Annotated in this window: 214 protein-coding genes, 3 tRNA genes and 1 pseudogene (2 of these 218 running past the window's edge); 74 read left to right on the plus strand and 144 right to left on the minus strand. The window is 65.9% G+C overall.

Annotation, left to right across the window (positions count from 1 at the left end):
- The 3 genes in view from MUB46_RS03580 to MUB46_RS03590 are tightly spaced (at most 51 nt apart) and all read right to left on the minus strand, a layout consistent with a single transcriptional unit that may run on beyond the window.
- Window positions 1-375: the 5' end (the start) of an ABC transporter ATP-binding protein gene (locus tag MUB46_RS03580; protein ID WP_261614508.1), read on the minus strand. The gene continues 741 nt to the left of window position 1, outside the view; only the first 375 of its 1116 coding nucleotides appear in the window; the start codon lies at window positions 373-375; the stop codon falls past the left edge of the window.
- Window positions 372-1421 (minus strand): ABC transporter substrate-binding protein, encoded by a 1050-nt coding sequence (locus MUB46_RS03585; protein WP_261614509.1) that lies wholly within the window; start codon window positions 1419-1421, stop codon window positions 372-374. Before MUB46_RS03585 ends, MUB46_RS03580 begins: the two co-directional genes overlap by 4 nt.
- A 51-nt stretch (window positions 1422-1472) precedes the next feature.
- A complete protein-coding gene (locus tag MUB46_RS03590) occupies window positions 1473-2144 on the minus strand; it encodes a cysteine hydrolase family protein (protein WP_261614510.1) in 672 nt (223 codons plus the stop codon).
- A 131-nt stretch (window positions 2145-2275) separates the two neighbouring features.
- Here MUB46_RS03590 and MUB46_RS03595 point away from each other — a divergent pair, with 131 nt between their 5' ends.
- A complete protein-coding gene (locus MUB46_RS03595) occupies window positions 2276-3199 on the plus strand; it encodes a LysR substrate-binding domain-containing protein (protein WP_261614511.1) in 924 nt (307 codons plus the stop codon).
- Between the two features lie 19 nt (window positions 3200-3218).
- Here MUB46_RS03595 and MUB46_RS03600 read toward each other — a convergent pair whose 3' ends face one another.
- The 4 genes from MUB46_RS03600 to MUB46_RS03615 all read right to left on the minus strand — a co-directional run bounded on the left by MUB46_RS03600 (window position 3219) and on the right by MUB46_RS03615 (window position 7460).
- A complete protein-coding gene (locus tag MUB46_RS03600) occupies window positions 3219-3572 on the minus strand; it encodes an ArsC family reductase (protein WP_261614512.1) in 354 nt (117 codons plus the stop codon).
- A gap of 42 nt (window positions 3573-3614) precedes the next feature.
- Complete coding sequence (gene guaA / locus MUB46_RS03605) at window positions 3615-5174, minus strand: glutamine-hydrolyzing GMP synthase (protein ID WP_482194180.1); 1560 nt, start codon at window positions 5172-5174, stop codon at window positions 3615-3617.
- A 442-nt stretch (window positions 5175-5616) separates the two neighbouring features.
- Window positions 5617-6924 carry an RsmB/NOP family class I SAM-dependent RNA methyltransferase gene (locus MUB46_RS03610; protein WP_261614514.1) on the minus strand — a complete coding sequence of 436 codons (1308 nt, stop codon included), beginning with the start codon at window positions 6922-6924 and terminating at the stop codon, window positions 5617-5619.
- Window positions 6921-7460: an MAPEG family protein gene (locus MUB46_RS03615; RefSeq protein ID WP_261614515.1), complete on the minus strand. Its 540-nt coding sequence runs from the start codon at window positions 7458-7460 to the stop codon at window positions 6921-6923. The genes MUB46_RS03610 and MUB46_RS03615 overlap by 4 nt, the downstream gene beginning before the upstream one ends.
- A gap of 80 nt (window positions 7461-7540) precedes the next feature.
- Here MUB46_RS03615 and MUB46_RS03620 point away from each other — a divergent pair, with 80 nt between their 5' ends.
- Window positions 7541-8419, plus strand: a complete 879-nt coding sequence (locus tag MUB46_RS03620; protein ID WP_261614516.1) for an alpha/beta fold hydrolase — start codon at window positions 7541-7543, stop codon at window positions 8417-8419.
- A 67-nt stretch (window positions 8420-8486) separates the two neighbouring features.
- On the opposite strand, the gene guaB is transcribed toward MUB46_RS03620, so the two are convergent.
- The 7 genes from guaB to MUB46_RS03655 form a co-directional block, all read right to left on the minus strand.
- Window positions 8487-9995 carry an IMP dehydrogenase gene (guaB, locus tag MUB46_RS03625; protein WP_261614517.1) on the minus strand — a complete coding sequence of 503 codons (1509 nt, stop codon included), beginning with the start codon at window positions 9993-9995 and terminating at the stop codon, window positions 8487-8489.
- Window positions 9996-10155: 160 nt separating this feature from the next.
- Window positions 10156-10917: an ABC transporter permease gene (locus MUB46_RS03630; RefSeq protein WP_261614518.1), complete on the minus strand. Its 762-nt coding sequence runs from the start codon at window positions 10915-10917 to the stop codon at window positions 10156-10158.
- Entirely contained in the window at window positions 10914-11840 is a 927-nt protein-coding gene (locus tag MUB46_RS03635; protein WP_261614519.1) for an ABC transporter ATP-binding protein, read from the minus strand. Before MUB46_RS03635 ends, MUB46_RS03630 begins: the two co-directional genes overlap by 4 nt.
- Before the next feature lie 139 nt (window positions 11841-11979).
- Window positions 11980-12804 carry a methyltransferase domain-containing protein gene (locus MUB46_RS03640; protein ID WP_261614520.1) on the minus strand — a complete coding sequence of 275 codons (825 nt, stop codon included), beginning with the start codon at window positions 12802-12804 and terminating at the stop codon, window positions 11980-11982.
- A 24-nt stretch (window positions 12805-12828) separates the two neighbouring features.
- Window positions 12829-13350 carry a glycine cleavage system transcriptional repressor gene (locus tag MUB46_RS03645; RefSeq protein WP_261614521.1) on the minus strand — a complete coding sequence of 174 codons (522 nt, stop codon included), beginning with the start codon at window positions 13348-13350 and terminating at the stop codon, window positions 12829-12831.
- Window positions 13351-13407: 57 nt separating this feature from the next.
- Window positions 13408-14325 (minus strand): pirin family protein, encoded by a 918-nt coding sequence (locus MUB46_RS03650; protein ID WP_261614522.1) that lies wholly within the window; start codon window positions 14323-14325, stop codon window positions 13408-13410.
- Window positions 14326-14462: 137 nt separating this feature from the next.
- Window positions 14463-14744: a hypothetical protein gene (locus MUB46_RS03655; RefSeq protein WP_261614523.1), complete on the minus strand. Its 282-nt coding sequence runs from the start codon at window positions 14742-14744 to the stop codon at window positions 14463-14465.
- A gap of 223 nt (window positions 14745-14967) precedes the next feature.
- Here MUB46_RS03655 and MUB46_RS03660 point away from each other — a divergent pair, with 223 nt between their 5' ends.
- On the plus strand, window positions 14968-15414 hold the full coding sequence (locus tag MUB46_RS03660; RefSeq protein WP_261614524.1) for a hypothetical protein: 447 nt from the start codon (window positions 14968-14970) through the stop codon (window positions 15412-15414).
- A 214-nt stretch (window positions 15415-15628) separates the two neighbouring features.
- The gene (locus MUB46_RS03665; protein ID WP_261614525.1) at window positions 15629-17053 is read left to right on the plus strand and encodes a DHA2 family efflux MFS transporter permease subunit; all 1425 of its coding nucleotides are present in this window, start codon (window positions 15629-15631) and stop codon (window positions 17051-17053) included.
- Window positions 17054-17122: 69 nt separating this feature from the next.
- Here MUB46_RS03665 and MUB46_RS03670 read toward each other — a convergent pair whose 3' ends face one another.
- From MUB46_RS03670 to MUB46_RS03690, 5 genes and pseudogenes are all read right to left on the minus strand, one after another.
- Window positions 17123-17428, minus strand: coding sequence for a YdhR family protein (locus MUB46_RS03670; protein ID WP_261614526.1), 306 nt, complete (start codon window positions 17426-17428; stop codon window positions 17123-17125).
- 126 nt (window positions 17429-17554) lie between these two features.
- Window positions 17555-17746: a hypothetical protein gene (locus MUB46_RS03675; RefSeq protein ID WP_261614527.1), complete on the minus strand. Its 192-nt coding sequence runs from the start codon at window positions 17744-17746 to the stop codon at window positions 17555-17557.
- 18 nt (window positions 17747-17764) lie between these two features.
- Window positions 17765-17950: a hypothetical protein gene (locus MUB46_RS03680; protein ID WP_261614528.1), complete on the minus strand. Its 186-nt coding sequence runs from the start codon at window positions 17948-17950 to the stop codon at window positions 17765-17767.
- A gap of 10 nt (window positions 17951-17960) precedes the next feature.
- Window positions 17961-18695, minus strand: a complete 735-nt coding sequence (locus MUB46_RS03685; RefSeq protein WP_261614529.1) for an RlmE family RNA methyltransferase — start codon at window positions 18693-18695, stop codon at window positions 17961-17963.
- Window positions 18692-19813 (minus strand): annotated as a pseudogene (locus tag MUB46_RS03690) (Ppx/GppA phosphatase family protein); the annotation flags it as partial. The pseudogene MUB46_RS03690 and the gene MUB46_RS03685, both read right to left, overlap by 4 nt.
- Window positions 19814-20127: 314 nt before the next feature.
- Here MUB46_RS03690 and MUB46_RS03695 point away from each other — a divergent pair.
- A complete protein-coding gene (locus MUB46_RS03695; protein WP_261614531.1) occupies window positions 20128-20430 on the plus strand; it encodes a hypothetical protein in 303 nt (100 codons plus the stop codon).
- A 13-nt stretch (window positions 20431-20443) separates the two neighbouring features.
- On the opposite strand, the gene MUB46_RS03700 is transcribed toward MUB46_RS03695, so the two are convergent.
- Window positions 20444-21310: an MBL fold metallo-hydrolase gene (locus MUB46_RS03700; RefSeq protein ID WP_261614532.1), complete on the minus strand. Its 867-nt coding sequence runs from the start codon at window positions 21308-21310 to the stop codon at window positions 20444-20446.
- 247 nt (window positions 21311-21557) lie between these two features.
- On the opposite strand from MUB46_RS03700, the gene MUB46_RS03705 reads away from it, so the two are divergent.
- The 7 genes from MUB46_RS03705 (at window position 21558) to MUB46_RS03735 (ending at window position 29400) form a co-directional block, all read left to right on the plus strand.
- Window positions 21558-21631 (plus strand) — tRNA-Gln (locus tag MUB46_RS03705).
- A 106-nt stretch (window positions 21632-21737) separates the two neighbouring features.
- Window positions 21738-21814 (plus strand) — tRNA-Ile (locus MUB46_RS03710).
- 1206 nt (window positions 21815-23020) lie between these two features.
- Window positions 23021-24049, plus strand: coding sequence for a UDP-glucuronic acid decarboxylase family protein (locus MUB46_RS03715; RefSeq protein WP_261614533.1), 1029 nt, complete (start codon window positions 23021-23023; stop codon window positions 24047-24049).
- Window positions 24046-25032 (plus strand): UDP-glucose 4-epimerase GalE, encoded by a 987-nt coding sequence (gene galE / locus MUB46_RS03720; protein WP_261614534.1) that lies wholly within the window; start codon window positions 24046-24048, stop codon window positions 25030-25032. Before MUB46_RS03715 ends, galE begins: the two co-directional genes overlap by 4 nt.
- A complete protein-coding gene (locus MUB46_RS03725) occupies window positions 25029-26882 on the plus strand; it encodes a glycosyltransferase family 2 protein (RefSeq protein WP_261614535.1) in 1854 nt (617 codons plus the stop codon). Before galE ends, MUB46_RS03725 begins: the two co-directional genes overlap by 4 nt.
- 105 nt (window positions 26883-26987) lie before the next feature.
- The gene (locus tag MUB46_RS03730) at window positions 26988-28418 is read left to right on the plus strand and encodes a UDP-glucose dehydrogenase family protein (protein WP_261614536.1); all 1431 of its coding nucleotides are present in this window, start codon (window positions 26988-26990) and stop codon (window positions 28416-28418) included.
- Window positions 28419-28479: 61 nt separating this feature from the next.
- On the plus strand, window positions 28480-29400 hold the full coding sequence (locus tag MUB46_RS03735; protein WP_261614537.1) for a glycoside hydrolase family 26 protein: 921 nt from the start codon (window positions 28480-28482) through the stop codon (window positions 29398-29400).
- Between the two features lie 79 nt (window positions 29401-29479).
- Here the strand turns inward: MUB46_RS03735 and MUB46_RS03740 are convergent, their stop codons facing one another.
- The 3 genes from MUB46_RS03740 to MUB46_RS03750 form a co-directional block, all read right to left on the minus strand.
- Window positions 29480-30394, minus strand: coding sequence for a glycoside hydrolase family 26 protein (locus tag MUB46_RS03740; protein WP_261614538.1), 915 nt, complete (start codon window positions 30392-30394; stop codon window positions 29480-29482).
- A gap of 275 nt (window positions 30395-30669) precedes the next feature.
- Window positions 30670-31677: a glycoside hydrolase family 26 protein gene (locus MUB46_RS03745; RefSeq protein WP_261614539.1), complete on the minus strand. Its 1008-nt coding sequence runs from the start codon at window positions 31675-31677 to the stop codon at window positions 30670-30672.
- 487 nt (window positions 31678-32164) lie between these two features.
- Entirely contained in the window at window positions 32165-33547 is a 1383-nt protein-coding gene (locus tag MUB46_RS03750; protein WP_261614540.1) for a porin, read from the minus strand.
- A gap of 418 nt (window positions 33548-33965) precedes the next feature.
- Here MUB46_RS03750 and MUB46_RS03755 point away from each other — a divergent pair, with 418 nt between their 5' ends.
- On the plus strand, window positions 33966-34736 hold the full coding sequence (locus MUB46_RS03755) for a 2-keto-4-pentenoate hydratase (RefSeq protein ID WP_261614541.1): 771 nt from the start codon (window positions 33966-33968) through the stop codon (window positions 34734-34736).
- Between the two features lie 21 nt (window positions 34737-34757).
- On the opposite strand, the gene MUB46_RS03760 is transcribed toward MUB46_RS03755, so the two are convergent.
- A complete protein-coding gene (locus MUB46_RS03760; RefSeq protein WP_261614542.1) occupies window positions 34758-35411 on the minus strand; it encodes a flavin reductase family protein in 654 nt (217 codons plus the stop codon).
- A 369-nt stretch (window positions 35412-35780) separates the two neighbouring features.
- Between MUB46_RS03760 and MUB46_RS03765 the strand changes: the two genes are divergently transcribed.
- Both MUB46_RS03765 and MUB46_RS03770 read left to right on the plus strand, forming a co-directional pair.
- Window positions 35781-36872: an efflux RND transporter periplasmic adaptor subunit gene (locus MUB46_RS03765; RefSeq protein WP_261614543.1), complete on the plus strand. Its 1092-nt coding sequence runs from the start codon at window positions 35781-35783 to the stop codon at window positions 36870-36872.
- Window positions 36873-36882: 10 nt separating this feature from the next.
- Window positions 36883-39987, plus strand: coding sequence for an efflux RND transporter permease subunit (locus MUB46_RS03770; RefSeq protein WP_261614544.1), 3105 nt, complete (start codon window positions 36883-36885; stop codon window positions 39985-39987).
- Window positions 39988-40049: 62 nt separating this feature from the next.
- Here MUB46_RS03770 and MUB46_RS03775 read toward each other — a convergent pair whose 3' ends face one another.
- The 5 genes from MUB46_RS03775 to MUB46_RS03795 all read right to left on the minus strand — a co-directional run bounded on the left by MUB46_RS03775 (window position 40050) and on the right by MUB46_RS03795 (window position 45444).
- Window positions 40050-41024, minus strand: a complete 975-nt coding sequence (locus tag MUB46_RS03775; protein WP_261614545.1) for an ABC transporter ATP-binding protein — start codon at window positions 41022-41024, stop codon at window positions 40050-40052.
- A complete protein-coding gene (locus tag MUB46_RS03780) occupies window positions 41021-42022 on the minus strand; it encodes an ABC transporter ATP-binding protein (protein WP_261614546.1) in 1002 nt (333 codons plus the stop codon). Before MUB46_RS03780 ends, MUB46_RS03775 begins: the two co-directional genes overlap by 4 nt.
- Window positions 42019-42873: an ABC transporter permease gene (locus MUB46_RS03785; RefSeq protein ID WP_261614547.1), complete on the minus strand. Its 855-nt coding sequence runs from the start codon at window positions 42871-42873 to the stop codon at window positions 42019-42021. Before MUB46_RS03785 ends, MUB46_RS03780 begins: the two co-directional genes overlap by 4 nt.
- Window positions 42866-43819 (minus strand): ABC transporter permease, encoded by a 954-nt coding sequence (locus MUB46_RS03790; RefSeq protein WP_261614548.1) that lies wholly within the window; start codon window positions 43817-43819, stop codon window positions 42866-42868. The genes MUB46_RS03785 and MUB46_RS03790 overlap by 8 nt, the downstream gene beginning before the upstream one ends.
- Before the next feature lie 143 nt (window positions 43820-43962).
- Complete coding sequence (locus MUB46_RS03795) at window positions 43963-45444, minus strand: ABC transporter substrate-binding protein (RefSeq protein WP_261614549.1); 1482 nt, start codon at window positions 45442-45444, stop codon at window positions 43963-43965.
- Between the two features lie 292 nt (window positions 45445-45736).
- Between MUB46_RS03795 and MUB46_RS03800 the strand changes: the two genes are divergently transcribed.
- Window positions 45737-45946: a cold-shock protein gene (locus MUB46_RS03800; protein ID WP_261614550.1), complete on the plus strand. Its 210-nt coding sequence runs from the start codon at window positions 45737-45739 to the stop codon at window positions 45944-45946.
- 78 nt (window positions 45947-46024) lie between these two features.
- Here MUB46_RS03800 and MUB46_RS03805 read toward each other — a convergent pair whose 3' ends face one another.
- A complete protein-coding gene (locus MUB46_RS03805) occupies window positions 46025-46261 on the minus strand; it encodes a hypothetical protein (RefSeq protein ID WP_261614551.1) in 237 nt (78 codons plus the stop codon).
- 64 nt (window positions 46262-46325) lie between these two features.
- Entirely contained in the window at window positions 46326-47600 is a 1275-nt protein-coding gene (locus MUB46_RS03810) for an acetylornithine deacetylase/succinyl-diaminopimelate desuccinylase family protein (RefSeq protein ID WP_261614552.1), read from the minus strand.
- A 150-nt stretch (window positions 47601-47750) separates the two neighbouring features.
- On the opposite strand from MUB46_RS03810, the gene MUB46_RS03815 reads away from it, so the two are divergent.
- Entirely contained in the window at window positions 47751-48554 is an 804-nt protein-coding gene (locus tag MUB46_RS03815; protein ID WP_261614553.1) for a DUF1194 domain-containing protein, read from the plus strand.
- Window positions 48555-48585: 31 nt separating this feature from the next.
- On the opposite strand, the gene MUB46_RS03820 is transcribed toward MUB46_RS03815, so the two are convergent.
- Entirely contained in the window at window positions 48586-49314 is a 729-nt protein-coding gene (locus MUB46_RS03820) for a GntR family transcriptional regulator (protein ID WP_261614554.1), read from the minus strand.
- A gap of 276 nt (window positions 49315-49590) precedes the next feature.
- Between MUB46_RS03820 and MUB46_RS03825 the strand changes: the two genes are divergently transcribed.
- The 3 genes from MUB46_RS03825 (at window position 49591) to MUB46_RS03835 (ending at window position 51945) form a co-directional block, all read left to right on the plus strand.
- Window positions 49591-50484 (plus strand): DMT family transporter, encoded by an 894-nt coding sequence (locus MUB46_RS03825; RefSeq protein ID WP_261614555.1) that lies wholly within the window; start codon window positions 49591-49593, stop codon window positions 50482-50484.
- 97 nt (window positions 50485-50581) lie between these two features.
- Window positions 50582-51547: a 2-hydroxyacid dehydrogenase gene (locus MUB46_RS03830; RefSeq protein ID WP_261614556.1), complete on the plus strand. Its 966-nt coding sequence runs from the start codon at window positions 50582-50584 to the stop codon at window positions 51545-51547.
- A gap of 11 nt (window positions 51548-51558) precedes the next feature.
- Window positions 51559-51945, plus strand: coding sequence for an AprI/Inh family metalloprotease inhibitor (locus tag MUB46_RS03835; protein ID WP_261614557.1), 387 nt, complete (start codon window positions 51559-51561; stop codon window positions 51943-51945).
- 52 nt (window positions 51946-51997) lie between these two features.
- On the opposite strand, the gene MUB46_RS03840 is transcribed toward MUB46_RS03835, so the two are convergent.
- The 4 genes from MUB46_RS03840 to MUB46_RS03855 form a co-directional block, all read right to left on the minus strand.
- The gene (locus MUB46_RS03840; protein ID WP_261614558.1) at window positions 51998-52594 is read right to left on the minus strand and encodes a dihydrofolate reductase family protein; all 597 of its coding nucleotides are present in this window, start codon (window positions 52592-52594) and stop codon (window positions 51998-52000) included.
- Between the two features lie 24 nt (window positions 52595-52618).
- The gene (locus MUB46_RS03845; protein ID WP_261614559.1) at window positions 52619-52924 is read right to left on the minus strand and encodes a monooxygenase; all 306 of its coding nucleotides are present in this window, start codon (window positions 52922-52924) and stop codon (window positions 52619-52621) included.
- Between the two features lie 78 nt (window positions 52925-53002).
- Window positions 53003-53980, minus strand: coding sequence for a D-erythronate dehydrogenase (gene denD, locus MUB46_RS03850; RefSeq protein WP_261614560.1), 978 nt, complete (start codon window positions 53978-53980; stop codon window positions 53003-53005).
- A 10-nt stretch (window positions 53981-53990) separates the two neighbouring features.
- Window positions 53991-54746 carry an SDR family oxidoreductase gene (locus MUB46_RS03855; RefSeq protein WP_261614561.1) on the minus strand — a complete coding sequence of 252 codons (756 nt, stop codon included), beginning with the start codon at window positions 54744-54746 and terminating at the stop codon, window positions 53991-53993.
- A gap of 121 nt (window positions 54747-54867) precedes the next feature.
- Here MUB46_RS03855 and MUB46_RS03860 point away from each other — a divergent pair, with 121 nt between their 5' ends.
- On the plus strand, window positions 54868-55530 hold the full coding sequence (locus tag MUB46_RS03860) for a cation efflux transmembrane domain-containing protein (RefSeq protein ID WP_261614562.1): 663 nt from the start codon (window positions 54868-54870) through the stop codon (window positions 55528-55530).
- Here the strand turns inward: MUB46_RS03860 and MUB46_RS03865 are convergent.
- Together MUB46_RS03865 and MUB46_RS03870 are read right to left on the minus strand one after the other, a co-directional pair.
- Window positions 55527-56237: a GNAT family N-acetyltransferase gene (locus tag MUB46_RS03865; RefSeq protein ID WP_261614563.1), complete on the minus strand. Its 711-nt coding sequence runs from the start codon at window positions 56235-56237 to the stop codon at window positions 55527-55529. The genes MUB46_RS03860 and MUB46_RS03865 overlap by 4 nt on opposite strands.
- Window positions 56238-56239: 2 nt before the next feature.
- Window positions 56240-57076 (minus strand): nitroreductase family protein, encoded by an 837-nt coding sequence (locus MUB46_RS03870; RefSeq protein WP_261614564.1) that lies wholly within the window; start codon window positions 57074-57076, stop codon window positions 56240-56242.
- A 412-nt stretch (window positions 57077-57488) separates the two neighbouring features.
- On the opposite strand from MUB46_RS03870, the gene ftsH reads away from it, so the two are divergent.
- Both ftsH and MUB46_RS03880 read left to right on the plus strand, forming a co-directional pair.
- Window positions 57489-59372 carry an ATP-dependent zinc metalloprotease FtsH gene (ftsH, locus tag MUB46_RS03875; RefSeq protein WP_261614565.1) on the plus strand — a complete coding sequence of 628 codons (1884 nt, stop codon included), beginning with the start codon at window positions 57489-57491 and terminating at the stop codon, window positions 59370-59372.
- A 125-nt stretch (window positions 59373-59497) separates the two neighbouring features.
- Entirely contained in the window at window positions 59498-60577 is a 1080-nt protein-coding gene (locus MUB46_RS03880; RefSeq protein ID WP_261614566.1) for an AbrB family transcriptional regulator, read from the plus strand.
- 57 nt (window positions 60578-60634) lie between these two features.
- Here the strand turns inward: MUB46_RS03880 and MUB46_RS03885 are convergent, their stop codons facing one another.
- The 3 genes from MUB46_RS03885 to MUB46_RS03895 are packed head-to-tail and all read right to left on the minus strand — an operon-like array spanning window position 60635 to window position 64275.
- Window positions 60635-62086 (minus strand): coiled-coil domain-containing protein, encoded by a 1452-nt coding sequence (locus tag MUB46_RS03885; protein ID WP_261614567.1) that lies wholly within the window; start codon window positions 62084-62086, stop codon window positions 60635-60637.
- A gap of 12 nt (window positions 62087-62098) precedes the next feature.
- Window positions 62099-63037 carry a DUF6384 family protein gene (locus tag MUB46_RS03890; protein WP_261614568.1) on the minus strand — a complete coding sequence of 313 codons (939 nt, stop codon included), beginning with the start codon at window positions 63035-63037 and terminating at the stop codon, window positions 62099-62101.
- 56 nt (window positions 63038-63093) lie between these two features.
- A complete protein-coding gene (locus MUB46_RS03895) occupies window positions 63094-64275 on the minus strand; it encodes a cell surface protein (RefSeq protein ID WP_261614569.1) in 1182 nt (393 codons plus the stop codon).
- A 149-nt stretch (window positions 64276-64424) separates the two neighbouring features.
- Here MUB46_RS03895 and MUB46_RS03900 point away from each other — a divergent pair, with 149 nt between their 5' ends.
- Window positions 64425-66338: a potassium/proton antiporter gene (locus MUB46_RS03900; RefSeq protein ID WP_261614570.1), complete on the plus strand. Its 1914-nt coding sequence runs from the start codon at window positions 64425-64427 to the stop codon at window positions 66336-66338.
- Window positions 66339-66463: 125 nt separating this feature from the next.
- Window positions 66464-66781 carry a c-type cytochrome gene (locus MUB46_RS03905; RefSeq protein WP_261614571.1) on the plus strand — a complete coding sequence of 106 codons (318 nt, stop codon included), beginning with the start codon at window positions 66464-66466 and terminating at the stop codon, window positions 66779-66781.
- A 21-nt stretch (window positions 66782-66802) separates the two neighbouring features.
- On the opposite strand, the gene MUB46_RS03910 is transcribed toward MUB46_RS03905, so the two are convergent.
- On the minus strand, window positions 66803-67540 hold the full coding sequence (locus MUB46_RS03910; RefSeq protein ID WP_261614572.1) for a cytochrome c biogenesis CcdA family protein: 738 nt from the start codon (window positions 67538-67540) through the stop codon (window positions 66803-66805).
- A gap of 143 nt (window positions 67541-67683) precedes the next feature.
- Here MUB46_RS03910 and MUB46_RS03915 point away from each other — a divergent pair, with 143 nt between their 5' ends.
- The 3 genes from MUB46_RS03915 to MUB46_RS03925 all read left to right on the plus strand — a co-directional run bounded on the left by MUB46_RS03915 (window position 67684) and on the right by MUB46_RS03925 (window position 68966).
- The gene (locus MUB46_RS03915; RefSeq protein ID WP_261614573.1) at window positions 67684-68055 is read left to right on the plus strand and encodes a thioredoxin family protein; all 372 of its coding nucleotides are present in this window, start codon (window positions 67684-67686) and stop codon (window positions 68053-68055) included.
- 30 nt (window positions 68056-68085) lie between these two features.
- Entirely contained in the window at window positions 68086-68442 is a 357-nt protein-coding gene (locus tag MUB46_RS03920) for an ArsR/SmtB family transcription factor (RefSeq protein WP_261614574.1), read from the plus strand.
- Between the two features lie 140 nt (window positions 68443-68582).
- Window positions 68583-68966 (plus strand): c-type cytochrome, encoded by a 384-nt coding sequence (locus MUB46_RS03925; RefSeq protein ID WP_315902702.1) that lies wholly within the window; start codon window positions 68583-68585, stop codon window positions 68964-68966.
- Between the two features lie 72 nt (window positions 68967-69038).
- On the opposite strand, the gene MUB46_RS03930 is transcribed toward MUB46_RS03925, so the two are convergent.
- A complete protein-coding gene (locus MUB46_RS03930) occupies window positions 69039-69401 on the minus strand; it encodes a hypothetical protein (RefSeq protein ID WP_261614575.1) in 363 nt (120 codons plus the stop codon).
- Window positions 69402-69623: 222 nt separating this feature from the next.
- Between MUB46_RS03930 and MUB46_RS03935 the strand changes: the two genes are divergently transcribed.
- The 3 genes from MUB46_RS03935 to MUB46_RS03945 are packed head-to-tail and all read left to right on the plus strand — an operon-like array spanning window position 69624 to window position 74590.
- A complete protein-coding gene (locus MUB46_RS03935) occupies window positions 69624-70187 on the plus strand; it encodes a PadR family transcriptional regulator (protein ID WP_261614576.1) in 564 nt (187 codons plus the stop codon).
- 18 nt (window positions 70188-70205) lie between these two features.
- Window positions 70206-71345, plus strand: a complete 1140-nt coding sequence (locus MUB46_RS03940) for an efflux RND transporter periplasmic adaptor subunit (protein ID WP_261614577.1) — start codon at window positions 70206-70208, stop codon at window positions 71343-71345.
- Complete coding sequence (locus MUB46_RS03945; RefSeq protein WP_261614578.1) at window positions 71342-74590, plus strand: efflux RND transporter permease subunit; 3249 nt, start codon at window positions 71342-71344, stop codon at window positions 74588-74590. The genes MUB46_RS03940 and MUB46_RS03945 overlap by 4 nt, the downstream gene beginning before the upstream one ends.
- A 6-nt stretch (window positions 74591-74596) precedes the next feature.
- On the opposite strand, the gene pssA is transcribed toward MUB46_RS03945, so the two are convergent.
- The 4 genes from pssA to MUB46_RS03965 form a co-directional block, all read right to left on the minus strand.
- Entirely contained in the window at window positions 74597-75442 is an 846-nt protein-coding gene (pssA, locus tag MUB46_RS03950; RefSeq protein WP_261614579.1) for a CDP-diacylglycerol--serine O-phosphatidyltransferase, read from the minus strand.
- Window positions 75443-75491: 49 nt separating this feature from the next.
- On the minus strand, window positions 75492-76217 hold the full coding sequence (locus tag MUB46_RS03955; protein ID WP_261614580.1) for a phosphatidylserine decarboxylase: 726 nt from the start codon (window positions 76215-76217) through the stop codon (window positions 75492-75494).
- The gene (locus tag MUB46_RS03960; protein WP_425256213.1) at window positions 76214-78160 is read right to left on the minus strand and encodes an ABCB family ABC transporter ATP-binding protein/permease; all 1947 of its coding nucleotides are present in this window, start codon (window positions 78158-78160) and stop codon (window positions 76214-76216) included. Before MUB46_RS03960 ends, MUB46_RS03955 begins: the two co-directional genes overlap by 4 nt.
- A 71-nt stretch (window positions 78161-78231) precedes the next feature.
- A complete protein-coding gene (locus MUB46_RS03965; RefSeq protein ID WP_261614581.1) occupies window positions 78232-79749 on the minus strand; it encodes a LysM peptidoglycan-binding domain-containing protein in 1518 nt (505 codons plus the stop codon).
- 196 nt (window positions 79750-79945) lie between these two features.
- Between MUB46_RS03965 and MUB46_RS03970 the strand changes: the two genes are divergently transcribed.
- A complete protein-coding gene (locus MUB46_RS03970; protein ID WP_261614582.1) occupies window positions 79946-80548 on the plus strand; it encodes an LOG family protein in 603 nt (200 codons plus the stop codon).
- A 400-nt stretch (window positions 80549-80948) separates the two neighbouring features.
- Here MUB46_RS03970 and MUB46_RS03975 read toward each other — a convergent pair whose 3' ends face one another.
- The 7 genes from MUB46_RS03975 to cysS all read right to left on the minus strand — a co-directional run bounded on the left by MUB46_RS03975 (window position 80949) and on the right by cysS (window position 86930).
- Window positions 80949-81650, minus strand: a complete 702-nt coding sequence (locus MUB46_RS03975) for a glutaredoxin family protein (RefSeq protein ID WP_261614583.1) — start codon at window positions 81648-81650, stop codon at window positions 80949-80951.
- A 25-nt stretch (window positions 81651-81675) separates the two neighbouring features.
- A complete protein-coding gene (locus MUB46_RS03980) occupies window positions 81676-82122 on the minus strand; it encodes a biotin/lipoyl attachment domain-containing protein (protein WP_261614584.1) in 447 nt (148 codons plus the stop codon).
- A gap of 4 nt (window positions 82123-82126) precedes the next feature.
- The gene (locus tag MUB46_RS03985; protein WP_261614585.1) at window positions 82127-82522 is read right to left on the minus strand and encodes a cbb3-type cytochrome c oxidase subunit I; all 396 of its coding nucleotides are present in this window, start codon (window positions 82520-82522) and stop codon (window positions 82127-82129) included.
- 602 nt (window positions 82523-83124) lie between these two features.
- Window positions 83125-84750 (minus strand): citramalate synthase, encoded by a 1626-nt coding sequence (cimA, locus tag MUB46_RS03990; RefSeq protein ID WP_261614586.1) that lies wholly within the window; start codon window positions 84748-84750, stop codon window positions 83125-83127.
- Complete coding sequence (locus MUB46_RS03995; RefSeq protein WP_261614587.1) at window positions 84747-85286, minus strand: GFA family protein; 540 nt, start codon at window positions 85284-85286, stop codon at window positions 84747-84749. The genes cimA and MUB46_RS03995 overlap by 4 nt, the downstream gene beginning before the upstream one ends.
- A 40-nt stretch (window positions 85287-85326) precedes the next feature.
- On the minus strand, window positions 85327-85488 hold the full coding sequence (locus MUB46_RS04000) for a hypothetical protein (protein ID WP_261614588.1): 162 nt from the start codon (window positions 85486-85488) through the stop codon (window positions 85327-85329).
- Window positions 85485-86930 (minus strand): cysteine--tRNA ligase, encoded by a 1446-nt coding sequence (cysS, locus tag MUB46_RS04005; protein WP_261614589.1) that lies wholly within the window; start codon window positions 86928-86930, stop codon window positions 85485-85487. The genes MUB46_RS04000 and cysS overlap by 4 nt, the downstream gene beginning before the upstream one ends.
- A gap of 793 nt (window positions 86931-87723) precedes the next feature.
- Between cysS and MUB46_RS04010 the strand changes: the two genes are divergently transcribed.
- On the plus strand, window positions 87724-87876 hold the full coding sequence (locus MUB46_RS04010; protein ID WP_261614590.1) for a hypothetical protein: 153 nt from the start codon (window positions 87724-87726) through the stop codon (window positions 87874-87876).
- Here MUB46_RS04010 and MUB46_RS04015 read toward each other — a convergent pair.
- From MUB46_RS04015 to MUB46_RS04050, 8 genes are all read right to left on the minus strand, one after another.
- A complete protein-coding gene (locus MUB46_RS04015; protein ID WP_261614591.1) occupies window positions 87841-88494 on the minus strand; it encodes an HAD family hydrolase in 654 nt (217 codons plus the stop codon). The genes MUB46_RS04010 and MUB46_RS04015 overlap by 36 nt on opposite strands.
- Before the next feature lie 169 nt (window positions 88495-88663).
- Window positions 88664-89191, minus strand: a complete 528-nt coding sequence (locus tag MUB46_RS04020; RefSeq protein WP_261614592.1) for a CreA family protein — start codon at window positions 89189-89191, stop codon at window positions 88664-88666.
- 123 nt (window positions 89192-89314) lie between these two features.
- Window positions 89315-89512: a DUF2783 domain-containing protein gene (locus tag MUB46_RS04025; protein WP_261614593.1), complete on the minus strand. Its 198-nt coding sequence runs from the start codon at window positions 89510-89512 to the stop codon at window positions 89315-89317.
- Window positions 89505-91118 (minus strand): FAD-dependent oxidoreductase, encoded by a 1614-nt coding sequence (locus tag MUB46_RS04030; RefSeq protein WP_261614594.1) that lies wholly within the window; start codon window positions 91116-91118, stop codon window positions 89505-89507. Before MUB46_RS04030 ends, MUB46_RS04025 begins: the two co-directional genes overlap by 8 nt.
- Before the next feature lie 58 nt (window positions 91119-91176).
- Entirely contained in the window at window positions 91177-92127 is a 951-nt protein-coding gene (locus MUB46_RS04035) for an MBL fold metallo-hydrolase (protein WP_261614595.1), read from the minus strand.
- 22 nt (window positions 92128-92149) lie between these two features.
- Window positions 92150-92614 (minus strand): DoxX family protein, encoded by a 465-nt coding sequence (locus MUB46_RS04040; protein ID WP_261614596.1) that lies wholly within the window; start codon window positions 92612-92614, stop codon window positions 92150-92152.
- An 81-nt stretch (window positions 92615-92695) separates the two neighbouring features.
- A complete protein-coding gene (locus MUB46_RS04045; RefSeq protein ID WP_261614597.1) occupies window positions 92696-93721 on the minus strand; it encodes a fumarylacetoacetate hydrolase family protein in 1026 nt (341 codons plus the stop codon).
- 134 nt (window positions 93722-93855) lie between these two features.
- On the minus strand, window positions 93856-95028 hold the full coding sequence (locus MUB46_RS04050) for a homogentisate 1,2-dioxygenase (protein ID WP_261614598.1): 1173 nt from the start codon (window positions 95026-95028) through the stop codon (window positions 93856-93858).
- Between the two features lie 100 nt (window positions 95029-95128).
- Here MUB46_RS04050 and MUB46_RS04055 point away from each other — a divergent pair, with 100 nt between their 5' ends.
- The 3 genes from MUB46_RS04055 to MUB46_RS04065 all read left to right on the plus strand — a co-directional run bounded on the left by MUB46_RS04055 (window position 95129) and on the right by MUB46_RS04065 (window position 97631).
- A complete protein-coding gene (locus MUB46_RS04055) occupies window positions 95129-95674 on the plus strand; it encodes a MarR family winged helix-turn-helix transcriptional regulator (protein ID WP_261614599.1) in 546 nt (181 codons plus the stop codon).
- Entirely contained in the window at window positions 95671-96306 is a 636-nt protein-coding gene (gene maiA, locus MUB46_RS04060) for a maleylacetoacetate isomerase (protein WP_261614600.1), read from the plus strand. Before MUB46_RS04055 ends, maiA begins: the two co-directional genes overlap by 4 nt.
- Before the next feature lie 152 nt (window positions 96307-96458).
- Complete coding sequence (locus MUB46_RS04065; protein WP_261614601.1) at window positions 96459-97631, plus strand: DUF2865 domain-containing protein; 1173 nt, start codon at window positions 96459-96461, stop codon at window positions 97629-97631.
- On the opposite strand, the gene gltX is transcribed toward MUB46_RS04065, so the two are convergent.
- The 6 genes from gltX to MUB46_RS04095 form a co-directional block, all read right to left on the minus strand.
- Entirely contained in the window at window positions 97603-98943 is a 1341-nt protein-coding gene (gene gltX / locus MUB46_RS04070; protein ID WP_261614602.1) for a glutamate--tRNA ligase, read from the minus strand. The genes MUB46_RS04065 and gltX overlap by 29 nt on opposite strands.
- A gap of 17 nt (window positions 98944-98960) precedes the next feature.
- Complete coding sequence (locus MUB46_RS04075; protein WP_261614603.1) at window positions 98961-100628, minus strand: NAD+ synthase; 1668 nt, start codon at window positions 100626-100628, stop codon at window positions 98961-98963.
- A 64-nt stretch (window positions 100629-100692) separates the two neighbouring features.
- Window positions 100693-101283, minus strand: a complete 591-nt coding sequence (locus MUB46_RS04080; protein ID WP_261614604.1) for an NUDIX domain-containing protein — start codon at window positions 101281-101283, stop codon at window positions 100693-100695.
- A 77-nt stretch (window positions 101284-101360) separates the two neighbouring features.
- Window positions 101361-102155 carry a DODA-type extradiol aromatic ring-opening family dioxygenase gene (locus MUB46_RS04085; RefSeq protein WP_261614605.1) on the minus strand — a complete coding sequence of 265 codons (795 nt, stop codon included), beginning with the start codon at window positions 102153-102155 and terminating at the stop codon, window positions 101361-101363.
- A 153-nt stretch (window positions 102156-102308) separates the two neighbouring features.
- Window positions 102309-102728 (minus strand): GFA family protein, encoded by a 420-nt coding sequence (locus tag MUB46_RS04090; protein ID WP_261614606.1) that lies wholly within the window; start codon window positions 102726-102728, stop codon window positions 102309-102311.
- Between the two features lie 3 nt (window positions 102729-102731).
- On the minus strand, window positions 102732-104126 hold the full coding sequence (locus tag MUB46_RS04095; RefSeq protein WP_261614607.1) for a class II 3-deoxy-7-phosphoheptulonate synthase: 1395 nt from the start codon (window positions 104124-104126) through the stop codon (window positions 102732-102734).
- A 152-nt stretch (window positions 104127-104278) separates the two neighbouring features.
- On the opposite strand from MUB46_RS04095, the gene MUB46_RS04100 reads away from it, so the two are divergent.
- The 3 genes from MUB46_RS04100 to MUB46_RS04110 are packed head-to-tail and all read left to right on the plus strand — an operon-like array spanning window position 104279 to window position 107588.
- Window positions 104279-104998: a VIT1/CCC1 transporter family protein gene (locus tag MUB46_RS04100; protein ID WP_261614608.1), complete on the plus strand. Its 720-nt coding sequence runs from the start codon at window positions 104279-104281 to the stop codon at window positions 104996-104998.
- Window positions 104999-105047: 49 nt separating this feature from the next.
- Entirely contained in the window at window positions 105048-106343 is a 1296-nt protein-coding gene (locus MUB46_RS04105; protein WP_261614609.1) for an MFS transporter, read from the plus strand.
- Window positions 106344-106394: 51 nt separating this feature from the next.
- Window positions 106395-107588, plus strand: coding sequence for a carboxylate-amine ligase (locus MUB46_RS04110; RefSeq protein WP_261614610.1), 1194 nt, complete (start codon window positions 106395-106397; stop codon window positions 107586-107588).
- A gap of 29 nt (window positions 107589-107617) precedes the next feature.
- Here MUB46_RS04110 and MUB46_RS04115 read toward each other — a convergent pair whose 3' ends face one another.
- The gene (locus MUB46_RS04115) at window positions 107618-109240 is read right to left on the minus strand and encodes a DUF1254 domain-containing protein (RefSeq protein WP_261614611.1); all 1623 of its coding nucleotides are present in this window, start codon (window positions 109238-109240) and stop codon (window positions 107618-107620) included.
- 256 nt (window positions 109241-109496) lie between these two features.
- Here MUB46_RS04115 and MUB46_RS04120 point away from each other — a divergent pair, with 256 nt between their 5' ends.
- Window positions 109497-110741, plus strand: a complete 1245-nt coding sequence (locus tag MUB46_RS04120; protein WP_261614612.1) for an MFS transporter — start codon at window positions 109497-109499, stop codon at window positions 110739-110741.
- 70 nt (window positions 110742-110811) lie between these two features.
- Here MUB46_RS04120 and gor read toward each other — a convergent pair whose 3' ends face one another.
- Window positions 110812-112200: a glutathione-disulfide reductase gene (gene gor, locus MUB46_RS04125; RefSeq protein WP_261614613.1), complete on the minus strand. Its 1389-nt coding sequence runs from the start codon at window positions 112198-112200 to the stop codon at window positions 110812-110814.
- Window positions 112201-112222: 22 nt separating this feature from the next.
- On the minus strand, window positions 112223-112924 hold the full coding sequence (gene rpiA, locus MUB46_RS04130) for a ribose-5-phosphate isomerase RpiA (RefSeq protein ID WP_261614995.1): 702 nt from the start codon (window positions 112922-112924) through the stop codon (window positions 112223-112225).
- A gap of 362 nt (window positions 112925-113286) precedes the next feature.
- Here rpiA and MUB46_RS04135 point away from each other — a divergent pair, with 362 nt between their 5' ends.
- Window positions 113287-114618: a glycerophosphodiester phosphodiesterase family protein gene (locus MUB46_RS04135; protein WP_261614614.1), complete on the plus strand. Its 1332-nt coding sequence runs from the start codon at window positions 113287-113289 to the stop codon at window positions 114616-114618.
- A gap of 67 nt (window positions 114619-114685) precedes the next feature.
- On the opposite strand, the gene MUB46_RS04140 is transcribed toward MUB46_RS04135, so the two are convergent.
- The 5 genes from MUB46_RS04140 to MUB46_RS04160 form a co-directional block, all read right to left on the minus strand.
- Window positions 114686-116134 carry an NAD-dependent succinate-semialdehyde dehydrogenase gene (locus MUB46_RS04140; RefSeq protein WP_261614615.1) on the minus strand — a complete coding sequence of 483 codons (1449 nt, stop codon included), beginning with the start codon at window positions 116132-116134 and terminating at the stop codon, window positions 114686-114688.
- A 195-nt stretch (window positions 116135-116329) separates the two neighbouring features.
- Window positions 116330-116878 (minus strand): response regulator, encoded by a 549-nt coding sequence (locus MUB46_RS04145; protein WP_261614616.1) that lies wholly within the window; start codon window positions 116876-116878, stop codon window positions 116330-116332.
- Window positions 116879-116940: 62 nt separating this feature from the next.
- A complete protein-coding gene (locus MUB46_RS04150) occupies window positions 116941-118002 on the minus strand; it encodes a DUF2336 domain-containing protein (protein WP_261614617.1) in 1062 nt (353 codons plus the stop codon).
- A 109-nt stretch (window positions 118003-118111) separates the two neighbouring features.
- Entirely contained in the window at window positions 118112-119188 is a 1077-nt protein-coding gene (locus MUB46_RS04155; protein ID WP_261614618.1) for a DUF2336 domain-containing protein, read from the minus strand.
- Between the two features lie 387 nt (window positions 119189-119575).
- The gene (locus tag MUB46_RS04160) at window positions 119576-121123 is read right to left on the minus strand and encodes a hypothetical protein (protein WP_261614619.1); all 1548 of its coding nucleotides are present in this window, start codon (window positions 121121-121123) and stop codon (window positions 119576-119578) included.
- Between the two features lie 144 nt (window positions 121124-121267).
- Between MUB46_RS04160 and gph the strand changes: the two genes are divergently transcribed.
- From gph to MUB46_RS04175, 3 genes are all read left to right on the plus strand, one after another.
- Window positions 121268-121948 (plus strand): phosphoglycolate phosphatase, encoded by a 681-nt coding sequence (gph, locus tag MUB46_RS04165; RefSeq protein ID WP_261614620.1) that lies wholly within the window; start codon window positions 121268-121270, stop codon window positions 121946-121948.
- Between the two features lie 62 nt (window positions 121949-122010).
- Window positions 122011-122086: transfer RNA gene (locus tag MUB46_RS04170), tRNA-Val, on the plus strand.
- A 423-nt stretch (window positions 122087-122509) separates the two neighbouring features.
- A complete protein-coding gene (locus MUB46_RS04175) occupies window positions 122510-123976 on the plus strand; it encodes a hypothetical protein (RefSeq protein ID WP_261614621.1) in 1467 nt (488 codons plus the stop codon).
- A gap of 99 nt (window positions 123977-124075) precedes the next feature.
- On the opposite strand, the gene MUB46_RS04180 is transcribed toward MUB46_RS04175, so the two are convergent.
- Both MUB46_RS04180 and rfbC read right to left on the minus strand, forming a co-directional pair.
- Window positions 124076-124894: a P-loop NTPase family protein gene (locus MUB46_RS04180; protein WP_261614622.1), complete on the minus strand. Its 819-nt coding sequence runs from the start codon at window positions 124892-124894 to the stop codon at window positions 124076-124078.
- A 100-nt stretch (window positions 124895-124994) separates the two neighbouring features.
- Window positions 124995-126755, minus strand: a complete 1761-nt coding sequence (rfbC, locus tag MUB46_RS04185; RefSeq protein WP_261614623.1) for a dTDP-4-dehydrorhamnose 3,5-epimerase — start codon at window positions 126753-126755, stop codon at window positions 124995-124997.
- An 825-nt stretch (window positions 126756-127580) separates the two neighbouring features.
- On the opposite strand from rfbC, the gene MUB46_RS04190 reads away from it, so the two are divergent.
- The 5 genes from MUB46_RS04190 (at window position 127581) to MUB46_RS04210 (ending at window position 132329) form a co-directional block, all read left to right on the plus strand.
- Entirely contained in the window at window positions 127581-127817 is a 237-nt protein-coding gene (locus tag MUB46_RS04190) for a DUF6894 family protein (RefSeq protein WP_261614624.1), read from the plus strand.
- A 409-nt stretch (window positions 127818-128226) separates the two neighbouring features.
- Window positions 128227-128991 carry a response regulator transcription factor gene (locus MUB46_RS04195; protein ID WP_261614625.1) on the plus strand — a complete coding sequence of 255 codons (765 nt, stop codon included), beginning with the start codon at window positions 128227-128229 and terminating at the stop codon, window positions 128989-128991.
- 830 nt (window positions 128992-129821) lie between these two features.
- Entirely contained in the window at window positions 129822-130790 is a 969-nt protein-coding gene (locus tag MUB46_RS04200) for a trypsin-like serine peptidase (RefSeq protein ID WP_261614626.1), read from the plus strand.
- Between the two features lie 512 nt (window positions 130791-131302).
- Window positions 131303-131581, plus strand: a complete 279-nt coding sequence (locus MUB46_RS04205) for a DUF6894 family protein (protein ID WP_261614627.1) — start codon at window positions 131303-131305, stop codon at window positions 131579-131581.
- A gap of 322 nt (window positions 131582-131903) precedes the next feature.
- Window positions 131904-132329, plus strand: coding sequence for an acyltransferase (locus MUB46_RS04210; RefSeq protein WP_261614628.1), 426 nt, complete (start codon window positions 131904-131906; stop codon window positions 132327-132329).
- An 18-nt stretch (window positions 132330-132347) separates the two neighbouring features.
- Here the strand turns inward: MUB46_RS04210 and MUB46_RS04215 are convergent, their stop codons facing one another.
- Window positions 132348-133127 (minus strand): CpsD/CapB family tyrosine-protein kinase, encoded by a 780-nt coding sequence (locus MUB46_RS04215; protein WP_261614629.1) that lies wholly within the window; start codon window positions 133125-133127, stop codon window positions 132348-132350.
- Between the two features lie 22 nt (window positions 133128-133149).
- Window positions 133150-134724, minus strand: a complete 1575-nt coding sequence (locus MUB46_RS04220; protein ID WP_261614630.1) for a GumC family protein — start codon at window positions 134722-134724, stop codon at window positions 133150-133152.
- A 347-nt stretch (window positions 134725-135071) separates the two neighbouring features.
- Here MUB46_RS04220 and MUB46_RS04225 point away from each other — a divergent pair, with 347 nt between their 5' ends.
- The gene (locus MUB46_RS04225; RefSeq protein ID WP_261614631.1) at window positions 135072-136412 is read left to right on the plus strand and encodes an SLBB domain-containing protein; all 1341 of its coding nucleotides are present in this window, start codon (window positions 135072-135074) and stop codon (window positions 136410-136412) included.
- A gap of 286 nt (window positions 136413-136698) precedes the next feature.
- On the opposite strand, the gene MUB46_RS04230 is transcribed toward MUB46_RS04225, so the two are convergent.
- The gene (locus tag MUB46_RS04230; RefSeq protein ID WP_261614996.1) at window positions 136699-137376 is read right to left on the minus strand and encodes a sugar transferase; all 678 of its coding nucleotides are present in this window, start codon (window positions 137374-137376) and stop codon (window positions 136699-136701) included.
- Between the two features lie 577 nt (window positions 137377-137953).
- On the opposite strand from MUB46_RS04230, the gene MUB46_RS04235 reads away from it, so the two are divergent.
- Entirely contained in the window at window positions 137954-139522 is a 1569-nt protein-coding gene (locus tag MUB46_RS04235; RefSeq protein ID WP_261614632.1) for an O-antigen translocase, read from the plus strand.
- 68 nt (window positions 139523-139590) lie between these two features.
- Here MUB46_RS04235 and MUB46_RS04240 read toward each other — a convergent pair whose 3' ends face one another.
- The 3 genes from MUB46_RS04240 to MUB46_RS04250 all read right to left on the minus strand — a co-directional run bounded on the left by MUB46_RS04240 (window position 139591) and on the right by MUB46_RS04250 (window position 143733).
- Window positions 139591-140856: a glycosyltransferase family 4 protein gene (locus MUB46_RS04240; RefSeq protein WP_261614633.1), complete on the minus strand. Its 1266-nt coding sequence runs from the start codon at window positions 140854-140856 to the stop codon at window positions 139591-139593.
- The gene (locus tag MUB46_RS04245; protein ID WP_261614634.1) at window positions 140853-142046 is read right to left on the minus strand and encodes a glycosyltransferase; all 1194 of its coding nucleotides are present in this window, start codon (window positions 142044-142046) and stop codon (window positions 140853-140855) included. The genes MUB46_RS04240 and MUB46_RS04245 overlap by 4 nt, the downstream gene beginning before the upstream one ends.
- A 679-nt stretch (window positions 142047-142725) precedes the next feature.
- Window positions 142726-143733, minus strand: a complete 1008-nt coding sequence (locus tag MUB46_RS04250) for a right-handed parallel beta-helix repeat-containing protein (protein ID WP_261614635.1) — start codon at window positions 143731-143733, stop codon at window positions 142726-142728.
- A 328-nt stretch (window positions 143734-144061) separates the two neighbouring features.
- Here MUB46_RS04250 and MUB46_RS04255 point away from each other — a divergent pair, with 328 nt between their 5' ends.
- Both MUB46_RS04255 and MUB46_RS04260 read left to right on the plus strand, forming a co-directional pair.
- Window positions 144062-145504 carry an O-antigen ligase family protein gene (locus MUB46_RS04255; protein ID WP_261614636.1) on the plus strand — a complete coding sequence of 481 codons (1443 nt, stop codon included), beginning with the start codon at window positions 144062-144064 and terminating at the stop codon, window positions 145502-145504.
- Window positions 145505-145528: 24 nt separating this feature from the next.
- Complete coding sequence (locus MUB46_RS04260) at window positions 145529-146734, plus strand: glycosyltransferase family 4 protein (RefSeq protein ID WP_261614637.1); 1206 nt, start codon at window positions 145529-145531, stop codon at window positions 146732-146734.
- Here MUB46_RS04260 and MUB46_RS04265 read toward each other — a convergent pair.
- A complete protein-coding gene (locus MUB46_RS04265) occupies window positions 146723-147682 on the minus strand; it encodes a glycosyltransferase family 2 protein (protein ID WP_261614638.1) in 960 nt (319 codons plus the stop codon). The two genes, MUB46_RS04260 and MUB46_RS04265, sit on opposite strands and share 12 nt — an antisense overlap.
- Window positions 147683-147684: 2 nt before the next feature.
- Window positions 147685-148647, minus strand: a complete 963-nt coding sequence (locus tag MUB46_RS04270) for a glycosyltransferase family 2 protein (protein ID WP_261614997.1) — start codon at window positions 148645-148647, stop codon at window positions 147685-147687.
- A gap of 205 nt (window positions 148648-148852) precedes the next feature.
- On the opposite strand from MUB46_RS04270, the gene wecB reads away from it, so the two are divergent.
- Entirely contained in the window at window positions 148853-150190 is a 1338-nt protein-coding gene (wecB, locus tag MUB46_RS04275) for a non-hydrolyzing UDP-N-acetylglucosamine 2-epimerase (RefSeq protein ID WP_341850243.1), read from the plus strand.
- 211 nt (window positions 150191-150401) lie between these two features.
- Here wecB and wecC read toward each other — a convergent pair whose 3' ends face one another.
- A complete protein-coding gene (gene wecC / locus MUB46_RS04280; protein ID WP_261614639.1) occupies window positions 150402-151661 on the minus strand; it encodes a UDP-N-acetyl-D-mannosamine dehydrogenase in 1260 nt (419 codons plus the stop codon).
- Window positions 151654-153726, minus strand: a complete 2073-nt coding sequence (locus tag MUB46_RS04285; protein ID WP_261614640.1) for a WecB/TagA/CpsF family glycosyltransferase — start codon at window positions 153724-153726, stop codon at window positions 151654-151656. Before MUB46_RS04285 ends, wecC begins: the two co-directional genes overlap by 8 nt.
- Window positions 153727-154493: 767 nt before the next feature.
- Here MUB46_RS04285 and MUB46_RS04290 point away from each other — a divergent pair.
- The 5 genes from MUB46_RS04290 to MUB46_RS04310 are packed head-to-tail and all read left to right on the plus strand — an operon-like array spanning window position 154494 to window position 159384.
- Window positions 154494-155024 (plus strand): acyltransferase, encoded by a 531-nt coding sequence (locus tag MUB46_RS04290; RefSeq protein ID WP_261614641.1) that lies wholly within the window; start codon window positions 154494-154496, stop codon window positions 155022-155024.
- Complete coding sequence (locus MUB46_RS04295; protein WP_261614642.1) at window positions 155024-156052, plus strand: Gfo/Idh/MocA family protein; 1029 nt, start codon at window positions 155024-155026, stop codon at window positions 156050-156052. Before MUB46_RS04290 ends, MUB46_RS04295 begins: the two co-directional genes overlap by 1 nt.
- Window positions 156049-157164, plus strand: a complete 1116-nt coding sequence (locus MUB46_RS04300; RefSeq protein WP_261614643.1) for a DegT/DnrJ/EryC1/StrS family aminotransferase — start codon at window positions 156049-156051, stop codon at window positions 157162-157164. The genes MUB46_RS04295 and MUB46_RS04300 overlap by 4 nt, the downstream gene beginning before the upstream one ends.
- Before the next feature lie 37 nt (window positions 157165-157201).
- Entirely contained in the window at window positions 157202-158179 is a 978-nt protein-coding gene (locus tag MUB46_RS04305; protein ID WP_261614999.1) for an SDR family NAD(P)-dependent oxidoreductase, read from the plus strand.
- Entirely contained in the window at window positions 158176-159384 is a 1209-nt protein-coding gene (locus MUB46_RS04310; protein ID WP_261614644.1) for a DegT/DnrJ/EryC1/StrS family aminotransferase, read from the plus strand. The genes MUB46_RS04305 and MUB46_RS04310 overlap by 4 nt, the downstream gene beginning before the upstream one ends.
- A 143-nt stretch (window positions 159385-159527) precedes the next feature.
- Here the strand turns inward: MUB46_RS04310 and MUB46_RS04315 are convergent, their stop codons facing one another.
- From MUB46_RS04315 to otsB, 7 genes are all read right to left on the minus strand, one after another.
- Window positions 159528-160265 carry a Hint domain-containing protein gene (locus MUB46_RS04315; RefSeq protein WP_261614645.1) on the minus strand — a complete coding sequence of 246 codons (738 nt, stop codon included), beginning with the start codon at window positions 160263-160265 and terminating at the stop codon, window positions 159528-159530.
- 933 nt (window positions 160266-161198) lie between these two features.
- A complete protein-coding gene (locus MUB46_RS04320) occupies window positions 161199-162221 on the minus strand; it encodes an acyltransferase family protein (RefSeq protein ID WP_261614646.1) in 1023 nt (340 codons plus the stop codon).
- A gap of 199 nt (window positions 162222-162420) precedes the next feature.
- The gene (locus MUB46_RS04325; RefSeq protein WP_261614647.1) at window positions 162421-162555 is read right to left on the minus strand and encodes a hypothetical protein; all 135 of its coding nucleotides are present in this window, start codon (window positions 162553-162555) and stop codon (window positions 162421-162423) included.
- Between the two features lie 87 nt (window positions 162556-162642).
- Window positions 162643-164079: an aldehyde dehydrogenase family protein gene (locus MUB46_RS04330; protein ID WP_261614648.1), complete on the minus strand. Its 1437-nt coding sequence runs from the start codon at window positions 164077-164079 to the stop codon at window positions 162643-162645.
- A gap of 125 nt (window positions 164080-164204) precedes the next feature.
- On the minus strand, window positions 164205-165608 hold the full coding sequence (gene otsA, locus MUB46_RS04335; protein ID WP_261614649.1) for an alpha,alpha-trehalose-phosphate synthase (UDP-forming): 1404 nt from the start codon (window positions 165606-165608) through the stop codon (window positions 164205-164207).
- Entirely contained in the window at window positions 165605-167395 is a 1791-nt protein-coding gene (locus MUB46_RS04340) for a glycoside hydrolase family 15 protein (RefSeq protein WP_261614650.1), read from the minus strand. Before MUB46_RS04340 ends, otsA begins: the two co-directional genes overlap by 4 nt.
- Window positions 167392-168156, minus strand: coding sequence for a trehalose-phosphatase (gene otsB, locus MUB46_RS04345; RefSeq protein ID WP_261614651.1), 765 nt, complete (start codon window positions 168154-168156; stop codon window positions 167392-167394). Before otsB ends, MUB46_RS04340 begins: the two co-directional genes overlap by 4 nt.
- 290 nt (window positions 168157-168446) lie before the next feature.
- On the opposite strand from otsB, the gene MUB46_RS04350 reads away from it, so the two are divergent.
- Entirely contained in the window at window positions 168447-169019 is a 573-nt protein-coding gene (locus MUB46_RS04350) for a L,D-transpeptidase (protein ID WP_425256214.1), read from the plus strand.
- A 185-nt stretch (window positions 169020-169204) separates the two neighbouring features.
- Window positions 169205-169603 (plus strand): cytochrome c family protein, encoded by a 399-nt coding sequence (locus tag MUB46_RS04355; RefSeq protein WP_261614653.1) that lies wholly within the window; start codon window positions 169205-169207, stop codon window positions 169601-169603.
- Window positions 169604-169606: 3 nt separating this feature from the next.
- Here the strand turns inward: MUB46_RS04355 and MUB46_RS04360 are convergent, their stop codons facing one another.
- Window positions 169607-169987, minus strand: coding sequence for a gamma-butyrobetaine hydroxylase family protein (locus tag MUB46_RS04360; protein ID WP_261614654.1), 381 nt, complete (start codon window positions 169985-169987; stop codon window positions 169607-169609).
- 95 nt (window positions 169988-170082) lie between these two features.
- Between MUB46_RS04360 and MUB46_RS04365 the strand changes: the two genes are divergently transcribed.
- Entirely contained in the window at window positions 170083-170376 is a 294-nt protein-coding gene (locus MUB46_RS04365) for a DUF3144 domain-containing protein (RefSeq protein ID WP_261614655.1), read from the plus strand.
- Window positions 170377-170406: 30 nt separating this feature from the next.
- On the opposite strand, the gene MUB46_RS04370 is transcribed toward MUB46_RS04365, so the two are convergent.
- Together MUB46_RS04370 and MUB46_RS04375 are read right to left on the minus strand one after the other, a co-directional pair.
- Complete coding sequence (locus MUB46_RS04370) at window positions 170407-171066, minus strand: DUF3306 domain-containing protein (RefSeq protein ID WP_261614656.1); 660 nt, start codon at window positions 171064-171066, stop codon at window positions 170407-170409.
- Entirely contained in the window at window positions 171059-171616 is a 558-nt protein-coding gene (locus tag MUB46_RS04375) for a DUF3305 domain-containing protein (protein WP_261614657.1), read from the minus strand. The genes MUB46_RS04370 and MUB46_RS04375 overlap by 8 nt, the downstream gene beginning before the upstream one ends.
- 146 nt (window positions 171617-171762) lie before the next feature.
- Between MUB46_RS04375 and MUB46_RS04380 the strand changes: the two genes are divergently transcribed.
- A complete protein-coding gene (locus MUB46_RS04380) occupies window positions 171763-173811 on the plus strand; it encodes a 4Fe-4S binding protein (protein WP_261614658.1) in 2049 nt (682 codons plus the stop codon).
- A gap of 12 nt (window positions 173812-173823) precedes the next feature.
- Here MUB46_RS04380 and MUB46_RS04385 read toward each other — a convergent pair whose 3' ends face one another.
- The 13 genes from MUB46_RS04385 to MUB46_RS04445 all read right to left on the minus strand — a co-directional run bounded on the left by MUB46_RS04385 (window position 173824) and on the right by MUB46_RS04445 (window position 184647).
- Window positions 173824-174111: a hypothetical protein gene (locus MUB46_RS04385; RefSeq protein WP_261614659.1), complete on the minus strand. Its 288-nt coding sequence runs from the start codon at window positions 174109-174111 to the stop codon at window positions 173824-173826.
- Between the two features lies 1 nt (window position 174112).
- Window positions 174113-175138: a DUF6352 family protein gene (locus MUB46_RS04390; protein WP_261614660.1), complete on the minus strand. Its 1026-nt coding sequence runs from the start codon at window positions 175136-175138 to the stop codon at window positions 174113-174115.
- Window positions 175135-175890, minus strand: coding sequence for a biotin/lipoate--protein ligase family protein (locus MUB46_RS04395; RefSeq protein ID WP_261614661.1), 756 nt, complete (start codon window positions 175888-175890; stop codon window positions 175135-175137). Before MUB46_RS04395 ends, MUB46_RS04390 begins: the two co-directional genes overlap by 4 nt.
- A gap of 10 nt (window positions 175891-175900) precedes the next feature.
- Window positions 175901-176092 (minus strand): DUF6494 family protein, encoded by a 192-nt coding sequence (locus MUB46_RS04400; protein WP_261614662.1) that lies wholly within the window; start codon window positions 176090-176092, stop codon window positions 175901-175903.
- Between the two features lie 11 nt (window positions 176093-176103).
- Window positions 176104-176970, minus strand: coding sequence for a S1C family serine protease (locus MUB46_RS04405; protein ID WP_261614663.1), 867 nt, complete (start codon window positions 176968-176970; stop codon window positions 176104-176106).
- An 83-nt stretch (window positions 176971-177053) separates the two neighbouring features.
- The gene (locus tag MUB46_RS04410) at window positions 177054-177179 is read right to left on the minus strand and encodes a hypothetical protein (RefSeq protein ID WP_261614664.1); all 126 of its coding nucleotides are present in this window, start codon (window positions 177177-177179) and stop codon (window positions 177054-177056) included.
- 28 nt (window positions 177180-177207) lie between these two features.
- Complete coding sequence (locus MUB46_RS04415) at window positions 177208-178554, minus strand: c-type cytochrome (protein ID WP_261614665.1); 1347 nt, start codon at window positions 178552-178554, stop codon at window positions 177208-177210.
- Window positions 178555-178575: 21 nt separating this feature from the next.
- Window positions 178576-179712 carry a formate dehydrogenase subunit gamma gene (locus MUB46_RS04420; RefSeq protein WP_261614666.1) on the minus strand — a complete coding sequence of 379 codons (1137 nt, stop codon included), beginning with the start codon at window positions 179710-179712 and terminating at the stop codon, window positions 178576-178578.
- A 14-nt stretch (window positions 179713-179726) separates the two neighbouring features.
- Window positions 179727-179921 carry a hypothetical protein gene (locus tag MUB46_RS04425; protein ID WP_261614667.1) on the minus strand — a complete coding sequence of 65 codons (195 nt, stop codon included), beginning with the start codon at window positions 179919-179921 and terminating at the stop codon, window positions 179727-179729.
- A 184-nt stretch (window positions 179922-180105) separates the two neighbouring features.
- On the minus strand, window positions 180106-180702 hold the full coding sequence (gene fdh3B / locus MUB46_RS04430; RefSeq protein ID WP_261614668.1) for a formate dehydrogenase FDH3 subunit beta: 597 nt from the start codon (window positions 180700-180702) through the stop codon (window positions 180106-180108).
- 16 nt (window positions 180703-180718) lie between these two features.
- A complete protein-coding gene (locus MUB46_RS04435) occupies window positions 180719-183610 on the minus strand; it encodes a formate dehydrogenase subunit alpha (RefSeq protein ID WP_261614669.1) in 2892 nt (963 codons plus the stop codon).
- 80 nt (window positions 183611-183690) lie between these two features.
- Window positions 183691-183891, minus strand: coding sequence for a twin-arginine translocation signal domain-containing protein (locus MUB46_RS04440; RefSeq protein ID WP_261614670.1), 201 nt, complete (start codon window positions 183889-183891; stop codon window positions 183691-183693).
- 138 nt (window positions 183892-184029) lie between these two features.
- On the minus strand, window positions 184030-184647 hold the full coding sequence (locus MUB46_RS04445) for a TorD/DmsD family molecular chaperone (RefSeq protein WP_261614671.1): 618 nt from the start codon (window positions 184645-184647) through the stop codon (window positions 184030-184032).
- Between the two features lie 306 nt (window positions 184648-184953).
- Here MUB46_RS04445 and moaA point away from each other — a divergent pair, with 306 nt between their 5' ends.
- The 3 genes from moaA to MUB46_RS04460 all read left to right on the plus strand — a co-directional run bounded on the left by moaA (window position 184954) and on the right by MUB46_RS04460 (window position 188352).
- Entirely contained in the window at window positions 184954-185982 is a 1029-nt protein-coding gene (gene moaA, locus MUB46_RS04450; protein ID WP_261614672.1) for a GTP 3',8-cyclase MoaA, read from the plus strand.
- A gap of 151 nt (window positions 185983-186133) precedes the next feature.
- Entirely contained in the window at window positions 186134-187126 is a 993-nt protein-coding gene (locus MUB46_RS04455) for a DMT family transporter (RefSeq protein ID WP_261614673.1), read from the plus strand.
- On the plus strand, window positions 187123-188352 hold the full coding sequence (locus tag MUB46_RS04460; protein WP_261614674.1) for a multidrug effflux MFS transporter: 1230 nt from the start codon (window positions 187123-187125) through the stop codon (window positions 188350-188352). Before MUB46_RS04455 ends, MUB46_RS04460 begins: the two co-directional genes overlap by 4 nt.
- A gap of 28 nt (window positions 188353-188380) precedes the next feature.
- Here MUB46_RS04460 and MUB46_RS04465 read toward each other — a convergent pair whose 3' ends face one another.
- The 4 genes from MUB46_RS04465 to MUB46_RS04480 all read right to left on the minus strand — a co-directional run bounded on the left by MUB46_RS04465 (window position 188381) and on the right by MUB46_RS04480 (window position 190956).
- A complete protein-coding gene (locus tag MUB46_RS04465; RefSeq protein WP_261614675.1) occupies window positions 188381-188998 on the minus strand; it encodes a uracil-DNA glycosylase family protein in 618 nt (205 codons plus the stop codon).
- Between the two features lie 17 nt (window positions 188999-189015).
- A complete protein-coding gene (locus tag MUB46_RS04470) occupies window positions 189016-189762 on the minus strand; it encodes an MBL fold metallo-hydrolase (protein ID WP_261614676.1) in 747 nt (248 codons plus the stop codon).
- Window positions 189759-190370, minus strand: a complete 612-nt coding sequence (locus tag MUB46_RS04475; RefSeq protein WP_261614677.1) for a glutathione S-transferase family protein — start codon at window positions 190368-190370, stop codon at window positions 189759-189761. The genes MUB46_RS04470 and MUB46_RS04475 overlap by 4 nt, the downstream gene beginning before the upstream one ends.
- A 70-nt stretch (window positions 190371-190440) precedes the next feature.
- Entirely contained in the window at window positions 190441-190956 is a 516-nt protein-coding gene (locus MUB46_RS04480; RefSeq protein WP_261614678.1) for a thermonuclease family protein, read from the minus strand.
- Window positions 190957-191078: 122 nt separating this feature from the next.
- Between MUB46_RS04480 and MUB46_RS04485 the strand changes: the two genes are divergently transcribed.
- The 4 genes from MUB46_RS04485 (at window position 191079) to MUB46_RS04500 (ending at window position 195651) form a co-directional block, all read left to right on the plus strand.
- Window positions 191079-192608 (plus strand): sensor histidine kinase, encoded by a 1530-nt coding sequence (locus MUB46_RS04485; protein ID WP_261614679.1) that lies wholly within the window; start codon window positions 191079-191081, stop codon window positions 192606-192608.
- Between the two features lie 94 nt (window positions 192609-192702).
- Window positions 192703-193413, plus strand: a complete 711-nt coding sequence (locus MUB46_RS04490) for a retropepsin-like aspartic protease family protein (protein WP_261614680.1) — start codon at window positions 192703-192705, stop codon at window positions 193411-193413.
- A gap of 158 nt (window positions 193414-193571) precedes the next feature.
- On the plus strand, window positions 193572-194081 hold the full coding sequence (locus MUB46_RS04495; RefSeq protein WP_261614681.1) for a retropepsin-like aspartic protease family protein: 510 nt from the start codon (window positions 193572-193574) through the stop codon (window positions 194079-194081).
- 70 nt (window positions 194082-194151) lie between these two features.
- Window positions 194152-195651 (plus strand): phosphomannomutase/phosphoglucomutase, encoded by a 1500-nt coding sequence (locus tag MUB46_RS04500; protein ID WP_261614682.1) that lies wholly within the window; start codon window positions 194152-194154, stop codon window positions 195649-195651.
- Between the two features lie 72 nt (window positions 195652-195723).
- Here MUB46_RS04500 and MUB46_RS04505 read toward each other — a convergent pair whose 3' ends face one another.
- Complete coding sequence (locus tag MUB46_RS04505; RefSeq protein WP_261614683.1) at window positions 195724-196188, minus strand: PAS domain-containing protein; 465 nt, start codon at window positions 196186-196188, stop codon at window positions 195724-195726.
- Window positions 196189-196336: 148 nt separating this feature from the next.
- Between MUB46_RS04505 and MUB46_RS04510 the strand changes: the two genes are divergently transcribed.
- Together MUB46_RS04510 and MUB46_RS04515 are read left to right on the plus strand one after the other, a co-directional pair.
- Window positions 196337-197377, plus strand: coding sequence for a helix-turn-helix domain-containing protein (locus MUB46_RS04510; RefSeq protein WP_261614684.1), 1041 nt, complete (start codon window positions 196337-196339; stop codon window positions 197375-197377).
- Between the two features lie 317 nt (window positions 197378-197694).
- On the plus strand, window positions 197695-198156 hold the full coding sequence (locus tag MUB46_RS04515; protein WP_261614685.1) for a MerR family transcriptional regulator: 462 nt from the start codon (window positions 197695-197697) through the stop codon (window positions 198154-198156).
- A 122-nt stretch (window positions 198157-198278) separates the two neighbouring features.
- On the opposite strand, the gene MUB46_RS04520 is transcribed toward MUB46_RS04515, so the two are convergent.
- The 24 genes from MUB46_RS04520 to MUB46_RS04635 all read right to left on the minus strand — a co-directional run bounded on the left by MUB46_RS04520 (window position 198279) and on the right by MUB46_RS04635 (window position 221764).
- Window positions 198279-199079, minus strand: coding sequence for a sulfite exporter TauE/SafE family protein (locus MUB46_RS04520; protein WP_261615000.1), 801 nt, complete (start codon window positions 199077-199079; stop codon window positions 198279-198281).
- Between the two features lie 55 nt (window positions 199080-199134).
- Window positions 199135-200127: a tRNA dihydrouridine(20/20a) synthase DusA gene (gene dusA / locus MUB46_RS04525; RefSeq protein ID WP_261614686.1), complete on the minus strand. Its 993-nt coding sequence runs from the start codon at window positions 200125-200127 to the stop codon at window positions 199135-199137.
- A gap of 218 nt (window positions 200128-200345) precedes the next feature.
- On the minus strand, window positions 200346-201488 hold the full coding sequence (locus MUB46_RS04530; RefSeq protein WP_261614687.1) for a mandelate racemase/muconate lactonizing enzyme family protein: 1143 nt from the start codon (window positions 201486-201488) through the stop codon (window positions 200346-200348).
- Complete coding sequence (locus MUB46_RS04535; protein WP_261614688.1) at window positions 201485-202231, minus strand: GntR family transcriptional regulator; 747 nt, start codon at window positions 202229-202231, stop codon at window positions 201485-201487. The genes MUB46_RS04530 and MUB46_RS04535 overlap by 4 nt, the downstream gene beginning before the upstream one ends.
- Before the next feature lie 181 nt (window positions 202232-202412).
- Complete coding sequence (locus MUB46_RS04540) at window positions 202413-203564, minus strand: UxaA family hydrolase (protein WP_261614689.1); 1152 nt, start codon at window positions 203562-203564, stop codon at window positions 202413-202415.
- A complete protein-coding gene (locus tag MUB46_RS04545) occupies window positions 203561-203824 on the minus strand; it encodes a UxaA family hydrolase (RefSeq protein WP_261614690.1) in 264 nt (87 codons plus the stop codon). Before MUB46_RS04545 ends, MUB46_RS04540 begins: the two co-directional genes overlap by 4 nt.
- The gene (locus MUB46_RS04550) at window positions 203824-205260 is read right to left on the minus strand and encodes an NAD-dependent succinate-semialdehyde dehydrogenase (protein ID WP_261614691.1); all 1437 of its coding nucleotides are present in this window, start codon (window positions 205258-205260) and stop codon (window positions 203824-203826) included. The genes MUB46_RS04545 and MUB46_RS04550 overlap by 1 nt, the downstream gene beginning before the upstream one ends.
- A gap of 22 nt (window positions 205261-205282) precedes the next feature.
- Window positions 205283-206572 (minus strand): TRAP transporter large permease, encoded by a 1290-nt coding sequence (locus tag MUB46_RS04555; protein WP_261614692.1) that lies wholly within the window; start codon window positions 206570-206572, stop codon window positions 205283-205285.
- Complete coding sequence (locus MUB46_RS04560) at window positions 206569-207075, minus strand: TRAP transporter small permease (protein ID WP_261614693.1); 507 nt, start codon at window positions 207073-207075, stop codon at window positions 206569-206571. The genes MUB46_RS04555 and MUB46_RS04560 overlap by 4 nt, the downstream gene beginning before the upstream one ends.
- A gap of 72 nt (window positions 207076-207147) precedes the next feature.
- The gene (locus MUB46_RS04565; protein WP_261614694.1) at window positions 207148-208212 is read right to left on the minus strand and encodes a TRAP transporter substrate-binding protein; all 1065 of its coding nucleotides are present in this window, start codon (window positions 208210-208212) and stop codon (window positions 207148-207150) included.
- A 100-nt stretch (window positions 208213-208312) separates the two neighbouring features.
- Window positions 208313-209953 (minus strand): GMC family oxidoreductase, encoded by a 1641-nt coding sequence (locus tag MUB46_RS04570; RefSeq protein WP_261614695.1) that lies wholly within the window; start codon window positions 209951-209953, stop codon window positions 208313-208315.
- 181 nt (window positions 209954-210134) lie between these two features.
- Entirely contained in the window at window positions 210135-210839 is a 705-nt protein-coding gene (locus MUB46_RS04575; protein ID WP_261614696.1) for an ABC transporter ATP-binding protein, read from the minus strand.
- Window positions 210840-210863: 24 nt separating this feature from the next.
- A complete protein-coding gene (locus MUB46_RS04580) occupies window positions 210864-211592 on the minus strand; it encodes an ABC transporter ATP-binding protein (protein WP_261614697.1) in 729 nt (242 codons plus the stop codon).
- Window positions 211576-212553 (minus strand): branched-chain amino acid ABC transporter permease, encoded by a 978-nt coding sequence (locus MUB46_RS04585; protein WP_261614698.1) that lies wholly within the window; start codon window positions 212551-212553, stop codon window positions 211576-211578. The genes MUB46_RS04580 and MUB46_RS04585 overlap by 17 nt, the downstream gene beginning before the upstream one ends.
- A gap of 2 nt (window positions 212554-212555) precedes the next feature.
- A complete protein-coding gene (locus MUB46_RS04590) occupies window positions 212556-213407 on the minus strand; it encodes a branched-chain amino acid ABC transporter permease (RefSeq protein WP_261614699.1) in 852 nt (283 codons plus the stop codon).
- Between the two features lie 100 nt (window positions 213408-213507).
- A complete protein-coding gene (locus tag MUB46_RS04595) occupies window positions 213508-214815 on the minus strand; it encodes an ABC transporter substrate-binding protein (RefSeq protein ID WP_261614700.1) in 1308 nt (435 codons plus the stop codon).
- A gap of 128 nt (window positions 214816-214943) precedes the next feature.
- Window positions 214944-215360: a Rid family hydrolase gene (locus tag MUB46_RS04600; protein WP_261614701.1), complete on the minus strand. Its 417-nt coding sequence runs from the start codon at window positions 215358-215360 to the stop codon at window positions 214944-214946.
- Between the two features lie 5 nt (window positions 215361-215365).
- A complete protein-coding gene (locus tag MUB46_RS04605; protein ID WP_261614702.1) occupies window positions 215366-216553 on the minus strand; it encodes a malate dehydrogenase in 1188 nt (395 codons plus the stop codon).
- Window positions 216553-217182: a BMC domain-containing protein gene (locus MUB46_RS04610; protein WP_261614703.1), complete on the minus strand. Its 630-nt coding sequence runs from the start codon at window positions 217180-217182 to the stop codon at window positions 216553-216555. Before MUB46_RS04610 ends, MUB46_RS04605 begins: the two co-directional genes overlap by 1 nt.
- A 10-nt stretch (window positions 217183-217192) precedes the next feature.
- Window positions 217193-218572, minus strand: coding sequence for an aldehyde dehydrogenase family protein (locus tag MUB46_RS04615; protein WP_261614704.1), 1380 nt, complete (start codon window positions 218570-218572; stop codon window positions 217193-217195).
- Window positions 218565-219800: an NAD/NADP octopine/nopaline dehydrogenase family protein gene (locus MUB46_RS04620; RefSeq protein ID WP_261614705.1), complete on the minus strand. Its 1236-nt coding sequence runs from the start codon at window positions 219798-219800 to the stop codon at window positions 218565-218567. The genes MUB46_RS04615 and MUB46_RS04620 overlap by 8 nt, the downstream gene beginning before the upstream one ends.
- 46 nt (window positions 219801-219846) lie before the next feature.
- Complete coding sequence (locus MUB46_RS04625; RefSeq protein ID WP_261614706.1) at window positions 219847-220155, minus strand: BMC domain-containing protein; 309 nt, start codon at window positions 220153-220155, stop codon at window positions 219847-219849.
- 1 nt (window position 220156) lies between these two features.
- Window positions 220157-220465, minus strand: coding sequence for a EutN/CcmL family microcompartment protein (locus MUB46_RS04630; protein WP_261614707.1), 309 nt, complete (start codon window positions 220463-220465; stop codon window positions 220157-220159).
- 3 nt (window positions 220466-220468) lie between these two features.
- On the minus strand, window positions 220469-221764 hold the full coding sequence (locus MUB46_RS04635; protein ID WP_261614708.1) for a glutamine synthetase family protein: 1296 nt from the start codon (window positions 221762-221764) through the stop codon (window positions 220469-220471).
- Window positions 221765-221869: 105 nt separating this feature from the next.
- Here MUB46_RS04635 and MUB46_RS04640 point away from each other — a divergent pair, with 105 nt between their 5' ends.
- Window positions 221870-223009 (plus strand): FAD-dependent oxidoreductase, encoded by a 1140-nt coding sequence (locus tag MUB46_RS04640; protein WP_261614709.1) that lies wholly within the window; start codon window positions 221870-221872, stop codon window positions 223007-223009.
- Between the two features lie 228 nt (window positions 223010-223237).
- Here the strand turns inward: MUB46_RS04640 and MUB46_RS04645 are convergent, their stop codons facing one another.
- Genes MUB46_RS04645 through MUB46_RS04655 form a run of 3 tightly spaced genes read right to left on the minus strand, consistent with a single transcriptional unit; the run spans window position 223238 to window position 226277 of the window.
- On the minus strand, window positions 223238-224659 hold the full coding sequence (locus tag MUB46_RS04645; protein ID WP_261614710.1) for an FMN-binding glutamate synthase family protein: 1422 nt from the start codon (window positions 224657-224659) through the stop codon (window positions 223238-223240).
- On the minus strand, window positions 224644-225336 hold the full coding sequence (locus MUB46_RS04650; RefSeq protein WP_261614711.1) for a GltB/FmdC/FwdC-like GXGXG domain-containing protein: 693 nt from the start codon (window positions 225334-225336) through the stop codon (window positions 224644-224646). Before MUB46_RS04650 ends, MUB46_RS04645 begins: the two co-directional genes overlap by 16 nt.
- Window positions 225333-226277 carry a class II glutamine amidotransferase domain-containing protein gene (locus MUB46_RS04655; protein ID WP_261614712.1) on the minus strand — a complete coding sequence of 315 codons (945 nt, stop codon included), beginning with the start codon at window positions 226275-226277 and terminating at the stop codon, window positions 225333-225335. The genes MUB46_RS04650 and MUB46_RS04655 overlap by 4 nt, the downstream gene beginning before the upstream one ends.
- A gap of 163 nt (window positions 226278-226440) precedes the next feature.
- Between MUB46_RS04655 and MUB46_RS04660 the strand changes: the two genes are divergently transcribed.
- A complete protein-coding gene (locus tag MUB46_RS04660; protein ID WP_261614713.1) occupies window positions 226441-227112 on the plus strand; it encodes a GntR family transcriptional regulator in 672 nt (223 codons plus the stop codon).
- Window positions 227113-227133: 21 nt separating this feature from the next.
- Here MUB46_RS04660 and MUB46_RS04665 read toward each other — a convergent pair whose 3' ends face one another.
- A protein-coding gene (locus MUB46_RS04665; RefSeq protein ID WP_261614714.1) for a class I SAM-dependent methyltransferase crosses the window boundary here: on the minus strand, window positions 227134-227545 show its 3' portion. 374 nt of this gene lie beyond the right edge of the window; the window shows 412 of its 786 coding nt (coding positions 375-786); its start codon lies beyond the right edge, outside the window; it ends in the stop codon at window positions 227134-227136.

Raw genomic sequence — 227545 nt, forward strand, 5'->3', positions numbered from 1 at the left:
GACGATTTCCGCCTTGGGAAGCTTTTTTAGGGTCAGGCCGTAGGCGACGTTGGCCTCGACCGTCATGTGCGGGAACAGTGCGTAGCTCTGGAAGACGGTGTTGACCGGGCGGCGATAGGGCGGACGCTCGTTCATCCGCGCGCCGTCGACGGTGATCGTGCCGCTGTCGACGGCCTCGAAGCCGCTGATCATGCGCAGCGTGGTCGTCTTGCCGCAGCCGCTCGAGCCGAGCAGCGTCAGGAATTCGCCTGCCCGGATGTCGAGAGAGACATCGGAGACGGCAACGAACGACTCGAACGACTTGCTGACACGATCGAGCCTGACGGCGCCGCCCCGGGGGGCGGCGCCTTCATTCTTGGAAAATGCTGGGGTCATTGGCGCGCGGCTTTGACCTCGTTCCAGACTTCCAGATAGCGGCCACGGCGGGGAATGTCCTGCCAGAACTCGATGCGCTCCAGAAGGTCCGGCCCCTCGTCCATGTAGAGCTGTTCCCAGACGGCTTCGTCCATGAACTCGCGGGATTCCGGGTTGGTCACGGTGTAGCCCGTGGCCTCGGCGATCTGGCCCTGCGTCTTCGGCGCTATCAGGTGGTCGATGAAGGCGTGCGCCTCGGCGGCGCAATCGCTGCCTTTCACGACGAAGTTGGAGTCGAGCCAGCCGACCGGGTTCTCCGGCACGAACTCGCGCACGTTCACGCCCTGCTCGCGCAGCGCCTGGGTGATGTAGTTCCAGGAATTGCTGGCCACGATCTCGCCGCTCGCGAAGAGCTCGATCGCCTCGCCGGCCTGGCTCCAATAGGTGCGCACCAGCGATTTCTGCTCGATCATCTTCTTCTTGACCTCTTCGAGCTGCTCGTCCGTCAGGGTCCAGAGATTGTCGTAGCCGAGATAGCTGGCGACGTCGGCAATGGTGGTCACGTCTTCCCACATGCCGATGCGGCCGGCGTATTCGGGATCGAAGAGAATGCCGAAATCCTCGCCCTCGGGGATCACATCGGCGTTCACGGTCACCGGCGTGGTGCCCCAGAAGGTCGGCACGCCATAGAGCTCGCCGTCCTTGTGGATGAATTCCAGATCGCGGAAGCCCGCGAAGATCTGCTCGATATGCGGCAATTGTGCGACGTCGAGCGGCTCGACGAAGCCGGCGCCGATGGCGCGCTCGGCCAGGGAGCTGACGATGGTGACGACGTCATAGTCCCCGCCCCCCGCAGCCAGCTTGGCCATGTACTCGTCGTTGGAGCCGACATAGGTGCGCTTGACGGTAATGCCGGTCTCTTCCTCGAACGGCTTGACCCAGGCGTCGTCGACATAGCCTTCCCAGGTCAGCATGCCGATTTCGGTGCATTGGGCGAAGGCGCCACCGGTGGTGGCCAGGGTGATGCCGAGAAGTACGGCGGAAGTGGTCAGCAGACGTGTTTTCATTGGCGATCTCCGCTTTTTGTTAGGGGTTCTTATGGGTCTTGGGGAGCGGGCTCAGCCGCCGAGCTGGGCGTACAGGCTGTCGACGGTCTCGGCGGTATAGTGCATCGCGTGGGGCTCGGAGAACGTCCAGCCACGGTATGGCTGGCCTGCCATCGCCTTGACCGCCTCGTCGGCGAGAAGGATCTGCCCGCCGTAGAGCCAGTTCGCCATGTCCAGCATCGCCACCTTGTGGGCGAACGTGTTGAACGATCCGCAGGCGTCCAGAACCAGCGTCACCCGGTAGTCGCGCCAGATCGCGTCCCAGACCGTCGTCTCCAAGCACGCCTCGGTCCAGCAGCCCAGGACGATCAGGTGCTCCGCGTCCACCTGGCTCAGCAGCAGGTCCAGCTTGGTGCCATAGAAGGCCGAGAAACGCTGCTTGTCGAAGACGACGTCTCCGGGCTGCGGGCGCACTTCGTCGCAGATGCCGACCTCGGGGCTGTCGCTGCGGCTGGCGAGCGGCCGGCCCTCGGCATCGCGGGGCTCGTGCTTCTGGGCGTCGTGGCCCGCGGGATCGAGGGCATGGCGGCTGTAGATCACCGGAATGCCGGCGGCGCGGGCGGCCTCGATGGTCTTCGCAGCATTGGCGAGGATCGACTCGTATCCAGCCACCTGCCAGACGCCACCGGCGGCGTTCTCGCCCTGTAGATCCACCGCCACGAGGGCGCTTCGGTTTGCTTTCATTTCGTCGGGAAATCCCATCTTCGTTCGCTGAAACGCTCGGACTTGACTCGCGGCCGGAGGCTTGCATGTCGCCATGGTGATGAAAACTTGAAAAAACCTCATAGATTCATTAGTCAGCGGTTATGAGTCTGGTGAACGACCTTCCCCCGCTGCAGTGGCTGGTGGCGTTCCAGCGGGTGGCCGAGCACCTCAGCTTCACGCGGGCGGCGGCCGAGCTGAACGTGACGCAACCGGCGATGAGCCATAAGATCCGCCAGCTCGAGGCGCATCTGGGGGTGAAGCTGTTCCTGCGCGCCGGCCGGGGCATCGCCCTGAGCCGGGAAGGCGAGATCTTCCTCAGCGCGGTCGAGGACGGGCTGGTGCGGATCGCCGGCGCGTCGACGATGCTGAGCCAGCCGATGCCGCACGTGACGATCCGGACGGACGCGGAGTTCGCCAGCTTCTGGCTGCTGCCGATTATCGCCCAGTTCAACGCGCGGCATCCGCGCATCGTCACCTCGATCGTCTCCGACCAGGGCGGGACGGTGCCCGATCCATCCAGTCCCGACCTGGACATCACCTTCGGCGACGGCAACTGGCCCGGCGCGACAAGCCACCGGCTGTTCTACGAGGAAGTTTTCCCCGTCTGCAGCCCGTCCTATCTCGAGGGGTGCGGCCGGATCGGGAGCCTCGAGGCCCTCGCCCGGCAGACCCTGCTGGGCTGGCACACGTCCCGCTGGGATTTCATGGATTGGGGGGAATGGTTCGAACGCCGGGGCGCGCGCCATATCGATTCAGCCTCACGGCTGATCTTCGACAACTACCACGTCGCGATGCAGGCCGCCGTCAACGGCCAGGGCATCGCCCTGGCCTGGCGCTACTGCCTCGGGGATTTGCTGGAAAAGAAGCTTCTCGTCAGGCCCGTGCCCGACACGGTGATCACGCCGCGGGGCCAGTTCCTCATCGAGTCGCAGACGTCCGAGATCCCGCAGGTGCTGCAACGGCTGATGCAATGGATCATCGACAAGTCGCGCGACACACTGGACGAGCAGCAAAGGATGCTCGACAGGCACTGACGCGGGCGGCGGAGATCCCTTATCCGGCGTCGAACAGGGCGGCGTAGCGCTCGGGCTTGAAGCCGATCTCGACCGTTTCGCCGGCCTCCAGCACAGGGCGCTTGATCATCGAGGGCTGATCGAGCATCAGCGCGACGGCCCTGGCCTCGTCCAGCCCGGCCTTGGCGTCGTCGGGCAGCTTGCGGAAAGTGGTGCCGGCCTTGTTCAGGACCTTTTCCCAGCCGGCCGCCGCGCACCAGCGCCGCAGCGCCTCGGGCGTGACGCCCTCCTTCTTGTAGTCGTGAAAGGCATAGGCGACGCCGTGGCCATCAAGCCAGGCGAAGGCCTTCTTCATCGTGTCGCAGTTGCGGATGCCGTAGATCGTCACGGACATGAATTGCTCCGGTGGTTTCAACGCGGGCCCGCTGTACGCCCCCTACTCCCACTCGATCGTCCCGGGCGGCTTGGACGTCACGTCGTAGACGACGCGGTTGATGCCCTTGACCTCGTTGATGATGCGCGTCGCCGTGGCGGCCAGGAAGTCCATGTCGTAGTGGTAGAAGTCCGCCGTCATCCCGTCGACGGAGGTGACGGCCCTGAGCGCGCAGACGGAGTCGTAGGTGCGCCCGTCGCCCATGACGCCGACGGTCTGGACCGGCAACAGCACGGCAAAGGCCTGCCAGATGGCGTCGTAGAGGCCGGCCTTGCGGATCTCATCGAGATAAATCGCGTCGGCCTTCCTGAGGATCTCCAGCTTCTCGCGGCTGATGCCGCCGGGGCAGCGGATCGCCAGACCGGGGCCCGGGAACGGATGGCGGCCGACAAAGGCCTCCGGCAGGCCGAGCTCCCGGCCGAGCGCCCTCACCTCGTCCTTGAACAGTTCCCGCAGCGGCTCGACGAGCTTGAGGTTCATCCGCTCGGGCAGGCCGCCGACGTTGTGGTGCGACTTGATGGTGACCGAGGGGCCGCCCGTGAAGGAAACCGACTCGATCACGTCGGGATAGAGCGTGCCCTGCGCCAGGAAGGCCGCGCCGCCGATCTTCTCGGCCTCGGCCTCGAAGACATCGATGAACAGGGAGCCGATGATCTTGCGCTTCCGCTCGGGGTCGGTGACGCCCTCGAGCGCGGAAATGAAGGTCTCGGACGCGTCGACATCGACCAGCGGGATGTTGTAGTGGCCGCGGAACATGTCGACGACGTCCCTGGCCTCGTTCATGCGCATGAGGCCGTGATCGACCAGAATGCAGGTGAGCTGGTCGCCGATCGCCTCGTGGATGAGCACGGCGGCGACGGCGGAATCGACGCCGCCCGACAGGGCGCAGATCACCTTCTCGGAGCCGACCTGTTCGCGAATGCGCGCGATCGCCTCGTCGCGGAACGCGGCCATGGTCCAGTCCGGCCGGCAGCCGCAGATGTCGACGACGAAATGCCTCAGCAGCTTCGCCCCGTCCGGGGTGTGGTAGACCTCGGGGTGGAACATGGTGGTGTAGATGCGCCGGGCCTCGTCGGTGGCGACGGCGAACGGGGCGTTCGGCGACGTCGCGCGCACGGCGAAGCCCTCGGGCAGCCGGGTCACGCGGTCCCCGTGGCTCATCCAGACCTGATGGCGCTCGCCGACCGACCAGATGCCTTCGTAGAGGGCGGAGGGCTCGTGAATTTCGACGAAGGCGCGGCCGAATTCGGCGGCGTGGCCGCCCTCGACCGTTCCCCCGAGCTGCTGGGCCGTCGTCTGCTGGCCGTAGCAGATGCCGAGAACGGGCAGGCCCGCCTCGAACACGGCCATCGGCGCGGACGGCGCGTTCTCGTCGAGCACGGAGGCCGGTCCGCCGGACAGGATCACGCCCTTGGGCCGAAGCCGCGTGAAGGCTTCTTCCGCTTTCTGGAAGGGGTGGATTTCGCAGTAGACGCCGGCCTCGCGGACCCGGCGCGCGATGAGCTGGGTGACCTGGCTGCCGAAGTCGACGATGAGTACGCGATCGTGGGTGGGTTCCGTCATAGCGAGCATTTATGCGCAAGCACGAGTCGAGTCCAGTCGGTCCGGCGCGAGAATTGACACGCATGCGCGCGACGGCCGCCCATCGCGGCGGATTGATTTGCACCCGCCGTCTCTCTTATTAAGGTGCCCCAAATGATGTTTCCGGAGGAGGTTCAAGTGCGTATCGTCAGGACTGGTTTGCGGATATCCGCTGTCGCGGCAATCCTGGTGGCCTCCGGTCTCACCGCCGCCTGCACTACTGATTCGAGCTACGGCGTCCATCCGTACAGTTCCTGGCAGGGCCCGGAACTCGGTCAGGGATGCAACAGGTGGCCCGCCCCCTCGCAGTGCTGAGCGGCATATTCGCGAGTCGTTTTCGACGCTTAGGTCGAAACGCTGACAAACCGGTTCGGGCGTTGCCCGAATCGGGTCTGCTCGAATTGGAGCGGGCGGCGCGCGCCGCTCACCGCCGTTCGAGCACCGAGACGTAGAACCCGTCGGTACCGGTGCGCAGCGGGGTGAGCTGCAGGCCGTGTCTAGTCGCAAGCGCGGGGTCGGCCAGGCGCGCCTTGGTCTCGTCGGGCAGCAGCGTGGCCGCCACGAAAACCGCGGGTTCGAGCGGCGCGAAGGCCGGTTCGGCGGCGACGAACGCGGCGACCCGGGCGTCGTTCTCCTGCGGCAGCACCGAACAGGTGACGTAGACGAGCCGCCCGCCGGGCTTCACCAGCGGCGCGGCCAAGGCCAGGACGGCATCCTGGTCGGCCGTGCGGTCCTCCAGCGCCTTCTCGCTCACCCGCCACTTGGCGTCGGGCCGTCGGCGCCATGTGCCCGTACCGGTGCAGGGCGCGTCGACCAGCACGACGTCCATCTTGCCGGCAAGATCCGCAAGCGCGTCCGACTTCCCGGCCTCGCGCACCTGAACGTTGCGGGCGCCAGCGCGCTGCAGGCGCTCGTGAATGCCGGCGAGCCGGTGCCGGTCGCCGTCCCAGGCATAGATCTGGCCCTTGTTCCCGGTAAGGGCGGCCAGCGCCAGCGTCTTGCCGCCGGCCCCGGCGCAGACGTCGGCGACCTGCTGGCCGGGCGCCGCACCGGTGAGGTAGGCGGCGAGCTGCGAGCCTTCGTCCTGGACCTCGAACCGGCCCTTGCGAAAGGCGGCCTCGGACTGGACATTCGGCGACCGACCCGGCCCGGTCCCGGGCTGCAGACGGATGCCGATCGGTGACAACGGCGTTTCGGCCGGCTCGAAGCGCGACAGGTCCTTCATCACCTTGTCACGGGTCGATTTCAGCGTGTTGGTGCGCAGATCCACGGGCGCGCGGATGGCGAGCGCCGCGCCCTCCTCCGCCGCCTGGCCGTCGAACGCCGCCGCGAAAGCCGGATCGAGCCATTCGGGATAGTCGCCCTTCACCCAGTCCGGCGCATCATCGAGGCTTCCGGTCCTCAGCGCGATCTTCTCGGCATCGGTCAGGGGTTCGGGCGAATGCCGGTCGGCGGCGAAGGCGACGTCGAGCCGATCTATCCCGACGCCCCAGCACTGCGCATAGGCCCCGATCGCCAGCGCGCGCGGCGTATCGGCGCCCATCCGCCAGGCGATCGACGCGCGGTTGCGCAGGGCGTCGAAGACGAGATTGCCGATCGCGGACCGGTCGCCCGACCCGGCGAACCGATGCGAGACGGCCCAGGCCGTGAGCGCCGCGGACGCCGGGCGGTGATTGGTCTCGATGTCGGCGAGGACCTCGATCGCCGCGGCAACGATACCACCGTGCTTCATGACAACATCTCTCCAAGCACGATGAGCAGGGCATGGACGGCGAGCGCCGCCACCACCAGCATCCCAAGCGCGAACACCCGCATGCGCACGGCCACGTTCTGTCCTTTCGTGTGGGCGATGAAGTGGACGACGCGCAGGCCGACGAAGGCCCACGCGAGGACGACATCGAGCATCGTCACCCGGTTGATGGCCACCAGCATCAGCACCAGCGCGTAGAACAGCACCGGCAACTCGAACTGGCTGCGTACACTGTTGGTGACGCGCGCGAGATGCGGCGGCTCGCCTTCGACGAGGTCGTATTGCGACGCGCGCACCTGCTTCGCCTTGACCGCCGAAACACGGCCGCGGACCATCACGAAATAGACCGCGAATGTCAGCGCCATCTGGGCGAGCGCGGCCAGAAGGATCAACGCGGTGTTGAGCGGCATGGCGGAGTCCGGTTCCTGTTTTTTCAGTCCCGTCGTTCCGACGACGGCGTCGGCCGAGAGACCTCTGCGGTCGTCCTGACCACGTTCGCGCGTCGCGGTCAATCGCATCCGGCATCGCCAACACGGCAACTTGACGGCACCGCGGCGAAAACGGTGTCATGCGGCCCCGCATCCACAGGAGAGCCGCCATGGGGCGCATCACGACAATCGACGGCGTCACGCTCCATGTCGAGGACACGGGACAGGGCGACCCTATCGTGTTCGTGCACGAATTCGCCGGCGATCACCGGAGCTGGGCGCCGCAGGTGCGCTACTTTTCGCGCCGCTACCGCTGCATCGCCTATTCGGCGCGGGGCTACCTGCCGTCCGACGTGCCGGAGGACGTGTCTGCCTACAGTCAGCGGCGCGTCGTCGATGACATCCGCGACGTTCTGGACGGGCTGAGGATCGACAAGGCCCATGTGGTCGGCCTGTCGATGGGCGGCATCGCGACGCTGCATTTCGGCCTGACCTATCCGGCCCGCGCGCTGTCGCTCGTCGCCGCCGGCGCGGGGGCCGGGTCCGAGCCGGACTATCACGCCCGCTTCAAGCGGGAGGCCCTTCTGACCGCCGACCTGATCGAGGAAAAGGGGATGCAGGCCTTCGCCGCGGTCTACGGCGCGGCGGCAACGCGCCAGACGCTGGCTGATAAGGATCCGCGCGGGTTCGAGGAGTTCTCCCGCCAGCTCGCGGAACATTCGGCGAAGGGATCGGCGAATACGATGCGCGGCTATCAGGCGACGCGCCCCTCGCTCTACGATTTCGAGACGCAGTTCGCAGCCCTCGACGTGCCCACCCTCCTCGTCGTCGGCGACGAGGACGATCACTGCGTCAAGCCGAGCCTGTTCCTGAAGCGGATCATGCCGACGGCCGGGCTCGCGGTGCTGCCCAAGACCGGGCACGCGGTCAACCTGGAAGAGCAGGCATGGTTCAACGCGATCGTCGCCGACTTCCTGGCGCAGGTCGAGCATGGCCGCTGGCCGGTGCGCGACCCAAGCACCGCGGGCGAACTGATGCGGGTCCGATAGGCGGCAGCTCCCGAACCTGCGACGTTCCCCCCGCCCTCTTCGGGCAGGGGATCGTGCCAGCGGTTGCCTACATCCCGCCCGGATAGTTCGGGCTCTCCCGCGTGATCGTCACGTCGTGGGCGTGGCTCTCGCGCAGCGCCGACGGGGAGATGCGGATGAACTGGGCGCGCCGGTGGAAGTCGATGATCGACTTGGAGCCGGTGTAGCCCATTGCGGCGCGCAAGCCGCCGACAAGCTGGTGCAGGACGCTGGCGAGCGGGCCGCGGTAGGGAACCTGGCCCTCGACGCCCTCTGGAACCAGCTTCAGCGTGTCCTTCACCTCCTGCTGGAAGTAGCGGTCGGCGGAGCCGCGCGCCATCGCGCCGACGGAGCCCATGCCGCGATACGCCTTGTAGGAGCGGCCCTGGTACAGGAACACCTCTCCGGGGCTTTCGTCGGTGCCGGCGAAGAGGGAGCCGACCATGCAGCATTCGGCACCCGCGGCGATGGCCTTGGCGAGATCGCCGGAATACTTGATGCCGCCGTCGGCGATGACCGGGATGTCGGCCTTGCGGGCGACTTCCACCGACTCGAGGATGGCCGAAAGCTGCGGCACGCCGACGCCGGCGACGATCCGCGTGGTGCAGATCGAGCCCGGGCCGATGCCGACCTTGATGGCGTCCGCGCCGGCGTCGATCAGCGCCTGGGTGCCCTCGGCGGTGGCGACGTTGCCGGCGACCACCTGCACCGCGTTGGACAGACGCTTGATGCGGCTGACCATGTCGAGCACGCGCTGGGAATGGCCGTGGGCGGTGTCGACAACAACGACGTCGACGCCCGCATCGATCAGCATTTCCGAGCGAGCGTAGCCGTCGTCGCCCACCGTGGTGGCGGCGGCGACGCGCAGACGGCCCTGCTCGTCCTTCACCGCGTTCGGATGCAGGCGGGCCTTCTCGATGTCCTTCACCGTGATCAGGCCGACGCAGCGATAGTCCTCGTCGACGACCAGCAACTTCTCGATGCGATGCTGGTGCAGGAGCTTCTTGGCTTCCTCCTGATTGACGGTGTCGCGCACCGTGACCAGATTTTCCTTGGTCATCAGTTCGGAGACCGGCTGGTCGGGATTGGTGGCGAAGCGGACGTCGCGGTTGGTCAGGATGCCGACCAGACGGGTCTGCTCGCCGTTGGCGTTACGCTCAACGACGGGAATGCCGGATATGCCGTGGCGGCTCATCGTGTCGAGCGCCTGGGACAACGTTTCCTGCGGGGTGACCGTGACCGGGTTCACCACCATGCCGGACTCGAACTTCTTGACCTGACGGACCTCCTCGGCCTGCAGATCGGGATCGAGGTTCCTGTGGATGACGCCGATGCCGCCGGCCTGGGCCATGGCGATGGCGAGGCGGGACTCGGTGACCGTGTCCATCGCCGAGGACACGATCGGGATGTTGAGGGAGATCGACTTGGTCAGCCGCGTCGAGGTGTCGACCTCGCCCGGCATCACCTCGGAATGAGCGGGTTTCAGCAGAACATCGTCAAAGGTGAGCGCGATCGGCCCTAACGCCGAATCGAGGGTCAGGGCTTTCGGATCGGTCATCGCCAACTCCCGGATATGCGAATACGCCGCCGATGGGCATTTCAGGCCCCAACCAGCGACTCGCGGTCTAAGGAAAAAGATTGGCGCGGGTCATTAGCACGACGATGACGGCAGGGGAAGCGGGGATGGACATCCCGAGTCCCCCTCCCGCGCCGCACCTTCACGTCTTCAGGCGGTATCCCGTCCTGAAGATCCAGGCCACGAGCCCCAGGCAAATCGCCAGGAACCCCAGCGTCATCGCCAGGCTGACGCCGATGCCGACGTCGGAATGTTCGTAGAAGCTCCAGCGGAAACCCGAGACCAGATAGACGACCGGGTTGGCCAGCGACACCTGCTGCCAGAACGGCGGCAGCATGTTGATCGAGTAGAAGCTGCCGCCAAGGAACGTCAGCGGCGTGATGATCAGCAGCGGCACGATCTGAAGCTGCTCGAAACTGCCTGACAAGATGCCGATGATGAAGCCGAACAGCGAAAAGGTGAACGCTGTCATGATCATGAACGCGAGCATCCACATCGGGTGCTCGATGCGCAGCGGCACGAACAGGGTGGATGTCGCCAGGATGATCAGTCCGAGGATCATCGATTTGGTCGCCGACGCGCCGACATAGCCGATGACGATCTCGAAATAGGAGACCGGCGCCGACATCACCTCGTAGATCGTGCCGACGAACTTCGGGAAATAGATGCCGAACGCCGCGTTGGTGATCGACTGGGTCAGCAACGACAGCATGATCAGGCCCGGCACGATGAACGCGCCGTAGCTGATGCCGTCGATCTCGCTGATGCGCGTGCCGATGGCCGCGCCGAAGACCACGAAATAGAGGGACGTCGAGACGACCGGGGCGACGACGCTCTGCCAGAGCGTGCGCCAGGTGCGGTGCATCTCGTAGGCGTAGATCGCACGGACGGCCAGGAGGTTCATCGCGAGTCGCTCACTAGGTTGACGAAAATCTCTTCCAGTGAGCTCTGCTCGGTGTGCAGGTCACGGAAACGGATATTGGCGGCGGACAGATCGGTCAGCAATGCCGTGATGCCGGTTCGCTCGCCCTGCGTGTCGTAGGTGTAGGTCAACTCGGTGCCGTCGCCGGACAATTCGAGGGCATACGTGCCGAGCCCCTCCGGAACCGCGTCGAGCGGCTCGTGCAGATGCAGGGTCAGCGCCTTCCGGCCGAGCTTGCGCATCAGCTCGTTCTTGTCCTCGACCAGGATCAGCTCGCCGTTGTTGATGACGCCGATGCGGTCGGCCATCTCCTCGGCTTCCTCGATGTAATGCGTCGTCAGGATCACGGTGACGCCGTCGTCGCGCAGGCCGCGAACCAGATCCCACATGTCCCGGCGCAGCTCGACGTCGACGCCGGCCGTCGGCTCGTCGAGGAACAGGATGCGCGGCTCGTGCGCGAGCGCCTTGGCGATCATCAGCCGTCGCTTCATGCCGCCGGACAGGGTGACGATCTTCTGGTCCTTCTTATCCCAGAGCGAGAGCTGCTTCAGCAGCTTCTCGACAAGGGTGTGATCCTTTCGCTTCCCGAACAGCCCGCGGCTGAGATTGACGGTCGCCCACACCGTCTCGAAGGCGTCGGTAGTCAGTTCCTGCGGCACAAGGCCGATCAGCGAGCGGGCGGCACGATAATCGCGGACGATATCATGGCCGCCGGCGGTGACGGTTCCGTCGCTGGCCGTGACCAGACCGCAGACGATCGAAATCAATGTCGTCTTGCCGGCGCCGTTGGGGCCCAGCAGAGCGAAGATCTCTCCGGAGACGATATCCAGATCGATCGCTTTCAGCGCCTGGAAGCCAGACGCATAGGTCTTGGACAGGTTCGAGATGGAAACGATCGGCTGCATGGCGCCTCTACGTGTCGAGACCCGGACCGGTCCGGGGCAACGGGGGCACATCCATACCGGATTCCCGCACCGGTCGCACAGCCGGTCGCGCAAAGGTGATCGGTCGAGCCGCACTCAGCCGGCGGAAACCGCCCCGCGGCTAGTGCTTCCTGGCGACGAAGCGCCCTCCCCCGAGCGCGCCGGCGGCGATCTGCTCCACGAAGAACTCGTAGTTGCGGATATAGGTGTCGAAGCGCTCGCGGCCGAAACGGGCGACGGTCTCCTGTTCGAGCGACCGGAACATCTCCAGCCGTTCCTTCAGGATCTCACGCCATTCGTCGGAAACGTTCTCGGCCCGAACCGCGACGAATCCGGCGGCCTCCAGCATCGCGCCGTAGTCGCCGAAGCCGATCAGGCGCGGCGCCGCGAAAGTCTCTGCGATGGTCTTGCGGGCCTCGTCGCTCAGCTTCTCCGTGGCGATCCAGTCGGTGAACCCGAAGACGCCTTCCGGCTTGAGTATGTGAAGGCAGCCGGCGAAGACCGCTTCCTTGTCGGCAACGTGCAGAAACGACTCCTGGCTGATCGCCCTGTCGAAACTGCCCTCGTCGAAGTCGAGTTGCGCCGCATCGCCGACCTGGAAGCTCACCTTGTCGTCGAGACCGACCAACTCGGTCAGGCGCGTTGCACCGTCCACGCGCGACTCGTTGATGTCGACGCCGAGCACGGTCGCGCCATAGCGATAGGCGAGATAGCGGCTGGTACCGCCGAGGCCGGAACAGATGTCGAGCACCCGCATGCCGGGCTCGATCCCCATGACCTTGACCAGGGCATCGGTGGCGGGAAGCCCGCCATAGTGGTCCTGATCGTATCGGGACAGGTCCTCGGGGCGCATATCGGCGCGACCGATACCCTCGGCTTCGAGTTTGCGGAGGATCTCCGCTTCGTTGATCGGATGCTCGTCATAAAACGTCTTGAGACTGATCACTGGCCCCTCCCCCAATGCCGATCCCTAGTCGGCATCCTTCAATACAATATCGACCATGACGTCCTGCGCGATATCCTCGAGGTCCTCCCGCAGCCGGTCGGTGCTGAGTTTTTCGGGGATGAGAATCCGCGCCTTGGCCTGAAACAGCGCTTCGCCCGACATGGAGCCGGTAAAGACATGGGTCTCCAGTTCGTCGATGCTGGCGCCGTGCCTGGCCAGCGCCGCCGAAATATCGCGGACGATACCGGGATGATCGCCGCCGGTCAGCTCCAGGAGCGCGGCGTGGCCCGCCGGTGCCACGGTGCCGTCGGATCGCTTCGCGGTAACGCTGATGCCCCGTTCGCCGAGCACGGCAAGCGCGGCTTCCAGTCCCGCCACCGAGCCCTCGGGAACCTCGACCAGCACGATGCCGGCGAATTCGCCGCCGAGACGCGCCATGGAACTGTCGATCCAGTTTCCGCCGTGGGCCGCCACCGCTTCCGACAGGATCTGCACCAGACCGGGCCGATCCGCGGCAATGATACTCAACACCAGTCCGACCGGCATCGCGTTCCTCCCCACTCAACGGTCTCCAGCGATTCTTAACACAGTGACGGGGACTGACTAGCGTTCCGGCAGCGGGATGAACTCCGTTTCCTCCGGAACCTGCTTGAAACGGCCCGTCTTCCAGTCCTCCTTCGCCTCCTCGATGCGTTCCTTGCGGGAGGACACGAAGTTCCACCAGATGTAGCGCGGGCCTTCCATCGCCGTGCCCCCGAGGAACATCAGATGCGCCGGCCCGACCGCCGTTACCGTAATGCGGTCGCCGGGACGGAATATCAGCAGGCGCGGTCCCTCGAAGCGCTCGCCCGCGACCTCGACGGTGCCGGTCACCACGTAGATGCCGCGCTCCTCGTGATCGGGATCGAGTGGCGCGCTCGCGCCATCGTCGAGCATCACCTCGGCGTAGAGCCAATCCGACAGCATGCCGACCGGCGAGGTCCGGCCGAAGGCCCTGCCCGCGATCACGCGCGCCCGGACGCCACCGTCTTCCACGACGGGTAGACTGGCGTCATCGAAATGCTGAAAGGATGGATCGGTCTCCTCATGCGCCTCGGGAAGCGCGATCCAGCTCTGGATGCCGAACATGCCGCCACCCGCCGCGCGCGTCTCGACCGGCGTGCGCTCGGAATGGACAATGCCGCGCCCGGCGGTCATCAGGTTCATCGCCCCGGGCGTGATCTCCAGCGCGTTGCCTTCGCTGTCGCGATGCATGACGCGGCCGTCGAACAGATAGGTGACCGTGGCCAGGCCGATATGGGGGTGCGGCCGCACATCCATGCCCTGACCGGCCAGGAACTGCGCCGGGCCCATCTGGTCGAAGAAGATGAACGGACCGACCATCTGCCGCCGGCCGTGTGGCAAGGCGCGCCGGACATTGAAGCCGCCGATGTCACGGACGCGCGGGACGATCACCAGATCGAGGGCATCGCAGGATCGCGGATCTCCGAGCACAGGATCCTTGTCGGGCAACCAGCTCATCGTCTTCTCCCGGTTTTGCGGCGGACGCTCTGGCCCGCCCGACCCGGTATATGGCGCAGCTGGCCGCCGTCTCCAGAATTCCAGGCCTCCAGAATTCCCGGCCTCGAGAATTCCGGGTCTCCGGGATTACCGGCCGATCAGTCGATCCGTTCGACCTTGGCGGCCTGATCGGGGACGAGCTTCACGCGGTAGGTGGCGTTGTCGCAGGTTACGATCCAGGCCTCTTCGCCGGGCGTGGAGGCGGACTGGTCGCGTTCCGCCTTGTGCGGATCGACGCAATCGTAGCCTTGCGCGCGAAGCTGCGTTGCGACGATCAGGGCGGCTTCGGAGTCGTCGCCGGACTGGGCGACCGCGGGCGCGAAAACCGACAGCGACGCGGCGACCGCCGTCAGCGCGAATATGGGAAAATATCTCGTCATGGAACGCTCCTGATGCGCCTGTACGCACTCCACACGCGGCCACGAAGGCCGAAGCAGGGTCGATCCTATACCAGATAATCCGGGTACCGTTACCACGGTGGCAAGGTCGCCCGTGAAACCTTGCGTGGCGCGCGACGCTCCCGATTGGAGAAAGCAAGTTCCTGCGCCAATGGAAATTAGTACGTTGGCTGCGATCCATATTCTGATTCTAAGGAGATTTTTTATGGCGAGACGGCGTGGACTTGGCGTAGCAGCCGCGATTGCGGTCCTGATGACCGGTTTGCTGGCCGGTGTTCCCGGGGCGAATGCGGGATCCGGCAAGATCAAGATGGAGATCGTGAAGGCTGCCTTCATCGTCGGCGCGTCCGGCGGGAAGGGCACGCTCATTTTCGACGGAAAGTCCTATCCCCTCTCGATCGGGGGGATCAGCGCGGGCTGGCAGCTCGCACTGTCGAAGGCAATGCTGGAAGGCAACGTGCGCAACATCAACCGCCCGGAGGATATCGAGGGCGTGTTCTCGGCGGCCGGTGCCGGGCTCGCGGTTGCGGCCGGCGGCAAGGCGGCGGTGATGGTCAACGCCAACGGCACCACCATCGAAGTGATCGGCACGCAGATGGGCGTGGACTTTTCGATCAATCTCGAAGGGCTGAACATCAGGATCAAGCGCTGATCTAGGCTCGACCAACGGCAGGCCAAACCGGGGACGAGCCGCGAAGGCGCGGCCTTCCCCGGCCTCGCTGTCGGCGGCAACCGCCGAAGACGTTTCGCGCGGACAGGCGCGGGGGGGGGGGGGCGACGGGCACGCCGCTATGCGGCCCGCGCAGGGCCGGTCCCGACGGCCGGCCTCGCCAGTGCCGGCGCGCTCTGGTACCTCTCATCGCCTCATGCAAAACCGTACCATCGTCCTTCTCGTCGTTGCCTGCGCCCTGTTCATGGAGAACCTCGATGCGACGGTTCTCTCCACGGCCCTGCCAGCGATAGCCCTCGATTTCGGCGAGGATCCGATTCAGCTCAAGGTGGCGCTGACCTCCTATCTGATCAGCCTCGCGGTGTTCATTCCGGCAAGTGGCTGGTTCGCCGACACGTTCGGGGCGCGTATCGTCTTCCGCATGGCGATCGTCGTGTTCACGCTGGGGTCGATCGCCTGCGGGCTGTCCTCGTCGATTACCGAGATCGTCATCGCGCGCGTCGTGCAAGGAATGGGCGGAGCGATGATGGTGCCGGTCGGCCGGCTCGTGATCATGCGCACGATCCCGAAATCCGAGCTGATTGGCTACATGGCCTGGCTGACGGTACCGGCGCTGACGGGACCATTGCTCGGCCCGCCGCTGGGCGGGTTCATCACCACCTATCTGACGTGGCGCTGGATCTTTTGGGTGAACGTGCCGATCGGTCTGATCGGCCTTGTCTTCGCGACCCTGTACATCCCCGACGTGCGCGGCGAGACGCGCACCAGGTTCGACACGCTCGGGTTCGTGCTGTCGGGCGTCGGGCTGGCGCTGGTCGTCTCGGGCGGCACCAACCTCGGCCTGCAGGTGCTGCCGGCGGCGGCAATCTGGTCGATGCTGGGAATCGGATCGGCGCTGCTGATCGCCTACTATTTCCACGCCCGGCGGGCGTCGGCGCCGATCCTCGATCTTGGCCTGTTCACGATCCCGACCTACCGGATCGCCGTGCTCGGCGGCGGGCTGTTCCGCGTCGGCGTCGGGGCGACGCCGTTCCTGATCCCGCTGCTCCTGCAGGTTATCTACGGGCTGTCGCCATTCCAGTCGGGTCTGACGACGTTTGCCGCGGCGATCGGGGCGATCGCCATGAAGTTCGTGGCGCCGCCGGTGCTGCGCCGCCTCGGGTTCCGCACCATCCTCATCGTCAACGGGATCATCTGCGCGATCTTCATCGGCCTGCCGGCCACCTTCACCCTGTCGACGCCGGTCCTGATCTTCACGCTGGTCCTGCTGATCGGCGGGTTTTTCCGTTCGCTGCAGTTCACAAGTGCCAACAGCCTGGCCATCGCCGATATCGAGCCGAACCGCATGAGCCGGGCGACCTCGATGACGAGCGTCGTGCAGCAGCTTTCGCTCTCGGTCGGCATTTCCGTGGCGGCGATCTCGCTGGAGCTGTCGCGCGTGAGCCGCGGCGGTGGGGCGCTCGCGATTACCGACTTCACCGCTGCTTTCGTGGTCGTGGGCCTGGCGACGGCGGCCTCGGTGATCCTGTTCCTGATGTTGCCGAAGGATGCCGGCCGGGAAGTTTCCGGTCACCGCCGGGACCTGGCGCCGGACGCCGTGACGGCGGCAAGAGAGCGTTAGGTCGGCGCAAACGCGCAAGGGCGCTCGATCCGAACGGACGCGGTGATCCTTTCGCCCTTTTCGCGTCGCCTACACGGCGTCCCGAAGCGGCATGATCACCTTCAGCACCTCGACACGCGGCTCGCCGATCGTCTGATAGGCGGTGCCGATGCTCGCCCGGAGTTCGGATTGACGGTATTCGTCGAAGGCCTCCGGGGACTCCCACAGATAAACCCCGCCAAACTCGCCCGACACCGCATCCTGGACGTAATATTTCTGTATCAGCCCGGAAAGCGCCCGGAACTCGTCGGCCCTATCCTTGGCGACCGCGGTTACCTCATCCAGATTCAGGGGCGATTTGAACTTCACGAACACGATCAGTTTCGGATGATCCATTTTATAATCTCCCGTTCCACGTCCTGACAGAAAACGCTCAGGGCTTCCGATTGCCGATCCCCCGACCTGATACCGCCGGGGCCGCCGCGGACCATAGAGCCGCGCCTATAGGCCAGCCCCTCCCGGCTACGGCATCATCGCGAAGAAGCCGGTGGTCGCGCCGAGGAAGGCCCCGATCAGCGCGCCGAGCCACCAGCGCCGCCGCCATGTCACATGCCAGAGTACCGCGCCGGCCACCGCACCGCCCAGCAGCCAGGGCAGGCCGAAGACCAGGACTACGAGCGCGAACTGCATTCCGCCTGGTTCAACTTCGGACACGGTTCGATCCGTCCTGTTTCAAATCAAGCGCAGCCAGGCATACCAGATCGCCGTTCCGGCGATCGCGCCCAATACGACGCCAAGCCACCAGTGCCGGCCCACGAAGAGAAACCAGCCCGTGCCGCCGACGACCGCTCCGACGACGAAGCCCGGGGCGAGGATCGCGATCAGGATATCGAGGAAGCTGATGCCGGCATCCGTCACAGGCCGCCCCTCACCTCGCGTCGCCGGGACCAGCGTCGTCGCCAGGACCGGCATCGCCGCCGCGAAAGCCCATCGCCAGCACATAGAGTTCGGCGGAATCGGCCCGGCTCGCCGGCGGCTTGACGTGACGGACCTTGTCGAAATCCCGCTTCAGGTCGTTCAGCAGCTGAGCCTCGGTGCCGCCGCGCAACACCTTCGCAAGGAAGGTTCCGCCCGGCGCCAGCACCTCGCGGGCGAACTCCAGCGCCGTCTCGCACATGCCCATGATGCGCAGATGGTCGGTCTGCTTGTGACCGGTCGTGGGCGGAGCCATGTCGGAGAGGACGACATCGGCGGGCCCGCCTAGCGCCTCGCGCAGGCGCTCGGGCGCGGTGTCGTCGAGAAAATCGAGATGCAGGACCTCGACGCCGGGGACCGGGTCCATCTCCAGGATGTCGATGCCGACCACCCTGCCCTTGCCTTTTCCCTCGGCCGAGCCGACCCGCTCGGCTGCGACCTGCGACCAGCCGCCGGGGGCCGCGCCAAGGTCGACGATGCGGCCACCAGGCTTGAGGAACCGGTACTTGTCATCGATCTCGGCGAGCTTGTAGGCGGCGCGCGAGCGATAGCCCTCCGAGCGCGCCTTGGCGACATAGGGATCATTCAACTGGCGCTGCAGCCAGCGGGTGGAGGCGGTCGAGCGCCTCTTCGCCGTCTTCACGCGCACCTTGAGGCGGTCCTGGCGGCCGCCGGACTTGCTGGTCACGAATTGTCTCCGGTCGGGTGGTCGGGCTGGCCGCCCTGCTGGCGGCCGCTCCTGCCGCGCCGCCGCCCGCCGCGCCGGCCGCGGCGCCATACGCCGTCATCCGCCATCAGCGTGAGCAGCATGCCCTCGCGCAGGCCACGGTCGGCGACGCGCACGCGATCGCAGGGCCAGATCCGCCGTATGGCCTCGAAGATCGCGCAGCCGGCCAGAACCAGATCGGCGCGCTCGGCGCCGATGCACGGGTTGCCGACGCGCTGATCGTAATCCATCGCCAGAAGCTCGCCGGTGACGCGGACGACGTCGTCGCGCTGCATCCAGGTGCCGTCGACGCGCCGGCGGTCGTAGCGGTCGAGGCCGAGATGGACGCCGCAGATCGTCGTCACGGTGCCGGACGTGCCGAGCAGATGAACACCGGCCTCGTCGAAACGGCTCAGGCGACCGACCTCGCCGGCAAACGCCGCCAGCGCCTCCTGCACATGGGCGACCATCCGCTCGAACAGTGCCCGGTCGACATCGCGGCCGCCGAACATCTCAGACACCGTCACGACACCGATCGGCAACGAGGTCCAGGCGGCGACGTTCTGCTGCACGGCGAACGGACTGCGGAAGCCGTTGCCGCCCGCCTTGAGCAGGACCAGCTCGGTCGAGCCTCCGCCGATGTCGAAGACGATGGCACCGTGCGCGTCCGGATCGACCAGCGAGGCGCAACCGGATACCGCAAGACGGGCTTCCGTCTCCCGGTTGACGATCTCCAGCTCGAGGCCGGTCGCCTCGCGGACGCGGGTGAGGAATTCCTCGCCGTTGTCCGCGATACGGCAGGCTTCCGTGGCGATCAGACGGCGGCGCGTGACGCCGCGGGCATTCATCTTGTCCCGGCACACGACAAGCGCGTCGACGGCCCGCTTCATGGCATCGTCGGCAAGCCGGCCCGAGCCGGTCACCCCCTCGCCGAGACGAACGATGCGGGAAAACGCATCGACGACTCGAAAGGCGCGGCGCGTCGGCTGCGCGACAAGCAGGCGACAGTTGTTGGTGCCGAGATCGAGGGCGGCGTAAAAGTCGCCGTTCGCCGTCGAAGCACGGCTGTTCCCGGGCCCGCGGGGACGGTGTCGGGAACGGCTTCTGTCACCAGACCGTCCATTGCCCGCCGGCCCGCGCGCCTCGAATCCGGCGCTGCCGTCGTTCCTGTCCAAATGTCCTGTCCCTTCTCGCCGGCCGTCGCGTCGTGTGACGCGCCATGGCGCGGCGCGGATTGCGAGTTGCGTGACAGGTTAGCAAGACGACGGAAAAGCGCAATCTGCGCACTTACTCAAGACCTACCCGAGTGACGGCCTCTGCGCCGCGGTGTCGCATCGATTCCCCATAATATGACTTTTATAGTCATGTTATGATCTGGGGTCGGCGTGCCGATCCGGACACATGGGAGCGACACATGCCATCACGATTCGGTCTGTTCGCGGTTCTCGCCTTCACGGCGATGCCGGCGGCAGCGGAGCAGGCCTGCTACATCCCCTACACGATGTTCGAGGCCATGGTTCCCCATATCGATCTGGACGCATGCCCGGTCGAATTCGCGGCAGACACCAACGGTTTCTGCCGCTTGGCGCTGGACGGCGACACCGTCCGGATCTACGCGTTCGCGTACTCGGACGATGATGCGTGCCTGGAACGCCTCGAGAGCCTGCCCTTCGCCGACTTCTCCGCCCGCCACGGCACACGCTATTCCACCGAGTGAACGACGTGTGCCGTTACAGCACACCGATCGGGATCTTGAGATAGACGCGGCCGTTGTCTTCAGGCTCAGGCAGACGGCCGCCGCGGATATTCACCTGCAGGGCGTGCAGGATGAGCTTGGGCATCGGCAGGGTGCCGTCGCGTTCGTTGCGGCGCTTCACGTAGGTCGCCTCGTCCGGGGCGTCCTTCAGATGGATGTTCTCGCGCGTCTGCTCGTCCACCGTCGATTCGAAGGCGACCGGGCGGCCGCCGGGCTGATAGTCGTGGCCGGTGAACAGGCGCGTATCGCCGGGAAGCGATAGGATCGCCTGGATGGACCGATAGAGCTCGGCTGCGTCGCCGCCGGGAAAGTCGGCGCGCGCGGTGCCGAAATCGGGCTGGAACAGCGTGTCGTGGACAAAGGCGGCATCACCTATCACGTAGGTGATGGAGGCAAGCGTGTGGCCCGGCGAGAACATCACCCTCCCCTGCAATTCGCCGATCTGGAAGGTGTCGCCCTCCGCGAACAGCCGGTCCCATTGCGACCCATCGGCGGGAAAGTCCGGCAGGTTGTAGAAATCCTTCCAGAGCTTCTGGACGTCGATGACGTGCTCGCCGATCGCCGTCGGTGCGCCCAACTTCTCCTTCATATAGGCGGCCGCCGAGAAATGGTCGGCGTGGGGATGGGTGTCGAGAATCCAGGCGATCGACAGCCCCCGCTTCTCCACTTCCGCCAGGAGCATGTCGGCAAAATCCGTCGAAACGCGGCCCGCCTTCTCGTCGTAGTCGAGCACGGGATCAATGATCGCGGCCTGGCGCGTCGTCGGATCGATCACCAGATAGGCGATCGAGAAGGTTGCCTCATGGTAGAAGCCGACAACGTCCGGTCTCGCGGTTTTCATGCTTTCACTCCCGATCTGATACGGATGGCGGCGGGCAGAACGCCACGCCGGGCGGATTCATATTCAGTTTCTAGAATGCGTTATATAGGGAGACAGTATCCGATTTGTCCCCCTGCGGGCCATTTCCATGGTGGATAATGGGAATTTCGGGCCGATCGTTCCGATATCCCGCTTCAATTCACCCGAATGCCGGTCAGGGGGGTTGAGAAATCCGCGGCGGTGGTCTATCTGAGCACAACTCCCCGGGTGGGGGATAGTTTAACGGTAGAACCGCGGACTCTGACTCCGCTAGTCCTGGTTCGAATCCAGGTCCCCCAGCCAACCCTTCCTTTCCATGCGAGCCATTTTCCTCCGCTTACGAGGGCCAGCGTCTTGCAGTTGCCGGACCGGCAACGTCCTGCGATAAGAACGCTCCGGTTTGCATCCCGGGCCCGTAGCTCAATTGGTTAGAGCCGGCCGCTCATAACGGTCTGGTTGCAGGTTCGAGTCCTGCCGGGCCCACCATTCCCGGACCATGCCGGCCCGTGACCGGCCAGCCGCCCGCGGCAATGCTCAATTGGACCCTGGCTCAATCGGAATTTGGCGATTCGCCGCGCGACGCGCGCCGCCGTAGCCCCCCCCCTTTCCCGAAACCGCGCCCACCGCGGCGAACGATGTCGCCAGTAACGCCGGGTCCCGTGCCGGAATGACCACAGCCGCTGGCAATGCGCGCGGCACCAAGACCGCCGGAGGCGCCGACGATACCGAATCAACCGGCCGGCACATCTTTCAAGGAAGACGCTCGTTAATATAGACCACGCCCGCTTTTATTGGGCTCCTCGGCACTATGCCGAAAAACTATTAATGATTAACGGCGTTTTATTTAATGCCCCCCGTCTGATCACGCGACTCACCCTCCCACAAAGGCCAGGCGAGCGGTGTCGCATGCGCACAACCGGCGCCCCTACGCCTTACGGCCATAGCACCTATGCTTTGCAGCGCAGCAAACAACGCACTTCCGACTATCACTCTGTTTTTACATAACTCTTTCGCCTGCCAGTTGAGCCGCACACCGCAAACCATACGAAACTTTAATCCTCGAAACGCCTGTCGTCCGATTGCAATACAAACAAATTTATGAAAAACAGAACGAAGACGAAGACAGGAGCCCAAAACTACGGAGTTGCTGGGAAGAAAGCGCCGAGATGGAGTATTGCAAAGACTCCATCGGCCGGACTCAAGCACTCAAATAGGGATAGCCTGAATGACCAAATCGCTAAAAGCATACTAAAGAATATATCTTACGTTACGACAGTTTATTCGCGTGTTTCGGTGTTGAGGCGCGTCGCAAAAGGGACCTTTGAGCTTTAGCTCGCAACTTACAAGTTGCCGAAATCGCATCTTCCGGATGCCCGGTATTCGGCACGGTACGTTTTGCATCGATAGCTTCCGCCCATGTCGGATCTCATCCGACTTTGGCCCGAAACATGCACCGATCGAGGTAACGGCCAAGGCAGGACCACAAGAACACTGGCCAACGGGCACCTGGATCCAACCGGATCCGTCGCACTTGTCCCCTTTCTTGGGACACGGGGGACGCGATCCGGTCAAAACGGGACACGAGGTGAGGAACTATCGGGCTGCGACATCGTCGATGCGCAGCGTTTGGAATGGAATGCCGGGACCACCTTTGGGGAGGTCGTCGACGCGGCTAGGACAAGTAGGCTGGGTATGACCGTCAGACAGTTCGAGTCGCCGCGAGTTACTTCATATTCGCGGACACACACTAACCCGAAACGTATTCTGGTGACCGGAGGCGCGGGCTTTCTTGGTTCGCACCTGTGTGATCGCCTTATTGGAGAAGGTCATGAGGTCCTGTGCCTCGACAACCTCCAAACCGGACACCGGAGCAACTTCGCGCATCTGGTGAACAATCCCCGGTTCGAGTTCATCGAGCACGATGTCACCGTTCCCCACGGCATGGACGTCGACGCGATCTACAATCTCGCCTGCCCGGCATCGCCGCCGGACTATCAGGCCGAGCCGATCCAGACCACCAAGACATGCGTGCTGGGCGCACTCAACGTGCTGGAAGTCGCCAAGGCGCGCGGCATCAAGGTGTTCCAGGCATCAACATCGGAGGTCTACGGCGATCCGACCGCGCATCCGCAGCTGGAAGGCTATTGGGGCAACGTCAATCCGGTCGGCCCGCGCGCCTGCTATGACGAAGGCAAGCGCTGCGCCGAGTCGCTGTTCTTCGACTATCACCGCCAGTACGGCACCCGGATCAAGGTCGCCCGCATCTTCAACACCTACGGGCCGCGGATGCGCCCCGATGACGGCCGGGTCGTGTCGAACTTCATCGTCCAGGCGCTCAAGGGCGAGGATCTGACGATCTATGGCGACGGTCTCCAGACCCGCTCGTTCTGCTATGTCGACGACCTGATCGAGGGCTTCGTCCGGCTGATGGCGTCGCCCGACACGGTGACCGGGCCGATCAACCTCGGCAATCCGGGCGAGTTCACGATAAGCGACTTCGCGTACATGGTCGTCGAGATGACCGGCTCGCGCTCCAGGATCGTTCATCTTCCGGCGTCCATCGACGACCCGCATCGGCGGCAGCCGAATATCGAGCGTGCCCGGGAGACGCTGGACTGGGAACCAAAGGTCCCGCTGGCCGAAGGCCTGGCCAAGACGATCGACTATTTCGACCGGTGCCTGAGCGAGGGCGGTCCGGTCGCGGCCGGTTCGGCGGCTTGAGCGAACGGCGAATCCTCGTAACCGGCGGCGCCGGTTACATCGGGAGCCACACCTGCAAGGTGCTGGCGGAGCATGGCGTCGTGCCGGTTACGTATGACAATCTCATCGCCGGCCATCAGGATGCAGTGCGCTGGGGGCCTTTCGTCCCCGGCGACATTCTCGATACGGGCCGCGTCGCCGCCGCCCTTGCCGAGTACCGTCCCGACGCGGTCATCCACTTCGCGGCCTTCGCCTATGTCGGGGAGTCGGTCGAGGACCCGGCCAAATATTACCGCAACAATGTCGCCGGCGCGCTTTCGCTGCTGGACGCATGCCGCGCCACGGGCGTCGGCAACATCATCTTGTCGAGCAGCTGCGCAACCTACGGCATCCCGAGCACGCTGCCGATCAGCGAGGCGGAGCCTCAGCATCCGATCAATCCCTACGGCCGCACCAAGCTGATGATGGAGGAGATCGTCGCCGACTACGCGGCCGCCTACGGTCTGCGGTACGTGGCGCTGCGCTACTTCAACGCGGCCGGCGCCGATCCGGACGGGGAGCTGTCCGAACGGCACGATCCGGAGACCCACCTGATTCCGCGCGCGTTGATGGCGGCAAGTGGCCGAATCCCGCATCTTTCCGTTTTCGGCGACGATTACGACACCGACGACGGCACCTGCGTGCGCGATTACATCCACGTGACCGATCTGGCCCGCGCTCACGCCATGGCGACCGACTATCTCGCCAGGGGCGGCGCCAGCGCGGCCGTCAATCTCGGCACCGGCAACGGGATTTCGATCCTCGAGATCCTGCGCGCGATCCAACGTATTACCGGGCGCGAGGTGCCGACCGTCATGGAGCCGCGCCGGCCCGGCGATCCGCCGGTCCTCGTCGCCGATCCCCGGCTCGCCCGGGACACGCTCGGATTCTCGGCGAATCTGTCCGATATCGACACGATCGTCAGGACCGCGGCGCCGACGTTCGGACTAGATTTGTTGTCATGACCGATCTCGTCTACGACCGGACAATGCCGCTGCGAATTCCCGACGCGGACCCCTACCTCGTCCCCTTGATGAGCCGAGGGCAGAAGGCCCTTTTCTATCTGGGCGTCGCGCTTTGGGTCGCCAGCCTCGTCTATTTCTGGGGCTGGTGGCTTCGGCCCGAGCACAATATCAGCACGTTGCCCTACGTCGTGCTCTCGGTGCTCGTCGCGTGGGTTATGCTCCTGCCGCTTTATTTCGTAGCGGTGATGTTCAACGCGAAGAAAGCCAATCCGAAACGGCCCGCCCCGACCGACGTGCGTGTCGCCATGGTGGTCACTAAGGCGCCGTCGGAGCCGTTCCCGGTCGTCCGTGAAACGCTGTGTGCCATGCTGGGGCAGACGTACCCGCACGACACCTGGCTGGCCGACGAGGACCCGAGCGCGGAAACGATCGCCTGGTGCGAGGCGCATGGCGTGTTCATCTCCACCCGGCGCGGTCGGGAGGACTATCATCGCACCACCTGGCCGCGACGGACCCGCTGCAAGGAAGGCAACCTTTCGTTCTTTTACGACCATTACGGCTACGAGAACTACGACATCGTCTCGCAGCTCGACGCCGACCATGTGCCGTCGCCGACCTATCTCGAAGAGATGGTCAAGCCGTTCGCCGACCCCTCGGTCGGTTACGTGTCGGCGCCCAGCATATGCGACAAGAACGCGGCCCAAAGCTGGTCGGCCCGCGGGCGTCTCTATGTCGAGGGGATGTTTCACGGCCCGTTGCAGGTCGGCTATACCGGCGGCTGGGCTCCGCTGTGCATCGGCTCCCACTACGCGGTCCGCACCAGGGCGGTGAAGGAGATCGGAGGCCTCGGGCCCGAGCTCGCCGAGGACCATTCGACCACGCTGATGATGAACGCCCATGGCTGGCGGGGCGTTCATGCCATCGACGCCATCGCCCATGGCGACGGTCCGAACACTTTCGCCGACCTGGCCACCCAGGAGTTCCAGTGGTCGCGCAGCCTGGTGACGATCCTGCTGCAGTATTCACCGAAATACGTGCCGATGCTGCCGCCCCGGCTGAAGTTCCAGTTCCTGTTCTCGCAGCTCTGGTACCCGTTTTTCTCGTCTTCAATGGCGGCAATGTACCTGCTGCCGATCATCGCGCTGGTCTTCGACTTCAATTACGCGCAGGTCAGCTATCCGAACTTCATCCTGCACGCGCTCCCGGTCTCGGTGACCATGATGATCCTGTGCTACATCCTGAAGAGCGGTGGGTGGGCGCGGCCGGTCGACACCAAGATCGTCAGCTGGGAAGCGATGGTCTTCGCGCTGGTGCGCTGGCCCTGGTCCATCCTCGGCACCGTCGCCGCCTGTCGTGACTGGATTACGGGAACCTTCGTGGATTTCCGCGTCACGCCGAAAGGGGCCGGCGCCGTTGCACCACTGCCCTTCCGGGTGGTGACACCCTATGCGCTTCTCGCCATCGGCTCGGCGATACCGGCGCTGGTTCTGCCGAATATCGAAGTCGCGCGCGGGTTCTACGTGCTCGCCTGCCTGAGCGCCGCGTTCTACGCGGTCTCGCTGATGGTGATCGTCGGCGGTCACCTCAAGGAAAACGGCCTCGAGATCAAGAGCAAGCCGGTGCGCATCGTCGCCGCGCAGGCTGGGCTCGTCGTTCTGGCATCGGCGACGCCCGTCGCGGCCATCGCGGTCAACGGCCAGACAGGCATTGAGGCGATCGCCTGGGGTACGCAGGATATCGGACTCACCAAGCTGACCTATACGGTGTCAGGCGCCGGTCACGGCGGGCGTGGCATAACCACGCTCAAGCTCAATCCCAACTTCTTCAAGGATATGTGGCCCCGTGACTGATAATTTCGGATGTCAAGTAACGAACGCAAGGTTATGTGGGATCGGAGCCTGCAAGATACCGTCTGTGCTGAGTCGGCGTTGAGGCTACGGGAGAAGGGCTGGGACATGAGAATATCAGTCATCGGATCAGGATATGTCGGGCTCGTCACGGGCACCTGTCTTGCCGATTGGGGCCATGAGGTCGTCTGTGTCGACCGAGATCCGGCCAAGATCGAACTCCTGACCAACGGCGGCGTGCCGATCTACGAGCCCGGCCTCGAGCAGATGATCGCGGCGAACGTCGCGCGCGGCCGCCTCAGCTTCACCCGCGATCTCGCAGCGGCGCTCGCGGGCTCCGACGTCGTGTTCATCGCGGTGGGAACCCCGCCGCGTGCCAGCGACGGCGAGGCCGACCTGTCCTTCGTCTACGACGTCGCGCGCGATATCGGGGAGGCGATAGACGGATACACCGTGGTCGTCTGCAAGTCGACGGTTCCGGTCGGCACCGGCGACGTGGTCGAACGGATCATTTCCCAGGTACGACCCGACGCCGACGTGACGGTGGTCTCGAACCCCGAATTCCTGCGCGAGGGATCGGCGATCGAGGACTTCACCAAACCGGACCGCGTGGTCATCGGCACCGAGGACGAGCGTGCCCGCGAGATCATGCTTGCCGTCTACGAGCAGGTGCGGGCCAACGGGCAGCCGATCCTGATCACCAAACGACGGACCGCGGAACTGATCAAGTACGCCGCCAACGCGTTCCTCGCCGCCAAGCTTTCCTTCATCAATGAAATCGCCGACCTGTGCGAGCATGTCGACGCCGATGTCGACGAGGTGGCTGAGGGTATCGGACTGGACAGCCGTATCGGCGCCAAGTTCCTGAAGGCAGGTCCCGGCTTCGGCGGTTCGTGCTTTCCCAAGGACACCCTCGCCCTGCTGCGCACCGCACAGGACCATGGGGTCGACATGCGGCTGGTCGAGACGACCGTTTCGGTCAACGACGCGCGCAAGCGGCGGATGGCGCTGAAGATCATGGACGCCGTCGGCGGATCCGTCGAAGGCAAGACCGTCGCGGTGCTCGGCCTCACCTTCAAGGCCAACACGGACGACATGCGCGCCTCTCCGTCCCTTCCCGTCGTGGAGCTGTTGCAGCGGGCTGGGGCAACCGTCCGCGCATACGATCCCGAAGGCATGCCGCAGGCGCGCCCGCTCATGTCCGATGTCGAATTCACCGACGACCCCTACACGTGCGCCAAGGGGTGCGACGCCGTCGTGCTCATGACCGACTGGGATGAATTCCAAAGCCTCGATCTGGAGCGGCTGCGCGGACTGGTTCGGACCCCGGTCTTCGTCGACCTGCGCAACGTCTACGCGCCGGACAAACTCGTAAAGCACGGCTTCACGGCTGTGGGGATTGGTCGCTCCACGCAAACCGGAGCCGATGACGGCCGCCACGCGCCGGCACAGCCCCCCGCCGCACATAGCGGTAATGGTTCTCCTGCGGGCCGGACGATAGACGAAGAGGCCGAGATGCGCCTGGTCTCGATCCGCTAGCGGCGACGGACGTTCAACGCACCGGCTTGCCGGCGCCAATGTAAACAAGATGGTTCTTGAAATGCATAGACCGACAAACCAGAGAAACCTGAAATTCGTCCTGCCGTTCGCGGCGGCCGCTATCCTGTCATTTGCGGCGGCGGTTCCGCAGCCGGGCCTGGCCGGGACGCCGGAGAAGCCAGCATTCGGCGTCTACGACCCCAATGCCGATTTCGCCAACACCAAGGGCATCGACATCGAGCATGTCTTCATGCCGTGGTCGAACATCGATCTAGCAAGCCTTCGCAAGGCCGACGCCTACGCGGCCGAACGCGGTCGCGACTTGCTGCTGAGCGTCGAGCCCTGGTCGTGGAGCACCGACGGGACCCTGCCGAACGACCAACTGCACGACATGATCCTCGCCGGCGACTACGACGGGCACATCGAAGAGGTTTGCGGCGCGATCGGCGGACTCAATACCCCCGTCACGATCCGCTGGGGGCATGAGATGGACTCGAACACCGAGCGCTACGCCTGGTCGCTCTGGTCGCCGGAGGACTACGTGACGGCGTATCGACGCTTCGTCAACGAGTGCCGGAAGGTTGCTCCGAACGCCAAGTTCATGTGGTCGCCCTTGGGCGAAGCCTCGCTCAAGGCCTACTATCCCGGCGATACCTACGTCGATACGATCGGCCTGACCGTCTTCGGCTTCCAACAGTACGACAAGGACCAGTACGGCCGGGAAATGGGCTTCACCGAGCACCTGGCCGCCCGCTACAAGCTGGTCGCGGAATACAACAAGCCGGTGGTCGTGGCTGAAGCCGGATGCGCCGGAGACCAGGTCTATATCGACCGCTGCCTCCAGGAACTGGTCTCGCCCGGCGCGCAATTCACGCAGCTGGAAGGCGTCATCTACTTCAACGACATCGATCCGGTAGCGTGGCCAGGACACGGCACACCGAACTGGCGGGTTCCGAGCGACACCTTCGATTTCAGCAACTGACCGGCTTCGATCGCCGAAACAGAAAGCCCCGCGCCGGAGACCTCCGGCGCGGGGCTTTGCTTTTGTCGACATCGATACTTCAGAACTTTTCGGAAAGGCTCGCGAATTCCTGCGGGCCCACGCGCCAATCCGGCTTGCCCAGCCCATTCGGCCATTCCGCTGGCTCTTTCCTGTTGTAGTAGACAACGGAGTTGATCAGCGGAAACGCCTTTCGCACCGACTCCAGTCCCGACAACCACTCCGCCTGGTACGCGCGAGAGCCGACCACGCCGAGTTCGGCGATGATCACCGGTTTGTTGTAGCCAGATACTCGCACGTACTTCTCGCGCACGGCGTCGCTGAGACTCCGGTCGGAGCCGTACCAGAGACGGTCGGCCTTCTGGTATCCCCAGACCGGTATGCCGACGATGTCGACATACGCGTCGCCAGGGTAGTAACGCTTCAACGGCTCGTGGCCGATCGGCGACCACACGAACCGCGCCCTCGGGGCGATCTCTCGACATGCCGAGACGAAATACCGGTAGGCCTCGATGTAACCGGCGCTGTCGTGCCGCGCCCAGGGATAGCGGCCGGTCACCTCTTCCATCTCGTGGCCCCAGCGGACCATGACGAGACCGTCCATGCGACCGATCTCGGTACACGACGCCGTAATGGCATCGTCGTAGCCGCCCGCCAGGATGTCGGAGAACAGGGTATCGCCGCCGTCCCGCCAGTCTGGCGCCTTCGTCCACGGCTCCAGAGTCACCAACATCTGCCGGCCGCGCTGACCCGCGTAGCGAACGGTCTGCCGCAATTCGGCCTGATCGAAACTCTGCCAGGGAATGAACACGTGCTCGATCGCCATGCGATCCACACGGTGATAGTCGCGCGTCGGATCGTAGACGCCCAGGCTCGCCGTCGCGGTCGCCTCCTTTGTGGCCTCCGCGGGCTCTCCGTGCATCAAACCACTTGCGACCACGGCTGCGATCAATCCGAGTACCGACAATTTGAACATTGATGCACCCTCGGCCCAATAACGTCGGGATAGAATGCATTACAAAAGATACCGGGAGCTTCCGCCGAACTCTCGGATTCTATTATCCTTTTAAATAATGGCGAAAAACGACATGGCGCCCGAACGCCAAGGCGCCTCCGACACTCACTATTACGCTAGGTCACAAAGATATCGACGGGCACTGCAGGCCGGTCAAGGGAACCTTGCCGTATCGGAGGCGACACGGGGGCGCCGCCGGGCCGGTGAGAAAGGCCGGGTCCGGCGGCGCGGCTGCATTAGCGCAGGAGGCGCGGTTTGATCCGCCAATCGGGCTTGCCCAGTCCATCGGGCCACGCGGCGGGCTCCAGCATGTTGAAGTAGACCACTGCCTTCAGACGGCTGAACGTGCTGGTTGCCTTCTTCATCCCCTTGACCCAGCGGCGCTCGTATCCGCGCGGTCCGCTGATGCCGATTTCGGCCAGGATCATCGGCTTGCCGTATCCTTTCACGCGATTGTACTTCTCGCGGACCGCCTCACCGAATGTGCGGGCATGGCCGTACCACTTCTGATCCGCCTTCCGGTAACCCCAGACCGGAAACCCGATCATGTCCACATAAGCGCTCCCCGGATAATAGTCGTCCAGCCCTTCATGGCCGATCGGCGACCAGACGAAACGTGCCTTCGACGCAATCTCGCGGCATGTCGAGACGAAGTACCGATAGGCCTTGATATAGCCGGCGCTGTCGTAGCGCGCCCAAGGGTAGCGGCCTGTAACTTCTTCCATCTCGTGGCCCCAACGCACCAAGGGGCGACGACGGACCTTCTTGATCTCAGTGCAGACACTGGTGATCGTCTCGTCGTAGGCCCCGGCAACGATGTCGCCGAACAGGTTCTCGCCGCCATCGGTCCTATTGGGCGCGTTCGTCCAGGGCTCGACGGTTATCATCATCCGGCGCTTGCGCTTGCGCGCGTAGCGAGCCGTATGCTGGAGTTCGGCCGCATCGAACTCGTGCCAGGGAATGAACACGTGCTCGATTTCCATGCCGCGTACGCGCTTGGCCTTGCGCAACGGATCATAGATGCCGATCGGTGTCTCCGGCTCGGAGTTCGTATCCTGTTTCGCCTTCGGCTGCGGCGCGTAAACGATACTCCCCGGCCCGATCGAGAACTCGGATGTGGCCGCGCCGCCTCCGGCAAAGCCTCCCGCAGGCGATGTCGTCGTCGAGAAGGTCGCGCCCGGGGTAACCGCTCCCCCGGTAGATTGCGCGTGGGCCGGGAATCCATTGAGCCCGCCGGTCGCCATCGCCAGCGCGACGAATGGAATCGTCAGAGGTCTCAGCATAAATATCTCCCGCATTACGAACTCGAGCGGAAGATACAGATCGGCTCAAAATATATAGTTTGCCGAGCCGATTAGGTTATAATAAAAATCCAATATTATTTACTTGTAATTTTACGCATTTAGATAGCCTAAATAATATACTTGATTTATACTTATTTTATTAAATGTTTAGACGCCTCTCCACGACTACCGGAAAAGCGGAGCGAAATCCGACACGGCGCTTAGCGCCACGTAGAAGGCCCGACAACTTCCACCTTGCCCGGAAGGGGAACCGGATCGCCAACGGACGATACGGCGAGCGTTTCCGCTCCCGCGCTGCCATCGGACCGCGCGGCCCTGCGGAGACCCAGAATGAAGCGAAACAGCCCCTGTCACTGGCCGTCGCGGATCGGACCTATTCGAGAAGAGTGTTCCGGAACAACGTCACGCCGCTCCGGTCGCCGTGCGATCAGAAGGAGCGGCGGATATCGAGCGCGACAAGGAAGGCGCCCTGACTGTCATCGGCAAGCGGGTTGACGACGAACGGATTGAATACGCCGCCCGCGGTGCCTGCGCCGTTGAAATCGACGTGGCCGTAATGAACGTCCAGCATGAACGTGGTCTGTGCGACCGGCCGCCATGAGATGTTGCCGAAGATCTCGTAGGTATCCATCTCGAAATCCGAGGCCAAGGTCGCGACGAATGGATTGAACGCGCTGATCGGGGCCGTCACGTTCTGGTAGCCCGCACCGATCGTCGTGTAGACGCGATCCGTCCAGAAATGGGTATGCGAAGCGAGCACCGACCACGTGGTGACCGTGTCGACGATGCAGTCGCCGGCGGCCGGAACCAGCCGGTTACACGCGCCCCAGACCGTGTTGGCGGTGTAAAGGAAGTTGTCCTCGTTGTACTGCGTCGCGCCGTTCGTATAGATGCCCTTCAAGGTGAAATAGTCGTACTCGCCGGTCGCCGGAGTCTTGACCATGGCGCCGCCGAGCAGCGCCCAGCCAATCTCGGAATCGGTCTGGTTGCCGGGGACCGGCGCCGGCGCGGCGCCGAAGAATACGTCTCGGAATTTGTTGTTGTGCAGGGCACCGGACAGCTGCGCGTTGCCCCAGTCGCCATCGACGCGGAGATTGGCGACCACGTCGGGAACTTCGTTGCGATTGTTCACCACCGCGCAGCCATTGGGCACGCCGCAGAACGCCGTAACGGGGCCCAGCAAACCGGTCGCCCGCAGCGAATACGGATAGGCGTAATTCTGATCCTCGACGGAGACCGCCATGGACCAACCGTTTCCGAAGGTCTGGGTATAGCGGATCTGGTTGCGGCGCATGTAGTTGTCGCCGGTTACCGTCACCACGTCGGAATAGATCGGGCTGGAGTCGAGGTGCAGGAAGGTCGACCACGTCTTGCCCAGCGTCCAGTTGCCGAACTGGATGAAGGCATGGCGCAGGCCGAAGCTGCCGCCGGTACGGGTATCGTTGTCGGTCAGTTCACCCTCGATGAAGGCGCGGACCGTGCCGTATTCGGTCGCGGTGCGCACATCGAAGTTCACATGGGTGAAGGCGTACATCCCCATGGTGTTCTCGAGGACATGCCCGTCCGGGATGATCCCGTACGCAGCCCCCACCGACGGTGGCCACTGGTCCTCGAAGGCGTAGACCTCAAGCCCGGCATAGCCGCCGATCTTGAAACAGACGTCGGTACCGGGCAGCTCTATGAAGCCAGTAATATCGCACCGGTAGACCGGCTCGCGGGGCGCCTTCACGTCCATGATCATGTCGGCCGCGTTGGCGCTGACACAGGTGGCAGAAACCGCAAAGGCTGTTCCGAGGATACGCTTCATCATTACCAAGTCCCCGCAGGACCGCCTTACCGCCGCATGCGGCCGCGAAGGCGAGAGGCGCGGCTCCCGTACTGGGAACCGAAATCCCCCGGAATGCCCTCACTCCGGTTCTCGCTTCGCGAATGCAGGCCCAATCCGAATCGATAGTTCGACTCCCTTGACTAAATCCTCGCCCTTCGCACGCCAACCGGAATAGTGCGCAGCTCCCGGTCCGAACCGCATTCTGGGGCCGGCAGTTGCCTTATTGCCACGTTTTGTCAGCCGTGCTTCGAACCTCCGCTGGCCAGCTCGAGGGCAACCGCACGAACGACCGGCACTCTCGGCGAGGACGAGCCGGAATCGAATCGCCAATCGGGGCAGTGGCGAACGGCCCGACATCCGCTATCGTCTCATGCCGCCCTCTCAGTTCGGAGCGAAACACATGAATATCAAGGCCGCCGTCGACGACATCTGGCAGGACCTCGCGGCCGGCCGGCACATGCCGGCCCGCTGGGCGGGGCGCTTGAGCCTCGAAGAGGCGTATGCCGTCCAGCTCTCGATCCTCGACAGGCACATCGAAAGCGGCGAACGCCAGGCGGGCTGGAAGGTCGGCTTGACCGCAAGAGCGATGCGCGAGCAGCAGGGGGTGTTCGAGCCCTGTTTCGGGTTCCTGCTCGAAAGCGGGTTGCGACCGAGCGGACACCACTTCACGTTCGGCGACCTGATCGCACCCGGTTTCGAAAACGAACTCTGCCTGACGGTCGGTTCATCGCTGCACGGTCCGGACCTGTCGCCCGACTCCGTGCGCGCGGCCGTCACCCACGCCGCGCCAGCGCTCGAGATCATCGAGAAGCGCAGCGACCTTGCCGCTGGCCTCCCCCTGGCGATGGCCGACAACGCCCAGCAAAAGGCGTTCGTCACCGGGGACCCGATCCCGCTGACAGCCGAGAATGGCGATCTGGGACGATCCGAGGTTTCCGTCCACGTGAACGGAGGTCCAACCGAACGGGCTTCGGGGGCGAACGTGATGGACGCCGGCCCCCTGCTCTCGGTGATATGGCTCACCGGCAAGCTCGCCGAGTACGGACGCGGGATTGCGGCCGGCCAATGCATCATGTCCGGCTCCTTCACCAAACAGTATGCGATCGCACGGGGCGATGCGGTCCGAGCCGAGTTTACGCCGTTCGGGACCGTCGAGGCGTTCTTCGACTGACGGAGCGATCGCGTCGCCGGCCTATCGCTGCTTCGCCTGCTCCTCGACGTCCTCGACAGAAACCCTCGGCATCTCGAACAGGTCGCTCAATCGCGCGTACCAGCCGCGTCCGTGCAGCCGGCCGATCAGATCGAGTTTCGGCGTGTCGATGTAAAGCTTGTCCTTGTCGATCACCGCGTCGTCGCGGACATGGACCGCGAGGACGCGCCCCGTGATGATGTGCCGGTCGTTGCCGAGATCGATGGAGTCGTGGAACGCGCATTCGAGCGCCGCCGGGCTTTCCGCGATGCGGGGGACGTCCACGCGAACGCTGTCGACGGTGGCCAGGCCGGCCTTTTCGATTTCGTTGATACCGGCGGCGTAATCGGCGGCACAGATGTTCATCATGTGGCGCATGTCGTAGGAGACCAAGTTCACGACGAACTGCCGGGTCGCCAGGATGTTCGCCGAGCTGTCCTTCGACTGCGCCCCTTCCCGGGCCCCTTCCCGCGACCCGATTCCGATCCCGACGATCGGCGGATTCGTCGAGAAGACGTTGAAGTAGGAAAACGGCGCGGCGTTGAGTTCTCCGGATGCGCTTTTCGTCACCAGCCAGGCGATCGGGCGAGGCACGACCGTCGTATTCAACAGTTTCGCGTAGTTGGCCGGTGCGATCTCGGCTAGATCGAAAAACATGCAGATCTCCTGAATGGCTTCCGGCCCGCGCGGCATCCCGGCGGGCGACACCACGCCTTTCTAGGGCTTTGCACGCGACAGGAAAGCCGCGACGTCGCGTAAACTTGACCGCCGCAGCGGCTGCGCGACCTCGAAATCGACGTCGACACCTGGATCCACCCGCCAGAGTCCCCTGAAAACGGTGCCTGGGCCGCGAGCCAGACCGCGAATACGTGATCGGCTGCCTCTTGACCGGACGGCACTCGATGCCATCCTTATCCGACCTTGAAGACCCCGATGGAAATACCCCGCTGGTCAGGGGCCGGCCGGGGCGGTTGGGGATTGCGCGCGAAGCCGACATATGCCGGTTCGCCGAGAAAGGACAGCCAGTTGGCGAAGATAGTTGTCGGGTCGGTGCGGAGTGCCGCCATCTGCGCGGCGCTGGCCATGCTCGCGTCGGTTTCCTTCATAGACATATCGCTGGCGCAGCGGGGACCCGTCACAATCGAGGCGCGGAGCGTTGCCGTGGCGCGCGTCGTCGAGGAGGCGACCGCCGTCGGCACGCTGCTGTCGGCCGAGTCCGCAGATATCAGCCCCGAGATCGCCGGCCGTATTGAGGTGATCGCCTTTGACGAAGGCATGCCGGTCAACGAAGGGGAGCTGCTGTTTCAACTCGATTCCTCGGTCTACGAGGCGCAACGCGCCGAGGCACAATCGAACTACGAACTCAAACAGCGCAACTTCGATCGCGCCGACGGTCTGCTCAAGAACAAGGTCGGAACGGTCCGGGCGCGGGACGAGGCCCTATCGGAGATGCAGGTCGCCCGCGCACTCCTGACAATGGCGGAGGTGCGGCTGGAGAAGACCAAGATCCTCGCTCCCTTCGACGGAATTGTCGGGCTGCGCAACGTCAGCCGCGGCGACTATGTGCAGCCCGGCGCGAAACTCGTGAATCTCGAAAAAATCGACCCGATCAAGGTCGATTTCTCGATCGCAGAACGGTACCTGGCCGACGTCCGAACGGGGGCCAACGTGCGACTGACCGTCGACGCGCTCGGCGACCGCGAATTCACCGGCACGGTCTACGCCATCAATCCGCAGATCGATCCGGCAGGCCGCTCGATCGCCCTGCGCGCGCAAGTGCCCAATCCGGACGGCCTGTTGCGGCCCGGCCTGTTCGCCCGCGTCGGATTGCAGACGGCGGTGCGCGACAACGCCATCATCACCTCGGAGGACGCGATCGTCTCGCAGGGCGGCGGCAATTTCGTCTACCGGGTCGTCGACGACAAGGCGGTGCTGACACCGGTCACGCTCGGCCAGCGCCGCTACGGCACAGTGGAGATCCTGGACGGCCTGTCGGAGGGCGACGTGGTGGTGGTCGCCGGGCAGATAAAGCTGCGCGACGGCGCCGAGGTCGACGTGAAGATGCTGGACGAGCCCGCCGAGGCGCCCGCCCCGGCCACCGCGCCGTCGGCATCCTGAGGCCGGTCGCATGACCCTTTCCGAGATATGCATCCGCCGGCCGGTCTTCGCCACGGTGCTCAGCCTGGTGATCGTGCTGGTTGGTCTCGTGTCGTATGACCGCCTGTCGGTGCGGGAATACCCGAACATCGATCCGCCGGTCGTGAGCGTCGACACGACCTATCCCGGCGCCAGCGCCGAGATCATCGAGACCAAGGTGACGAATGTCCTGGAGGACACGCTGGCCGGTATCGAGGGCATCGACTTCATGACCTCGACCAGTCGGCAGGAACGCAGCCAGATCTCGATCACCTTCAATCTGGACCGCAGTCCCGCCGACGCCGCCGCCGACGTGCGCGACCGCGTGTCCCGCGTGCGCCGGCATCTGCCCGACGAAATCGACGAGCCGACCATCCGCAAGGTGGAGGCCGACGCCCAAGCGGTGATCTACCTGTCGCTGTATTCGACCGGGTCGCACAGCTCGCTGGAAGTCTCCGAGATCGCCGAGAAGGTGGTCAAGGACCAGCTTCAGAGTCTTCCGGGCGTCGCCCAGATCGGCATCTACGGCGACCGCGAATACGCCATGCGCATCTGGCTCGACATCGCACGGATGGCGGGATACGGCGTCACGGTCCAGGACGTCGAGGCCGCGCTCAGGCAGCAGAACGTCGAGATCCCTGCCGGCCTTATAGAGAGCCGCGACCGCGAATTCACGGTCCTGTCGGAAACCGATCTAAAGACGGTCGAGGAATTCAACGACCTGATCATCCGGCAGACCGATACGGGCTATCTCGTCCGTCTCGCCGATGTCGGCCGCGCCGAGATCGGCCCGCGCAACGAGGACCGCAATGTCCGCTTCAAGGGCAACACCGCCGTCGCGATCGGCGTGATCAAGCAGGCGACCGCCAACCCGCTCGATATCTCGCGCGAGGTCAAGGCGGCGCTGCCGCGCATCGAGGAGTCGCTGCCCGAGGGCATGGTGCTGACGACGTCCTACGACCGCACGCTGTTCATCCAGGAATCCATTCGCAACGTCTACGTGTCGATCGGCGAGGCCATCGTGCTCGTCGTGCTGATCATCTTCCTGTTCCTGCGCTCGCTGCGGGCCACCATCATCCCGCTGGTGACGATCCCGGTGTCGCTGATCGGCGCGTTCGCGCTGATGTATCTGTTCGGCTTTTCGATCAACACGCTGACCCTCCTGGCGATGGTGCTCGCCATCGGCCTCGTCGTCGACGACGCCATCGTCATGCTGGAGAACATCCACCGGCATATCGAGGACGGCATGGCGCCGATGGCCGCCGCCTTCCGGGGCGCGCGCGAGATCGGTTTCGCGATCATCGCCATGACCCTCACCCTGGCTGCCGTCTACGTGCCGATCGGCTTCATGGAGGGCTCGACGGGACGGCTGTTCACCGAATTCGCGCTGGCGCTGGCCGGTGCGGTTCTGGTGTCGGGCTTCGTGGCGCTGACGGCGACGCCGATGATGTGCGCGAAGCTCTTGAAGCACCAGACCCGACACAACTGGCTCTATCGGATATTCGAGAACGGCCTGAACGCGCTGACGGCGGGCTATCGCGGGCTGCTGCGCGGGGCCATGCGGGTGCGCCCGCTCATCATCCTGGTCGGACTGGCCGTGGCCGGCTCGAGCTATTTCCTCATCAAGAACATCAATTCCGAGCTCGCGCCCTACGAGGACCAGGGCACCATCGTCAGCTTCTTCAGCGGCCCCGAAGGCGCGACCGTCGCCTATACCGACCGCTACGCGCGCCAGATCGAAGACATCTTCGCCGAAGTTCCCGACCTGCAGCGCTACTTCGTGATCGTCGGCACGCCGCTCGCAAACCAGGGCATCGCCTTCCTCGGCCTCAATCCCTGGAGCGAGCGCACCATTACCGCCCAGCAGGTCGCCGGCGCGATGATGCCGAAGATGGGTCAGGTCGCCGGCGTGCGTGCCTTCCCCTCGACGCCGGCGCCGCTGGGCCAGTCGATCCGCTCGTCTCCGGTCGAGTTCGTGATCCAGACGTCGCGGCCCTATGAGGAGCTGCAGGGCTTCGTCGAAACCTTCGTTGCCCGCGCCACGGAAAACGAAGGGCTGGTGAACGTCGATTCCGACCTGAAACTGACCAAGCCGCAGCTGAAGGTCCAGGTCGACCGCGAGAAGGTCGCCGATGTCGGCGTCGATCTCGCGGCACTGGGCCGGACGCTGGAGACATTGCTGGGCGGACGGCAGGTGACCCGCTTCAAACGCGGCGGCGACCAGTACGACGTGGTGGTGCAGATCGCCGACGTCGAGCGCTCCAATCCGGACGATCTCAGGCAGATCTACGTGCGCTCGGCGCACGGCGACATGGTGCAGCTTTCGAACCTGGTGACCGTCGAGGAAACGGTCGCGCCGCGCCAGCTCAACCACTTCAACCAGCTGCGTTCGGCCTCGATCACCGCCAGCCTTGCGCCCGGCTACTCGCTTGGCCAGGCCCTGGACTTCATGAACGAGGTCGCGGCCGAAACGCTGCCGCTGGACGCGCGCACCGACTACGGCGGGCAATCGCGCGAGTTCAAGAGTTCCAGCACGAGCATCTTCGTGACGTTCGGGCTCGCCCTCGCCTTCATCTATCTGGTGCTGGCCGCGCAGTTCGAGAGTTTCCGCAGCCCGTTGATCATCATGCTGACCGTGCCGCTGTCGATCACCGGCGGACTGCTGGCGCTCTGGCTCGACGGCTCGACGCTCAACATCTACAGCCAGGTCGGCCTGGTCACCCTCATCGGCCTCATCACCAAGCACGGCATCCTGATCGTGGAGTTCACGAACCAGCTGCGGGCGGCCGGCAAGGACATGCGTGACGCGGTGATCGAGGCCTCGGTGCTGCGCCTGCGCCCGATCCTGATGACCACGGGCGCCATGGTGCTCGGCGCGGTGCCGCTTGCGATCGCCACCGGCGCCGGCGCGGAAAGCCGCCAGGACATCGGCCTCGTCATCGTCGGCGGCCTCATGGTCGGCACCTTCTTCACGCTGTTCGTGATCCCGGTGGTCTACACCTATATCGCCAGCCGCAAGGCGCCGGGCGCGAGCGACGAGGAAACGGCTCAGATCCACGCGGTCGGAAAGAAGGACCTGCCGCAGGCGGCAGAGTAAGCCACCTTGTAGGCCACTTTCGGCTCACGCCCGCGAAGTCGGCAAGGTCAGGCGGAGCGCTTTCACCCAACCGGGTGAAAGCACGCCACCGTCCGACCCGCCCCATGCGGCTCCAGCGCCGGCTCCTCCATCCGACATATCTCCGTCGCCCTCGGGCAGCGTGGGGCGAAGGGACACGCGCCTTCCGCCGGTGCGGCCGGCGGCTCGACGGGCACGCCCGTGGCGCGGCGGCGGAAGGCCGGATCCGGCTTGGGAACGGCGGAGAGAAGAAGCTGGGTGTAGGGATGGGCCGGCGCCGCGAATACCTGTGACGTCGGCCCCTGCTCGACCACGCGCCCAAGATACATCACCGCGACGTCGTCGGTGACGTGATTGACCACCGTCAGGTCGTGGCTGATGAACAGGAAGGTGACGCCGCGCGCCTCGCGCAACTCCATCATCAGGTTGAGGATCTGCGCCTGGATCGACACGTCCAGGGCGGAGACCGGCTCGTCGGCGACGATCAGATCGGGGCCGGTGACGAGCGCGCGGGCGATCGCGATCCGCTGGCGCTGGCCACCGGAGAACTCGTGCGGATAGCGGTCGGCATGAGCCGACGACAGGCCGACGGCGTCGAGCACCTCGGCGACGCGCTGGCGCCGCTGGCCGCGGCTCAGGTCGGGGGCGAGCACGCTCAACGGCTCGGCGACGATCCAGCCGACCTTGTGGCGCGGGTCCAGCGAGCCGTAGGGGTCCTGAAAGACGATCTGCATGCGCCGGCGCAGCACGGCGAGGCGGGCACGCGAGGCCGAGAACAGGTCTTCTCCGTCGAGGCGTACGGTGCCTTCGGTGGGGCGATCCAGGGCGAGGACGATTCGGGCGAGCGTGGACTTGCCGCAGCCGGATTCGCCGATGAGTCCGAGACTCCGCCCGCTCTCGATCGCAAGCGAGACGCCGTGCACCGCGCGGAACAGGGGATGTGGCTGGAACAGACCGGGCCGCGGCAGCGCATAGTCGCGCACGACGTTGTCGATCTCGATGAGCGGGCGTGCGCTCATGCCGCCCTCTCCTCCTTGCCCGGATAGAAGCAGCGGACGGTGTGCTCGGGTCCGAACCGATCGGCCGCGGGCGCCTCGATACGGCAGCGTTCGCGGGCGCGGGGGCAACGGGCGGCGAAGGGGCAGCCGACACGCGGTTCGCGCGGATCCGGCACCTGGCCCGGGATCGTCGGCAGCCTGCCCCGTGCACCGTCGGTCGCCTCCCCGCCAACGAGTTCCGCGGCCGGCATCGCCGCGAACAGCCCTTGGGTGTAGGGATGGGCCATGTCGGCGAAGACCACCGCCGTCGGCCCCTCCTCCACCACGGTGCCGGCATACATGACCAGCATCCGGTCCGTCGTCTCGGCAATGACGCCGAGGTCGTGGCTGATCATCAGGAGCGCCATGCCGGCTTCCGCCGTCACCTCGCAGATCAGGTCGAGGATCTGCGCCTGGATGGTGACGTCGAGCGCGGTGGTCGGCTCGTCGGCGATCAGCAGCTCGGGACCGCAGGCGAGCGCGATGGCGATAACGACCCGCTGGCGCTGGCCACCGGAAAGCTGGTGCGGATAAAGATCGGGCGAGAACCGCGACCGCGGCAGGCCGACACGCTCCAGCATCGCCACGGCGCGATCGAGGGCTTCGGCGTCCGACAGACCCAGATGCAGGCGCAGACCCTCGGCGACCTGATCGCCGATGGTGCGCACGGGATTGAGCGCGGTCATCGGCTCCTGGAAGATCATGCCGATGCGACGGCCGCGGATCCGGCTCATCGCCGCATCGCCGAGGCCGAGGATCTCCTGGCCGTCGAGCCGGATGGATCCGGAGACTTCGGCGCCATCCGGCGTCAGCCCCATGGCAGTAAGCGCAGTCATCGACTTGCCGCAGCCGGATTCGCCGACGATGCCGACCGACTCTCCGGGCGCAACCTGAAGATCGACGTGATGCAGCACCCGCGCCGCGCCCCCGGGAAGCGGGAATTCGAGCACCAGATCACGGATGTCGAGCAGCGCCGTCATCGGGCCCGCCTCAGCCTGGGGTCGAGCACGTCGCGCAGGCCATCGCCGAACAGGTTCAGGCCCAGCACGGTGAAGACGATCGCGAGCCCCGGGAAAATGACGAGCCAGGGCGCGATCGCGGCCATGGTCTGGGCCTCGTTCAGCATCTTGCCCCAGGAGGGCTGCGGCGGCTGGGTGCCGAGGCCGAGATAGGACAGCGCCGCCTCGCCGAGGATCGCCAGCGCGAACTGGATGGTCGCCTGGACGATCAGGACGCTGGCGATATTGGGCAGGATGTGTTCGGCGGTGATCCGCGCCGCGCCCTTTCCCGCCGCGCGGGCGGCCATCACGTAGTCCCGCTGCCACACCGACAGGCCCGAGCCGCGCGTCAGCCGGGCGAAGACCGGAATGTTGAAGATGCCTATGGCGATGATGGAATTGACCGCGCCGGGGCCGAACAGCGCGGTGATCATCACCGCCGACAGGAGGAAGGGAAAGGCGAAGGCGAAATCGGAGAAGCGCATGACGAGCTCGTCGATCCAGCCGCGCCGCGCCGCCGCGGCCGCGCCGAGCGGAACGCCGAGCCCCATGCCGATGCCCACCGCGACGACCGCCACCAGCACCGAATTGTGGCTGCCCTTCATGATCATGGAAAAGACGTCGCGGCCGAACTGATCGGTACCGAACCAGTGCGTCCAGGACGGCGGCTGCAGCCGGTCGGGGATGTTCATGGCCGTCGGCGAGAACGGCGTCCAGACGGTCGCGACGACGGCGACGAGGACGAACAGCGCCGTGATCGCGCCGCCGAGAACGAAGGCGCTCGATCTCAATCCCTTCGACAGGACCTCGCGGATGGCGGCCGCCTCAGCCATGGACGGCCTTCCTCAGGCGTGGGTCGATCACCAGGTACGTGAGGTCGACGACGAAATTGACGATCACCACCGCCCCGGCGAGAAGCACCACCAGCGACTGGACGACGATCAGGTCGCGCTGGGCGATCGCCTGGAACAGCAGCCGGCCGAGACCCGGCAGATAGAAGACGTTCTCGATGACGATGGTGCCGGCGAGCAGGAAAGAGAACTGCAGGCCCATGATCGTCACCACGGGGATCAGCGCATTGCGCACCGCGTGGCGTCTGAGCGCGGCGCCGCGCGTCAGGCCCTTGGCGCGCGCCGTGCGTACATGGTCCTCGCCAAGCACCTCGAGCACGGCGGACCGGGTCACGCGGGTCAGGATCGCCGCCTGCGGCAGCGCCAGCGCGACAGCCGGCAACAGGAGCGAACGCAGCGCCGGCAGAACGCCCTCGTCCCAGCCGGCGAAGCCGCCGGCGGGAAACCAGCCGAGCGTCACCGCGAAGAACAGGATCAACAGCATCGCGAACCAGAAGTTCGGGATCGCGATGCCGATCTGCGCCAGCGCCGAGACGCCGATATCGGCCGCCTTGTTGTGCTTCGCGGCGGCCACGACGCCGGCGGGAATGGCGATGGCGGTGGAAAGGAGGATGGCGAAGACCGCCAGCGGCAGGCTGACCAGCACGCGCTGGCCGATCAGCTCGGAGACCGGCCGCGAATAGGTGTAGGACTCGCCGAGATCTCCCGTCAGCAGCCCGCCGACCCAGAGCAGATACTGTTCGATCAGCGGCCTATCGAGACCGAGCTCGTGGCGCAGCGCGGCGAGCGTATCCTCCTGCGCGCCGATGCCCAGAATGATCTGCGCCGGGTCGCCGGGCAGCACCGCCATCACCAGGAAGACGATCAGCGAGGTCGCGAACAGCGTCGCGACCAGTGCGGCCAGGCGTTTGGCGAGGAGCTGGCTCATGAACGGGTCGACCAAGTGAGCACGAGCGCCCGGGACTTACCCTGGACCGCCCGATGCAACGTACCGGACGCCCCTCCCCGTGTTCGAAAGAGAACCGGGGCGGGGGTGCATCGGCAAGGCCCGGCACAAATCCTCGGGCGACCTCACTCCGTCCAGCGAACCTCCGTCAGGTCGTTGGCCTGAACCGGGCTGTTTTCCCACAGGCCCTCGAGCTTCGCGTTCCAGACACCGGGCTTGGCGAGCTCGAACAGGAAGCCGTTGACCGCGTCGTCTGCCAGGATCTTCTGCGCCTCGCGCATCAGATCGTATCGCTTTTGCGTGTCGGTCTCGGCGGCCAGCTTGTCCATGATCTCGTTGAACTTCGGGTTGTGATAGTCGAAGTAGTAGTCGGGCCGCGCATAGATGCCGATGTCCATCGGCTCGGTGTGCGAGACGATGGTGAGGTCGTAGTCCTTGCCCTTGAAGGCCTGCTCGAGCCACTGCGCCCATTCGACCGGGATGATCTCCAGCTTGATGCCGACCTTGCCGAGCTGGTCGGCGATGATTTCGCCGCCCCGACGGGCGTAGGACGGAGGCGGCAGCTTCAGCGTCGCCTCGAAGCCGTCCGGGAAACCGGCTTCGGCGAGCAGGGCCTTGGCCTTCTCCGGGTCGTAGGGATAGGTGCCGGTCAGGTCGACATAGGCGGGATGGTGCGGGGCGAAATGGCTGCCGATCGGCGTACCGAGGCCGAACATGGCCCCATCGATGATCGCCTGCCGGTCGATGGCGTGGGCGATCGCCTGACGCACCTTGAGATTGTCGAAGGGCGGCTTGCCGTTGTTGGTCGACAGGATGGTCTCGCCTTCGGTCGAACCGCTGACGACGGTGAAGCGCGGATCGGCCTCGAACTGCGGCAAGGCTTCCGGGGCCGGGAAGTTGGCGAAGGCGTCGACGTCCTCGGCCAAAAGCGCGGCGGTGGCGGCGGCGGGATCGGGGATGATCTTGAAGGTCGCCTTGTCGAGCGCGACAGGGTTGCCCCAGTAGTCCGGGTTCTTCTCGATGGTAATGTGGTCGCCCGGCACCCATTCGACGAACCTGAACGGGCCGGTGCCGACAGGCTTCTCCTTGTTGGTCTCCGCGGTCTCGGACGCGACGATCACAGCATCGCCCCAGCCGAGATTGAACAGGAAGTGGCCGGTCGGGCGCTTCAGGGTGATGACCACCGTCTTCGGATCAGCCGCCTCGACCGTCTCGATCGGCTCGAACAGGGCCTTCTGGGCGTTGGTCGAATCCTCCGCCATGGCGCGATCGAGCGTGAACTTGACGTCCTCGGCGGTCATGTCGGTACCGTCGTGGAACTTGACCCCATCGTTGAGCGTGAACGTGTAGGTCAGGCCGTCGTCGGAGATCGTCCAGCTCTTCGCCAGCGCCGGCTTCACCTCGCCGTTGCGGTCGATGCGGGTAAGCCCCTCGAAGACATTTGCGTAGACAACCTCGTCGATCGCCGCGGCCGCGCCGGCGGTCGGATCGAGATGGGGCGGCTCCAGAACGAGCCCCATGGTGAAGTCGGTCTTCGCCGCCTGGGCAGGCAAAGAAAACGCCGCCGCGACAAGCACCAGCGCAGCGAACAAACCGGTACGCTTCATTTTTTTCTCCCTCGAACGCCTTACCCGTTTCCGCGAGAGTAGCAGAAACCGGCAAAGGCGGGTCAATTGTTGAAAAACGCGGAAGTGGCCAATAACGGCGACCGAGCGTACTCCTTGCTATCTTGTGGATCCAAGACTATACGTCTCGCACTTCGACTTGCAGCCTGCCTTGCAGTCCTGCCCCACCAAACGGGGTTCCTCCAAGTCATCGCTGAGTTCGGACGGAAGGCCGTGTGATCGTCACGTGGCTCGGGCTCGCTCGCGCGTGCTCTTGTTTTCAGGAAAATTCTCAATGGCTACTGGTACCGTAAAATTCTACAACACCGACCGTGGTTATGGCTTCATCCAGCCCGACGATGGCTCGAAGGACGTATTCGTCCACGCCACCGCGCTGGAAGCCGCCGGCATCCGCACCCTGGTCGAGGGACAGAAGGTCTCCTTCGAAGTCACCACCGACCGGCGCAGCGGCAAATCCGCCGCGTCCGACCTGCAGACTGTCTGATCAGACATCGCGGGTTCGCGAACCGATACAGGCCCGGCGATCATCGATCGCCGGGTTTTTTCTTGCCGTACAGGTCGATCAGCCCTTGGGCGCCGGCTTTTTCTTCTTCGCAGCGCCCTTTGCCGCGGCCTTCGCGTCCTCCGCTTCCTTGGCCAGGCGCAGCTCCTTCAATCGCGCTGTCTTCTTGCGCGTGGCCTCGATGCCGGATTCGTACTCCTGCATCGCGGACGACTTGTCCTTGTCCCGTTCGGCTTTCTGTGCCTTGCGAAAGGCTACCTCGGCCTGGGCTCGTGTCTGTTTCGATCGTTCGGCCATCACCGAATCCCTTTCTCCGGAATAGCCGGAAGCTTCCTTTTACCACGCAATCGACCGCAACCCGTCACGTCACCTCCCCCGTCAGCAGCGCCCAGGCCGATGCCGCCATCACCTTGGCGGAGGCGACCAGGTCGTCGATGCCAACATATTCGTCGGGCTGGTGGGCCAGATCGAGGATCCCGGGCCCGTAGGCGATACAGTCGTGCAGGTGGCCGAAGCGGGCGACATGTTTCTGATCATAGGTGCCGGGCGAGATGACGTAATCGGCCGGCTTGCCGAGCACGGTCTCGATCTCGGAGGCGACGGCCCGCACCACGGCAGCCTCCTTGTCGGTCATGGTCGGCGGCACCGACCACAATTCCTTGAGATCATAACGGAAATTCTTGCGGTCGCGCTTCAGCCGCTCGAGCAAGTCGACGACTTCTCCCTTCACCTCGTCGTAGGTTTCCTCGATCAGGTAGCGACGGTCGACGACGACGCGGCAGGAATCGGCGACGACGGCGGAGGGCCAGCCGTCGAAATCCTCGCCGAGGCCGCCGTGGATCGAGTTGATGTTCATCGTCGACTGACGCGCGCCTTCGGGCGCGACGGGCATGTCGGTGCGCTTGGAGGCGAGGTGCGGATAGAGATCGTGCTCGAAGCGCTCCAGCACGGCGGCCATGTGGCGGATGGCGCTGTCGCCCAGAAAGGGCATGGAGCCGTGGGCGATACGGCCGTGCGTCTCGATCTGGGCCCACCAGACGCCGCGGTGGCCGAGGCAGACCCGGTCGACGTTGAGCGGCTCGGGAATGATGACATGGTCGACGCGGGGCTTCGAAAAATAGCCCTGCCGGGCAAGATAGGCGACGCCGCCATAGCCGCCGGTCTCCTCGTCGACGGTGCCGGAAATCTCCAGTGCGCCGGGGAAGTCCGGGCGCGTCTCGATCAGGGCCTCGACCGCGATGATCGCGGCGGCGATGCCGCCCTTCATGTCGCAGGCGCCGCGACCGAACACCTTGCCGTCCTTCACCACCCCGGCGAAAGGATCGACGGTCCAGCCCTTGCCAACTTCCACGACGTCCGTATGGCCGTTGAAATGGACGCACGAGCCCGGCGCCCCGCCCTCGCGGCGCGCCACCACGTTCACGCGCGGATAGCGATCGGAATCGCCCGGCGTGCCGTCGCCGCGAACATAGGCGATATCGAACCCGCGGGCGCGCATGCGCTCACCGATCAGTCGGGCACAATCCTCGTAGTCCTCGCCCGGCGGATTGATCGTCGGGATCTGGATGAGGTTGCGGGTCAGCTCGACGAGTTCGTCGGTCTTCGCCTCGATACTGGCGAACAGCGCGTCGCGCATGCGATTCCTCCGTTTCGCGCCAGTGTTCCCGGCTATTCCCGCCTCGGCAAGAGGAGACCTTGTGTCGGGTCGCCAATTCGTGAATGCGCTCCGCACCCCGTTGGCCTATTCTGACCTCCCATGCGATCGCGAGGCCGGATCGAAACGATTATGGCCGTGGCAATGTGCCTTTTCGCCGCGACGGGTCTTGTCGCGCCGGAGCCCGCATGGGCGCAGGACGAGACCGCCGTCGACCTGGAACTCGTCATCGCCGTCGACGTGTCGCTGAGCATGGATCTCGACGAACAGGCGCTGCAGCGCGAAGGCTACGTCAAGGCGTTCCTCGATCCGCGTGTCATCAACGCCATCGAACAGGGGATACACGGCAAGATAGCGGTGGCCTATGTCGAATGGGCCGGCGCGATCTCGCAATACGTGACGATTAACTGGCTGCAGATCGACGGGAAGGCGGCGGCGGCCGAGATGTCAGCCTTGCTGGCGGAAGCGCCGATCGCCCGCCTGCGCCGCACGTCGATCAGCGGCGCGCTGATCTTTTCCGGCAAGCTGTTCGAAAACAACGGCTACCGGGGCTTGCGTCGCGTCATCGACGTGTCCGGTGACGGGCCGAACAATCAGGGGAGCCGCGCCGATCTCGCGCGCGACACGGTGATCTCCCAGGGCATCACCATCAATGGGCTGCCCTTCGTGCCCGACCCGGACGGACCGCTGTCGCTGTTCGACCTGACCGAGCTCGACATCTACTACGAGGATTGCGTGATCGGCGGGCCTGGCGCCTTCTCGCTTCCCGTCCGATCGGCGTCCGAGTTCGCCGAGTCCATTCGCAACAAGCTGGTCCTGGAGATCGCCGGTACGCAGCGGCCGAAACTGATCCGGACATCGGCGGCATCGCCACGGGTTCCCTGCGATATCGGCGAACGCCAATGGCATATGTTCATGGACGGAGACCGCCCTTAAGGCACCTCGTCTTCAGAGCGCGCCCAGGTCTTCAGAGCGCGCCCAGCCCGAGTCGCGTCAACAGCTCGACCAGCATCGTGCCGCTGCGCTTGCGGTGGTGTTGGTGCGCCGCGAATGCGGCTTCGGGATCACGGTCGCGGATCGCCTCGACGACGGCGCGATGATCCTCGTTGGATTCGGTGGGAAGCGGCCTCAGCATCAGCGTCGACATCCGCGCCCGGTGCGCCTGATCGCGCATGGTCGCCACGATATCGCCCAAGCGCTTGTTGCCGGACCCGGCCACCAGCAGATCGTGGAAGCGCTCGTCCGCCTTGGCCCAGGCCTTCAGATCCTCGCGCTTGAGCGCCTTGTCCATGTCGGCCACCGATCTGTCCAGCGCGGCCAACTCGGCCGGCGGCAGGCCGCGCGCGGCGGCGAGCGAGGCGGCGGTCGCCTCGAGACTGGTCAAGACGTCGTAGATCTCGCGCATGTCGTCGGGCGAGACCGGCCTGACGCGCATGCCGTGGCGGGGACGGATTTCGACGAGCCCCTCCTCGGCAAGACGGATCAGCGCCTCGCGCACCGGCGTGCGGCTCATGCCGAGCATGTCGGCGACTTCCGTTTCCAGCATCTGGACGCCGGCCGGCAATTCGTTCTCAAGGATCCGCCGCCGGATCTCGCCGAAGGCGCGCTCGCGCTGCGACCGATCCTCAGCCGCGGCGTCTTTCGCGGCGGCATCCGATTTGCGTCGCCCCCGGGTGCCCGACGAGGCCTGTGCCATGGTTCGTCCCCAACAATGCTCCACTGGGGGCGTTCTATGCCTTTCCGCAGCCATCCCACAAGCAGTTGTTGGTTGCCGATCGGAAACGCGCTCGCCCCGCCCACGACGTATGCATTGTTCGCGCCCCAACCATACCGCGAAACCGATTGACCTTTGCGCATCCGATGTCGGAATAGCAAAGTGCGGAAAGTGCTTCGCGCGAACGATGTGTGGATCCGGTCCAGTGCCCCGCCTGCAGACATCACCTTCCTTGACGCGTAACAGGCCGGTCGCGCCGTGACGGTCCTGTCCGATGCCGACGAGCAATCGCTGAGGCTGCGCGGCATCCTGCTGATGATTGTTGCGGGGCTTTGCTTTTCCGCGCTTGATACCTGCGCCAAGCTGCTGGTCGCCGAATTCGCCGCGATTCAGGTGGTTTTCGTTCGTTTCCTCGGCCATCTCCTGCTGACGGTCGGTGGCGTCGGGCCACGCAATCTGCCCTCGGTGTGGCGTACCAAGCGCCCGGTCCTGATGATCGTGCGCGGATTGCTCTTGTTCGGCTCGACGCTCGGCAATTTCATGGCGCTGCGCTATCTGGCGCTGTCGGAGACCGTCTCGATCTTCTTCTCCTCGCCGTTCCTCGTGGCGATCATTGCCGGCCCGATACTCGGCGAATGGATCGGCCCGCGCCGTTGGGCCGCGGTTCTGTTCGGTTTCGCCGGCGTTCTCGTCGTGACGCAACCGGGCACCGCCGGTTTTCATTGGGCTGCCTTGTACTCGATCTCGGCGAGCTGCTGCTACGCACTCTATGCCATCGTTACCCGCATCCTGGCGGCGACCGATTCGAACAGGGCCCAGCAATTCTACGCCTCGCTCGTGGGCACGCTGGCCTTTCTGCCGGCCATGCCGTTCGTGTGGGTCTGGCCGCAGGATCTGCTTTCCGTTGCGCTGATGGCGGGCACGGGAGTCTTCGGCTTTGTCGGACACGGCTTCCTGATTACCGCGCACCGCTATGCGCCCGCCGCCATCCTCTCGCCGTTCGTCTACGTGCAGATCATCTGGATGACCCTGTTCGGCTTCGCCGTGTTCGGCCATGTACCGACGACGGCCAACCTGTTGGGGGCGGGCATCGTGGTCGCTTCAGGCCTCTATCTGCTGTTCCGCGAACGTGCCGTCAAAGCCCCGCAATAGGCGACAAACACTTTGCCTTTCGGGGCGAATTTCCTAGAACCGGACAAACGGCTAGGCTCCTCTTCGGACGTGTACGCAACCAAGAAGGCTACATACGATGACGAAACGCCATCTCCTGATGACCGGCCCGATGATGCGGATGGTGATGGAGCAGCTCGACGCCGCTTACACAGTGCATCGGCTGTGGGAAGCCGAGGACGCCGACGCGATGATCGGCGAGATCAGCGACAAGATCGAGGCGATCGCTGTCGGCCCGCACACGCCCGTCGACGGCCCCCTGATGAGCCGCTTGCCCAACCTCAAGATCGTCTCGAATTTCGGTGTCGGCTACGACACGGTCGACGCGAAATGGGCCGGCGCGCATGGCATCTACGTCACCAACACACCGGATGTGCTGACCGAGGAAGTCGCCGACACGACACTCGGCCTGCTGCTGATGACCGTGCGCCAGCTGTCCGAATCCGAACGTTATTTGCGCGCCGGGCGCTGGGAGACGGAAGGTCCCTTCCCGCTCACCAAGGCTTCGCTGCGCGACCGTCGCATCGGCATCGTCGGTCTCGGCCGCATCGGCAAGGCGATCGCCCGCCGGCTCGACGCCTTCAGGGTGCCTGTCGTCTATCACGGCCGCAGCGAGCAGGCGGACGTCCCCTATGGCTATTACGCCAATCTGGTGGACATGGCGCGCGACGTCGACATCCTGCTGTCGGTCGCACCGGGCGGCACCGCGACCAATCACATGATCAACGCCGAGGTCCTCGACGCCCTCGGCCCGGACGGTATCCTGATCAATGTCGGGCGCGGCTCCGTGGTCGACGAAAAGGCCCTGGTGGAGGCGCTGAAGAGCGGCACGATCCTCTCGGCGGGACTCGATGTGTTCGAGGACGAACCACACGTGCCGGCAGACCTGATCGAGATGGAACACGTGGTGCTTCTGCCGCATGTGGGCTCGGCGTCGGTCCACACGCGCAACCAGATGGGTCAGCTGTGCGTGGACAATCTCAAGTCTTACTTCGAGACCGGAAAGCCGCTGACGCCGGTCGTGGAAACACCCCTGCGGGACTGAAGGAAACCCTGATGCGAAAGACGCTCGCCTCCCTCGCGGCCCTCGGGCTCGCAACGCTTTTCTGCGCCACGCCCGGCACGGCCGCGGAAATCGATGTCCGACAGATGGACCTGACGGAAGGCCCGTGGGCCCTCGGTACGGAAGGGGAGACCTGCCAGCTCATACTCGGCGACGCGGAGGTCGAAGGCGGCCGCCATCTCGATGGCGGCGCCGAATGCAGCGGGATCAATCCGGCGCTGGGCCAGGCCACCAAGTGGCGCATCGACGTGCCCCACGAGTTGGTGTTCCTGAACGACGGCGGCAGGGTGCTGGCGAAGATGAACTACGACGAGGCGAAGTCGGTCTTCACGGGAATCTCGGCCAACGGCGACCCGTTGGTGCTTTCGCAATCCGAGTAGCCGGCCACGCGTGTAGCCGGCCGCCTTAGAAGAAGGCCGCGCCCCGGCGACGTCAGGTCTTCCACCAGACCGTCAGCGTTACGTTTGCCGCGGGGTCGAGGACCTCGGCCGGATCGGCGACGAGGCCGGCGTCCCGCAACACGTCGTTCGCCGTCCTGCCGGGCTCCAGACCGGAAAACACTGTGGTCCCCTCGCCCAGGACGACGTCTTCGGCGCGCGCCAGATCGAAGGCGTCATAGCCGACCGCCAGGAAGAAATCGAAGACCGGCTGGCCGCCGGGCACCGCGATCGTGCCGCCGCCGGGCGCGACCTCGTGCAACGCCTCGGCAAGGGGCATGCCGGCCGGATTCCACCACCAGCAGCCCTCCCCTATCTCCAGGGTCTGTATCCGTCGCGTCAGCACCAGGCGCCGGCGGCGCGCGTAGTTCGGATTGGCCTCGTGACCGAGACGGCCGAGAACGGTCACGGTCGCTTCGTTGAGGGCGGCCTGGAAACGGCGCCAGTCGGCTTCGTTGCGTAGCGCAGGCGGCGTCAGACCGTCGACCCCCGCGATGAAATCATCGGCGGAGACGATGGCGTGGCCGTGGACCCGGTAGCCCGCCGGCACCCCGTGCCGGGCGCGAATGATACCGGGATCCGGCCAGCTCATCGTTTGTCTCGCGCGGCCTTCTACTCAGGCGTTCTTGAACCGGGTGATCTCCGAGAGGCCTTCGTTGATGTCGAAGACCTTCGCCCGAATGTCCTTGATGCCGAAGGAGGCGAGGCGTGCGGCGTGCATGTCCTTGTAGGCGAGCGCGCTCGGCTCGTCCTTGAAATAGTAGATGCCACCGGCGATGCCTTCGGCCTCGTTTTCCGTCCACGCCTTCCAGATCAGGCCGGGCTCGGCGGCGATACTGTCGGCCAAATCCTTGAGCGCCTTCGCGCCGTCCGCGCCCCAGGGGCCGGGATAGGGGAAATCGAATTGCAGGATCGTCGCCATTGATATCTCCAGAGATTGCGTTCGGTAGAGATTGCGTATGGTCAGGGCGGAGAACCTAGACGCCGCCCCCACGCCAGATCAATCGGCGACCTTGCCGCCGAGCTCGTCCTCGATGTGATAACGGATGATCGAATCGAAGTCGGGATCGGCCTCAAACCCGAGCGAAAGCGCGCGATCCGTCGCGAAATTCTGCGGCCAGCCGGCGACGATCCCGCGAATGAAATCGTCGGGCACGAACGTCACGCGGTCCGCGACCTTGTCGCCGGCCACGCGGCGCAGGGCATCGAGCATCTCGCGAATCGATACGCAATGGCCCGGCATCGACAGGTTGCGCCGCGGGCCGACCTTGTCGCCGTCGAGACCGGCGGCGTGGATAAGGAACTGCGTCGCCGCACGGGGGCTGGCGACCCAGTGGCGCACCGTCTCGTCCACCGGACAGACCGCGTCCACGCCGGCAAGCGGCTCGCGCAGGATGCCGGAGAAGAAACTCGACGCCGCCTTGTTGGGCTTGCCGGGCCGGATGCAGACCGTGGGCAGGCGGATACCGATGCCGTCGACCAGGCTCTTGCGGGTGTAGTCGGCCAGAAGCAGCTCGGCGCACGCCTTCTGGGTGCCATACGAGGTCAGCGGCTGATGGAAGAAATCGTCCGGGATCGGCTCGGGGAACGGCGCGCCGTAGACGGCAATCGAACTGGCGAAGACGATCCGCGGGACGTTTCCGGCGCGGCGCGCCGCCTCCAGCAGGTTCAGGACGCCGGTCAGGTTGACCCGGTAGCCCTTGTCGAAGTCGGTCTCCGCCTCGCCGGACACCACGGCGGCGAGATGGAAAATCACGTCCGGCGTATTCTCGAGCAGCGTGTCCGCCTCGCCGGGAGCCGACAAATCGGTGACGCGGGTCTCGACGGCGAACGGCGCGTCCGCGGGCCCCACCGGCTCGACCACGTCCTGCAACGTGACGCGATCGATCTTCCGGCCGTTCAAAGTGCCGTCGCGGGCGAGTCTCTCGACAAGCTTGCGGCCGATCATGCCGCCGCCACCGGTGATGAGGATATCCATGACCGTTCTCCTAGAGCGCGAAGCCACCGTCGACGAGATGGATCTGGCCTGTCGTGTAGGACGACTCGTCGGAGGCAAGATAGACCGCAAGCATGGCGACCTCCTCGGCCGTGCCGAGCCGCCCCATCGGCTGGCGATCGATGAACGCCTGGCGCACGGCCGTCTCGTCCTGACCTGTCTCCGCAGCCAGCGTGGCGATGCGCTGGTCCAGCGACGGCGACTGGATGGTACCGGGACAGATCGCGTTGCAGCGAACGCCCCGCTTTATGAAATCCGCGGCGACCGCCTTGGACAGGCCGATCACGGCAGCCTTGCTGGCGCCATAGACGTAACGGTTCGGAATACCGCGCACAGAGCCCGCCCCCGAGGCCACATTGACAATCGAGCCCGAGCCCTTTTCCAGCATGCCCGGCAGGAACGCGCGGATCGTGCGGTGCATCGCCTTGACGTTGAGGTCGAAGGAAAAGTCCCAGTCGTCTTCCGAGCAGTCGAGCACGGTGCCGTGATGCACGAAGCCGGCGGCGTTGAACAGGATGTCGACCGGACCGACCGACTCGGCGGCGGCGGTCACCGCGTCGGTATCGCGCACATCGAGGCGCAGGGTTCGCGCTATCCCACCGTCCGAAAGCGCGGAAAGACCGGCCTCGTCGATATCGGTGGCAATCACCGCTGCGCCCTCGGCGGCGAAGGCCATCGCCGTGGCCTTGCCGATACCCGCCGCGGCGGCTGTAACGAACGCGGTCTTGCCTTTGAGCCTTCCAGTCATCATTTCCTCCGTCTGCCGCCGGTCTTTCTGCCGGCACCTCAGAAGCGTTATTGTGTCCGCGCGCGCGGCGCAACCGCCGAGGCCAACCATCACCTATGCTCGTTCGAGGAAGCTCGACATCGTGATCCCTGACATCGATCCCCTTGATCAAAAGCCGGTACCGCCCGGCGCCCGCGGCGAGGGTTTCCTCGCGCCGGCCACCGTCGAGGAAGCCAGCGCGCTCCGGTTCGCGGCGATCTCCAGCCTCGTCCTGGCCGGCTTCGAGGCGCTCGTCGCCCTGCTCATCGGTTCCGTCGCCGTCATGGCGATCGCCATCGATTCCCTGCGCGACGGCCTGAGCGCCGGCTCAGCGCTGGTGCTCGCAGGCCGCGACCGGCGCCTTTACCGACTCGCCGCCGTCATCGTCGCCGCCCTGACGGCATTCGCCTTCCTCTGGATCGTCTGGATCGGCTTCACCCGGTTCGGCGTCGGCCGACTGCCCAATCCGTGGCTGATGATCGCCGTGGCGGCCATATCGTTGGCGGTGAACGTCATCACCGCGCTGCGGCTCAGGGTGATGGATGTGGGCGACGACGACGTGCGCTGGACCTGGCGGCAGACGCGCTGGGATTTCGTCGCCGATCTCGGCGTGATCGTCGCCGCACTCGCCATTTCCGATTTCGCCCAGCGCTGGCCCGACCTCGTCGCCGGCCTGCTTATCGCCGCCTTCAACCTGTGGGGCATCTGGAAGCTGGTCCGCGCCATGTGGGAGGCCGAAGCCGAGGATATCCGTGAGCGGTCCTAGCCGCTCTTCGCGGCATCCAGCGCCATCGCGGTCAGAGACTGCAGGCTGCGGCGCTGGTTCCCCTTGTCGTCGAAATTCGCCGGATCGAGCCAGGTCTCGAATGCCTCGCGCAGGCGCGGCCATTCGTCATCGGTGATCGAGAACCAGGCGGTGTCTCGGTTTTTTTCCTTTACCACCAGGTGCTTGCGGAAAATTCCTTCGAAACTGAATCCGAGCCGTTCGGCCGCGCGCTTCGACGCCGCGTTGGCATCGTTGCACTTCCATTCGTAGCGCCGATAACCGAGTTCGTCGAAGACGCGGCTGGCCATGAGATACATGGCCTCCGTCGCGCCCGGGGTGCGCTGGAGCAGCGGCGAATAGCAGATATGGCCGACCTCGATCACGCCATGCTCGGGAACGATGCGCATCAGGCTGGCGACGCCGACGGCCTTGCCCGTCGACAGATCGACGATCGAATGGAAGTATGGATCGTCGCCCGCCATCACGGTGCGGGCATGCTCGCGATAGGCGTCGATGTCGGCGAAGGGGCCGTAGGGCAGATAGGCCCATAGCGCCCCCTCCGTATCGCGCCGATAGGCCTCGAACAGGTCGGCGGCATGGGTGCCGATGTCGAACGGCTCGACCCGGACGAGCCGGCCGCGCATCGGCTCGCGGGAGGGGCGCGGCCGGATCGTCCAGCCGGACAGGTCCTCGTCGCTACGCGCCACCGCTATCGATCCTTCCCACGGGGACCGACTGTCGGCCCGGTAAGCGCATCCGCCCATTCGCCGGCCTTCTCCTCGAAGTCCTCCCAGTCGCGCATCTCCTCAACACCCCGATACATGGCGAACGGGCGCAGCTTCTCGACATAGAAATCGACCAGCTCCTGCGGCCGGAGCTTGTCCTTCTCGTAACCGTTCCAGTGGACGATCTGCTCGACCGGCCTGCGCCAGCGCAGCGAAACGTCCTTCTCGGGATAGCCGATCGGGATCGTTCCGTAGGCAATGAGCGGGTCGGGATAACCGAGCAGGTCGGACAGCTCGCGATTGGTCGTCGCCTCGCCGCCGCCGGACAGCCAGGCCGACGTCAGCCCACACGCGGTGACGGCGAGCTGGACGTTCTGGATCGCCGCGCCGATCGAGGCGAGCAGGATGTTCTCGTTGTTGGCGTGGTACTCGTCTTCCCAGTCCGAATCCGTGGCATTCGGAAACGACGCCTTCCAGCGTGGATCGCCGAGCACGACGACGATGGCGACCGTGTTGGCCAAATAGGTCTTCTTGACCGCCGGGAAGCCCTTCACGTGGGCGATCAGCCGGTTCGACTGGCGCAGGAAGACTTCGAGCACCTTGTCCCGCATGTCAGGATCGTCGACGATCAGCACGTCGAAGCACTGGGTATTGGCGCCGGTCGGCGCCCAGCGGGCGGCCTCGGCGATCCGCATCAGCGTGTCCCGGTCGATCTGCCGCCCTTTCTCGAACCGGCGCACGCTGCGGCGCCGGCGCATCACATCGATCAGGGCATCGTAGTCGACGGTATGGTCTGCTTGCGCTACGGCTCGTTCGGACATGGGCCTTGCCCTCCCCCCTGCTGGCCACAAGAGGCTATGCGAGGGACGGCATGCCCGGCAACAGAGTCACTTCACAGATTGATTCAAGCTGCTGAGAAGCCGATTCAATCCGACAATGGCGACAATCCGGAAAAGGCGAGTCGGATGAATCGGATAGTCCGCGCCGTTAAAGCATCGATTCCGGAGGTTCGCCGCCGCCATCGTCTTCACAATCCGATTCAACACGGGCCGCAGTCCCCATACCTGCCCCTAAGGAAGACGCCGCGCACTTCGACTTCCGGCCCAGGCCTATTGCCCCTCCAAAGCCACCGGAAGCGGGCGGTCACGGCTCGCGCGAGGTGACGGGCGGGGTGACGGGCGGGCGAGCTTGTAATAGACCAGTGTGATCCATCGGCCGGGATCGGGCAGCGGCATGGCTCAGCTGGAAAAGAAGCACCAGATCAATCTCTGGTACGCGCTTATCGCGCTCGCGCTCCTGCTCCTGTTTCAGGGCTGGTACACGACCTGGAAGACGGTCGAGGCGATCCCTTATTCCGAATTCGAACAGTACCTGAAGGACCGCAAGATCGCGGAGGTCGAGGTCCGCAAGGAGCAACTGTTCGGCAAGTTCGCCGAACCGCAGGACGGTCGCACCTATTTCATCACCAACCGGGTCGACCCGGCCGTCGCCGAACAGCTCGAGAAGTATCAGGTCAAATTCGACGGACGGGTCGAGGACACGTTCCTGTCGAACCTCCTGTCCTGGGTGCTGCCGGTCCTGCTGCTGTTCGGCCTGTGGGCCTTCTTCATCCGCCGCTTTGCCGACAAGCAAGGCTTCGGCGGAATGATGACCGTCGGCAAGTCCAAGGCCAAGGTCTATGTCGAGCGCGACACTAAGGTGACCTTCAAGGACGTCGCCGGCGTCGACGAGGCCAAGGACGAGCTGAAGGAGATCGTCGCCTTCCTGCGCGATCCGCAGACCTACGGCCGGCTCGGCGCGCGCATTCCCAAGGGCATCCTGCTGGTTGGCCCGCCCGGCACCGGCAAGACGCTGCTCGCCCGCGCGGTGGCCGGCGAGGCCGGTGTTCCGTTCTTTTCGATTTCCGGTTCCGAATTCGTCGAGATGTTCGTCGGCGTCGGGGCCGCGCGGGTCCGCGACCTGTTCGAGCAGGCACGCAAGGCCAAGCCCTGCATCATCTTCATCGACGAACTCGACGCACTGGGCCGCGCGCGTAGCGCCGGCGGCGCCCTCGGCGGGCACGACGAGAAGGAGCAGACCCTGAACCAGCTTCTGGCCGAGCTCGACGGTTTCGATCCGTCGGAAGGCATCGTGCTGCTCTCGGCGACCAACCGGCCGGAAATCCTCGACCCGGCGCTTCTACGCGCCGGCCGCTTCGACCGGCAGGTACTGGTCGACAGGCCCGACAGGCCCGGCCGGCTGGCGATCCTTCAGGTGCACATCAGGAAGGTGAAGGTCCTCGCCGAGGATGTCTCGCTCGACCAGATCGCGGCGCTTACGCCGGGCTTCACCGGCGCCGATCTCGCCAATCTGGTCAACGAGGCGGCCCTTCTGGCCACCCGCCGCGGCGGCGACCAGGTGACGATGGCCGACTTCACCAACGCCATCGAGCGCATCATCGCCGGGCTGGAGAAAAAAAGCCGCGTGCTCAACGAGCATGAGCGGCGCGTCGTCGCCCATCACGAGATGGGCCATGCCCTCGTCGCCGCCACGCTGCCCGGCATGGACCCGGTGCACAAGGTCTCGATCATCCCGCGCGGCGTCGGCGCCCTCGGCTACACCATCCAGCGGCCGACCGAGGACCGATTCCTGCAATCGACGGCGGACCTGGAGAACCGCATGACGGTGCTGATGGGCGGGCGCGCCGCCGAGCACATCGTCTTCGACGAGATCTCCACGGGGGCCGCCGACGACCTCGCCAAGGTGACCGATATCGCCCGGCGCATGGTCACCCGCTTCGGCATGGCCGGCGAAATCGGACAGGTCGTCTATGAAGAGGAACGCCAGGCCTTCCTCGGCGAAGCCTACGGCGCCTTCCAGACGCGCGAATACTCGGAAGAAACCGCCCGCGAGATCGATGTCGCGGTCAAGACGCGCGTCGACACTGCGTTCCAGGAGGCGATCCGGATCCTGACCGAGCGGCGCGGCGACCTCGATGCCGGCGCCCGGCTGCTGCTCGAAAGGGAGACGATCACCGCGGCCGATTTCCCGCCGATCAGGGGAAAGGTGCCGGCCGGGGAAGCGGCGGAGGAAGAAACGCCGCAGGTCGGCATGGACGACAAATTGCGGGTCGACTGAAGCGCCGGCGCCCCGGCCGCCTATCCTTTTCGCATGACTGCCTTGCGGCACGGCAAGATTGTCGCAGGCACTCCCGACGTCTAAACCGTCTCCATGGCTCCCACCGTCTGTCGAACGCCCGCTTCATGGCCGCCACCGGGCATCTGATCGTTTCCGTGAAAACGCTCGCCACCGTCGCCGTCGGCGCGACGGCAGGCTGGACGGCGTTCGAAGCCGGGCTGCCCCTACCGTGGATGATGGGACCGATGCTCGTCGTCGGCCTGATCGGCATCGCCGGGATCCAGCTCAACGGCCACGGCGTGCACGTGCCCATGTGGCTCCGCACCACTATGGTGCCGATCATCGGTGTCATGCTCGGCTCGGGCTTCACGCCGGCCGTCGTCGCCGGGATGCGGGAATGGTGGATCACGCTGTCCGCCCTGGTCGTCTACATCGTGGTGACGTCCGGGCTCGTCTATCAGTTCTATCGGCGCGTCTACCGGTTCGATCCGGCAACCTCCTATTTCGCCTCGATCCCCGGCGGCCTGATCGACATGGCGATCATCGGCGAAGGCCAGGGCGGCGACGCGCGGACGATCTCGCTCATCCATTTTTCCCGTATCCTGATCTCCGTGATCGCCCTGCCCTTCCTGATGCGGCACATCTATTCGCCGACCGGACCGGCGAGCCTTGTACCGGGCGGGAGCGCAACGATGGAACTGCGCGACCTGGTGTTGCTGGGCGGCTGCGCCGTGATCGGTTATTTCGGCGGCAGGCTCATCCGCCTGCCCGGCGCACAGATCTCGGGCCCCCTGGCGCTCAGCGCCATCCTGCACGCCACCGAGATCACCGTGGCGAGCCCGCCCGTCTGGCTGATCATATTCGCCCAGATCGTCGTCGGCTCCGCGCTCGGCGCGCGCTTCGCAGGCGTCTCCATCAAGGCCGCCGGCAAGCTGATGGTCGCGGCGATCTTCGCGACCATGATCATGTTCTCGATGACGGTCGCCGCGGCCTTCTCCCTGTCGCAGTTCGTCGACGAGCCGCTCGCCGCCCTGATCCTCGCCTATGCGCCGGGCGGCGTCACCGAGATGAGCCTGATCGCTCTGTCGCTCAATATCGGCGTCGCCTTCATCACGAGCCACCATATTGCGCGCATCGCGCTGTCGATCGGGTTGATGCCGTTCCTGTGGCGACACGTGGTCTCGAAGCGGGTCGGCAAGGCCTGAATCCAGCGCCTGCGGCGCGGGCCACTCGGGCATTGCGGTAATCTATCTCCGGGAAACCTAGAACTTCCCGCCCGTGCGGAAGCCGCCGCGACCGCCGAAACCGCCACCGGTGCGGAAACCGCCGCGACCGAAGCCGCCGCGGCCGAAACCGCCCGACGAGCCCGACCGGCGCGGCTTGAAGATCGAGCCCCCGCCGGGGGCATGCCCCCAGGGGCCGGGACGAGACGGGCCGTCGGAATACTTGCCGCGCCGACGCATTTCCGCCCATACGGCCGCCCCGGAAATGACGCCGCGCAGAAGCTCCTTCAGGAAATCCTCGACCATGTCGTCGTCGAATTCCCAGCGGTCGTCGTCGTAGCGTTCGCCGACGAAACGGCCGCGGACCTCCTGCAACTCGCCGAGCTTGTTCTCGAGATCGCGCTCGACCTTGCGGCGGCGGTCGAGATCGTGCTCCAGATCCTCGATGTCGTCGCGCAGATCGTCGATCGTCTCGACAAGCCGCTCGTCGGTGGGATCGGGCGTCAACAGCGCGGCGCGGTGGAGCTGCTTCAGGCTCGTGTCCTGCAGGGCACCGACGATCGCGTCGATCGCGGACCGCGACGCCTCGTCCTCGCCGCGATTGACGGCCGCGCTCTTGGTCTGGAGCGCCGTGCGCGCGGCTATCAACTCGTTCAGCCGGTCGGCTACCTTGGCAAGCTCCGCCTCGTCGGCATCGACGGTCTCGTCAAGCGCAAGAACGCCGGCCTCGCCCCGCCTTTCCCTCTCGAATGCGACGAGACGCCCGGCTTTGTCCTCGGCCGCCTCGCGCGATCGCACCGCATGCTCGCCGAGGCGCTCGGGAAGTTCCAGCAGCATGTGATAGTTCGGCCGGGCACCGTGATAGCGCACGAGCCGCGCGACCCAGGCATCGAGCATGCGGGTCAGCCCCCGGCCGCTATAGTCCGAGGTGCCATAGCCGCGCTTCCACAGATACATGAACAGCGCGTCGGCTTCGTAGGGCGCCCCCTTCTCGATACGGTCGTCCTTGGCGAGTTCCGCCTTGCGCTCCGCCTCGACGGCAACCTTTTCGGCGGTTTCGACGGCGGCGATGCGCTCCAGGTAGTTCGCGTCGTCCTTCAGCGTTTCGAGGAGTTCCGCGTCCTTCGCGTCGATCTGCGCGCGCAGGTCGGTGATGCTGCGGGAGAGGCGGTCGCGGTCGGCTTCCAGAGCCTCGATCTCCGCGGTGGCCACCTCTATCTCCTGGGCGAGGTTGGCCAGCGCGGTATCCCGAGCCGCCCTGAGACGCCTGATCTCGGCCTGCGCACGGTCGAGCCGGCCGCCGAGCGCGGCGTCACCGTCCTGACCGAGTCGGAAGGCCGCCAACTCGCGGAAGGCAGCTATTTCCTTTTCTCGCAGCGCTGCGATCCGCTCGGCCATCCGGGAAATCTCGCCGGCGAGTTTCTGCTCCTCGCGGCGCAATCCGGCGATTTCACGATCGATACGCTCAAGCGTCTTGCGGCCCTTCGACATCCCGCTCCCCGCCTACCAGTCGGTGATCGCGCCGCCGCTGACCGGCATGGCGTAATCGGGTTCGAGGGTGCCCCGGCGCTTGGCGCCGAGAATGTCTTCCTGGATGATGCCGTCGTCTTCCTTGTCCCGGCGCACGCTGTTGAAGGTGGTCTCGGGCACGCGCACGGCCCATTGCGTCACGGTTTCGGCCTTTCCGGTTTCCTCGTTGGTGACGGAAACCGTCACCGGCTGTGCTCTGCGGTTCAGCGCCTCCACGATCAGGTAGTAGTTGCGAGCATCCGGATTGGCTTCCGGGATGCGCCACAGGCCTGAGGTCGCACCGGGGCGGGAGACGATCCGCAGGACGTATTCCTGATCGAGCCGACCGCGCAGATCCTCAAGCTGGGCGACGGCGGACCGGGCGCCGTCGAGATCGTTCTCGGCGAGGGCCCTGTCGCCGTCGGCCCTGATCGATTGGGCCATCCGGCTGGCTTCGGGCGCCTGCGATCCGGATTCGATCGCGGCGGACAATGTCTCGAGCCGCTTCGGCAACGTCTGCGTCAGTTCGATCTGCCGCGCTTCGGCACGCTGCTCGGCGGGAACGGTCACGAGGAAATGCCAAGCGCCCCAGGCGATCGCGACCGCGGCGACGATGCCGAGCGCCGCCTTGCCCCAGGCGTGGCGGCGCACGTAGAGCCTTGCCAGGGAAACGGAAAAGCTCGGCTCGGGCGGCGTGTAGACGAAGCGCTGCTCCTTCAGCGCCTCGACGCCCTCGGCCAGGATAGCGTCCGTTACCTCGATGCCTTGCGAGGCATAGATCTCGCGCAGCCGCGCGATGAGCTGACGGTCGCGCTCCTCCTCGTTCAGCTCGCGCGCGACGAGGTTCTCGCGATGGCGCAACGTGTCGACCACGTCCATCGCGAGCATGACCTCTTCGAGCGGTCGCTTCTGTTTCGGTGCAGGATCAGCCATTGCGCCCAGTCCGGTCCGCCGAGGCCTTCAACTTACCTCAAACCGGGTTCGGTTCGTCACGCCAGTGCGTTTCCCTCGGCCGCGAGCTTGGCGAGCCGGCGCTTGCCGTCCTCAACCGCATCGCGAATCTCCTCGGAGTTCTGCGTGGCGAGCTTGCGCATTTCCGTGATGATCTCGGTGGACCGCTCCTGGAAGCCGATCACCGAATCGACAAGGCTCTTCACCGCGTCGGCACGCACCGTCGGACCGTAGCCTGCCTTCAGCGCGGCTTCCTGCACCTGATTGCCGATCTCGCCAAGCGTTTCCAGGCTCTTGGACACGCCCTCCTTCATCGCATCGAGCGTCTTGGTCGACTCGTTGAGGCCGAACAGGCCGGTGAACGAGGCCTTCAGCGCGGTCAGCACCGTCTCGTTGGTGGAGAAGAAGCTGATCGCCTGCTGATAGACCCGCTCCTTCGCATTGGTCGTCTGCATCAGGCGGGCCATCACCACTTCCGAGGTGTTGTAGCCGATGGTCAGGTTGTCGGAGAGGTCCTTGGCGACCTGGTAGCGCTTGTCCTCGTCCTGCATCGCCCGCATCTTCTCGTCGCGGTCGAGTTCGAGGCGCGCGCGTTCGGCGGGCTCCACGTCGGCCGCCGCCGCGACCTTGGCCGAGGCGTCCTCCAGTATCTTCCTGGCCGCATCGAGCTTTTCCTCGGCAGCCTTCAGAACCTCCAGCGCCAGCACCTCGGCGTTCTTCAGGGCGCCGCGGAAATCGCTGTAGGCTTCCTGGATGATGTGCTCGCGCTCGATCTGGTCCTTGGTGTCGCGGGCGACGTCCAGATAGGTCTTCCTGATGTCCTCGAACCGGTCGGCAATATCGCCCCGGCTGACCTTCATCCAGACGTTCTGCACCCGCTCCCAGGAACTGATCGTTCCGTCGGCGAGCTGATCTACCATCCCCTTTGCATCGTCGCGGATGGAATCGAACGACTGGGTGATGTCGTCGTAGCGCTCGCCGATGTTCATCGCGGCGATCTGCTCGCGCACCACTTCGTTGAAGAACGAGGCCTGCTGCAGGGTCCGGGCGATGATCACGGTCTTCTCCGGCGCAAGATCGGAGATCTTGTTCAGCAGCGCGACGATCGGCGCTTCCTCGCCCTCCTTCGGTACCAGACCGATATCGCGAAGGGCTCCCATCGCGCGATCGAGATACTGCATGGGCGTCAACGACGCCGACTGGCCCGTCGTCTCGTTCATAGCTCACTCCCTCTCTGGCCGGTCCGCCTCGAAACCCTCGGGCCGGGCCCGCTAATTTAGTGGCATCCGCCGCCAAGAATAAGACGCGATGGCTCGATTTCACCGCAAATATGGAACTTTTTCACCTTATTTGATGACATACTGGCCGCATGCTGGACCTTCCGCTCCTTTTCATCCTGATCAGCTCCGCGCTTTTGGTGCTGGCCGTCCTGACCAGCCTGATTGCGTTCCGCATCGGCGCGCCGTTGCTGCTGCTGTTCCTCGGTATCGGGCTGCTGGTCGGGGTGGACGGGCTCGGGCTGTCCTTCGACAACGCTCCGGTCGCCTATTTTATCGGGTCGGTCGCGCTGGCGGTGATCCTGTTCGATTCGGGGTTCAATACCCGTTTCGAGACGGCGAGCCGCGCCCTGTGGCCATCGCTGACGCTGGCCACCGTCGGCGTGCTGCTCACCACGGCGCTGGTCGGCGTGGTGGTCCACGTTCTGGGCGGCCTGTCGTGGCGCGCCTCGTTGCTGCTCGGCGCCATCGTCAGCTCGACGGACGCCGCCGCCGTCTTCTTCCTGCTGCGTGTCGGCGGCATCAAGATCCGCGAACGGGTGCGCGCGACGCTGGAGGTGGAATCCGGCTCCAACGACCCGATGGCGGTGTTCCTGACGGCGACGCTGGTCGACATGATCGTCGCCGGGCCGGAGGTCGGCGCGCCGTTGGCCGCGTTCCTGGAAGCCTTCGTGAGGCAGATCGGATTCGGTGCCGTCGCCGGTATCGGGGGCGGCTGGCTCATCGCGACCACCATAAACCGTCTCAGGCTCGAGCCCGGCCTCTATCCGGCCATCGTGCTCGGTATGGCGCTGCTCATGTTCGCGCTGGTCAGCCTGTCGGGCGGCAGCGGCTTCCTGACGGTCTATCTCGCCGGCATGATGACCGGCAATCTCGGTCGTCAGGGCATGCCGCTCCTGCGCCGGTTCCAGGACGGGCTGACCTGGCTTTCCCAGATCGGCATGTTCCTGATCCTCGGTCTTCTGGCAACGCCGTCCGAATTCGGCAAGATCTGGGTTCAGGGCATCGTCGTGGCCCTGTTCCTGATGCTGGTCGCCCGCCCCCTGGCCGTCTGGCTCTGCCTGTTGCCCTACCGGTTCACCCGCGAGGAGACGGCGTTCATCTCATGGGTCGGCCTGCGCGGCGCGGTGTCCATCCTGCTGGCTATCCTGCCGATGATGGCGGCGATTCCCGCCGGCCAGGCGTTCTTCAACATCGCCTTCATCGTCGTTCTGACATCCATGATGCTGCAGGGCTGGACGATCCGGCCGGTCGCGAAGAAGCTCGGCCTCGTCGTCCCGCCGGATATCGGACCGGTCGAGAAGGTGGAGCTGGAACTGCCCGGCCGGGCGACGCACGAGCTCGTCGCCTACCACATCGTCGAGGACAGCCCGGTGGCAACCGGCGAACGCATTCCCCGCTGGGCCCGCCCTTCCCTGATCGTGCGCGAGGGACGGTCGATGAAGCCCCTCGAGGCCGGTCCCCCGCGCGTCGGCGACTACGTCTACATCTTCACCGCGCCGCGCTACATCCGACTGCTCGACCGCCTGTTCGCCAGCGCCGTCGCGCTCGATGAAACCGACCGGGTCTATTTCGGCGACTTCGCCCTCGACGGTAAGGCAAGCATGGCCGACATCGCCCACGAATACGGGGTCACGCTGCCGGAAGACCCCGGCGACACGACGCTCGCGGATTTTCTGACACGAGAATTCGGCAGCGATCCGCGACGCGGCGACCGCATCGTGCTCGGGCCGATCGAGCTGATCGTGCGCGACATCGGCGATGACGATGACATCGAGACGGTGGGCCTCAGCCTGGCGCCGGTCGAACCGACGCGTCGGCGCCTGCCAATGTTCTGGAATATCGACGAGATCGAGGAAGGCCTGCGCCAGCGCTATGCCCGATGGAAACTGTGGCGCATGGCGGCGAAGGCCGCCAAGGCGAACGCAACCGATTCGACCAACGCAACGGGCGAGGCCAAGGATGCGCCGGAACCCGCGAAGATAGAAGCAAGACAGGACGCGTAATGGTCAAACGAACCGAAACGCATAACCGCACGGCATCAGGAGCGGTTTAACTCGCGCCCTTGCTGGTCCATGATCGGCCTTCGTCAACAACGCGACAACCGCTGCCCGGCAGCGAATGGAGATCCATGAAGCCTCTCACGATCCTCCTGCCCGCCCTGATCGGGCTCACGGCCCTCCCCGCGACGGCCCAGCCGGTCGATGTCGACCACGGCCGGGCCCTGGCGGAAACCTGGTGCGTCAACTGCCACGTCATCGACCGCGAGCAGACGACTCCGGTGCCGGCCGGCCCGCCGTCGTTTCCCGCTCTGGCCGACGATCCCGACGTAACCGACGAGCGGCTGGCAAGCTTCATGCGCATGCCGCACCCGCCGATGCCCAACATGTCGCTGACGAATATCGAGGTGCAGGACCTCGTCGGCTACATCGGGAGCCTGAAGCAGTAGGGCTTCGGGACATCGCCGATATCAGCCGACGCTGGCAAGGGCCGGGAAGGTCTCGAGAAGCCAGTAGGACAACGCCGCCATCTGGCCCGTGAGGAACATGATGCCGGTCAGCACCAGCAGCGCGCCCATCGCCTTTTCGACCTTGCCCATCTGCGAGCGGAAGCGGCGCATCAGTGCCATGAACGGGCCGGCGAACAGCGACGCGAGCAGGAACGGCAGGCCGATGCCGAGTGAATAGACGGCAAGCAACATCGCGCCATCCGCCACCGTATCCTCGGTTCCGGCCACGAACAGGATCGCTGCCAGTACCGGCCCGACACATGGCGTCCAGCCGAAGGCGAAGGCGATACCGACAAGGAATGCACCAATAAGCCCGGCGGGACGGCGCTCCACGTGGATCCGCGCCTCCTGGTAGAGCAGCCCGATGCGGAAGACGCCGAGGAAATGCAGGCCCATCACGATGATGATGGCGCCGGCGATGTAGCCGAAGATATCCAGATAGCTCATCACCACGCGGCCGATAACCGAGGCGCTGGCCCCGAGCACGACGAAGACCGTGGTGAAGCCGAGAACAAAGGCCAGCGAGGACAGGAAAACCTTGAGGCGCGGCACCTGGGTCCGATCGTCCGCGGTCAGCTCATCCAGGGTGACGCCGGCCAGGAAACACAGATACGGCGGCACCAGCGGCAGCACACACGGGGAAACGAAGGACAGCAGCCCGGCGACGAAGGCGCCCCAGATGGTGATGTCCAGCCCCATTAACCTGCTCCCGATGTGAGTCCACGAACACTCGCAACCCGTTGCCGGGATGCTATATACCGTGGCACTTCCGAATACCGGAGGGCGGCACGCCGTCTCAATGACCTATGTTGCTACGGATCGTCACATTCGCTCTCGGACTCGTGATCGCCGCGCCGGCAATCTCGGCCGAGCTTCTGATGTTCGAGGATGATGGCTGCGTGTGGTGCGCGCGTTGGGATGCGGAGGTCGCCCCCGACTACGCCGAAAGCTCGCACGGGCAGATCGCGCCGCTGAGGCGCTTTGACCTGCGTCGCGACCCGCTGCCCGACGATCTGGAGCTGAAGAGCCGCGTCCGCTACACGCCGACCTTCGTCCTTGTCGACGACAACCGCGAAGTCGGGCGGATCATGGGGTATCCCGGCAGGGACATATTCTGGACCCAGCTCGACGCGTTGATCGCACGTATCGAACCGGACGAAAACCGCCCGTCCTTGACCACGGCAGCGGCCACACCTTATCAAGCCGGCGTGTAATTTTCGGTTCACAACAGCTCGAAAGCCGCCATGGCCCTCCCCGCGACCGCTTCCGATCCGCAATCCGATGCGCTGGACAAGATGTTCGCCAGCGCCAGGCAGGCAAGCAGCCTGCTGAAGTCGCTGTCGCACGAAAGTCGGCTGCTGATCCTGTGCATCCTTTCAGGCGGCGAGAAGACCGTAACCGAACTGGAATCGATGCTGGCACTGCGCCAGCCGACCGTGTCGCAGCAGCTATCGCGGCTCAGAATCGACGGGCTGGTCGAAACGCGACGCGAGGGTAAGGCCATCTACTACAGCCTTGCGAGCGAGGACGTGAAACGGGTAATCTCGGTGCTGTACGATATCTATTGCGCCGTTCCAGCGACCGAGGAAACAGACGACTGACCAGAGCGCGTGCGCCGATTTGTCGTATTTCCCCTTGATCACGCAGTCGTATAGATGGCGCCCGAGATAATCGTAAGCAGTCGGCATCAGATATTCGACAATCCGACAACGATCCCCCGGACACGAACAAGGAGTTCCTAATGATCAGGCGTATCGTTCTCGCCGCCGCCGCCGCCGCCGTACTTGCCCTGCCGGCTCATGCCGACGGCGATGCGGAGAAGGGCGAGAAAGTCTTCAAGAAGTGCCGTGCGTGCCACGAAATCGGTGAAGGCGCGAAGAACAAGGTCGGCCCCGAGCTGAATGGCGTCATCGGCCGCACCGCCGGCACCGGCGCGGATTTCAAGTATTCGGACGCGATGGTCGAAGCCGGCGCCGGTGGACTCGTCTGGAACGATGACACGCTGGAAGAATACCTCTCCAAGCCGAGGGACTTCATTCCCAAGAACAAGATGGCGTTCGCCGGCCTCAAGAAGGAAGACGAGATCGAGGACGTCATCGCCTATCTGGAGCAATACTCCCAGTAAGACGCGACTGGGTATCGAAATGCGAAAGGCGCCGCGGGCTACCGCGGCGCCTTTTTCCTTTCCGTTCGAGGCTCAGCGCCGAACGGCCGCACCCGCCTTGGCAAGCACCGGCTCGTCGGTGACACGGACCGCGACCTTGCGCCCCTTGGGGCGGTCGCCCTGGTCATAGGGCAGCCCCATGATCGCCGCCCCCATCGCGGCGCTGCCGATCGTGATGACGAAGCCGATCATCAGCATGGCGATGGCGACGATCGGATCGCGGTCTTCCATAATCAGGCGACCGAGCGCATGGGCGTCGGTCAGGATCAGCGCCGTGACGACCAGAACCGCGACGGACGCCCCGATCGCGAGATGAAGCGCCAGAAACCGCAGTAGCGAGGGCGGGCCCCGCCGCGACTTGCCGTTTGGCGATGGCAGGAGATTGATCCGGGCCATTGCGATCCTCGTTTGCGTGTATGCCCGATAATTGGGTCTTGCGCCGACGAAGGAAAGGTGTCGACTGGTCGCACCCCGGTGCGCCGACCGAACCGCGGCCCCCTTCCCCCCCGGGGACAACGTTGACCTCCTTTCCATGTGATTATATATCGCTGAGTTATATGCTCGAAAAGCATATGCTCGACCGATACACGACGGACCTTCCCAGGAGGGTATGACAGAATGAACGCCCGCACCCTTTGCCTCGCGATTCTCAATTTCGGCGAGGCGACCGGCTACGAAATCCGCAAGCAATCGATCGAAGGCGATTTCAGCTACTTCGTCGACACCAGCTTCGGCGCTATCTATCCCGCGCTGACCCGGCTGACCGAGGAAGGGCTCGTCGAATGCCGCGACGAGGTTCAGCCCGGCAAGCCCGCGCGCAAGGTCTACTCGATCACGCCGGCCGGGCGCGCCGCCTTCATCGATGCGCTGCACCAGTCCGTCGAGCCGGACATCTTCAAGTCGCAGTTCCTGCTGGCGTCCACATGCTCCGCCTATATCGAGCCCGCCCACATGGCGCGGTTGGTCGACGAGCGGGTCACCCAACTCGACCGCATGCTCGAGACGATACGCTCACTCGAGGCGCAGTGCGACGATCCGGGCATGCGCTGGACGATCGGCTACGGCCTGGCGGTCTACCAGGCCAGCCGCGACCATCTGATCAAGAACCGCGAGGCCCTGATCGCCAGTGCGGGTGCCGAGATCGCCACCGAAACCGCCGAAGCGACCGAAGCCGCCGAATAGGCGCCGGAGAGCAATCCCATGCGAAAATCATACATCTGGGCCATCGTGATCACCGTGGCGATCGCCGGCTGGCTGGCTTCCGGCCAGGTCATCGTCGGCGGCCAGGGCGAAAGCGCCGTCACCGCCCCGAATACGCAGGACGGCAACCTTTCGGCACAATCGGACGCTGCCGGCGACGCAACCAAGCCGTTCCGCGTCCGCGTCGGCACCCTCACCTCGGTGGACCGCACGGCAGAGCTGAAGGTTCGCGGCCGCACCGAGGCGGCCGAGCGCGTGATGCTTCGGGCGCAGACGCCGGGCCTCGTCGAGCAGATTCCGGTCAGCAAGGGCCAGCGGGTCGCGACCGGCGACGTGATCTGCAAGCTCGAGGCCGGCAGCCGCACCGCCAACATCCTGCGTGCCGAGGCCGGCCTCGCCCAGGCGGAGCTCGATTACGACGCGGCCAGCAAGCTCAACGAGAAGGGATATGCCGCCGAGACGCGGGTGCGCGCCGCGAAGGCCGCCATGCACGCGGCCAAGGCGGTGTTGTCGGAAGCGCGGCTCGACCTCGAGCGCACGAAAATCAAGGCTTCGTTCGACGGCGTCGTCGATGACCTGCCCGCAAAGATCGGCACACTTCTCAACGTTGGCGACCCCTGCGCCGAAATCGTCGCCGCCGACCCGATGCTGGTCGTCGCCCAGGTTTCGGAGCGCGATGTGGGCCGTATCGCCCCCGGCATGGCGGGCGCGGCGCGGCTCGTCACCGGCGACACGGCGGAGGGCAAGCTCCGGTTCGTGGCGACATCTGCCGACGAAGCGACCCGGACGTTCCGCATAGAGCTGTCGGTTTCCAATCCCGACGGCCGGCTGCGCGACGGCGTTACCGCCGAGATCGCCATTCCGCTCGAAACGACCAAGGCGCATCGGTTTTCGCCCGCGATCCTGACCCTCGACGACGACGGCGTCATCGGCGTGCGCACCCTGACCGACGACAACCGGGTCGCCTTCATGCCGGTCCGGATCCTCGGCAACGAGGACGGGACGGTGTGGGTCGCGGGTCTGCCGGACACCGTCACGGTCATCACCGTCGGCCAGGACTACGTCAAGCCGGGCGAACGCGTGGAGCCGGTGTTCGAAACGGCGTCAAGTAAAGCCCAGACGGGGAACGCGGCCCAATGATGCAAGCCCTCGCCGCCATCCTCGGGCACACACGGACGGTCCTGACGCTACTGGTCGCGATGGTGATCGCCGGCATGATCGCCTATGCCAGCCTTCCCAAGGAAGCCAATCCCGACGTCGATGTTCCGGTCTTCTACGTCTCGGTGACGCAGCAGGGCATTTCGCCCGAGGACGCCGAGCGACTGCTGGTCCGCCCGCTGGAAACACGCCTGCGCGGCCTCGACGGGATCAAGGAGATCACCGGCATCGCCAGCGAAGGCTACGGCGCGATCCTGCTCGAATTCGACATCGATTTCGACAAGGACGCGGCCCTCGCCGACGTGCGCGCGAAGGTGGACCAGGCCAAGGCGGATCTGCCGGCCGAAGCCGACGAGCCGCAGGTCGCCGAGACCAATCTGTCGCTCCTGCCGACCGTCGTGGTGACGCTGTCCGGCGACGTGCCGGAACGCACCCTCCTCCAGCACGCCCGACGCCTGCAGGACGAGATAGAGGGCATCCCGACTGTCCTGGAGGCGAAGCTCGTCGGCCATCGCGACGAACTGCTCGAGGTCGTGATCGACGCCACCCGGCTGGAATCCTACGGCGTCACCCAGGAACAGCTCATCCGTGCGGTGTCCGCCAACAACCAGCTCATCCCGGCCGGCTTCCTCGACCGGGGGTCGGGCAAGTTCAACGTCAAGGTGCCCGGGCTTTTCGAGACCGGCCAGGACGTGTTCGGCCTGCCGATCAAGGTCGACGGCGACGCGGTGGTGACGCTGTCCGACATCGCCGAGATCCGCCGCACCTTCCAGGACGCGACCGCCTTCAGCCGCTTCAACGGCGCACCGGCAATCGCCATCCAGGTGATCAAGCGGACCGGCACCAACATCATCGACAACAACGCCGAGGTCCGTCGCATCGTCTCCGAGGCGACGGCCGACTGGCCCGGCACGATCAAGATCGGCTTCACGCTCGACCAGTCCGAATTCATCGCCGAGGTGCAGAACTCGCTGCAGTCCTCGATCCTCACAGCCATCGCGCTGGTGATGATCGTGGTGGTGGCGGCGCTCGGCATGCGCTCGGCGATCCTGATCGGGCTCGCGATCCCGACGTCGTTCCTGATCGGCTTCCTGATCGTCGGCCTGATCGGCATGACGGTGAACATGATGGTCATGTTCGGCCTCGTGCTGACCGTCGGCATGCTGGTCGACGGCGCCATCGTCATCGTCGAATATGCCGACCGAAAGATGGCCGAAGGCCTGCCCCGCAAGGAGGCCTATACGCGCGCGGCGCAGCGCATGTTCTGGCCGATCTTCTCGTCCACCGCCACAACCCTCGCCGCTTTCCTGCCGATGCTGCTGTGGCCGGGAGTGGCGGGTGAATTCATGGCCTATCTGCCGATCATGGTGGTCATCATCCTGTCGGCAGCGCTGTTGACCGCGATGATCTTCCTGCCGGTTCTCGGCGGCCTCTTCGGCAAGACGTCGGCGCGCCCGGAGGATCTCGATCAAGCGCGCATGCTCGCCGGCGACAGCGATGTCGACTATTCCGATATCCGCGGCTTCACCGGCGTCTACGTCCGTTTTCTCAAGGCGGTCGCCAGCCGTCCGCTCGGCCATGTCGCGGTGATCGTCGGCACCATCGGCGTCGCGATCATGGTGTTCAGCTACTATGGCCAGCACAATGCCGGGGTGCAGTTCTTCGTCGACGAGGAACCGCAGCAGGTGGTCGTTCTGGTGCGCGGACGCGGCAATCTTTCGGCCGCGGAACAGCGTGACCTGGTCGACGAAGTCGAGCAGCAGATCCTGGAAGTCTCCGGCATAGACGCCCTGTTCACGACGATCGGCCAGTCCGGCCCGGGCGGGGTCAATCCCGCCGGGGTGCAGGACAAGCCCAACGACGTCATCGGCGACATGATGATCGAGCTGTCGGATTACTGCTGCCGGCGCAAGGCCGAGGACATCTTCGCCGAGATCCGCGAGCGCACCGCGCCGATCGCCGGCATCATCGTCGAGATCCGACAGATCGACGGCGGTCCGCCGGTCGGCAAGGATGTCAGGCTCGAACTGACCGCCAACGACTACGAAACCGTCAAGGGCGCCGCGACGTTCGTGCGCAAGCACCTGGAAGCCGAGGTGGACGGCCTGCGCGACATCGAGGACAGCAGTTCCCTGCCCGGTATCGAATGGGAACTGACGGTGAATCGTGAGGAAGCCGGCCGTTTCGGCGCCAACGTCGCTTCCGTGGGCGCGATGGTCCAGCTCGTCACCAACGGGATCCTGGTCGGCAAGTACCGGCCCGATGATTCCGACGACGAGATCGAGATCCGGGTTCGGCTGCCCGAGGGCGAGCGCACCATCGACCGGCTCGATACGCTGCGTATCTCGACTCCGGCCGGCATCGTGCCCATCCGCAACTTCGTCGAGCGCGCCGCCCAGCCGAAGGTCTCGACGATCTCCCGGCAGAATGGCCGCTTCGCGATGGAGGTGAAGGCCAACGTCCTGAAGGAACAGGGCATTCTGCCAGACGACAAGGTTCGCGAGATCGGCGCCTGGCTCGACAAGCAGGATTTCCCGATCGGAGTTTCCTACCGGTTCCGGGGCGCCGACGCCGAACAGAAGGAGGCGGAAGCCTTCCTCGGAAAGGCGGCGATGGCCTCGCTGTTCATCATGTTCGTGATCCTGGTCACCCAGTTCAACTCGTTCTACCAGACGCTCCTGACGCTCTCGACGGTGATCATGTCCGTCGTCGGCGTGCTGATCGGCATGCTGGTCACGGGCCAGAAGTTCTCGGTGATCATGACCGGCACCGGCGTGGTGGCGCTGGCGGGCATCGTCGTCAACAACGCCATCGTGCTCATCGACACCTACAATCACATGCACCGCGATCTCGGGATGCGGGGGCTCGATGCGGTGCTGAAGACCTGCGCGCAACGCCTCCGGCCGATCCTGCTGACCACGATCACGACGATCATGGGCCTCGTGCCGATGGCCCTGCAGATCAACTTCGACTTCCTGAACAGGCTTGTCCAGGTCGGCGGCATCACGTCGATCTGGTGGGTGCAGCTTTCGACGGCCGTGATCTTCGGCCTTGGCTTCTCCACGCTGCTGACGCTGATCGTGGTCCCCACGATGCTGGCCATGCCGTCGGTCTGGGCGGAGAAATGGCAAGATTGGCGCAGCCGCCGCGGCGGGGCCCCGGCCAAGCCGGACGAGGAGCCGCCGCTATCCGACGCCGGACCGGCCTTCCCGCAGGCGGCCGAGTAAGTCGCCCTACCCGTCCTCGGTGGACTTCGTGGCCGGGGCCGTCTCCCCGGCCCCGCCAGGCGTGCTGCTTGCCAGCTTGCGGTGCACGTTGAAGGCCATCGGCAGTGACGCGAGATACGCGATGGTGCCGATGGCGAGAACCTGCCAGGGGAAGGCGATCAGCAACGCCACCACCAGGATGAACGCGACGAAGACAGGCAGGACCAATTCGCGCGGCACCCGTTCGCCGAGCTGCTTTCCCGAATAGGTCGGCAGACGCGAGACCATCAGAAAGCCGATCGCAAGCTCGTAGACGAGCACGGCGGGCGCGCCGGCTCGAAATTCCGGAATGCCGGCGAGCTGCAGGTAGACCGGGAGCAGCACGGTCAGCGCGCCGGCGGGCGCCGGCACGCCGGTGAAGAACCTGCCGGCCCAGGACGGCCGGTCCCTGTCGTCGAGTGCGACGTTGAAGCGGGCGAGCCTCAGCGCCACGCAGACGGCGAAGACGAGGCCGGAAATCCAGCCGATATTGCCGAGCCCGTCGAGCGACCAGGCATAGAGCAGAATCGACGGGGCGACGCCGAAATTGACGAAATCGGCCAGGGAATCGAGTTCCGCGCCGAAGCGCGAGGTCGATTTCAGGATCCGCGCCACCCGCCCGTCCAGCGCATCGAGGATGGCCGCCAGGACGATCGCGGCAATGGCGATATCGAACTTGTCCTCGAAACTCATGCGGATCGAGGTAAGCCCCGAACACAGCGCCAGCAGCGTGATCATGTTCGGCAACAGCTGGCGCACCGGCACGCGGCTGAGCGCACGGCGCCGGCGGCTGCCCGGTTCGTCCGGGTCAAAGGGCGGAAACGGCATCGACATGGGGGCGGACCTTACTTCAAAGGGCCGACCGGGTCATGAACGAAGACGCTCATGTGACGCGATAAGTGCGCTCGGCGCCGGACGCCTTGGCACCCTTGGCTTTCGGAAGCTCGGCGACCACGGTTTCGCCGGCGATCGCCGTCTGGCCGACGGTGACGAGCGGCGTCGAGCCGTGCGGCAGATAGATGTCGACGCGGCTGCCGAAGCGGATGAGGCCGATACGGTCACCGGCCATCACGGCCTGCCCTTCGTGCGAGAAACCGACGATGCGACGGGCGACCAGGCCTGCGATCTGGACGACGCCGATCGTCACCTCACCATCCGTCTCGATCAGGAAGCCGTTTCGCTCGTTGTCTTCGCTCGCCTTGTCCAGTTCGGCGTTGAGAAACTTGCCCGGCTTGTACGCAATGCGGGCGACGCGGCCCGTCACCGGCGCGCGGTTCACGTGAACATTGAAAACGTTCATGAACACCGAGATGCGCAGCAGCGGCTCGTCGCTCAGGCCCAGTTCGGGCGGCGGCACGGCATCGGCCACGGAAGACACCCGACCGTCCGCACCGCTGATGACGAGATTCGGCGCAAGGGGGGTGACCCGGGGCGGGTCGCGAAAGAAATAAGCGACCCAGCAGCCGATCAGCACGACGATCCAGGCAAGCGGCGAGTCAAGCACGAACAGGATCAGCGCCGCGACAGCGCAGATCGCTATGAACGGATACCCCTCGCGATGCACCGGCACGAAGGCGTTTCGGATCGCTGACACTATCGAATGGCTCATGCGTCGTTTTCCTCGTTGGCCGGCAGGTAGTCGACCCGGGCGCGCCGGTTGATGTCCAGATAGCCTTCCGCGTCGCCTTCCACCGTTTCCTTGAGCCGCTCGGCGGCTTCGGCGGCCTCGCGCTGGCGGTTCCACATGCCCGCATAGACGCCGCCTCTGGCGAGCAGCACGTGGTGGGTGCCCTTCTCGACGATGCGGCCCTTTTCCAGCACGATGATCTCGTCGGCGTCGATGATGGTCGACAGGCGATGGGCGATGACGAGCGCGGTGCGGCCGCGCGACACCGCGCCGAGCGCCGTCTGGATTTCCTTCTCGGTGTGGGTGTCGAGCGCCGAGGTCGCCTCGTCGAGGATCAGGATCGGCGGGCTTTTGAGGATCGTGCGGGCAATCGCCACGCGCTGTTTCTCACCGCCCGACAGTTTCAGCCCGCGTTCACCGACCTCGGTTTCGAATCCCTCCGGCAGATGGGCGATGAAGCCATCGATCTGGGCGAGGCGGGCGGCGGCCTCCACCTCGTCCCGGCTAGCCGAGGGGCGGCCGTAGGCGATGTTGTAGTAGATCGTATCGTTGAACAGCACCGTGTCCTGCGGAACCATGCCGATCGCGTGACGCAGGGACTCCTGGGCCACGTCGCGGATATCGTGCCCGTCGATGGTCACGCTGCCGCCGGTGATGTCGTAGAAGCGGAAAAGGATGCGCGAGATCGTCGACTTGCCCGCCCCGCTCGGGCCGACGATGGCGACGGTGCGCCCGGCCGGCACCTCGAAGCTGATGCCCTTCAGGATCGGCCGGTCGGCATCGTAGTGGAAGTGCACGTCATCGAAGCGGATCGTCCCCTCGCGGACCTGGAGAGGACGGGCGTCCGGCCTGTCGACGATCTCGGGATTCTGGTCGAGCAGGTCGAACATCGTCTCGATGTCGACGAGCCCCTGCGTCATTTCCCGGTAGAGGGTGCCGAGGAAGTTGAGCGGCATGTAGAGCTGGATCAACAGCGCGTTGATCATGACGAAATCGCCCGGGCTCTGGGTCCCCGCGACGACGGCCCGCGCCGACATGACCATGCACACGGTCATGCCGATGGTGAAGATCACCGCCTGCCCGCCGTTGAGAACCGCCAGCGATGTGTAGGTCCGCGTCGCCGCCTTCTCGTAGCGGGCCATCGAGCGGTCGTAGCGCTCGGCCTCCATGCGCTCGTTGCCGAAATACTTGACCGTCTCGTAGTTCAGCAGGCTGTCGACCGCCTTGGAACTGGCGTCGTTGTCGTAATCGTTCATGTCGCGGCGGATGGCGATACGCCGGTTCGACGCCCAGACGGTGAACGCCAGGTAGAGCCCGACCATCACGACCAGAACGCCGACATACTGCATGTCGAACTGATAGGCGACGACGACGGCGACGAGGGCAAATTCCAGGATCGTCGGGATCAGCGAGAGGATCGCCAGGCGGACGATGTCCTGGATGCCCTTGGTACCGCGCTCGATGATGCGGCTCAGGCCGCCCGTGCGCCGCTGCAGGTGGAAGCGCAGCGACAGGGCGTGCATGTGCTCGAAGGTCTTGAAGGCGAGCACGCGCACGGCGTGCTGGCCGACCTTGGCGAACAGCGCATCGCGCAGCTGCGTGAACGCCGCCATCAGAATGCGGGAGACGCCGTAGGCGATCACCAATGTCGCCGGAACGGACAGAAACGTCAGCCAGTCCGGCACTTGCGCGGCGAACGTGCCCGGCTCGGTCAGGGCGTCGACGGCCCATTTATAGGTGTAGGGCACCAGCACGGTGATGATCTTGGCGGTGACCAGCATCAAAAGCGCGAAAACGGCGCGCGCTTTCAGGTCCGGCCGGTCGACCGGCCAGATATAGGGCCACAGGTCCCGCAGAACGTCGATCGTCGACGCGTCGGCGCGCACCTGCCGCCCCTTGGGGCGGGAGATTGGGGATTGCTTCACGTTTATCGGTCCGCCCGGTCGGGGAAAGCGGTTGTTTTGACGGTTCTATATAAGGCGCGAAACCGCCGGCGTCAGCCTTTCGGCCCCTCCTCGTCCTCCAGGACGGGGATCGTGAACACCTGGCCCGGATAGATCAGGTGCGGGTTGCGGATCTGGTTCCTGTTGGCCTCGTAGATCACTGTGTGGCGAACGCCCTGGCCGTATAGCTTCCTGGCGATCCGCCAGAGATTGTCGCCGCGCGCGATGACCACGACGGAGGTGCCCGCGCCCTCGCCCACCGCAGCGCCGCTCGAGGCCGCGCCCGAACCGGCGGTGCGCGAGACGATGGTGACCTCGGAGCCTTCCGAAGCGGCTCCCGCGGCGCCCGAAACCGTCGGCTCGGGCGTCGGCCCGGTCGTGCCCTCGTCGGCTGCCGGGTCGCCTTCGGCGACCACCCGAACCCGGTCGAACTTCACCTCGGCGCGGCCCTGCACGGCGCCATCGGCACCGATCGCATCGGCACGCACCTCGTAGCGGCCGGGCGGCATCGGGCGCTCAGCGGACAGGGTCCAGCGTCCGTCGGCGCCCGCTTCCACATCCGCGAGCCGCTCGTTGTTCATGTAGACGCGCACGGCCTGGCCCGCGCCGCTGCGGCCTCCCAGCATCAGCCGGTCGGGATCCTCGACCTCCACCGTCTCGATGGCGATGTCCACCGCGGGAGCGGCCGGCTCCTCGCCGGTGGGCTGTTCCGGCGTCGCGGCGGCAACCTGCTCGCCGGAGGCGAGCTGATCGGCACCAGACTCCTGGGCGGCAGTCTCCTGATCTGCGGGCTCCTGCGGGCTTGCCGGCTGCCCGGCCGGCTCCTGGGCCAGCTCGGCGCCGGCCTGCGCCGACGTTCCTGCTTCGGCCGTCTGCCGCGGTTCGGCCCCGGCCTGTTCGGCTGCGGGCTGTTCGGCCGCCTGCTGTTCGGGCGTCGAGCCCCGCCCCGCGGCCGGTTCCTGCGGCTTCGCCTCGGCGGTTACGGTCTCCCCGGAGGTCTCGGTTGGTGCCCCAGCGGGCGCCTCCATGGCCGTCTCCCCGGTTTCCGCCGGGGTCTGCAGCACTTCCGTGGGCTGGCCAGGACGGGTGACGGCGACGAGCGGCGTCTTGTCCGGCCCCTCGATCACGACCGTCACGCGGTCGCCCTCGACCATCTCGCCTGCGCCGTCCGGACCGGTGGCGCGCAGCGCCAGATCGTAGCTGCCGGGCTTGAGCGGCTCTTCGAACACCAGCGCCCATTCTCCGCCGGCATTGGCTTCGGCGCTGGAGATCACGTCGTCGCCGAGCAGCAACTCGACCCGCGCGCCGACAGACGCACGGCCGGCGGCGACCACCTCGCCGGAGGGCTCGACACGGACGATATCAAAGCGCGGCGCGACCGCCTCGCCCGCCGTTGCCGCTTCCTCGCCGGCCTGGTCCCCGGCCGGTGCCAAGACCGTATCCTGGTCCTGCGTCCCGGCGACGTCCGTTTGGCCAAGCTCTTGCGTGGCGTAATAGATGCCAAGACCGGCCAGGCCCGCGACGACGAGGATCACGAGGATGGCAAGAATGTATTTCTGCTGTTGGCCCATGTAACCCGGCGCTCCGCGGGTGGACGATTTATCCTGCGGCCGGGCGTCCCCCAGTTCCGGCCCCGACTGCCGCAGGGTGACGCGATACAGGCGGCAATCGCGCGTAACTTGTTCATACCTCACCTATATTGTGCGACGGGAAAGGACAAGTCCGCTCCGACTTGACGGATTCGCGGCGAAAAGGCCTCATACAGCGATGAGTGAGATCAAGAATATCTGCGTTTACTGCGGTTCCAGCGATGGCCGGGACCCTGTGTTCAAGGAAACGGCCGACCGATTCGGCGAATTGCTCGTCGAAAACGGCATCGGCCTCGTCTATGGCGGCGGCAGCCTCGGCCTGATGGGCGCGGTTGCCCGCTCCGTACTGCGCAACGGCGGTACCGTCACCGGCATCATCCCGGAATTCCTGGTCGAGCGCGAACGCATGCTGCGCGACGTGCAGACGCTGACGGTCACGCCGGACATGCACGAGCGCAAGCGGCTGATGTTCGAGCAGTCCGACGCCTTCGTCGCCCTGCCCGGCGGCATCGGCACCCTGGAGGAAACCGTCGAGATGCTGACCTGGTCGCAGCTCGGCCAGCACGCCAAGCCGGTGGCGCTCGCCAATATCGGCGGCTACTGGGATCCGTTGCGGGTGCTGTTCGATCACATGCGCCAGGAAGCCTTCATCCGCCGCGATCTCGACGTCGGCTATATCGTCGTCGAGAAGATCGAGGACGTGATCCCGCACCTGCGCGAGGAAGCCGCAAAGGCACCGAAGCCGGCGCTGACGGAAGCCCAGGTCGCCGAGCGGATGTAGCCCCGACGCCCCAGATGCCCGGGTCACGCCCGGGCATGACGGGGAGAAAGGCGCGGCCGTGCAGTCTCTTGGCCCTGTCGTATTGGGCTTCGGCGCATGGGGCTGCGACGCGTGTGGCTCCGGCCCCTGGGCTCCGGGTCAAGCCCGGAGCACGCGGCATTGCTGTTTGGCAGGGCCTTGCCACCCGAACAAACGCGTGCCCTGGACGTGATCCAGGGCCCATGCAGCCCATCAGCACGGCGTTTTTATCGATGTGGGAAGGTGGGGTCGGCGAGCCACCTCCACGTCATTGCCGGGCTCGACCCGGCAATCCCGGGCGTGTGGCACCAGATGCCCGGGTCACGCCCGGGCATAACGTCGAAAAACGCACGACGGTGCAGTATCGGCCAGGCTGGACGCGCTACTCGGCCTGCACTGCCCCGGTGGCGGGGCGGGCGGTCGGGGCCGGCCACAGCACCGGCAGAATGCGCGTGGTGAAGACGAGCAGCGCCAGCCACGCCAACGTCGCGCCGGTCGACAGGAGGACGCGCGTCTCGGTCAGCGTGCCCAGGACGAAGGCCAGAAGCCCGGCGTGGGCGAGGCCCTGCTGCGCCCATGCCGCCGCGCCGAAGCGGATGGGGTTGCCGGTGAAGCGCGGCAGCAGGTGCTCGCCGAGGCCGTAGATCATGAACGTCACGAAGCCGAGCGTGAACAGGTGGATGGCCGCCAGGCGCGGCGGCTCGCTCTGCGGCAGGCCGCCGTACCAGGCGAAAAACCCGCCGCCCACCAGCAGATAGGCCACCGCCGCCAGCACTGCCGCCCGGCTCGACGTGCCCATCACCAGGCCGACATGGAGCACCGCGGTGCGCACGCGCGGCGGCGCCGCCGCCACATATTCGAGGGCGGCGCTCCTGGTCGGCACGCCCAGCCCCTTCAGCGCGTCGTCGATGACGAGCGCGGGAATGGACCGGATGCCCAGCCGCTTCGCCACCGCGCGCCCCTCGGGCTGCGCCATGTCGAGCACCTCGAGCTCGATCTCGCGCATCTCGGCGACCTCGCGCCAGATCGCCTCGGCGCGGTCGCAGGGCTCGCACCATTCCGAAACGAGAAGCTGCACCTTCATCCACCGGTCTCCTGGCGCCCGCCCCCTAGTCGACGCACCGCATGCACTCGATGTCGTAGCGGTCGACCCAGGCCTTCAGGGCGGCGATCGCCTCGGGCCCCCTTTTCAGCCGGGCCATCGCCTCGTCCGGATCGTCCGGCCTGGCGATCAGCAGCCATGCGTCGGTATAGGGCGACACGTTGACGATGCCGGGATCGTCGACCACCGCCGGGTTGATCTGCTCGATGGTCCCGTCGAAGGGCAGCGGCACGCCGCCGACCCACTTGCCCGACTCCAGCGTCGCCACGTGGCGGCCGGCCTTGCGGTGGGTTCCGACCTTGCGGAACATGACGGCGACGACGCGGCCCGCCATGGTCTGGGCCGGGTCGGTCAGGCCGAGCGTGAACGTGCCGTCGTCGCCCGGCCGCGCCCAGAGATAGTCGAGGTCGTAATAGAGATCCTCGGGCAGCTCGCAGCCGCGGTATTCGGTCATGTCGCTACACCCTCGGGCCGAACAGCCGCACCGTCGCGGCGATATTGACTGCGAATAGGGCCATGGCGAGCCACGACACGGCCCCGCCGACGCCCAGGGCGACATCGTCGAGGGCCAGCCAGCCGTAGATCATCACCCAGAGCCCGAGATTGGCGAGGAGGAACTGCGCGTCGGCCATGCGCTCGGAAAACAGGACCCGCCCGGCAAACCGCGGCAGGACGTGCAGCGCGATCCCGTAGATCATCATCGTCACGAACCCGAACAGCATCAGATGTCCGTGCAGGCGCGCGCCGTCGCCGGGAAGCAGCGCGGGCATCTCGATACGGCTGATGCCGACGAGCCCGGCCAGCAGCGCGTAGACAAGGGCCAGCGTGATGAACCAGCGGTTGCGTTTGAGCATCCTGCCCTTCCGAAGCGGTTCGGCGCCCTCCGATATCGAGGTCGGACGGAAATATACCGTAACGTGAATATATGCGCGAGCGGCCGATGGTCGCGCCGAGGAGCCGTCCCGGGCGGGCCATCCTTCGAGACGCCGCCTGCGGGCGGCTCCTCAGGATGAGGGCAGAGCTCCCCGCCGCGACTCATCCCCTCCCGTCATTCCCGGGCCTGACCCGGCAATCCCAGGCGTACGGCACGAGATGCCCGGGTCACGCCCGGGCATGACGTGGAAAAGGGACAGCGGTGCGATCCGGGGTCCGCGAGATGGGCTCTGGATCAAGTCCGGAGCACGCGGCTGGATTGGGGCACGGCCTAACCACCCGAACAAACGCGTGCCCTGGACGAGATCCAGGGCCCATGCAGCCCATCAGCACGGCGTTTTCTGTGATGCGGGAAGGTGGGGGGCGGCGAGCGCCGCTCACTCCCCTCCACGTCATTGCCGGGCCTGACCCGGCAATCCCGGGCGTACGGCACCTGATGCCCGGGTCACGCCCGGGCATGACGTGGAAATGGAGAGGACACGGCGATACGGCCGGGCATGACGTAGAAGCGGTACGGACCGGCCTAGCCGGCCAGCGCCGATGCGGGTGCCCGGGCCGGGGCGGCGTCGGACTTGAGCAGCTTCCAGGTGACCGAATCCACCAGCGCCTGGAACGAGGCGTCGACGATGTTGGGGGAGACGCCGACCGTCGACCAGCGGTTGCCCGCCGCGTCCCGGCTTTCGATCAGGACGCGGGTGGTGGCGCCGGTGCCGCCGTTGAGGATGCGCACCTTGTAGTCGGCAAGCTCGAGATCGTCGATGAAGCGCTGGAAGCGGCCGAGATCCTTGCGCAGCGCCTGATCCAGCGCGTTGACCGGGCCGTTGCCCTCGCCCACCGACATCAGCGGCTCGCCATCGACGGTGATCTTCACGGTGGCCTCCGACACGGTGACCAGTTCGCCGACCGCGTTGTAGCGGCGCTCGACCAGCACCCGGAAGCTCTCGACGCGGAAGAACTCGGGCACCTTGCCCAGCGTCCGGCGGGCCAGCAGGTCGAAGGAGGCGTCGGCGGCCTCGTAGGCCCAGCCATCGGCCTCGCGACGCTTGACCTCGTCGAGCAGCCGGCCGACGCCCGGGTCGTCGCGGTCGACCTGGATGCCGAGCCGGTCGAGCTCGGCGAGCAGGTTGGAGCGGCCGGCCTGATCGGAGACGAGGACGCGGCGGCGGTTGCCGACGGTTTCCGGGGCGACATGCTCGTAGGTGGTAGGATCCTTGAGGATCGCCGAGGCATGCAGGCCGGCCTTGGTGGCGAACGCCGCCTCGCCGACATAGGGCGCCTGGCGCGCCGGCGCGCGGTTGAGGATCTCGTCGAAGGTGCGCGAGATCGGCGTCAGATGCGCCAGGGCGTCGTCGTCGACGCCGGTCTCGAAGGCCTCGGCGTAGGCGGGCTTGAGCTTCAGGGTCGGGATCAGCGAGACCAGATTGGCGTTGCCGCAGCGCTCGCCCAGGCCGTTGAGCGTGCCCTGGATCTGGCGGGCGCCGGCGCGCACCGCGGCCAGCGAATTGGCGACCGCGTTGCCGGTGTCGTCGTGGGCGTGGATGCCGAGCCGGTCGCCGGGCACCACCTGGGCGACGTCGGCGACGATGGCGGCGACCTCCTCGGGCAAGGTGCCGCCGTTGGTGTCGCACAGCACGACCCAGCGGGCGCCGGCGTCATAGGCGGCCCTGGCGCAGGCGAGCGCGTAGTCGCGATTGGCCTTGTAGCCATCGAAGAAGTGCTCGCAGTCGAGCATCGGCTCCTTGCCGCTGGCCGCCACGGCCTCGACGGATTCGGCGATCGCCTCGAGGTTCTCCTCCAGCGTGGTGCCGAGCGCGACGGTGACGTGGAAATCCCAGGTCTTGGCGACGAGGCAGGCGGTGTCGGCGGCGCTGTCGAGCACGGTGGCGAGGCCGGGATCGTTGGACAGCGAGCGGCCGGCGCGCTTGGTCATGCCGAAGGCGGCGAAGCGGGCCCTGGCGGTGCGCTTCTCAGCAAAGAACTCGGTGTCGGTGGGATTGGCGCCGGGCCAGCCGCCCTCGACATAATCGATGCCGAGCCGCTCGATCAGGCCGGCGATCTGGATCTTGTCCTCGACCGAGAAATCGACTCCGGGCGTCTGCGCGCCGTCGCGCAGGGTCGTATCGTACAGATACAGGCGTTCGCGGCTCATCGCTCGCTCTCCTTCGGCCTGGATTCCGGCGGCCGGTCTTGCGGCGGCCAGTCCGTCGTGTCGTGGTCGGGATGCTGGTGGTTGTGGGCGGCGATCACGGCCAGCTCGTCCATGAAGCCGTATTTCTCCGCCGCCGCCTCGGTGGTTTGCTCCGGCAGGCCCGGCAGCGCGGCGAACCAGGGCATGCGCGCCTCGATGCCGATCTGGATCTCGGGCATCAGGCGCGCCGGCTCGTCGAAGCTGCCGATGGCGACGTTCAGGTGGTCGTCGCCGTCGGTGAAGACGGTCAGCGGCGTGCCGCAGGCCGCGCAGAAGCCGCGCTCGACGTCGCGCGAGGAGCGGAAGATCGCGATCTCGCCGCGGGTGACCTCGAAATCCTCGTTGCGCACATTGACGAGCGGGGCGAAGAAGCCGCCGAACGCCTTCTGGCACATGCGACAGTGGCAGATGTGGCGGTTGTAGGGTTCGGCGTGGACGGCATAGCGCACCGCGCCGCACTGGCAGCCGCCCGTCATTACCGGGGTTCCGGTCGTCATGGCGCTCTCCTCACAAAAGTCCGGCTGACAACAGGCCGGCTCACAAGAGCCCGGCCCACCACAGGCCGAGACCGACGGCGACGGCGAGGACGATCACCTTGATCGCGACATAGCCGATCCAGCGCTTCGGGAACGGCGTGTCGTCGTGCCAGGTGTGCTTCCCCTCGGGCTTCCCCCCGGGCTTTGGGGACTCTTCGGTCATCGTGCGATCTCCCAGGTGGTGACCAGCTCGCCGGTCTCGGGGTCCTTGGCGTCCTTCAGGGCGATGCCCTTGGCGGCGAGGTCGTCGCGGATGCGGTCGGCCTCGGCCCAGTCCTTCGACGCGCGGGCGGCCGCGCGGGCGGCGATCAGGGCACTTACTTCAGCCTCATCGACTTCGATTTTTCCATGGGTGACCGTCGCGATTATCCGGTTCGCGTCAAACCCATCCAAATCACCGATACCCAGTAATCTCAGTGAATTGCGCAGTTGATCGAGCAAATCGCTTTGCTGCTTGTCCGCGTCGGAGTGCGATTTAAGGGCACCAATTAATTGGTGCAGCTCCGCAAAGGCTTTGGGGGTATTCAGGTCATCGCTTAGTGCGTCCAAAACGCTTGGTGCTACGTCACTGGAAATCGGCTCGTAGTCGAGGCCGCTTGTCCAATTGCTAATTCCTTGGAGCTCCAAGGTCGCTTCAACTATCCCTTTGTGCGTCCAATTTATCGGCTGACGATAGTGCGTTTTTAGCATTGCGAAACGCAGGACTTCCCCCGGCCATCCCTTCTCCAACAGCTCCCGGATGGTGATGAAGTTGCCGAGCGACTTCGACATCTTCTCGCCCTCGACCTGGAGGAAGCCGTTGTGCATCCACACCTGCGCCATGCGCTCGGAGTGGAAGGCGCAGCAGGTCTGGGCGACCTCGTTCTCGTGGTGCGGAAAGACCAGGTCGACGCCACCGCCGTGGATGTCGAAGGTCTCGCCCAGGTGCTTCCAGGCCATGGCCGAGCACTCGATGTGCCAGCCGGGGCGGCCCGGCGCGGCGATGCCGCAGGGGCTGTCCCAGGCCGGCTCGCCGGGCTTCGACGGCTTCCACAGGACGAAATCCATCGCGTCCTTCTTGTAGGGCGCGACGTCGACGCGGGCACCGGCCTGCATCTCGTCGAGGGAGCGGCGGGCGAGCTTGCCGTATTCGGGCATCGAGGGCACGTCGAACAGGACGTGATCCTCGGCCACATAGGCGTGGCCGCCCGCGACCAGCTTCTCGATCAGCGCCTTCATCTCGCCGATATGCTCGGTCGCGCGCGGCTCCACCGTGGGGCGCAGGCAGCCGAGCGCGTCGACGTCCTCGTGATACTGGCGCTCGGTCAACGCGGTGACCTTGCCGATCGCCTCGTTGAGCGGCAGGTCGGGATAGTCCCGGGCGGCGCGCGCGTTGATCTTGTCGTCGACGTCGGTGATGTTGCGGACGTATTTGACGTGGTCGGCGCCGTAGACGTGGCGCAACAGCCGGAACAGCACGTCGAAGACGATCGCCGGTCGGGCGTTGCCGATATGGGCGAAATCGTAGACGGTCGGCCCGCACACATACATGCGCACATTTGCCGGGTCGAGCGGACGGAATTCCGCCTTCGTCCGCGTCAGCGTATTGTAAAGCCGCAAACTCACGTCAAACCCTCACCTGCCTGCCGGCCGGGGCGCCCGAGTGTCCTTAAGCTTTCAGGAAATAAGGAACGGCCGCGGCCAGCGTGTGCGCTAGCCGCAAATAATGATCGAGCGAATGATAATTCCGCGTGAAGCCGTCATGGGTGGCGATATGCGCGCATGCGGGGCCCGGCGTCAAGGGCTCACCGCGCGCAGTGTCGCGGCCGGTAGCCCGGGGGGCGGCCCGGCACCGCCGCGGAAGACGGCACGAGATGCCCGGGTCACGCCCGGGCATGACGTAGGGGATGGGAAGAAGACACGGTGACGCGGCCGGAGAGGCAATAGCCAGGCTTCCGGTCCCAGGGACCGGTCCCTCGGCTCCGGTCCCAGGGACGAGTCCCTCGGCTCCGGTCCATGGGCTCCGGGTCAAGCCCGGAGCACGCGGCCTTGCTTTTGGCCACGGCCGTGCCACCCGAACAAACGCGTGTCCCGGACGTGATCCGGGACCCATGCGGCCCGTCCGCGCGATTCTGTCCTCTATGCAGAAAGCGGGAACCCCATTCCTCCTGCACGTCATTGCCGGCCCTGACCCGGCAATCTCGGGCGTGCGGCACGAGATGCCCGGGTCACGCCCGGGCATGACGTGGGGATGGGGAGGTCACAGCGATACGGCCAGGGCCCCTTCCCAATGGCCGCCGGGCGGCATCGTTGCCCCGCCTGAACCGCGGATGAACGGGGGCTTCAGGTCCGGCTCAGGCGCGGTTTCCTATCGTCCGCCCACGTTGTTGTTCACCCGCGTATCGAAGGGGCCACTCCGATGGGTAAGTTCGTGATGTCGCTGGCGATGGTTTCGATGTTCGCCGGCACCATTTTCCTGTTCGCAGCACCGGTTCTGGTAAAATCGGACTACGGAAGGCCGATGACCCAGGCCGATCTATGCCTGCAGCGCGGCATCGGCTGCGGGGGCTGAGACCGGCAGGCCGAGCGCGGAGAGATCGGCGGCAAGCGCCTCGGGGGTGGTGAAGTGCACGGCCTGGAAACCGAGCTGGCGGGCGGCATCGACATTGTCGGTGCGGTCGTCGATGAACACCATCGTTCCCGGCGCGCGCCCCGTGCGGGCGACCAGCGCGTCGAAGATGCGCGGATCCGGCTTGACGTAACCGACCTCGCCGGACACCACGGCCTCGCCGAACTCGCCAAGGAAGGGGTATTCCTCGACCGTGACCGGCCACAGCTCAGCGGCGAAATTGGTGATCGCGTGCACCGGAACGCCGGCGGCGCGCAGCTGTTCCATCACCGCGACGGTGCCCTGGATCGGCCCACCGATCGTCTCCAGCCAGCGGTCGTAGAAGGCGGCGATCAGGTCGGCGGAGCCCGGGAACCGCTTGGACAGGTCGGCGATCCCGTCGGCGCAGCTTCGGCCACGATCCTGATGCAGGTGCCAGCCCAGGGTGACCACATGGGTGAGGAACCATTCGCGTTCCTCGCCGCCGGGGATCAGCTTTTCGTAGAGATAGGCCGGATTCCAGTCGAGCAGGACGTTGCCGACGTCGAAGACGACGGCCTCGGGACGAACAATTGGTTGCAAGACGAACTCCCTTTACACTGCAGCGCCAAATCCGGATATTGCGTAGCACAATAGCGGACCCTGCGGATACTGCACGTATCGCGGGAAAAATAATCCGGCAATTCCGATCGGCTGCAAAGTCGGCGGCTGCCGGCGCGCGAGACGAGCCTGTTTCTCGCGGATATCCGCCCTATTCCTCGATGAAATCGGCGCAGCGGGGCGCCTCGGCGCCGGCCCAGGGCATGATCGGCACGGTCGAGGTGGAATTCTCCGGGCTGCCCTCGACCAGCTTGTCGGTATAGACGAGATAGACCAGCACGTTACGCTTGGCGTCGCAGCCGCGCACGATCCGCATCTTCTTGAAGAAGACCGAGCGGCGCTCGCGGAACATCTCCTCGCCCTGCTCGAATTTTTCGTTGAACGAAACCGGGCCGATCTGCCGGCACGCGAGCGAGGCGTTCGACAGTTCCTCGGCAACGCCGAACATGCCGCTGATGCCACCCTTTTCCGGCACCGTGAAGTGACAGGCGACGCCCTCGACCTTGGGATCGTCCAGGGCATAGGTGGCGAGCTTGTGGTCGGGAGTGAGGAACTTCCAGACGGTCGACTTCTTGAAGATCAGTTCCGGTTCCGCCTCCTGCGCCGCCGCGGGGCCCGTTGCGGCGGCCGCGAAGGCGAAGAGGAACAGCGTGGTGCAGAGGGCGGCAAGGGCGCGCATGGTCGTCTCCCGGGTCGGCGGTCCGTTTTCAGATAGGGGCGCGGACCGACAATTACGAGCCGAATGCCGTTCCCGGAGCCACTGCGGGGTCACCGCGGGGGGCCGAAATCCGGTCGGGCGGCCCTATCGCGCCGCCTTGCGGGCCGCGGCGACCGCCTGGCGCAAGACGTCGAGGTCGCCGATATGGTTGGCCAGCAGCAGGACGAGGCGGGCGTTGAACTCGGCGCTCGCCTCCGCGTCGAGGTCGCGATGCGCGTCGACGAGGACGTGAAAGGCGGCGTCGGGGTTGTCGAAACGCGATGCGGTGTCGAGATCAGCCATTCATCTCTCCCCTGGCGCGCTTGAGCGCGGCCTCCACGCGCGACCGGTCGTAGGAGCGGAAGCGGGCGGTCAGATACTGGTCGGGACGGAACAGGTAGCAGGCGCCCGGCGTGGCGTCGTAGCGCTGTTTGAACAGGCCCGAAGCGTCGTTCAGATCGTCGCCGATGGTGATGAGCGTCACGCCCTCCGGCACATTGGGCCGGTCGCCGTCGGCGACGCGGACCAGCGTGAAATCGCGCGACAGGGCGTTGAGCAGCCAGACCGGCTTGCCCGCCGCATCGACCAGCGGCGCGTCGGCGGCCGGGTCTCCGAGCGCGACCGTGCCGTCGAATTCGTCGCTGTCGGGTGTCGTCAGCGGGCTGTCGTAATGGGCGGCGGTATGCAGCCGGCCGGAATTGACCATCCGGCGCGCGAACGGGAATTCGCGGGCAAGATCCAGCACGGCGTCGCGCAGGCGCTTGTCGCCGGGGCTCTTGGGCACCAGGAAGTCGGTGGAGCGCGTCGAGTGGCCGATATTGGTCTCGGCGGCCTGGATGCGTTCCAGATCGTAAGAGCCGAGCAGCGAGGCGGGCGCCTCCCCGTTCAGCACGAGGGCGAGCTTCCAGGCGAGATTGTGGGTGTCCTCGATGCCGGAATTGGCGCCGCGCGCGCCGAACGGCGAGACCTGGTGGGCGGCGTCGCCGGCGAAGATCACCCGGTCGTAGAGGAAGTGCTCGTTGCGGCGGCACTGGAAGGTGTAGACCGACACCCATTCGAGCTCGTAGGGACGCCCCTGCATCATCTTGTCGAGGCGGGCGCGGACCTTCTCCGGCCGGGTCTCCTCCTTCGGATCGGCGTCCCAGCCGATCTGGAAGTCGACGCGCCAGACGTTGTCGGGCTGCTTGTGCAACAGCGTCGACTGGCCGTTGTGGAACGGAGGCTCGAACCAGAAGCGCCGGACCGCCGGGAAATCGGCCTCCATCCTGATGTCGGCGATCAGGAACTGGTCGCGGAAGGTCTCGCCGACGAATTCGATGTCCATCAGCCGGCGCAGCGTCGAGTTGGCGCCGTCGGCGGCGATCAGCCAGTCGGCGACGAGCCGGTAGGGTCCCTCCGGCGTCTCGATATCGATGGTGACGCCATCCGCGTCCTGTTCGACGGCCGTGACCTTGTTGCGCCAGCGCACGGTGACGATGTCGAGTTGTTCGACGCGCTCGACCAGGTATTTCTCGAGGTAGTACTGCTGCAGGTTGACGAACGCCGGCATCTTGTGGCCGGGCTCCGGCAGCAGATCGAACTCGTAGACCTCCTGATCGTGGAAGTAGACCTTGCCGAGCTTCCAGTCGACGCCCTTGCCGGCGACCGCCTCGCCCGCCCCGAGCGTGTCGAGGATTTCCAGGCAGCGCTTCGAATAGCACAAGCCGCGCGAGCCCTCGCCGATGCGGTCGGCGTCGTCGAGCACCACGACCGGAATGCCGCGCTGGGCCAGATCGATGGCGCCGGACAGGCCGACCGGGCCGGCGCCGACGATGATCACCGGATGGCGGACCGGCGCCTGCGCGTCCTGATCGGCCGAGCGGCTGTAGCGGAAGCTGAATACCGCGTGGCGACTTTGCGTTTCACCCATTGTTTCCTCCCGACTCCGCTCTTGCCTTTCCGGCCTTGTTCTTGAGCCTGTTCGTGGGTCAGCCCTGCAGCGCCTCCCACATCTCGCGGTCGCGCTCGGCGGTCCAGATGCGCGGATGGTCGAGGCCGCGCGCCTCGTCATAGGCCCGCGCGACGTTGAAGGGCTGGCAGTGCTCGTAGATCGCGAACTTCGAGAATTTCGGGTCCATGACCTCGCGCGAACGGTCGAAGGCCTGCTTCAGGGTGAGGCCGCGCGCGGCGCTCTCCGAAACCGAGTCGTAGAGCGTGGTCAGGAAGTCGCGGGTGAGCGCGATGCCGTCGGCGACCATCTTCGGGCTGTCCAGGGCGTCGCCGCGGCCGGGCACCAGCGCGCGCGGATTGTAGGCGGCGAGCGTGTCCAGCGTCTTCGGCCAGTCGGCGAAATGGGCGTCGCCGCAATAGCAGGCGGAGTGATACTCGACGAGGTCGCCGGAGAACATCACCCTGGAATCCGGCACCCAGGCGACCGTGTCGCCGGCGGTGTGGCCGCGGCCGAGATGGATGAGGTCGACGCGGCGCTTGCCGAGCCAGACGGTCATCCGGGTCGGGAACGTCATGGTCGGCCAGGTGAGGCCCGGCACGGACTCGGCGGCCTGGAACAGCCGCGGGAAGCGGCCGAGCTCGGACTCCCAGTCCTCCTTGCCACGCTCGACGATCAGCGAGCGGGTCGCCTCGGAGGCGAGGATCTCGTCGGCGCCGTAGGCCGAGGCGCCGAGTACGCGCACCGCGTGATAGTGCGACAGCACGACGTAGCGGATCGGCTTGTCGGTGACGGTGCGCACCCGCTCGATGACCTTGCGGGCCATGACCGGGGTCGCCTGCGCGTCGATCACCATGACGGAATCGTCGCCGACGATCACGCCGGTGTTGGGGTCGCCCTCGGCGGTGAAGGCATAAAGGCCCTCGCCGATCTCGGCGAAGGTGATGGTCTTCTCGGCCGTGTCTCCGGTCGATGCGAACGTTTTCGCCATCCCTGGGCGTCCTCCGTTTTTTCTAGAACTCGCGGCCGAGCGCGCGGTCGACCGAGATCGGCCCTGCCCCGCGAACGGCGAAGAACAGCGCGGCCACCGCCCACAAGACGGAATATTCGTAGCCGCCATTCTGCCCGAAGAAGCCGTTGGCGGCATGCACCGAAACGGCGGCGACGAGCAGGAAGCCGCAGGCCAGCGCGGCGGCCGGGCGGGTCAGGAAGCCGATCATGATCAGCACGCCGCAGCCAATTTCGACGAAGATCGCGAGCGCGGCGAACAGCCAGCCCGGCGCCAGGCCGATGCTGCCCATCCATCCCGCCGTTCCGGCGAACCCGCCGCCGCCGAAGACGCCGAACGCCTTCTGCATGCCGTGCGGGATGAGAAAGCCGCCGACGACGAGGCGCAGCAGCAGCTCCGAAAGCGGCGACAGCGCCCGGTAGAGCGGCCCCAGCATGGGGATGACGAGGGTCTGCGAGGTGTTGGACATCGTATTCCTTTCCAGTTCCGGTTCTTGCTCATGCCCCGCGATGCGGGGGCTGGACTGGAACTAGGGAGTCCACGCGAACCATCAATTCGCTCCCGGAGCCGAGTATTTTGCGATTTCCTGATCAATCGCCCCGAAGATGGAATGGCCGTCGGCGTCGGTCATCTCGATGCGCACGCGATCGCCGAACGTCAGGAACCCGGTCCGGGGCGCGCCCTCGTTGATCGTCTCGACCATGCGGATCTCGGCGATGCAGGAATAGCCCGCCCCGCCCTCGGAAACCGGCTTGCCCGGCCCGCCATCCAGCTTGTTGGAGACGGTGCCCGAGCCGACGATGGTGCCGGCGCACAGCGGCCGCGTCCTGGCGGCATGGGCGATCAGGGTCGGGAAGTCGAAGGTCATGTCGACGTCGGCGCGCGGCTTGCCAAACGGCTCGCCGTTGAGCGCGGTGAGCAGCGGCAGCGACACGCGGTGGCCGTCCCAGGCAGCGCCGAGCTCGTCGGGGGTGACGGCGACGGGCGAGAACGCCGTCGACGGCTTGGCGTGGAAGAAGCCGAAGCCCTTGGCCAGCTCGGCGGGGATCAGGTTGCGCAGGCTGACGTCGTTGACCAGCATGATCAGGCGGATGCTGCCGGCGGCAAGCTCGGGGCTCGCGCCCATCGGCACGTCGTCGACGATGACGGCGATCTCCGCCTCCATGTCGATGCCGTAGGCCTCGTCGGCGACGAGGACCGGATCGCACGGGCCGATGAAGGAATCCGAGCCGCCCTGGTACATCAGCGGGTCGGTCCAGAATGTCTCCGGCATCTCGGCGCCGCGCGCCTTGCGCACCAGCTCGACGTGATTGACGTAGGCGGACCCGTCGGCCCACTGGAAGGCGCGCGGCAGCGGCGCCATGCTTTCGGCGGGATCGAACGGCTCGCCGGCGATCATGCCGAGATCGAGCTGCTCGGCGATCTGCCGCAGGCCCGGCTCGGCGGCGGCCCAGTCGTCGAGGGCGTGCTGCAGCGTGCCGGCCACGGTTCCCGCCGGCGTGCAGCGCTTCAGATCGGCGGAAACGACGACGAGGCGGCCGTCGCGGGTGCCGTCACGTAGGGTCGCGAGTTTCAACTGTCAGGCTCCTCGGGCGCGATTGAAGGACGAGATGCCCGGGCCGGGCCCGGGCATACCGTAGTGTAGCGAAGGATCGCGGCTATACCCTACCCCGGCGATCTGCGGAGAGGACACGGCCGCGGCCGTGCAGACTATTCCGCGGCGTGGCGTGGCACGACCGGATGGGTCACCGGCGCGCCGTCGACCTTCCAGCTCTCGGCGTAGTCCGGGTTCTCCACCGCCTGGGCGCCCGGCCCCATCTCCAGCGCGTCGCGGGTGTCCAGCATGACCGCGTACTCGTCGGTCTCCTTCTTGGGCTGGACGAACATGCGCTGCAGCGCCTTGGGGTGCGGCCCGTGGGTGAAGCCGCACGGATGCCAGGTGACCATTCCCGCCTCGATGTTGTCGCGCGAGAAGAAGTCGCCGTCGTGGTAGAACAGCACCTCGTCGTAGTCGTCGTTGTTGTGGAAGAACGGGATCTTGAGGGCGCCCTCGTCCTCCTCGAACGGCCGCGGCACGAAGGTGCAGATCACGAAGCGGTCGCCGACGAAGGTGGTGTGCGCCGACGGCGGCAGGTGGTAGCGGGCGCTGACCAGCGGCCGGATGTCCTTGACGTTGAGGCGCACCACCGACAGATCGCCCTGCCAGCCCACCGCGTCGAGCGGATTGAACGGATAGGTGACCGTCGAGATCTCGCCGCGCCGCTTGATGAGGACCTTCCATTCGGTCTCGTCCTGCTGGGCGAGGAACGCGTCGTCGATCTTCGGGCTGTCGAGGACCGCGGGGTCGAACTGGGCGTGCTTGCCGAGCATGCCGCGATCGGGAAGCTTGTAGGAGCCGTTGGTGCACTCGATCGCCAGAACCAGGGTCGGCTCCGACGGCGCCAGGCGCCACATGGTGGACCGCGGCAGCACCAGGTAGTCGCCCTTGGCGTATTCCAGGCGGCCGTAGTCGCAGAACAGCTCGCCGGCGCCGCGATGGATGAACAGCAACTCGTCGCCGTCGCCGTTGCGGGCAAGATAGTCCATCGGCTTGTCGAGGTTCCAGTAGCGAACCTTGACCGACGCATTCTGCAGAACGGCCGGCGCGTCCCAGAACGACGGGGTGCCGGAATCGAGCTTGTTGAGGTCGAACGCGCGCGGGCGCAGTGGGCCCGCCCAGCTGTTCCAGGCCGTCGGCGGATGCTTGTGGTACATCATCGCCGCAGGGCCGAAGAACCCTTCCTTGCCCAGCTCGCGCTCGAACGTCCCGTCCGGCAAATCGGCATGCGCCTGCCGCGACGCCTTGCCTTCCACCCGGCTCACAGGGATGTAATCGCTTGCCATTGCCACCTCCCCTATCGGTGCCTATTGTCCGCTTGCCGCTCCCGGAAACCGGATCTTCGGGGTAGCGGTGCAGGACATTCTGTCGCAGTATTAGTTTCAAATGAAACCATTGTCAACGAATCCGGGGGAAAACGTGCACACGGTCGCCGATGGCTCCGGCGAAGCGGGCGACCGCACGCTGAAGCTCGAGGAATTCCTGCCCTATCGCCTGGTCATGCTGGCCGAACAGGTCAGCCAGTCGCTGTCGCGCCTCTACGCCGAGCGCTACGGCCTCACCAATCCGGAATGGCGCACGATGGCGGCGCTGGGGCAGTTCGGGACGATGACGTCGACAGACATCGGCCGCAACAGCCGGATGCACAAGACCAAGGTCAGCCGCGCGGTCGCCGAGCTCGAGAAGAAGGGCCTGATCGTCCGGCAGACCAGCGATTCCGACATGCGCGTCTCCTACCTGACCCTCACGGACAAGGGCCGGGCGACCTATCGCAAGCTGGTGCCGCTGGCGCTGCGGTTCGGCGACCAGCTCGCCGGCGGCCTTTCGGCGGACGAGACCGCCGTGCTGGAGCGCGTTCTCACCACGCTGATGGAACGCTCAGACGAGATCGCTCGCGAGATCGGCGGAACGATCGGGAGCGACAGCGCGTGAAGCTCTACACCTACTTCCGCTCCTCGGCCGCCTATCGCGTCCGGATCGCCCTGAACCTGAAGGCCGTCGCCTGCGACATGGCGCCGGTGCATCTCGTCCGCGACGGCGGCGAGCACAAGATGCCCGCCTACCGGGCGATCAACCCGCAGATGCGGGTCCCCTCCCTGGAACTCGACGACGGCGCCGTGATCGTCCAGTCGCCGGCGATCCTCGAGTATCTGGACGAGGCCTATCCCGATCCGCCGCTGCTGCCGAAGGATCCGGTGACGCGGGCGCATGTGCGCGCGGTCGCCGCGATCGTCGGCTGCGACATCCATCCGCTCAACAATTCCGGAACGCTGGGGTATCTGAAACGCGAGCTCGGCCAGGAGCAGCCGGCGCTCGATACCTGGTACGCCCACTGGGTCACCGTCGGCTTCGAGGCGATCGAGCAGCTGATCCGGCCGGGACCATACGCCTTCGGCGACACGGTCAGCCTCGCCGACCTCTATATCGTCCCGCAGGTGTTCAACGCGCGGCGTTTCAACGTGCCGCTCGACGCCTTTCCGAAGATCGCGGCCGTGGACGAGGCCTGCGCGACGATCCTGGCCTTCATCGACGCGGCGCCGGAGAACCAGCCCGACGCGGCGTGACACCCGCCGATCCCGATGCGTCCGACAGGTTTGCCCGCCGGGTTTGACCGCGTTGGGGCGATTTTCCATACTGCCGCCACCGCGCCCGATCCACGATGCCGATGCGTCGATCCGGGCAGGCAAAACCACCAGACTCCGCAGGGACAGACAGGGTGTTCAGCGTTCGCCATTCCGTTTCAGGATTCGCCCGAGCGGTTCTTCCGGCCATTTCGGGCCTGTTCATGTCGGGGCTGGTCGCCACGAGCGGCGCGCTGGCGCAGGACTATTCCCTGTGCGTCAAGCTCGAGGCGCGGCTGGTCGACCTCGAACGCGGCGCGATGGGCGCCTCGCCGGTGACCATCCAGCGCTACAACTCCGACATCGTCGAGCAGCAGCGGATGCTGAACGTGGCGCGCCGGCAGGCGGCGCGGGCGGGATGCGCCCAGCAGAAGGGCTTCCTGTTCTTCCGCCCGCAGCGCCCGGCCGGATGCGGCGAGCACGACGCGATCATCAACCGGCTGGAAACGAACCTGCAGCGCCTGCAGGGCCAGCGCCGCAACCTGATGCCGGTCAACACGGGCGTGAACGAGGGCGAGCGGCGGCGCCTTCTGGCGATGCTCGGCGACAATCGGTGCGGCCCGCAATACGAGCGCTACGCGACGCGGCGCAGCGGCGGGATGTTCGAGTTCTTCAACCGCGACTACACGCGCGATCCCTACGTACGCGATCCCTACATGATGGAGCCCTCCGGCGGCGTGGGCTTCTACGGCACCTACCGGACGCTGTGCGTGCGCACCTGCGACGGGTTCTTCTGGCCGATCAGCTTCTCCACCGTGCAGGGCCGTTTCGACATGGATGCCCAGATGTGCCAGGCGAGCTGTCCAACCTCGGACGTCGCGCTGTACGTCCACCGCAATCCCGGCGAGGGGCCCGAAGAGGCGATTTCCCTCTTCGGCGAGCCGATCTCGATGCTGCCGAACGCCTTCCGCTTCCGCAACGAGTTCGTCAACGACTGCAGCTGCAAGGCGGGCGTGCAGACCGCCGCGCTCGGCGAGCGCGTCGTCGTCTCCCTGCCCGGGCGCGACGGGACGATGATCCTTGGCGGCACGGCGGCGGGCCGGGGCCTCGTCGCCGAGGAGCCGGAGCCGCTGCCGACCGCGGCCATGTCGATCCCCGTCCCCCGCAACCGGCCGGGCAACGAGCCGCCGGTGGCCGGCAGCATCGCCACGGTGACGGGAATGGAGGACTATATCGCGGTGTCGGCGCCGAAGGTCGGTGTGGTCGCCGGCAAGTCCGTGCGCATCGTCGGGCCGGGCTTCACCCTTTACCGGTCAGGCGAAGAATAGCCTTTTCGCGGCCGATCAGCGGCAGCATCGCCTTCAGCTCCGGACCGTGCTCGACGCCGGTCAGGGCCAGCCGCAGCGGCCTGAACAGCGCCTTGCCGGACCGGCCGGTCTCCCGCTTCACCGCGCCGACCCAGGACGCGTAGACGTCGTCAGGCCAGGGATCGGCCGGCAGCAGGCCCGCGGCGGTCTCCAGGAACGCTCGGTCCTCACCCGTGATCGGGGCGGCGACCGGCCCCTCGACACGCCGCCACCAGTCGAGCGCGTCGGACACCTTGTCGAGGTTCGGCCGCACCGCAAGCCAGAACGCCTCGCCGCCGCCGATGCCCATCTCGTCCAGCCGGCCGGCAACGGCGTCATACGGCAGGTCGGTGACGAGGCGGTGGTTGAGACCGACGAGCTCGGCCGGATCGAAGGTCGCCGGCGCGCGCGACAGCTTGTCGAGAGCGACGATCCCGGCAAGGGCGTCGAGCGAGGCCACCGGCTGGACGGATTCGGACGAACCGATCAGCACCGCCAGGCTCGCCACCGCCATCGGCTCGTAGCCGTCGGCACGGAGGCTGCGCAGCGACAGGGCGCCGGTGCGCTTGGACAGCCCCTCCCCGCCGGCGGCGACGAGCAGGTTGTGATGGGCGAAAACCGGGGGCGTCGCGCCCAGCGCCTCGAAGATCTCGATCTGCACCGCGGTGTTGGTGACGTGGTCCTCGCCGCGGATGACGTGGGTCACGCCCAGGTCGGCATCGTCGGCCACGCTCGGCAGCGTGTAGAGATAGCTGCCGTCGCCGCGGATCAGCACCGGATCGGACAGCGAACCGGCGGCATAGTGCTGCGCGCCCCGGCACAGGTCGTCCCAGGTCACGGCGCGGTCTTCCAGCAGGAAACGCCAGTGCGGCTGCCTGCCTTCGGCCTCGAACGCCGCCCGGTCCGCGTCGGTCAGGCTACGGGCCGCGCGGTCGTAGACCGGGGGCTGATGGCGGGCGAGCTGGCGCTTGCGGCGGCGCTCCAGCTCCTCCGGCGTCTCGTAGCAGGGATAGAGCCGGTCGAGGCCGCGCAGCCGGTCGGCGGCGGCATCGTGGATATCGCGCCGCTCCGACTGCCGGACGATCAGGTCCGGCACGATGCCGAGCCAGGCGAGATCCTCGACGATAGCGTCGGCGAACTCCGGCCTGCTGCGCTCGGTATCGGTGTCGTCGAGGCGCAAGATGAAGCGGCCGCCGTGGCGGCGCGCGAAGAGCCAGTTCAGCAGCGCCGTGCGGGCATTGCCGATATGCAGGTAGCCGGTGGGCGACGGCGCGAAGCGGACGGTTACGGACATCGTGGTGGCAAAGGTCCTCACATCGCGGTGTCGCGATAGCGGTTGACGATCGGGTAGCGCCGGTCGCGACCGAAGTTCTTGCGGGTGATCTTGATGCCGGGCGGCGCCTGACGGCGCTTGTACTCGGCGACATAGAGCATGTTCTCGATCCGCTTCACCGTCTCCACTTCGTGGCCGCGCGCGACGATCTCGGAGACAGACATCTCGTTCTCCACGAGGCACTCGAGGATGTCGTCGAGCATGTCGTAGGGCGGCAGCGTGTCCTGATCGGTCTGGTCGGGCTTGAGCTCCGCCGACGGCGCCTTGTCGATGATGTTCGTCGGGATCACCGGATGGTCGGGGCCCAGGCACCCCTGGGGGCGGTTGGCGTTGCGCCAGGCGGCGAGCCGGTAGACCTCGGTCTTGTAGAGGTCCTTGATCGGATTGAAGCCGCCGTTCATGTCGCCGTAGAGCGTCGAATAGCCCACCGACATCTCCGACTTGTTGCCGGTGGTGACCACCATCGGCCCGAACTTGTTGGAGATCGCCATCAGCGTGGTGCCGCGGGCGCGCGACTGCAGGTTCTCCTCGGTGGTATCGGCGGGCAGCGCGTCGAACAGCGGCGACAGCGCCGCCGTGAAGCCGTCGACGGGCGCGACGATCGAGACGCTGTCGTAGCGCACGCCGAGTGCCTCGGCGCAGTCGGCGGCGTCGGTCAGCGAGGCGCTGGAGGTGTAGCGGTAGGGCATCATCACGCAGTGGACGCGCTCGGGCCCCAGCGCATCGACCGCCATCGCGGCGCAGATCGCCGAGTCGATGCCGCCCGACAGCCCGAGCACCACGCCCGGAAATCCGGTCTTGTCGACGTAGTCGCGCAGGCCGTTCACGCAGGCGAGCCACATCAGCTCGTCATTGTCCCCGAGCGGGGCCATCGGCCCGTCGACGCAGCGCCAGCCCTCGCCGCGATCGCGCTTCCACCGGGTAATCGCGACACCTTCCTCGAAGGCCGGCATCTGGAAGGCGAGCGTGCGGTCGGCGTGCAGGCCGAAGGAGGCGCCGTCGAAGATCAGCTCGTCCTGGCCGCCGAGCTGGTTGACATAGATGAGCGGCAGGTTGGATTCGGTGACGCGCTGGACGACGACGTTGAGGCGCAGGTCGTGCTTGTATTTCCACCACGGCGAGCCGTTGGGGACGATCAGCAGTTCGGCGCCGCTTTCCTCCAGGCACTCGACGACCTCGTCCTCCCAGATGTCCTCGCAGACCGGCACCCCGAGCCGGACGCCGCGAAAGGGCACGGGACCGGGCAGCGGGCCGGGCGCGAACACGCGCTTCTCGTCGAACGGGCCGTAGTTGGGCAGGTCGACCTTGAAGCGGGTCGCCGCCACCCTGCCCTCCTCGAGCAGGCAGAAGGCGTTGTAGGTCTTCACGTCCTCGTGCCAGGGCGCGCCGATGAGCACGGCCGGACCGCCATCGGCGGTGTCGGCGGCCAGAGCCTCCACGGCGTCGCGGCAGGCCTGCTGAAAGGCCGGCTTCAGCACCAGATCCTCCGGCGGATAGCCGGAGATGAACAGTTCCGTGAACACGACGAGGTCGGCGCCCAATTCCGCCGCCTCGGCCCGGGCCTTGCGCGCAAGCGCCAGATTGCCGGCGATGTCGCCGACGATCGGGTTGAGCTGCGCGCAGGCGATCGCAAGTTCGTTCGTCATGACGCCGACCAATCCTGTCCCCATTCCCGCCTGTCCGGTCCCCGGCTCGCCCGCATGCGGGCCGTCAACCGGCGAACAGATCCGGCCGCCGCGCCTTCAGCCGGAACACCGCGATCGCCGATTTCGCGTCGACGATGTCGCCGTTTTCCGTCATGCGGGCGATGTCGGCCATCGGAAGCTCGTGGACCTCGATCATCTCCCCTTCGTGATCCAGGCCACCGGTCGCCGCGGGCGGCGGTCCCTCGTAGGTTCCCCAGAAGAGATGCACGCATTCGCGGACGATTCCGGGAGAGGACAGTAAATCGCCGAGCGATTCAAGCGCCTGGATCGCGATTCCCGCCTCTTCCTGCGCCTCCTTCACGGCGCAGCGCGGCGGCGGGTCGCCGCCGAGCAGGCCGCCCGGGACCTCCCACAGCCAGCCGTCGCCGCCGTCGAGAAGGGGCGAGAGGCGGAACTGGCGGATCAGCAGCCCGACCTTGCGGTCCGGATCGACCGGCAGGATCGCGGCGACATGACCGTGGAAATGGACCTCGCGGTCGAACCGCAGCAGCCTGCCGTGCCAGGGCGCCTCGACCGTATAGCGGGTCAGCCTGACGAAGCCGTCGTAGACGGTCTCCTCGTCGACGATGCGCGGGCCGTCCTGCGCCTTGCCCATATCCGCCTCCCCGGTGATGGCGGGTCCTGCGTAGCGGGCGGGCGATCCAAGGGCAAGGGCGGGGCGTGCGATCGGCCCTAGTCGAACGCGAACGCGTCCAATTCCAGCGCGCCGAACTGGTGGCTCTCGTGGATGCGGTGGCCCTTCGGCCTGGCGCCGGCCGCGCCGAGCGCCACGTAGAGCGGCATTAGATGCTCGTCGGTCGGGTGGTTCTCCACCGCGAAGGGCGCCTTGGTGCGGTAGGCGACAAGATCGTCGACCGCGCCGGCCTCGATGCGCGGCACCATCCAGTCGACGAAGGCCGACACCCAGTCCGGGCGCTCCGCGTCGACGGCACCCCGTCTCAGGTTCTGAAACGCCTCGTGGAGATTGTGGGTGAAGGAGCCGGAGCCGACGATCAGCACGCCCTCGTCGCGCAACGGCGCCAGCGCCTCGCCGAGCCGGTAGTGGTGCGCGGCGCTCGCGCCCGGCTGCACCGAGAGCTGGGCGACGGGGATATCGGCGCCGGGGTAGAGCAGCATCAGCGGCACCCAGGTGCCGTGGTCGTAGCCGCGCTTGCGCACGATCGCGGGCGCCAGGTCGGCGTCCGAAAGCAATGCGGCAACGCGCTCGGCCAGCGCCGGATCGCCGGGGGCGGGATAGGTGAGCGTGTAGAGCTCGTCCTCGAAGCCGCCGAAATCGTAGATCATGTCGGGCGCCGGATCGGCGACGACCGCGGGGCGGTCGGTTTCGAAATGCGCCGATACCGACAGGATCGCCGTGGGACGCTCGATACTCTCGGCGTAGTCGGCGAGGAATTGCCGCGCGGGCGTATCGTACAAAATCAGGTTCGGCGCACCGTGCGACACGAACAGCGAAGGCATCGCGGCCATGGGTCATCTCCGCATCCAGAAGCGATGACGACTATTTATTGTTCTCGAATGGACGATAAAGACGGGAAAACTGCACGATTTGTTGATGAAAGCGCAACAATCGCCACGGTCCGGCTCGCCCGATAACTCCCTGGCCGGTCAGCCCCTGGCCGCTTAGTCCCTGGGCGGCCTCCCGTCATATTGCGGCAAGCCGTCGGAGATTTCGTAATAGTCGCCCTTTTCGGCGACGAAGATATGCCCCCAGGGCGTCAGCCCCGTCGGCGTGTCCAGCGAGCCGGCCATCACCGAAATCGACGTGGCGTCATGCCCGCGCCAGAACAGGTGGGAGCCGCAGACCTTGCAGAACTGGCGCACAGCGTCGGGCGTGGCCTGCCAGTCGCCGAGATTTTCCGCGCCGGTTACGGACAGGCGGTCCAGCGGCACGGATGTCGCCGAGACGATATGGCCCGACTGCCGGCGGCAGCTTTCGCAATGGCAGAAGACCACCGGGCGCAACGGCCCGCGCAGCACGTAGGAAACGGCCCCGCAGGCGCAGCGCCCCCGGTGGATCTCATCCTGCGGGGCGGCGCTCACGCATCACAACCCGACGGCCGCACCGCTGTCGATCTTCGGCCGGCCGCGCGAGGCGCGCTCCTGCTTCAGGCCCTCGGCGACCAGGAACGCGAGTTCCAGCGACTGGTCGGCGTTGAGACGCGGATCGCAGTGGGTGTGGTAGCGATCCGACAGGTCCGCCTCCGAGATCGCCCGGGCGCCGCCGGTGCATTCGGTGACGTTCTGGCCGGTCATCTCGATATGGATGCCGCCGGCGTGCGAGCCCTCGGCCTGGTGCACGGAGAAGAAGTTGCGCACCTCCTGCAAGACCCGGTCGAACGGCCGGGTCTTGTAGCCACCCGCGGCGACGGTGTTGCCGTGCATCGGGTCGCAGGACCACACGACGGTGCGGCCTTCCTGCTGCACCTTGCGGATCAGCGCCGGCAGGTAGTCGAACACCTTATCGGCGCCGAAGCGGCAGATGAGCGTCAGCCGGCCGGCCTCGTCCTCGGGGTTGAGGATGTCGATCAGCCTGATCAGCTCGTCGGCGTCCAGGCTCGGGCCACATTTCAGGCCGATCGGGTTCTTGATGCCGCGGCAGAACTCGATATGGGCGTGATCAGGCTGACGCGTGCGGTCGCCGATCCAGACCATGTGGCCCGACGTGTCGTACCAGTCGCCGCTGGTGGAATCGACGCGGGTCAGCGCCTGTTCGTAGCCGAGCAGCAGCGCCTCGTGGCTGGTGAAGAAATCGGTCGAGCGGAATTGCGGGGTCGCGTCGGCGGTCACGCCGCACGCGCGCATGAAGTCAAGCGACTCCGAAATGCGGTCGGCGATTTCCTTGTAATGGTGGCCTTGCGGAGACCCCGAAACGAAACCCAGCGTCCAGCTGTGGACGTGTTCGAGGTTGGCATAGCCGCCCTGGGAGAAGGCGCGCAGCAGGTTCTGTGTGGCCGCCGCCTGGCGATAGGCCTGCAGCATCCGGTCCGGATCGGGGATACGCGCCTCGGGCGTGAATTCCGGCGCGTTGATGATGTCGCCGCGGTAGCTCGGCAGCTCGACATCGCCCTGCTTCTCGACGGACGAGGAGCGCGGCTTGGCGAACTGGCCGCCGATGCGCCCGACCTTCACCACCGGCATCGCCGCGGCAAAGGTCAGCACCACCGACATCTGCAGGAAGACCCGGAAGAAGTCGCGGATGTTGTCGGCGTGATGCTCGGCGAAACTCTCGGCGCAATCACCGCCCTGCAGCAGGAATCCTTCTCCGCCTGCGACGCGTCCAAGCTGCTGCTTCAGCTTGCGCGCCTCGCCTGCAAAAACGAGCGGGGGAAATCGCGACAGCGTGGCCTCGGCCTCGGCAAGGGCCTTGAGATCGGGATAATCGGGAACCTGCACGATCGGCTTCGACCGCCAGCTTTCGGGGCTCCATGTTTTCGCCATAACGCAAACCACTCGCTTTTTGTCGCAGTGCCGGCGGCATTCTCCAGTTTAACCGCCGATGCGGGCGGGTTATACACCCTGACCCACAGGGTGGCCAGTGTATCCGCCCCCTCGATCTAACCGGCGGTACGAAAACGCGAATTGGCGTCTGAATGAGGATCGAGCACGAGCATTCCGAAGCCGCGATCGAAAAGCGGCTCGCCGACGGACCGAAGATCAACTACCTGCGCGACTGGGTCTATGGCGGCATCGACGGCGCCGTGACCACCTTCGCCGTCGTGGCCGGTGCGGTCGGCGCCGAACTGTCGACCCGCGTGGTGCTGATCCTGGGCATCGCCAACCTGATCGCCGACGGCTTCTCGATGGCCGCCGCCAACTTCTCCGGCACACAGTCCGAGATCGAGGACTACGAGCGGCTGAAGGAGATGGAGGAGCGCCATATTAAGCTCTATCCCGACGGGGAGCGCCAGGAGATCCGCCAGATCTACCGCAACAAGGGCTTCACCGGCTCGAAGTTGGAGACGCTGGTCTCGCTGATCACCTCGCGAGACAAGAACTGGGTCGAAACGATGCTCATCGAGGAGCACGGCCTGGCGCCGATCCAGCGATCGCCGCTGAAGGCCGCGTTCTGGACGTTCGCAGCCTTCATCATCTGCGGCGCGGTGCCGCTGCTGCCGTTCGTCCTGTCGATGCCGAACGCACCGATCCTGGCGACGGGGATGACGGCGCTCGTTTTTTTTGGCATCGGGTCGTTCAAGAGCCGGTGGTCGACGTATTCGTGGTGGCGTTCAGGCACGGAAACCCTGACCATCGGCATGACAGCGGCGATGCTTGCCTATCTGGTGGGGCGCTTGCTCGAGTCCATCGTCTGAGGCCCGCGGCGATTCCTGCTGCCGCTCGCGAATATGGGAGCCGGTACCAATGAGATCCGCCCTCGCCTCGATCGCCGCGCTGCTGATCTCGGTGTTCATCCTGCTCACCGGATCGGGCCTGCAATCGACGCTCGTGCCGCTGGCGGCCACCGGATACAACTTTTCCGACCTGGCGATCGGCCTGATCGGCTCGTCCTACTTCGTCGGCATGATGATCGGCTGCTTCGCCGCGCCGTGGCTGATCCGGCACGCCGGCCATATCCGCACCTTCGGTGCCTGCACGGCGCTGGCGACGGGCGCGGCCATCTTGCACGCGCTCGTGGTGGAGCCGATCACCTGGAACATCCTGCGCTGCACCTCCGGCATCTGCTTTGCGGTGCTTTACGCGGTGATCGAGAGCTGGCTGAACGACAAGTCGGACAACTCCAACCGGGGCGGCGTGCTGGCCTTCTACAACGTCATCAACTTTGGCGGTATGGCGGCGGGCCAGCAGTTCCTCCGGCTGTATCCGCCGGCGGGCTTCCAGCTGTTCTCGCTGAGCGCGCTGATGATCTCGCTGGCGGCGATGCCGGTGGCGCTGACGCGGTCGAAGTCGCCGCCGGTTCCGGAATCGCCGCAGCTGCGGCTGCGCTGGCTGATGGCGCTGTCTCCGGTGGGCGTCGCCGGGGCATTCACGGTGGGCCTGGCGAACGGCGCGTTCTGGACCATCGGGCCGATCTACGCGAGCCTGCAGGGGCTAGGCGCGGGCGGCGCGGGTGACTTCATCACCGCATCGATCCTCGGCGCCGTCGCCGTGCTCTGGCCGGCGGGCCGTATTTCCGACCGCATGGACCGCCGCCATGTCATCGCCGCGTGCTGCGTCGTCGCAGGCGCCGCGGGCATCGGCCTTGCGATCGCGCCGGCCAATTCGCCGTGGCTTCTCTACGGGCTCGCCTTCCTGTTCGGCGCCGGGGCGATGCCGATCTACTCGCTGAGCTCGGCGCACACGGCCGACTACGCCGACGCCTCGGACATGGTGCAGGTCTCGACCGGGCTGCTGCTGATCTACACGGTCGGCGCGGTGGTGGGGCCGACGGCGGCAGCCGCGCTGGTCGAGGTCACCGTGCCCGGCGCCCTGTTCGCGCTGACGGCCGTGACCCATTTCGGCCTGCTGGCCCTGACCGTCTATCGCCTGACGCGCCGCGCCCCGGTCCCGCCGGAGGAGCGCGAGCCGTTCGTGCCCGTGCCGCGCACCTCGCCGGCGGTGGTGGAGCTCGATCCGCGCGTTCCCGTCGAGGACGAGGAATACGAGCACATCGACGATTCCGGCAGCGGCACGGTGACGCCGGGGCAACATCCGACCTGACGGCGCAACGCCACGCTGGCCAAGGACGCCCGGGGAAGGCAAGATCGGTCCATGAGCGCCAGCGAACCCAGCTTCACCATCGGGGTCGAGGAGGAATATCTGCTCGTCGACCGGCAGACGCGCGACCTCGCCGTCGACCCGCCGCGGGCGCTGATGGACCGGTGCGAGGAGATCCTACCGAAGCGGGTGACGCCGGAGTTCCTGCGCTGCCAGATCGAGGTCGGCACGCCGGTCTGCGAACGGGTGGAGGACGCCAGGGCGGAGCTGGCGCATCTGCGGGGCACCATCGCCGCGGTGTCGGCCGACTACGACCTAGCCCCGATCGCCGCCTCGACCCATCCCTTCGCCACCTGGGCGAGCCAGCAGCATACCGACAAGGACCGCTACAACGCGCTGGCCCGCGACATCCAGATGGTGGTGCGGCGGATGCTGATCTGCGGCATGCACGTGCATGTGGCGATCGAGGACGAGGCGTTGCGGATCGACCTGTTCAACCAGCTTCCCTACTTCCTCCCCCACCTGCTGGCGCTGTCCACCTCCTCGCCGTTCTGGCAGGGCCACGAGACGGGGCTGAAGTCCTACCGGCTGTCGGTGTTCAAGGAGATGCCGCGCACCGGCCTGCCGGAATCCTTCGACAGCGAGGACGAATATCGCCGCACCGTCGACGTTCTGGTGCGCGCCGGCATGATCGAGGATGCCACCAAGGTCTGGTGGGACCTGCGCCCCTCGGCCCGGTTTCCCACGCTGGAGATGCGCATCGCCGACGTGTGCACGCGGCTCGACGACGCCATCGCGGTGGCGGCGCTGTTCCGCTGCCTGGCGCGCATGCTGTGGCGCCTGCGACGCGACAACCAGCGCTGGCGCCACTATTCGCGCTTCCTGATCGAGGAAAACCGCTGGCTGGCGCAGCGCCACGGCGCGGCGGGCCGGCTGATCGACTTCGGCAAGGGCTCGACCACGCCGTTCGGCGACCTGATGGAGGAAATCCTCGAGCTCATCCGCGAGGACGCGGCCCATTTCGGCTGCATCGCGGCGGTGGAGCACGCCCGCGCCATCGTCGCAGACGGCACCTCGGCCGACCGGCAGCTCGCCATCTGGCGGGAGGCCGTCGCCGACGGCATGGACCCGCGCCAGGCGCACCAGCGCGTGGTCGACCACCTGATCGCGGAGACGGTCGAAGGGATCCCCGACGCGCGGATGCGCCCCGTGGAAGCGCGCGGGCAACCGGCAGACCGGCCGCACTAGCCGGCCGGCCGCCGTTCATCAGCGCCGCATCAGTCGACCGGCTCGATCTCGGTCGGCCGCCAGGTCTTGTCGAAGAAGGACGGCAGCGGGCTGTAGAGACGCAGGATCGTGAACCAGCCCTTGTCCGGATCGGTCTGGATCCAGTTGCCCCGCGCCACGCCATCGGGTTTTTCCGGGCCGAAATAGACCGTGGTGACGCCGTCGGCACCGGCCTCGGCCGCCGGCGAGGGATACGCCTGACTGCCGGCGCGCGGGAATTTCTGCGGCGTCTGCAGCATCGAGCGGGTCTGGTTGTCGTAGAGCGTCAGCGACCAGAACTTGCCGGCCGGAATGTCCTTGGGCAGGGTCACCTTGTAGGTCTTCGCCCCGTCGAACGGGTTCCCGTTCGCGTCGAGAAAGCCCATCAGGTACTGCGAGCCGACGTCGGGGATGCGCATGATCATGCCCGGCGAGTCGAGCGTGTAGGCGTAGTAGAACGCCGTGCGTGAATCGAGCGTGCGCGCGCCGGTCGGCGGGAACGGCTTGAACATGCCGTCTTCGAACAGCGGCGGCGGGGTCTCGAAGAAGGCGCCGCCCTCGAACAGCATGTTTCCCCAATGGGAGTCGGGATAGTAGGCCCAGTCGGGATGCGAGACGGCGAAGCGCCAGTTGAGCGAGCGCCCCGCGGCGGCGCCGACCCCGGCGGCGTCGGTGAGGATCGCCTTCATGGACTCATCCGGCGCGAACGGCTTGCCGTGCACGATACCGATCGCGGCGAGCTGGCCGGCAAGCTCGACCTCGTAGCTGGTGGCCGGCTCCTGCTGGTAATTCTCGTTGATCAGCTCGAAGAAGCCGAAATCGCTCGGCGGGATCGTGTTGAACGCCTTTCCGCTCAGCTCGGTGAATGTCGTCTCCGGCGGCGGCGGATTGCCTTCAAGCCGGACCACGCCCTCCAGCGCGGTGGCGATGCTCGTGCCGAATCCGCCCGGCGTATAGGGATAGATCTTCAGGTTCGCCTTGATGGCCTCGACGGCCGGTGCCGGATCGTCGTCGACGAGATAGGTGCGGGCCGCATAGAGCAGGTAGTTCGTCCTGGCGTGCGCGACGAAGAACCCGCCTTCGGGCAGCGGCCCGTCATATCCGGGCGGGACCAGCAGATACTTGCCGCCGTGCCCGCGATCGGGGCCCGGAAAGCCGATGTCGACGACCCAGGAAAACCACATGTCGTTGATCGTGCCGAGGCCGTCCGCCGGCTGTTCGAGCACGACCGGCCCCTTGGTCAGGTCGATGACCGACATGTAGTAGACCGTGTCGGCGTTCGCGGTCAGGAACAGCGAGCTTGCATCCATCAGCGTGGAGAAGATGCCGACCTGGTTGTCCTTGACGCCGGCTTCGCGAAGGCCCTTAGCGATCGCCAGCGCCGAGGCCCCGCGGAAGCTGTTGTTGTAGACGGCCAGCGCATTGGCGAAGGCCATCGCATCGGCGACCTTCGCGGCCGTCTCGCTGGTCGGCGCACCATCCGTGAACTCGAGCCGGCCGAGGCTCGTTTCCATCGTGTCGGGCACGCCAAGCGACTTGACCGTCTCTTCGGAGACCTGCGCGGTTGCGGTGGCAGCGGGCAATACCAGCGCCGCAATCGCGCCGGCGCGCATCATGTTCAGAAGCACATTCATCGGGTCGCCTCCCTCGTGGTTTACGAGGCGTCTCCTCCGGTAAGGGCCTGGAGCGATTTCCCGAACGCCGAACGCCTACCGAAACAACCTCGTCGTGCCGGACCGGCCTATGCCTAGAAAAGGGAGGGTATTCGCCCGGCCGGCAGGACGCCACACCAAATATTAGCCACCTCAGACGCCACGCGAGCCGAAACATAGGGGGCATGCGCAGGCCCGATCTGTTCGCCGGGCCGGTCCGCGGCTAAAACGTATCGCCATGACCGCCGCCGCACTCGACCGTGCTCCCGCCCTGACGCTCTCGCGGATCGTCGGGCTTTGCGTGGCGCGGGTGTTCCTGTTCGCGACCTTCATGACGGTCGCCGCGGCCATTCCCCTGCTGAAGAGCGAATGGGATCTCACCGCGACCGCGGCCGGCGCGATCGTTACCAGCTTCACCGTCGGCTACGCCATCTCGCTGTTCATCTTCGCCTGGGCGACCGACCATTACGGGGCGAAGCGGATGGCGATCGTCTCGGCGATCGCGGCGGCTGCGACCAGCCTGCTGTTCGGCCTGCTGGCGCGCGACTGGTGGAGCGCCTTCCTGCTCTACGGGCTGGTCGGGCTCGCGCAGGGCGGGGTCTACACGCCGCTGATCGTGCTGTTCGCCGACGAGGCGCCGCCGCATGCGCGCGGCAACGCCATGGGCTGGCTGATCGGCTCGACCTCGGTCGGCTACGCCACCTCGCTGGGCGCGGTGGCCCTCGGCATCGCGATCGGGGGCTGGCGGATGGGGTTCATCCTCTCCAGCCTGCTGCCGATCATCGGCGCCGTTCTGCTGATCGCCTTCCTCAGACCGATCGAGAACCGGGTGCACGACCGCAGCGTCGACATGCGGGCGAGCGACCAGCTTCTGCGCAACCGGGAGGCCGGGCTGCTGGTCGCCGGCTATACCGCGCATTCGTGGGAGCTGCTGGGGATGTGGGCATGGATCCCGGCCTTCCTCGCCGCGAGCTTCGCGCTGGCCGGCGCGGCGGCGGCAAGCGCCACGATTTCCGGAGCCTACCTGTCGGGCTTCCTGCACCTGTTCGGCGCCACCGCCGCCTTCACCATGGGACGGCTGTCGGACCGGGCCGGCCGCAAGCCGGTGCTGGTCGGTCTGGCGTTCGCTGGCGCCATCCTGTCCTTCGTCATCGGCTGGATGGTGAGCGCGCCGCCGATCCTTCTGATCCCCGTCGCGCTCGCCTACGCCTTCGTCTGCCTAGGCGATTCACCGGTGCTGTCGACGGCGGTGGCCGAGGCGGTCCGGCCGGGCTATCTCGGCGCGGTGCTCGCCTGGCGCTCGCTGCTCGGCTTCGGCGCCGGCGCCATCGCGCCGATCGCCTTCGGGGCCGTGATCGACGCGACCAACGCGCCGGGGGGAACGCCGACCGTCTGGGGGCCGGCCTTCGTCATGCTCGGGATCGGAGGGGCGATCGCCACGGTGTGCGCGCTGGCGCTGAAAAGACGGGAAGCCGCGCGCTAGCGCCCTGCCCTGCCCGGCCGGACAGCCGCACGGGGCCCGGCCCCATGGCCATGGACGCGGGGCGCGAAAACTACTCCGCCGCGTCTTCGGCGGCCCAGCGGCTCGTCGGCGTGCGCATGGTGACGAGTTCCTCGGCCGCGCTGGGATGGACGGCGACGGTGGCGTCGAACTGGGCCTTTGTCGCCCCCATCTTCACCAGGATCCCGAGGACCTGGATCAGTTCGCCGGAATCCGGCCCCATCAGATGGCAGCCGACGACGATGCCGGAATCGGCATCGACGATCAGCTTGATCAGCATCTTCTCGTCGCGGTCGGTCAGCGTGAGCTTCATCGGACGGAAGCTGGTCTTGTAGATATCGAGGGCGCGGCAGCGCTCGCGCGCCTCCGCCTCGGTGAGCCCGACGGTGCCGATCTCGGGCGTCGAGAACACCGCGGTGGGGATCGACTCGTGGTCGATGGAAACGGGATTGGCGTTGAACACGGTCTCGGCGAAAGCATGGCCCTCGCGGATCGCGACCGGCGTGAGCTGGACGCGGTCGGTGACATCGCCCACGGCGTAGATCGAGTCGACGGACGTCTTGCCATAGGCATCGACCACGACATGGCCGTTCCAGCCCTGCTCGACGCCCGCTTCGGCCAGCCCCAGGCCTTCGACATTCGGCGTCCTGCCGATGGCGAACATGATCTGATCGGCCGCGAGACTGCGTCCGGACGCGGTGTGGCCGACCAGGCCGTCGGCGGTCTTCTCGATCGTCGTGAAGACGTCGCCGCAGACGACGTCGATACCGCGCTTGACCATCTCGGCGTGCAGGCCCGCGCGCAGGTCGTCGTCGAAGCCGCGAAGGATCTCCTCGCCGCGATAGAGCAGCGTGGTCTCGACACCCAACCCATTGAAAATGCCGGCGAACTCGACGGCAATATAGCCGCCGCCGGCGATCACGATGCGCTTCGGCAGCGCCTCGAGGTGGAACGCCTCGTTGGAGGAGAACACGTGCTCGATGCCGGGAAGCGTGCGGTCGTAGTTGGGATGGCCGCCGGTGGCGATCAGGATGTAACGGGCCGTGACGTCGCGGCCGAGATTGGCCAGATGCACGGTGTTGGGACCGCGCAGCTCGGCGCGGGTGTCGATGATCTCGACATTCGCGGCCTCGAGATTGCGCCGGTAGATGCCTTCGAGACGGGCGATCTCCCGGTCCTTGTTGGCAACCAGCGTGTTCCAGTCGAAGGCGGTCCCATCGACGCTCCAGCCGAAGCCCGCGGCTTCCTCGAACTCGTCGGGAAAGCGGCTGGCGTAGACGAACAGCTTCTTGGGCACGCAGCCGCGGATCACGCAGGTGCCGCCGACGCGGTATTCCTCTGCGACCGCCACCTTCGCGCCGTAGCCGGCCGCGATGCGCGCCGCGCGCACGCCGCCGGAACCGGCGCCGATGACGAACAGATCGTAGTCGAATTCAGTCATGGTGCGCCTGCCTCGGACGGTCTCAATCTTTGCCCATAACCCGGATCTCGTCGGCCCCGGCAATCACGGCGGCTGAACACAGGCCGATGAACAGGCCGTGCTCGACGACGCCGGGAATGCCGGACAGGGCGTCCGCCAGGGCTTCGGGATCGGGAATGGCCGACAGGTCGCAATCGTAGATCAGGTTGCCGCTGTCGGTGCGGAACGGGGCATCGGCGGCGCCCATGCGCAGGTGCAGCACCGGATCGAGCCCGAGCTTCCGCGCCGCCTTGTCGATGGCGATCGCGGTGGCGCGCTGGCCGAAGGGGATAACCTCGATGGGCAGCGGGAACGCACCGAGCCGCTCCACAACCTTGCTCGCGTCGGCGATGACGACCATGCGGGCGGACGCCGCCGCGACGATCTTCTCGCGCAGAAGCGCGCCGCCGCCGCCCTTGACGAGGCGCAGGGACCCGTCGAGCTCGTCGGCGCCATCGACGGTCAGATCGAGTTCCGGGGTCTCGTCGAGCGTCGTCAGCGGCACGCCGTGCTGGACGGCGAGCTTGTGGGTCGCCTCCGACGTCGGCACGCCGACCACGTCTAGGTGGCCCTTGCGGACACGCTCGCCGAGCCCGGCGACGAAATGCGCCGCCGTCGATCCGGTGCCGAGCCCGAGCTTCATGCCCGAGGTAACGAATGTCAGGGCCCGCTCCGCGGCGAGGCGCTTCTGGTTATCTGCCGACATGATCCGCCTGGTCAGTTGTCCCGGTTTCAGTCTCAATGGCGCCACCGAGCCCGGACGGTGGCCGTCCGCGGCGCCGGGCACGGCGCGCCCTTTCATCTGGAGCATTTCGACCGGGAAATCTACCTCCCCGGAACGAAAGGTCACGGCTCTTGGCCGAAACGGGCCGCCCACGCTCCCGGGACTCGCAACCGTCATCCCCGCGTGACCGAACGGCCACAAAAGCATCATCGCTCTCACACGGAAGCCGATTAGTCGAAATCCCGATCGGACTACACCGATCCGGGCCGAGCCGGGGGCTAAGCAGCCCTTGCCGGCCCGTTTTCCCTGATCAGAAGCCGTCCAGCCACGCAAGGACACTCGCAATGAACATATTCCTCAGATCCATCGTCATCGCCGGCGCGCTCGTCGGCACCGTGGCGATGACGCAGCCCGCCGACGCCGCCGGCAAGTATGACAGCGGACGCGGCAACGCCGATGCCGGGGCGCCGCGCGCCGGCGGCAAATGGAGCCGGAACAAGGACAAGGTGCAGCTCGGCCCGCGTCCCTACTACCTCGTCGACCAGATGACCGAGGGGCGGCTGAAGCGGAAGCTGCAGCAGTGCGCCAACCGCGAGTTCACCAAGCGCAAGTTCTCGATCGCCCATCGCGGCGCTCCCCTGCAGTTTCCCGAGCACACCGAGGAAAGCTATCGCGCCGCTGCGCGGATGGGCGCCGGCATCATCGAATGCGACGTGAGCTTCACCAAGGACGCCGAGCTCGTTTGCCGGCACTCGCAGTGCGACCTGCACCAGACCACCAATATCCTGGAAACGCCGCTGGCCTCGACCTGCGAGGTCGGCTTCCGGCCGGCCGAGTTCGACGCCAACGGCAACCGGATCAAGTCCGCGACGGCCAAGTGCTGCACGAGCGGCCTGACGCTCGCCGAGTTCAAGTCGCTGAAGGGCAAGATGGACGGCCGCAACACCAGCGCCACCACGGTCGAGGAGTACATGGCCGGCACGTCGAACTGGCGCACCGACCTCTATTCGACGGGCGCCACGCTGATGTCGCACAAGGAGAGCATCGAGCTGTTCAAGGAGCTCGGCGTCGAGATGACCCCGGAACTGAAGGGCGTCGACGGCGCCGTCGGCTTCGGCGACTCCGGCCTGACCCTGGAGACCTATGCCGCGAAGATGATCCAGGACTACATCGACGCCGGCGTCTCCCCGAAGAAGGTCTGGCCGCAGTCCTTCGGCTACGAGGCCATCGAGTACTGGCTCGACGAGTACCCGGCCTATGGCCGGCAGGCCGTCTTCCTCGACAGCCCCGCCGACGCCCTGTCCGGCAACACCCCGCCGTCGGTCGCCGATTTCGAGGCGCTGTACGACCAGGGACTGCGTGTCATCGCCGTGGCGATGCAGAATTTCGTCACGCTGGACGCCAACAACAACATCGTCCCCTCCGACTACGCCAAGAACGCCAAGGCGGCGGGCCTGAAGCTCATCGCCTGGACCACCGAGCGGTCGGGCCGCATCGTCGAGGATGTGCTGCCGGGGAGCGGCGGCTACTACCGGACGACGCTGGACGGGCTCTCGAACGACGGCGACATCATGACCACGATCGACGTGCTGGCGCGCGATGTCGGCCTGATCGGCCTGTTCTCCGACTGGCCGGCGACGACGACCTACTACGCCAACTGCATGGGCAAGAAATAACAAACGAAACGGGCGCCGGGATGACCCCGGCGCCCGCCTTCGAACTCAGTGTGTCGCGCCGTCTTCGTCAGCGGTCGACCCCGCCCATCAGCATGTATTTGATGTCGATGAACTCATCGACACCGTAGTGCGAGCCCTCGCGGCCGATGCCGGATTCCTTCACGCCGCCGAACGGGGCGACCTCGGTGGAGATCAGGCCCTCGTTGATGCCGACGATGCCGTATTCGAGCGCCTCGGCGACCCGCCAGACGCGGCCGATGTCGCGGCTGTAGAAATAGGCGGCCAGACCGAACTCGGTGTCATTGGCCATGCGGATCACGTCTTCTTCCGTATCGAACTTGTAGAGCGGTGCGAGCGGACCGAAGGTTTCCTCGCGCGTGACGACCATGTCGGAGGTCACGTTCTTCAGGATCGTCGGCTCGAAGAAGGTGCCGCCAAGCGCGTGACGCTTGCCGCCGAGAACGACCTCGGCGCCCTTGTCGACGGCGTCCTTGATGTGCTCCTCGACCTTGGTGACCGCGGCCTCGTTGATCAGCGGGCCCTGGGTGACGCCCTGCTCCACGCCCGGGCCGACCTTCATCCTGGACACGGCTTCGGCGAGCTTCGCGGCAAACGCGTCATACACGCCCGACTGGACATAGAGACGGTTGGCGCAGACGCAGGTCTGGCCGGCGTTGCGGTATTTCGAGGCGATCGCCCCTTCCACCGCCTTGTCGAGATGGGCGTCGTCGAAAACGATGAACGGCGCATTGCCGCCGAGCTCCATGCCGACGCGCTTCACGGTCGAGGCGCACTGCTCCATCAGCAACTTGCCGATCTCGGTGGAGCCGGTGAAGGTGACGACGCGGACGGCCGGGTTCGAGGTCATCTCGCCGCCGATCGCCGACGCCTTGCCGGTCAGCATGTTGATGACACCGGCGGGAACGCCGGCCCGGGCGGCGAGCTCGGTCAGGGCCAGCGCCGTCAACGGGGTTTCGCCCGCGGGCTTGCACACGGCGGTGCAGCCGGCGGCGAGCGCGGGGCCGAGCTTGCGGGTGATCATGGCGGCGGGAAAGTTCCACGGCGTGATCGCGGCGACGACGCCGACCGGCTGCTTGACCACGACGATGCGACCGTCGGCGCGATGGCTCGGGATCACGTCGCCATAGATGCGCTTGGCTTCCTCGGCGAAGAACTCGACGAAGGAGGCGGCGTATTCCACCTCGCCGGCGGCCTCGGCCAACGGCTTGCCCTGCTCGCTCGTCATGATGAGCGCGATGTCATCCTTGTTCTCGATCATCAGATCGAACCAGCGGCGCAGGATCTTCGCCCGCTCCTTGCCGGTCCTGGCGGCCCAGGGCTTGAAGGCGGCGCTGGCGTGGGCGATCGCCTGGCGGGTCTCCTCAGTGCCGAACTGCGGCACCTTCGTGATCTCCTCGCCGGTCGCCGGATTGGTCACCGGCGTCACGCCGGAACCGACCCATTCGCCGTTGACATAGCACTGGCTCCTGAGGAGCGAGGGATCCTTGAGCTGCATGAAATCCTCCGGGAAATCCGACCTGCTGTTCGACCTGAGGGCCAGCCTGCAGACCGCGATCTTGTTGGCTAAACGGTTCGGAGCGCTACCTAGCACGGCCATGGCTGCCCGACCATGCCGTTTCAACGCAGGTAGCCGGCTGGGCGGAAACAGGGTGGGCGGAAACAGGTCCGGGACGGCAACGCGCCCGCCTGCCTAGCCGATGTAGGGCTGCTCCGTGACGGGATCGATCAGCGGACCGGGGTCCGACCGGCGATCGGCACCCAGCCATTTGGCCATGGCGCCACGCCGGCGGTCGGGACCGAAATAGCCCGACAGGTCGACGAAGCCGCGGCGGTCGTGAACGATCGAGCGAACGCGCTCGCCCAGCGCCTTCGGCGAGAACGGACACGCGAGAAACTCGTCGACGCCGGCATCGCGGACCGCGGTGACGGAGGCGACCGTCGCCTCTTCCATGATCGCGACGACCGGCATGAAGGGATGGGAGAACGTCTCGCGGTCGCGGATCAGGCGGCAGAGCTGCAGGGCGTTCTTGTTCGATCCCGAGAACTTCACGAACAGGATGTCGGGCATGCCGGCGATACGGATATTGCCGATCGCCGCCTTCGCGCTCGCATAGGCCAAGACATTGTGGATGCCGATCGATGCGGCGATGCTCTTGAAAATCGAGACGCCGAACTCTTCGCTGTCGACCAGCGCGACTTTGAAATCGGCGAATTCATTGCCCGATCGTTCGATACGCATTTCCTCCTCCCATCCGCCGGCGGCATCCCGACCACCACCAAGAGATCCCTGCGCGCGTCAGGTCAGCCGGCCGCCCGCAACCGGGACGGCGTCACCATCGAGCCCCCCTTCACGTCACCGGTCTCGCGCCAAGCCTCTACCATTCTTTCGGCCATGCTGGCCGGCAGTTTGAGACGCTGTGCCCGGGCCTGGGCGATCGCACTGACCGCCGGTTCCGTCAGGCCAAGCGACGTGAGCAGCGCGACGATGGCCTCATGGTCGACCTGGAACAGCGCGTTGAGGACGGCGCGCGGCTTGAGCCGGGCAGCCTCGCCGAGGACACGGGCAAGGTTCTGGTAGCGGTTCTCGCGCGCCAGCCGCACGATCACGGACTCCAGGTCGAGATGACCGTCGCGGATCTGCGCGACGATAGACTCTGTCTGGAGCCGGTGCTTCGACTGGGCGATCTTGAGGGTCCTGGCCGCCGCCTCGGCCTTGCCGACCGGCTCTGTTTCGGCGCCGGACTCTTCGGCCATGAGCGCGGCCAGCCTGTCGCGATGTTCGGGCGGAAGGACCTTCAGCGCCCGCGCCGCGCTCGCGAGCGGCATGTCGGCGCGATAGGAGACGGCGGCCTGCAACTCCGCATCGGCCGCCGCCTTGTCGATGATCCTGTCGAAGGCTGCTTTCGAGAGGTCCGCGCCGAGATTGCGGGTCACCGCGCACACGACGCGCCGTTCGCCGCGCTCGACGAGCACCGCCGTCACCCGGGCGCTCAATGCCGCGCGCTTCGCGATCGCATCGAGGTGGTCCTGGGACGCGCGGCTGGCGATGTCGGCAAGCGTCTCGTCGTCGAACAGGGTGCAGTCTCGCAACACCGGTTCGGCAACGGCGATCTCGTCTTCGGCGAGCCGCACGTGCAGGGCGCCGATGGCGCGGTCTCTCGTCGCGATTTTGCGGGACAGCTCGATGCGACCTTCGCGGTCGACCTGATCGAGCAGATCGCCAATGACCTCGCCGAACAGGATCAGCTCACGGTCCGAGTAGTCCTGTTCCTTGTCGACGAACAGGCTCGCCATCGAGCGCAGCAACTCACGCCGCTTGTCGCCCGACGGTTCCCTGGCCAGTGCCAGAAGCGAGGCCATCATGTAAGGCGCTCCAAACGTCCAATTCGGACGCAGAGAAGACCGCAATCTTGCTTAACGTGGAGTAAACCGGCACGGCCGACAGGTGCCGGCCGGCCCGATATCGAAGCCCTCAGGCGGCGGCTTGCTGGACCGACCTGCGCGCCAGCGTGAACCGCAAGGCGCGTTGCGCGGTCGGCTCGTCGAGGTCACGCCACCGATCGACCAGGTGATCGGCCATGGACTGGGGCAGGTTCAGGCGGCGGCACCGCATGGCAGCCACGACCCGCACCGCTTCCTCGTCAAGCCTGAGGGAGCGAAGCAATATCACCGCCGGCGCCGCATTGACCTTCAGAATCGCGCCGGTCGCCACTGCCTCGTCGATACGCGAGAAGTCGCTCAGAACGAGGGAAAGATCGAGAATGCGGTCGCGGTCGCAGAGCCATATGATGACCTGATCGAGCGTCATTTCCTTCTGGCGCACCTGGCGGATGAGGCCCTTGGTTTCCAGGCGTTCGAGCGCGCGGCTCATTTTCTTCTGCCTGGTGAGCGCCGCCGCCTTCTCCATCAGCGGCCTCACCGCGTCGCGATCGGCCGCCAGAAGGGCGGCGAGCCGGATGCGCGCGTCCTCCGACAGGAGATCCAGCACCGTGTCGGCGACCTGACGCGGCATGTCGGCGCGATAGGACATCGCGTCCAGCAGCGTATCGTCGGCCTTGGCGTGATCGGCGAGCGTGGCAAAGGACGAGATCGAAATCGCTGCGCCGAAGTTGCTGGTCACCGCCCTCAGGACCGGGGACTCGCCCTTGGATATCAGGACATCGGTCACCGATTCCGTCAGGCTCTCGCGCATGGCGATCGCCAGCCTGTGCGCCTGGCCCTTGTGCTCGGCGATGTCGACGAGCACCTCGTCGCTCAGGTGTCTGGAGTTGCGAAGGACGGGTCCCGCGACCTCGGCGTCGTCATAGGCCAGGAACATATGCAACGCCTCGCCGGCATTCGGCGCATCCGACAGGCGCTCAGCGATCTCGGCCCGGGTGCTCTCGTCTACCTTTTTCAAAAGACCGGTGAGGACATCGGTAAACAGGACCAGAGAGCGGTCGCTGTAGGTCTCGACATCGCTCAGGAACAGATCAGCCACCTCGCGCAAGAGCTGCCTGCGCTTCTCGGGAGCCGGATCCTTGGAAAGGGCGACCAGATCTTCAATCATCGTACGACTCTGCCACCAGCCTTGCGCGGAAACGTCATCCGCCTCTTGCCCACCACCTGTACCGGAGCGACGTAAACATTCGCCTCCCCTATCGATTAAAACTTGATTCAGCGGAGTATTCCGACATTTCCGGCGATCAGGATTAATCAAGCGATAAATTAAGCTGGCTACCAAAGAGGCTGATTCCCACGCAGAAATCGTGGAGTCGGAAAGAAATAACCGCAGCTCGGCGCGCGCGTGACTTCGATGCACATACTCGATACCAGTAACGTGCAGGAATTCTTAAGCTGGCAATACAGCGTTCCCGGCGAACTACTACCGCTGCACACGAGGCAGATACGATACTGCCGGCGCCAATGGCGCCGGCACGGACCGCGACGGACCGCCCTAGGGCTTCTGACCGTCCGTCCCGTCCTGTTCCGAAGCCGCATTCGGCGCTGCGTCCGCCTCGTCGCCCGTCTCCTGCGGCGATGGCCGGAACCGCGCTTCGGCCGGTTCGGGCCACACCGATCCACCGCGCGGCGGCAACTCGGTGGCGGGCCTGGCAGGCGATGGCCGTTTCGCCTGGGAAATATCGGCCTCGAGGACGGATTTGATGTCGTCTCCGAGCGCCGCGATCCGGTCGTCGTCTTCCGGCGTGCCCTGCTCGGACTTGACGGCCCGCGCCCGCAGGCCCGCACGCAGTAGGGATACCGCCGACGAGGCCTGCGTATTGGGGGCGGATGGCGCCGGCCCCGGTTGGAGCTCCACCGGTTGGGCCTGCACTCGCGCGGGCTGCGGAGGTGGCGTCTGCGCCGGCGGTGCCTGCACTGGTGCTGTCTGCGCCGGTGATGTGTGTGCGGGCGGCGATGCCACGGGTGGCGGCGGCTGGGTTGGCGGCGACTGGGATGGCCACGACTGGGGGGGCGGCGAGGGAATTGGCGGCGACGGGGCCGGAGCGGCCTGCGCGTTTGGGGTCTGCGCGTTAGGGGTCTGCGCAGGCCGGACTTGCTTTGGTGGGGCCTGCTTTGGCGGGGCCTTCTTTTGTGGAGCAGCCTTCGGCGACGTGCCGCGCTTTCGGAACGGTATGAACGCGAGAGCGCCCGAGGTTTCCTTCGGCCGGCGGGTTTCCAGCACCGGTTCGTCGATCGTGCGCTGTCCGATCGGCACGGAGAATCGTCCCGCGGCCGAAGCCCACAGACCGAGCCCGGTGAAGAAAAGCAACACCGCCCCGTTCGCGTAGAGCTTCAGGACCTCGAACACCTGCTGCGGTGTCGTCAGCCCCGATCGGCCGAGGCGGGCGCCGGCATCGGGAATGCCGGGCAGCACCCAGACCTGCACGACGAAGGCAACCAGCAACGGCAGGCTGACCGGCAGGACCATCGCGGCGATGCCGGCGTAACGGGCAAGCCGCCGGTCCGGCCGGCCGACGAATTCACGCCAGGCGGTCAATGCGGCGAGCACCGGTACTGCATAGAGCCCCAGCAGAAGAATCAGGAGCACGCGGGCGAACCCGGCGGCAAGCCGCGGCGACGGATCGGTTCCGGAAATCGCGATCAGCGAATCGAGCGATTCGGACATGTGGCCGATCAGCTCCGGGACCTGGAACAGCGATATCCGCACGTCGCCCACGGCGTAGGCCCCGACCAGACACGCCAGCAGCACCAGAATCGCAAAGGAAAAGACCGGCCTTGCCAGGAAAAACCGGGCCGGCGCCCAGTCGCCCACGACGGATACCGGCGCCGCCAGGGCGTCGGTTTCCACCAATCGCGACGGCGCGACGCGATAGACGTCGCGCGCGCGGTCGCCATCCGGCTCGAAATCGACCGAATCGCCCTTGCGTGGCGATCCGCGATCACGCCAGTCGGTGACCTGGAAACGGTAGCGCCGGCCGCTGTCGGCGCGCAATACGATTGTCTCGGTCTCGGTTTCGTATCCGAGCACGACGCCCTTCATCGACTCGATCTCCACGAATCCGCCCCCCAGGGACGGTTAGCACAGCTTCGCCCGTCGGCTCCATATGCTATAGGCGCTCGACACAACGGAACCCGGGCGTACTCCCCTGCCCGCCCATTCGCTAGACCAAGAACGGAGAAATGCATGCCGGCTCCTGTCGCCGTCTTCGACCTCGACGGCACTCTCGTCGATACCGCCCCGGACCTGCTCGCCACGCTCGACGTCGTGCTGGTGGCGGCCGGCTACGAGCCGCTACCGGAGGAGAAGGCCTTCGGCACGATCGGCCACGGCTCGAAGGTGATGATCGAACATGCGCTCGACCTGCAGAACGTCGAGCCGACGGAAGCGATCGTGAAGCCGATGCACGAGCATTTCCTCGCCTACTATGCGGAGAACATTTCGGTCGGCTCGCGGCCCTTCGAGGGCGTGGCGGACGCGCTGGACCGGCTGGCGGCGGAGGGCGCGGTGCTCGCCGTGTGCACCAACAAGTACGAGGACCTGTCGGTCAAGCTGCTCGACGCGCTCGGCCTGTCCAGGCGATTCGCGGCGATCGTCGGCGCCGATACGCTGGGCGTGCGCAAGCCGGACCCCGCGCATCTGCTGGGCACCATCGAGCGGGCCGGCGGCGACAGGGCGCGCGCGGTGATGGTCGGCGACAGCCGCACCGACATCGACGCGGCCAAGGCGGCGCAGGTGCCCGTCATCGCCGTCGACTTCGGATATACCGACACGCCGGTGCGGCAACTGGGGCCCGATCACGTGATTTCGCACTACACCGCGCTCTACGAACTGGCCGCGCCGCTGCTCGGATTGTCCCGGGTCTAAACAACATGTGGCACCGGACCGCTTGACTTGGCGCCATGCCGGTCCTTATATCCCGGCGCGTCGGGCGATTAGCTCAGTTGGTAGAGCACAGTGTTCACATCGCTGGGGTCACTGGTTCAAGTCCAGTATCGCCCACCATTTCCTTTCCGACCCCGTTCACCGTCCAGGAATCAGGACCCGTCCTGATGTCCCCAGCCGCGCCGGCGCGATACCGGCCGGGCCGCTGTTCCCGTTCGGGGCTGCCAACCGTCGTGCGTGGTTAACGCGGCTCGGGCGGCGACGGGCCTTTCGATCGACGCAAAAACCGTCGCTGAAGCCGGTTTCAAACGGCATACGCGGGCCGGGCGGCCTATCATGACGCCCTAAGCCCGAAACAGCCCGCGACGACCGAATGAATACCTGCATTTTGCTACCTCCAGTGCGCACCAAAAGCGGTATTGCTGCACTCCCCGCAAGCGGCATACGGTGAGCCGGCACGCCAGTTCTGGTGGGCATGAAGCGGCCCGCAAGGCCATTCCAGACAGGGCAATCCAGAAGGTCCACGGTCAAAGGAGCACAGCGGTGGAGCTGGCCGATCAGGACGGTCAATTCGTCATCCGGACAAACCGCAATATGGCCGTGCCCGCCGGGGCGACGAGACACCTGTTGGCGTCGGTTGCCGTCGATACGTTCGGCACCCTGGAAACCTTGCCGGTCTTCGACCGTTCCGATCAGCAGATCGGACTGCTGATCGGAACGGTCGTCGACACGGACCGCAAGGTCGTTCTCCACGATGGCCTGCGCCTGGACGGGAGCCTGGATGGGGACGGCGACGTCGACGCATTCGTCGAAACGCAAATCTACCGGCTCGCCGGCACCTTTCTCTTCGTGCTCGATCACGGCGGCACGAGACGGGTCTATCTCGACGCGAACGGAACCAAGTCCCTCGTCTACGACCCGTCGTCGAAAATGGCCGGGGCGACAGCGACCGTCCTGCTCGACGCGCGGGAGTACGACAGACGCTTGCGGCACGATCTCCTCGATGCGCTCGGCGTTCACAGGGGCGGCAGTCTTCCCGGCGGGCTGACGGCGCATCGCGGGATATATCGGCTTCTGTGCAACCACTATCTCGATCTCGATAGCTGGACCGCGACGCGCCATTGGCCCAAGGCCGAGATCGCGCAGACAACAGATGTCGCGGCGACCTGCAGGACGATCGTGACCGAGGTGAAGAACACGATCGAAGCGCTGATCAAGGAGGGAGATGTCCACGTCGCTCTGACGGCGGGACACGATACCCGGCTGGTTCTGGCGTGCTGCCGCGATTTCGTCGACCAGATCACCTTCGTCACACTGCAGGTGCCCGGCGACGGGATCGACATTCAGCTCGCCGGGGCGCTTTCCGAGAAATTCAATCTGCGTCATCGCGTGCTGCCGTTCGTCAAGACCGACAGCGATGAAGCCGAACGGTGGCAGAAGCGCGCGGGCCATGCGGTGCGCGGTCCGAACATGGACCTGTATGCCGCCGTCGCGCCCCTCAAGGATCGCATCTTCGTCGGCGGCGCGTGCGGCGAAATCGGCCGCGGCTGTATCTGGTTCGGCGCAACCGACACCACCCCAATCGACGCACGACAGATGGCATCGCGACTCAAGCTGCCGATGCATCGCGAGGTGATCAACGCGATCGACAATTGGCTGGCCCCGATCGACCATCTCGGCAGCCTGTTGAAGCTGGACCTCGCCTACATGGAACTCAGCATCCATTGCTGGGTCTTCGTTCAGTCCTACACGAAGCCCGGCCACGTCGAGATCAATCCCCTGATCTCGCGAAGGTTGTTCACCGCGATGCTCTCGCTGCCGCCGGAGGTCCGCCTCAAGAACGGGATGATCCTGCGCTGCATCGAGTCGGCCTGGCCGGAGGTGGCCAGCGTCCCCATCAATCAGTACGGAAACTGGCGCGACAAGACGGTCAAGCTCCGCCACGCCATTTCCGATCCCAGACGCGCCATCCGCAAGGCGCGCCAACTGGTAAGCATCCTCATCGGCTAGCCCGAGACCAGACTCAACCGCTCCAGGCACCGTGACGCGCCGTCTTCCATGTCACTGGAAGGGGATGTGAGGAACTCTTTCGGGACGCGCCCTGCTCGCTCAGGGCGCGACCGGCGCGCCCGTGACGTCGTCGACGTTTCCAGACCACTCGTCGGGCATGTAGCCGTAGAATGCGTTATAGCCGTAGAAGCCCTTGCCCCAGCGATTGTTCGTGATCCGGATGTTGCCGACCGGTTTGTCGGTCTTGCGCGGATCGATGTACATCGTGTAGCCGCCGCCGGTCATGCGATTGCCGTCGATCACCCAGTTTTCCAGCGCGCCGAACTCGTTGTTCAGCATCAACGCCGACGTATCGGCGTTCTCGTTCGTCAGCGTGTTGTTCAGGATCTGGACATCGGACCCGCCGTTGCACTCGATCGCATCGAAGTGGGCCTGGGGACCGCCGGCGAGCTCGTGAATGAAGTTGCCCTCCACGCGGGCCGGGCCCCAGATGTTCAACCCATTCTCGAAGCCGTGGATGTTGTTTCGCAGGAAGGCGCCATAGCCCAGAACGCCGTTCACTGTCGTGCCGTTCCCGATCAGCTCGCTGTCCTCAAGACGGAAACCGGTATTGCCGTCGATTACATAGATGAGGTGATAGGGCGTGGCGGACTCGATACGGCTGTTTCGGATCGTGACGTCGTTCGCCTTCACCACGATGTTGCCGACGAGATCGACCCCCTCCAGCACCGTGCCGTCGGTCGAGATCTCGATCGTCCCGGTCTGCTTCGACAGCGTGGTTCCCGGCGGCACACCGGTATTCGTTTCGTCCGGATAGCCCGCCGGCGCGGCCTGGGCGAAGGCCTGCGGGAGCGCGTCAGACCCGGCGATGGCAAGCGCCATGGCGGCCGCGAGAAGCGTCGTCTTGAGAAAGTCCATCAGGATGTCTCTTGCCTCCGGCCGCGCCGTGAACCGTCCGAGCCGTCCAGATCGCACGGCAGATCGCACGGCCCCGGCGATCGATCCACCGCGATCGCGTTCACAGCCGCGCGACCTCGGAGGCAACGGGATGGGCCTTGAAGCCGTTCGTGCCGACGGGCCGCACCAACGGGCGCCACCAGCCCTCGTTCTCGAGATACCAGGTGACCGTCTCTCTCAGGCCTGCCTCGAAGCTGTGCGCGGGATGCCAGCCCAGGTCCTTCTCGCCCCCCGATTGCTCCACCAGGCAATAGCGATAGTCCTCGGAAGACGCCTCATCGGTCCCCGCGATCAGATCGCGGCGGCGGCGGCCGTCCGACAATGGACCCACGTGATCCTCGACCAGATCGGCGATCGCGGCGGCGACCTGGCGATCGCTGCGATGCACGCTTCCGCCGATGAGATAGGGGCTGCCGATCTGCCCGCGCTCGGCCACCGTCACAAGCGCCTCGGCGAGATCCTCGACGAACAGCCAATCGCGAACGCTGTCGTTTCCGACGAGGTCCGGCAGATGCTGACCGGTCGCCACACCGACGATCGCCCGGGGGATCAGGTCCTCGAGGGCTTGATACGGGCCGAAAATATTGCTGCACGTGGTCACCAGTACCGGAAGGCCATAGGTGTGCCCCCAGGCGCGCACGACATGATCGCCGGCGGCCCGACTGGCCAGATAGGGCGACAGGGGGTCGTAGCGCGCGGCACCGGAGAACGCGGGATCGCGGGCGTCGCGGGCGCCGAACACTTCGTCGGTCGACACGTGCAGGAAGCGGAAGCGGGCGCGGGCCGCCGGATCCAGTTTCTCGAAATAGGCGGTCGCGGCCTGCAACAGGCGCAGCGTGCCGATGGTGTTCGTTCTGAGGAACGCCTCGGATTCCGCGAACGGCCGGTCGGTCCTGGTCTCCGCGGCGAGATGGATGACGCAGTGCGGCCTGAACTCCTGGAACACGGACTCGAGCAGACGCGTGTCGCAGACGTCGCCGATCCGCAACTCATACCGCGGATCATCAAATACCGATTCCAGCGTCGCGGCCGATGCCGCCGAGCTCAGCCTGTCGAGATTGAGCACCGTGTGCCGGCTGCGTGCGATCAGATGGCGCACGACGGCGCTGCCAATGAAGCCGGCGCCGCCGGTTACCAGCACCCGCATGGACGATTGCGCCGCTCGCGCCTTGCCGAACATCCGCGTTTCGGTCAACCGTACGTGACGCAGCGCGGGCAACGCGCGATCCTTGTCCGAGACAATCGGCTTACGCCCGGCCAACGGCCAGTCGATCGCGAGCTCCGGGTCGTCGAACGCGATGCCGGCGGCGTGATCGGCCGAATAGTAGTCGGAGGTCGCGTACACGACCTCCGTATGGGCTTCGAGCGTGCAGTATCCATGAGCGAAGCCGGCCGGAATGACGAGGGCCTCGCCACCCTCGGCCGTCAGGACCGTCGAGACATGGCGACCGAATGTCGGCGAGCCGGGCCGAATGTCGACGGCGACGTCGAATATCGAGCCGCGCGCAACGCGAACGAACTTGTCCTGGGAGCGCGGCGCCTTCTGGAAATGGAGGCCGTGGATCGTGCCGGGCTGGGCCGATACCGACCTGTTCTCCTCGACGAGATCTATGTCCACCCCGGCTTCGGCGAGCAGGTGCCGGCGCCAAGCCTCGCGGGGTTGCCCCTTCCGGTCGCGACGCTGGGGGATGCGAAAAAGCCGGACTTCGGGAAACGCTGAACCGGATGCACTTGAATCGGACCGTTCCGCTGCGCTGGCTCTGAATTCCTCGTCGGCGGCACTAGACGTCTCGTCTGGCAGAACGGTGAATGCCGGCTCCATAATCACTCCAAACCAGTAAGGCGGCCCGTGCGAGGGACCGCTTCTTAGTGAATACGACCGGTTCCGCGAATTTGCGTCTTGGGAATTCGGAGGAGATCAGTGCTTTTCGCAATCTGCCATAGACCTAATGGGCAGTTCTTCGCAGCTGCAATAAGCCTTACGGTAAAACTCCGCACCACAGCGAGCCTTACGACCAGTTTCTGACACGGCACCTTACCGCGGTTTCCGGCGGTTCTCCGGCTTACCTTTCTTCCGGGACGGGTCGGGCCTCCCGGCCGACGCAGACTTGGCCGCGCCTTTCTTATGCTTGCCCGGGTCACGCAACTGACCAAGCATCTTGCGCATATGCCCCTGTACTTTCCGCGAATCAAATAGTTCCGGCACGACAATTCTTCCGAACACGTCGTTTAACCGCATCTATTTTGTCTTGGAACTGTATGACGCCTCGTTCCGCGTCTTTAGATACCCGATCCACTATCCGCTGAATAGTTATTCGACCGGCTCCACCCGGGATTACCTTCTGTAAAGGTTAATCGCTTCGGAGAAATTTTATCGGATTAGTCGGAATGGGATTGCGGGCCCGCCCGGCCCAAGCCGCAGGCCCCGTGCGGAAACGCGCCGGAGGCCCCCGACAGCGGGCGACTTGGACGAAAACCACCCACATCCCGGCGCGGAATCCAATTACTCAATCGTCGTACTACTCTACGCAGTTCGCTGCGCGCTCGCTGTGCCCCTGTTCTCGTGCCGATTTGCTGGAACAGGGAATCAAAGTATGGAACAGGCAATTAAATACCTGGCTAAACAGGCTCGACGGAGCGCTATCCGATGCCCCGTTACTTCTTTCACATTCGCGACGACGGCCTGCTTGTCACGGACGTGGAAGGTGTCGAACTGCCGGACATTCCCGACCTGGAGGAACGGTTGCTGAAGGTGGCCAGGGAAGTTCTTGCCGAGGAGGAATGGAAGGCCGAACTCACGGACGGTCGGTCTTTCGAGATCGTCAACGAGGAAGGCCGTACGATCCTTGTCGTACCGTTTAGAAATCTGCAGTTTCTGCCCTGACGCTTCGGCATCAGCCCATTGGCTATAAACCAGTCGCGCGTGACCTCAATTTGGGCAGGTTTGGCACTTCGGGAGGCTTCGCGGCTCGGCACTTCGTCGGTCCCGAAGGCATGGACGCCGAGCGGAGCCTTCCGTTTGCGATTTTGATACCTCGCGCACATTCGGACTAGCCGGGAACCTCGTTCGAGGTATCCGGGTATCTAACCCTTTTGGCGGTGATTTTAGCCGATAATTTAACCGCATTTTAAGAAATTTCGTATGCTGCCTAAGCACCTTTAGTGCTAAGGTTCCAAAGAGGCCTCTCACGGGTACTGGTAATAGTGCTGGCTTGCAAACGACAGCTTTTGCGTGTGCCGGATGGCGGACTGTGGAGATAGACCGGTGGGCATATGAGGGGAATCCAGTGGATATGGAACTCAGGGACGAAGGACTCCTGAAGCAAAATCATTACGGCAACCAAGCAGAAACGGATGTATTGACAGAGGGGCCTGTCCTCTTTGTGGAGCCCAGAAAGCTCGTTCGTCAGTGTTTTGAAGAATGTTTTCGCCTCTCTTCCGTGCGGGAGCGGATTTTGGCCATCCCGAACATCGCCGAGTGGAACCGGCTGGCTGACAACCGGCCACAGCCTTCGGCGATATTCCTGTACCTTCCGCTAGCGGCCGAAGTCCGCACGGAAATGGAGAACACGAAAGCTGTGTTTTCCGACAGCGATGCGGTCCCTCCGGTCATCATCGTGGCCGACGAGGAGGATCCGGCGCAGGTGCTCGACGCCCTCGACGCGGGCGTCAAGGGCTTCGTCCCATCGAGCGTTTCGCTTGAAGTGGCGATCGAGGCGCTGCACCTGGTCCTGGCCGGCGGTACGTATGTGCCGGCAAGCGCTCTCATTGCGTCGCGGAACATGGCGAAAAGCGGCGCGGACGCATCCGAGCATTCGCCGCATGCGATGTTCACCGATCGGCAGTTCGCCGTTATCGAAAAGCTGCGCGAAGGCAAGGCGAACAAGATCATCGCCTACGAGCTGAACATGCGCGAGAGCACGGTCAAGGTCCACATCCGCAACATCATGCGGAAGCTGCGCGCGACCAATCGCACGCAGGTGGCCTATCTCTACCAGACGATGCTCGAGGAGAGCGCGGGCGGGTCCGCCTCACGCGGCTCGAAAGCCGGTGCCTGACGGGCGGGAGCGCCCGTCCGGACGAACGGTCACGGAGACCTGGCCCGGAAAGAACGGGCTTGGACTCTACGGGCCGCGACCGAAATCCATCTGAGACCCCGGCGGTCCCAGATGAAATAGGCCGCTCCCCGCGGTCATGCCCATCGGATTATTCGCGAAGGAAGGCTGAGACACACCAGCGGATCGACGGGAGAACGGCCCCCTCGATCCGCCGGACAGCCCTCGTGTGCCGCCGGCGGCGCCCCACGACTCCATCTACCTGATGGCGAGCTGATGGAGCCCCTGCGGCATACACAGCCTGTTTTCCACTTACTTTCCACTTGTTATCCACAGATATCTTGCGCCCCTAGCCCGCCTCCCCTGGCCTCCTGCCGGGCCAGGATGGGGCAGACCGCCTGCCCCACGTTATCGACGGCAGCGCCTTGTACGCGCTGTTTTCAGGATCGCGGCGCCGGCTCAGAACCGCCATTTCTCCTGTCGAAACTGGGGCGCGGCCATTCGAAATCGCCGCACATTGCAACCATCGCGGCTCCTTCCCGCGCGGAACCGGAGCGAGAGACGGTCGGCAAGGCGGGATCATCGACACGACCTTTGAACCCGCTCGGTCAAATGGAGAGTATCGCCAGCGCATAAGAATAGGGGCATGCTCCCCAATGGCATGTTGGCCTTGGACCGTGGTGCCGGCTTCATAGCCTTGAATACGGCGCCTTGAATCCAGCACTACAAGGGCCGCCCGTGCCAGAGGGGCTGGACGAACGGACCGAACCGGGGCAAAGCCGGAATGTCTGCGGACAGATCATCTAGCCGAAACCGAAGCGAGGTCGAGGAATATGAATTTTAAGAAGTACGCATTGATCCTGGGGGCGATGCTCGCCAGCTTTCCGCTGGCGGCGGAAGCGGCGGGACCGAACACCCCCGTGGCGAGCAACGGCGAGGAGGCCGCTCCGATCAGCATAGGCCGAAGCCGCGTATCACGCTCCAATGAGGGCACGGGCCAGACCCTGTCCGAGCAGGCGATCGAAAACGCCCTGGCAAGCAACAAGGTCGGCGAAATGTCGGCCGAGAAACTGGAATGGCTGGCGACGCTCAAGCCGATGACCGCTCCGGTCGGCACGGAATCGATCATCGGCCGGGACACGCGCCGGCCGGTCTCCAACACCACGCAATTTCCCTTCCGCGCGGTCGTGCTGATCACGTTCTCGACGTCTAGCGGCGGTGCGCGCTGCACGGGCTGGATGATCAACAAGAACACCGTGGCCACGGCGGGGCATTGTGTCCACGAGGGGAACGGCGGCTCCTTCTACTCGACGTCGAGCTACGAAATTACGCCCGGGTATACCGGATCCTCGGCCCCCTATGGCAGCTGCAACGCCACAAACCTGTACACCGTCAACGGCTGGGCGAACAGCGGCCGGGACGACTACGATTACGGCGCGATCAAGCTCGACTGCAATATCGGCAAGACGGTGGGCCAATTCGGTTATTACTGGACGTCCAACGGAAACGCGCTGAAGCGGAGAGTGAAAATCACCGGTTTCCCCGGCGACAAGCCGTTGACGATGTGGTTCAGCAAGGGTCGGGTCAAGGTCGTCCAGAAGCGCCGTGTGTTCTACAAGAACGACACCACCGGCGGCATGAGCGGATCGCCGGTCTATCACCGCTTGAGCGGCTGCGGCCAGTGCTCCATGGCGATCCACGCCTACGGCACCTATAACGGCCCGCCCTACAGCTCGAACAACCACGGCACGCGCATCAACCGCGCGGTTTACCGGAACCTGAAACGGTGGACTAGGCGCTAGCATCCAGCTGAAGTCGATTCCGGCCGGACGCTCCTTGAGCGTCCGGCCATTTGTTTGATAGCGCACCCGGCATCCCTCTATGCGCGGATGCCGGGCGCGGCATCCAGGCAATCGAATTCCCGAACTCGCCCCGCCGGGCGTCGTGCGGGCGGGCGTGGCCGGCCCCGCTGCGCGGGGATGCCAACGGCCGGAAACCGAACAGGCGGGCTTCGTGCCCGAACAGGTTGCGACGCCGTCCCCTGCACTATCTGCAGACGAACAACTCGTCCGCGGACAGCTCTATACTTCCCCAGGGTGATTTTAAGGCTCGAAACTTAGCCTCCATTTGGAGGCCCATACCTCATTTCGGCTTTATTAATACGTTATTTAATACGCTATCCAGCAATCCTGGCTACGCCTGTGTACTCGCAGAGGGATCCGGGAGCGCGGATTAAGCCGTTGCAAGCACAGCGGTTTCATCTATCACTGTAATTGGCAATCTCCCATTGGGGGCAATAGTGGAGATAAGGAAATTGAAACGCTACTACTTCCACGTTTCCGATGACGACACCGAAATCCGGGACGACGACGGCGTTGTTCTGCCCGATGACGAACACATCGCCGACTACTGCCGGGACCTGATCCTTGCCGTCGCGTCCGAGGACGGTTGGCACGGCGAAGGATTCGTCGTCCGGACCATCACCGTCGCCGACGCTGACGGGAACGAGATATTGTCGGTTCCCTTCGCGGGGTCTCACCCGGCTGCGACAGACGGCGCACGCCCCGGCATGCCGCGCGGCACCATACACTGACACCGGCGCCTGGGCGTTCCGGGCCTTTGGCGTCTGGGCCTTCGGGCCCACCCTGCGATCCTCCGCGCAATCCGCCGTCGCGCGCCGTAAGCGACGCAGGGCCCCTGCGCGCACCCGCGGCGCACGCGGCGGCGTGTTGTTATCCTCCGGCGGGCCAACTAGCCTGAAACCGGACCTGTATCCGAGTGGACTATTCGCGATGTCAGACCAAGGCGACCCGGACGACACCAAACAATCCGCTCGTTTGCTAAGCGCTACCCAGAAACAGCTCCAGACGGAAAAGCTGAAAGACTACAAGAGGCGCGTGTCCTTTGGCGACCTTGTGACCGACCGTTGGGAGAACGCCCGCGAATACGGGTTCGGTGAGGGAAGCTCCTGCTACGACAACGTGCTGATCCTGGGCGACGTCCGGGTCGGCGCGCATACGTGGATCGGCCCGAACGTCATCCTGGACGGCTCCGGCATGGGGCTGACTATCGGCAGCCACTGCTCGATATCCGCGGGCGTTCAGATCTACACCCACAACACGGTCCGGCGCTCGGTGAGCCTTGGCCGCGATCCGGTCGACTATGCGCCGACCGTCATCGGAGACGGGGTCTATATCGGGCCGAACACCGTCATCGCCATGGGCGTGACGATCGGCGACTGCGCGGTCATCGGAGCGATGTCGTTCGTCAACGGCGACATCCCCGGGCGCAAGTCGGCCTGGGGCTGCCCGGCGCGCATCGTCGGCAACATCCCGGACTAGCGAGACCCGCAGCGCCGGCTAGTAGCCGCCCTTGTGCGCCATGTATTCGCACTTGTTGAGAACGACGCCGAGAACGTTGGTGAAGGCCGCCAGCTCCCGCTCGCAGGCCTCGATCTCGGAGACCTTGGTCTTCCCTGCCGCGGCGACCAGAAGCACACAATCGACATTCGACGCGAAGGCGAGAACGTCTCCGCTGTCGAACACAGGCGGCATGTCGCACACGATCACGTCGGGTTGCAGTTCCTCGTGAACCCTGGCGATCGCGGCGCGCGCGGACGGGCTCTGTAGCAGTCCCGTCGGATCGGCGACCATGCTCTCGGTCGCGGCGATCGCCAAGGCATCCTGCCAGGACACGAATATGTCCTGCACGGTCGCGGAGCCGGAGAGGAATTTTTCCATCGGAACCGGCGCCTCGAGCTTGAGATATTTCGCCATGCTGGGGCGACGCAGGTCGAGATCGAGCAAGGCGACATGGCGATCCGCCATTCTCGCCATGCTGAAGGCGAGATTGATCGTCACCACCGATTTGCCGCAGCCCGCTGTGGGCGACGTGACGATGATCGACCGCCAGCCATATTCGCGCATCAGGCGCAAGACCTTGGTGCGCAGAACCTCGAATGCCGCGTTCGCAGGCTCGAAGCGCGATCCGGTCACTATCCTATTGTCCCGAAGCGCGGAGAAATCGGGCTTGAACGGCCTCAGGCCGGGCCATTTCGCGGGACCAGCGCGACCGTGCACCGTCCCGAGCTCGCCCGGTTCCGCAATCTGCAACGGTGCAATGCCGCGAACGTGTTCCATGTCGATTGTCCGGCCCCCTGCTCTATTCGACTGCGGTTCCAACGGCGCCCTGCTGCGCCACCGGGATCACCTGTCCGGGCGTGTCATGTACCGGCGTGTCGGCCCGCTCGGCCAACGGAAGCCCCTGCAGGCCGATCAGGACCGCGACGGCGGGCAACAGACCGGCCGCAAGCTTCCTGCGCGGCGGCTCCGTCGGGCTGCGAATGTAGGGCACCGCGACGAGCGGCTCGCCCTTGAAGACACGACCGATATCGGTCGGGCGATAGATGGCCGCCCGCCAGAATTCCAGGAGCAGCACCACGGCCAGGCCGAGGAAGAAACCGCCGGCCGCGCCGCCGGCCGCGACATAGCGCCGCCTCGGGCCATAGGGCCTGTCCGGCGCCACGGCAGGCTCGATCAGGGTCAGCTTCTCGCCGATGGACTGCTGAGCGATCCGCGCACCGACCGTGGCATCGGCCAGTCGCGTCTGGGCGTCGTTGTACTGGGACTGGATGGTCTCGTAGTCCCGCTGCAGCCGCTTGAGTTCCGTCTCGTTTTCGACCGTCGCGCTGATCGTCCGGTCGAGGTCGGCCAGGCTCCGCGTGATCGAGTCCTTTTCGGTTGCGAGGAACTTGAGCTGATTGTCGATATCGACAAGCTGGAGCTGCAGCTCGGCGGGCATGCCGACCGGATCGGCGTCTTGCGCCGCCGCGCTGCGATTGGCCTGCGCCTCGGCCTCGAGCGATTGGATGCGCTGGCGCAGCGCGATGATATTCGGGCTGTCCTCGGCGAAGATGGCGCGCTGCTCGGTCAGCGCCCGCCGCAGGTCGGCGATCATCTGGTCTTCCGGCGTGGTGAGCCCGTCGACCCCCGAGCCGCTCGAATGCGCGTAGATCTGCTTCAGGGTGAGCCGCCGATTTCGCAAGGACTCCGCTTCCCGCTGGATCTGCAACAACCGTTCCTGCTGGCTCGCAAGCTGGGCGCGGCGGAACTCCAGGCTGTCCGGCAGGGCGTCCCTGTGATCGTTGGTGAAGGTCGAGATCCGGGCCTCGGCGTTGGACAGGTCGGTGGACAGGCGATCGACGTCCTGACGAATGAATTCCAGCGCGTCGGTCGCCCGCTCCTTGCGCAGCTTCGCGTCCCCTTCGAGAATCTTCGCGGCATAGGCATTAGCCACGCGCGCGGCGAGAACCGGATTGCTGGCCTCGAAGGACACGGCGAAGATCAAGGCGCCGCTGCGGCCCCACTGCGAATTGGAATAGAGCGGCTGGAGACTGGTGCGGCTTCGCATGTCGGCGGCGATGGAGGATTCATTCAAGGCCATGACATCGGGATAGATGTCGAGCGAACGCGCCATGGAGAGCAGGCTGTCTCGCGTGGTCAGGCGCTGCTCCATCACCTGCAGCTGCTCCATGGTGTCCGTCGGCACGACGGAACGCGCCACATCCGAGGAAAGACGCGGCGATTCGATCAGGATCTTGGCGACCGCCATGTAAGTCGGCGTCAAGGAGAGCGCCACGATCACGCCGATGACCCCGCCTATCACCGTCATCACGATGAAGAACGGCAGACGTCGGAAAAACATCCAAGTGTAGAACTGAAGGTCGATCTGGCCCATGGATCCGATCTACTTGCGGGAGCAGCCCGCTGTTCCTGCGCCGGCAGATACCGCGACTGCGGACACGCGCCGTGCCCAACCTAAACCGACGCCGGCCGGATTGGGTCGCTTGCCGGATTGGGTAATTTGATCTTCGCCGACACCTAATGCGAAGAAAACCACGACATAGGTTCGAGCCGCCATCCGCGTCCTCCGCCTTTTGGGGAAGGGGCTAGCCAAGTGGCGAGACCGCAAGCCCATTGCGCGTGCGCCCTCGGACGAATTGAGGCGCCGCTCCCGCGCGCGGAAAATGTTTCTATTTCCGACCAGTATTCCAGCATTCCGCTAGTCCACCATCGAGGTCGGTGATGAGGTTCCCGTTTCGTATTCGCCAAGCCGTCGTCGCCGCGCTTTTCGTCCTCGCCGCGAGTGGTGCGCCGGGCATCGCGGAACCGTTCAAGCTTGCCCCCAACACCAAGGTGCAGGTCACGATCGTCCAGTGGAACCCGAGCAAGGCGGAGTATCAGCGCTGGGATGCCCTGGGCGGAACCTTCGTCGTCTCGCCGGACATGACGCTGACGCTGCCCATCCTCGGCTCGGTCGACGTGACCGACCGAAGCGGCGCCGATATCGCGGGGCACGTCGCGCTGGCGCTCAAGGAGAAGGTCGGGCTCCTCAATGCGCCGGAAGTCACCGTCGAAGTCTTGGAGTACCCGCCGATCTATGTCGTCGGGTCGGTCAACCAGCCCGGCGAGTACGCGTATCGGCCGGGCCTCACCGTGCTGCAGGCGCTCGCGCTCAGCGGCGGGCGGTATCGTACCGCCGAGCCCGCGGGCAACGACGTGCTGTCGCTCGCCGGCGAACTCGACATCCTGCGCGCCGACGAACTCCGCCTGATCGGGCGCATCGCCCGGCTGGACGCGGAACTGGCCGACGCCACCGAGATCACGTTTCCGCGCCAACTGACAGGCAATTCGAACCGGTCGCTGGTCGAACAGATCGTCAATATCGAGACGCTGATCTTTTCGGCGCGCGAGAACGAGACCGACAGACAGCTGGCAACGCTATCCGAGCTGAGCGACCTGTACGATCAGGAGCTGAGCACGCTGCAGGCGCGGGCCGTGGCCGGCGACCGCTCGATCGCGCTCGCCCAGAAGCAGCTGGACGGCGTGACCGAGCTCTACCGGAAAGGGGTGTCTACGCTCTCGCGGCAGGCGGATCTGGAACGGGTCGTCGCCGGATTGCAGGTCGAGCGGCTGGTCGACGACACCGAGATGATGAAGGTGAGGCAGAACAAGAGCGAGAACCGGCGCCAGGAGCTGAACGTCCAGGACCAGAGGAAAACCAACCTTTCGCTGGAACTGCGAGACGCGCGCGCGGAGCTGGACCGGGTGAAATCGCGGCAGTTCACGGTCGAAAGCCTTCTGATGGAGGTCAGCGGCGGCGCGGCGCCGGTGGAGACCAGCGAGGAAGCCGAGCTCGTGTTCGAGATCGTCCGGCATGAGGCCGGCGCACCTGTCACCCGGCACGCCAGCGAATCGACGTACCTGGAACCCGGCGACGTCGTGAAGGTCGAGCCTGCGGGCCGGCCCTCCGAGACGGAACCCGGTTCGCTCCTATCCGACGCACCGTCCGCCGGAACGCGGTCGGGCCGGAGGTCCGGCGGCCCGGTCCCGCTTCCCAAGCCCCGCCCGGCCGGAACGTCGTAAAACGTCCGCGTATCACCGGTCACGGCAGTCCGGTTCGGCGGCCGCGCCGGCGCATCGCGCACGCTCCCCATCCTCATTAGCAAGCAAGCACATCGACAACGGACCGCTTCGCGCGCGCGGAAGCTCGCCACACGGTTTAGGCCGTGAGCGACGGGGGCATGGGGGATAAGGGCGCTCACGAGACTGGCGGCTCCCCCCCTGTGTCTGAAGGGGCAGTCACGGCGGGATGATCCCCGGGGCCTGGGCTCGGGGCCTGGGGGATCAGGGATCCTGGGGGACAGGGGGCCTACAAGCCGGTCCCGCGGACGACCACGCCGACCGTCGAGAGCATGATCGCCAGATCGACGCGGAGCGACTTGATCTCCTCATAGCGATCGTCATAGGCCGCGCGCGAGGCGAACGTGCCATCGTTGCGCGCGCTGATCTGCCAAAGTCCGGTGAGGCCGGGCCGCATCAGAAAATAGGCGTGGCCCGGATAAAGGGCTTCCTGATCCGGCAGCATAGGGCGCGGCCCGACCAGGCTCATGTCGCCGATCAGCACGTTCCAAAGCTGCGGCAGCTCGTCGATGGAATGCTTGCGCATGAACTCGCCGAGACGCGTGACGCGCGGATCCCGGCGCAGCTTCTGTGTCTCGTGCCACTCCCGGGCGGCTTCAGGATTCTGTTCGAGGTACTCCACCAGGAAGCGCTCGGCGTCCGGGACCATGGTCCGCAGCTTCCAGAGCTTGAACGTCCGGCCGTTCTTGCCGAGCCTGTCCTGGCGATAGAACGCCTTTCCGCCGTCGCGCCGGACCAGCAAGGCCAGCGACAGGACGATCGGTATGGAGATCGGCGCGGTCAGCAGCACGGCACCGACATCCAGCGCGCGCTTCGCCAGCGGATAGGACCGCTTTCGTCGAGACCGCCGAAGAATACGCCCAGTTCGATTCGCGCCGAACGCAATTGTGTCCGGCCCCGTATTCATCGACGTGCTCACTGGTCGCCCCTATGGTCCACTCTACAAAACACCACTGCCCGTATAACAACTGACCTCTATTCTTTTATTCGTCGGCTTCAAATACATAACAACGATGAAATATGCCGACTTTATTCAACACGCCGCCTGCCCTTGAGGATACCAAGGCGGTTTTTGTCACTGCATCTGATAGAATTGATTACGCAAACTGTGCCGGACCTACGCAATTGACCTGTGAATTATCCAATTTACGCTGCCCCTTACCCAATTGGAGGAATGAGCGTTTCGCCGCGCCTGTCCGAGCCGCGTTCCGGCGCGGCGCAGGCTCGCGTTTCCGGCGCGGCGGATAGCGTGATTTCGAAGGGGGTAGCGCAAACCCGGATTTTTGGCCGGATGATCAAGTCGCGCGCGCCGGTCCGGCGGGGCAATCTGCGCCGGGTTCGGCCTCTACGGTTCCCGGAAGGGAATTCGACGCGGCCGTTTGTGGCTCGAGGGTGGTCGTGGACGAAATCCGAATATCGATTCATGGTTCCGAACGCACGGAAAAGCAGGGCCACCCGTCCCGATTCGGGCGGCGCGCACGTAGATGACCGTCACCGAATCACGCGCACCGGAATCAGGCGCACCGGGCCCGCACGCACCGGCATCGGGCGCACAATCCGGGAGCGCGGCCGAAAGCTATGGCCAGATCCTCCGGTCGACGGCCCTGATCGGCGCGTCCTCGCTGATCAATGTCGGCTTCGGCATCATCAGGGCGAAGGCCATGGCGATCCTGCTGGGCCCCGCCGGCGTCGGCCTGATCGGCATCTTCAATTCGCTCTCCGACCTCTGCTTCACGGCCGCTGGAATGGGCGTTCAGGAAAGCGGCGTGCGGCAGATCGCAAGCGTGCGATCGTCGGGTGACGACACCGGGATAGCCAGAACCGTATCCGTCGTCCGCAAGCTTTCGCTCGTCCTGGGGCTCGCCGGCGCTGTGCTGCTGGCCCTGGCCGCGCAACCGCTGGCCGATCTGACCTTCGGCGAACCGTGGCGCAGCGGCGCCGTCGCCATGCTCGGCATCGCCGTGGGCCTGCGCATCGCGACGGGCGGCCAGATCGCGCTGCTGCAGGGTATGCGAAGGGTCGCCGACCTGGCGAAGCTTGGCGTGCTGTCGGCGTTCTTCAGCGCGGTCATCGCGATCCCCCTCGTCTACTGGCTCGGCGAAGACGGTATCGTTCCCTCGCTGGTGGGGATGGCGGCGGCGACGCTGCTGACATCCTGGTGGTACGCCCGCAAGGTCGGCATACAGACCCAGCGCCTGCGCATCTGGGAGATCGCGGAAGAGGCATCACCGCTGCTTAAGCTCGGCTTCGCCTTCATGGCGAGCGGCCTGCTGACCGCCGGCGCCGCCTATCTGGTCCGGCTTATCGTCCTTCACAATTCAGGGGTGGAGGAAGCGGGGTTCTATCAGGCGGCGTGGGTGCTCGGCGGCATCTATGCCAGCTTCATCCTCCAGTCGATGGGGGTCGATTTCTATCCGAGGCTGACGGCGGTGGCCGATTCCAACGAGGAGTGCGGCCGGTTGGTCAACGAGCAGGCGCGCGTGAGCCTCCTGCTCGCGGCCCCGGGGGTCCTCGCGACCCTTACATTCGCGCCGCTGGTCATGATCGTCTTCTACACGGCCGCTTTCCAGCCCGCCTCGGACCTGCTGCGCTGGATCTGCCTGGGCATGATGCTGCGCATCATCGCCTGGCCGATGGGCTTCATCGTGCTGGCGCGCGGCGCCCAGAAGATCTTCTTCTGGACCGAGGTCGCGGCGACCACCGTCAATGTCGGCCTGGCCTATATCCTGGTTCGCGCGATCGGGTTGGACGGCGCCGGCATGGCGTTTTTCGGCCTCTACGTTTGGCACAGCGTTCTGATCTACGTCATCGTCCGGAAAATCGCCGGCTTCCGCTGGTCGGGCGAGAACATCCGCCTGGGCCTGGCGATGCTGGCGCTGACCGCCATCGTGTTCGCCGCCACGGAGATGCTGACCACGGTTCCGGCGGTGGCGATCGGCACGGCGGCCACAATCGGCTGCGGCGTCTATTGCCTGCGTTCGCTGCTGTCGATTCTGGGACCGGAGCATGCCCTGGTGCGCAAATTGCCGCGGTTCCTGCGCTCGGCGCTCTGACGCCCTGCGCGATCTGACCGCTGCCCGGACCGATGCGCCCGCGTGCCGTGCGCGCGGCGGCACTGTCGCTATGCGGCGCCCGGGGACCTCTTCTGGGCGGCGATCGCGTTGAAATCCTCACTCAGCCCGGCGCCGAGCCAATGGCGCGACTTTCGCCGAAGATAGTGGCCAAGCAGGCCGTGGGCCGACCGTGCCGTCTCCGCCGACCAGGCACGATCCCGTGTGGCGATCGCGGAGGCGTAGACCTGTTCCTGAACCTCCGCGGCCCGCGTGAGGCTGAAGCGATCGACCACCAGTTCGCGGCCGAACGCCCCGAGCAAGCGTCTGTGGTCCGGATCGGCGAGCATGGGCTCGAGTTCCGAACATAGCCGGTCCGCTCCCACCGCTATCCCGTCGTCGCCGACGGGAAACGCCAGATCCCCCAATCCATACCAGCCACCGGCAAGGAATTCGTCGACGGTGCGCGGCGTGCACAGCCGCCAGAACCCGAGTTCCCCCTGTACGACCAGCGGCTTTCCGAACGCCATGCCGCGCAGGGCCGATCCACCCATTCCGAGCACGATGTCGGCGGCGGCATAGGCCGCGCGCGGATCCATGAGGGCGCCGGTCAGGACCACGACCTGTCGCCCGGCACGCGCATTGGCCATCCGCGCCCGCTCGACAACCTCCTCCCTGACCGGGCCATCCCCGACGATGGCTAGCTGTACGGGAATCCCCCGCCCGGCCAGGGAGCCGGCCGCGTCGCAGGCAGCAAGCAAACCTTCTCGTTTGAGTTCGCTCGAGAGGCGTCCGACCACGACGAGCAGAACCGCGTCCGGATCCAGACCATAGGTGGCGCGGAACGCCGCCCCGTCGATCGACGGGGCGTTCGCGCCGGTGTCCACCGGCGGCTCCAGCAACGTGACGGCGGTATGCCCGCCGGCGGCGGCCGTCTTCCTGATGTCGTCGGTCCCCACCACCAGTGGCATGGTCCTTGGCAGGAAATGCGCGACGGCCATCGACATGACCGTGCAGACGAGCGGCACCCGCTGGAACAGGTGCGGACCAAAATACAGCGCCATCGCCGGAGGCCACTCGTAGCCGTGAACGACGTCGATGCCCCGGTCGCGCACGACCTTCTTTAGGAAACGATGCGTCCGAAGCGACATACGTCCCCACTCATCGGGGAGCGGGATGTGATCCACGCCGAACTCGTGGACTTTCTCCACCAGCGGGCCTGATCCGCTGACGATGGCGACATCGTGCCCCCTGTCGCGCACGGACGCGGCGAGCTCGATCGCATTGAGCTGCGACCCGCCGATCTCCATCGAATGAGGAAAAACCAGGATTCTCAATGTGTTTCCCTCAGCGTCTGGACCGCGGGGGACAGGCCGATCGCGGCGACGATCTCCTCGGCTCGCCGTTGCCAGGAGTGCGTCTCGGCAAACGCGCGGCGGCGGCGGCTCATGTCCTCGTTCGACGCCTCGCCGGCCGCTTCCCTCACGGCGCGAACGAATTCGTCCGGTCCGCTTGCCACGCGCACCAGATCGGAAGCCAACCACTGCGTGGCCGGAAGATCCGAGGATACCACCGGAAGCCCGGCGGCGAGATATTCCAGGGTCTTGAGCGGGAACGAGGCGCGGTTGAAGGGAATGTCGGCGTAGGGCGTCAGGCCGACGTCCATCAGGCGCAGATAGCCAGGGAGTTCGTCGAACGGGCGCCGCCCCACCCATTTCACGCGGTCCTTGGCGATCAGGGCGGCGAAACGCTCCGGCTCCCAGGTCGGGCTGTAGGGCCCGACAAGCAGCAGGGAACAATCCGACTCGGCGATGGCCTCGAGCACGCCGATATCGATCCGCGCGGAGAGATGGCCGACCAGGCCGGCCACCGGCGACGGAAGGGCGACATCCGGCGCCGGCGACACCGTCTCCAGCTTCCGATAGGCATCCACCTGCACCCCGTTCGGGATCAGGTGGACATTCGCGCCCATCTCCGACCAGCGGTCGTACAGGACCCGCGAGATCGCCACGACGACGTCGGCATTGTCCAGCTGCCGTTTCTCGTTGCGCAAGAGCGCGCGACGGCTCAGGCCCATCAGGTCCGCGCCGGCGGCATAGTCGTCGGTGCCGTAGAGGACGCACACGACATCGGGGCCCCAGCCGGTCAGCACGTCATCGAGCGAGCACGCCATGACGGCGGCGGGCGCGGCGCCGAGCTTGTCCAGCGCCCATCGGATCTGCGTCCTGACCAGGAAGCCTGTCGTGGCATTTATGCCGGGGCGCGTATAACCGGGGATCGCAGTTGGCGTGAGCCGAACCAGACCGGGAATGCCCGGCCGGAGCCTTGGCCACGGCACCGCGCCGACCTCCTGCCGGCGGCGGACGGGCGTGAGAAACGTCACCGGCGGATCTACCCACAGCACGGTGGCGTAGCGAGTGAGTTCGGTGGCGACATGATGATCCGAGCCGCGGATGCCGCCCCAGGAAGTTCCTGCGCACACCACTATCAGCGGGAGATCACGACGCACCGCGGCACTTGCCATCATCCATCAACGCCCAGTGTCCGGCCTGATCCGATCGGCGGTCGAGCCACGATGCGTTCCCAAACGACCGCCGGCTCCCGCTGACCGTCCCTCTCGAACCGGGACATCACCACGCGGCAGCGGAGAACCACAACCGCACCGAGCACCTAGAATAGGCGCGCCTGTCACCGTTTTCTTTAACCTCGCTAAAGCCTGTCCCCGCTCCACTGTCGCGCCCTTCGCTGATCCGAGGGCTTCCCCGGCTGCTTTTACGACAATCTCGTTTTCCGGCGATTTCGCCATTTGAGGAGCCCGGGACACGATTTCCGCAAATCACGCGGTTTTGGCGCGGATTTCCCTTTCAACTCTGTGACGTTAGGGCACGAAACACGCCGCAAGCAACGTTTCTCCCGGCATTCCGGCACTGCAATTAGGCGATCAAGGAAACGTGAGTTCCGCCGAAAGTCGGAAGACCGACGGCGAATGGCTTAGCCAACACGCCATTGCGCGCCCGCAACGGGCCGAACATGGGCCAGGATGCGCGAGACGGGAGGCCGGCGGGTCCAAAATCCACCGAAGCCGGCGCACTCATCGGGCGCTCGCCTCCAGGAGGAAACGAGCGCCCGATAATCAGCACAGGGGGGAAATCCGGAACCGCAGCGATGGCGACGAGCCGCTTACGCGCCGCGCGTAGCCGACGGCCTCACGGGACCGGGACGCTGCGGCCGTTATGGTCCCAGAAATTGTCGGACCAGACATTGCCGTCGCCACGCCGATTGAAGGCGGTTCCATGGCCGTAATAGCCCGACCTGTTGTAGAAGATATTCGAGAACCGGTTGTTCGTGATCTTGATATTGTACGAGGATCGGTCGCCGGACCCCTCTCCCCCGTAAATGGTGTAACCACCGCCGGCGACGAGATTGCCGACGATCGTTCTGTTTGCCTCGATCCCGAAGTCCTGGAACAGCCCGATCGCATCGGTCTGATCATGGGAGTTGAAGATCGTATTGCGCTTCACGAGCAGATGGCCGGTCGATCCGTTGGACGTGATGCCATTCAGATGGTCACCGGACTCATATCTCAGATCGTGGATGAAGTTCCTGACAATTCGGCCGCGGCCGATCTGAATTCCCGTCGACGTTCCGTATATATTGCACCGGATGATCTTGGTATTCTGCGCATCGCCGTAGATATCCTTGATGCCGACCATCAACCTGCGCTCGCCTTTCGCCGGACCGACGAAACAGCGCTTGATCTTGGTGTTGTCCGCCCTTCTGAGCGCGATTCCGAACGATTCTCCGCCGACGAGCACGCGGACATTCTTGATGACCACATTGTCGGCAAGCACATCGACGGTGCCCTTTACGATAAAGTTCTTGAATACCGTCTCGTCCCCGTTGATCTGAACGAAGCCGCGTGAATCCCAGCGCCACCCGGGACCGCTTCTCACCTCATCCGGGATCGTCTGGAACCGCACCTCTCTTACGATGCGCCGGCCATCTGCCGTCGTTCTCCTTACTTTCTTCTTCAGACCGCTGTTCCTGTTGCTGGGATAGCCGCACTTGGCCGGCCTTGACGCACAATCAAGTTCCAATTCGGCTGCCACCGCTGATTGAGGGGCTCCCAGGAATAGTCCCGTGAACAAAACAACAGGAGAAGTCCCGACGCAAAGCTTTCTCAACCAGCTGGTCGAGCCCGTTACCACATTCATGTTTGTGATCTTCCTCTGCTCCCCGCCCGCAAAGGTCCCCGATTGCAGTATAACTGCCTCACTGCCTCTTCAAGGTTAACGCTAGACGACCCACGTGTTTAAAGTTTGCAAAGGGAGTGGCATTTTTCGGGCAGCCCTCCCCCTGCGGCAGAAGAAGCGACAAACCGGATCAGCAACGGACGGTCTCGCAGACGGGTCGCGGTCGTACAAACGACGGGTGATCCGGATCGAGACTACGTCAATTGTGCGCCCGGCTTCTCCCTATAGCGACCAGCGCGCGTCGATGTGGCCCGGTATAGTCGCGAAGTTCGAACAGACGACCGGATCGATGACGCCTTCAACCGCCCTCACCAAGCGACGGCTCCCGCGCGTTTCGCCTCTCGACGACGCGCCGCTCGACAGCACGCTGGGGACAGACACTGGCGGTCTTTGGTCGCGCGGGGCACGGCCGGCCGGCCTGGCGCCTCCCGCCAGCAAACCGCTGTCTGTATTCGTCATCCTGTTTCTGATCGGCCTGCTGATCCCGTGGGAAATCTATATCGGGCCGATGCGCCTGTCGGGATACCGGCTGGTTCTGATTATCGTCACCGTGCCCTGCCTGATGATGTGGATCAGCGGGCGCGCCGGCTCGATAAGGCTCCCCGACATCGCGGTCCTGCTCTACTGCGGCTGGGGAGCGATCAGCCTGATCGTGCTGCACGGGTTCTCGGCCGCCTGGCAACCATCGGGCATCTTGTTCATCGAGACGGCCGGCGCCTATCTGCTGGCGCGATGCCTGATCCGCACGCCCGACGACTTCTACAATATGGCCAAGGTCCTGTTCTGGATCGTGGTGGCCTTGATTCCCTTCGCGCTCATCGAGACGCTGACGCATGTGAACATCGCGATGAAGCTGTTCTCATCGGTGATGCCGAGCTATCCGATCAGCGAGGCGGAGGCCCGGTGGGGGCTACGGCGTGTCCAGAGCGTTTTCGAACACCCCATCCTGTACGGTGTCTGCGCGTCGAGCGCCGTCGCGATGGCATTCCTCGTTCTCGGCTATGGCCAGCCGCTGGTGAAGCGTGCCTTCAAGGCCGGCCTGGTGGCCTTCGCCGCGTTCCTGTCCCTGTCCGCCGGCCCGATCACCGCCGCGTTCGCGCAACTCGGGCTCGTCGGCTGGGATACCGTTCTCAAAAGCAATCCCTACCGGTGGCGCCTGCTGCTGCTCGGGGTCGTGGCGATGTGGCTGCTGATTTCGGCCGTGTCGAACCAGTCGGTGCCCGCCTTCTACATCACGCATTTCTCGTTCGATCCGGCTTCGGCCTATTTCCGGATCCTGATCTGGGAATTCGGTACCAATTCGGTGGCCCACAACCCGCTATTCGGCACGGGGCTGGGCGAGTGGCTGCGGCCCGACTGGATGCCGCCGAGCATCGATATGTTCTGGCTCACCCACGCCGTCTACTACGGCCTTCCGGCAGCCTTGCTGATGGGCCTGGTGTTCGCCTCCAGCTTCATCTCCGTCGCACTGAAGACCGGCCTATCGGACAGGGTACTGGCGTATCGCACGGCCTACCTGATCTGCATGACCGGCTATTTCCTGGTCGGCTGGACGGTGCACTTCTGGAATGCATCCTATGCCCTGTTCATCTTCCTCATCGGGAGCGGGCTCTGGGTGCTGGACTACAAGGAGACCCGCTCCACGAACCGGAAAGACAGGACGAGCGAGGCAACGCGAACGGACAGTTTCGCACCGATCCCGTTCCGCGGGCATGATCGTTCGGCGCAGTAATCGTTACGTCGGCGACGGAGCCCCATGAAAGTCCTGCTCATCGCCCCGACTTGCAATGGCGAAGACGTCGGCGAAGCCTGGGTGGCCTACCAGTGGGCACACGGGCTGGCGCAGCGCCACGACGTGACGCTGCTGACCTACCACAAGCGCGGTGCCAGACCGGCGTCGGAACAGCTTGAGGGCCTCAAGATCGTGGAGTGGCGCGAGCCGCCGGGACTCGGCCGGGCCGAGCGCCTGAACAGCATCCTGAAGCCCGGCTACGTTCCATTCTATATGCGCGCACGGGCGTGGATCCGCCGCGCCCTGGCGGAGAAAACCCATTTCGACGTGGCCCATCAGCCGGTCCCGGTGGCGATGCGCTACCCCTGCCCGTGCGCCGGCCTCGGCATTCCGTTCGTGATCGGACCGGTCGGCGGCGGCCTGCCCAATCCCGCCGGCTTCGAGTCCGCCGACACATCGGCGCCCTGGTACATGGGCCTGCGCGGGCTCGACGCGACGCGCCGGCGGTGGGACCCGATCCTGCGTCGCACCTACGAGGAGGCGGCCTGCGTTCTCGGGATCGCGCCGTATGTGCGGGACCTGCTCGCCGACTATTCCCTGCGCCGCTTCGAGACGATGAGCGAGACGGGCCTTCAGTCGATCCCCGCCCCCATCGACCGATCGGACCGTTCCGGGCCGGTCCGGCTCCTGTTCGTCGGGCGGCTCGTCAGGACCAAGGGCGTTCGCGAGGCGATCCGTGCGATGGCCGAGACGACCGACCTTCCGGTCCGGCTCGACGTCGTTGGCGACGGACCGGATCGCGGCATCTGCGAAGCCATGATCGCCGACCTGAACCTCGGCGACCGGGTCACGATGCATGGCTGGCAATCAAGGCCCGAGGTGGCGCGGTTCTACAGCGAGGCGGATATCTTCGTGTTTCCGAGCTATCGCGAGCCCGGCGGCAATGTCGCGCCCGAGGCCATGGGCTATTCGCTTCCCCTGATCGTGGTGGACCGTGGCGGACCGGGTGCGGCGACCACGGACGACTGCGCGATCAGGCTCGCGGTCACGACCCCGGAGGCGCTGACCCGCGACGTCGCCGAGGCTGTTAGAACACTCGCCACCGATCCCGACCGCCGGCGCCGCATGGGGGCGGCGGCCTATGACCACGTCAAGCGGACGGCGCTGTGGCCCGCCAAACTGGACCGGATGGGCGAGATCTACGAGGAGATCGCGACTTCAGGATCCTGAGCCTTCGTCGGCGAGGCGGGCGAAACCGCCGGCGCCGGCCGGGCGTTCCGACGACGTCGCCACCGTCGTCAGCGCCGCGTGGAAGGCTGCCCGGTGCCCCGGGCCGAGCACGTATCGCAGCCCGCCTTCGACCAGGAGGCCGGATCGATACATCGCCGTGGCGAGGCGGCCGTGGTGACGACGGAAGTAGCGGATACGGTTCCTGGTCATCAGCGCGGAGAGCTGCACGTTCTCGTGGTAGGCACCGCCGATATGGACGCATTGGGCGTCCGGAACGAGGCGGACCGAAAACCCGTGGTCGCGCACGCGCCTCAGATAATCCACCTCTTCGCTGTAGAGAAAGAACGACTCGTCCCACGCCCCCACCGCGGCGCGGGCACGCGCGCTCACCAGGAGTGCGGCACCCGTGGCCCAGTCTATCGCACCGCCAATACGATAGAGGTCCGGCGTCGCGACGAGCTCGCCGAGGCCGAGCGACGATGAGATCTTCGTCCCGAGCAGGGAATCCGACCAAATCGTCGAGAGCGAGGGCTCGCGCCGCACGGACCGGGCGATACTCCCGTCTTCGTTGAAGATCTTCGGCACAGCCACGCCCACGGAGGAGTCGGCCAGTTCGTCGAGAAGACGCGCGGCTGTACCGGGCAGCAGGCGGATATCGGGGTTCAGGATCAGGATGTCGCTGTCGGGGCCCGTGGTTGCGACCGCCGCATTGATTCCGGCCGAATAGCCGCCGTTTCTTCCGGTCCGCACCACCCGCGGGCGGAGGGGATGAGCCTCAGCGACATCCGCGCTGCCGTCGGAGGATGCATTGTCGGCGACCACGATTTCGCAATTGTCGACCCCCGCCAGCCCGTCTGAGAGGGAGTCGAGGTATCCGGTCAGCACATCGCTACTGTTATAAGACACGGTGACGACCGCCAGCCGCCGGGAACTCACGTCCGCTCGCATGGTCACGTCCTCCGGGACATCTCGACCGGATTGCTGCCGGTGGGGGCATCGCCGCGGTTCCACCGGCCGACCACCTCGTTCGCATCGTTACGCAACGCGATCGAGAGCATCCTGCCGGCGCGGTAGAGCCGCAGACGCGCGACAACGCCCCACGCGAGAGCGCGCGCACGCCAATCCGGCAACCCGGCGAGGCGGGCCAGCCGCACAATCTCGACCAGCGGGGACACCGCAACCACGCCGGCGCGCGCGACCCATTTCGCCATGGCCGTCGGGCCCGAAGGCCACTCGCCGAATTCGTGCGCGATGTGCCGGTCGTACCGGCGCACGAGCTCGGCATAGGAGCGGCACGACGGCGTGACCACGCACACGTCCGGCGCATAGGCTATGCGATAGCCCTGCGCGGTCGCGCGCTGTCCCCATTCGGTGTCTTCCATGGTGCCGATGCCGCCGAACGGCCCGACCGCCCGGAATACGTCCCCGCGCACGGCCATGTTGCCGGTGGCGGCATAGCCGTGCCGTTCGACATAGAGACGGTTGCGGTAGCAATAGGCGGATTCGTAGGCCTCGACGGCGTTGGGCCGGCGAGGATCCGACCAGGCGACCTTTATGTCGCCGCCGATCACGTCGATGTCCGGATTGGCGTCGAAAAACCCTACGATTCCCGCGATCCAGCCTTCGGCGGCCATGCAATCGGCGTCGATGAACGCGATTATCGCCGCCCGACTCAGGTCTACCCCGTGATTCCGCGCCGGGCCCGGACCGGGCGTATCCTCGCGCGCCAGCCGTACCCCCTCAAATGCCGCGCAGACGGCCTGCGGGCTGATTCGCGACCCGTTGTCGACGACGATCACCTCGAACGGAATCCCGTCAACACGCTGCGAATCGAGCGCGCGCAGGCATTCCGCCAGCTTTTCCGGCTCGTTTAGGTGCGGAATGATGACGCTGACCGCGGGAAACGGTTCGATCGGACTTCTCCGCCGATTATTTGATCATGCGCCGATAATTCGTGCCGCCGTCTCCGGCTTCCAGTCAGCCAAAAAGCGTAGCGGTTCATCAATTCCGGTGCCGCGGGTAGTCGCAAACTGCTTGCCCCACGGTCATCTTGGCAACTGGTGCCCGATATGGGGCCCGCTAGGCTGTTCGACATGAAGAAATCGGACCGCCGCAACGATGAACCGACCTTCTAGCCCCCCGGACCACAAGCGCGCGGTAGCGCTGCCGCCGAGCGCCCTGCAGGCCCTTGGCAAAGGTACGCCCACGCTGCGGCCTCGCCGCGGCGATATCCGCAAGGTCATGCTCGTCTACGGCACGCGACCCGAGGCCATCAAGATGGCGCCGCTGGTCAAGGCCGTGCAGGCGTCCGGAAACCTCTCCGCCTGCATCGCGGTCACCGGCCAGCATCGCGCGATGCTCGATCAGATCAACGATCTGTTCGGCATCAACCCGGCCATCGACCTCGACATCATTATGGAGCGGCAGCGGCTCGAGGACATCACGAGCCGGGCGCTGAACGGCGTGTCCGATGCGATCGTCGCCGAATCGCCCGATGCGGTGCTGGTGCAAGGCGATACGACCACGTGTTTCGCCGCGGCGCTGGCCGCGTTCTACAACAAGGTGCCGGTCTTCCACCTTGAAGCCGGCCTGCGGACCGGCGATGCCTACAATCCGTTCCCGGAAGAGATCAACCGGCGGCTGACGACGAACCTGGCGAATGTCCATCTCGCCCCGACGGCCACCGCGAAGGCGAATCTCGTCGCCGACGGCGTGCCCGCCGAAAGCATCTACATCACCGGCAACACCGTGATCGACGCTCTGCTCGACGTGGTTTCGCGCAAGCTGCCGATCGAGAACGCGGACCTGACCCCGGTCATCGGGAAGCGCAGCGTTCTGGTCACGGCGCATCGGCGCGAATCCTGGGGCGAGCCGATGGCGCGAATCGCCAGATCGGTGCGGCAGCTGGCCGGAAAGTTCCCGGACACCGTCTTCCTGCTTCCCGCCCACCTCAATCCCGTCGTTCGCGACGTCCTGCTGCCACCGCTTCAGGGCCTCAGGAACGTGGTGGTGACCTCGCCGCTCGGCTACAGCGACTTCGCGCTGGCGCTGAACAACGCCTCGGTGGTTCTGACCGACAGCGGCGGCGTGCAGGAGGAGGCGCCGAGCCTGGGCAAGCCGGTCCTGGTGATGCGCGACACGACGGAACGGCCGGAAGCCGTCTCCGCCGGAACGGTCCGCCTCGTCGGGACCAACGAAAGGGCCATCGTCGACGGCGTTTCCGAGCTATTGACGGACGGGGGCGCCCACGGCGCCATGGCCAGGGCGGTCAATCCGTATGGAGACGGCCGGGCGGCACGACGCTGCGTCGCGGCGATCGAGCACTTCTTCGGATTTGGCGGACGGCCCCGGGACTTCACGTCCCATATCGACCCGCGCCCCGCCTCCAGGCCGTCGGTTCCGAACACCACGCGGGTCGTGGACGATCACCCCGCCGCAGCGCATATGGCGCAGTGACCTGAACGCCGTGTTCTCGATGGAAGAACACGACGAAGCCGGCCGCGCGGCGGCCGGTTGCGGTCAAGGCGTTCGGAAGATTCCCCAATCGGACTGATATCAAGCCGCTTCACGGCAATCGCGGTCGCGGCGATCTAGCCGCTTTCGGCTTCGGCGGACGGCCCGGGGAACTTCACGTCCCGATTCCAGGCTCAGCCCGCATCGAAGGCCGTCAGTTCCAGACACCACGCGTGTCGTAGACGACCTTCCCGCCGAAGCGCGTATGGCGCAGTGACCTGAACTTCTCGTGCTCGACGAGCAGCACGACGATATCGGCGCGCTCGACGGCGTCGGCGGCCGGCTCCAGTCGCACGTTCGACATCTCCCCCAACCGGCCGGGTATCGAGCCGTTGATGAAGGGGTCGGAGATCAGCACCGTGACCTCCGGCCGGGCCGAGGCGATCAGTTCCACGACCTCGATCGCCGGGCTTTCGCGGAAGTCGTCGACATCGGCCTTGAAGCTCAGCCCCAGGCAGGAGATGACCGGTTCGCGGAACCGCTCCGAACTCGCGATCACGGCATTGGCGACATGGTGCGGCTTGTGGTCGTTCACTTCGCGCGCGGCCCGCAGGAGCTTTGTGACGCCGGGTGCGGCGCCGATGATGAACCATGGATCGACGGGAATGCAGTGTCCGCCCACGCCCGGCCCCGGGCTGAGGATGTTTACGCGCGGATGCCTGTTAGCGAGGCGGATTACCTCCCACACGTCCAGGTGCAGTTCCTCGCAGATCATCGACAGCTCGTTCGCGAAGGCGATGTTCACGTCGCGATACGCGTTCTCGATCAGCTTCGACATTTCCGCCGTCGCCGCGTCGGTGAGCAGGATCTCGCCCTGCGCGAACACACGGTAGAGCTCGGCCGCGCGCTCCGAACAGCGGCTGGTCATGCCGCCGATCACGCGATCGTTGGTGACGATCTCGATCATGATCCGGCCCGGCAGCACGCGCTCGGGGCAATGCGCGACGTGGACCTCGGTCATGCCGTCGTGGTTGTGCGGCATCTTGAGGTCGGGACGTAGCGCGCCGATCCAGCGGCTGACCTTTTCCGTCGTGCCCGGCGGCGACGTCGATTCCAGGATCACGATCGCGCCCGGCTGGATGCGCGGCGCGATCTGTTCGGCGGCCGCCTTCACGTAGGTCAGATCGGCCGAGCGGTCGGGATTGAAGGGCGTGGGAACGGCGATGATGTAGGCTTCGGCCTCCGGCGTCTCCGTGGTCGCGGTCAGCCGGCCCAACGCCACGGCGCCGCTGACGCCCACCGCCAGGTCCGGTTCGACGAACGGAACCCGTCCCTGCGACACCGCTTCGATGGTCTTCGGATTCACATCGACGCCAATGACGTCGACGCCCCGTGTGGCGAGGGCGACGGCGGTGGGAAGTCCCACATAGCCCAACCCCAGAACGGCTACGCGGCCGTTGAACGCTTTACCCATGGTGCAGTTCCGGTCGAGAGGTACGCGTCTCGGATGTCGCCGCGGAAGACAGGATCCGCGGCGGATAGTGGGTGCTCGGAGGCGGCGCGGTGCGACGACCGGCCATTTCCTTCGCCGTCAGCAGGATGAACGCGGTGTTGGTATGGAGATACCGGCGCCACATCCGCCGCGGCTCTTGCGCCAGACGGTAGGCCCATTCCATGCCCATTTTCTGCCAGCTCGCAGGCGCGCGCCTGGTCTTGCCGGCGAGCACATCGAACGAACCGCCGACGCCGTGCATGACCGGGACGGCCAATGCGTCCCGGTAGGTAGCGAGGAACGTCTCCTTTTTCGGAGACGGCATGCCGAGAAACAGCATGTCCGGCTGGCAATCCCGGATCTCCGCGGCGATCGCGTCGGCCTCGTGATCCTCGAAATAGCCGTGTCGCCGGCCCACGATCCGCAGGCCCGGGAAGCGGCGGCCCAACTGGAACTCCAGATCCCGCAGGACGTCGGCTTTGGCCCCGAACAGGAAGACCGAGTGATTTCCCTTGTGGGCGACATGGAGCAGGCGCTCGAAGATGTCGATCCCGGTCACCCGCTCGGGAACCGGCGCGCGCAAAAGGCGGCTCGCCCAGACGACCGACTGGCCGTCGGCGAGCAGGACATCGCATTTCTGGAGCGCACCGTGCAGGGCCGCGTCCTTGCGGACGTTGACGACCTTGGAGGCGTTGACGACGCCCAGCAACAGCGGCTGCCGCGTTCTAACGGCCTGCCGGCACTGATCGACGACATCGTCGATCCGCAGCGCGTGGACGCGCAGGCCGAACAGCGTGGACACGTTGTCGGGCGCCTCGGGAAGCGGCGCGGAACCGACGGCGGCATGTTCGACCGGCCGCCGCAGCCCGGCCATCACGCCGTCGGCGCACCAGGCATAGAGCAGCCAGCCGAGCTCATACGGGCGGCACTCGTAATCGATCCGATTGGCCGGAAACAGGGCATCCACGGCGGGAATGCGCAGGCCGGGCGCGGTGGCCGTGGTGACGGAGGCGATGCTCCGCACGGCCTTCTTGGGCTCCCGGCGCGCGACCTTGCGCCAGATCATATGGGCATCTTCGCTGACCAGTTGCGCGGAGGTCTCGGGATGCCGGTCGAGCCACTCGACCCCCTTGATGATCGCGTCGAGATAGTCCGTGCCGCCGGCTTCCATCAGGTCCAGAAGCCCCATCGGCGCCATCCCGTGCTGATGGACGCTGTAGACGGGATAGCGCTCGACGACGTCGCCGTTGCGCACGTCGTAGTGCCAGATCCACTGCCCCTCGCGGCCCTGGCAGGCGACGATACGGGCAGCGCAGGCGTTTGCCGCGGCCAGGGCCCGTTCATCGCCGAACGCCGCCGCGTAGCGGGCGAGCGCTTGGATCGGATAGATCTGATCGGCGAAACACCCCACGTGCCGCCTCAGGCGACCGATCGCCGTGTCCGGCAGCTTGTGCGGAAACAGGCCGGCCAGCGACTGCCCCGCCCGCAGGCGCTTGGCCGCCGCCTTCGCAAGCCCGGCCGTGTCGCGGTAGGCAAGACCCGCGACCGCCGCCGTCAGGGCCCAGGCGCACACCACCGTGTCGACCGGGACATCCGAGCCGATGGCGCGTTCCAGTCGCTCGAAGAGTACCGCATCGGCACGGCCGGCGACCTCGGCCACAGCCCAGGCCCCCAGCGCGACGCTTCCCAGATCCTCGGACGTCTCCGCCCGCTTGGCGCTGTGTATCGCGAGGTCTGCGGCACTGAAGCCTTCCAACACACGCGTCTGCGTCGCCCGGTCGCGCTGGCCGAGCCCAAGGGCCACGATCAGCGCGTAGCGGAGGCTGTCCCCCTCGGCGCGCACCTCGGGAATCACGCCCGGGATGCGTCGGCCGGTATGGGCGAATCCCTCATGGCTCCGAAGCTTGGGGAGGCCGGCTTCCGACAGTTCGATGAATTGCTCGATGCGCGCACGTACCTCCGGAGACGCCGCCCCGGCAAGCTCAAGGCGGCTGCGCCGCGAAACGTCGCGCATCGGAATACTGTGCTGGGTCGTGAATGATTGCATGCAGGCTACTCGGACACCCTCTTGTCTGCGCAAGACTCTCGGGTCGCCATCGCCCGATCAAGTATTTCTCACGGCAATGAAACTAGTTTTTCGGATAGAACCTGTATTGGCCCACCGCTCCAAGCAGGTATTAATTTATTGCTTTGGCTTAGCGGCCAACCGAAGTGACGGTGAGCTCAAGCGTCGTTTGGTCAGGACCCGGTGCCATTCGACGAGGTTCGGCCGTCATACGAGACCGAAAGGCGTATGATTCCAGGTCGAAACCCGGCTGCGACAGCTGGAAAATCAACTGGGAAGGGCCCGACCGGACCGAAGGCCGCGACCGAACCCGAGATATACGGGGCGCGCGAAGGACAGGGTGCGAAAGCGCCGAAATCGCGGACCGAGGCGCCTGCGGACGACCGACCGCCGCGCGAACGTCGGGAAACGCACGGCTTTGTGTGCGCGAATCGCACGCGGCACCGATTGACGGCCCGCAGACGCCGCGAGTCGACGCAGACGCCGGCGCCAACCCGATCGGGTCCGATCCGGGACCAACCGACGCGGTCTCACGGGCCAAGCGGGCGAAAATCGCCCGTTGTGAAGCGGGCCTGGCGCCTGTCACCCCGTCCGGTCGCCCGCGTTCCTCCGCCATAGGATCCGGAAAATCATCCGTTTGGTCTAGGCGGCGATCGTCCGCTTGTAACCGCCTGACCATTTTGGGCGGTTTTACGGGACGGCGTACGCGATAGCCTCCGGGTCAACGAAGGCTAGGGGCTATCCAGTAAATGCCGCTCAATAATGTTGTTCTCGGCGACGATGTTTCCATTACGCATCCCGACCTGGTCAATCTTTACGGTTGCCAGATAGGCAGCGGAAGTAAAATCGGACCGTTCGTCGAAATACAGAAAAACAGTTCCGTCGGGAAGAACTGCAAGATTTCTTCCCACTCCTTCGTCTGCGAAGGCGTGACCATCGAGGACAACGTCATGGTCGCCCATGGCGTCGTTTTCACCAACGACCTCTTCCCCCGCGCCACAAACGAAGACGGCTCGATGCAGGACGAGGCCGATTGGGAGGTGGTGCCGACGCGCGTATGCCGCGGGGCATCGATCGGCTCGAACGCCACGATCCTCGCCGGCGTGACGGTCGGCGCGCGCGCCATCGTCGGCGCCGGCGCGGTTGTGACCCAGGACGTACCCGAAAACGCGATCGTCGCCGGCGTGCCGGCGCGGGTGCTCCGGTTCCTCGACAAGGGAGCCGAAGGGCAAGACCCGAAAGTCGCATTCCTCAACACGAAATCGGCGGAGCTACGGTGATGATCGGTATTGGCCTTGTCGGTTATGGCTATTGGGGCCCGAACCTGGCGCGTTGCGTATCGGAATCGGACGGCTGCCGTCTGGCCGCGATCGCCGACGCGTCGGAGAAATCCCGCGAACGGGCCGGCCAGCGGCATCCCTCGGCGCAGCTGCATGCGAGCTGGGAAGAGATGCTGAAGGATCCGGGCGTCGACGCCGTCCTGATCGCCACCCCCGTATGCACCCACTACGAGATCGCGGCGGCGGCACTGACGGCCGGCAAGCATGTCCTGGTGGAAAAGCCGATCACGGAGACCTCCGAACAGGCGCAGCGCCTCATCGACATGGCCAACCGCGGCGGGCTGACGCTGATGGTCGACCACACCTTCGTCTATACGGGCGCGGTGCGGAAGATCCGAGACCTGATCGCGGACGGCACGGTCGGCGACATTTACTATTATGAGTCGACCCGCATCAATCTCGGCCTGTTCCAGGGCGACGTGAACGTGATCTGGGACCTCGCGGTCCACGATTTCGCGATCCTCGAATTCATCCTGGGCGCCGAGCCCGTATCGATCACCGCGGTCGGGGCCGGGCACATCCATCGCAACCAGGAGAGCCTCGCCCACCTCAGCGTCCATTTCGACAACGGCACGCTGGCCCATATCAACGTGAACTGGCTGGCACCGGTGAAGGTTCGCCAGACGCTGATCGGCGGCAGCCGGCGGATGATCGTCTACGACGACCTCGAGCCCAGCGAGAAGATCAAGGTCTACGACCGTGGCGTCCATCTCTCGGCCGATCCGCAGAGCGCCAACGACGTCCGCATCTCCTACCGCACCGGCGACATGTGGGCCCCGCAGCTTTCCACCAGGGAAGCCCTGCTCGGCGTCATCGAGGACTTCGCCGCGAGCATTAACGGCCACGGACAGCCGACCTCGAGCGGCGTCAGCGGACTGCGCGTCGTGCGCATGCTGGAGGCCGCCGCCCAGTCGTTGAGTTCCGGTGGCCACCCCGTCGAGTTCGCCCGTCTGAAGGCCGCATCATGATCCCGTTTCAAGACCTGGGCGCGCAGCACCGCGCGCTGCGCGACGAACTGCTTCCCGAAATCACCGCCATCCTCGATAGCGGACGGTTCGTGCTCGGGGAGCCGGTAGAGACGTTCGAGACCGATTTCGCCGCGTTCTGCGGGACGCGCGACGCCGTCACGGTCAATTCGGGGACGTCGGCCCTTCACCTCGCCCTGCTCGCGGCGGGCGTCGGGCCGGGCGACGAAGTGGTCACGGTGTCGATGACGTTCGTCGCGACGGTCGCGGCGATCCTGTATTGCGGCGCGACGCCGGTCTACGTCGACATCGACCCGGATACCTGGACGATGGACTCCGCCGCACTGAAGACGGCCATCACCCCGCGCACCAAGGCGATCGTCCCGGTGCACCTGCACGGCCGCATCGCCGACATGTCGGCGATTATGGAGATCGCGCGGGACCGCGAGATCGTGGTGATCGAGGACGCGGCGCAGGCGCATGGCGCCGAACGCGACGGGACCTGCGCCGGCGCCTTCGCGGACCTGGGATGCTTTTCCTTCTATCCCGGCAAGAACCTGGGCGCGGCGGGCGAAGGCGGCGCGGTCGTCACCAACCGACCGGACCTCGCCGAGCGCATGCGCGTCCTGCGCGACTGGGGACAGGCCGGGAAGTATAACCACGTGGTTCAGGGCTTCAACTACCGCATGGATGCCCTGCAGGCCGCGATCCTGAAGGTCAAGCTGCGCCATCTGCCGGCCTGGACCGAGCAACGCCAGGAGGCCGGTGCGCTGTACGACCGGCTGCTGGCGGATATCGATGTCGGGCGCCCGGCGCCGGCGGGACGCGATCACGTCTATCACGTCTATGCCATCACAGCGGCGAACCGCGACCGGCTGCAGGCCGATCTGACCGTGGCGGGCATCGCCACCGGCATTCACTATCCCAGGCCGGTTCATCTGCAGAAGGCCTATGCCGACTGCCGCTATCCCGCAGGCTCGCTTCCGGTGACCGAGGCGTTCGCGTCAACGACGCTGTCGCTTCCGATCTTCCCCGAGATCACGGCCGAGCAGATACAGACCGTCGCCACCACGCTGGCCTCCATTCGCGAGAAAGACCATGCCGATGCAGCCTGACCTCTCTTCACTGACCGCCACCGACGACCTGGAGCGCCTGAAGGGCAAGCGCATCCTGATCACCGGCGGCTGCGGCTTCGTGGGATCGCATATCGCGGATCTGCTGGTCGAGGCCGGCTGCTCGAAGATCGTCCTTCTGGACAACATGGTGCGCGGCCGCATCGAGAACGTCTCGAAGGCGGCGCGGTCGGGAACCGTCCACATCGTCCAGGGCGACATCCGCGACGGCGCGCTGATCGACACCCTGGTCGCGGGAAGCGATATCGTCTTCCATCAGGCCGCCCTGCGCATCACCCATTGCGCCGCCGAGCCGCAGGCCGCTTTCGAGGTCATGGCGACGGCCACGTTCGACCTCCTGCAGAAATGCGTCACCCACAAGATCGAAAAGGTGGTGATGGCGTCGTCGGCCTCGATCTACGGCATGGCCGAGGAATTCCCGACAGGGGAGAACCATCATCCCTACGCCAACCGGACGCTCTACGGCGCGTGCAAGACGTTCGGCGAGGGGCTGCTGCGCTCCTACAATGACATGTTCGGGCTCGACTACGTCGCGTTGCGCTACTTCAACGTCTACGGGCCGCGCATGGACCTGCACGGCAAGTACACCGAGGTGCTGATCCGCTGGATGGACCGGATCGCCGCCGGCGACGCGCCGATCATCTTCGGCGACGGTCTGCAGACGATGGACATGATCCATGTTCGCGACGTCGCGCGGGCCAACGTGCTGTCCGCCGTCGCGCCCGCCAGCGACGTCGTGCTGAACGTCGGCTCGGGCACGGAGACGTCGCTGCTCGACCTCGCCAATATCCTGACGGAGATCCTCGGCCGGCCGGATCTGCGCCCGATCCACGAGGCGGAACGGGCGGTCAACCCGGTGCCGCGGCGCCTCGCCGACGTCGAGGAGGCCGCGCGCCTCATCGGGTTCCGCTCCTCGATCGGCCTCAACGACGGCATGGCCGACCTGGTTGCCTGGTGGGCCAAGGAACGGGGGCAGATCGGGGTCGCGGCCGAATGATCCCGATCGCCAAACCGCTTCTGGGAGAGGAAGAGGCGCGCGCCGCCGCCGACGTGGTTCTGTCCGGCTGGCTCACGCAGGGGCCGCAGGTGGCGGCCTTCGAGAGCGAATTCGCCGCGACCGTCGGCGCCGCGCATGCCTGCGCCGTATCGAACTGCACCGTGGCGCTCCACCTCGCCTTGCTATCGGTGGACGTCGGGCCCGGCGACGAAGTGATCACGGTCAGCCACACGTTCATCGCCTGCGCCAACGCGATCCGTCAGTGCGGCGCCACGCCGGTCTTCGTCGACATCGACCCGACGACGTTCTGCATCGATCCGGCCGCGATGGCCGCGGCGATCACCCCGCGCACGAAGGCGATCCTCGCCGTCCATCAGATGGGGATGCCCTGCAACCTGGCCGCCGTCCTGGAGATCGCGGACGTGGACCGCCTGCCGCTGATCGAGGACGCGGCCTGTGCCGTCGGCTCCGAAATCAATGTCGGCGGCGAATGGCAGAAGATCGGACGACCGCACGGCACGATCGCATGTTTCTCGTTCCATCCGCGCAAGGTCATGACGGTGGGCGACGGCGGCATGCTGACCACCAACGATCCGGAGCTGGACAGCAAGTTCCGGCTGCTGCGGCAACACGGCATGAGCATTCCCGATACGGTCCGGCACAGCGCCAAGACGGTGCTGTTCGAAAGCTACGACGTGCCGGGCTTCAACTACCGGCTGACGGACATGCAGGCCGCGATCGGCCGCCATCAGCTCACCCGGCTGCCGGATATCGTCGCCCGCAGGCGCGCGCTCGCCGCGCGCTACGAACGGGCGCTCGTCGATATCGGCGGCGTCGTACCGCCGTTCGAACCGGATTGGGCACGCAGCAACTGGCAGTCCTATTGCGTACGCCTGCCCGCGCGGGTCGACCAGAAGACACTGATGAACGACATGCTGAACGATGGCGTGGCGACCCGGCGCGGCATCATGTGCATTCACCGCGAACCCGCCTATGCCGATCACCCGTGCCCGTGGCCCCTGACGGACTCCGAAGCCGCCCAGGACCGGTGCATCCTGCTGCCTCTCTTCGCCCAGATGACCGACGCGGAGCAGGACACGGTCATCACGTCGCTGCGGCGGGCCCTCGAGAAGCAGTCCGGCCCCGCGGTGCGGCTCGCTCCGAAGACAAACGCGACCGCCCACGACACCGTCTCGACCGCCTGACCATCCCCCGCGCAACGTCACGGCACGAATAGAATAGAAAGCGCCCGCGATATTTCTATCGCGGGCGTTTCTTCAGGTCTTCAGGTCTTGACTTCTTCAGGTCAGGGGTGTGGCCCGACCTTATCCAGGCCGGGCCAAATCGTTCACGCCGCAAGCGCCGGCGCGAGGGCTTCCGCCCGGGCGATCAGCCGCTGATTGACGCGCTGGATCGGGTCGCGCACATCGACGAAGTGCGAGGCGCCGAGCCGCATCATCGCGGTCAGGTGCGAGCGTCCACCCGAATACCACACACGCGGCGCATAGGGCGTCATCTCGGCCGGTACGTCGCCACCCAGACGGCGTTCGTACTCGGCGAAGTTCGAGAAGTTCTCGTGCTCGCCGGCCTTCAGGAGCAGGCTCTCGGCCGCGACGCCTTCCGCGAGGAGCACGTCATGGCTATCGAGCAGCACGTGGAAGTACTCGATCGTGTCGGTGTTCGCCGGCGTCGCGGCCGTGATCGTCATGTCGTTGACGAGATCCTTGGCCGGCATCAGGTGGCCGTCGAGATACAGGAAGTGCCAGGGCGACAGGTAGAGGTCGCGATGGGGAACTCCTTCGCTGATCGCCGAACGCGCGATCCGGATCGGCTTGACGTCCGCCGGCCAGTCGCGAGCGGTCTTTTGATAGACGCTGCGGCCAACCCACCGGATCGGCGCAAAGCCGCCATCGAGGGTCTGAACGAGATCGCCGGCCTTGAGCGCTTCGACGGCAACCTCGCCGCGATCGGTCATGATGCGCGTGGCGCGCAGGAAGCACTGGGTGGCTCCACCACCGCCGCCGCCGCCACCGCCACCGCCACCGTCGCCCGGGGTCCCGCCGTTGCCGCGATAGCTGCGCGTCATGCCGCCGCGAGCGCGCGCGGTTGCCGATGTCGTGCTGCTAATGCCCGCCAGAGCGGCTACTGCGGCGATCCGGGCCCCTGCGGCGGATGTCACCGCCAAGAAATGGCGCCTCGCCGGACTTTTCAAAGCTCTATCAGAGCGCTTTCTGGACATCTACTTCTCCCCACCTGAAGGAAAATCTAGAGATCTCATTAAACACATGATTCGGAACATCTCGGCATACGGAATTGGTTTATCTAGCGGCTTGTGCACACCATCATTGAACTACTTCGAATGGCACGCGATGCATGCCGATTCCGTCTAAAAGACGCTATTTTGGATATTAAGCTACCTAGAAAGCGGTATATCTCTACAGCATCTCTACGTCCAAGGAGACCGAAATAGCGATCTGTATTGCAGTCGGACGCGCTTTTTGCGGACCGATCGCTCGAGGAAGCAACAAAGCCGGGACAGACACGACATCACACCAGTCGACGGGCGCGCCCCATGTTTCTGGAAACATGGTTAATTTCCAGCCTCAGCAGCATCATCATTTCTTCCGCCCTGTTTTGCTTACATTGAGACGATCGACCTCTGACCCGTCGATACGACGGCGATGACCATCGGACCATCGCGGCAATGCACCGGAAGGACATCGGCCCCGCCTTGTTTCCAGGCCCGGCAAGGGACCGGAACCAGAGGCGCTGGCCGCCACAAATGGGGAGCGTTCCGAAGTTTCGAGTGGAAACGGCGCTGGCCGCCCTGCCCCCCCCATGCTGCAGAAGCGCTCGCGTCCCGCCACGACGGCCTTCGGCGCGGCCAGCCGGTTCCGGCGATCCGATCGGCAATGGCTGGCCGACTGACCATGGCTGGGAATGCCGCTGAGGCCCACGAGCCGCCGAGCGGCCCGATCGACTTCGAAGACGCGGAATCGCGGCCCTGGCAGGCGGCACACTACTCGGCGGCGGCCAGCCGACGGGTCGGTTCGTACCGTGCCCAGGCCGGCCGCGCGAACAGGAACCCGAGCCGGGTGCCGCGCGTGATCCAGAACAGGATCAGCGAACCGAAGATGGCGGCGCAGGTGACGATCAGCGACATCGTCCCCACGTCGGTGACGATCCCGGTCTTCAGCAGCACAATGCGCGTGGTCGCCATGGGCAGGAAGAAGGCGAGGAAGATGACGATCGAGTTCTCGCCGCAATAGCGCAACGGTTCGGAAATCCGCGTCCGCGTCAGCATGACCGCCATGGACACCACCGCAAGGCCGCCGACCGCGCCGAGCACCAGGCTGAAGCCCGGCTTGGCGGCCAGCCCCATATGGACGAGAGCGCCGTTGACGAGCGCCCAAACGGTCAGCCCAGCCGCCGCGATCCATGGATACTCACCGACCCGCGTCGCAAAGGCGAAGACGGCCGGGGCGAGCGCATATCCGGCGTAGAAGAACACGAAGCGGATGGCGAACTCGTCGAGGATGATCCATCCGGTGCCGACGGCGGTGGACTGCATGATCGCCGCGGCGATGAGCACGATTGCCGGGTGAACCGGGCGCAGCAGCTTCGTGACGACGAAGAAGATCGGCAGGAGATAAATGAACCACAGCGCGCCGACGGGCTGCACCATCGCGTAGAGGAAGTCGCCGGGTATGTCGGCGATGCCGGTCTTGACCCCGGTCTTCAGCGCGACCTGGATCCCCATCCAGAGCACATAGAAATACGCGAAGTGCAGCACCTTCTTGTCGATATACTCCGGCCACGGTCGGTCGATGCGGCGGCTCAGGAAAAGCCCGGCAATCAGGAAGAAGTCGGGCATACGGAACGGTCGGGCGAACTCGATGACGGGACGTAGCCAGCCCTGGGCGCCGACCGCTTCCTCGACGCCGCCGGTCGAATGCAGCATCACCACCATGATGATGCAGAATCCCTTGCCGATATCGACCCAATCGACACGTCCTGGATTCGCGAGCGATGCGTTCGACACGAAACTGCTCCGTTGTTCGGTATTCAGCAGTCCGAAAATACTTTGCCCCCGTTACGGGCCTGTCCTGCAGGCTCTGAGCCGCGGACTCCCCCGTCGGAGCGGATCGATCAAATCAAATGAATCCGGGACAATCCGCGCAACCGCGCCGAATGGACATAGCCATACATCGAATGGCCAAGATCGCGCAGGCGCCCCGAGCCTAGCGCGTCGATTGCGAGGCTCCAGCCCCGTCGCGCACCGTCGCCTCCTCGTCCCCGCGCGAGGTATAGCCGACCGCGAGGATTATCGCGGTCGCGATAACGATGAGGATCCAGTTCCGGGTCCGTTTGGTCATGCTTTATGGGCTCCGCGGCCCCTCCCCGGCCCGCCGCGCGCGATACCAAGTACGGCGCGCGGCGACGGTGTTCGCCCGTGTTCAGGCTCAGGCCAGCGTGTAGGCGGTCTTGACCGTGGTGTAGAACTCGCGCGCATAGGCGCCCTGCTCGCGCGGACCGTACGAAGACCCCTTACGGCCGCCAAAGGGCACGTGATAGTCGACGCCAGCGGTCGGCAGGTTGACCATCACCATGCCGGCCTGCGAATTGCGCTTGAAGTCGGACGCGTGCTTCAGCGACGCCGTGCAAATGCCCGACGACAGGCCGAATTCGGTATCGTTGGCGACGGTGAGCGCCTCGTCGTAGCCGGAGACCTTGATGACGCTGGCGACGGGACCGAAGATCTCCTCGCGGCTGGTGCGCATCGCGTTGTCGGCGCCGAGGAGCAGCGCCGGCGACAGGTAGAAGCCCTCGGCATCGCGATTGAGCCGTTCGCCGCCGATCACCTCGCAGCCCTCTTCCCTGGCGAGCGCGATGTAGCGCATGTCCTGATCGAGCTGCGACTGGTCGACGACCGGACCGATCTCGGTGTGCGGCTTGAGCGCGTTGTCGACCTTCAGGGTCTTCACCTTGTCGGTCATCACCTCGACGAAGCGATCGTGGATCTTCTCGGTCACGATCAGACGCGAGGACGCGGTACAGCGCTGGCCCGTGGAGAAGAACGCGCCGTTGAGAGCACAGGAGACGGCGGTGTCGAGATCGGCGTCGTCCAGGACCACGAGCGGGTTCTTGCCGCCCATTTCCATCTGCACCTTCTTGCCGGATTCCGCGCACGCGAGCGCGATGCGCCTGCCCGTGGGGACCGACCCGGTGAAGGAGATGGCATCGACATCGGGCGAGCCGACCATCGCCTCGCCGACGACGGAGCCGCGGCCCATGACAAGGTTGAAGACGCCGGCGGGAATGCCGGCATCGTCGAGGATCTCGGCGATCGCATGGGCGCATCCGGGAACCAGATCCGCCGGCTTGAAGACCACGGTGTTGCCGTAGGCGAGCGCGGGCGCGATCTTCCAGGCGGGGATGGCGATCGGGAAGTTCCAGGGCGTGATCAGGCCGACGACGCCGACGCCCTCGCGCGTGATCTCGACGCCGACGCCGGGGCGCACAGAGGGGATCACCTCGCCGCCGAGCCTGAGCGCCTCGCCGGCGAAGAACTTGAAGACCTGTCCGGCCCGGGCCGCTTCGCCGATGCCTTCGGGCAGGGTCTTGCCCTCCTCGCGCGACAGCAGCGTGCCGAGACGCTCCTTCTCGGCGAGGATGCGGGAGCCGGCGGCGTCGAGGATCTCGAAACGCTGCTGCGGCGTCGACCGCGACCAGCCATGGAAAGCGTCCCGGGCCGCGGCGATGGCAGCCTGCGCCTCGCCCGCCGTGGCGCGCGCATAGTCGCCGACGACATCGGAGAGGTCGGACGGGTTGAGGTTGGGCGCGTACTCGCTGCCCTTCACCCATTCCCCGTCGATCAGATTGTCGTGCCGTTCCGCCATCGTCGTCTCCCTGTCGTCCTGTTTCCGCCTGGGCAAAAAATCGCCCCGAACAAAGGACGATAGGGCGCGCCGGTCAATGGGAATTGTACGATAAATCCGTCTTGCGCCGCGTTCGGCCGACAAACTCAGAGTTCCGGTATTGCGTCGCGGGTGTCGTGGCCGGCCGCCCCGAGCGCGGACAGGAAGGTCGAATACCAGGCCCGGATGTCCTCGGTCTGCACCTTGTCGAAGAGCTGCCGCCAGCGATCCTGGCGCTCGTCGAGGGGCATGATGACAGCGCGCTGGATCGCCTCGGCCGTCTCGTCGATGTCATAAGGATTGACGATCAGGGCGGCGTCGAGCGCTTCGGCCGCGCCGGCAAAGCGCGACAGCACCAGCACGCCGGGATCGTCCTCTGCCTGGGCGGCGACATATTCCTTGGCGACCAGGTTCATGCCGTCGCGCAACGGCGTGACGAGGCCCACCTGGCAGGCCCGGTAGAGCCCGGCGAGGCTGCGCCGCTGCAGCGGTCGGGTGATCAGCCGGATCGGCGTCCAGTGGAGGTCGGAGAAACGTCCGTTGACGTTGCCGGTGATGCGCTCCAGCTCCTCGCGGATGTCGACATAGGCGTCGACGTCCTCGCGCGAGGCCGGCGCGACCTGCAGCAGGGACACATGGCCGCGGTTCTCCGGATAGTGCTCCAGCAGCCGCGAGAATGCCCGGAACCGCTCCACCAGCCCCTTCGTGTAGTCGATCCGGTCGACGCCGATGACGTGGCAGCGGTGCTCGGAAGACGACTTGAGCCGCCGGCCCTGGCGATGGGCTTCCGGCGACATCGCGAACTTGCGGAAGGTCTCGGCGTCGATCCCGATGGGAAAGGCGCCGACCCTGACCGTGCGCCCCTGGACGGTCAGATGCCCATCCGCGGTCGCGGTTCCGCCGAACTCCTCTTCGAAGTATCGAATGAACGCCCTGGCGTCGCGCTTCGTCTGGAAGCCGATGACGTCGTAGGCGAGCATCGCGCGGACCAGCGCGGCGTGGCCCGGCAGCGCGGCGATGATCTCGGGCACGGGAAAGGGAATGTGCAGGAAGAAGCCGATCGGCTGGCGCGCACCCATCGCCCGCAGCTTCGCGCCGAGCGCCAGGAAATGGTAGTCGTGCACCCAGACGACGTCGTCGTCCTGGAGCATCGGGTAGAGCCGGGTGGCGAACCGTTCGTTGACCGTCCAGTACGACTTCTCGAGTTCGCGATCGAACTGGGCCAGATCGAGCCTGTAGTGGAAGATCGGCCAGAGTGTCCGGTTGGAGAAACCGGCGTAGTAGCCTTCGTAATCGGCCTGATCGATATCGAGCGTCATCAGCGAGATGCGGCCGGCCTGCTCGGTCTTCAGCATGCCGTGGGTGCCTTCCGGGGTGACGTCGCCCGACCAGCCGTACCAGACGCCGCCCTGCGCGCGCAGCGCATCGACGATCGCCACCGCCAACCCGCCGGCCTTGGCGGATTCGCGCACCGGCCCGACACGGTTGGAAACGACGACGAGGCGGCTCATATCGTCGTATCCCACCTCCGGCTAAGGCGCATGGCGCCGTTGATGATGCCGACCATCGAATAGGTCTGCGGGTAGTTGCCCCACAGTTCCCTGGTCTGGGGGTCGATGTCCTCCGAAAGAAGGCCAAGATGATTGCGCGCGTCCAGCATGGTCTCGAATATCTCGCGGGCCTCCTCGGTGCGCCCGATCCGTGCCAGGGCGTCAATGTACCAGAAGGTGCAGATATTGAATGCCGTATGCGGCCGTCCGAAGTCGTCGGGCGCCGAATAGCGGTGGAGGTGGTTGCCGCGCCTGAGCTCGCGGCCGATGCGATCGACAGTCGCGACGAACCTCTGGTCGTCGGGGGCGACGAATCCGACCTCGGCCATGAGCAACAAGCTCGCGTCTATGTTGGAGCCTTCGAAGCTCTCGACGAACGACCCGAGTTCCGGGTTCCAGGCCCGCTCCAGTATCGTCGCGCGGATCTCGCCGGCGCGCTCGCTCCAGGTCTCCGCCCGGTCATCCTCGCCGAAGCGGCGGGCGATCTTGGCGAGCCGGTCGCAGGCCGCCCAGCACATCAGCGCCGAGGAAGTGTGAACGCGGGCGCGGGTGCGCAATTCCCACATGCCGGCATCCGGCTCGGCGTGGAGCGCGAAGGCGCGCTCGCCGACGCGCTCGAGCAGCCGGAAGTCGTCCAGCGTGGCCGGGCGGAACAGACGCTCGTCGAAAAACGCCTGCGCGGCACCCAGGATGACGTTGCCGTAAACATCATGCTGGAAGTGCTCGTAGGCCTGGTTGCCGACGCGCACCGGCCCCATGCCGCGATAGCCCGGCAGATGGTCGACGGTACGCTCGACCAGATGCGCCTCGCGGCCGATTCCGTAGACCGGCTGCATGTGCCCGCCGTCCATCTCGCGGACGATGTTGGAGAGATAGCGCAGATAGGTCTCCATCGTCTCGACTTCGGCGAGACTGTTGAGCGCGCGGACCACGAAGAAGGCATCGCGCAGCCAACAATAGCGGTAGTCCCAGTTGCGCCCGCTGTCGGCGGCCTCCGGCACGCTGGTCGTCATCGCCGCGACGATGGCGCCGGTCTCCTCGAACGTGCACAGCTTCAGGGAGATCGCCGCGCGGATCACGGCGTCCTGCCACTCCAGCGGCACGGCGAGGCGGCGCGACCATTCACGCCAGTAGACCGCGGTCTGTTCCTCGAAGCTGCGGGCCAGCGTATCGACGCTGTCGCTCGCCGTCTCGTCGGGGCCCAGAAGAAAGCTGGTCGGCTCGTCGACGACGAAGGAGGTCTCGGCCAGCACATAGGCGACCGGCGCGTTGGTGGTCAGCCGGATGACGAGGCCCGAGCCGACATAGCGGATGTGGTTGGAGCCGTGCGTCACGGCCGGCGCGCTCGCCCCCCAGTCGAACCGCGGCCTGATGCGGAATGTCACCCGAGGCCGGCCGGCGAGCGGACGCAGCCGGCGGACGATCATGGTGGGGCGGAACATGCGACCGCGGGCGCGAAACCGCGGCACGAAGTCGGTGACTTCCAGCGCGTCGCCGTTGTTGCCGTAGAGCCGGGTCCGCAGGATCGCGGTATTGGGCTCGTAGGCCTGCTCGGCGCGGGTGAAGCCCTCGAGTTCGATCGTGAACGCGCCGGTAGCGGGATCGTTCCCGTCCGGACTGCCCAGCAGGGCGTGGAACACCGGGTCCCCGTCGAAGCGCGGCAGGCACGACCACACGATCCGTGCGTTGCTGTCGACCAGCGCGCCGATCGCGCAGTTTCCGATGACGCCGAGATCCAGTCCGCTCACGGTGCTGCCGTCTCCCTTGCCGCCCGATCCAGCCGGCCGGGCATCGCCACGAGCCAGCGCAGGAACTCGGCCACTGTACCGATTCGCCAGCGCGCCGCCGTCTCGCCCGCGCCGATCTTGATGCCGAAGCCGCCGAACGCGGCCGCCGCCCTGAAGCCGTCCTCGTCGGTGACGTCGTCTCCGGCGAAGACGGGGACGCGGCCGGCGAAAGGGGCCTCGTCCATGAAGCGACGCACTGCCCTGCCCTTGTCTGCCGCCGCCGGCTTGACCTCGAAGACCATCTTGCCTTCGAGAACCTGCAGATTGCCGTGACGCGCCACGGCGTCCTTCACCGCGTCTCGGCAGGCATCGGCGAGATCAGGCCGCGCGCGATAGTGCAGCGCCAGCGCGATCCCCTTGTCCTCGAACAACAGGCCGGGCCGGCCGGCGGCGAAGGATGCCAGCGCGTCGCGGATTCCCTTGTCGGGGGCGCTCACGTCAACGCGCGATATCGGCTGGCCGGCGCGCATCCGCATCTCGAGACCATGCAGACCGGCGGCGGGAAACCCCTCGTGGTCGAGGTGGCGCTCGACCTCGGCGATCGGCCGGCCGCTCACGATCGCGACGGCGCCCCCGAGCCGGGCAGAGATCGCCGTCAGTGTGGCGGCAAGGTGACGTTCGGCACGGACGGCATCCGGCGACTCGGCGATTTCGACGAGGGTTCCGTCGAAATCGAGGAAGAGGCACCAATCCGTCCGGGGCGCAGGAAAATCGGGCGTCATCACCAGCCTTCCATTACACGCCCCGTGCGTATCCGTTAAGCCGTATGGCCCCGTCCGCTGCCGAATACCGCTGCGGAATGCCGCGACGGCATCGCATCAATCTCGCGGAATTGGTAAACCGACGTGATAAATCCGCCACAGGTGGCGCATTCTTGCATCAACTCTGCGTTATGGCGTCGCCGTCCGCTTGATTTTTACAGGAGGCTGACGGACAAAAAGACAGATATTTCGAGTATGCAGAATCGGCTCACAGATTTGCGAATTTGGTCGTTTTCCAAGGGTTATGAACGATGAAATGGCGGTTGCTCTCTCTGCTTGGTATCGTGGCGTCTTTGGTTATCGGTCCGGTCGGCGGCGCCCAGGCTGAAATCGATCCGCTCACCGGCAAGCGTCTGCAAAGCGGCGGCGTGTGGGCCTATACGCCCATCCCGCGCAAGGTCGTGAGCTACGACAAGAAATACTCCCCCGGAACCATCGTCGTGGATACGCCGGAACGGCGCCTCTACCTGGTTCTCGACGACGGCAAGGCGATCCGCTACGGCATCGGCGTCGGGCGCGAGGGCTTCCAGTTCTCCGGCACCTACAACCTCAGCCGCAAGGCCGAATGGCCGGACTGGCGGCCGCCGGCGGACATGCGCGCCCGCCAGCCGTACCTGCCGACGTTCATGCCGGGCGGCCCCAGCAACCCGCTCGGTGCGCGCGCCCTGTATGTCGGCTCCACGCTCTACCGGATCCACGGCACCAATCAGAACTGGAGCATCGGTCGCGATTTCTCGTCCGGCTGCATCCGGATGCTCAACGAGGACGTCATCGACCTCTACAACCGTGTGAATATCGGCGCGCGCATCGTCGTGCTGCAATAGTCGAGCCTCGAGGCAACGCGAGGACAGACGGGCCGGAGCCAAAAGCTCCGGCCTTTTCTTTTCGGGCCTTCGAAGACAGCCCCAAGGTTTTCGGACCCGTCGCGCCCGTCGCGGAAACAATCCGGCGCAGCTGTGCTAAGCTTCCGGCAGGAAAGCCTGACGGACGCCCGGACGGACGCGAGGACATGCGAAACGCCATCGCCGCTGCGACGATGCTCGGTCTTTGCCTCGGCCCGGCCCCGGCCGTGGCCGATCAGGCGGCGGATCAGACGGCCGATCAGGTCGCGGACGGAAAGGCACTGGCCGAGGAGCACTGCTCCCGCTGCCACGTGGTCGGCGACTTCAACAAGTTCGGCGGCATCGGCTCGACGCCATCGTTCCAGCTTCTGGTCGATGCCTTCGACGACTGGGCGGAACGGTTCGAAACCTTCCAGGCGCGGCGGCCGCACCCCTCGTTCGTGCGAGTGGCCGGCTATCCCTATCCCGATCCCGACGTGTTTCCGCCGAACGCGGCGCCGGTCGAGATCGAGCTCGACGACATTGCCGCCATTCGGGCCTTCGCCGAGACGCTCAGGAAACAGTGAGGCTCAGTGCCGCAGCTTCGGCTCGCGGTCCAGGCCCTTCTCGGCGAGCTCTTCGAGATAGGCCGCCCACAGGGCGTCGTGATTCTTGCCGAGCTCGTAGAGATAGGTCCAGGAGTAGATTCCGGTTGAATGGAGATCGTCGAACTCCAGCCGGACCGCGTAGTTGCCGATCGGATGGATCTGCATGACACCGACGTTCTTCTTGCCCGGCACGGTCTGGCGCTGGTCGGGGCTGTGGCCCTGCACCTCGGCGCTCGGGCTCAGCACCCGCAGCATTTCCGCGGACAGCGCGAAACTCTCTCCGTCCTCGAAGGTGACGGTCAGCGTACGCTTGTCCTTTGACAAGCGGATTTCCGTGGGCCAGACCTTGGTATCGTTCGTCATGTCGCCTCGATCCTTTGTGCGCCCGGCAAGGTAGGTCGCGCAGCGCGAAGCGGCAAGGCGGACCGGTCGAGGAAAATCTGACAGGAGAGTGATCGATGAACAGGAAGGAACGGCGCGCGGCGGGCAAGACGGGAGAGCTCGACACCGAGGCCTTCCTCAAGGTCGCCAACAAGTTCATCGAGCTGGCCAATCGCGAGAACCAGGCGGTCAAGGCGACCGATCTGCACATGGCCTTCCTCTACGCGGCGGCCCGCTACAACGCCTACGTGGCCAAGGCGATCCTCGACGTCGAGACGCACGAGGAGTTCGTCCAGCACATGGTCGAGCAATATACGGAGATGCTGCGCCAGCATCTGGCCGACGACGCGCTTGCCAGCCCGACGCGATAAGCGCGCGGAGAACCGGCGCGCCCGGCGCGATCAGGCCTGCTTCGGGTTCTCGCCGCGGCCCACGACCGGGTCCTGGTCCGGCTCCACGACCGCGTCCGGATCGTGCGTCGCACCGTCCGCCGGCGCATCGGGATCGGCCTCGGCGATGATGGTCTCGTCTGCCGCCTCGGCGTCGTCTGCCCCGATAAGGGGTTCTTCCGGGGGCTCTCCGGTCTCTTCGGCTGCCGGCTCCAGGCCGAGCTCCTTGTCGGACAGGAACCCCCGGCCGAGCTTCCAGTCGGACGTCGCCGCGGTGCTGATGCCGTAGGTGTATTCCATGTCCTCGTAGTCGTTGAGGCCGTCGAGATTGGCGAGGACCGGGTCGCTGGTCCAGAGCTTGCGCAGGGCCCTGCGGCGGGTTGCGGCCGAAACGCCCTTCTGCATGAAGATCGTGAAGTCGGACTCCTTGGTCAGGCTCTCGATGTCGATGTCCTCGGCCGGGTGGCGGTCCGGTTCGGCCGCTTCGCCCGCCGGCTCCTCCGCCCGTTCGTCGGCCAGCGGATCCGATGGCGAGTCCGGCACCACCGGCATCGCCTGCCCGGCATCATCGACCGGATCCGCGGTCACCTCGGCTTCGGCCGGACCGGCCGGCTCCTTCTCCGCCAGCTTGCGCCGCGACCAGCGCGACAGGAAACCGCTGTCGTCAGCCATCCGTTTCCTTCCCCCTGTCCTTTCGCGGCGGCGTCGCGGCCGGCCGGCGGGTGAAGATCGGCTCCTTGCCGAACTTGGCCTCCTCCAGCGCCGGCGGCCTGTCGCGCTTGCGCTTCCTGAAGGGCTCCGGATCGAAATGCGCCTCCGCGAAGTCTCGCACCCAGGCGGCGACCTCGGGCGGCATCGGCACGGCCTCGACCATGACCTCGTCGGAGGTGAGATAGGATTCGCCCTCGTAGGCCGACGCGGTCGCCAGCAGGACCCGCCACGGCCTCTCGCCACCGGTCGGTGTCATGACGACGAACACCGACGGCGATCTGGTCGACAGGTTGTACTTGTAGGATTCGGCATCGGTGCGGTGCAGTTCGAGCGGCACGGTCGCGGCATGGTAGCGGCGCCATCGTTCGCCGGAGGCCAGTTCGCGCCAGCCCTCGACCGGCGGCGCCCCGACGAGGATCGAAACCGGTTTCCAGGTCGCATCGATCCAGCGGCTGTCCGACTCCCGCCGCTCGACCACGATGCCAACCTGAATTGTTGCCGTTTTTTCCAAGGTTCTCCTCCGGAAGCCGGCGCCCACAAGGAATATAGACATTTGCCTCGCCGGCTCCACCACCCTAGACTCAATCCAACCAAGAAGGGCCGCCTCCCACGAGGACGGTGATCACCGGAGGGGCGGTTCACAGGAGTGCTCAGGACATGACATCGGACCGACGCACGGTCCTGTTGTGCGATTGCGCGCACAGCATGTCGATCGACGTGGATCGCGTTCGCGCGGCTCTGCCGGATGCCGAGATCGGTCCGGTCCGCACGACGCTGTGTCGCAACGATACCGAAGCCTATCTGTCCGCGGTGCGCGCCGGCGGCGAGGTGGTGGTCGCCTGCACCCAGGAAGCCCCGCTGTTCCGCGAACTCGCCGAGGAGGCCGGCGCGGACGAGCGGGTTTCCTTCGTCAACATCCGCGAAAAGGCGGGCTGGTGCGCCGACAAGGCCGCCGCAGGCCCGAAAATGGCGGCTCTGCTGGCGGAGGCGACGGTGGCGCCCGCCCCCGCCGCGATCCACACGACCCGATCGGAGGGCATGTGCCTCGTCTACGGACGCGGCCAGCAGGCGCTGGAGGTCGCGCAGTCGCTGAACGGGCGCCTTGCCGTCAGCCTGCTTATGACCGATGCGGACGGACTGGTGCCGCCGTCGGTCGCCGATGTGCCCGTCTATCGCGGCCGGATCGTCAAGGCGGCGGGCTCGTTCGGCGCCTTCGAGATCACCGTGGACGGCTACGCGCCGCTCGTTCCCTCGTCGCGCGAGGCGGCGGCCTTCGTCATGCCGCGCGACGGCGCCCAGTCGCAATGCGACGTGATCCTCGATTTGAGCGGCGATACCGCCCTGTTCCCGGCACCGGACCATCGCGACGGCTATTTCCGCGTCGACCCGAACCATCCCGCGGCCGTGGCCAAGGCGATGTTCGAGATCACCGACTATGTCGGCGAGTTCGAGAAGCCCGTCTATGTCGACTACGATGCGGATATCTGCGTCCATTCGCGCAACCGGATCGTCGGCTGCACCAACTGCCTCGACGCCTGCCCGGCGGGCGCCATTTCCGACATGGGCGACACGATCTCCGTCGACCCGGGCATCTGCGGCGGCTGCGGCTCGTGCAGCGCCTCGTGCCCGACCGGGGCTGTGAGCTACCGCTATCCGCGCCGGGAAGACCTGATCGCCCGTATCCAGGTACTCGTCTCCACCTATCTGGCGGCCGGCGGCACCCGGCCGGTCCTGCTGTTCCACGACGCACGGCGCGGCGCCGAGCTGATCGCGGCAATGGCGCGGTTCGGGCGCGGCCTGCCGGTCAACGTGCTGCCCGTGCCGCTGCACGCGGTCACCGAGCTCGGCCACGACATCCTCGCCGCCGCCTTCGTCACCGGCGTCGAGCAGATGGTCGCGCTCGTCGATCCGGCGCGGGCCGACGAGGTTCTGCCGCTGGAGACGCAAGGGACACTGGTCCGATCGATCCTGCAGGGGCTCGGCCACGACGCGGACCGCATGACGATCCTGGTCGAAGCCGATCCCGACGCCGTCGAGACAGCGCTGTATGGACTTGCAGAGCGCACGCCCCTGCCCGCAGCCGGCGTCGCGGCGGTCGGCGGCAAGCGCGACATCGGCCGGGCTGCGATCGGCAGGCTGCACGAGACTGCACCGCAGCGGCCCGACGTGATCGCCCTGCCCGACGGCGCGCCGTACGGGCGCATCGTCGTTGATCAGGACAGCTGTACGCTGTGCCTGGCCTGTGTCGGCGCCTGCCCGATGGGGGCGATCCTCGACAATCCCGACAAACCGCAATTGCGGTTCCAGGAGAACGCCTGCGTGCAATGCGGCATTTGCCGCAACACCTGCCCGGAAGATGCGATCACGCTGGAGGCGCGGTTCGACTTCACGCCGAACGCCCTGTCGCAGACGGTGATCCATGAAGAGGAGCCGTATGCCTGCCTGCGCTGCGGCAAGCCGTTCGGCACCAAGAAGACGGTCGACCGCATCGTCGAGCGGCTGCAGGGCAAGCACTGGATGTTCCAGTCGTCCGCGACCGCCGACCTGATCCGCATGTGCGACGACTGCCGCGTGATCGCCCAGTCCGAAATGGGCACCGATCCGTTCAAGATGGGCGAGCGGCCGAAGGTGCGGACCACCGACGACTATCTGGAAGCGCGCGATGCCGGCAAGGACCTGACGGTCGACGACTTCCTGGACGACTAGCCGGCTAGCTGGCTAGTTGGCCGGGGGCGAAGCGGATGGAAACGTCTGCTCGCAGAGCTGGCGGGCGCGGATCCTGAATTGCGCGGCCTGGCCGTCGGAAATCACCCCGTCGGCCACCATCGCGTCGACGTCGCCGAGCCGTTCGGCGAGGCAGTCTGCCAGCGGGCCGGTCGCCAATTCCGGTCCGCTCAGGGCGTCGCGATTGATCCAGGCGAGAAGGCCGGCGAAGACCAGCGCGACGAACCCGGCGAGCAGCCGCGCCCAGATCGTGTCGAGGAAGGAGCCGTCGGCCGGCGCCACCTCACGCCCCTTCGCTGAACGGCAGGTTGGTCAGCAGGTTCTGCGGCTTCATCCGCAGCTTCCCGTCGGGCGTCATGGCAAGGCCGAGATAGATCGGCTTGCCCCGCATGGAGGCGACGACGGCGCGATCGTCGCGGATTTCCATCCGGAACAGCCCGAGTATGCGTTGCAGGTCGTCCGGCCCCACATCTTCGCCCTCGTAGAGCGCGTTGAGGATCTCCGTCGCTCCGGCGTCGAGGCCGATATGCCAGGACCAGTGCTCGTCGTGGATCGCCTGCATCGGCTGGATGCGGGTGCGGACCTCGAGGAAATGGGCGATCCAGGCTTCCATCACGCGGGCGAAGGCGTCGACGCCGGGCTGGGTGAAGCGGAAGTCGATCACGGTGTCGAAGCGGTCGCTGCGATCCCAGTAGAGGGACTTGTTGTCGTCGTCGAGCACGTCTAGCTCGACCTGGCGCATCGGCGTCATCGACTCCACCAGAAGCTGGCCGAGCCCGCCCATGCCGCCGGTCTGGGCGTACATCTCGACCACTTCCTCGTCGGCGAGCATGACGCGGCCGCTGTCGAGGCTGACGTTCTGCTGGCGGAAGAACAGCTCGGCGGCGCGCAGCCGCATCGGGTCGGTGCAGCCCGACAGGACGTTACGCAGGATGGCGTGGACGAGCTGCTCGACGAACAGCACCGGGACGTCGCCGCGGCCGGACGTGACGATCGCCAGATACGCCGCCTCCAGCGTGCCGTGCTCGATCAGCAAGTCCCGAAAGCGCAGGACGACGCGATAATTGTGCTGCACGTCCTCGTCGGCGAGCGCGGAGACGTCGGCCTCGCCGACGGGCCGCACGGGATTGTCCAGGAGTGCACCGTGGAGGGCGTGCTCGGCGCGGCAGGACTCCTCGACCGGCCGCATTTCGGGACGGGCGAGATAGGCGCGCAGGAAGTCCGGCGTGACGCGCAGCCAGCCGCGCGCGTCGGGCTGCAGCAGGTGAAATCCCGAGGACCGCCAGAAATCCGGTTTCGCCGTCGTCATACGCCTCGTCCAGCCGGTGCGACGGCCTCTATCGCCGCCTGCGTATCGAGCATGCGCGTCCCCTCCCCCGTCTCCAGGAGCAGGTTGCCGCGATCGTCGAGGCCGATGAACCGGCCTTCCTGGACTTCGCCGGCATGCTCCAGCCTGACCGGCTCACGATACCCCTCGGCGCGGAACAGGAGAAGGTCGTGGACGGGCCGGAAGCCGTCGGTCTGCCAGGTATGGATCCAGGTCAGGAGGTGCCGGGCATAGGATTCCAGCAGATCGGTGCGGGTCAGCTCGGCGCAGCCTTCCTCGACGAGGTCGGTCCGGTCCGGTGCGTCTCCCGGTTCGCCGTCGCGGTGATTGCGGCGAATGTCGAGGGTCAGGCCCACCACCATCCAGTGCGGGTGCCCGTCCGCATCGTCCTGCGCCGACATTGCCGCGCGCACATGTCCGGCCCGGGCGCCGTTGACGCAAAGCGCCATCGGCCAGCGATAGGTCAGTCCGATTTCGGGCGGGGCGATGGCGCCGAAGCTGTCGCCGAAGGCGACCATGGCGACGAACACCATCTCGGCGGCGCGGGCGCGGTCGACATCCGGCTCCAGCACCAAGGCACAGTCGAGCCGGGAGGTATCGCGCGCCCACACCAGATCGGCGGCGCCCAGGCTGCCGCGCGCCGCCCCGGCAACCGCGGTCTCGAAGGCGCGGTCGGGTGCGGTAACGGCGTGGCCGGTCAACAGCGGCGGGAATACCGGGTCTGGCAGGCTCATCGCGGCGCTGTCAGGACAGGTCGATCTCGCCGTCGACGACGTGGTTGAGATCCGTGCCCTCGGCGGTGAGAACGACGCGGACCTTGAGCTTGCCGCCGCCCGCCTTGCCCTCACGCACGACGGTCTCGATCTCGCGCTGCGAGGTCACGCCGACCTGCTTGAGGAACTTCCTGAGCGACATGTTGAAGCGTTCTTCGTCCATTTTCAGGCTCCCTAGTTCTTGATGTCCGCTTCGGCCATCAGGCGGAGAACGACATTGATCGTTTCTCCGTCCCTTACGGCCTCCACCGCCAGCTCTGCCGGCGCGTCGATCCGCGCTACCGCGCTGATATAGTCCGCCGGCCCGCGAATGCGACGATCGCCGACGCGCACGATCTGGTCGCCTTCCCGCAGCCCGGCCCTGTCGGCCGGCGACCCGGGTTCGAGCGAGAACACCCGCGCCGCCATCCGCCCGGTCTCGCCGGGCGCCGGCCAGGGCGCGAGCCGGGCGCCGGTGCGCGGCGGATGGAAGGCGCCGGCTTCCAGGATCGCCTCGGCGACATGGCCGGCCAGCGGCGCGGCCACGGCGAAATTCACGCCGATATTGGCGTCCGAGGTCTTGGTGAAGATCGCCGAGACCAGGCCGACCAGACGGCCCTCCTCGTCGACCAGGGCACCGCCGGAGACGCCCGGATTGATCGCGGCGTCGGTCTGCACGAAATCCTCGATCGGGTTGAAGCCGACGCCGGCCATGTGAACGCCCGAAACGACACCGCAGGCAACGGTCAGGCCGAGGCCGAAGGCGTTTCCGATCGCGCAGACGTCTTCGCCGAGGGCCGCGTCGCCAGCGAAGGCGAGCGCCGGCAACGCATCGTCGACCGCCAGCACCGCGAGATCGGTGAGCGGGTCACCGCCCACCAGCGTCGCCGCGACGATGTCGCCGGCGGCCGTGCGCACATGAATCGCGGTGGCACCGTCGACGACGTGCCGGGCCGTCAGCACGTGGCGGCCATCGCCGATCACCACGCCGCTGCCCTCCGGCTCCTCGCTGCGCACCTCCCTGGCCGGCAGCAGCGGCAGCACGCTCACCACCGACGTCATCGCCCGTTCGAGGACGCGGGACTCGAATGCCCCTGCATCGCCGGCCGTGGCGGCAAGTCCCGCGCCAGCAAGCCCCGTGGCGATCAGAGCCGCACGGACTGCTGCGAGGTGTAGATGTCGCGGGCCGACATGCCGACCGCGTCGAGCACCACCCAGGCGCCGACCGCGATCACCAGCATGAGAACAACCCCGCCCCAGAATGCCTTCATTGTCCGTTCTCCGTTCAGACGTCACGCCTCAATCGTTCCCCTGCTCGCCCCCGGTGGCACGCTTCAGGAACGCAACCAGTGCCGCGCGCTCCTCGTCGTTGCGCAGGCGCTGCACCGGCATCTTGGTTCCGGGCAACACCACGTCCGGGCCGGCATCGAAGAGCTCGCTGATGGTCTCCTCGGTCCAGATGATATCCGAGTTCCTGAGCGCTTCCGAATAGGGGTAGTCCGGCAGCGCGCCGACCTTGCGGCCGAAGACGCCGTGAAGCGTCGGCCCGGCGCGGTTGGCGTCATCGGGCGTCAGGGTATGACAGACGCTGCACTTGCGCGCGAACTGGCGTTCGCCGACGTCCAGGTCCTTCTTGAGCTGGAAACGGCGCGGATAGTCGGTTTGCGCGATATCCAGAGGCGCACCGGGCTCCAGATGCACGAGCGACACGAAGTCGTCGAGGCCGGCGCGGTAGACCGCGGTTCCATCCGGGGTGAAATCGATGGCCCAGATCGGCCCGAAGGCCGTCGAGTATTCGTTGATCTGCGTCCAGTCGTCCATGCGGTAGATGCGCATCTGCCCGTTGGCGCTGCCGATCGCCGCGATCCCGCGTTCCACGTCGAACGCCGCGGCCAGCACCGGGCCGGCGAAGGGGGCGAATTCCGAGACAACCTTGCCCTCGGCGATGTCGACGATGCCGTAGGCGCCGTCCTGGGCGCCGTAGAGAAGATGGGTCTCGTCGGGGAGGACGCGGACGACGTTCACGCCCCAGCCGTGCTTCAGGATCGTGCGAAGCTGCGCGCCGGACCGGGCGTTCCATTGGCGCACGGTGCCGTCATAGGAGCCGGTGTAGAGGATATTGCCCTCGCCGGCCAGGGCGACGGCGTTGACGTTGCCGGAGTGACCGCGCATGACGGCGCGCTCTGTCATGGTGTCGAGATCGTAGACGCGGGCGGTGTGGTCCCAGATGGCGGCGGCGGCGACCCGGCCATCGCCGCTGACGGCCACGTCGAGAACCTTGTCGCCGGTGCCCATGAAGCGGGTGACAAGCTCGCCGCTATCGAGATTCCAGACACCGACACTGCCGTCATCGCTGGCGGAAACGGCAAGCGGACGGGCCGGGACGAAGGCGACATCGTTGACGGCGGCCTCGTGGCCGATCAGCCGATGGAGGACCGGCGAATCCCCGTTCGCCAGCCCCCGGTGGAGGATCGCGTAGTCGAAGGAGGCGGACAGCACTTCGCTTCGCTCGGACGATATGGCAAGGCCGCGCACCGGCCCGCCATGCCCTTCCAACCTGTCCGGCCACGCCGCCGCCGGCCCGCCGGTCAGGCACACGAAAAGCGCCGCCGCAACGGCTGCCCGCACCTCGAGGCTGGAGGTCACGTGCCGCACCGTTCGCGCGGGCTATTCCGCCGGTTCCGCTGCGGCGCCGCCCGTCCGGGACCGCTCGGCCGCCTCCAGCTCCTCTACCCAGATCGAATGATGCTCCTTGGCCCAGTTGAGATCGACGTCGCCGGAGCCCATCGCATCGAAGGCGCCTTCCATGCCTATGGTGCCGATGTAGATATGCCCGAGGATTGCGATGATCAGAACCAGGGCCATGATGGCGTGCCAGAGCTGGGCGAGCTGCATTTCCTGCAGCGCCGTCAGATCGGTGGGCAGGCCGGCGCCGAAGACGTTCAGGAAGGCGAACGTCTTGGCGAACAGGCTGGTCTGGAACGGGAACATCAACGCGATGCCCGACAGGCTGATCGAAACGCCGCCCAGGATCACCAGCCAGAACAGGATCTTCTGGCCGGCATTGAACTTCTTCGCCGGCGGATGCGAGTGCTTGGAAAACAGCCCCCCGCCCTTCAGGAGCCAAATGACGTCGTAGCGGTTGGGAATGTTGTTGGCGACCCACATGACGAAGATGTAGGCGAGGCCGAGCATGAAGGCGAACGCGACATAGTTGTGCGCCAGCTTGCCCCAATGGGTGAGCGCGCCGAAGGCCTCCGGTCCGATTACCGGCAGCAGGACATACCGGCCGTAGAGGACATTCAGGCCCGTCAGGCCCAGAATGATGAAGGACACGGCGAGCAGCCAGTGGCCCATGCGCTCGAACTCGCCGAACCGCACGATCGTCCGCCCGGCCCAGCCGTGCTCGATGCGGATGCGGCCGCGAATGAGGAAGAACAGCGCAAGCAGCACGATCATGCCGAGCAGGCCCCAGGCGCCCCAGGTCGACAGCGGCCCGTTGCGGAGCGCCCGCCAGGTCTCGCCTTCCGACTGGACCAGCGTCCCCGCGTTCTTGTCGGGAATGGACACGGTGCCCTGCGCGCCGCCACGAATGGCGCGCCAGAATTCGGTGTCCGAGGTCCCGCCCAGCGTATTGCCGGGAACCTGGCCGCCGGTCGGGTTCTCACGCAGTTGCTGCGGGCTTTCCTGGGCGAACGCCGTGCCATCGACCGCGACGGACAGCGGCGCCGCCAGAACGAGCGTCATCGCCACGGCGAGACCCACGCGGCAGAGGCGACGGGAAACGGTTTTCAGGAGACGCATCGGATCTCTCCCCATCAGAATTTCTGCTGCTGATTGCGCTGGTCCAGCGCGCGACGCTGCTCGTCGGTCAGGGGGGTATCGGCCTTGCCCAAATAGACCCCCTTGTCGAGATGGAGCGGACGGTTCTGCTCCTCCTCGCGGCACCCCCCAAGCCCGGCCGCGAGACCGACAGCAAGCGATGCGATCAGAACGGTTTTGATGTTGCCCATTGTGTATCGCCGATCCCTCGTTCTGGCGAAGCCACCCCTGGAGACGGCACCGATGGCGAAGGCACAAGCCCGAGACGACTCGACGCCGCGCGTGCCCCGTTCGCTGGAACAAAGCACCGCGACGGCGTCGATACCGTACGATGGGGCGGCCCGGAAGGCCGCCCTCCTTGCGCGTGACCGGTCGTCAGCCGCCGGTTTTCTGCTCGTAGGCCGTGCCCCAGCCCCAGGCGCCCGAGCCGAAGCCGCGGGCGACGATGCGCTCGCGATAGATGCCCGACACGATGTCGCCGTCGCCGGCGAGCAGAGCCTTGGTGGAGCACATCTCGGCGCAGAGCGGCAGCTTGCCCTCCGCCAGGCGGTTGCGGCCGTACTTCTGGAACTCCGCGTCGGAGGTGTCCTCTTCGGGACCGCCGGCGCAGAAGGTGCACTTGTCCATCTTGCCGCGCGAGCCGAAGTTGCCGACCTGCGGATATTGCGGCGCGCCGAAGGGGCACGCGTAGAAGCAATAGCCGCAGCCGATGCACAGGTCCTTGGAGTGAAGGACCACCCCCTCGTCGGTCTGGTAGAAGCAGTCGACCGGGCAGACGGCCATGCAGGGCGCGTCCGAACAGTGCATGCAGGCCACCGAGATCGAGCGTTCGCCCGGCTTGCCGTCATTGATGGTGACGACGCGGCGCCGGTTGATGCCCCACGGGATCTCGTTCTCGTTCTTACAGGCCGTGACGCAGGCGTTGCATTCGATGCAGCGTTCGGCGTCGCAGAGGAATTTCATACGTGCCATTGGTCAAACTCCTCCCTCAAGCCCGCTCGATACGGCAGAGCGTGGTTTTGGTTTCCTGCATCTGCGTGACCACGTCGTAGCCGTAGGTCTGCGCAGTGTTCGAGGCTTCGCCGAGCACATAGGGGTCGGCACCGTCCGGGTACTTGGACCTGCGGTCCTCGCCCTGCCACCAGCCGCCGAAGTGGAACGGCATGAACGCGACGTTCCTGCCGACCCGTTCGGTGACCAGCGCCTTGACGTTGACCTTGGCGCCTTCCGGACTGTGCAGCCAGACCATGTCGCCGTCCCTGATGCCCAGTTCGTTGGCATTGAAGGGATTGATCTCGACGAACATGTCCTGCTGCAGCTCTGCGAGCCACGGGTTGGACCGCGTCTCGTCGCCGCCGCCCTCGTATTCGACCAGACGGCCCGAGGTCAGGATGACCGGGAAGTCCTGCGAAAAGTCCTTGTCCTGGATGGACTTGTACAGGACCGGCACGCGGTGCCGGCGACCATCCTCGTAGGTCGGGTAATCGGCCACGAGGTCACGCCGCGGCGTGTAGAGCGGCTCACGATGCAGCGGCACCGGGTCCGGGAACTGCCACACCACGACACGTGCCTTGGCGTTGCCGTAGGGCGCGCAGCCATGCGCGATGGCGACGCGCTGGATGCCACCGGACAGGTCGATCTTCCAGTTGACCCCGTCCGGGTTATCGCCGCCGATCTGCTCGATCGTCGCACGCTCCTCGTCGGTCAGGTCGCCGTCCCAGCCAAGCTTCTTCAGCATCCCGTAGGTGAACTCGGGATAGCCGTCCTCGATCTCGGAGCCGACCGGATAGACACCCTCGGCGAGCAGGTTGTGCATGACGCCGTCGACCTCGCGCTCGACGCCGAAGCGGGCACGGAAGCCCATGCCGCCCTCGGCCACCGGCTTGGAGAGGTCGTAGAGGTTGGGCGAGCCGGGATGATTGATCTCGGCGGTCCCCCACGACGGCCACGGCAAACCATAGTAGTCGCCGTCGCACGGGCCGCCGTTGGCCCTGAGCGTCGTCTTGTCGAAGGTGTGCTGATTGGCCATGTGCTTCTTCAGCCGCTCCGGCGACTGGCCGGTGTAGCCGATCGTCCACATGCCACGGTTCAGCTCGCGCAGCGTGTCCTCGATGGAGGGCTCGCCGTCGACGACCTCGATGTTCTTGAACATCTCGTCGGCGAAACCGAACTTGGTCGCGAACTTGTACATGATGACGTGGTCGGGAAGGCTTTCGAAGAGCGGATCGAACACCTTCTCGCGCCATTGCAGCGACCGGTTCGACGCCGTCACCGAGCCGTAGGTCTCGAACTGCGTCGAGGCCGGCAGCAGGTAGACGCCGTCGGTGCGGTCCTGCATCACCGCACTCATCGTCGGATAGGGATCGATGACGACGAGGATGTCCAGCATCTCCATCGCCTTCTTCATATCCGGCAGACGGGTCTGCGAGTTCGGCGCGTGGCCCCAGAAGACCATGGCGCGGACATTGTCGGGCTGGTCGAGGTTCTCCTTCGACTCGAGCACGCCGTCGAACCAGCGGCTGACCGGAATGCCGGCCTTGGTCATGATTTCCGGGTCGTGGAAACGGCCGACCATATATTCATGGTCGACATCCCAGACGCGCGCCCAGTGCTTCCAGGAACCTTCCGCCAGGCCGTAATAGCCCGGCAGGGTATCCATAAGCACGCCGAGATCGGTCGCGCCCTGGACGTTGTCGTGGCCGCGGAAGATGTTGGCGCCACCGCCGGCGGCGCCGATCGAGCCGAGCGCCAGGCCCAGCGCGCAATAGGCACGGGTATTGTTGTTACCGTTGGTGTGCTGCGTGGCGCCCATGCACCAGATGATGGTGAACGGCCGGTTGTTGGCGAGCGTTCGGGCGACGCGGCGCAACTGCGAGCCCGGCACGCCGGTAACGCGCTCGACCTCCTCGGGCGTCCACTTGGCGACCTCGACCTTGACCTCGTCCATGCCGTAGACGCGGGTGCGGATGAACTCCTTGTCCTCCCACCCGTTCTCGAAGACGTGCCAGAGGATGCCCCAGATCAGGGCGACGTCGGTGCCCGGACGGAAGCGGACATACTCGCTGGCGTGCGCGGCCGTGCGGGTGAAGCGCGGATCGCAGACGATCAGCGGGGCGGAATTCTCCTCCTTCGCCTTCAGCAGGTGAAGCAACGACACCGGATGGGCTTCCGCCGGATTGCCGCCGATCAGGAAGATCGCGCGCGAGTTGTGGATGTCGTTGTACGAGTTGGTCATCGCGCCGTAGCCCCAGGTATTGGCCACGCCGGCAACCGTCGTCGAATGGCAGATACGCGCCTGATGGTCGACATTGTTCGTGCCCCAGAAGGCCGCGAACTTGCGCACCAGGTAAGCCTGCTCGTTGGAGTGCTTGGCCGACCCGAGCCAGTAGACCGAGTCAGGACCGGACTGCTCGCGGATCTCCAGCATCTTGTCGCCGATCTCGTCGATCGCCTGGTCCCAGGAGATGCGGGTCCATTTGCCGTCGACGAGCTTGGTCGGATACTTGAGCCGGCGGTCGCCGTGCGCGTGCTCGCGCACTGAGGCGCCCTTCGCGCAGTGCGAGCCGAGATTGAACGGCGAGTCGAAGCCGGGCTCCTGGCCGACCCAGACGCCGCCCTTGACTTCGGCAAGCACGGTGCAGCCCACCGAGCAGTGGGTGCAGACCGACTTCTTGATCTCGACATTGGCGGGCGTGGCCGTCTGCGCCTCGGCCTTGCGGACCATGCCGCTGCCAACCGTCGCGGCGGCGGCAAGGCCACCGGCGGTCAGGCCCGAACGACGCAGAAACGTGCGGCGGTCGATCGTCGCGCCGGCCACATCAGAGAGGATGTGCGCCAAACGTGTGCTTTTCGCCACGCCGTCCGATTTCTTCCTGAGCATCTTCTTCTCCTCCTGGGGCTTTCAGTGGCGCGGGGGGCACCACCGGCCCTTGGTCGTTGCCTTCGCCGACGGCCCCGGTGTCAGAACCGGGTCGACTCGTAGAAGGCCTTAACGTGCGGCGTTTCCCGATAGCCCTTGCCGCCTTCGGCGGTCTTTTCTGCGGCGGCCTGCGCCGGCGCGTCCTGCATCAACAGGCTGGCGCCGCCGACAACGGTCCCCAAGCTCGCGAGCTTCAGGAACTCGCGGCGACCCGTCGCCTTGCGATCTTTCCCTTCAGGCATTCCTCTTCTCCCCTTTGCACGACCTGCTGGCGTTCAAGGCGCCCGCCGACCGCATCCGAAATTCCCACTTGCCAACTGCCGAAATCTCTATCGTCCGGCTTTCCTGCATTGAAGGGGGCAAAAAGCCGCCCCTCGACGTCACTCCATAGAGAAGGCGGCCTCCTCCACGTCCATGAACACGCGACCGACGCCACCGACGGCGCCGTAGAAGACCGCGGCCTTGGCTTTCTCGAGATCCTTGAAGAAATGTCCGGCCCAGGGACCGACGTGATCGGCGAAGAAGCGCTTCTGCCGCGACAGGGCCGCCGGTTCGCCGTAGTCGCCGAGGATCAGCCCCGCCATCATGTCGAGTTCGGCGGCGATGTGGTCCTCGGGCTCCTTCACAGCGGGATCGCGCTCGATGCCCAGGCCGGCCATGTCGTCGCGCAGCCGCGCCAGCGGCTTCTCGTGCAGGAAGCCGGTGAGATAATACGAGCCGAACGGAAGCAGTTCGCCACGGCCTAGGCCGATGAACAGATCGTGGTACTCGCGCTCCACCTGTGCGGGCTCGACTGTGCCGGCGACACGGGACAGCTCGGCGAGAGCACGGCCGAGTTCGCTCTCGTCTCCGCCTATCGCGGCGACAAGCTCGATATCGGATCGCGACGCCGGGCGAGCGAGAAGCCGCGCCAGCAGCCTGTACAGCTGCGCGCGAACCTCGTCCTCCTGAGCGACTGCCGTCGTTATCTGTTCTTTTGTTTGTATCAATGCGGCCATTGACCGCTGTTCCTCCTACGTCAACTGTGTCGCGAGCATCGACTCGATGCAAGCATTCAATCTTTCGGTTTCGGGAACTAATCGATCCGACTATCGCGCTGGCGTCAAGAATGGCGATTTCTGGCGGGATTGTGGTCGCGATCTTGCCCCGGCGGAAATTGTTTTATTGTTCTGTTGCGCGTGGACCTGGTTTCGGATTGACTTGTCGCATTGCGCCGGCGCCCCAGATCAACCAAGAACCGGCAACCAGAAACGCTCAGGAACCCCCGGCGGTACGCAAGGCCCGACCGGGACAGGAAGATCACGATGACCATCGAACTGCCGCGCACGGCCGCACGCGCGCCGCTCGTCGATCCCTTCGCCCGACACATCACCTATCTGCGCATCTCGGTCACCGACCGCTGCGACTTCCGCTGCCACTACTGCATGGCGGAGAACATGACGTTCCTGCCGAAGGCGGAGTTGCTGACGCTCGAGGAGATCGACCGCGTCGCTTCGGCCTTCGTCGAACGCGGCGTGCGCAAGCTGCGCCTGACCGGCGGCGAGCCGCTGGTGCGGCGCAACATCATGTCGTTGATCCGCACCCTCTCCCGCCATCTCGACAGCGGCGCGATGGACGAGCTGACGATCACCACCAACGGATCGCAACTTGCCCGCTTCGCCGGGGAGCTCGCCGATTGCGGCGTGAAACGCATCAACGTCTCGCTCGACACGCTCGATCCCGACAAGTTCCGCGCCATCACGCGCTGGGGCGACCTGGCCAAGGTGATGGCCGGCCTCGACGCGGCGCAGGACGCCGGCCTGCGGGTCAAGATCAACGCGGTGGCGCTGAAGGGCGTCAACGAGGACGAGATCGACGGGCTGATCCGCTGGTCGCACGGCCGGAACATGGACATCACCTTCATCGAGACCATGCCGATGGGCGAGATCGAGTTCGACCGTACCGACAATTACTTGCCGCTGAGCGAGGTGCGCCGTCGGCTGGAACAGCACTGGACGCTGACGGACATTCCCTACAAGACCGGCGGGCCCGCGCGCTACGTGGAGGCCGCGGAAACCGGCGGACGGATCGGCTTCATCACGCCGATGACCCACAATTTCTGCGAGTCCTGCAATCGCGTTCGGCTGACCTGCACCGGCACGCTCTATATGTGCCTCGGCCAGGACGACGCCGCCGACCTGCGCGCGGCGGTGCGGGCCTCGGAAAGCGACGACCTGTTGCACGCAACGATCGACGAGGCCATCGCGCGCAAGCCCAAGGGCCACGATTTCGTCATCGACCGGCGCAATGCCCGCCCCGCCGTCGCCCGCCACATGAACGTCACCGGCGGCTGAAGCCGCCGGTACGAATAGCAAGCTCTGCTTTTTCGGCATATCGGCTGAACGGTAGCGCCAGTAGTGGCGCCTGCCCCGGCGTGATAAGGAATACTTTCATTTGGCGTATTTCCGCCGCGGTGCAACGAGAAATCGCATTCGGATAATTCCCGTGTTTCTGTCCAAGCCCGGTGGCCGGAGCGACGCCTCTGCCCAATCAGCCTCCAGTGCCCCCGCCAGCGCCCCGGACACGGCGGCGCGCGAAAACCTGCACGGCATGCTGGCGATGCTGGCGGCGATGTTCTTCTTCGTGACCAACGACACCTTCGTGAAGCTGTCTAGCGCTTCGCTCGACCTGCCGCAGATCCTGTTCATTCGGGGCGGGATCGCCTGCATATTGATCGCGATCCTGGCCTGGTACATGGGCGCGCTCAGAACCTGGCCGCGGCGCGGCTGGAAAGTGATGGGCCTGCGCGTGATCGGCGAGATCGGCTCGACGCTGCTGTTCCTGACCGCCCTGTTCCAGATGCCGATCGCCAACGTCACGGCGATCCTGCAGGGCATGCCGCTGGTCATGACGGTGCTTTCCGCGATCCTGCTGGGCGAGATCGTGCGCTGGCGCCGGTGGGCCGCGGTCGTCGCCGGGTTCGTCGGCATGCTCCTGGTGGTCCAGCCCGGCGGCGCGGATTTCAACGCCTACGCCCTGTTCGCCGTTGCCAGCCTCGCGTTCGCCGCGCTGCGCGACCTGGCGAGCCGCTACCTGCCGGCCGAACTCCCCACGCCCTTCGTCGCGCTCGTCTCGATGTTTTCGGTCACCGTCGTCGGCGGTGCGTGGTCGCTTGCCGAGCCCTGGAAGCCGGTGCCCGGCGAGGTGCTGATCTACCTGGCCTGCGCCGCCGCACTGCTGTCGGGCGCCTTCTATTTCATCACCGAGGCGATGCGACACGGTGAGGTTTCGCTGGTGGCACCGTTCCGGTACTCGATCATCGTTTGGGCGCTGCTGCTCGGCTATCTGGTCTGGGGCCAGCTTCCCAATCCGCTGGCGGGCGCCGGCATGGTACTGGTGGTCGGCAGCGGCCTCTATGTCTTCTACCGCGAAAGCCGCGTCCACCGGACCAGCCGGGTGGTGAGCGACCCGGCCCTCAAGCAGGGTGCGGACCGATGACCGATACCGTGGCAGAGACCGTCGCCGACGGCATAAAGCGCGGCCAGCTCCTGGTCATCCTGATCGTCGCGACCGGTCTCGGCGTCATGTCCATGAACATGGTGCTGCCGTCGCTGCCGTCGATGGCGCGGGAGTTCGACACCAGCTACAACGCCGCCCAGTACGTGCTGACGGTGTTCCTGTTCGCGCTGTCCTTCGCACAGTTGATCTACGGCGTCGTCTCCGACCGCTTCGGACGCCGTCCGGTGATCATCGCGGGGCTCGTCATTTTCCTCGTCGGAAGCCTGATGTCCGCCTTGGCCTGGAACCTGGAAATGCTGCTCGTCGGCCGCTTCATCCAGGGCGCGGGCGGGTGCGCGGCACTGGTTCTCGGCCGCGCGATCCTGCGCGATCTGTTCACGCGGGACCAGGCGGCGAGCCTGCTGGGCTACGTCACCATGTCGATGGTGCTGGCGCCGATGCTCGGCCCGGCGCTCGGCGGCCTGTTCGAGGAAACGCTGGGCTGGCGCGCCGGCATCCTGCTGCTCGTCGTCGTCGGCGTCGGCGTCACCGCGCTGGTGGCGCTGCGCCTGCCGGAAACCCACTACAACCGGGGCGAATCCTCCGGGTTCGGGCCGCTGATCCGATCCTTCTGGATCCTTGCCCACAATCGCCTGTTCCTGTGCTTCGCGGCCGTGATGTCGTTCACCTCGGCGACGTTTTTCGGCTTCATCGGCGGCGCGCCCTACATCGTCATCGAGCTGATGGGCCGCAGTCCCGGCGAGTTCGGCCTGTGGGCGATGATGCTGGCGGCGGGCTACATGCTCGGCAACTTCGTCACCGGACGCTACGCCCAGAGGGTGGGCACGCGGCGCATGATCAGCTTCGGCGTGATCCTGGGCGTGGTCGGTGCGACGGCGCTCATCGTCATGGCGGTCGCAGGCCCGAACATCCCGATCGCCCTGTTCGGGCCGATGATGCTGGTCACCTTCTCGAACGGCCTGGTGATGGCGAGCGCGGTGTCCAGTTCCGTCAGCGTCCGGCCGGATCTCGCCGGCGCCGCCGCCGGGCTGGGCGGGTTCCTGCAGATGGGCGCCGCCACGGTGGCGACCATCGTGGTGGGCGCAACGCACAACGGCACGGCGATCCCGCTTGCCATCGTCATCGGTGCCTGTGCGAGTGCCGCGTTCCTGGCGTTCCTGGCGGCGATGCGCTTTCCCGATCCGATCGAGGAACCGGGCCACTGATCAAGTGCCGGTGATCAGGCGCCGGTGATCAGGCGCTGGTCAGGCGTGCCACTTCGGCGCGCAGCACCGGGACGACATCGCTCTCGAACCACGGATTGCGCTTGAGCCAGGCGGTGTTGCGCCACGAGGGGTGCGGCAGCGCCAGCACGCGGGGCGACGCCTGCCCGTCCCAGATCTCCCGCCAGGCGGCCACCGTCTCGGTCAGCGAACGACGGCGGGCCGCCCCCAGATGATAGGCCTGCGCATACTGGCCGATCGCCACGATCAGCTCGATCTGCGGCATGGCGGCGAAGATACGGTCGTGCCAGGTCGCGGCACATTCGCGTCGCGGCGGCAGATCGCCGCCGTTGGCGTCGAGGCCGGGAAAGCAGAAGCCCATCGGAATGATCGCGATCCGGGCGCGGTCATAGAAGGCTTCGCGGCCGATCCCCATCCAGTCGCGCAGCCGGTCGCCGGACGGATCGTTGAAGGGAAGTCCGGTGGCGTGGACGCGCGTGCCCGGCGCCTGTCCGCAGATCGCCAGCCGCGCGGTGGCCGACAGCCACGCGACCGGCCGCGGTTCGTGCGGCAGCGGCCTGCCGCGCGGGGCGTCCACACAGATCCGGCAGGCGGCGATTTCGCTGGCGAGCCGGTCGATCTCCGTCACCGTTTTCGCGGCGGCGCTCACACCTCGACGACCAGGCCGTCCTCGGCGCGCTCGATGGCCTTGTCGATCTCGCCGACGCGCCCGCGCGATTCCGGACCGAGGTGATTGACCATGACGCGCCTTGCCGAAAGGCGCGGCAGGTTCGCCTCGAGGTCGCGATAGCGCACGTGATAGGGGATCGGTTCCTCGAAGGCGTAGCACTCGCACATGAACAGGTCGGCGCCGCGGGCGACGTCGACCAGCACGTCGAGCCACAGGGTGTCACCCGAGAATGCGAACAGCCGGTCCCCGGCCCCGATGCGCAGGGCCAGCGGCGGGGCGCCGGAGGGATGGCTCACCTCGAAGGCCTCGATATCGGCACCGCTGACATGGGTCGTCTCGCCAGGGACCAGTTCCACGAACCGAAGCTCGAATCCGAGTTCGATACTGGAGGAATCCGGGAAAAGAACCTCCTGGGCGTCGCGGATGCGCCTTTCGACACCCGGAGGACCGGCGATCGTCAGCGGCCGCGTCCGGTTCGTCACGAAATGTTCGTGCAGGATGAGAAAGGGAAGCCCGCCGAAATGATCGCCATGCAGATGCGACAGGATGACGGCGTCGACGGCGTTGGTGTCTATCTCGAGGGCATGGACCCCGACCATCGCGCTCGCGCCGAAATCAACGAAATAGCGCGCGTCTTCCGTCTCCAGATGGAAGCAGGTATTGCGACGCCCGCCGCTGCCGAAGGCGTCACCGCAGCCGACGATGGTGAGTTTGAGGCTCATGCGCCGGCGCTCGGCCTGCCGGACACGTCCGCGTACCAGCGCAGCACGTTGGTGCAGCTTTCAGGCACGCCGAGCCGGACCGGCCGCATGAAATCAATCGCCACCAGCGCGGTGATGTCCGCCACCGTATAGCGCTGCCCGGCGATGAACGGGCGGTCGGCCAGTTCCCCGTCCAGCCAGTCGAGCATGGTGAAGATGCGCGGTTTGTTGACCTCGCCCCATTCGGCCACCTGCGGCGTTTCCAGCTCCGCCATCGCCGGATGGGTATGCCGGAAGGCCATCGCCACGGGGACCATCAGATCGAGCTCCATGCGCCGCTGCCACATCTCGACAAGCGCCCGGTCGAGCATATCGACGCCGAAAAGCGGCGGTGCGGGCTGCAATTCCTCGAAATAGCGGCAAATCGCGATCGATTCCGCGATATGTGTGCCGTCATCGAGCTCCAACACGGGCACCCGCATCATCGGATTGCGCGCGATGAAGTCGGGCGCCTTGTGCTCCTGCTTCATGATGTCGATCTCGACCCTGGGCACCTCTATGCCCTTTTCGGCCAGGAAAATATCGACGCGCCGCGGATTCGGTGCCCGGGTGGACGTGTAGAGCTTCATGTGAGGCGTTCCCTGTCGTTCTGTCTCAGTGGATCATAGCGGCGCGGGCACGGGCAAGTGCCCGATCGCCTCATGTTCCCTTGAACATCTCACGCCAGAGGGCGGGACGCTCGAATTCGCCAGACCAAATGCCGGCTTCGGCCGCTTTCGCGGCCTTTTCCTGCGCTTCGTAGGCGCCGTAGGCGACAGCCCAGCCCTTCTTTACCATTTCCCGGTTCAGGTCGCGCCCGCCGACCCGGCACACCGCGAGCACGCGGTTGTAGACGTCCCTGCCCGCGCCGTCGCACGTCACGTTACGGCCGGCGATCATGCCGTGCAGCGCCGCCGTCGATGCCTCGCCGCAGCGCCACAGCGTGCCGTCGCGCCGGCAGAACTGGCCCGTCTCCGGCGCATCGATGCCCTTCAGCCTGGTTTTCACGCTGCCGACCACCAGCGTGTCGCCGTCGATCACGCGCGCCGGGCCGTAGTAGCTGCGCCGCCAGTCGGACGGCAGATACACCGCGACCAGCAGCAGCAGCGCGACGGCCAGAACCGCTGTCAGCGCTTCATCGATACGGACCACGAAGCTGCGGGACCGGCGGGGCAACGGAAAACCTCGAAACTAGATGAATCGATTCTTACGACGATCTTAAGGAATTTGCCGCACAAGGGGGCAGTTCTCCTTCGTCGCGGCGGCGTCGCGACGGCGTAACAGTTTGCAGTATCGCGATGACCGAGCAAGGTGAGACCGCAAATCTCCCGGACCAGCAACAGGCTGCCCAACGCCGCCGCTCGGTCTCCGGCAAGGTCCGCCAGGTCCGCGAGCGGCTGACCTCGCACACCGGCACCAATCCGGCCTTCGACCGCGACCTGACCCTGGCCTACGCGCGCAACCAGACCGGCATCGCCCTTGTGGTGCCGCTGCTGGCGATCATCATCGCGGGCATGATGACGGTCTGGGTTCCGTGGTCGGAATCCTCGGTGTGGCTCGCCGGCGTCCTGATCAGCAACGGCATCCTGACGTATCTGTGCCGGCGGTTCGAACTGGGAAGAACGCACAAGCTGAGCGCCGATTTGTGGGAGCGCCGGTTCTTCGCCGCCGAATTCCTGAACGGCGTGATGTGGTCGACGATGGCGTTCCTTTCGGTTCCCACGCACGAGACGGAACCGATCATCTTCATGTTCGCCGTCCTGATCGTCGTCTTGGCGATGCGCACGCTGACGGCCAGCAATCTGCCGATGGCCTCGCTGGCCGGCACCCTGCCCATCACCGCGGCGATCGTGCTGCGATTCTCGATGCTGGGCGAGCCGCTCTACTACGCCATGGCCGGATTGGCGGCGGGGGCGCAGGTCTTCTTCATGATCATCGCCCGCCAGTTTCAGTCGACGGTGCTGGCGATGTTCGGCCTGCGCAAGGAAAAGGACGCGCTGATCGGCGAACTGGAACAGGCGACCGCGCTGTCGGAAGAGGCGCGCCGGCGCGCCGAAGAGGCCAATCTGGCCAAATCCCGTTTTCTGGCCACCATGAGCCACGAGCTGCGCACCCCGCTCAACGCCATCCTCGGCTTCTCCGAGGTTCTAAAGGACGAGATTCTCGGCAAGCACAGCGTGCCCGCCTACAAGGAGTATTCCGGCGATATCCATCGCAGCGGCCAGCACCTGCTCGAACTGATCAACGAAATCCTCGACCTGTCGCGCATCGAGGCCGGCCGCTACGCCCTGCAGGAGGAAGCGGTCTCGCTGCCGGGCACGGTGCAGGACTGCCATCATCTGACGAAGCTGCGCGCCGATCAGCGCGGCATCACGATCGAGGAGGTGTTCGAGGTCGACCTGCCGAAGATCTGGGTCGACGAGCGGGCGGTGCGCCAGATCGTCCTCAACCTCCTGACCAACGCCGTCAAGTTCTCGCCGAACGGCAGCAAGGTAACGCTGACCGTCGGCTGGACCTCGGGTGGCGGGCAGTATCTCAGCGTCAAGGACAGTGGCCCGGGAATACACGAGGACGAGATTCCGACCGTGCTGCAGACCTTCGGACGCGGCTCGGTCGCCATGAAGAACGCCGACGAGGGCACCGGACTCGGCCTGCCGATCGTCATGAAACTGATCGAACTGCACGGCGGGCGGTTCGATTTCCGCTCGAAATTGCGCGAGGGCACCGAAGCCATCGTCATTTTCCCGCGTGAACGGGTGATGAAGGCGCTGCCGCCGCTGGAGGACGAGAAGCCGGCGCTGCGGCTCCGGCGGCGCTCGGCGGCCTGATCGCGCCGGACGATCCGTTGCGGATGGCCGCGGTGCGCCACATATCCCTGCGCGAGCGACCTCAACCGGCGGGAGAACAAAACAGGTGCGGGGCATGAATTTCGCCTGGATCGGTATCGGCGTCCTGGTGCTGGCAGCCATCATCCTGGTGTCGCGCCATTCCGAAGGGATGGTCGGCGGCGTCACCAACGCCGATTTCGCCTCGCTGGTCAGCGGGGTCGCCCTGCTGATCGTCATCGGCGGGTCGATGCTCGCCAGCCGCCGGTTCAACGTTGGCACCGCGCTGCGGCATGCCACGATATGGCTCGGCGCGGTTCTCCTCCTCGTGACCCTGTACAGCTATCGCACCGAGTTCGCCGGCCTCGGCGCCCGCGTCTTCGGGGAACTCGTGCCGGGCGCGCCGATCGCCGCGACGGATGCCGAAGGCCGCATCGTCGTCACGCTTCGGCGCGACGCCAGCGGCCATTTCGGCGCGCGCGGCACCATCGACGGGGCGGGCGCGCGCTTCATCGTCGATACCGGGGCGAGCGTCCTGACGCTGACGCCGGCGACCGCCAGGGCGGCGGGGCTCGACCCGGACAAGCTCACCTTCTCGGTGCCGGTCGAGACGGCCAACGGCGTCACCTTCGTGGCGCCGGTCAGGGTCGGCCGGCTGGAGATCGGCCCCCTCGCCTTCCACGACCTGCGCGCCTACGTGGCGCCGCCGGGGGCGCTGAACGACAACCTGCTGGGCGTGAACGTTCTGGACCGGCTGGCGTCCTATTCGGTGCGCGGCGACGAGATGGTGCTGACGGGACCGCGCTGAGCCGGCGCCCGCCGCCCGTTTACCGTTCGTTTACCCAAGGCCGAAGGCCGGCGATCGGTTTCACCGTCGACTTACCCTTTTCGCCTAGCCTCGATCGCCGTTTGCGCAAATCCGGACAGGCGATCTGTCCGGACGGGCAACCTGGAGCCATCGCGATGATGCGCGGTCTCGCAATCCTGTTCCTGCTCGGTGCCACCGTCTACGCGGCGCCGAAGTTGGAGCAGTATGTCAACCAGTGGGAGGACCCGGACGACGCTCGCGACGCGTCCGCCGGGTCGTCCGCCTACGCCACCGCGCCCCGCACCGTGCGGCTGCGGGCCGACAATCGCGGCCACTTCCTGGTCCGGGCCACGGTGAACGGCCGATCGATCGACATGCTCGCCGATACGGGTGCATCCGCGGTGGCGCTGACGGAAGCCGACGCCAGGCGTGCCGGCTTCGATCCGCGCTCGCTAAATTTCGACATTCCGGTCCAGACGGCCAACGGCAAGGTCAATGTGGCGAGCGTCACGCTCGATCGCATCGAGGTCGAGGGGATCGTCATGCGCGACGTGCGCGCGATGGTCGCCGAGAACGACGCCCTCGCCTCCAGCCTGCTCGGCATGAGCTTCCTGGGCCGCCTTGCCAGCGTCAAATTATCCGGAGATACCCTCGAACTCGTCAAATGACACGGTTCCTTCCCGTACGAGAGTGCTGTAACTGCTCTCGCCATCGTCGAAACGATCGAATGGACAGGTAATGCTTCCAAAGCCGACCGCAGCGGTCGCGGCCAACACCGCGGCCTACGAGACCACCCCGCTCGTCAAACCGACCGGTTTTCGCGAATACGACGCCCGCTGGCTGATCGGCAGCGAACTGAACCTGATGGGCGCGCAGGCGCTGGGCCTGGGCATCGGCACGCTGCTGCACGAGCGCGACGTGCGGCCCGATATCGTCGTCGGCCACGACTACCGCTCCTATTCGCAGTCGATCAAGCTGTCGCTGGTCGCCGGGCTGATGTCGGCCGGCTGCCGGGTTCACGACATCGGCCTCGCGGTCTCGCCGATGGCGTATTTCGCCCAGTTCGCGCTCGACGTGCCCGCCGTCGCCATGGTCACGGCGAGCCACAACGACAACGGCTGGACGGGCGTGAAGATGGGCGCCGATCGTCCGCTGACCTTCGGCCCCGACGAGATCGGACGGCTGAAGGAGATCGTGCTGTCGGGGTCGGGTGTTCCGCGTCAGGGCGGCGCCTACACCTATGTCGAGGACTTCGGCGAGCGCTATGTCGCCGACCTCGTCGCGGGAAAGACGCTCAAGTCGCCGCTAAAGGTCGTCGCGGCATGTGGAAACGGCACCGCCGGGCTGTTCGCCGCGCGGGTGCTCAGGGCGATCGGCTGCGAGGTTGTCGAGCTGGATTGCGAACTCGACTACACCTTCCCGAACTACAATCCGAACCCGGAAGACCTGAAGATGCTGCACGCCGTCGCCGACGCGGTGAAGGCGAGCGGCGCCGCCGTCGGGCTCGCCTTCGATGGCGACGGCGACCGCTGCGGCGTCGTCGACGACAGTGGCGAGGAGATCTTCGCGGACAAGGTCGGCGTGCTGCTCGCCCGCGACCTGTCGGCCCGGCACCCGAACTCCAGGTTCGTCGTCGACGTGAAATCGACGGGGCTGTTCGCCACCGACCCGGTGCTGAAGGCGAACGGCGTCTCGGTCGACTACTGGAAGACCGGCCATTCCTACATCAAGCGGCGCGTCAACGAACTCGACGCACGGGCGGGATTCGAGAAATCCGGTCACTTCTTCTTCAACGCGCCGGTGGGCCGCGGCTATGACGACGGCCTGGTCGCGGCGATCGCGGTGTGCGAGATGCTGGACCACAATGCCGGCACGCCGCTGTCGGCGCTGCGCGCCGCGCTGCCGCAGACCTGGCAGTCGCCGACCATGTCGCCACATTGCGCCGACGAGGTGAAATACGACGTGGTCGACAGGGCCATCGCCCATTTCAAGGCACGCGCGGAGGCCGGCGACAGCCTGGCCGGACAGACGGTGCGCGACGTCATCACCGTCAACGGCATCCGCCTCGTGCTGGAGGACGGCACCTGGGGCCTGGTTCGCGCCTCTTCCAACAAGCCGGAGCTCGTCGTCGTCGTCGAGAGCCCGACCTCGGAGGCCAACATGCGTGCGATCTTCGCCGAGATCGACGGCTACCTTTCGGCCCAGCCCGAGGTCGGCGAGTACAACCAGAAGATCTGAGTCAGAATACCCGCGACGCGCCGGCGCGACGGTTCGCGCCGGCAGCGGTGGCCCCGGCCGGATGCCCGCTTTCTAGAGCCAGATCCAGACGCCGACGAAGCCGTCGACGGTATCTCCGTCCTCGGAGACCGGGACGATCAGCCGCTCGAACGTATGCAGCTTGGTGCCGATCTGGGCGTTCACCCGCATCCAATAGTGCGGCCGGGCTTCATCGACGACCTTGTCGTAGACCGCCTCGAAGTAGTCCACCTGCTGCGGCGCGGCCAACTCATCGATGGAATAGCCCTGAATATCGCGCCCGAGCACCGCATAATGGCCGGTCCCGACCCGTGAGTAGACATAGCGCCGGCTTCCCTCGGCGCGCGGCTCGACGGTGATCAGCACCGCGCCCGGCTGCACTTCCAGCAGATCGTCGAGGCCCAGATCCTTCGCCGACGGCAAACGCCCGCGGCCGCTGAGATCGGCCCAGCGGCGATAAAGGTCGTGAAGCGCGGGATCGGCGCTTTCGGGCGCGGGCGAACAGACCCCATCAGTCATTGAAAATCATCTCTCGAACAGCTCCCCACCGCGTTCGAAATACGTGCAACGGATAATTGGCGGCCATGCTATTCGCTCAATTGCCGATAGGGCATTGCGACTTTTATCCTCCTGCGCCAAATTGTTATTCCGCAACGTTAGGAAAAACATGCACGGCGTCAGCACCGACCGCCTCCAGGTCTCGGCAGCGCTGCTGACCGGACTCGCCGAGGTCACGAACGCTTCCGGCTTGAGCTACGAGAGCATTGCCGGAGCCGTCGGCCTTGCGGACTTCGATCCCAGGGACGACGAGCAGTTCGTCAATCTCGACAATTTCGCCAAATTCCTGGAAGTCGCGGCGTTTCTATCCGCCGACGACTGCTTCGGCATACGCCTCGGCGAATGGCACTTCACCGCTCCCGCCGGACCGCTTGCCGTTGCGCTGGCGAACGCGGCAGACGGCCGCACGGCACTGGAAATCCTGAGCCGGCATCTGAGCACGCGGATCGACGTCGCGTATGCCGAGCTGGTGGTGGAGTCGAATCGCGTGGTTGTCGAGTGGGGCTTTTCCCCGCTTCTGGTGAAGCGCTGGCAGCTTGCCGATTTCGCGGCGGCGTCGATCATACGGCTGTTGCGGCCGATCTTCGAGAGAAACTGGCGCCCCTTGGCGGTTCAACTCGTTCGGCCCGCACCGCGCAGCCTGGATTGCCATCGCCGCGTCCTCGGCCGCGCGATCGAATTCTCTCAGCGCACGAATTTGATTGCTTTCCCCCTCGACGCACTTTCCGCCGCCCCGGAGAACGCCGATCCCGCGCTTTTTCGCCTCGCATGCAGGCTCCTCGATCGGATCCAGGTGGAGCGGGACCGGGCGCGCGACCTGATCACCAGCGTTCGCGAGGAGATCATCCAGGCGCTGCCGAGCGAAGACGGCGCCCAGCTAAAGCGTGTGGCACGCCGCCTCGGGATCAGTGAACGCAGCCTCCAGCGCTACCTCTCCGCGCACAACACGTCGTTCCAGCAGCTCTTCGACGAGACGCGAAAGGGGCTGGCCGCCCGCTATCTCGAGGATCCGGGCCTGAGCTTCTCGGAAATCGCCTATCAACTGGGCTTCTCCGCGCCCAGCGCTTTCACGCGCGCGTCTTACCGCTGGTTCGGCAAGAAACCGAGCGTGGTACGCGGGGAACTGCGGAAAGAGCCGACCGGGCGATAACGGTCGCGAGCTGGCTCGCCCGCCCCGCGCGCTCGGATGTTAATTTTATGGCGCCGAAAGATAATAATGTCGAATTCATCGCGTGGCATAAGCTAGCGCAACGACATGGCTGCTGCGGACGTATCGTGCCGCTGTCCGACCAGGAAGCGATGAGTTGAAGCGTACCGTTGTCGCGTTCCCACAGTCCCCGTGCTGCATTCCAGGGCGCTCGGGAAAACGTCGTATGTTTATGTGTCAACGGATTTCGACGACATGGCATTCGATCCGAATGATCCCATGCCACGCATTATCCGTGGGCGACATTGGAGGCAGATAAAGTGACACATGAATCTGGTGTGCTCCTTGGCCTACCCCAGGGGCACGGTGAACGGGAAGCGGGCGCGGCGGCGACCCGGAGTCTGTTCACTATCGGCGAAATCGCTCGGGAGTTCGGTTTTACGCTGCGCGCCCTGCGTTTCTACGAGGAAAAGGGGCTTATTTCGCCGCGCCGCAATGGCAACCGGCGCCTCTATTCCGCGGAGGACCGGCAGCGCCTGGAGATCATCGCCAACGGCAAGAAGATCGGGATGCCGCTCGACGACATCCACGAGATCCTGCGGGCGGGCAGCGCGAATGACGACACGCCGATGATCCGCGTGGCCCTCGAAAAGGCGACCGCGCGCCTCGACGCCCTCGAGGCGGAAAAGGCGCAAGTCGAGAGCTTTACCCGCGAAGCCCTGAAACTGATCGACGGGCTGAACAAGAAGCTGAGCGACAAGGCGTCCGCCGTCGCCGGTTGAACCGGTTCGGTTGAACCGGGCCGGCTACCCCGGACCGGTCAACGCGGGCCGGTCGGTCCGGCCCCGATGATCCGGAACAGCTCCCCGCGCGTCGCGGCCGCCGGGGGGCGTCCCCCCTCACCTCACAGCAGGCTGTACCCGAAGCGGGCGGCGACGATCAGCAGGAAAATGCCGAAGGCCATTTCCAGCTGTCGCCGCTTCAGTGCGTGCGCAAGCCGCACGCCGAGCGGCGCGACCAGGGTCGAGACCGGGATCACCAGGGCCACGCCCAGCAGGTTGACGAACCCGAGCGACAGCGGCGGCAGGCCTTCCACGCCCCATCCCGACCAGATGAACCCGATCGCCCCGGGGATCGAGATCAGCACGCCCAGCCCCGACGAAGTCGCGACGGCCTGGTGGATCGGCCGGCCATAGAGCGTCATGATCGTGTTGCCGAAGGTTCCCCCGCCGATGCCCATGAGCGTCGACAGGGTGCCCATCGCGCCGCCGATCAACGATCGCGCCGGCTCGCCTGGCAGATCGTCGCCAAGACGCGCCCTGCTTGTCCCGAGCACCAGGCGCACGCCCACGAGCAGCGCCAGCACGGCGAAGGTCGCCTTCAGGCCCGTGCTCGACATCATGTCGGCGATCAGCGCGCCGAGTATCACGCCGAGGACCACCGGCACCGCCCAGCCCCGCAGGAGCTTCATGTCGACCATGCCGCGCTTGCGGTGCGACAGGAACGACCGGATCGAGGTCGGAATGATGATCCCGAGCGAGGTGCCGACGGCGATATGCATGCACAGCGCCGGATCGACCTTGAGGGCGACCAGGAACTGATAGAGCACCGGCACGATGACCGCGCCGCCGCCGACCCCGAAAGCGCCGGCCAGCAGGCCGGTGAGGATGCCTGTCGCGACCAACGCGAGCGCGAACATCGCCATGTCGGCGACCGAGAAATCCAGGACCAAAGTCGTGACCTTTCGTTGAGATGTGAAGTCAGGCGGCGTCGCGACGGCCGGCGCGCACGAGGGTTTGATAGGCGTCGAGAAGGAGGTCGGGACGCGCGCCGGGGCGCTGCGCGTCGACGGTCAGCATCCGCCGCCAGACGCGCGCACCGGCCGCGCCATGGAACAGGCCGATCATCGGCCGCGTCACGTGATGAAGCGGGACGCCCTGTGCGGTTTCGCGCACGGCGTAGGCGTGCATTTCCGCGATCAGCGCCTCGTCCGTGATCTGCGGGGCCGGATCGGCGAAGACGAGCCGGTCGACTTCGCGCAGCAGGCCCGGCCGCTGGTAGGCCGCACGGCCAAACATGATGCCGTCGAGCGTCTCCAGGTGCGCGACCGCCTCCGGCACCGATTCCAGCCCGCCGTTCAACGCCATCGGAACGTCGGGAAAGTCGCGCTTGAGTCGGTGCACCCGGTCGTAGTCGAGCGGCGGGATGTCGCGGTTCTCTTTCGGGCTCAGGCCTTTCAGCCAGGCCTTGCGGGCATGCACGACGAGCCCGTCGACGCCGGCGGCAATCTGGGCGGCGACGAAGCGGTCGAGCGGCGCGCCGGTATCCTGATCGTCGATGCCGAGCCGGCACTTCACGGTAACCGGGACGGCGACGGCGGCCTTCATCGCGCGGACGCAGTCGGCGACCAGCTCGGGCTCGGCCATCAGACAGGCGCCGAAGCGGCCGGACTGGACCCGGTCGGACGGGCAGCCGACATTGAGGTTGACCTCGCCGTAGCCGAACTCCGCGGCAATGGCGGCGGCGTCGGCAAGCTCTTCGGGATCCGACCCGCCGAGCTGGACCGCAACGGGATGCTCGGCCGCGTCGAAGCCGAGCAAACGCGCGCGGTCTCCATGCAGGATCGCGGCGGCCGTCACCATTTCGGTATAGAGCAGCGCGTGACGGGTCAGCAGCCGGTGGAAATACCGGCAGTGCCTGTCCGTCCAGTCCATCATCGGCGCGACGGAGAACCTGTGGCTCGGGCTGTTCATGCTGCCAATATGGTCGTCATGCGGCCGGCCACCAGCATCGGCGGCCCGCCTTTCACCTCGATGACGGCCGTTCTACGCGCAAACCGGGCAGGATTGGAAGCCCATCGTCCGGCACAACTCCTATCGGCCGATACAGGCGCTGTTTGAGCGCCTCGTCCGGTTGACGCTCGGCGACGGTGCCGCGGGCGCCGATCTCGCCAAGTGTCCCGGTCGATCCGTCATGAACTCTGTGAGACTTCCCCACGAAACGTGCGGTACGGATCGAGGCTATCCGGCAGCCTCTCCACGGAAAGGCCGGGTCCGTCGCCGAGCCTCATGCTCCCCTGCACGACCGCCGGAACGGGAAAAGCGTCCCGCAGCGGGTTCGGATTGACATCGACTTCCAGCGATCCGGGGCCCCCGGATGCGGCAAGGAGCTCGGCGGATGCGAGCAATCCGATCCCGCCGCCGAGAAAATGCGGGCAATAGGTCAGCCCGGCATCGATGACCTGCCGCGCCACATCGAAACAACCGCTCACCCCGCCCCATTTCGCGACGTCCGGCTGGACGAAGCTCAGAACGCGACTTTCGATGAGCGATTGGAAATTCGACGCACCCGCAACGTTTTCGCCGCCGGCAAGCGGTATCGTCGAAACCTCCGCCAGGTCCCGCCACTGCGCTTCCCCGGCATCGGCCGCAATCGGCTCCTCGAGCCATCCAATGGGGCAGCCCTCGATTCGCGACAGAAAATCTGCGGCCTGCTCACGCGACCAGGCCTGATTGGCGTCGAGATAGAGCGCTTCATGCGTCCCGAGATCTTTCGCCTGGTCCTGGACACGGCCGGCGTCGCATTCGTCGAAACCGACCTTGAGCTTGAAGGCCTCGTGTCCCGCCTGCCGTGCGCCGGCAATTCCGGCGTGTGCTTTGCGATTATCGATGCCGCTGGCGTAAACCGGAATGCTGTCGGCCGCTCCAGGGTTCAGCAGCCTGCGCAGGGGCTGGCCTTCCGCGCGGGCGTTCAAATCCCAAAGCGCCGTGTCGATACCCGCAATGGCCTGCCAAAAGGGGCCGAACTCGCCACACTGCAGGGCCCGTATCCGCGTCTTGCGCATCAGGTCCCGGAACACATGCCGCGGTTGCCGTGCGTCGCTTCCCAACAAAAGCGGTGCGATGTCTTCCAGCGCCAGCCTGGCCCGGTGTTCCGCCCCTGCCGACGGCCAGTTGGCAAAGATCTCGCCCCAGCCGAAAACGCCCTGCTCGTCCTCGATACGCAGGAAGACAGCGGGCCTGTCGCGCATGATTCCGAAGGATGTTTCGACCGGGACCGTCAGCGGAACACGGAAAGCATGCGTCTCGATTCTCGAGACGGCGACGTATCTCATGGTTTCAGGTCCATATCGAAGCGAATGCAATCGCCGCGATAGATCACGTCGGCCACATAGATCGCCAATCCGTCCTCTCCGGTGAGAATGCGCCGGACGTGGGCCACCGGATCGCCCCTGGGATAGTCCAGCAGGTTCGCTTCAACTGCGCCGCACTTGCCGAGCGTCACGCTCTGGCGGGCCGTCGCGATGACAAGGCCGTCCATCTGCGCCATTACGGGCAGGACGAGGCCTTCGCGGAACTTCTGTTCCTCACGCTCGAACAGATTCTGTTCAATGTAGAGCGAGATGATGCAGTAGCGCACCTCGTCGCGTAAGTGAACGCGCCTGATGTGATAGTAGCTGTCCGCGAGCAGGCAGTCTTCGCTCGAAGCGGGGGGCAGCGCGTACCCCTCATCCAGATTGTAGACCTCCGGACGGTCGCCGCGGTACGTACGTATCAGATCGGCCAGGCTGCCTTCGACCCGGAGGGGCCGTTGCGCGCCCAGAGCCGTCACAACGGTGCCGCGGCCGCGTTCCGCCGAGATCAACCCGTCATCGCTCAACTTCTTGATGGCATAGCGCATGGTCACGCGGCTGACGGCGAACTCGTCCATCAGGCGTTCGAGGGAAGGCAGATAGTCACCGGCCTTCCACTCTCCCCTTTCCAGGCGATCGCGCAGCAGGTCGGCAACCTGCACGTATAGCGGCGCCGCCCCGGAACGTACCAGCAGGTCCTTCAGCTCTTTCGTTTCGTTTGTCACCTGGTTGACGCTGTCCCTGGATCAACAGGTTAGGAAAGCCGTGGTGGAACGTAACGGCAGCTCACGAAGAAGGTCGGCGCCCTCTGTGCGCCGCAAGTAAGCCGCATGCCGACCACCCCGACGCTCAAGTATTAAGCGCCGAGGAACCTTGGTCGGGCAAAAGAATTGCCCAATCACGTCACTATAGCGGTGCGCTTTCGCGGGGGAAGAAGATTTGCCCTTCCCGCCAGCGCTCCGCCGCGCAGAGCGCTCCGCGCGAGCAGTCCGCAATCGTCGATTGGATCGTGTCGGCGAGCCCGTCGAGATCCTGCGCGCCGGTCAACAGCGTCGATGCATCGATGTCGATTGCGTCCCGCCAATTCGCGACCGTCTTCTCGTTGCCGCAGACTTTGATCGTCGGCACCAGAGGATTGGCCGACGGGTTGAACTGGCCGAGCCCAAAGAGCACCACATTGCACCCGCCCTGCACCATTCCCGTCAGCGAGAGCGGCGTGAAGAACGGGGTATCCATGAAGTGCAGCCCGGAACGGCTTGGCCGTTCGCCGTAAGCCAGGGCACCGACGAAGTCCCGCGTCCCGCTCTTGGCGACCGCGCCAAGCGATTTTTCCACCAGCGTCGTCAGGCCGCCCGCGATGTTCTCGGCTGTCGGATTGACGCCTCGGTAGTCCTCGCCATCTTCCGAATGCCATACCTCCCGGGTCCTGATGAAATCGAGAATACGCTGGCGCAGGTCGGGGTCGGGCGTTCGCTTGCTGACAATTTCCTCGGCGCCGATGAACTCGACGGTTTCGGAGATCATGGCTGTCCCGCCCGCGTCGATGACGCGGTCGACGAAGCGGCCGATTGCGGCATTGGATGCAAGCGCGCTGGTCGGATCCGAACCACCGCATTCCAGCGCTATGCTGAGATGCTCCAATCCGATCGGCTGCCGCTTGGCCCCGCCGGCGGAGATGAGTTTGCCAAGGGCCTCGCGCGACCGGTGCACGGCCCGCTCCATCCCATCCTGGTCAAGCAGCGCGAGGACTTCGACCGGCTTGCCAAGTCCGGCGAATGCATTGCGCAGCGTTTCCGCGGAAATCGGATCCTGGGTCAGGACGAGCGCGCATCCCGTATTGGGATGGCGCACAAGGGCATCCAGCAGCTCCTGCTGCGCCGGCATGTCCCCGCCACGCCCGCCGCGTATCGTTTCGCCCGTCACGAGAAGGGCATCCTCGTGACCGGCCGCGGTCAGTTCCGCCCAGCGATTGGCAAGCGCGACGGTGGACAGAACCAGAGCGTGATTCCGCAGGCCCACACGCCCGTCGGGGCGCACGTATCCCTCGAGGGTGCTCATTCATCCAGCTCCGAAACATTGTGGACGTGAACATGCGCACCCGCTGCGATCGGCTTTGTGGCGGTGCCGATCGTGACGCCGTACTTTATGACCTCGCCGCCGCACGCGATGTCCTGCAGCGCTATCTTGTGGCCATAGGGGACGCCCGCCTCGACCGGGCCGCCGGAATGGGCGAGCAGATCCGTCCTGTCGTCGATCAAGGTGCCGACATTGTCCCCCGCGTCGACGACGAGGACGCGCCTGAATTCCCCCTCGTGCATCACACTGCTGTCTCGGTTACGAGCCGCACGCGGGTGAAGACTTCGAGCCCCTCAATCCCGCCTTCCGAGCCGTAGCCGGAATCCTCGATGCCACCAAACGGCGTCTCCGGCGTGGACACCACCAGCGAGTTGATCCCCACCATGCCCGCTTCCATGCGCGCGCCCAACGCAGCGATGGTCCGCTCGCTTCCCGCGAAGGCGTATGCCGCGAGCCCGAAGGGCAGACGGTTGGCGCGTTCGATGCCCTCGTCCAGCGATTTGAACGACGAGATCGGCGCGATCGGACCGAAGGGCTCTTCGTTCATGATCCGAGCCTCGTCGGTGACATTCCCAAGCACCGTGGGGGCGAAGAAGTGCCCCTGATTGCCCAGGCGCGCGCCGCCAGTCAGAACGCTTGCGCCGTGCTCCACCGCGTCCGCCACGAAGCCTTCCATGACCGGCAGCCGCCGCTCGCCGATCAGCGGGCCCATCGTGGTGTCTTCATCGAGACCGTTGCCGACCTTCAGCGCCTCGGCTTCCCGCACCATGATCCGGGTGAAGTCCTCGACCGCGTCCTCCTGGACCAGGAAGCGCGTCGGACTGATGCAGACCTGACCGGCATTCCGGAACTTGCCGGCGGCGCACATCTTCGCGGCGCGCTCCACATCGGAATCGGCGAACACCAGAACCGGAGCATGGCCGCCGAGTTCCAGCGTGCAGCGCTTCAGGGTATCGGCCGCCAGTTTCTGCAGGTGCTTGCCGACCTCGACCGACCCGGTGAACGAAACCTTCTTGGCCACGGGCGACGCGATGAGATGGCTGGACACTTCCGCGGGATCGCCGAACACGATGTTCAGGACACCATCCGGCAGACCCGCATCCTGCAGGGCCCGGCCGATCGCGATGGCGGTCGACGGGGTCTCCTCCGACGGCTTGATGATCATGGAACAGCCCGCGCCCAGGGCACCGGCCACCTTGCGCATGACGTTGTTGGCCGGGAAGTTCCACGCGACGAACGCCAGCGTCGGGCCAACCGGTTCACGCATGACCATCTGGCGCAGGCCGGGCATGCGGGCCGGAACCAGGCGGCCATACATGCGCTTGCCCTCCTCGCCGTACCAGCGCAGCACGTCGATGGCGAAGTTCAGTTCGAGCTTCGCTTCGGCCAGCGGCTTTCCCATATCCATCGTCAGGTTGCGGGAAATGTCCTCCGATCGCTCCTCCAGCAACCGGGCGGCTTTTTCCATGATCTGCTGACGTTTGATCGCCGGCGTCCTGCTCCAGACCTCGAACCCGCGCGCACTGGCCTCCAGCGCCCGGTCCAGATCGGCGGTCGAGGCCAGCGGCAGCTCGCCGAGGCTTTCCTCGGTTGCCGGATTCGTCACCGTTTCCGACTTGCCGGACGTGCCCGACGTCCATTCGCCATCGATCAGCAGTTCAAGTTTCTCGTAGGGCATACCTGTTCCTTTTCGGGAGCCATCACCGCAGAAGCGAAGGGATCAGCAGGCTCAGACCCGGCACCAGGGTGATGAGCGCCAGCAGGCCGATCAAAGCTGCGATGAACGGGAGAATTGCGCGGAAGACCTTTTCGATCGACACGCCGGCTATCTGGGAGCCGACGAAGAGATTGACGCCGAGCGGCGGAGTCAGGAACGCGATCTCGATATTGATGATCAGGATGATCCCGAAATGGATCGGGTCGATACCGAAATTGCGGACCAGCGGAACCAGGATCGGCGCCAGAATGATGATTGCGGAGATCGTCTCCATGAACGTGCCGATGATCAGCAACAGGATGTTGATCAGAAGCAGGATCACCAGCGGTTCGGACGAGATCAGGGAAAACAGCTCGACCAGTTCCTGCGGGATGCGTTCAAGCGTGATGGTGCGCGCGAACAGTGTCGAGCACGCGACGACGATCATGAGCGCGCCGCCCATCAGCACCGCGCCCTCGAACGCGCGGTTGAAGCCCTCCCAGGTCATGGAGCGATAGACGACCAGCGAGACCACGAGCGCGTAGGCAACGGCGACCACCGAGGCCTCGACCGGCGTGAACAGGCCGGTGTAGATGCCCCCGAGCACGATGGGCGGCATCGCCAGAGCCCACTTGCCCTGCCACATCAGGCTGGCGACGGAGTCCTGTTCCTGTTCGTCCTGCACCTGCGTGACGACGGCACCGGACCGGCGCGCGGCAAAGTAGGCGACAGCCGCGAGCGTCAGGCCGACGATCAGGCCCGGCAGCATGCCAGCAGCGAACAGATCGGTGACCGAGACGTTCGCGATGATCGCGTAGATGATCATCGGGTTGGACGGCGGGATGAGGACACCAAGTGTTCCGCCCGTGGCCGAAACGGCTGCGGAGTACGGGGCCGGATAGCCCTGCCGGATCATCGCCGGGATCATGATCGCGCCGATTGCCGCCACGGTTCCCGGCCCCGATCCCGAGATCGCGGCAAAGAACATGCACGACAGGATGGTGACGATACCGAGCGACCCGTGAACGTGACCGAAGGAGCGGCGAAAGATGCGGATGATATCGTTCGTGATGCCGCCCGATTCCATCAGGTTTCCGGCGAGGATGAACGCCGGAATCGCCAACAGCGGAAAATTGTCGAGACCGTTGAGGATGGACTGCGTGGCAAAAACCAGCGGCACGTTGGTCAGCCACGTGACCACCAGTCCGGTTATGCCGAGCGCGGCATAGATCGGCACGCCCAGCAGAAGCAGGATCGGGAAGAGAACGGCAAGGGCAAGGGTGACGTCGCTCATGCGTGCCGCTCCTTCGGACGGCCGCCGTCGAGCGTCCCGTCGCCGCGTCCGGTCAGGACTGCCACCAGATCGGTCAGATTAACCAGCGCCGACGCCCCGAATCCGAGGCACATGGCCGCGAACAGGATGTTCTGGTTGAAGCCCAGAGCCGGAGAGATATTGGCGAACTGAAGGCCATCGACGAAATTGTAGCCGCTGTACCAGACCATGACGGAGTCGAAGCCGAACAGGATGGTCAGATGAAAGACCGCGACCGCTCGATTGCCGATCCGCCTGGCGACGAAATCGGAGAATACGCTGACCCTGAGATGTCGTCGCTTAATTGTCGCGTAGGCGCTTGCAAGAAACACCATTGAGATAAACGCGAAGCGGGACATCTCTTCTGTCCAGTCGACAGGCAGCTTGAATTCCCGTGCCACGATCTGCAGCATCAGGGAGCTCACCATGAGGGCCAGAAACAACGCCGCGGCGGCATAGATAAGTCGGATGGCGAAGTGGCGCACGGTCTGTCTTCCGTGTTCGGTCCGGGGTCGAATGGACCGGCATGCGGAGATGCCGGTCCATTCGGGTTCAGACTACATTTCGGCCTTGCACTCTTCGACCAGCTTGAGTGCCGTCTGTGCCAGTTCCTCGCCGTTCTCGCCGAGCGAGTCGTAGTAGTCCGGCCAGATGGCGCGGGCCTTTTCGATCCACTCGGATTCGTCCTCGATCTCGGTGATGGTCACACCGGCGTCCTCGGCCTGCTGCCACCAGTTCGCCTCATCGATCGGCTGCCACCAGCGGATGTAGTCGGTGGCCTCCTTGCCGGCGCGCAGGACGGCTTCCTGGTGTTCGGGCGAAAGCGACTGGAACCAGCGCTCCGACACCATGATGGGATGGGTCAGGATGGTGTAGTGGAACTTGGTCATCCGGTTGATGACCTCATGAAACTTCATGCCGATCACGTCGGTTACCGGATTGTCGCCGCCTTCCACGACACCCTGCTGCAGGGCATTGTAGAGTTCGTTCCACGCGAGCGGAGTCGGGTTGCCGCCCCATGCCTCGTAGGAGGCGATCATGATCGGGTTCGGCGGGACGCGCATCTTGAGGTTCGCCAGATCGGAGGGTTTCTCGATCGGGTCGTCGGACTTGTAGAAGAAGGCGCGCCAGCCGGAGTTTTCCCAACCGACGATACGCGTTCCCGCCTCTTCGATAACCTGGTCGACGATCAACGGCGTGATCTTGTCCTGAAGGCAGTTCACCTCATCGGTGGACGTCGCCAGATACGGCAGGATGAACACGTTCAGCGTCGGCGCCAGCGCGGCGGCATTGTTGGTGGCCGGCAACGTCACCTGCAGGACGCCCTGACGCGCCTGCTGCATCATCTCGCGCTCGCCGCCAAGCTGCGCGCCCGGGAAGATCTCCGCCTTGATCTCGTTGTTGGTGTAGATCTGGACGAGTTCGGCGAAGCGCTTGAGCGTCGCGGTGTGCGACGACCAGACCATGTTGACGGAATGGCCCAGCTTCATGACCTGCTGGCCGTCGACTTCCGGCGCCGACGTCCAGTCGATCGGATTGGGTTCGTCGGCCGCAAATGCGCCAAATGCCAGGCCTGCGCTCGCGACGCTCGCGCAGAGCAGGTTTCGAATGACTTTAAGCATTGTCAGTCCTCCCATGTGATTCTCGGTTCAAAGGTGAAATTCGGTGAGACGGCCCCGCAGGTTTCCCGATGTTGCGAGACCGTCGGCCGCCACGGGCCGTTTACCCATGATTCTTTGCCTGTTCCAGGATGATCGATGACGCCTTCTCCGCGATCATGAGCGTCGGCGCATTGGTGTTGGCGGACGTGATGACGGGCATGACCGAGGCATCGGCCACCCGAAGGCCCGCGACCCCCCGGACACGCAGATCGGGATCGACGACCGCGGACTCGTCGCCACCGATGCGACAGGTGCCCACCGGATGGTAGACGGTGCCGCCGCCCCTGCGGGCCGCGTCGAGGATCTCCTCGTCGCTTTGCACCGACGGACCGGGAACGACTTCCTCTTCCCACAGGTCTTTGAACGCCGGCTGGCTGTAGATCTGCCGCAGGATCTTGACGCCTTCGACCAGCGTCGCACCGTCGCGTTCCGCGGTCAGATAGTTCGGCACGATGCGGGGGGCGGCCGACGGGTCGTCGGACACGATTTCCACGCTTCCACGCGATTCCGGATGACATTGCCAGACCGCCGCAGTGAACCCGGAATAGCGGTGGAGCGGATCGCCCGGCTTGTCGACCGAGAGCGGCATCACGTTGAACTGGATATCCGGGCGGCCGGGGTCGGCGTATTTGGTGTATGTGGCGCCTCCGACCTGGCCGGCGCCGATCGTGAGAGGTCCGCGCCCGTACAGAAGCCAATCGATGCCCATGCGCGCCAGCCTGATGGGATTGCGCACGTCGTCGTTCAAGGAGATCGGCTTCTTCATGCGAACGATGGTTCGCATCTGATAATGGTCCTGGAGATTTCCGCCTACGCCGGGACTGGATACGATTGTCCGGACGCCGGCCTTTTCCAGCACCGCGTCCGGCCCGATCCCGGAGAGCTGCAGCAGTTGCGGCGACTGAATCGCACCCGCGCACAGGATGACTTCGCGCGCGGCAAACGCTTCTGACTTGCGGCCATCCTCGTGCCATTCGACACCGACCGCCCGCGGCGTCGGCCCGCCGTTCCCTTCTTCGATCAGGAGCCTCGACACCAGCACACGGCTCATCAATGTGAGATTGGGGCGATCCAGGACAGGCTGCAGAAACGCGCGTGCGGCACTCGCGCGCCAGCGCTTTCCGATCGACAGCTGATAGGACCCCGCTCCCTCGGTGGTTTCACCGTTGAAGTCGTTGTTGAGCGGCATCCCGTACTGGTTGGCCGCCTCGACCCAGGCCGAACAAAACGGGTGATTGTTGCGCAGGACGGAAACCGGCATTTCGCCGTAGGAGCCGCGGAGCTGGCTGGGTTCGCCGCCGAAGGTCTCGAGACTGCGGAAATGCGGCAGGACCTCGCGGTAGCTCCAACCCGTGGCGCCCATCTCCTCCCAGCGGTCGAAGTCCGCGTGCTGGCCGCGGATGAAAATCAGGCCGTTGATGGTGCTCGATCCGCCGATCACACGGCCTCTGGGCCAGACGATTCCCCGGCCGGCCGTTCCGCTTTGCGCCTCGGTTGCGAAATGACGGGAAAAACGCTTATCGTTGATGGATCGAAAGTAGCCTACGGGAAGCTTCAGCCAGAAATTGCGGTCACTACCGCCTGCCTCCACGAGCAGCACCCGGTTTTTCGGGTCCGCGGACAACCGGTTTGCCAAGATACAACCGGCGGAACCGGCCCCGACAATGATGTAGTCGTAATTCTGGGACTGAAGAGGGCTCAAATTCCGCGTCTTTCGATAGTCCTAACGTTCTATTGTTAGGACTATTGCAAGCAGACTCATCCCTGTCAATCGTGGGCAGAGGAATTTGCTGGCGCCTCCGCAATCGGCGCGACGGAGACCCGGTGGCTCGCACCGTTGATGCTGCAAATGCCGTCGTCTGGCGGCCGACATCGCCTATTGCCTATTGGCCGAAATAGGCCCTGTTGAGCTCCTCGTCCGACTGAAGCTCGGCGACGGTGCCGCGGGTGCGGATCTCGCCGGTTTCCAGGACGTGGAGATAGCCGGCCAGGGTCATCGCGAAGTTCACGTTCTGCTCGGTGATGACGATGGTCAGGCCGGTCTCCCGGTTGAGCTTGCGCAGCGCGGCGGCGATGTCGTTGCAGATCTTCGGCGCCAGGCCGATCGTCGGCTCGTCGACCAGCAGGACCTTCGGGCTCGTCATCAGGGCGCGACCGAGCGAGCACATCTGGCGTTCGCCGCCACTCTGGGTGGAGGTTTCCTGGTTGCGGCGCTCCAGCAGAACCGGGAACAGGCCGTGCACCAGCGCGAGATTGCCGTCGATGTCGCCGCGGGCGGTGTAGGCGCCGACGAGCAGGTTGTCGCGCACGCTCATATACGGGAACAGGTGGGCGCGCTCGGGCGCGTAGCCGACGCCGAGCCTGACGATGTCGGCGGGCTGCATCGCCGTCAGCTCGACGCCGTTCAGCCGGATCGAGCCGGTCGTCCGGGTCATGCCCATGATCGAATCGAACAGCGTCGACTTGCCGGCGCCGTTCGGCCCGATGATGGCGACGATCTCGCCCTCGTTCACCGACAGCGAGACGTTGTTCAGGGAGCGCGCCATTCCGTAGTAGGCGCTCAGGCTTTCGATCTCCAGAAGTGCCATCGCCGAACGGGTCTCCCGATTGCGTCAGTGGCCGAGATAGGCCGCGCGCACCTTCTCGTCGCTCATCACCTCGTGAAACGTGCCCGCCGCGATCACCTGGCCGAAGGTCATGACCACGGCGCGGTCGATCAGCGGTTCCAGCGAGCGCAGGTCGTGGCTGACGATGATGAAGGTCATGCCTTCCGCGCGCTTGCGGGCAAGCAGTTCCGAAATCTGGGCGATCTCGCCGACGGTCAGACCGGCGAAGACCTCGTCGAGCAGGATGATCTGCGGCGCCGTGGCCAGTGTGCGGGCCAGCTCCAGCTTGCGCAGGTCGCCCATCGACAGCTCGCTCGGCTTGCGCGCCAGATCGCCGGCGTCGAAGCCGACGCTGCGGGCCAGCTCCAGCTCGGCCTCCGGGTCCGGCCCCTCGGTCAGCATCAGCCGGATGCTGTCCGGCATCAGGCCGACGCGGATGTTCTCGGCGACGTTGATTTCGCCGAACGGACGCGGCACCTGATAGGTGCGCGCTACCCCGCGCTTGATGCGCTCGTAGGTCGGCAGCGCGGATATGTCCTGACCCTTAAGCCGGATCGCGCCGGAATTCTGCCGATGCTCGCCCATGATGAGGCTGAACACCGTGGTCTTGCCGGCGCCGTTGGGACCGATCAGGCCGAGCGACTCGCCCTGGCCGACCGAGAAGGTCAGATCGTTGGCGGCGGAGATGCCGCCGAACCGTTTGACGACGCGGTCGACTTCAAGCAGCGGGGTCACGGACGGCCTCCGGTTTCGGCTTGCCGCGGACCCGTTCGGCCGCATCGACGATGATCTGGTACAGGCCCTTGGGCTGGTACATGAAGAGCACCAGCGCGACGGTGCCGTAGATGAAGTAGCGTTCGGTGCCGGGCAGATAGGGCCGCAGGTATTCCAGCAGGAACGTGAGGAAGAAGGCGCCGGCCATCGGGCCGATGATGGTCGAGGCGCCGCCGATCAGCGACGCGACGATGATCGTGAACAGGAAATTGATGTCGAACAGGGCGCGCGGGGCGATCGAGCCGAGATAGTGGACGTAGAAGGCGCCGCCGACGCCGGCGACGAAGGCGCTGACCATGAAGGCGAACAGCTTGAGCTTCGTGGTGTTGAGGCCGCTGCCGCGCACCGATTCCTCGTTCATGCCGATGGCGCTCAGCGCCGTGCCGACGCGGGTGCGGTTCAGGCTCCACAGGAAGATGGCGATGACCGCCATCAGCCCGAGCGAGAGGTAGAAGTTGTTGGTCGCCCCGCTCATAAGCGTCTTGACGCCGGATATGCCGCGCGTGCCGCCGGTCAGGTCGGGACGGATCACCTGCACGAGCTGGTACATCAGCTCCATGAAGGCCAGCGTCACCAGTGCGAAATAGGAGCCGCGGATCCGCAGCGCCGGCAGGAAGAACAGCGTGCCGGCCAGCATGGTCGTGACGACGGCGGCGGGGATGGAGATCGAGACCGGCACGTGGAAGCGATAGGACAGGATCGCCGTGGTGTAGGCGCCGATGCCGATCAGAAACGGGTGGCCGAAGCTGATGTAGCCGGTGCGGCCGGACAGGAAGTCCCAGCTCATGGCGAAGATCGCCAGATAGTTGGCGAAGATGAAGGTACGCAGCGTGCCCGAGGGAACAAGGTAGGGCAGCAGGCACATGCCGCCGACGAACAGGGCCCAGAGCAGGACGTGGCGCCAGGAGATGCCGGCCGCCATCGCTACAGCTCCGCCCGGCCGAACAGGCCCCTGGGCATCATGACCAGGACCACGATGATGAGCAGCATGGTGAAGACGCCGCGCAGCTCGGCGGCGATGAAGGTGGTCGAGATCACCTCCATGAAGCCGATGATGTGGGCAACGACCAGGGTGCCGATGATCGAGCCGATGCCGCCGACGATGACGACCGCCACCGCGATGATCAGCGGCGAGACCCACATCGACGGATTGAGCTGGGTATAGCTGGCGAAGAAGACGCCGGCGATCGCGCCCAGGATGCCGGAGATGACCCAGGTGATGAGGTTGACCCGGTCGGGATCGATGCCGGAGATGGCGGCGCCCTTGATGTCCATCGAGACCGCCTGCATCGCCCGCCCGGTGAGGGTCCTGCGCACGAACAGGTAGAGCGCGCCGAGGATGACCCAGCTCGCCAGCGTCGCGGCGACGACGTTGTAGGTGACCGCCGCGCCGCCGATCCAGACGACTCCGGGCACGATCGGCTGCAGCACCTTGGAGCTGTCGTTGAAGATCAGCACGATGCCGGCCTGCACGACGACGGCGAGGATCAGGGTGGAGATCTCCACCGCCACGTGGTCGCCCTTCAGCGGCTTGACGATGAAGCCGTATTTCAGGCTGCCGGCGAGCGCGCCGACGGCAATCGCCGCCGCCATGCCGACGGCCATCGGCAGGCCGAGCGTCTGCGCCATGTAGAAATAGACGTAGGCGCCGAGCATCAGGTAGGCGCCATAGGCGAGGTCGAGGACCCGGCCGACGCTGAAGATCAGCGTGAAGCCGATCGCGATCAGCGAATAGAGCCCGCTCAACAACAGCCCCTGGATAATGACCTGGATCATCGGAAGGCTGGCCCCGGCCGATCTTCGATTGTCGATGTCGGTTGCGTCTTTGCGGCCCCCGCGCCGGGCTTATGCGCGCCCGGCGCGGCGAGCCCGGAGACTACTGCTTGATCCAGGACGGCAGCTTGAAGTCGCCGTTGGCGTATTTGGGCGGGTAGACGACATGCGGCGTCCCGTCCTCGTACCACTGGATGACGACCATCGACGGCGCGCCGTCGTCATAGGGCGGCGTGATGTCGAATTTCAGGTTGTGCGGATAGGTGCGGCCGGTGCGCGGCTCGACCTCGCCCGGCTTCCAGAAGGCGTAGCGCATCCACAGCTCGCCGTCCTTCTCGAACACCCAGTCCTCGTTCAGCATCGCGTCGACCCAGTTGTCGAGCGGCTGGAAACCGCCGGCCTTCTCGGCGGCGTCGAAGGCCTGCAGCACGCCCCAATAGGCGTTGAAGCCGTTGAAGTGGGGGAACTTCGGCCGGTCGTCGCCGTAGCGGGCGACGTACTTGTCGGCGAAGGCCTGGTCCTTGTCGTCGAGCTGGAAGCCCACCGAGGGGATCGGGCTCAGCGAGGAGATGCCGCCGCCAGCGCCGCCGGTGTCCTCCCAGTACTCGTGGCCCAGCGTCGCCACCGCGACACCGGTCATGGCCAGCGGAACCTGGAACTTCACGTATTGCGAGGAGACGACCTGCCCGTTCACCGAGGAGATCAGATAGATGAAGTCGGCCCCGCTATCGACCGCCTTGGAGAAGATCGGCGAGAAGTCGACCGTGGCGGTGTCGTAGACGATCGTGTCGACGACCTCGATGCCGGCTTCCGGCGCGAGCAGTTGGGTGACGAGGCCGTTGATGGCGTTGCCGAACGCGGTGTCCTCCTGGAGGATCACCACCTTCTCCCAGCCCATCTTGTCCTTCAGCACGTCCTTGCCGAAATCGACGTACAGCGTGGCCAGCGCCTCGTCGGAGGCGATGTTCATGAAGTACATCTTGTAGGTCTCGTAGTCCTCGACCAGCTTGTCGATGATGCCGATGTTCGAGGTCCAGGTGTCCAGCGTCGGGATCTTGTATTCGACCATGCGCGGCAGCCAGCCGAGCGACACGTCGTCGATGGAGCCCGAAACGATGAAGTCGACGTTCTCGGTCTCGGCGAGATACTCGTAGGCCTTGATGCCCTCCGTCACGTCGCCGCCGGTGTCGGCCTCGACCAGGACGATCTGGCGGCCGCCGAGAACGCCGCCTTTCTCATTGAGCTCGTCGATCGCGATCTGTGCGCCGCGAAGGGTGCTTCTGCCGGTGTCGGAGGCCAGCGATCCAATGAATCCCACCTTCACCGGCTCCTGCGCAGACGCGGTGGTGGCTGCGAACGCCGATCCCGAAACCACCAGCGCGGCGGCGACTGTCCGTAACGTCCATCCCATTGTCTTTGTTCCCCTTCCGTGACCGGTTATGACCTGCCCTTAGCGTTATTGTATTCTGTATACAGTACACGGCCTGAATGACCCGTCAATTGCTCGGCGGCTAAAAAATGCCCCGCCGGAACGGCCGATCAGCCGCCGAAAACCACCGTCCCGTCGGGCTCGTGGATCAGGGCGTCGGCCTCGATCTCGATCATCATGCCGGGCTGGGTCAGACCGGCCTCGACGCCGCTCGTCACCGGGTCTATGCCCTTAAACACCTCGCCGTGGGCGCGGACGAAATCGCCGCCGCCCCGGGCCATGTCGGTCAGGAACGCGCGGGTGCGCACCACGTGGCGCATCTCGGCGCCGACCTCGGCCAGCGCCGCCTCGATGCGGCCGAAGATGTACATGGCCTGGCGATAGGTATCGCCCGGCGCATGCAGCCGGCCGGTCGGCTCGATCGCCGTGGTGCCGGCCACGAAGACGAAGGGGCCGATCCGCTTGGCCCGGCAATACGACCCGACCTCCTCGAAACGGCCGCCGGATTTGAAGGTCCGCACGACCATGGCGGCTACAGCCCGAGCCGGCTGCGGATCGCCTCGGCGGCGGCGCGCAGCGCCGCAAGCTCGGCGTCCGTCAGCTTCAGTTCCTCGACGGAGACCAGCCCGGCCCGGCCCAGATGGCAGGGAACGCCGAGCACCACGCCGGCGATGCCGTACTCGCCGTCGAGCATGACCGAGACCGGGACCGGCCCGGTGCGCGCGCCGCGGATATGGTCGATCAGCTCGATCGCGGCATGAGCCGGGGCAAGCGTGGCCGACCCGCTCTTGCGCAGGGCCACCACCTGCCCGCCTCCGGTGACCGCGTCCTTGACGCAGGCGTCGATCCGCGCGGGCGACAGGAAAACGTCGAGCGGGCGCCCCCTGATGCGCGAAAGCGAGACGATCGGCGCCATCTCGTCGCCGTGGGATCCCAGTGTCATCGCCTCGACATCGGCCGGGCCGACGCCCGCCGCCGCCGCCAGCGCATTGCGGAAGCGGCTGGAATCAAGCGTGCCGGCCATGCCGAGCACCCGTTCGCGCGGGAAGCCGGTGGCGCGCAGCATCTCCACGGTCATCTCGTCGAGCGGGTTGGTGACGACGATGACGATCGCCCCGGGCGCCTGCGTGCGGATCGCCTCGGCGGCGGCCTGGACGACCCGGCGGTTGACGTCGATCAGGTCGGCCCGCGACATGCCGGGCGTGCGCGGCCGCCCGGCGGTGACGACCACCACGTCGGCGCCGGACACGAGCGCCGCATCGGTGCCGCCGACGGCGCGGGCGCGGGTGCGGCTGATGCCGCTGGCATGGTTGAGATCGAGCGCGACCGCCTCGGCCAGCCCCGGCGTGATGTCGATCAGGGCGATTTCGTCGACGAGATCGGCGTTCGCCGCCAGGTGGCCGATAGTGCCGCCGACGCCGCCGGCGCCGATCAGGGCGAGCTTGGTCAGGCGGCGGGCGTTGCGCGGTGTCGCCGGCTTCGGCGCGACCCATTTCGGCGAGCGACGGTAGAGGACGCGGCGCAGCGACGTGCCGCCGTCAGTGCGCGCGACGGCGGGGCGCTCGATCGGGCCGTCCACCAGCCTGATGCCGAGCCGTTGCGCCGTTTCGCTGGCCAGCGCCGTGACGATGTCGCCGGGCAGGATCTCGACCACGATGCGGCCGCGCGCCCGCGCCTCCTCGACATGTTCAGCCCCGATGACACGGCGGCCGGCGGCCATTATTCCGGTGTCCCCTCGACGGCTTCGATGGCGGCGACGGCGGCGTCCACCGCGGCCTTCACCGAATTCTCCGATCCCGACACGAACAGGCGGCCGAAGCGGCCGACCGCGCGCACCTCGACGATGTCGATCTCGGCGGACTTCTCCGCCTCGTTGGCGGCGATCGAGATATAGGCGGCCGGCGCGCATTCGATGATGCCCAGCGTCTGGCCGGGAACGACCAGCGTCCCCTTGCGCCACTTGTTGAGGAGCTGCGCCTGATAGGGCTCGACCGAGGTGATGATCTGGGTCGAGGCGACGGTGGGCTTCACCCGGTCGCGCATCGAGGCGCCGAGTTCGGCGAGGATCGCCTCGCGGGCCGCCGTCACCTCGGCGTTGGAGGGCGAGCGCAGGATGAAGAAGCCGAACTCGCGCTCGACGATCTGGCTGGTCGCCTCCACCGAGCTCGCCTTCAGCGCCCGGTCGATCAGGGAGAACACGCCGTTGCCGGGCGCCAGCTCGCCGATCAGGATGGTGTCGCCCGACAGCGGGATCGAGCCCTGCACCGTCGCGCCGTTATAGGCGGCGAATTTCGGTTGCAGGTTGTCGATCTGCACCAGCGCGCGGATGGTGATGTCGCTCCTGGTCATGCCCTGGACCCTACTCCCCGTATTCCTCGTAGATGTCGCGCCATGGCCGGTTCTCGTAGGCGACGCGCTTGATGTTGATGAGGTGAAGCGCGGTCACGTTGTCGGACGTGATCGAGCCCGACCAGGTGCCTGTGCCGAGCATGAAGCTCGGCTCCAGGTCCGTCGAATAGCCCATGCCGCCGGTGATCGCCGGCGTGTTCACCAGGACGCGGCCGGTCGGAACGGTGGCGTAGCGGGCGACGATCGCGGGATCGTCGCAGTGGATGACGGCGCTATGGCCCCAGCCGCCGAACATGGCGATCGAATGGGCGATCTCGATGCCCGCCTCCGAGTTGCGCGCTTCGTAGAAGGCCAGCACCGGATTGAGCTTTTCCGCCGATAGTGGCCTTTGCCAGCCGACCTCGGTCTCCTCGGAAACGAGGCAGCGCGTGCGCGGCGGGATCGAGAAGTCGGCGCGCCTGGCCAGCGCCTCCGGCGACTGGCCGACGCTGTCCGGCGCGATCGCGTTGTGCTCGGTGAAGATCACCCGGGCAAGCCTGTCGGCCTCCGCCGGGGTACAGAAATAGGCGCCGCGCAGCTTCATCTCGTGGCGCAGCTCGCGGGCGATCTGGCGGTCGGCGACCACCGCCTGCTCGGAGACGCAGGCCGTGCCGTAGTCGAAGCTCTTCGACATGACGATCTGCTCGGCGACCTCGCCAAGCTGGTCCGCCTTGGAGGCATGGACGTAGCAGGGCACGTTGCCGGCGCCCACGGCGAGCGTCGGCTTGCCCGAGGAATAGGCGGCGCGGACCATCGCCGGGCCGCCCGTGGCCATGACGACGGAGGTGCGGCGGTGCCGCATCAGCTCGCCGGTGCCCTGGATCGTGACGTGATCGAGGCACTGGATCAGGCCCTTCGGCGCGCCCATCTGCTCGGCAGCCTCGGCCATGAGGCGGGTCGTTTCCAGGCCGCATCGCACGCCGCGCGGATGCGGCGCGCAGACGATCGCGTTGCCCGCCTTCACCGCCGACAACACCTTGTAGATGATCGTCGAGGTCGGGTTGGTGACGGGGATCAGGGCCGCGACCACGCCCATCGGCTCGCCGATCGCGGCGACCTTGGTGGCGTCGTCGCGCCACAGCACGCCGAGGGTCGTCACGTCGCGCAGATAGTCGGCCACCGCCAGGGCGTTGAACAGGTTCTTCACCCGCTTGTCCGGCACGTTGCCGTAGCCCGTCTCCTCCACCGCGAGTTCGCCGAGGCGCTTGGCCTCCGGCTCGATGGCGCGCGCCATGGCGTCGACCAGGGCGTCGATCGCCTTCGGATCGGTGCCGAGGAACCGGCGATAGGCCTCGAAGGCCGTGTCGGCGGCGCGCCGGGCCGCGGCGATCGACTTGAGATCGTCATCCATCGGTGCCGCTCCCCGGTCGTTGCGGATCCCCGGTGGCCGTCGATCCCCGGGCGATGACGTCCATGATGCGGCGCGCGTCCTCGATGTCGGTCGCGTCGATGCCGACCGTCTCCAGCTTGCGGCCGGCGGTCGCGACGTCGGCGCCGAGGATGGTCGAGGCGAGCGTGATCATGCCTTCGGTCGCGGGCACGGCGACGCCGGCCAGCCGCGCGGCGGAGACCAGCGGCACCAGCGATCCGATCGTGGCGTCGCGCAGGATGGCGGTCGCCGTGGCGCCGGAGGGCACCGGACGGCTGCCCGGTCCCTTCAGCGCGCCGGCGTGAATGTCCATCCAGCCGGTGGCCGAGGGCAGGTCGCGCACGCCGAAGGCACGGCCCACCGCGGCGCGTTCGTCGGCGAGCCGGGCGATGACCGCCGCATGCTCGGCACCGATCAGCGCGCGGAAGGTCCGGTTCTCCGGCAGCGGCACGCCGCCCATCGGCACCTCGGGCCCGCCATTGCCGAGGGCCGGCCCGCCGAGCAGCAGCGCCGGCACCTCGACGAGGCCGGAGCCGTCGGCGAAACCGGAATGGACGGTGCTGAGCACCGGGTTCAGGTTCGGCAGGTAGCGCGCCAGTCCGGCAAGCACCGCGGGGCGGCCGCTCGGCAGGGTGGCGGCACAGACTGTCGCGGCCGGCGACAGCGCGAGCGTCGCGCCCGACGCCTCGAACCAGTAGGGAAGCCCCTGCGTCTCGACCAGCGTGATGTCGGCCTTGGCGCCACCGACCCGGAGCAGCCAGGCCGCCTCCAGCGCGCCCATCGAGCGCCCCGGCGCCAGCACCAGCACCTGCCCGTCGCGGACATGGTCGGCGAGCACCATGGCGTAGGTGCGCTGCTTGTGGATCGGTCCGGTGAGGAAGATCAGCTCGGCGCCGGCGACCGCGCGGTCCAGCTCCGCCGTCGTCCGGATCGAGGGGACGCTGTCCTGGTCGATCTGGTAGGTGCCGACCGGACCGGCGCCGCGCAGCGCGACGCCCGCCCCCGAGCGCAGCGCCGACAGCTCCTCCCCGTAGGCGGAAAACAGCGTGACGGCGGCGCCTTCGGCGAGGCACAGCGCCGCCAGCAGGCGCGCGTCGGGGCCGCCACCGAGCACCGTCACCCGGTCGTAGCGGGGCGCGGCCTCAACGGCGCCGCCGGCGCTACGCGCGGCGACGACCTCGGCGAACTCCTCGAATCCTGCGGCGGTCATCGACCGGTATCCCCCTGGACGAGACGTCGGAGCGGCACCGGGTCACTCAGTCGGCCGAGCCGCCGCCCAGTGCCGCGATGATCCCTTCCAGCTCGTCGTGCGGGCGCGGGATAACGTGGACCGCGACCACCTCGCCGACCTTGTTGGCCGCCGTGGAGCCGGCATCGGTCGCAGCCTTCACCGCGCCGACCTCGCCGCGCACCAGCGTGGAGACCAGCCCGCCGCCGGACTTGGTCTGGGCGATGATGGTCACGCTCGCCGCCTTGACCATCGCGTCCGCCGCCTCGATGGAGGCGACGAGACCGCGGGTCTCGATCATGCCCAGCGCCATCTGTCCGCTGACCGGTTTTGCCATTTCACCCGTTCCTTCTCCTGGTGGGGGTCCTTTTCGCCGGACCTCCCGCGATATCGACATGATCGACCACCGCGACGATGGCGGCATCGATCGGTACGCCCGCGACCGCCGCCGGCAGCCGCGCCGCGGAGCCGGTGACGAGCATCACGAGATCGCCGACGCCGGCGCCGCAGGTGTCGGCCGCGACGACCGCCGGCTCGAGCACGTTGCCCGCGCCGTCCTCGACATCGGTGACGAGCAGCTTGTGCCCCGTCAGCGGGGCCGCCTTCACGGAGGCCGTGACGGTTCCGGTGACGCGGGCGATCTTCATCGCTCAGAAATTCCCGAGATAGCGGTCGATCTCGACCGGGGTCACTTGCGCGTTGACGAACGCGATCTCGCGCTCGCACATCTGGCACAGCAGCTCGTACAGATCGTCGCCGCACAGCGCCTTGAGCCAGTCGGACTGACGGGCGAGCGCGACCGCCGTGTCGAGGCTGCCCGGGAGCGGCTCGGCGGCCTCGTCCTCGTAGCCGTTGCCGGTGGTCATCGCGCTGGGCTCGATGCCCTGTTCGATGCCCTCCAGGCCCGCGGCGACCTCGGCGGCGAGCATCAGGTAGGGATTGCAGTCGGCGGTGCCGTCGCGCTTCTCCACCCGGGTCGCCGCGTCCGCCCCCTCGATCACGCGGATGCCGACCGTGCGGTTGTCGAGGCCCCAGGTCGTGTTGATCGGGCAGAAGGAAAACGGCTGGCGGCGGCGGTAGCCGTTCGGCGTGAGCGTGCCGCAGACCGACATCTCGGCCATGCGCTTCTGCAGGCCGCCGACGAAATGACGGCCGGTCTGGCTGAGCTTGCCGCCGTCGGCGAACGCGTTCTTGCCGTCCTTCCAGAACGAATAGTGGGTGTGGAAGCCGTTGCCGGACTGCTCGAAGAACGGTTTCGCCATGAAGGTGGCGAGATAGCCGTGGTGCATGGCAAGCTGCTTCACCAGCGAGCGAAAGATCACCACGCGATCGGCCGACAGGAGGGCGTCGCCGTAATGGATGTTCACCTCGACCTGGCCGGGGGCGTATTCCGGGTTCGACTGCTCGATGGGAATGCCGACCTCGTTGATCTGCTGGCGGATCGGCCCGAGCACGTGTTCCAGCTCGGCGGCGCGCTCGAGGCCGTAGACCTGGATGCCCTTGTCCCTGGGGCGCCTCGTCTCGGGGTCGAGCAGGTAGAACTCCAGCTCGGTGCCGACATTGACGGTGTAGCCCATCGCCGCGGCGCGCTCGAGCTGGCGGATCAGGACGTTGCGGGGATCGATCGGCACCGGCTTGTGGTCCATGCCCTCGGCGCGGGCCAGGCAGAACGCCACGCCCGGCTCCCACGGCAGCGACGCCGGCTTGGTCAGCGGCAACATGTGCATGTCCGGGTAGCCGTTGCCGAAGTTGACGTAGGGCGTGTCCCAGACGTCGCAGGTCATGTCGATGGCGAAGAGCGCGATTGAAAGCGCGTTGCCGGACTTGCAGATCGTGTCCCAATGGGTCGCCGGGATGCGCTTGCCGCGCATGATCCCGCACAGATCCCCTACCCCCAGTACGACCGTATGCGTGCCCTCCGGCAGGCCGAATTCCGATTGCGTCAAGGTCCCCTCCAGCCTTTGCCAACCGTTATTCGCCGATTGTTGATCGGTCTTTGTATTCAGTATACAGTATGCACGTCAAATTGTGTTGGCAAGAGGAATTTCCCGATGGCGCGGCCCGGTGCGGTGGTTGTCGGCGGCGGTATCGCCGGCGTCATGACGGCTCTGGAACTGGCGCGCCGCGGCGAAAGCGTGACGCTGATCGACCGCTGGGAACCGGGCCATTCGCGCGCCTCGTCGACCGACTATAACCGCGTCATCCGGGCGATCCACGGACGCGACGAGTTCTATACGCTGTGGGCGCGCGAGGCGCGGCTGCGCTGGATGGAGCTGCAGGCAGAGATCGGCCAGCGGCTCTATTACGAGTGCGGCGCGCTGATCCTGGCGACCCAGGGCCATTGCCACTGGGAGGACGCAACCGCGGAGACCTTCGACAAGCTGGGCGTGCCCTACTACCGCTTTTCCGCTGCGGAAACCGCCGCCCGCTTCCCCCAGTTCGACACCACGAGCATCGCCTATTCGCTGTACGAGCCGGAGGCCGGCATGATCATGGCCCACCGCGGCGTGCGCGCGGGGCTGGAGTTGTTCCAGCGCGCCGGCGGCAGGGTGGAACGCGGCCACGTGACGACGGACGCCGACGAGCGGCTGGTGCTGAACGGCAAGCCGCTGGACGCCGACCTGATCGTGGTGGCGACCGGCCCGTGGATGGCCGACATGTATCCGCGCACGGTCAAGCCGATCACGGCGGTGGTCGGTGTCAACGTGCTCTACACCTCGACGCCGGACGGCGACGCTTCGTTCGACCAGGAGAACATGCCGTGCTGGATCGACCACGGCGAGAAGTCGTTCGGCCTGCCGTCGACGGAAGGCTCGGGCGTCAAGGCGGCCGTCGTCATTCCCGACAAGATCGACCTGGACAACGACGAGCGGCTGATCCGCCGCGAGACGCTGGCGCGCACCCGCAGCTACATCCGCAAGCGCTTCCCCGGCCTGGTCGGGCAGAAGGTGGTCGATTCCAAGTTCAACCAGATCATCCTGACGCCCGACACCCACTTCATCGTCGACTGGCACCCCAAGCACGACAACGTCCTGCTCGCCGGCGGCTGCTCCGGCCACCTCTACAAGCACGGACCGGTCTTCGGGGATTTCGTCGCCGGGGTCGGCCGCAGGGAATACGGCACCGCCGACCGGTTCAAGATCGCCGGCCGGCGCAAGCTGTCACCCGCCGAAAGCCCGTCGGGGCGGTAAGCGGGCAATCCGGGAGGCAATCCACCCCAGCCGTCATCGCCGGGCTTGTCGCGGCAATCCATGAACACCACCGCCAACGATTGCGGTCATGCCCGGAACACGTCCGGGCATGACAGCTGCGGTTTGGGGCTAAGCCTGTGCTCCAGCCGCACGGTCCAGGATTTCGGGACCGCGCTCCAGGACCGGGGCGCGGCGGGGACATCACCTCACCATGCGGACGGGGTCACTTCACCACTCGAACGGGCGGTCGATGCCGGCCATCTTGACGCCGGTGAAGGCGGAGGCCTCGAAGGACAGGGCACGCAGGTCCTCGACCTCGAGATTGTGGACAGAGGACTTGCCGCAGGCCTTGGCCAGCGCGGTGATCTCCATCGTCATCGCCGCAAGGTAGCGGGCGACGCGCTCGGCGCCGGCGTCCACATGCATCCGCTTCTGCAACTCCGGGTCCTGCGTCGAGATGCCGACCGGGCACAGGCCGGTGTGGCAATGGTGGCAAGCGCCGGGCGAAGTGCCGAGCTTCTGGTAGTCCTCCAGATAGCGCGGCGAGTTGCAGCCGAGCGCGATCATCGCGCCGTTGCCGATCATCACGGCGTCTGCGCCCAGCGCCAGGCACTTGGCCGCGTCGACGCCGGAGCGGATGCCGCCGGCGGCGACCAGATCGACCTTGCCGGTCATGCCGCATTCGTCCAGCGCCTCGCGCGCGGCGCGGATCGCGCTCATGGTCGGAATGCCGGTGTGGTTGAGCAGCAGCTCCGGCGAAGCGCCGGTGCCGCCCTCCGCCCCGTCGACGACCACCACGTCGGCGCCGGCCTTGGCGGCGATGGCGACGTCGTAGCGCGGCCGGGTCGCGCCCATCTTGACGAAGATCGGCACCTGGTAGTTGGTGGCGATCCGCAGTTCCTCGAGCTTCACCGCGAGGTCGTCGGCGCCGAGGAAGTCGGGATGGCGGATGGTCGAGCGCTGGTCGACGCCGACCGGCAGGGTGCGCATCCTGGAGATCCGTTCGGACACCTTCATGCCGAGCAGCAGGCCGCCGGTGCCCGGCTTCGCCCCCTGCCCCACCACCAGCTCGAGCGCGTCGGCGCGGCGCAGGTGGTCGAGGTCGATGCGATAGCGCGCTGGCGACATCTGGTAGAGCAGCGTCCTGGACGCCTCGCGCTCCTCCTCCAGCATGCCGCCCTCGCCGGTGCAGGTCATCGTGCCCGCCTTCGAGGCGCCGTAGCCGAGCGCGGCCTTGGCCGGCGCCGACAGCGCGCCGAAGGACATCGAGGCGATGTAGATCGGTATCCTCAGCTCGAGCGGCTTCTCGACGAGGCCGCGGCCGGCGCCGAGCACGGTGGTGGTGTCGCAGCTCTCACGATAGCCCTCCAGCGGAAGCCGCGTCATCGTCGCCGGGACGAAGGTCAGGTCGTCGAAGGTGGGAAGCCGCTTGTTGAAGGTGTTGTAGCCGCGCACCTGGTAGCGGCCGAGCTGGGCCAGCGCGTGCACCTCGGAAATCGCCTCCGGGGTCCAGCGGGTCGAGCCGCCCTCGTCGTAGGAGGACGGGACGCCGGCGGGCCGGCCCGGGATCGCCCCGTCGCCGAACTTGATGTCGGCCTCGGAGGGCATGTCGAACGGGTATTCGTAGGGGGTGTTCAGATCATCAGCCATGCGCCTGCATCCCGGCTCTCGAAGTACCAGAGGCGCTGACCCGAGATCATCTTGCGCCAGTTGCGTGCCGTGTCCTTCAGCCCGAGCGGCTCGAGAATGGCGTCGACCTCGGCGACCTCCTCCGCCGTCGGCTCGATCACCTTGACGTCGACACCGAGGCTGTCGACGTCGCCGGCGACCCAGACCTCGCCCTCCCACAGCGCGTCGGCGCAGGATTCCCCGGCGCCGCCCAGCGCGATGATCCGGCCCTTGTGCGCCATGAATCCGCACTGGTAGCCGACCTTGCCTTCGACGACGATGGTGCCGTTCTTCATGGCGACCCCGCAGCGCGGCCCGCAATCGCCCTTCACGTGGATCAGCCCGCCGGTCATCGCCGCGCCGCAGGACATGCCGGCATAGCCGCCGACGGTGACGAACCCGTCGGACATGCCTTCGGCGACGCCCCAGCCGCAGTTGCGCTCGATGGTGACGGTGGCGCCGGTGTTCAGCCCGGCGCAGTAGTAGCCGACGCTACCCTCGAAATGGATGGTCACGCCGGGCGGCAGGCCGACGCCGAGATTGTGCCGCGACAGGGTGTTGCGAACGCGGATCGGGCCGCCGGCCGCGCAGGCGGCCTGGATGTCCTGGTTGACCTCCCGGATCGGCCGATCGCCAACGTCGATGACGATCTCGCTCACGCGGCGGCCCTCCGGTTGCCCACCCCCCAGATCTCCGTCAGGCTCGGACCGTCGTAGTTGATCACGTCGCATTCGCCCGGGTAGATCCGGCGCACCGCCTGCTCCTCGGTGGCGGCGGCGAACGAACCGTCCTGCCAGACCACCACCAGCGGCTTCATGGCGAAGCGATCCTTGGCGAAGCCGATGCCGTCCTCGCCCGCGATCATGTAGGTGAAGACGCCGTCGATATCCCTGATCGACTTCTTCAGCGCCTGGTCGAGGGTCAGGCCCTGGCTCATCTCGTGCGACACCCACACGGCGATCAGCTCGCTGTCGTTCTCGGTGAGGAAGCGATAGCCGAGCCGGTGCAGCCGATCGCGCCAGGTGTAGTAGTTGGTGATCTGGCCGTTGTGGACGATGGCGACGTCGGGAAACGGCCGCGCCCAGAACGGATGGCTGGCGTTCGGCAGCACCGAGCTTTCGGTGGCGAGGCGCGCATGGCCGAGGCCGTGGGTGCCGATCATGTCGCGCACGCCGTGCTTCTCGGCGACATCGCGTGAGCCGCCGGTGTCCTTGACGATCTCCAGCGACCGGCCGCAGGACTGGACCTCGAAGCGGTCGGACATGGTGTCGGCGTCATTGATCCAGCGGGCAAGGTCTTTCGGATCGGAGATCACCATGCGGACGCAATAATGCGCCGCGCCGCCGGTGACGAAGGTCGGATCCTCGAGGAAATCGGCGCCGTGCTCGCGAAGGATCAGCCGGAAGTCCTCCATATCCGCCGACAGCCGGGACTCGTTGAATCCCATGCCGCGAAGAATATATCCCTCGTCGCGCGGAATGCCGTAGACCGCGAAGCCGGTGCTGTCGGCTCCCCGGTGTTCCTGAGCATCCATCAACTCGACGAGGTCGTTGCCGACGCGCCCGGGGGCACTGAGAATTCTACCTGCGATCCCACACACGTTTTTGCATCTCCTCGCAATTCATGTATACTGTATTCAGTATCCAAAAATGACGCAAGGGGGATCGTGACGGCGTGATCGCTTGGTGTGCAAATAGGCTAGAATCCGGGCGAATCGCCCGCGCCGACGGGGCCGGCGACAGCAGGAAACAATAGGTCCGAGAGTGGCACTCAAGAGCATCAAGGCGGAACGGCGGCGGCTCGCCGACGAGGTCTATCAGCAGATACTCGGCGCGATCCTCAACAACGAGGTCGGCCGCAACGACCGGCTGGTCCAGGAGAAGCTGGCCGCCGAACTGCAGATCAGCCGCACGCCCGTGCGCGAGGCCCTTCTGCGCCTGGAACAGGACGGCATCCTGGTCACCTCCCCGCGCGGCGGGTTCGTGCTGCACGATATGTCCGTTGGCGAGGTCGAGGAGCTGTACCAGGCCCGCGCGGCAATCGAAGGCCAGGCCATCCGCATTCTCGCCAAGCGCAACGATCCGCGCATCAACGCGGACCTGCGCGCGACCATCGAGAAAGAGGAAAACATCACCTCGAAGACGGTCGCGGCTTATTTCGAGGCGAACCGGAACATCCATCGCCGCATGGTCGAGCTGTGCGACAACCGCTATCTGCTCGAGATGTTCGACAACATCTGGAACCGGGCGATCTCGTTCCATTTGTTCGCCACGATCGAGAAGGTCGACCTGTCCAAGTCGTTCGGCGACCACATGCAGCTCGTCGACATCATCGAGACGGGCGATCCGCGCGTCGCCGAGGACGCGATCATCGATCACATCCAGGAAGGTCTCGAACTCCAGATCGAGGCGCTCGGCCAGAACGGAACGGCGTAGACGGAACCGCGTAGGCTGGGCCTAGCGCGTGCCGCGAACCGCCCACGCCCGGGCGGCCAGAAGGATCATGCCGTCGGAATCGGTCGGCAGGGTGTCCCGGAGCCGGTCCTTCAGCCTGTTGCGAGCCGCGTCGTCGAGGGAAACGCAGTATCCGGGCGCGGGGCCGACACCACTCAGGAAGGGGCGCCAGTAGTCGTCGAAGTCCCGGAACGGCGTCGGAATGTCGATGGCCTCGGTGGCGACATCGCGCAGGCCCGCGACCGCGAACACCTCTGCGAGGCGGTTCGGACGGCAGATCGGAAATCGATTGCCCTCGTCCAGCTCCCGGGCCGCGGGATCGAGCGCAACCGCCGCATCCCAGAACGTGCGCATGAACTGGACGTGGCCGGCATAGTCCCAGACATAGGCCGCGATCGTCCCGCCCGGTGCCGTA

This window comes from Microbaculum marinisediminis, assembly GCF_025397915.1.
GTDB classification, from domain to species: domain Bacteria; phylum Pseudomonadota; class Alphaproteobacteria; order Rhizobiales; family Tepidamorphaceae; genus Microbaculum; species Microbaculum marinisediminis.

Bases quoted from the DNA above. Each gene is read 5' to 3' on its own strand.
- MUB46_RS03885 (WP_261614567.1), bottom strand. From the start codon at position 62,086: ATGTCGAAGGGCCGCAAGACGCTTGAGCGTATCGATCGTGAAATCGCC.
- MUB46_RS04115 (WP_261614611.1), bottom strand. From the start codon at position 109,240: ATGAATGTGCTTCTGAACATGATGCGCGCCGGCGCGATTGCGGCGCTG.
- MUB46_RS04145 (WP_261614616.1), bottom strand. From the start codon at position 116,878: ATGCGTATCGAACGATCGGGCAATGAATTCGCCGATTTCAAAGTCGCG.
- MUB46_RS04350 (WP_425256214.1), top strand. From the start codon at position 168,447: ATGAAATGGCGGTTGCTCTCTCTGCTTGGTATCGTGGCGTCTTTGGTT.
- MUB46_RS03955 (WP_261614580.1), bottom strand. From the start codon at position 76,217: ATGAGCCATTCGATAGTGTCAGCGATCCGAAACGCCTTCGTGCCGGTG.
- MUB46_RS04245 (WP_261614634.1), bottom strand. From the start codon at position 142,046: ATGATGGCAAGTGCCGCGGTGCGTCGTGATCTCCCGCTGATAGTGGTG.
- gph (WP_261614620.1), top strand. From the start codon at position 121,268: ATGCCGGCTCCTGTCGCCGTCTTCGACCTCGACGGCACTCTCGTCGAT.
- MUB46_RS04600 (WP_261614701.1), bottom strand. From the start codon at position 215,360: ATGGTCGTGCGGACCTTCAAATCCGGCGGCCGTTTCGAGGAGGTCGGG.
- MUB46_RS04020 (WP_261614592.1), bottom strand. From the start codon at position 89,191: ATGCGCGCCCTTGCCGCCCTCTGCACCACGCTGTTCCTCTTCGCCTTC.
- gltX (WP_261614602.1), bottom strand. From the start codon at position 98,943: ATGTCCGTAACCGTCCGCTTCGCGCCGTCGCCCACCGGCTACCTGCAT.
- pssA (WP_261614579.1), bottom strand. From the start codon at position 75,442: ATGTCGATGCCGTTTCCGCCCTTTGACCCGGACGAACCGGGCAGCCGC.
- MUB46_RS04370 (WP_261614656.1), bottom strand. From the start codon at position 171,066: ATGGCTGACGACAGCGGTTTCCTGTCGCGCTGGTCGCGGCGCAAGCTG.
- MUB46_RS03910 (WP_261614572.1), bottom strand. From the start codon at position 67,540: ATGGGGCTGGACATCACCATCTGGGGCGCCTTCGTCGCCGGGCTGCTG.
- MUB46_RS03925 (WP_315902702.1), top strand. From the start codon at position 68,583: ATGATCAGGCGTATCGTTCTCGCCGCCGCCGCCGCCGCCGTACTTGCC.
- otsA (WP_261614649.1), bottom strand. From the start codon at position 165,608: ATGAGCCGCCTCGTCGTCGTTTCCAACCGTGTCGGGCCGGTGCGCGAA.
- MUB46_RS04325 (WP_261614647.1), bottom strand. From the start codon at position 162,555: ATGACCAAACGGACCCGGAACTGGATCCTCATCGTTATCGCGACCGCG.
- MUB46_RS04050 (WP_261614598.1), bottom strand. From the start codon at position 95,028: ATGGCAAGCGATTACATCCCTGTGAGCCGGGTGGAAGGCAAGGCGTCG.
- MUB46_RS03670 (WP_261614526.1), bottom strand. From the start codon at position 17,428: ATGGATCATCCGAAACTGATCGTGTTCGTGAAGTTCAAATCGCCCCTG.
- MUB46_RS03965 (WP_261614581.1), bottom strand. From the start codon at position 79,749: ATGGGCCAACAGCAGAAATACATTCTTGCCATCCTCGTGATCCTCGTC.
- MUB46_RS03920 (WP_261614574.1), top strand. From the start codon at position 68,086: ATGGCCCTCCCCGCGACCGCTTCCGATCCGCAATCCGATGCGCTGGAC.
- MUB46_RS04475 (WP_261614677.1), bottom strand. From the start codon at position 190,370: ATGAAGCTCTACACGTCCACCCGGGCACCGAATCCGCGGCGCGTCGAT.
- guaA (WP_482194180.1), bottom strand. From the start codon at position 5,174: ATGACGGAACCCACCCACGATCGCGTACTCATCGTCGACTTCGGCAGC.
- MUB46_RS04550 (WP_261614691.1), bottom strand. From the start codon at position 205,260: ATGCCCTACGAGAAACTTGAACTGCTGATCGATGGCGAATGGACGTCG.
- MUB46_RS04380 (WP_261614658.1), top strand. From the start codon at position 171,763: ATGACATCGGACCGACGCACGGTCCTGTTGTGCGATTGCGCGCACAGC.
- MUB46_RS04520 (WP_261615000.1), bottom strand. From the start codon at position 199,079: ATGGCGATGTTCGCGCTCGCGTTGGTCGCGACAGGCATCCTCACCGGC.
- MUB46_RS03945 (WP_261614578.1), top strand. From the start codon at position 71,342: ATGATGCAAGCCCTCGCCGCCATCCTCGGGCACACACGGACGGTCCTG.
- MUB46_RS04120 (WP_261614612.1), top strand. From the start codon at position 109,497: ATGACCGCCGCCGCACTCGACCGTGCTCCCGCCCTGACGCTCTCGCGG.
- MUB46_RS03840 (WP_261614558.1), bottom strand. From the start codon at position 52,594: ATGAGCTGGCCGGATCCCGGTATCATTCGCGCCCGGCACGGGGTGCCG.
- MUB46_RS04150 (WP_261614617.1), bottom strand. From the start codon at position 118,002: ATGATGGCCTCGCTTCTGGCACTGGCCAGGGAACCGTCGGGCGACAAG.
- denD (WP_261614560.1), bottom strand. From the start codon at position 53,980: ATGGATATCCTCATCACCGGTGGCGGCGGCATGATCGGCCGCAAGCTT.
- MUB46_RS03930 (WP_261614575.1), bottom strand. From the start codon at position 69,401: ATGGCCCGGATCAATCTCCTGCCATCGCCAAACGGCAAGTCGCGGCGG.
- MUB46_RS04505 (WP_261614683.1), bottom strand. From the start codon at position 196,188: ATGACTGATGGGGTCTGTTCGCCCGCGCCCGAAAGCGCCGATCCCGCG.
- ftsH (WP_261614565.1), top strand. From the start codon at position 57,489: ATGGCTCAGCTGGAAAAGAAGCACCAGATCAATCTCTGGTACGCGCTT.
- wecC (WP_261614639.1), bottom strand. From the start codon at position 151,661: ATGGGTAAAGCGTTCAACGGCCGCGTAGCCGTTCTGGGGTTGGGCTAT.
- MUB46_RS04310 (WP_261614644.1), top strand. From the start codon at position 158,176: ATGATCCCGATCGCCAAACCGCTTCTGGGAGAGGAAGAGGCGCGCGCC.
- MUB46_RS03795 (WP_261614549.1), bottom strand. From the start codon at position 45,444: ATGAAGCGTACCGGTTTGTTCGCTGCGCTGGTGCTTGTCGCGGCGGCG.
- MUB46_RS04200 (WP_261614626.1), top strand. From the start codon at position 129,822: ATGAATTTTAAGAAGTACGCATTGATCCTGGGGGCGATGCTCGCCAGC.
- MUB46_RS04615 (WP_261614704.1), bottom strand. From the start codon at position 218,572: ATGGATGACGATCTCAAGTCGATCGCCGCGGCCCGGCGCGCCGCCGAC.
- MUB46_RS03630 (WP_261614518.1), bottom strand. From the start codon at position 10,917: ATGAACCTCCTGGCCGTCCGTGCGATCTACGCCTACGAGATGCACCGC.
- MUB46_RS03835 (WP_261614557.1), top strand. From the start codon at position 51,559: ATGCGAAAGACGCTCGCCTCCCTCGCGGCCCTCGGGCTCGCAACGCTT.
- MUB46_RS04630 (WP_261614707.1), bottom strand. From the start codon at position 220,465: ATGAAGATCGCCCGCGTCACCGGAACCGTCACGGCCTCCGTGAAGGCG.
- MUB46_RS04365 (WP_261614655.1), top strand. From the start codon at position 170,083: ATGAACAGGAAGGAACGGCGCGCGGCGGGCAAGACGGGAGAGCTCGAC.
- MUB46_RS04295 (WP_261614642.1), top strand. From the start codon at position 155,024: ATGATCGGTATTGGCCTTGTCGGTTATGGCTATTGGGGCCCGAACCTG.
- MUB46_RS04285 (WP_261614640.1), bottom strand. From the start codon at position 153,726: ATGCAATCATTCACGACCCAGCACAGTATTCCGATGCGCGACGTTTCG.
- rpiA (WP_261614995.1), bottom strand. From the start codon at position 112,924: ATGTCGGCAGATAACCAGAAGCGCCTCGCCGCGGAGCGGGCCCTGACA.
- MUB46_RS04235 (WP_261614632.1), top strand. From the start codon at position 137,954: ATGACCGTCACCGAATCACGCGCACCGGAATCAGGCGCACCGGGCCCG.
- MUB46_RS03935 (WP_261614576.1), top strand. From the start codon at position 69,624: ATGAACGCCCGCACCCTTTGCCTCGCGATTCTCAATTTCGGCGAGGCG.
- MUB46_RS04030 (WP_261614594.1), bottom strand. From the start codon at position 91,118: ATGGGTGAAACGCAAAGTCGCCACGCGGTATTCAGCTTCCGCTACAGC.
- MUB46_RS03610 (WP_261614514.1), bottom strand. From the start codon at position 6,924: ATGAAGCACGGTGGTATCGTTGCCGCGGCGATCGAGGTCCTCGCCGAC.
- MUB46_RS03830 (WP_261614556.1), top strand. From the start codon at position 50,582: ATGACGAAACGCCATCTCCTGATGACCGGCCCGATGATGCGGATGGTG.
- MUB46_RS04620 (WP_261614705.1), bottom strand. From the start codon at position 219,800: ATGACCGCCGCAGGATTCGAGGAGTTCGCCGAGGTCGTCGCCGCGCGT.
- MUB46_RS04255 (WP_261614636.1), top strand. From the start codon at position 144,062: ATGACGCCTTCAACCGCCCTCACCAAGCGACGGCTCCCGCGCGTTTCG.
- MUB46_RS03880 (WP_261614566.1), top strand. From the start codon at position 59,498: ATGGCCGCCACCGGGCATCTGATCGTTTCCGTGAAAACGCTCGCCACC.
- MUB46_RS04640 (WP_261614709.1), top strand. From the start codon at position 221,870: ATGGCGCGGCCCGGTGCGGTGGTTGTCGGCGGCGGTATCGCCGGCGTC.
- MUB46_RS03650 (WP_261614522.1), bottom strand. From the start codon at position 14,325: ATGAGCTGGTTGCCCGACAAGGATCCTGTGCTCGGAGATCCGCGATCC.
- MUB46_RS04435 (WP_261614669.1), bottom strand. From the start codon at position 183,610: ATGCTCAGGAAGAAATCGGACGGCGTGGCGAAAAGCACACGTTTGGCG.
- MUB46_RS03775 (WP_261614545.1), bottom strand. From the start codon at position 41,024: ATGAGCGCACGCCCGCTCATCGAGATCGACAACGTCGTGCGCGACTAT.
- MUB46_RS04470 (WP_261614676.1), bottom strand. From the start codon at position 189,762: ATGAGCCTCAAACTCACCATCGTCGGCTGCGGTGACGCCTTCGGCAGC.
- MUB46_RS03780 (WP_261614546.1), bottom strand. From the start codon at position 42,022: ATGACGGCGCTGCTCGACATCCGTGATCTGGTGCTCGAATTCCCGCTT.
- MUB46_RS03995 (WP_261614587.1), bottom strand. From the start codon at position 85,286: ATGACGACCGGAACCCCGGTAATGACGGGCGGCTGCCAGTGCGGCGCG.
- MUB46_RS03790 (WP_261614548.1), bottom strand. From the start codon at position 43,819: ATGAGCCAGCTCCTCGCCAAACGCCTGGCCGCACTGGTCGCGACGCTG.
- MUB46_RS04085 (WP_261614605.1), bottom strand. From the start codon at position 102,155: ATGGCCGCGATGCCTTCGCTGTTCGTGTCGCACGGTGCGCCGAACCTG.
- MUB46_RS04215 (WP_261614629.1), bottom strand. From the start codon at position 133,127: ATGGAACACGTTCGCGGCATTGCACCGTTGCAGATTGCGGAACCGGGC.
- MUB46_RS04420 (WP_261614666.1), bottom strand. From the start codon at position 179,712: ATGCGTCTCCTGAAAACCGTTTCCCGTCGCCTCTGCCGCGTGGGTCTC.
- MUB46_RS03970 (WP_261614582.1), top strand. From the start codon at position 79,946: ATGAGTGAGATCAAGAATATCTGCGTTTACTGCGGTTCCAGCGATGGC.
- MUB46_RS03750 (WP_261614540.1), bottom strand. From the start codon at position 33,547: ATGATGAAGCGTATCCTCGGAACAGCCTTTGCGGTTTCTGCCACCTGT.
- MUB46_RS03800 (WP_261614550.1), top strand. From the start codon at position 45,737: ATGGCTACTGGTACCGTAAAATTCTACAACACCGACCGTGGTTATGGC.
- MUB46_RS04025 (WP_261614593.1), bottom strand. From the start codon at position 89,512: ATGGCTGATCTCGACACCGCATCGCGTTTCGACAACCCCGACGCCGCC.
- MUB46_RS04290 (WP_261614641.1), top strand. From the start codon at position 154,494: ATGCCGCTCAATAATGTTGTTCTCGGCGACGATGTTTCCATTACGCAT.
- MUB46_RS04400 (WP_261614662.1), bottom strand. From the start codon at position 176,092: ATGGACGAAGAACGCTTCAACATGTCGCTCAGGAAGTTCCTCAAGCAG.
- MUB46_RS04575 (WP_261614696.1), bottom strand. From the start codon at position 210,839: ATGGCACTTCTGGAGATCGAAAGCCTGAGCGCCTACTACGGAATGGCG.
- otsB (WP_261614651.1), bottom strand. From the start codon at position 168,156: ATGACGCCCGATTTTCCTGCGCCCCGGACGGATTGGTGCCTCTTCCTC.
- MUB46_RS03985 (WP_261614585.1), bottom strand. From the start codon at position 82,522: ATGCTCAAACGCAACCGCTGGTTCATCACGCTGGCCCTTGTCTACGCG.
- MUB46_RS03855 (WP_261614561.1), bottom strand. From the start codon at position 54,746: ATGACTGGAAGGCTCAAAGGCAAGACCGCGTTCGTTACAGCCGCCGCG.
- fdh3B (WP_261614668.1), bottom strand. From the start codon at position 180,702: ATGGCACGTATGAAATTCCTCTGCGACGCCGAACGCTGCATCGAATGC.
- MUB46_RS03735 (WP_261614537.1), top strand. From the start codon at position 28,480: ATGCATAGACCGACAAACCAGAGAAACCTGAAATTCGTCCTGCCGTTC.
- MUB46_RS04180 (WP_261614622.1), bottom strand. From the start codon at position 124,894: ATGGACTTTCTCAAGACGACGCTTCTCGCGGCCGCCATGGCGCTTGCC.
- MUB46_RS03645 (WP_261614521.1), bottom strand. From the start codon at position 13,350: ATGCCGGTCGGACTGGTGTTGAGTATCATTGCCGCGGATCGGCCCGGT.
- MUB46_RS04625 (WP_261614706.1), bottom strand. From the start codon at position 220,155: ATGGCAAAACCGGTCAGCGGACAGATGGCGCTGGGCATGATCGAGACC.
- MUB46_RS04355 (WP_261614653.1), top strand. From the start codon at position 169,205: ATGCGAAACGCCATCGCCGCTGCGACGATGCTCGGTCTTTGCCTCGGC.
- MUB46_RS03815 (WP_261614553.1), top strand. From the start codon at position 47,751: ATGGCCGTGGCAATGTGCCTTTTCGCCGCGACGGGTCTTGTCGCGCCG.
- MUB46_RS03700 (WP_261614532.1), bottom strand. From the start codon at position 21,310: ATGAAAACCGCGAGACCGGACGTTGTCGGCTTCTACCATGAGGCAACC.
- MUB46_RS04445 (WP_261614671.1), bottom strand. From the start codon at position 184,647: ATGGCCGCATTGATACAAACAAAAGAACAGATAACGACGGCAGTCGCT.
- MUB46_RS04405 (WP_261614663.1), bottom strand. From the start codon at position 176,970: ATGACGTCGGTGGTGAGCGTGCTGCCGCTGCTGCCGGCCAGGGAGGTG.
- MUB46_RS04645 (WP_261614710.1), bottom strand. From the start codon at position 224,659: ATGGCTGATGATCTGAACACCCCCTACGAATACCCGTTCGACATGCCC.
- MUB46_RS04565 (WP_261614694.1), bottom strand. From the start codon at position 208,212: ATGCTTAAAGTCATTCGAAACCTGCTCTGCGCGAGCGTCGCGAGCGCA.
- MUB46_RS04530 (WP_261614687.1), bottom strand. From the start codon at position 201,488: ATGAGATACGTCGCCGTCTCGAGAATCGAGACGCATGCTTTCCGTGTT.
- MUB46_RS04230 (WP_261614996.1), bottom strand. From the start codon at position 137,376: ATGAATACGGGGCCGGACACAATTGCGTTCGGCGCGAATCGAACTGGG.
- MUB46_RS03900 (WP_261614570.1), top strand. From the start codon at position 64,425: ATGCTGGACCTTCCGCTCCTTTTCATCCTGATCAGCTCCGCGCTTTTG.
- MUB46_RS04605 (WP_261614702.1), bottom strand. From the start codon at position 216,553: ATGGCCGCCGGCCGCCGTGTCATCGGGGCTGAACATGTCGAGGAGGCG.
- MUB46_RS04225 (WP_261614631.1), top strand. From the start codon at position 135,072: ATGAGGTTCCCGTTTCGTATTCGCCAAGCCGTCGTCGCCGCGCTTTTC.
- MUB46_RS04155 (WP_261614618.1), bottom strand. From the start codon at position 119,188: ATGATTGAAGATCTGGTCGCCCTTTCCAAGGATCCGGCTCCCGAGAAG.
- MUB46_RS04100 (WP_261614608.1), top strand. From the start codon at position 104,279: ATGAGGATCGAGCACGAGCATTCCGAAGCCGCGATCGAAAAGCGGCTC.
- MUB46_RS04110 (WP_261614610.1), top strand. From the start codon at position 106,395: ATGAGCGCCAGCGAACCCAGCTTCACCATCGGGGTCGAGGAGGAATAT.
- MUB46_RS04265 (WP_261614638.1), bottom strand. From the start codon at position 147,682: ATGCGAGCGGACGTGAGTTCCCGGCGGCTGGCGGTCGTCACCGTGTCT.
- MUB46_RS04055 (WP_261614599.1), top strand. From the start codon at position 95,129: ATGAAACCATTGTCAACGAATCCGGGGGAAAACGTGCACACGGTCGCC.
- MUB46_RS04610 (WP_261614703.1), bottom strand. From the start codon at position 217,182: ATGACCAGGAGCGACATCACCATCCGCGCGCTGGTGCAGATCGACAAC.
- MUB46_RS03870 (WP_261614564.1), bottom strand. From the start codon at position 57,076: ATGTCCGAACGAGCCGTAGCGCAAGCAGACCATACCGTCGACTACGAT.
- MUB46_RS03745 (WP_261614539.1), bottom strand. From the start codon at position 31,677: ATGGCGACCGGCGGGCTCAATGGATTCCCGGCCCACGCGCAATCTACC.
- MUB46_RS04360 (WP_261614654.1), bottom strand. From the start codon at position 169,987: ATGACGAACGATACCAAGGTCTGGCCCACGGAAATCCGCTTGTCAAAG.
- MUB46_RS03665 (WP_261614525.1), top strand. From the start codon at position 15,629: ATGCAAAACCGTACCATCGTCCTTCTCGTCGTTGCCTGCGCCCTGTTC.
- MUB46_RS04250 (WP_261614635.1), bottom strand. From the start codon at position 143,733: ATGAATGTGGTAACGGGCTCGACCAGCTGGTTGAGAAAGCTTTGCGTC.
- MUB46_RS04595 (WP_261614700.1), bottom strand. From the start codon at position 214,815: ATGGGATGGACGTTACGGACAGTCGCCGCCGCGCTGGTGGTTTCGGGA.
- MUB46_RS04190 (WP_261614624.1), top strand. From the start codon at position 127,581: ATGCCCCGTTACTTCTTTCACATTCGCGACGACGGCCTGCTTGTCACG.
- MUB46_RS03890 (WP_261614568.1), bottom strand. From the start codon at position 63,037: ATGGCTGATCCTGCACCGAAACAGAAGCGACCGCTCGAAGAGGTCATG.
- MUB46_RS04080 (WP_261614604.1), bottom strand. From the start codon at position 101,283: ATGGGCAAGGCGCAGGACGGCCCGCGCATCGTCGACGAGGAGACCGTC.
- MUB46_RS03940 (WP_261614577.1), top strand. From the start codon at position 70,206: ATGCGAAAATCATACATCTGGGCCATCGTGATCACCGTGGCGATCGCC.
- MUB46_RS03895 (WP_261614569.1), bottom strand. From the start codon at position 64,275: ATGAACGAGACGACGGGCCAGTCGGCGTCGTTGACGCCCATGCAGTAT.
- MUB46_RS04095 (WP_261614607.1), bottom strand. From the start codon at position 104,126: ATGGCGAAAACATGGAGCCCCGAAAGCTGGCGGTCGAAGCCGATCGTG.
- MUB46_RS04585 (WP_261614698.1), bottom strand. From the start codon at position 212,553: ATGGCGGCCGGCATCTCCTGGCGCCACGTCCTGCTCTGGGCCCTGTTC.
- MUB46_RS04195 (WP_261614625.1), top strand. From the start codon at position 128,227: ATGGAACTCAGGGACGAAGGACTCCTGAAGCAAAATCATTACGGCAAC.
- MUB46_RS04500 (WP_261614682.1), top strand. From the start codon at position 194,152: ATGCTTCCAAAGCCGACCGCAGCGGTCGCGGCCAACACCGCGGCCTAC.
- MUB46_RS04510 (WP_261614684.1), top strand. From the start codon at position 196,337: ATGCACGGCGTCAGCACCGACCGCCTCCAGGTCTCGGCAGCGCTGCTG.
- rfbC (WP_261614623.1), bottom strand. From the start codon at position 126,755: ATGGAGCCGGCATTCACCGTTCTGCCAGACGAGACGTCTAGTGCCGCC.
- MUB46_RS03760 (WP_261614542.1), bottom strand. From the start codon at position 35,411: ATGTTTTTCGATCTAGCCGAGATCGCACCGGCCAACTACGCGAAACTG.
- MUB46_RS03845 (WP_261614559.1), bottom strand. From the start codon at position 52,924: ATGGCGACGATCCTGCAATTCGATTTCCCCTATCCCGGCCCCTGGGGC.
- MUB46_RS03715 (WP_261614533.1), top strand. From the start codon at position 23,021: ATGACCGTCAGACAGTTCGAGTCGCCGCGAGTTACTTCATATTCGCGG.
- cimA (WP_261614586.1), bottom strand. From the start codon at position 84,750: ATGAGCCGCGAACGCCTGTATCTGTACGATACGACCCTGCGCGACGGC.
- MUB46_RS04410 (WP_261614664.1), bottom strand. From the start codon at position 177,179: ATGAAGGCATTCTGGGGCGGGGTTGTTCTCATGCTGGTGATCGCGGTC.
- MUB46_RS04315 (WP_261614645.1), bottom strand. From the start codon at position 160,265: ATGACGCGCAGCTATCGCGGCAACGGCGGGACCCCGGGCGACGGTGGC.
- MUB46_RS03660 (WP_261614524.1), top strand. From the start codon at position 14,968: ATGGCGAGACGGCGTGGACTTGGCGTAGCAGCCGCGATTGCGGTCCTG.
- MUB46_RS03905 (WP_261614571.1), top strand. From the start codon at position 66,464: ATGAAGCCTCTCACGATCCTCCTGCCCGCCCTGATCGGGCTCACGGCC.
- MUB46_RS03755 (WP_261614541.1), top strand. From the start codon at position 33,966: ATGAATATCAAGGCCGCCGTCGACGACATCTGGCAGGACCTCGCGGCC.
- MUB46_RS04590 (WP_261614699.1), bottom strand. From the start codon at position 213,407: ATGATCCAGGTCATTATCCAGGGGCTGTTGTTGAGCGGGCTCTATTCG.
- MUB46_RS03805 (WP_261614551.1), bottom strand. From the start codon at position 46,261: ATGGCCGAACGATCGAAACAGACACGAGCCCAGGCCGAGGTAGCCTTT.
- MUB46_RS03980 (WP_261614584.1), bottom strand. From the start codon at position 82,122: ATGACCGAATACCGCGGCTGCGAGCTGCCCGAGGATCTCTATTACGAC.
- MUB46_RS03615 (WP_261614515.1), bottom strand. From the start codon at position 7,460: ATGCGATTGACCGCGACGCGCGAACGTGGTCAGGACGACCGCAGAGGT.
- MUB46_RS04555 (WP_261614692.1), bottom strand. From the start codon at position 206,572: ATGAGCGACGTCACCCTTGCCCTTGCCGTTCTCTTCCCGATCCTGCTT.
- MUB46_RS04220 (WP_261614630.1), bottom strand. From the start codon at position 134,724: ATGGGCCAGATCGACCTTCAGTTCTACACTTGGATGTTTTTCCGACGT.
- MUB46_RS03770 (WP_261614544.1), top strand. From the start codon at position 36,883: ATGACCCTTTCCGAGATATGCATCCGCCGGCCGGTCTTCGCCACGGTG.
- MUB46_RS03820 (WP_261614554.1), bottom strand. From the start codon at position 49,314: ATGGCACAGGCCTCGTCGGGCACCCGGGGGCGACGCAAATCGGATGCC.
- MUB46_RS03635 (WP_261614519.1), bottom strand. From the start codon at position 11,840: ATGCAGCCGATCGTTTCCATCTCGAACCTGTCCAAGACCTATGCGTCT.
- MUB46_RS04490 (WP_261614680.1), top strand. From the start codon at position 192,703: ATGAATTTCGCCTGGATCGGTATCGGCGTCCTGGTGCTGGCAGCCATC.
- guaB (WP_261614517.1), bottom strand. From the start codon at position 9,995: ATGACCGATCCGAAAGCCCTGACCCTCGATTCGGCGTTAGGGCCGATC.
- MUB46_RS04545 (WP_261614690.1), bottom strand. From the start codon at position 203,824: ATGCACGAGGGGGAATTCAGGCGCGTCCTCGTCGTCGACGCGGGGGAC.
- MUB46_RS04460 (WP_261614674.1), top strand. From the start codon at position 187,123: ATGACCGATACCGTGGCAGAGACCGTCGCCGACGGCATAAAGCGCGGC.
- MUB46_RS03975 (WP_261614583.1), bottom strand. From the start codon at position 81,650: ATGAAGGTGCAGCTTCTCGTTTCGGAATGGTGCGAGCCCTGCGACCGC.
- MUB46_RS03600 (WP_261614512.1), bottom strand. From the start codon at position 3,572: ATGTCCGTGACGATCTACGGCATCCGCAACTGCGACACGATGAAGAAG.
- MUB46_RS04395 (WP_261614661.1), bottom strand. From the start codon at position 175,890: ATGAGCCTGCCAGACCCGGTATTCCCGCCGCTGTTGACCGGCCACGCC.
- MUB46_RS04390 (WP_261614660.1), bottom strand. From the start codon at position 175,138: ATGACGACGGCGAAACCGGATTTCTGGCGGTCCTCGGGATTTCACCTG.
- MUB46_RS03785 (WP_261614547.1), bottom strand. From the start codon at position 42,873: ATGGCTGAGGCGGCCGCCATCCGCGAGGTCCTGTCGAAGGGATTGAGA.
- MUB46_RS04330 (WP_261614648.1), bottom strand. From the start codon at position 164,079: ATGGCGGAACGGCACGACAATCTGATCGACGGGGAATGGGTGAAGGGC.
- MUB46_RS04035 (WP_261614595.1), bottom strand. From the start codon at position 92,127: ATGGCGAAAACGTTCGCATCGACCGGAGACACGGCCGAGAAGACCATC.
- MUB46_RS03695 (WP_261614531.1), top strand. From the start codon at position 20,128: ATGCCATCACGATTCGGTCTGTTCGCGGTTCTCGCCTTCACGGCGATG.
- MUB46_RS03740 (WP_261614538.1), bottom strand. From the start codon at position 30,394: ATGTTCAAATTGTCGGTACTCGGATTGATCGCAGCCGTGGTCGCAAGT.
- MUB46_RS04000 (WP_261614588.1), bottom strand. From the start codon at position 85,488: ATGACCGAAGAGTCCCCAAAGCCCGGGGGGAAGCCCGAGGGGAAGCAC.
- MUB46_RS03655 (WP_261614523.1), bottom strand. From the start codon at position 14,744: ATGACGAGATATTTTCCCATATTCGCGCTGACGGCGGTCGCCGCGTCG.
- MUB46_RS04260 (WP_261614637.1), top strand. From the start codon at position 145,529: ATGAAAGTCCTGCTCATCGCCCCGACTTGCAATGGCGAAGACGTCGGC.
- MUB46_RS03730 (WP_261614536.1), top strand. From the start codon at position 26,988: ATGAGAATATCAGTCATCGGATCAGGATATGTCGGGCTCGTCACGGGC.
- MUB46_RS04160 (WP_261614619.1), bottom strand. From the start codon at position 121,123: ATGAAGGGCGTCGTGCTCGGATACGAAACCGAGACCGAGACAATCGTA.
- MUB46_RS04425 (WP_261614667.1), bottom strand. From the start codon at position 179,921: ATGGGCAACATCAAAACCGTTCTGATCGCATCGCTTGCTGTCGGTCTC.
- MUB46_RS03620 (WP_261614516.1), top strand. From the start codon at position 7,541: ATGGGGCGCATCACGACAATCGACGGCGTCACGCTCCATGTCGAGGAC.
- gor (WP_261614613.1), bottom strand. From the start codon at position 112,200: ATGACTGAATTCGACTACGATCTGTTCGTCATCGGCGCCGGTTCCGGC.
- MUB46_RS04485 (WP_261614679.1), top strand. From the start codon at position 191,079: ATGACCGAGCAAGGTGAGACCGCAAATCTCCCGGACCAGCAACAGGCT.
- MUB46_RS04495 (WP_261614681.1), top strand. From the start codon at position 193,572: ATGCGCGGTCTCGCAATCCTGTTCCTGCTCGGTGCCACCGTCTACGCG.
- MUB46_RS04040 (WP_261614596.1), bottom strand. From the start codon at position 92,614: ATGTCCAACACCTCGCAGACCCTCGTCATCCCCATGCTGGGGCCGCTC.
- MUB46_RS03590 (WP_261614510.1), bottom strand. From the start codon at position 2,144: ATGAAAGCAAACCGAAGCGCCCTCGTGGCGGTGGATCTACAGGGCGAG.
- moaA (WP_261614672.1), top strand. From the start codon at position 184,954: ATGACCATCGAACTGCCGCGCACGGCCGCACGCGCGCCGCTCGTCGAT.
- MUB46_RS03810 (WP_261614552.1), bottom strand. From the start codon at position 47,600: ATGCGCGACGCGCTGTTCGCCAGTATCGAGGCGAAGACCGACGAACTC.
- MUB46_RS04540 (WP_261614689.1), bottom strand. From the start codon at position 203,564: ATGAGCACCCTCGAGGGATACGTGCGCCCCGACGGGCGTGTGGGCCTG.
- MUB46_RS04140 (WP_261614615.1), bottom strand. From the start codon at position 116,134: ATGCAGCTCAAGGATCCCTCGCTCCTCAGGAGCCAGTGCTATGTCAAC.
- MUB46_RS04105 (WP_261614609.1), top strand. From the start codon at position 105,048: ATGAGATCCGCCCTCGCCTCGATCGCCGCGCTGCTGATCTCGGTGTTC.
- wecB (WP_341850243.1), top strand. From the start codon at position 148,853: ATGAACCGACCTTCTAGCCCCCCGGACCACAAGCGCGCGGTAGCGCTG.
- MUB46_RS04075 (WP_261614603.1), bottom strand. From the start codon at position 100,628: ATGACGAACGAACTTGCGATCGCCTGCGCGCAGCTCAACCCGATCGTC.
- MUB46_RS04135 (WP_261614614.1), top strand. From the start codon at position 113,287: ATGAACATATTCCTCAGATCCATCGTCATCGCCGGCGCGCTCGTCGGC.
- MUB46_RS04440 (WP_261614670.1), bottom strand. From the start codon at position 183,891: ATGCCTGAAGGGAAAGATCGCAAGGCGACGGGTCGCCGCGAGTTCCTG.
- MUB46_RS03585 (WP_261614509.1), bottom strand. From the start codon at position 1,421: ATGAAAACACGTCTGCTGACCACTTCCGCCGTACTTCTCGGCATCACC.
- MUB46_RS03725 (WP_261614535.1), top strand. From the start codon at position 25,029: ATGACCGATCTCGTCTACGACCGGACAATGCCGCTGCGAATTCCCGAC.
- MUB46_RS04300 (WP_261614643.1), top strand. From the start codon at position 156,049: ATGATCCCGTTTCAAGACCTGGGCGCGCAGCACCGCGCGCTGCGCGAC.
- dusA (WP_261614686.1), bottom strand. From the start codon at position 200,127: ATGAACAGCCCGAGCCACAGGTTCTCCGTCGCGCCGATGATGGACTGG.
- MUB46_RS04010 (WP_261614590.1), top strand. From the start codon at position 87,724: ATGGGTAAGTTCGTGATGTCGCTGGCGATGGTTTCGATGTTCGCCGGC.